At 46.4% G+C, this 230,686-nt stretch carries 199 protein-coding genes and 14 tRNA genes (1 of these 213 cut by a window edge); 128 read left to right on the forward strand and 85 right to left on the reverse strand.

Annotated elements, in window-relative coordinates:
* The 5 genes from ACP7FG_RS06280 to ACP7FG_RS06300 all read left to right on the forward strand — a co-directional run bounded on the left by ACP7FG_RS06280 (position 1) and on the right by ACP7FG_RS06300 (position 7,341).
* A tRNA-Lys gene (locus ACP7FG_RS06280) sits at positions 1–76 on the forward strand.
* Positions 77–107: 31 nt separating this feature from the next.
* Positions 108–183 (forward strand) — tRNA-Lys (locus ACP7FG_RS06285).
* A gap of 89 nt (positions 184–272) precedes the next feature.
* Complete coding sequence (nadA, locus tag ACP7FG_RS06290; protein WP_439225876.1) at positions 273–1,313, forward strand: quinolinate synthase NadA; 1,041 nt, start codon at positions 273–275, stop codon at positions 1,311–1,313.
* A gap of 140 nt (positions 1,314–1,453) precedes the next feature.
* Positions 1,454–5,920, forward strand: a complete 4,467-nt coding sequence (gltB, locus tag ACP7FG_RS06295; protein ID WP_439225877.1) for a glutamate synthase large subunit — start codon at positions 1,454–1,456, stop codon at positions 5,918–5,920.
* Positions 5,920–7,341 (forward strand): FAD-dependent oxidoreductase, encoded by a 1,422-nt coding sequence (locus ACP7FG_RS06300; RefSeq protein ID WP_439225878.1) that lies wholly within the window; start codon positions 5,920–5,922, stop codon positions 7,339–7,341. Before gltB ends, ACP7FG_RS06300 begins: the two co-directional genes overlap by 1 nt.
* Before the next feature lie 6 nt (positions 7,342–7,347).
* Here ACP7FG_RS06300 and ACP7FG_RS06305 read toward each other — a convergent pair whose 3' ends face one another.
* Complete coding sequence (locus tag ACP7FG_RS06305) at positions 7,348–8,193, reverse strand: SDR family oxidoreductase (protein ID WP_278354907.1); 846 nt, start codon at positions 8,191–8,193, stop codon at positions 7,348–7,350.
* A 70-nt stretch (positions 8,194–8,263) separates the two neighbouring features.
* Here ACP7FG_RS06305 and ACP7FG_RS06310 point away from each other — a divergent pair, with 70 nt between their 5' ends.
* From ACP7FG_RS06310 to ACP7FG_RS06335, 6 genes are all read left to right on the forward strand, one after another.
* Entirely contained in the window at positions 8,264–10,177 is a 1,914-nt protein-coding gene (locus tag ACP7FG_RS06310) for a PilZ domain-containing protein (protein ID WP_439225879.1), read from the forward strand.
* A 95-nt stretch (positions 10,178–10,272) separates the two neighbouring features.
* Entirely contained in the window at positions 10,273–11,658 is a 1,386-nt protein-coding gene (locus ACP7FG_RS06315) for a M28 family metallopeptidase (RefSeq protein WP_224797965.1), read from the forward strand.
* Entirely contained in the window at positions 11,651–12,628 is a 978-nt protein-coding gene (locus ACP7FG_RS06320; protein ID WP_224797966.1) for an amidoligase family protein, read from the forward strand. The genes ACP7FG_RS06315 and ACP7FG_RS06320 overlap by 8 nt, the downstream gene beginning before the upstream one ends.
* Positions 12,601–13,260, forward strand: coding sequence for a gamma-glutamyl-gamma-aminobutyrate hydrolase family protein (locus tag ACP7FG_RS06325; RefSeq protein ID WP_224797967.1), 660 nt, complete (start codon positions 12,601–12,603; stop codon positions 13,258–13,260). The genes ACP7FG_RS06320 and ACP7FG_RS06325 overlap by 28 nt, the downstream gene beginning before the upstream one ends.
* A gap of 120 nt (positions 13,261–13,380) precedes the next feature.
* A complete protein-coding gene (locus ACP7FG_RS06330) occupies positions 13,381–15,012 on the forward strand; it encodes a methyl-accepting chemotaxis protein (RefSeq protein WP_439225880.1) in 1,632 nt (543 codons plus the stop codon).
* A 46-nt stretch (positions 15,013–15,058) separates the two neighbouring features.
* Positions 15,059–15,146: transfer RNA gene (locus tag ACP7FG_RS06335), tRNA-Ser, on the forward strand.
* Between the two features lie 61 nt (positions 15,147–15,207).
* Here the strand turns inward: ACP7FG_RS06335 and bfr (ACP7FG_RS06340) are convergent.
* The 9 genes from bfr (ACP7FG_RS06340) to ACP7FG_RS06380 form a co-directional block, all read right to left on the reverse strand.
* Positions 15,208–15,675 (reverse strand): bacterioferritin, encoded by a 468-nt coding sequence (bfr, locus tag ACP7FG_RS06340; RefSeq protein WP_054486877.1) that lies wholly within the window; start codon positions 15,673–15,675, stop codon positions 15,208–15,210.
* The gene (bfr, locus tag ACP7FG_RS06345; protein WP_224797970.1) at positions 15,675–16,151 is read right to left on the reverse strand and encodes a bacterioferritin; all 477 of its coding nucleotides are present in this window, start codon (positions 16,149–16,151) and stop codon (positions 15,675–15,677) included. Before bfr (ACP7FG_RS06345) ends, bfr (ACP7FG_RS06340) begins: the two co-directional genes overlap by 1 nt.
* Positions 16,152–16,184: 33 nt before the next feature.
* On the reverse strand, positions 16,185–16,409 hold the full coding sequence (locus ACP7FG_RS06350; RefSeq protein ID WP_224797971.1) for a (2Fe-2S)-binding protein: 225 nt from the start codon (positions 16,407–16,409) through the stop codon (positions 16,185–16,187).
* Between the two features lie 62 nt (positions 16,410–16,471).
* Entirely contained in the window at positions 16,472–17,449 is a 978-nt protein-coding gene (locus ACP7FG_RS06355; protein WP_439225882.1) for a calcium/sodium antiporter, read from the reverse strand.
* Positions 17,450–17,485: 36 nt separating this feature from the next.
* Positions 17,486–19,357: an acetate--CoA ligase gene (locus ACP7FG_RS06360; protein ID WP_224797973.1), complete on the reverse strand. Its 1,872-nt coding sequence runs from the start codon at positions 19,355–19,357 to the stop codon at positions 17,486–17,488.
* A 101-nt stretch (positions 19,358–19,458) separates the two neighbouring features.
* Positions 19,459–20,400 (reverse strand): CorA family divalent cation transporter, encoded by a 942-nt coding sequence (locus tag ACP7FG_RS06365; RefSeq protein ID WP_224797974.1) that lies wholly within the window; start codon positions 20,398–20,400, stop codon positions 19,459–19,461.
* 73 nt (positions 20,401–20,473) lie between these two features.
* Positions 20,474–21,532, reverse strand: coding sequence for an ABC transporter ATP-binding protein (locus ACP7FG_RS06370; RefSeq protein ID WP_224797975.1), 1,059 nt, complete (start codon positions 21,530–21,532; stop codon positions 20,474–20,476).
* Positions 21,533–23,161 (reverse strand): ABC transporter permease, encoded by a 1,629-nt coding sequence (locus ACP7FG_RS06375; protein WP_224797976.1) that lies wholly within the window; start codon positions 23,159–23,161, stop codon positions 21,533–21,535.
* A 21-nt stretch (positions 23,162–23,182) separates the two neighbouring features.
* Positions 23,183–24,208: a Fe(3+) ABC transporter substrate-binding protein gene (locus ACP7FG_RS06380; RefSeq protein WP_224797977.1), complete on the reverse strand. Its 1,026-nt coding sequence runs from the start codon at positions 24,206–24,208 to the stop codon at positions 23,183–23,185.
* 175 nt (positions 24,209–24,383) lie between these two features.
* Between ACP7FG_RS06380 and ACP7FG_RS06385 the strand changes: the two genes are divergently transcribed.
* From ACP7FG_RS06385 to ACP7FG_RS06400, 4 genes are read left to right on the forward strand one after another with little or no spacing between them, the layout of a single operon-like run.
* Positions 24,384–26,213 carry a cation:proton antiporter gene (locus ACP7FG_RS06385; protein WP_054486894.1) on the forward strand — a complete coding sequence of 610 codons (1,830 nt, stop codon included), beginning with the start codon at positions 24,384–24,386 and terminating at the stop codon, positions 26,211–26,213.
* Positions 26,176–27,426, forward strand: a complete 1,251-nt coding sequence (locus ACP7FG_RS06390) for a PqiA/YebS family transporter subunit (RefSeq protein ID WP_278358332.1) — start codon at positions 26,176–26,178, stop codon at positions 27,424–27,426. Before ACP7FG_RS06385 ends, ACP7FG_RS06390 begins: the two co-directional genes overlap by 38 nt.
* Positions 27,423–29,063, forward strand: coding sequence for an intermembrane transport protein PqiB (pqiB, locus tag ACP7FG_RS06395; RefSeq protein ID WP_439225884.1), 1,641 nt, complete (start codon positions 27,423–27,425; stop codon positions 29,061–29,063). The genes ACP7FG_RS06390 and pqiB overlap by 4 nt, the downstream gene beginning before the upstream one ends.
* On the forward strand, positions 29,056–29,607 hold the full coding sequence (locus ACP7FG_RS06400) for a PqiC family protein (protein ID WP_224797981.1): 552 nt from the start codon (positions 29,056–29,058) through the stop codon (positions 29,605–29,607). The genes pqiB and ACP7FG_RS06400 overlap by 8 nt, the downstream gene beginning before the upstream one ends.
* On the opposite strand, the gene ACP7FG_RS06405 is transcribed toward ACP7FG_RS06400, so the two are convergent.
* Complete coding sequence (locus ACP7FG_RS06405) at positions 29,604–30,914, reverse strand: capsule assembly Wzi family protein (protein WP_439225886.1); 1,311 nt, start codon at positions 30,912–30,914, stop codon at positions 29,604–29,606. The genes ACP7FG_RS06400 and ACP7FG_RS06405 overlap by 4 nt on opposite strands.
* A 116-nt stretch (positions 30,915–31,030) precedes the next feature.
* On the opposite strand from ACP7FG_RS06405, the gene ACP7FG_RS06410 reads away from it, so the two are divergent.
* The 12 genes from ACP7FG_RS06410 to ACP7FG_RS06465 all read left to right on the forward strand — a co-directional run bounded on the left by ACP7FG_RS06410 (position 31,031) and on the right by ACP7FG_RS06465 (position 42,631).
* Positions 31,031–31,507 (forward strand): hypothetical protein, encoded by a 477-nt coding sequence (locus ACP7FG_RS06410; RefSeq protein ID WP_439225887.1) that lies wholly within the window; start codon positions 31,031–31,033, stop codon positions 31,505–31,507.
* 116 nt (positions 31,508–31,623) lie between these two features.
* Positions 31,624–31,944 (forward strand): BolA family protein, encoded by a 321-nt coding sequence (locus ACP7FG_RS06415; protein ID WP_054486905.1) that lies wholly within the window; start codon positions 31,624–31,626, stop codon positions 31,942–31,944.
* 84 nt (positions 31,945–32,028) lie between these two features.
* Entirely contained in the window at positions 32,029–33,207 is a 1,179-nt protein-coding gene (gene fabV, locus ACP7FG_RS06420; RefSeq protein WP_439225888.1) for an enoyl-ACP reductase FabV, read from the forward strand.
* Between the two features lie 175 nt (positions 33,208–33,382).
* Positions 33,383–34,723 (forward strand): Na(+)-translocating NADH-quinone reductase subunit A, encoded by a 1,341-nt coding sequence (locus tag ACP7FG_RS06425; protein WP_199494592.1) that lies wholly within the window; start codon positions 33,383–33,385, stop codon positions 34,721–34,723.
* A gap of 3 nt (positions 34,724–34,726) precedes the next feature.
* The gene (locus tag ACP7FG_RS06430) at positions 34,727–35,929 is read left to right on the forward strand and encodes an NADH:ubiquinone reductase (Na(+)-transporting) subunit B (protein ID WP_199494593.1); all 1,203 of its coding nucleotides are present in this window, start codon (positions 34,727–34,729) and stop codon (positions 35,927–35,929) included.
* On the forward strand, positions 35,922–36,698 hold the full coding sequence (locus ACP7FG_RS06435; RefSeq protein WP_439225890.1) for a Na(+)-translocating NADH-quinone reductase subunit C: 777 nt from the start codon (positions 35,922–35,924) through the stop codon (positions 36,696–36,698). Before ACP7FG_RS06430 ends, ACP7FG_RS06435 begins: the two co-directional genes overlap by 8 nt.
* Positions 36,691–37,323: an NADH:ubiquinone reductase (Na(+)-transporting) subunit D gene (locus ACP7FG_RS06440; RefSeq protein WP_224797983.1), complete on the forward strand. Its 633-nt coding sequence runs from the start codon at positions 36,691–36,693 to the stop codon at positions 37,321–37,323. Before ACP7FG_RS06435 ends, ACP7FG_RS06440 begins: the two co-directional genes overlap by 8 nt.
* A gap of 5 nt (positions 37,324–37,328) precedes the next feature.
* A complete protein-coding gene (nqrE, locus tag ACP7FG_RS06445; RefSeq protein WP_224797984.1) occupies positions 37,329–37,937 on the forward strand; it encodes an NADH:ubiquinone reductase (Na(+)-transporting) subunit E in 609 nt (202 codons plus the stop codon).
* A 37-nt stretch (positions 37,938–37,974) separates the two neighbouring features.
* Positions 37,975–39,201, forward strand: coding sequence for an NADH:ubiquinone reductase (Na(+)-transporting) subunit F (nqrF, locus tag ACP7FG_RS06450; RefSeq protein WP_054486917.1), 1,227 nt, complete (start codon positions 37,975–37,977; stop codon positions 39,199–39,201).
* 3 nt (positions 39,202–39,204) lie between these two features.
* Entirely contained in the window at positions 39,205–40,236 is a 1,032-nt protein-coding gene (locus ACP7FG_RS06455; protein ID WP_224797985.1) for an FAD:protein FMN transferase, read from the forward strand.
* A gap of 8 nt (positions 40,237–40,244) precedes the next feature.
* Positions 40,245–40,457 (forward strand): (Na+)-NQR maturation NqrM, encoded by a 213-nt coding sequence (gene nqrM / locus ACP7FG_RS06460; RefSeq protein ID WP_199494595.1) that lies wholly within the window; start codon positions 40,245–40,247, stop codon positions 40,455–40,457.
* Between the two features lie 56 nt (positions 40,458–40,513).
* A complete protein-coding gene (locus ACP7FG_RS06465; protein ID WP_224797986.1) occupies positions 40,514–42,631 on the forward strand; it encodes an aminotransferase class V-fold PLP-dependent enzyme in 2,118 nt (705 codons plus the stop codon).
* Between the two features lie 7 nt (positions 42,632–42,638).
* On the opposite strand, the gene ACP7FG_RS06470 is transcribed toward ACP7FG_RS06465, so the two are convergent.
* Both ACP7FG_RS06470 and ACP7FG_RS06475 read right to left on the reverse strand, forming a co-directional pair.
* Positions 42,639–43,709, reverse strand: coding sequence for a WD40/YVTN/BNR-like repeat-containing protein (locus ACP7FG_RS06470; RefSeq protein ID WP_224797987.1), 1,071 nt, complete (start codon positions 43,707–43,709; stop codon positions 42,639–42,641).
* An 81-nt stretch (positions 43,710–43,790) separates the two neighbouring features.
* Entirely contained in the window at positions 43,791–44,543 is a 753-nt protein-coding gene (locus ACP7FG_RS06475) for a YciK family oxidoreductase (RefSeq protein ID WP_439225891.1), read from the reverse strand.
* A gap of 186 nt (positions 44,544–44,729) precedes the next feature.
* Between ACP7FG_RS06475 and ACP7FG_RS06480 the strand changes: the two genes are divergently transcribed.
* The 3 genes from ACP7FG_RS06480 (at position 44,730) to ACP7FG_RS06490 (ending at position 49,556) form a co-directional block, all read left to right on the forward strand.
* The gene (locus tag ACP7FG_RS06480; protein WP_439225892.1) at positions 44,730–47,102 is read left to right on the forward strand and encodes a VolA/Pla-1 family phospholipase; all 2,373 of its coding nucleotides are present in this window, start codon (positions 44,730–44,732) and stop codon (positions 47,100–47,102) included.
* 73 nt (positions 47,103–47,175) lie between these two features.
* Positions 47,176–48,174, forward strand: coding sequence for a protease SohB (gene sohB / locus ACP7FG_RS06485; RefSeq protein ID WP_439225893.1), 999 nt, complete (start codon positions 47,176–47,178; stop codon positions 48,172–48,174).
* A 98-nt stretch (positions 48,175–48,272) separates the two neighbouring features.
* A complete protein-coding gene (locus ACP7FG_RS06490; RefSeq protein ID WP_439225894.1) occupies positions 48,273–49,556 on the forward strand; it encodes a dicarboxylate/amino acid:cation symporter in 1,284 nt (427 codons plus the stop codon).
* Between the two features lie 27 nt (positions 49,557–49,583).
* Here the strand turns inward: ACP7FG_RS06490 and miaE are convergent, their stop codons facing one another.
* Positions 49,584–50,366, reverse strand: coding sequence for a tRNA isopentenyl-2-thiomethyl-A-37 hydroxylase MiaE (miaE, locus tag ACP7FG_RS06495; protein ID WP_224797992.1), 783 nt, complete (start codon positions 50,364–50,366; stop codon positions 49,584–49,586).
* A 195-nt stretch (positions 50,367–50,561) separates the two neighbouring features.
* Here miaE and ACP7FG_RS06500 point away from each other — a divergent pair, with 195 nt between their 5' ends.
* Positions 50,562–51,161 carry a Yip1 family protein gene (locus tag ACP7FG_RS06500; RefSeq protein ID WP_054486935.1) on the forward strand — a complete coding sequence of 200 codons (600 nt, stop codon included), beginning with the start codon at positions 50,562–50,564 and terminating at the stop codon, positions 51,159–51,161.
* Between the two features lie 72 nt (positions 51,162–51,233).
* Here ACP7FG_RS06500 and ACP7FG_RS06505 read toward each other — a convergent pair whose 3' ends face one another.
* Both ACP7FG_RS06505 and cysS read right to left on the reverse strand, forming a co-directional pair.
* Positions 51,234–52,778: a M17 family metallopeptidase gene (locus ACP7FG_RS06505; protein WP_224797993.1), complete on the reverse strand. Its 1,545-nt coding sequence runs from the start codon at positions 52,776–52,778 to the stop codon at positions 51,234–51,236.
* 28 nt (positions 52,779–52,806) lie between these two features.
* Entirely contained in the window at positions 52,807–54,186 is a 1,380-nt protein-coding gene (cysS, locus tag ACP7FG_RS06510) for a cysteine--tRNA ligase (protein ID WP_439225895.1), read from the reverse strand.
* A gap of 117 nt (positions 54,187–54,303) precedes the next feature.
* Between cysS and ACP7FG_RS06515 the strand changes: the two genes are divergently transcribed.
* Positions 54,304–54,801 (forward strand): peptidylprolyl isomerase, encoded by a 498-nt coding sequence (locus ACP7FG_RS06515; protein ID WP_054486941.1) that lies wholly within the window; start codon positions 54,304–54,306, stop codon positions 54,799–54,801.
* Positions 54,802–54,806: 5 nt separating this feature from the next.
* Positions 54,807–55,508, forward strand: a complete 702-nt coding sequence (locus tag ACP7FG_RS06520; RefSeq protein WP_224797995.1) for a UDP-2,3-diacylglucosamine diphosphatase — start codon at positions 54,807–54,809, stop codon at positions 55,506–55,508.
* Here the strand turns inward: ACP7FG_RS06520 and ACP7FG_RS06525 are convergent.
* Both ACP7FG_RS06525 and ACP7FG_RS06530 read right to left on the reverse strand, forming a co-directional pair.
* Complete coding sequence (locus ACP7FG_RS06525) at positions 55,490–57,193, reverse strand: GNAT family N-acyltransferase (RefSeq protein WP_224797996.1); 1,704 nt, start codon at positions 57,191–57,193, stop codon at positions 55,490–55,492. The genes ACP7FG_RS06520 and ACP7FG_RS06525 overlap by 19 nt on opposite strands.
* Positions 57,194–57,320: 127 nt before the next feature.
* Positions 57,321–58,967 (reverse strand): M28 family metallopeptidase, encoded by a 1,647-nt coding sequence (locus ACP7FG_RS06530; protein ID WP_224797997.1) that lies wholly within the window; start codon positions 58,965–58,967, stop codon positions 57,321–57,323.
* A 161-nt stretch (positions 58,968–59,128) separates the two neighbouring features.
* Between ACP7FG_RS06530 and ACP7FG_RS06535 the strand changes: the two genes are divergently transcribed.
* The 3 genes from ACP7FG_RS06535 to ACP7FG_RS06545 all read left to right on the forward strand — a co-directional run bounded on the left by ACP7FG_RS06535 (position 59,129) and on the right by ACP7FG_RS06545 (position 64,034).
* A complete protein-coding gene (locus ACP7FG_RS06535) occupies positions 59,129–61,240 on the forward strand; it encodes a TonB-dependent receptor domain-containing protein (RefSeq protein ID WP_439225896.1) in 2,112 nt (703 codons plus the stop codon).
* Positions 61,241–61,369: 129 nt separating this feature from the next.
* Complete coding sequence (locus ACP7FG_RS06540) at positions 61,370–63,601, forward strand: S9 family peptidase (protein ID WP_224797999.1); 2,232 nt, start codon at positions 61,370–61,372, stop codon at positions 63,599–63,601.
* Between the two features lie 40 nt (positions 63,602–63,641).
* Complete coding sequence (locus ACP7FG_RS06545) at positions 63,642–64,034, forward strand: acyl-CoA thioesterase (RefSeq protein ID WP_054486953.1); 393 nt, start codon at positions 63,642–63,644, stop codon at positions 64,032–64,034.
* Between the two features lie 18 nt (positions 64,035–64,052).
* Here ACP7FG_RS06545 and ACP7FG_RS06550 read toward each other — a convergent pair whose 3' ends face one another.
* Positions 64,053–66,455, reverse strand: a complete 2,403-nt coding sequence (locus tag ACP7FG_RS06550; RefSeq protein ID WP_439225897.1) for a zinc-dependent metalloprotease — start codon at positions 66,453–66,455, stop codon at positions 64,053–64,055.
* Positions 66,456–66,460: 5 nt separating this feature from the next.
* The gene (gene fldB / locus ACP7FG_RS06555; protein ID WP_054488477.1) at positions 66,461–66,982 is read right to left on the reverse strand and encodes a flavodoxin FldB; all 522 of its coding nucleotides are present in this window, start codon (positions 66,980–66,982) and stop codon (positions 66,461–66,463) included.
* A gap of 115 nt (positions 66,983–67,097) precedes the next feature.
* Between fldB and ACP7FG_RS06560 the strand changes: the two genes are divergently transcribed.
* On the forward strand, positions 67,098–67,382 hold the full coding sequence (locus ACP7FG_RS06560) for a YfcL family protein (protein WP_224798001.1): 285 nt from the start codon (positions 67,098–67,100) through the stop codon (positions 67,380–67,382).
* Here the strand turns inward: ACP7FG_RS06560 and mnmC are convergent.
* Complete coding sequence (gene mnmC, locus ACP7FG_RS06565) at positions 67,347–69,164, reverse strand: bifunctional tRNA (5-methylaminomethyl-2-thiouridine)(34)-methyltransferase MnmD/FAD-dependent 5-carboxymethylaminomethyl-2-thiouridine(34) oxidoreductase MnmC (protein WP_439225898.1); 1,818 nt, start codon at positions 69,162–69,164, stop codon at positions 67,347–67,349. The genes ACP7FG_RS06560 and mnmC overlap by 36 nt on opposite strands.
* Before the next feature lie 134 nt (positions 69,165–69,298).
* Between mnmC and fabB the strand changes: the two genes are divergently transcribed.
* From fabB to purF, 10 genes are all read left to right on the forward strand, one after another.
* Positions 69,299–70,513, forward strand: a complete 1,215-nt coding sequence (fabB, locus tag ACP7FG_RS06570) for a beta-ketoacyl-ACP synthase I (protein ID WP_054486960.1) — start codon at positions 69,299–69,301, stop codon at positions 70,511–70,513.
* 21 nt (positions 70,514–70,534) lie between these two features.
* Positions 70,535–71,680 (forward strand): 4-phosphoerythronate dehydrogenase, encoded by a 1,146-nt coding sequence (locus tag ACP7FG_RS06575; RefSeq protein ID WP_439225899.1) that lies wholly within the window; start codon positions 70,535–70,537, stop codon positions 71,678–71,680.
* A 9-nt stretch (positions 71,681–71,689) separates the two neighbouring features.
* The gene (locus ACP7FG_RS06580) at positions 71,690–72,706 is read left to right on the forward strand and encodes an aspartate-semialdehyde dehydrogenase (RefSeq protein WP_054486965.1); all 1,017 of its coding nucleotides are present in this window, start codon (positions 71,690–71,692) and stop codon (positions 72,704–72,706) included.
* Between the two features lie 79 nt (positions 72,707–72,785).
* Positions 72,786–75,017, forward strand: a complete 2,232-nt coding sequence (locus ACP7FG_RS06585; protein WP_439225900.1) for a FimV/HubP family polar landmark protein — start codon at positions 72,786–72,788, stop codon at positions 75,015–75,017.
* A gap of 11 nt (positions 75,018–75,028) precedes the next feature.
* Positions 75,029–75,814: a tRNA pseudouridine(38-40) synthase TruA gene (gene truA / locus ACP7FG_RS06590; protein ID WP_439225901.1), complete on the forward strand. Its 786-nt coding sequence runs from the start codon at positions 75,029–75,031 to the stop codon at positions 75,812–75,814.
* Positions 75,815–75,904: 90 nt separating this feature from the next.
* Positions 75,905–76,783, forward strand: coding sequence for an acetyl-CoA carboxylase, carboxyltransferase subunit beta (gene accD / locus ACP7FG_RS06595; protein WP_222236751.1), 879 nt, complete (start codon positions 75,905–75,907; stop codon positions 76,781–76,783).
* Positions 76,783–78,075, forward strand: a complete 1,293-nt coding sequence (gene folC, locus ACP7FG_RS06600) for a bifunctional tetrahydrofolate synthase/dihydrofolate synthase (RefSeq protein WP_439225902.1) — start codon at positions 76,783–76,785, stop codon at positions 78,073–78,075. The genes accD and folC overlap by 1 nt, the downstream gene beginning before the upstream one ends.
* Before the next feature lie 3 nt (positions 78,076–78,078).
* Positions 78,079–78,624 (forward strand): SPOR domain-containing protein, encoded by a 546-nt coding sequence (locus ACP7FG_RS06605; RefSeq protein WP_439225903.1) that lies wholly within the window; start codon positions 78,079–78,081, stop codon positions 78,622–78,624.
* 90 nt (positions 78,625–78,714) lie between these two features.
* Positions 78,715–79,209 carry a CvpA family protein gene (locus ACP7FG_RS06610; RefSeq protein ID WP_054486977.1) on the forward strand — a complete coding sequence of 165 codons (495 nt, stop codon included), beginning with the start codon at positions 78,715–78,717 and terminating at the stop codon, positions 79,207–79,209.
* Between the two features lie 14 nt (positions 79,210–79,223).
* Positions 79,224–80,741: an amidophosphoribosyltransferase gene (purF, locus tag ACP7FG_RS06615; protein WP_054486979.1), complete on the forward strand. Its 1,518-nt coding sequence runs from the start codon at positions 79,224–79,226 to the stop codon at positions 80,739–80,741.
* 34 nt (positions 80,742–80,775) lie between these two features.
* Here the strand turns inward: purF and astB are convergent, their stop codons facing one another.
* Positions 80,776–82,119, reverse strand: a complete 1,344-nt coding sequence (gene astB / locus ACP7FG_RS06620) for an N-succinylarginine dihydrolase (protein WP_054486981.1) — start codon at positions 82,117–82,119, stop codon at positions 80,776–80,778.
* Between the two features lie 297 nt (positions 82,120–82,416).
* On the opposite strand from astB, the gene topA reads away from it, so the two are divergent.
* Positions 82,417–85,035 carry a type I DNA topoisomerase gene (gene topA / locus ACP7FG_RS06625; protein WP_054486984.1) on the forward strand — a complete coding sequence of 873 codons (2,619 nt, stop codon included), beginning with the start codon at positions 82,417–82,419 and terminating at the stop codon, positions 85,033–85,035.
* 110 nt (positions 85,036–85,145) lie between these two features.
* A complete protein-coding gene (locus tag ACP7FG_RS06630; RefSeq protein ID WP_439225904.1) occupies positions 85,146–85,877 on the forward strand; it encodes a TadE/TadG family type IV pilus assembly protein in 732 nt (243 codons plus the stop codon).
* A gap of 1 nt (position 85,878) precedes the next feature.
* On the opposite strand, the gene folD is transcribed toward ACP7FG_RS06630, so the two are convergent.
* Positions 85,879–86,739 (reverse strand): bifunctional methylenetetrahydrofolate dehydrogenase/methenyltetrahydrofolate cyclohydrolase FolD, encoded by an 861-nt coding sequence (gene folD, locus ACP7FG_RS06635; protein WP_287816614.1) that lies wholly within the window; start codon positions 86,737–86,739, stop codon positions 85,879–85,881.
* 239 nt (positions 86,740–86,978) lie between these two features.
* On the opposite strand from folD, the gene ACP7FG_RS06640 reads away from it, so the two are divergent.
* The 11 genes from ACP7FG_RS06640 (at position 86,979) to ACP7FG_RS06690 (ending at position 96,250) form a co-directional block, all read left to right on the forward strand.
* Positions 86,979–87,055, forward strand: a tRNA-Pro gene (locus ACP7FG_RS06640).
* Positions 87,056–87,083: 28 nt separating this feature from the next.
* Positions 87,084–87,160 (forward strand) — tRNA-Arg (locus ACP7FG_RS06645).
* Positions 87,161–87,186: 26 nt separating this feature from the next.
* Positions 87,187–87,262: transfer RNA gene (locus tag ACP7FG_RS06650), tRNA-His, on the forward strand.
* A 28-nt stretch (positions 87,263–87,290) separates the two neighbouring features.
* Positions 87,291–87,367: transfer RNA gene (locus ACP7FG_RS06655), tRNA-Pro, on the forward strand.
* A 98-nt stretch (positions 87,368–87,465) separates the two neighbouring features.
* Positions 87,466–87,693, forward strand: coding sequence for a hypothetical protein (locus ACP7FG_RS06660; protein ID WP_199494405.1), 228 nt, complete (start codon positions 87,466–87,468; stop codon positions 87,691–87,693).
* Positions 87,694–87,875: 182 nt separating this feature from the next.
* Positions 87,876–89,177, forward strand: coding sequence for a trigger factor (tig, locus tag ACP7FG_RS06665; protein WP_054486992.1), 1,302 nt, complete (start codon positions 87,876–87,878; stop codon positions 89,175–89,177).
* A gap of 99 nt (positions 89,178–89,276) precedes the next feature.
* Positions 89,277–89,897 carry an ATP-dependent Clp endopeptidase proteolytic subunit ClpP gene (gene clpP, locus ACP7FG_RS06670; protein WP_011234256.1) on the forward strand — a complete coding sequence of 207 codons (621 nt, stop codon included), beginning with the start codon at positions 89,277–89,279 and terminating at the stop codon, positions 89,895–89,897.
* Positions 89,898–89,925: 28 nt separating this feature from the next.
* Positions 89,926–91,203, forward strand: a complete 1,278-nt coding sequence (gene clpX / locus ACP7FG_RS06675; RefSeq protein ID WP_054486994.1) for an ATP-dependent protease ATP-binding subunit ClpX — start codon at positions 89,926–89,928, stop codon at positions 91,201–91,203.
* A gap of 121 nt (positions 91,204–91,324) precedes the next feature.
* The gene (gene lon / locus ACP7FG_RS06680; protein ID WP_054486996.1) at positions 91,325–93,649 is read left to right on the forward strand and encodes an endopeptidase La; all 2,325 of its coding nucleotides are present in this window, start codon (positions 91,325–91,327) and stop codon (positions 93,647–93,649) included.
* A gap of 303 nt (positions 93,650–93,952) precedes the next feature.
* Complete coding sequence (hupB, locus tag ACP7FG_RS06685) at positions 93,953–94,225, forward strand: nucleoid-associated protein HU-beta (protein WP_011234253.1); 273 nt, start codon at positions 93,953–93,955, stop codon at positions 94,223–94,225.
* Between the two features lie 153 nt (positions 94,226–94,378).
* A complete protein-coding gene (locus ACP7FG_RS06690) occupies positions 94,379–96,250 on the forward strand; it encodes a SurA N-terminal domain-containing protein (RefSeq protein WP_439225906.1) in 1,872 nt (623 codons plus the stop codon).
* Positions 96,251–96,322: 72 nt separating this feature from the next.
* On the opposite strand, the gene ACP7FG_RS06695 is transcribed toward ACP7FG_RS06690, so the two are convergent.
* Genes ACP7FG_RS06695 through ACP7FG_RS06720 form a run of 6 tightly spaced genes read right to left on the reverse strand, consistent with a single transcriptional unit; the run spans position 96,323 to position 103,231 of the window.
* The gene (locus ACP7FG_RS06695) at positions 96,323–98,041 is read right to left on the reverse strand and encodes a BatD family protein (protein WP_439225907.1); all 1,719 of its coding nucleotides are present in this window, start codon (positions 98,039–98,041) and stop codon (positions 96,323–96,325) included.
* Entirely contained in the window at positions 98,035–99,867 is a 1,833-nt protein-coding gene (locus ACP7FG_RS06700) for a VWA domain-containing protein (RefSeq protein ID WP_439225908.1), read from the reverse strand. The genes ACP7FG_RS06695 and ACP7FG_RS06700 overlap by 7 nt, the downstream gene beginning before the upstream one ends.
* Positions 99,864–100,847 carry a vWA domain-containing protein gene (locus tag ACP7FG_RS06705; protein ID WP_439225909.1) on the reverse strand — a complete coding sequence of 328 codons (984 nt, stop codon included), beginning with the start codon at positions 100,845–100,847 and terminating at the stop codon, positions 99,864–99,866. Before ACP7FG_RS06705 ends, ACP7FG_RS06700 begins: the two co-directional genes overlap by 4 nt.
* Positions 100,840–101,316: a DUF4381 domain-containing protein gene (locus tag ACP7FG_RS06710; protein ID WP_439225910.1), complete on the reverse strand. Its 477-nt coding sequence runs from the start codon at positions 101,314–101,316 to the stop codon at positions 100,840–100,842. Before ACP7FG_RS06710 ends, ACP7FG_RS06705 begins: the two co-directional genes overlap by 8 nt.
* Positions 101,316–102,275, reverse strand: coding sequence for a DUF58 domain-containing protein (locus ACP7FG_RS06715; RefSeq protein WP_439225911.1), 960 nt, complete (start codon positions 102,273–102,275; stop codon positions 101,316–101,318). The genes ACP7FG_RS06710 and ACP7FG_RS06715 overlap by 1 nt, the downstream gene beginning before the upstream one ends.
* Complete coding sequence (locus ACP7FG_RS06720; RefSeq protein ID WP_224798013.1) at positions 102,275–103,231, reverse strand: AAA family ATPase; 957 nt, start codon at positions 103,229–103,231, stop codon at positions 102,275–102,277. Before ACP7FG_RS06720 ends, ACP7FG_RS06715 begins: the two co-directional genes overlap by 1 nt.
* Positions 103,232–103,442: 211 nt before the next feature.
* Between ACP7FG_RS06720 and fadI the strand changes: the two genes are divergently transcribed.
* Positions 103,443–104,753, forward strand: coding sequence for an acetyl-CoA C-acyltransferase FadI (gene fadI, locus ACP7FG_RS06725; protein ID WP_054487011.1), 1,311 nt, complete (start codon positions 103,443–103,445; stop codon positions 104,751–104,753).
* A complete protein-coding gene (gene fadJ / locus ACP7FG_RS06730; RefSeq protein ID WP_439225912.1) occupies positions 104,753–106,879 on the forward strand; it encodes a fatty acid oxidation complex subunit alpha FadJ in 2,127 nt (708 codons plus the stop codon). Before fadI ends, fadJ begins: the two co-directional genes overlap by 1 nt.
* A gap of 21 nt (positions 106,880–106,900) precedes the next feature.
* Here the strand turns inward: fadJ and ACP7FG_RS06735 are convergent, their stop codons facing one another.
* The 5 genes from ACP7FG_RS06735 to nadK all read right to left on the reverse strand — a co-directional run bounded on the left by ACP7FG_RS06735 (position 106,901) and on the right by nadK (position 116,678).
* Entirely contained in the window at positions 106,901–110,773 is a 3,873-nt protein-coding gene (locus ACP7FG_RS06735; RefSeq protein ID WP_439225913.1) for an EAL domain-containing protein, read from the reverse strand.
* A gap of 105 nt (positions 110,774–110,878) precedes the next feature.
* A complete protein-coding gene (locus ACP7FG_RS06740; RefSeq protein ID WP_439225914.1) occupies positions 110,879–113,587 on the reverse strand; it encodes an insulinase family protein in 2,709 nt (902 codons plus the stop codon).
* A 30-nt stretch (positions 113,588–113,617) separates the two neighbouring features.
* Positions 113,618–113,968: an outer membrane protein assembly factor BamE gene (locus ACP7FG_RS06745; protein WP_439225915.1), complete on the reverse strand. Its 351-nt coding sequence runs from the start codon at positions 113,966–113,968 to the stop codon at positions 113,618–113,620.
* Positions 113,969–114,054: 86 nt separating this feature from the next.
* A complete protein-coding gene (recN, locus tag ACP7FG_RS06750) occupies positions 114,055–115,719 on the reverse strand; it encodes a DNA repair protein RecN (RefSeq protein WP_224798018.1) in 1,665 nt (554 codons plus the stop codon).
* Between the two features lie 80 nt (positions 115,720–115,799).
* Complete coding sequence (gene nadK, locus ACP7FG_RS06755) at positions 115,800–116,678, reverse strand: NAD(+) kinase (protein ID WP_199494418.1); 879 nt, start codon at positions 116,676–116,678, stop codon at positions 115,800–115,802.
* A 142-nt stretch (positions 116,679–116,820) separates the two neighbouring features.
* Here nadK and grpE point away from each other — a divergent pair, with 142 nt between their 5' ends.
* The 10 genes from grpE to ACP7FG_RS06805 all read left to right on the forward strand — a co-directional run bounded on the left by grpE (position 116,821) and on the right by ACP7FG_RS06805 (position 129,563).
* Positions 116,821–117,486: a nucleotide exchange factor GrpE gene (gene grpE, locus ACP7FG_RS06760; protein WP_199494419.1), complete on the forward strand. Its 666-nt coding sequence runs from the start codon at positions 116,821–116,823 to the stop codon at positions 117,484–117,486.
* Positions 117,487–117,591: 105 nt separating this feature from the next.
* On the forward strand, positions 117,592–119,520 hold the full coding sequence (gene dnaK, locus ACP7FG_RS06765) for a molecular chaperone DnaK (RefSeq protein ID WP_199494420.1): 1,929 nt from the start codon (positions 117,592–117,594) through the stop codon (positions 119,518–119,520).
* Positions 119,521–119,622: 102 nt separating this feature from the next.
* The gene (gene dnaJ / locus ACP7FG_RS06770) at positions 119,623–120,774 is read left to right on the forward strand and encodes a molecular chaperone DnaJ (RefSeq protein WP_054487028.1); all 1,152 of its coding nucleotides are present in this window, start codon (positions 119,623–119,625) and stop codon (positions 120,772–120,774) included.
* A gap of 50 nt (positions 120,775–120,824) precedes the next feature.
* Positions 120,825–121,658 (forward strand): M48 family metallopeptidase, encoded by an 834-nt coding sequence (locus ACP7FG_RS06775; RefSeq protein ID WP_054487030.1) that lies wholly within the window; start codon positions 120,825–120,827, stop codon positions 121,656–121,658.
* A 129-nt stretch (positions 121,659–121,787) separates the two neighbouring features.
* Entirely contained in the window at positions 121,788–123,020 is a 1,233-nt protein-coding gene (locus ACP7FG_RS06780) for a dicarboxylate/amino acid:cation symporter (protein ID WP_439225916.1), read from the forward strand.
* Positions 123,020–123,826: a 4-hydroxy-tetrahydrodipicolinate reductase gene (dapB, locus tag ACP7FG_RS06785; protein ID WP_439225917.1), complete on the forward strand. Its 807-nt coding sequence runs from the start codon at positions 123,020–123,022 to the stop codon at positions 123,824–123,826. Before ACP7FG_RS06780 ends, dapB begins: the two co-directional genes overlap by 1 nt.
* Before the next feature lie 158 nt (positions 123,827–123,984).
* Positions 123,985–125,130 (forward strand): glutamine-hydrolyzing carbamoyl-phosphate synthase small subunit, encoded by a 1,146-nt coding sequence (carA, locus tag ACP7FG_RS06790; RefSeq protein WP_439225919.1) that lies wholly within the window; start codon positions 123,985–123,987, stop codon positions 125,128–125,130.
* Between the two features lie 58 nt (positions 125,131–125,188).
* Positions 125,189–128,413: a carbamoyl-phosphate synthase large subunit gene (gene carB, locus ACP7FG_RS06795; RefSeq protein ID WP_054487038.1), complete on the forward strand. Its 3,225-nt coding sequence runs from the start codon at positions 125,189–125,191 to the stop codon at positions 128,411–128,413.
* The gene (gene greA, locus ACP7FG_RS06800) at positions 128,410–128,886 is read left to right on the forward strand and encodes a transcription elongation factor GreA (RefSeq protein ID WP_054487040.1); all 477 of its coding nucleotides are present in this window, start codon (positions 128,410–128,412) and stop codon (positions 128,884–128,886) included. The genes carB and greA overlap by 4 nt, the downstream gene beginning before the upstream one ends.
* Positions 128,887–129,035: 149 nt before the next feature.
* Positions 129,036–129,563 (forward strand): hypothetical protein, encoded by a 528-nt coding sequence (locus ACP7FG_RS06805; protein WP_439225921.1) that lies wholly within the window; start codon positions 129,036–129,038, stop codon positions 129,561–129,563.
* Here the strand turns inward: ACP7FG_RS06805 and yhbY are convergent.
* A complete protein-coding gene (gene yhbY, locus ACP7FG_RS06810; protein WP_054487044.1) occupies positions 129,560–129,856 on the reverse strand; it encodes a ribosome assembly RNA-binding protein YhbY in 297 nt (98 codons plus the stop codon). The two genes, ACP7FG_RS06805 and yhbY, sit on opposite strands and share 4 nt — an antisense overlap.
* Positions 129,857–129,947: 91 nt before the next feature.
* Between yhbY and rlmE the strand changes: the two genes are divergently transcribed.
* The 17 genes from rlmE to ACP7FG_RS06895 all read left to right on the forward strand — a co-directional run bounded on the left by rlmE (position 129,948) and on the right by ACP7FG_RS06895 (position 147,275).
* Positions 129,948–130,574: a 23S rRNA (uridine(2552)-2'-O)-methyltransferase RlmE gene (gene rlmE / locus ACP7FG_RS06815; protein ID WP_054487046.1), complete on the forward strand. Its 627-nt coding sequence runs from the start codon at positions 129,948–129,950 to the stop codon at positions 130,572–130,574.
* 41 nt (positions 130,575–130,615) lie between these two features.
* Positions 130,616–132,562 carry an ATP-dependent zinc metalloprotease FtsH gene (ftsH, locus tag ACP7FG_RS06820; RefSeq protein WP_439225922.1) on the forward strand — a complete coding sequence of 649 codons (1,947 nt, stop codon included), beginning with the start codon at positions 130,616–130,618 and terminating at the stop codon, positions 132,560–132,562.
* Between the two features lie 76 nt (positions 132,563–132,638).
* Positions 132,639–133,454, forward strand: coding sequence for a dihydropteroate synthase (folP, locus tag ACP7FG_RS06825; RefSeq protein WP_439225923.1), 816 nt, complete (start codon positions 132,639–132,641; stop codon positions 133,452–133,454).
* The gene (gene glmM / locus ACP7FG_RS06830) at positions 133,451–134,791 is read left to right on the forward strand and encodes a phosphoglucosamine mutase (protein ID WP_054487051.1); all 1,341 of its coding nucleotides are present in this window, start codon (positions 133,451–133,453) and stop codon (positions 134,789–134,791) included. Before folP ends, glmM begins: the two co-directional genes overlap by 4 nt.
* Before the next feature lie 87 nt (positions 134,792–134,878).
* The gene (gene tpiA, locus ACP7FG_RS06835) at positions 134,879–135,637 is read left to right on the forward strand and encodes a triose-phosphate isomerase (protein WP_439225924.1); all 759 of its coding nucleotides are present in this window, start codon (positions 134,879–134,881) and stop codon (positions 135,635–135,637) included.
* Between the two features lie 4 nt (positions 135,638–135,641).
* Positions 135,642–135,983, forward strand: a complete 342-nt coding sequence (gene secG, locus ACP7FG_RS06840; RefSeq protein WP_054487056.1) for a preprotein translocase subunit SecG — start codon at positions 135,642–135,644, stop codon at positions 135,981–135,983.
* 7 nt (positions 135,984–135,990) lie between these two features.
* Positions 135,991–136,077: transfer RNA gene (locus tag ACP7FG_RS06845), tRNA-Leu, on the forward strand.
* 75 nt (positions 136,078–136,152) lie between these two features.
* Positions 136,153–136,229: transfer RNA gene (locus ACP7FG_RS06850), tRNA-Met, on the forward strand.
* Between the two features lie 175 nt (positions 136,230–136,404).
* On the forward strand, positions 136,405–136,863 hold the full coding sequence (rimP, locus tag ACP7FG_RS06855) for a ribosome maturation factor RimP (RefSeq protein WP_054487058.1): 459 nt from the start codon (positions 136,405–136,407) through the stop codon (positions 136,861–136,863).
* Between the two features lie 26 nt (positions 136,864–136,889).
* On the forward strand, positions 136,890–138,389 hold the full coding sequence (gene nusA, locus ACP7FG_RS06860; RefSeq protein ID WP_439225925.1) for a transcription termination factor NusA: 1,500 nt from the start codon (positions 136,890–136,892) through the stop codon (positions 138,387–138,389).
* 26 nt (positions 138,390–138,415) lie between these two features.
* Complete coding sequence (gene infB / locus ACP7FG_RS06865) at positions 138,416–141,106, forward strand: translation initiation factor IF-2 (RefSeq protein WP_054487063.1); 2,691 nt, start codon at positions 138,416–138,418, stop codon at positions 141,104–141,106.
* Between the two features lie 18 nt (positions 141,107–141,124).
* A complete protein-coding gene (rbfA, locus tag ACP7FG_RS06870) occupies positions 141,125–141,511 on the forward strand; it encodes a 30S ribosome-binding factor RbfA (RefSeq protein WP_054487065.1) in 387 nt (128 codons plus the stop codon).
* Positions 141,511–142,443 carry a tRNA pseudouridine(55) synthase TruB gene (truB, locus tag ACP7FG_RS06875; RefSeq protein ID WP_439225926.1) on the forward strand — a complete coding sequence of 311 codons (933 nt, stop codon included), beginning with the start codon at positions 141,511–141,513 and terminating at the stop codon, positions 142,441–142,443. Before rbfA ends, truB begins: the two co-directional genes overlap by 1 nt.
* Before the next feature lie 96 nt (positions 142,444–142,539).
* Positions 142,540–142,809, forward strand: coding sequence for a 30S ribosomal protein S15 (rpsO, locus tag ACP7FG_RS06880; protein ID WP_054487070.1), 270 nt, complete (start codon positions 142,540–142,542; stop codon positions 142,807–142,809).
* 179 nt (positions 142,810–142,988) lie between these two features.
* Complete coding sequence (gene pnp, locus ACP7FG_RS06885; protein ID WP_199494427.1) at positions 142,989–145,139, forward strand: polyribonucleotide nucleotidyltransferase; 2,151 nt, start codon at positions 142,989–142,991, stop codon at positions 145,137–145,139.
* Between the two features lie 124 nt (positions 145,140–145,263).
* Complete coding sequence (nlpI, locus tag ACP7FG_RS06890; RefSeq protein ID WP_271331546.1) at positions 145,264–146,148, forward strand: lipoprotein NlpI; 885 nt, start codon at positions 145,264–145,266, stop codon at positions 146,146–146,148.
* An 11-nt stretch (positions 146,149–146,159) separates the two neighbouring features.
* Positions 146,160–147,275, forward strand: a complete 1,116-nt coding sequence (locus ACP7FG_RS06895; RefSeq protein ID WP_439225928.1) for a peptidase — start codon at positions 146,160–146,162, stop codon at positions 147,273–147,275.
* Between the two features lie 16 nt (positions 147,276–147,291).
* On the opposite strand, the gene ACP7FG_RS06900 is transcribed toward ACP7FG_RS06895, so the two are convergent.
* The 22 genes from ACP7FG_RS06900 to ACP7FG_RS07005 all read right to left on the reverse strand — a co-directional run bounded on the left by ACP7FG_RS06900 (position 147,292) and on the right by ACP7FG_RS07005 (position 167,912).
* Positions 147,292–147,684, reverse strand: coding sequence for an MAPEG family protein (locus tag ACP7FG_RS06900; RefSeq protein WP_199494430.1), 393 nt, complete (start codon positions 147,682–147,684; stop codon positions 147,292–147,294).
* Between the two features lie 15 nt (positions 147,685–147,699).
* Positions 147,700–148,668 carry a lipoyl synthase gene (gene lipA, locus ACP7FG_RS06905; protein ID WP_054487081.1) on the reverse strand — a complete coding sequence of 323 codons (969 nt, stop codon included), beginning with the start codon at positions 148,666–148,668 and terminating at the stop codon, positions 147,700–147,702.
* Entirely contained in the window at positions 148,652–149,317 is a 666-nt protein-coding gene (lipB, locus tag ACP7FG_RS06910; RefSeq protein WP_054487083.1) for a lipoyl(octanoyl) transferase LipB, read from the reverse strand. The genes lipA and lipB overlap by 17 nt, the downstream gene beginning before the upstream one ends.
* Before the next feature lie 44 nt (positions 149,318–149,361).
* The gene (gene ybeD, locus ACP7FG_RS06915; protein ID WP_278354857.1) at positions 149,362–149,628 is read right to left on the reverse strand and encodes a DUF493 family protein YbeD; all 267 of its coding nucleotides are present in this window, start codon (positions 149,626–149,628) and stop codon (positions 149,362–149,364) included.
* 12 nt (positions 149,629–149,640) lie between these two features.
* Positions 149,641–150,798 carry a D-alanyl-D-alanine carboxypeptidase family protein gene (locus ACP7FG_RS06920; protein ID WP_199494431.1) on the reverse strand — a complete coding sequence of 386 codons (1,158 nt, stop codon included), beginning with the start codon at positions 150,796–150,798 and terminating at the stop codon, positions 149,641–149,643.
* Between the two features lie 62 nt (positions 150,799–150,860).
* A complete protein-coding gene (locus ACP7FG_RS06925; RefSeq protein ID WP_439225930.1) occupies positions 150,861–151,688 on the reverse strand; it encodes a septal ring lytic transglycosylase RlpA family protein in 828 nt (275 codons plus the stop codon).
* Positions 151,675–152,646 (reverse strand): lytic murein transglycosylase B, encoded by a 972-nt coding sequence (mltB, locus tag ACP7FG_RS06930; protein ID WP_439225931.1) that lies wholly within the window; start codon positions 152,644–152,646, stop codon positions 151,675–151,677. Before mltB ends, ACP7FG_RS06925 begins: the two co-directional genes overlap by 14 nt.
* 13 nt (positions 152,647–152,659) lie before the next feature.
* The gene (rodA, locus tag ACP7FG_RS06935; protein WP_439225932.1) at positions 152,660–153,778 is read right to left on the reverse strand and encodes a rod shape-determining protein RodA; all 1,119 of its coding nucleotides are present in this window, start codon (positions 153,776–153,778) and stop codon (positions 152,660–152,662) included.
* Complete coding sequence (mrdA, locus tag ACP7FG_RS06940; RefSeq protein WP_439225933.1) at positions 153,765–155,660, reverse strand: penicillin-binding protein 2; 1,896 nt, start codon at positions 155,658–155,660, stop codon at positions 153,765–153,767. Before mrdA ends, rodA begins: the two co-directional genes overlap by 14 nt.
* An 8-nt stretch (positions 155,661–155,668) precedes the next feature.
* The gene (gene rlmH / locus ACP7FG_RS06945) at positions 155,669–156,139 is read right to left on the reverse strand and encodes a 23S rRNA (pseudouridine(1915)-N(3))-methyltransferase RlmH (RefSeq protein ID WP_054487098.1); all 471 of its coding nucleotides are present in this window, start codon (positions 156,137–156,139) and stop codon (positions 155,669–155,671) included.
* Positions 156,140–156,460 (reverse strand): ribosome silencing factor, encoded by a 321-nt coding sequence (rsfS, locus tag ACP7FG_RS06950; protein WP_199494436.1) that lies wholly within the window; start codon positions 156,458–156,460, stop codon positions 156,140–156,142.
* 63 nt (positions 156,461–156,523) lie between these two features.
* On the reverse strand, positions 156,524–157,153 hold the full coding sequence (nadD, locus tag ACP7FG_RS06955) for a nicotinate-nucleotide adenylyltransferase (protein WP_439225934.1): 630 nt from the start codon (positions 157,151–157,153) through the stop codon (positions 156,524–156,526).
* Positions 157,150–158,232 (reverse strand): DNA polymerase III subunit delta, encoded by a 1,083-nt coding sequence (gene holA / locus ACP7FG_RS06960; RefSeq protein WP_439225935.1) that lies wholly within the window; start codon positions 158,230–158,232, stop codon positions 157,150–157,152. The genes nadD and holA overlap by 4 nt, the downstream gene beginning before the upstream one ends.
* 12 nt (positions 158,233–158,244) lie before the next feature.
* A complete protein-coding gene (locus tag ACP7FG_RS06965; RefSeq protein WP_439225936.1) occupies positions 158,245–158,730 on the reverse strand; it encodes an LPS-assembly lipoprotein LptE in 486 nt (161 codons plus the stop codon).
* 3 nt (positions 158,731–158,733) lie between these two features.
* Positions 158,734–161,310 (reverse strand): leucine--tRNA ligase, encoded by a 2,577-nt coding sequence (gene leuS, locus ACP7FG_RS06970; RefSeq protein ID WP_439225937.1) that lies wholly within the window; start codon positions 161,308–161,310, stop codon positions 158,734–158,736.
* Positions 161,311–161,346: 36 nt separating this feature from the next.
* The gene (locus ACP7FG_RS06975; protein ID WP_054487112.1) at positions 161,347–161,544 is read right to left on the reverse strand and encodes a hypothetical protein; all 198 of its coding nucleotides are present in this window, start codon (positions 161,542–161,544) and stop codon (positions 161,347–161,349) included.
* An 88-nt stretch (positions 161,545–161,632) separates the two neighbouring features.
* Positions 161,633–163,144: an apolipoprotein N-acyltransferase gene (lnt, locus tag ACP7FG_RS06980; RefSeq protein WP_439225938.1), complete on the reverse strand. Its 1,512-nt coding sequence runs from the start codon at positions 163,142–163,144 to the stop codon at positions 161,633–161,635.
* Entirely contained in the window at positions 163,144–164,031 is an 888-nt protein-coding gene (corC, locus tag ACP7FG_RS06985) for a CNNM family magnesium/cobalt transport protein CorC (protein WP_439225939.1), read from the reverse strand. Before corC ends, lnt begins: the two co-directional genes overlap by 1 nt.
* The gene (ybeY, locus tag ACP7FG_RS06990; RefSeq protein WP_439225940.1) at positions 164,028–164,519 is read right to left on the reverse strand and encodes an rRNA maturation RNase YbeY; all 492 of its coding nucleotides are present in this window, start codon (positions 164,517–164,519) and stop codon (positions 164,028–164,030) included. The genes corC and ybeY overlap by 4 nt, the downstream gene beginning before the upstream one ends.
* A complete protein-coding gene (locus ACP7FG_RS06995) occupies positions 164,519–165,508 on the reverse strand; it encodes a PhoH family protein (protein ID WP_054487120.1) in 990 nt (329 codons plus the stop codon). The genes ybeY and ACP7FG_RS06995 overlap by 1 nt, the downstream gene beginning before the upstream one ends.
* A gap of 15 nt (positions 165,509–165,523) precedes the next feature.
* Positions 165,524–166,963: a tRNA (N6-isopentenyl adenosine(37)-C2)-methylthiotransferase MiaB gene (miaB, locus tag ACP7FG_RS07000; protein ID WP_439225941.1), complete on the reverse strand. Its 1,440-nt coding sequence runs from the start codon at positions 166,961–166,963 to the stop codon at positions 165,524–165,526.
* Positions 166,964–167,042: 79 nt separating this feature from the next.
* Entirely contained in the window at positions 167,043–167,912 is an 870-nt protein-coding gene (locus ACP7FG_RS07005) for a DMT family transporter (protein WP_054487123.1), read from the reverse strand.
* A 106-nt stretch (positions 167,913–168,018) separates the two neighbouring features.
* Here ACP7FG_RS07005 and ACP7FG_RS07010 point away from each other — a divergent pair, with 106 nt between their 5' ends.
* Positions 168,019–169,161 (forward strand): FAD-dependent monooxygenase, encoded by a 1,143-nt coding sequence (locus ACP7FG_RS07010; protein WP_439225942.1) that lies wholly within the window; start codon positions 168,019–168,021, stop codon positions 169,159–169,161.
* 77 nt (positions 169,162–169,238) lie between these two features.
* Here the strand turns inward: ACP7FG_RS07010 and ACP7FG_RS07015 are convergent.
* From ACP7FG_RS07015 to ACP7FG_RS07045, 7 genes are all read right to left on the reverse strand, one after another.
* A tRNA-Leu gene (locus ACP7FG_RS07015) sits at positions 169,239–169,325 on the reverse strand.
* Positions 169,326–169,339: 14 nt separating this feature from the next.
* Positions 169,340–169,414 (reverse strand) — tRNA-Gln (locus ACP7FG_RS07020).
* 38 nt (positions 169,415–169,452) lie between these two features.
* Positions 169,453–169,527, reverse strand: a tRNA-Gln gene (locus ACP7FG_RS07025).
* Positions 169,528–169,547: 20 nt separating this feature from the next.
* Positions 169,548–169,632 (reverse strand) — tRNA-Leu (locus tag ACP7FG_RS07030).
* 19 nt (positions 169,633–169,651) lie between these two features.
* Positions 169,652–169,728: transfer RNA gene (locus ACP7FG_RS07035), tRNA-Met, on the reverse strand.
* A 144-nt stretch (positions 169,729–169,872) separates the two neighbouring features.
* On the reverse strand, positions 169,873–170,541 hold the full coding sequence (locus ACP7FG_RS07040) for an SDR family oxidoreductase (RefSeq protein ID WP_439225943.1): 669 nt from the start codon (positions 170,539–170,541) through the stop codon (positions 169,873–169,875).
* A gap of 24 nt (positions 170,542–170,565) precedes the next feature.
* Positions 170,566–171,948 (reverse strand): class II fumarate hydratase, encoded by a 1,383-nt coding sequence (locus tag ACP7FG_RS07045; RefSeq protein WP_439225944.1) that lies wholly within the window; start codon positions 171,946–171,948, stop codon positions 170,566–170,568.
* Positions 171,949–172,109: 161 nt separating this feature from the next.
* Here ACP7FG_RS07045 and ACP7FG_RS07050 point away from each other — a divergent pair, with 161 nt between their 5' ends.
* From ACP7FG_RS07050 to ACP7FG_RS07065, 4 genes are read left to right on the forward strand one after another with little or no spacing between them, the layout of a single operon-like run.
* The gene (locus ACP7FG_RS07050) at positions 172,110–172,766 is read left to right on the forward strand and encodes a methylamine utilization protein (RefSeq protein ID WP_439225945.1); all 657 of its coding nucleotides are present in this window, start codon (positions 172,110–172,112) and stop codon (positions 172,764–172,766) included.
* Positions 172,763–175,051 carry a putative bifunctional diguanylate cyclase/phosphodiesterase gene (locus ACP7FG_RS07055; protein WP_439225946.1) on the forward strand — a complete coding sequence of 763 codons (2,289 nt, stop codon included), beginning with the start codon at positions 172,763–172,765 and terminating at the stop codon, positions 175,049–175,051. The genes ACP7FG_RS07050 and ACP7FG_RS07055 overlap by 4 nt, the downstream gene beginning before the upstream one ends.
* A gap of 2 nt (positions 175,052–175,053) precedes the next feature.
* Complete coding sequence (locus tag ACP7FG_RS07060; RefSeq protein ID WP_439226034.1) at positions 175,054–175,914, forward strand: DUF3034 family protein; 861 nt, start codon at positions 175,054–175,056, stop codon at positions 175,912–175,914.
* Between the two features lie 9 nt (positions 175,915–175,923).
* Positions 175,924–176,331: a group I truncated hemoglobin gene (locus ACP7FG_RS07065; protein WP_199494752.1), complete on the forward strand. Its 408-nt coding sequence runs from the start codon at positions 175,924–175,926 to the stop codon at positions 176,329–176,331.
* A gap of 53 nt (positions 176,332–176,384) precedes the next feature.
* Here the strand turns inward: ACP7FG_RS07065 and ychF are convergent, their stop codons facing one another.
* The 6 genes from ychF to lolB form a co-directional block, all read right to left on the reverse strand.
* Entirely contained in the window at positions 176,385–177,476 is a 1,092-nt protein-coding gene (ychF, locus tag ACP7FG_RS07070) for a redox-regulated ATPase YchF (protein ID WP_054487137.1), read from the reverse strand.
* Positions 177,477–177,482: 6 nt separating this feature from the next.
* Positions 177,483–178,079, reverse strand: coding sequence for an aminoacyl-tRNA hydrolase (pth, locus tag ACP7FG_RS07075; RefSeq protein WP_199494751.1), 597 nt, complete (start codon positions 178,077–178,079; stop codon positions 177,483–177,485).
* A 14-nt stretch (positions 178,080–178,093) separates the two neighbouring features.
* A complete protein-coding gene (locus ACP7FG_RS07080) occupies positions 178,094–178,762 on the reverse strand; it encodes a 50S ribosomal protein L25/general stress protein Ctc (RefSeq protein ID WP_199494750.1) in 669 nt (222 codons plus the stop codon).
* A 139-nt stretch (positions 178,763–178,901) separates the two neighbouring features.
* Positions 178,902–179,849: a ribose-phosphate pyrophosphokinase gene (locus ACP7FG_RS07085; protein ID WP_199494749.1), complete on the reverse strand. Its 948-nt coding sequence runs from the start codon at positions 179,847–179,849 to the stop codon at positions 178,902–178,904.
* A 15-nt stretch (positions 179,850–179,864) separates the two neighbouring features.
* Positions 179,865–180,728 (reverse strand): 4-(cytidine 5'-diphospho)-2-C-methyl-D-erythritol kinase, encoded by an 864-nt coding sequence (gene ispE, locus ACP7FG_RS07090; RefSeq protein WP_439225947.1) that lies wholly within the window; start codon positions 180,726–180,728, stop codon positions 179,865–179,867.
* Complete coding sequence (lolB, locus tag ACP7FG_RS07095) at positions 180,719–181,345, reverse strand: lipoprotein insertase outer membrane protein LolB (RefSeq protein WP_439225948.1); 627 nt, start codon at positions 181,343–181,345, stop codon at positions 180,719–180,721. The genes ispE and lolB overlap by 10 nt, the downstream gene beginning before the upstream one ends.
* Positions 181,346–181,477: 132 nt before the next feature.
* On the opposite strand from lolB, the gene hemA reads away from it, so the two are divergent.
* The 10 genes from hemA (at position 181,478) to ACP7FG_RS07145 (ending at position 193,348) form a co-directional block, all read left to right on the forward strand.
* A complete protein-coding gene (gene hemA, locus ACP7FG_RS07100) occupies positions 181,478–182,749 on the forward strand; it encodes a glutamyl-tRNA reductase (RefSeq protein ID WP_054487150.1) in 1,272 nt (423 codons plus the stop codon).
* 4 nt (positions 182,750–182,753) lie between these two features.
* On the forward strand, positions 182,754–183,848 hold the full coding sequence (gene prfA / locus ACP7FG_RS07105) for a peptide chain release factor 1 (RefSeq protein ID WP_404813274.1): 1,095 nt from the start codon (positions 182,754–182,756) through the stop codon (positions 183,846–183,848).
* Positions 183,845–184,690 carry a peptide chain release factor N(5)-glutamine methyltransferase gene (gene prmC, locus ACP7FG_RS07110; protein WP_054487155.1) on the forward strand — a complete coding sequence of 282 codons (846 nt, stop codon included), beginning with the start codon at positions 183,845–183,847 and terminating at the stop codon, positions 184,688–184,690. Before prfA ends, prmC begins: the two co-directional genes overlap by 4 nt.
* Before the next feature lie 2 nt (positions 184,691–184,692).
* Positions 184,693–186,165, forward strand: coding sequence for a DUF3369 domain-containing protein (locus tag ACP7FG_RS07115; protein WP_054487157.1), 1,473 nt, complete (start codon positions 184,693–184,695; stop codon positions 186,163–186,165).
* Positions 186,166–186,186: 21 nt separating this feature from the next.
* Positions 186,187–186,561: a SirB2 family protein gene (locus ACP7FG_RS07120; RefSeq protein WP_054487160.1), complete on the forward strand. Its 375-nt coding sequence runs from the start codon at positions 186,187–186,189 to the stop codon at positions 186,559–186,561.
* 15 nt (positions 186,562–186,576) lie between these two features.
* Entirely contained in the window at positions 186,577–187,848 is a 1,272-nt protein-coding gene (locus tag ACP7FG_RS07125; protein WP_199494746.1) for a DUF819 family protein, read from the forward strand.
* Positions 187,849–187,863: 15 nt separating this feature from the next.
* Complete coding sequence (kdsA, locus tag ACP7FG_RS07130) at positions 187,864–188,706, forward strand: 3-deoxy-8-phosphooctulonate synthase (protein ID WP_054487165.1); 843 nt, start codon at positions 187,864–187,866, stop codon at positions 188,704–188,706.
* 10 nt (positions 188,707–188,716) lie between these two features.
* Positions 188,717–190,204: a TrkH family potassium uptake protein gene (locus tag ACP7FG_RS07135; protein WP_439226035.1), complete on the forward strand. Its 1,488-nt coding sequence runs from the start codon at positions 188,717–188,719 to the stop codon at positions 190,202–190,204.
* Positions 190,205–190,318: 114 nt separating this feature from the next.
* Positions 190,319–190,945, forward strand: a complete 627-nt coding sequence (locus tag ACP7FG_RS07140) for a TetR/AcrR family transcriptional regulator (RefSeq protein WP_054487168.1) — start codon at positions 190,319–190,321, stop codon at positions 190,943–190,945.
* A gap of 63 nt (positions 190,946–191,008) precedes the next feature.
* On the forward strand, positions 191,009–193,348 hold the full coding sequence (locus ACP7FG_RS07145) for an acyl-CoA dehydrogenase (RefSeq protein WP_439225949.1): 2,340 nt from the start codon (positions 191,009–191,011) through the stop codon (positions 193,346–193,348).
* A 19-nt stretch (positions 193,349–193,367) separates the two neighbouring features.
* Here ACP7FG_RS07145 and ACP7FG_RS07150 read toward each other — a convergent pair whose 3' ends face one another.
* The gene (locus ACP7FG_RS07150; protein WP_439225950.1) at positions 193,368–194,708 is read right to left on the reverse strand and encodes a S41 family peptidase; all 1,341 of its coding nucleotides are present in this window, start codon (positions 194,706–194,708) and stop codon (positions 193,368–193,370) included.
* 133 nt (positions 194,709–194,841) lie between these two features.
* Here ACP7FG_RS07150 and nagZ point away from each other — a divergent pair, with 133 nt between their 5' ends.
* Positions 194,842–195,834 carry a beta-N-acetylhexosaminidase gene (gene nagZ, locus ACP7FG_RS07155; RefSeq protein ID WP_199494743.1) on the forward strand — a complete coding sequence of 331 codons (993 nt, stop codon included), beginning with the start codon at positions 194,842–194,844 and terminating at the stop codon, positions 195,832–195,834.
* Positions 195,835–195,845: 11 nt separating this feature from the next.
* Here nagZ and queC read toward each other — a convergent pair whose 3' ends face one another.
* A complete protein-coding gene (gene queC / locus ACP7FG_RS07160; RefSeq protein WP_439225951.1) occupies positions 195,846–196,502 on the reverse strand; it encodes a 7-cyano-7-deazaguanine synthase QueC in 657 nt (218 codons plus the stop codon).
* Positions 196,503–196,564: 62 nt separating this feature from the next.
* Here queC and queE point away from each other — a divergent pair, with 62 nt between their 5' ends.
* The gene (gene queE, locus ACP7FG_RS07165) at positions 196,565–197,236 is read left to right on the forward strand and encodes a 7-carboxy-7-deazaguanine synthase QueE (RefSeq protein ID WP_439225952.1); all 672 of its coding nucleotides are present in this window, start codon (positions 196,565–196,567) and stop codon (positions 197,234–197,236) included.
* Positions 197,237–197,362: 126 nt separating this feature from the next.
* Here the strand turns inward: queE and ACP7FG_RS07170 are convergent, their stop codons facing one another.
* The 4 genes from ACP7FG_RS07170 to ACP7FG_RS07185 all read right to left on the reverse strand — a co-directional run bounded on the left by ACP7FG_RS07170 (position 197,363) and on the right by ACP7FG_RS07185 (position 202,740).
* Entirely contained in the window at positions 197,363–197,770 is a 408-nt protein-coding gene (locus tag ACP7FG_RS07170; protein ID WP_439225953.1) for a hypothetical protein, read from the reverse strand.
* Positions 197,771–197,850: 80 nt separating this feature from the next.
* Positions 197,851–201,123, reverse strand: coding sequence for a hypothetical protein (locus tag ACP7FG_RS07175; RefSeq protein ID WP_439225954.1), 3,273 nt, complete (start codon positions 201,121–201,123; stop codon positions 197,851–197,853).
* 171 nt (positions 201,124–201,294) lie between these two features.
* Positions 201,295–202,092, reverse strand: a complete 798-nt coding sequence (locus ACP7FG_RS07180) for a hypothetical protein (protein WP_439225955.1) — start codon at positions 202,090–202,092, stop codon at positions 201,295–201,297.
* A gap of 48 nt (positions 202,093–202,140) precedes the next feature.
* Positions 202,141–202,740, reverse strand: coding sequence for a hypothetical protein (locus ACP7FG_RS07185; RefSeq protein WP_439225956.1), 600 nt, complete (start codon positions 202,738–202,740; stop codon positions 202,141–202,143).
* A gap of 225 nt (positions 202,741–202,965) precedes the next feature.
* Here ACP7FG_RS07185 and ACP7FG_RS07190 point away from each other — a divergent pair, with 225 nt between their 5' ends.
* From ACP7FG_RS07190 to ACP7FG_RS07205, 4 genes are all read left to right on the forward strand, one after another.
* Positions 202,966–204,702 carry an LA2681 family HEPN domain-containing protein gene (locus tag ACP7FG_RS07190; protein WP_439225957.1) on the forward strand — a complete coding sequence of 579 codons (1,737 nt, stop codon included), beginning with the start codon at positions 202,966–202,968 and terminating at the stop codon, positions 204,700–204,702.
* Positions 204,703–204,978: 276 nt separating this feature from the next.
* A complete protein-coding gene (locus ACP7FG_RS07195) occupies positions 204,979–205,761 on the forward strand; it encodes a hypothetical protein (RefSeq protein ID WP_439225958.1) in 783 nt (260 codons plus the stop codon).
* A gap of 590 nt (positions 205,762–206,351) precedes the next feature.
* Complete coding sequence (locus ACP7FG_RS07200) at positions 206,352–206,930, forward strand: hypothetical protein (protein WP_439225959.1); 579 nt, start codon at positions 206,352–206,354, stop codon at positions 206,928–206,930.
* Between the two features lie 100 nt (positions 206,931–207,030).
* Positions 207,031–208,350 (forward strand): hypothetical protein, encoded by a 1,320-nt coding sequence (locus ACP7FG_RS07205; RefSeq protein ID WP_133566311.1) that lies wholly within the window; start codon positions 207,031–207,033, stop codon positions 208,348–208,350.
* A gap of 116 nt (positions 208,351–208,466) precedes the next feature.
* Here ACP7FG_RS07205 and csrA read toward each other — a convergent pair whose 3' ends face one another.
* The 4 genes from csrA to ACP7FG_RS07225 all read right to left on the reverse strand — a co-directional run bounded on the left by csrA (position 208,467) and on the right by ACP7FG_RS07225 (position 210,721).
* On the reverse strand, positions 208,467–208,673 hold the full coding sequence (gene csrA, locus ACP7FG_RS07210; RefSeq protein ID WP_439225960.1) for a carbon storage regulator CsrA: 207 nt from the start codon (positions 208,671–208,673) through the stop codon (positions 208,467–208,469).
* A 325-nt stretch (positions 208,674–208,998) separates the two neighbouring features.
* Positions 208,999–209,352, reverse strand: coding sequence for a DUF805 domain-containing protein (locus ACP7FG_RS07215; protein WP_439225962.1), 354 nt, complete (start codon positions 209,350–209,352; stop codon positions 208,999–209,001).
* 218 nt (positions 209,353–209,570) lie between these two features.
* Positions 209,571–209,789 carry a hypothetical protein gene (locus tag ACP7FG_RS07220; protein WP_278354837.1) on the reverse strand — a complete coding sequence of 73 codons (219 nt, stop codon included), beginning with the start codon at positions 209,787–209,789 and terminating at the stop codon, positions 209,571–209,573.
* Positions 209,790–209,809: 20 nt separating this feature from the next.
* Positions 209,810–210,721 carry an alpha/beta hydrolase family protein gene (locus tag ACP7FG_RS07225; protein WP_439225963.1) on the reverse strand — a complete coding sequence of 304 codons (912 nt, stop codon included), beginning with the start codon at positions 210,719–210,721 and terminating at the stop codon, positions 209,810–209,812.
* A gap of 248 nt (positions 210,722–210,969) precedes the next feature.
* Between ACP7FG_RS07225 and ACP7FG_RS07230 the strand changes: the two genes are divergently transcribed.
* The 5 genes from ACP7FG_RS07230 to ACP7FG_RS07250 all read left to right on the forward strand — a co-directional run bounded on the left by ACP7FG_RS07230 (position 210,970) and on the right by ACP7FG_RS07250 (position 212,985).
* Complete coding sequence (locus ACP7FG_RS07230) at positions 210,970–211,185, forward strand: DUF1653 domain-containing protein (protein ID WP_439225964.1); 216 nt, start codon at positions 210,970–210,972, stop codon at positions 211,183–211,185.
* A 9-nt stretch (positions 211,186–211,194) separates the two neighbouring features.
* Positions 211,195–211,728, forward strand: a complete 534-nt coding sequence (locus tag ACP7FG_RS07235) for a DUF1543 domain-containing protein (RefSeq protein ID WP_439225965.1) — start codon at positions 211,195–211,197, stop codon at positions 211,726–211,728.
* 78 nt (positions 211,729–211,806) lie between these two features.
* Positions 211,807–212,154: a DUF6249 domain-containing protein gene (locus tag ACP7FG_RS07240; protein ID WP_439225966.1), complete on the forward strand. Its 348-nt coding sequence runs from the start codon at positions 211,807–211,809 to the stop codon at positions 212,152–212,154.
* A complete protein-coding gene (locus ACP7FG_RS07245; protein ID WP_199494725.1) occupies positions 212,147–212,689 on the forward strand; it encodes an RNA polymerase sigma factor in 543 nt (180 codons plus the stop codon). The genes ACP7FG_RS07240 and ACP7FG_RS07245 overlap by 8 nt, the downstream gene beginning before the upstream one ends.
* Complete coding sequence (locus ACP7FG_RS07250) at positions 212,686–212,985, forward strand: hypothetical protein (RefSeq protein WP_439225967.1); 300 nt, start codon at positions 212,686–212,688, stop codon at positions 212,983–212,985. The genes ACP7FG_RS07245 and ACP7FG_RS07250 overlap by 4 nt, the downstream gene beginning before the upstream one ends.
* Positions 212,986–213,034: 49 nt before the next feature.
* Here ACP7FG_RS07250 and ACP7FG_RS07255 read toward each other — a convergent pair whose 3' ends face one another.
* Positions 213,035–213,523 carry a histidine phosphatase family protein gene (locus tag ACP7FG_RS07255; protein ID WP_439225968.1) on the reverse strand — a complete coding sequence of 163 codons (489 nt, stop codon included), beginning with the start codon at positions 213,521–213,523 and terminating at the stop codon, positions 213,035–213,037.
* Between the two features lie 115 nt (positions 213,524–213,638).
* Here ACP7FG_RS07255 and ACP7FG_RS07260 point away from each other — a divergent pair, with 115 nt between their 5' ends.
* A complete protein-coding gene (locus tag ACP7FG_RS07260) occupies positions 213,639–214,178 on the forward strand; it encodes a DUF924 family protein (RefSeq protein ID WP_439225969.1) in 540 nt (179 codons plus the stop codon).
* A 2-nt stretch (positions 214,179–214,180) separates the two neighbouring features.
* Here ACP7FG_RS07260 and ACP7FG_RS07265 read toward each other — a convergent pair whose 3' ends face one another.
* Positions 214,181–214,852, reverse strand: a complete 672-nt coding sequence (locus ACP7FG_RS07265) for a haloacid dehalogenase type II (protein WP_439226036.1) — start codon at positions 214,850–214,852, stop codon at positions 214,181–214,183.
* 167 nt (positions 214,853–215,019) lie between these two features.
* Here ACP7FG_RS07265 and ACP7FG_RS07270 point away from each other — a divergent pair, with 167 nt between their 5' ends.
* Together ACP7FG_RS07270 and ACP7FG_RS07275 are read left to right on the forward strand one after the other, a co-directional pair.
* Positions 215,020–217,395: a TonB-dependent receptor domain-containing protein gene (locus tag ACP7FG_RS07270; protein WP_439225970.1), complete on the forward strand. Its 2,376-nt coding sequence runs from the start codon at positions 215,020–215,022 to the stop codon at positions 217,393–217,395.
* Positions 217,396–217,597: 202 nt separating this feature from the next.
* Entirely contained in the window at positions 217,598–218,626 is a 1,029-nt protein-coding gene (locus tag ACP7FG_RS07275) for an alpha/beta hydrolase family protein (RefSeq protein WP_439225971.1), read from the forward strand.
* 118 nt (positions 218,627–218,744) lie between these two features.
* On the opposite strand, the gene ACP7FG_RS07280 is transcribed toward ACP7FG_RS07275, so the two are convergent.
* Positions 218,745–220,742 (reverse strand): LTA synthase family protein, encoded by a 1,998-nt coding sequence (locus tag ACP7FG_RS07280; protein WP_439225972.1) that lies wholly within the window; start codon positions 220,740–220,742, stop codon positions 218,745–218,747.
* Positions 220,743–220,868: 126 nt separating this feature from the next.
* Between ACP7FG_RS07280 and ACP7FG_RS07285 the strand changes: the two genes are divergently transcribed.
* The 9 genes from ACP7FG_RS07285 (at position 220,869) to ACP7FG_RS07325 (ending at position 228,060) form a co-directional block, all read left to right on the forward strand.
* Positions 220,869–221,228, forward strand: coding sequence for a diacylglycerol kinase (locus ACP7FG_RS07285; protein WP_222236798.1), 360 nt, complete (start codon positions 220,869–220,871; stop codon positions 221,226–221,228).
* A gap of 142 nt (positions 221,229–221,370) precedes the next feature.
* Positions 221,371–221,970: a thermostable hemolysin gene (locus ACP7FG_RS07290; protein ID WP_054487234.1), complete on the forward strand. Its 600-nt coding sequence runs from the start codon at positions 221,371–221,373 to the stop codon at positions 221,968–221,970.
* Positions 221,967–223,358, forward strand: a complete 1,392-nt coding sequence (locus ACP7FG_RS07295) for an AMP-binding protein (RefSeq protein ID WP_439225974.1) — start codon at positions 221,967–221,969, stop codon at positions 223,356–223,358. Before ACP7FG_RS07290 ends, ACP7FG_RS07295 begins: the two co-directional genes overlap by 4 nt.
* Positions 223,345–224,010, forward strand: a complete 666-nt coding sequence (locus ACP7FG_RS07300; RefSeq protein WP_439225975.1) for a TenA family transcriptional regulator — start codon at positions 223,345–223,347, stop codon at positions 224,008–224,010. Before ACP7FG_RS07295 ends, ACP7FG_RS07300 begins: the two co-directional genes overlap by 14 nt.
* The gene (locus ACP7FG_RS07305; protein WP_439225976.1) at positions 224,007–224,813 is read left to right on the forward strand and encodes an SDR family oxidoreductase; all 807 of its coding nucleotides are present in this window, start codon (positions 224,007–224,009) and stop codon (positions 224,811–224,813) included. The genes ACP7FG_RS07300 and ACP7FG_RS07305 overlap by 4 nt, the downstream gene beginning before the upstream one ends.
* Positions 224,800–225,459 (forward strand): tetratricopeptide repeat protein, encoded by a 660-nt coding sequence (locus ACP7FG_RS07310; RefSeq protein WP_416511155.1) that lies wholly within the window; start codon positions 224,800–224,802, stop codon positions 225,457–225,459. The genes ACP7FG_RS07305 and ACP7FG_RS07310 overlap by 14 nt, the downstream gene beginning before the upstream one ends.
* Before the next feature lie 20 nt (positions 225,460–225,479).
* Positions 225,480–226,142, forward strand: coding sequence for a response regulator (locus ACP7FG_RS07315; protein WP_054487244.1), 663 nt, complete (start codon positions 225,480–225,482; stop codon positions 226,140–226,142).
* Positions 226,133–227,509, forward strand: a complete 1,377-nt coding sequence (locus ACP7FG_RS07320) for a histidine kinase dimerization/phospho-acceptor domain-containing protein (RefSeq protein ID WP_439225977.1) — start codon at positions 226,133–226,135, stop codon at positions 227,507–227,509. The genes ACP7FG_RS07315 and ACP7FG_RS07320 overlap by 10 nt, the downstream gene beginning before the upstream one ends.
* 56 nt (positions 227,510–227,565) lie before the next feature.
* Positions 227,566–228,060 carry a cytochrome b/b6 domain-containing protein gene (locus ACP7FG_RS07325; protein ID WP_439225978.1) on the forward strand — a complete coding sequence of 165 codons (495 nt, stop codon included), beginning with the start codon at positions 227,566–227,568 and terminating at the stop codon, positions 228,058–228,060.
* A 49-nt stretch (positions 228,061–228,109) separates the two neighbouring features.
* Here the strand turns inward: ACP7FG_RS07325 and ACP7FG_RS07330 are convergent, their stop codons facing one another.
* Positions 228,110–229,036: a D-2-hydroxyacid dehydrogenase gene (locus ACP7FG_RS07330; protein ID WP_439225979.1), complete on the reverse strand. Its 927-nt coding sequence runs from the start codon at positions 229,034–229,036 to the stop codon at positions 228,110–228,112.
* Between the two features lie 190 nt (positions 229,037–229,226).
* On the opposite strand from ACP7FG_RS07330, the gene ACP7FG_RS07335 reads away from it, so the two are divergent.
* Entirely contained in the window at positions 229,227–229,847 is a 621-nt protein-coding gene (locus ACP7FG_RS07335) for a hypothetical protein (RefSeq protein WP_439225980.1), read from the forward strand.
* 85 nt (positions 229,848–229,932) lie between these two features.
* Here the strand turns inward: ACP7FG_RS07335 and ACP7FG_RS07340 are convergent, their stop codons facing one another.
* Positions 229,933–230,686 carry the 3' portion of an NAD-dependent protein deacetylase gene (locus ACP7FG_RS07340; protein ID WP_439225981.1) on the reverse strand. It continues 62 nt past the right edge of the window, so only the last 754 of its 816 coding nucleotides appear in the window; its start codon lies beyond the right edge, outside the window; it ends in the stop codon at positions 229,933–229,935.

Raw genomic sequence — 230,686 nt, forward strand, 5'->3', positions numbered from 1 at the left:
GGGTTGTTAGCTCAGTTGGTAGAGCAGTTGACTTTTAATCAATTGGTCGCAGGTTCGAATCCTGCACAACCCACCACGTCGCCAATTAATATTATCTATCAGAATATGGGTTGTTAGCTCAGTTGGTAGAGCAGTTGACTTTTAATCAATTGGTCGCAGGTTCGAATCCTGCACAACCCACCACTCCTAATTACTTTGCTACAAGCACATCTTGAATTCAGCTATAATAAGCCCCACTTATTAAGAACACTTGGAAAATAAGCCGTAGTATCATGACCGAGATTCAAACTCTGGATAGCCTTGATTATACTTTTCCACCTAAACCTAAGCCGTTAAGTGCGAAAGAAAAATCAGAGACAATTAATCGTATTAAGCAGCTTCTGATTGATGAGGATGCTGTGTTGGTGGCTCACTATTACACCGACCCTGACATTCAGGCTCTAGCTGAAGAAACGGGGGGGTGTGTGGCAGACTCTTTAGAAATGGCTCGGTTCGGTCGTGACCATCCGGCGAAAAAGTTGATTGTTGCCGGTGTTCGCTTTATGGGTGAAACGGCGAAAATTTTGACACCTGAAAAGCAAGTACTGATGCCAACATTAAAAGCGGAGTGTTCGCTGGACCTTGGCTGCCCTCCCGAGAAATTTGCTGAGTTTTGTGATCAGCACCCAGACAGAACCGTGGTTGTTTATGCGAATACTTCCGCGGCAGTTAAAGCTCGTGCAGACTGGGTAGTAACTTCCAGCATGGCGCTTGAGCTTGTCGACCACCTGGATGCTAAAGGCGAGAAAATACTTTGGGCTCCTGACCGTCACTTAGGTGGTTATATCGCACGTGAAACTGGTGCAGATATGCTGTTGTGGCAAGGCGCTTGTGTGGTGCATGATGAATTTAAGGCAAAGGCATTGGAGGACATGAAAAAGCTCCATCCGGAGGCTGCAGTTCTTGTTCATCCTGAGTCACCGGAAAATATTGTCGCTATGGCTGATGCAGTAGGCTCAACATCGCAGCTCATTAAGGCGAGTCAGAAATTACCTAACGAAACCTTTATTGTGGCGACAGACAAAGGCATTTTCTACAAAATGCAGCAGCTTCAGCCGAATAAAACCTTTATTGAAGCACCTACAGCCGGAAACGGTGCAACTTGCCGCAGCTGTGCCCATTGTCCATGGATGGCCATGAACGGGTTAAAAGCAATTGAAGAAGCACTTACCGAAGGTGGTGAGGCTCATGAAATACATGTTGACGAAACCTTAGGTAAAAAAGCTATGGTACCACTGGACCGAATGCTGGAATTTTCGGCAAGCTTAAAATAACTAAGACAGGCTCCTTCGGGAGCCTTTTTTATTCCCCGCTTATACAAGATATTTATAGTCGCCATAAATGCATCGCCTACCGAACTGCACAACTGCATGCTAATCTGAATTTATTGAATATTTATTCGGGTGGAATTTGCATGGGGTTTTATGATCCGACTGAAGTGCGTGATAACTGCGGTTTCGGCATTATTGCTAACGTTAATGGTGAGCCTCGGCAAGGGTTGATTTCTACAGCCGTTAAGGCTTTGGATCGTATGCAACATCGTGGCGGTATCGGCGCCGATGGCAAGACTGGTGACGGCTGTGGCTTGCTCCTGCAAATGCCAGAGCTATTCTTCCGTCAATTTGCCGAGAAGGAAGGCTGGCAGCTTAGCAAAAAGTTTGCTGTTGGCATGATTTTCTTTAGTCGTGATAACGATAAGCGCGAAACCGCACGCCAACTTATTGAACAAGAACTCCAGAGAGAGACCTTAGCCGTTACAGGTTGGCGTAAAGTGCCCGTAGATAACCAAGTGCTGGGGGAAGGTGCTAAGTCGTCTGAGCCTGTTATAGAGCAGGTTCTGGTGTCTGCTCCCCCGGGTTGGCGAAAGAAAGACTTAGAAAGACGCCTGTATATGGCGCGTCGGCGTATTGAGAAGCTCATTCCTAATCAGGAAGAACTTTATATTTCTTCGCTTTCTAGTCTGGTATTGGTTTATAAGGGCTTAATGATGGCGGCGGATTTGCCCGCCTATTATGCGGACTTAGCCGACTCCGATATGAAAACTTCCATCTGCGTATTTCACCAACGCTTCTCAACCAATACCGAACCGCGCTGGCCTTTAGCTCAACCATTTCGGTTTCTGGCTCATAACGGCGAAATTAATACCATAAGAGGTAACCGGCAATGGGCGCAGGCGCGGGCTTATAAGTTTCAGACCCCTTTGCTACCCGACTTACAGGATGCAAAACCGTTAGTCGGCTTGTCCGGCTCGGATTCTGCTTCGCTGGACAATATGCTGGAGCTGTTGTTAGCCGGCGGTATGGATCTATTCCGGGCTATGCGCTTGCTGATACCGCCCGCCTGGCAAGGCGACGCGACAATGTCTGATGAAATGCGTGCTTTTTATGAGTTTAACTCGCTGCACATGGAGCCCTGGGATGGGCCGGCAGGCGTGGTCATGAGTAACGGTCGACACGTCGCATGCAGTCTGGACCGCAATGGTTTACGCCCGGCCAGGTATGTATTAACGCGCTCTGGTGTTCTGACCATCGCTTCTGAAGTGGGTATCTGGGATTACGACGAACAGGAAGTCATAGAAAAAGGGCGCTTAGGGCCGGGTCAAATGATGGCGGTGGATACCTATACCGGTAAAATTTGGTACAACGACGAAATAGAAGATGAATTAAAACAGCGCCACCCTTATAAACAATGGCTGGAACAGCATCGTCGTCACTTAATTCCGTTTGAACGCAGTCACGCAGATAAACTGGGCCAGCGTCTTTATGACGATGAAACCATGCTGGTACTGCATAAAGCTTACCTGTACTCAGAAGAAGAGTTACAGCAAATTATCAGTGTATTAGCGAAAGATGGCCAGGAAGCTGTTGGTTCAATGGGCGACGACACACCGACTGCGGTTCTCTCCAAACAACCTCGCTTACTTTATGACTATTTTCGACAGCAGTTTGCACAGGTAACAAACCCTGCCATTGATCCCATTCGCGAACGGCACGTGATGTCACTTTCAACCATAATTGGACGCGAGCACAATGTGTTTAACGAAGCTTCTGGTGATGCTGACAGGGTGGTGTTCGAGTCACCCATTCTGATGTATACCGATTTAAAGCAGTTACGCGAACTGGATGAAAAGCACTATCGCGCAACAACACTGTCGCTGGCTTTCAAGCCGGAGGAAAACAACTTACGGCAGGCGATAGAAAGCCTTGTTGAAAATGCAAAAGACTCGGTTAAGAACAATCAAACCGTTATTCTGATACTGAGCGACAGAGGCTTGCAGCGCGGACAGTTGATGATACCCGCTGCGATCGCAGTTGGTGCGGTTCAGCAGGCTTTAGTGGCTAATGACTTACGTTGCGATTCGAACATTATTATTGAAACAGCGTCTGCGAGAGACCCTCATCACATGGCGGTGTTGTTGGGTTTGGGAGCCACTGCAGTTTACCCTTACCTGGCTTATGAAACGGTAGAACAATTGGTTGCTGGCGGCAAAGTAACTCTGGATATTAGAGAAGCCTTGCTGAACTACCGTAAAGGGTTGAATAAAGGACTCTTGAAAATACTGTCGAAGATGGGCATTGCAACAGTTGCCGGATACCGCAGTTCTTCTTTATTTGAAGCTGTTGGGCTTAACGAAGATGTACGCCACCTTTGTTTTGCAAACGTGCCGACGCGAATTGACGGTACCGGCTTTGATGATATTCAGCAGGATCTCCAGCAAAGTTTCCACAAAGCCTGGTTAAAGCGTAAGCCGCTGGCTCAGGGTGGTTTACTGAAATATGTACATGGTGGGGAATACCATGCGTATAACCCTGATGTGGTAACCTCATTACAACGCGCGGTTGCAACAGGTGAGCAGAGAGATTACGACGTTTACGCTAAATTTGTGAATCAAAGGCCGGTAACCCACCTGCGTGATCTGCTCCGTATAAAACTACCTGAAACAGCAAAGCTTGAAAAACACCAAGTTGAAGCGAAGGAAAGCCTTTACCAGCGTTTTGATACAGCGGCTATGTCCATAGGCGCTTTAAGCGCTGAGGCCCACGAAGCTCTGGCTATAGCAATGAATCAAATTGGAGGGCATTCAAACTCCGGTGAAGGAGGCGAGGATCCTAAACGCTTTAACAGCTTAAAAAATTCCCGAATTAAACAAGTGGCTTCAGGGCGCTTTGGAGTGACACCTCATTACCTGGTTAACGCCGATGTGATTCAGATAAAAGTTGCGCAGGGTGCAAAACCTGGAGAGGGCGGACAACTACCCGGCGAAAAAGTCACTGCGGAAATAGCGCAACTACGTTACGCGGTGGCTGGTACGACATTAATATCGCCACCGCCGCATCATGACATTTACTCCATTGAAGATTTAGCTCAGCTAATTTTTGATTTAAAGCAGGTAAACCCTAAAGCTTTAGTCTCTGTAAAACTGGTTTCAACGCCGGGTATTGGCACTATTGCGACCGGGGTGGCTAAGGCTTATGCAGACTTGATCACCGTATCAGGCTATGACGGTGGTACCGGAGCCAGCCCCATGACGTCGGTCAAGTACGCAGGTTCACCCTGGGAACTCGGGTTGGTTGAAGTGCACGAAGCTTTGGTAGCGAATAACCTGCGCCATAAAATTCGTCTGCAGGTTGATGGTGGTTTAAAAACCGGTATGGATATTGTGAAAGCGGCAATTTTAGGAGCAGAGAGCTTTGGGTTTGGTACTGCTCCGATGATAGCCCTGGGCTGTAAATACTTGCGCATTTGCCATCTGAATAACTGTGCAACGGGTGTGGCGACGCAAGATGAAACCTTACGTCGTGAGCACTTTTCCGGCTTGCCGGAGCGCGTTGTAAAACTGTTTGAGTTTATGGCTGAAGAGGTGCGGGACATTCTTGCTCATCTCGGTTTAGCTCAGTTAACCGATGCCATCGGACGGGTTGATTTACTGGAGCGCCTGCCGGGGGAAACCAAACGTCAGCAACAGTTACAGTTGACCTCTTTATTGGAGTCAGCCGGGGTTCGCTCTGAACATTCATTGTATTGCACGGACAAAAACCCGCCGTATGACCAGGGCAAGCTCAACCAACGTCTACTGGAACTGTGTAAAGAATCGATTGATGCACGCAATGGCGGGCGATGGTCGCTGACCATTCGCAACGATGATCGGTCGGTAGGCGCAAGCGTATCCGGTCATATTGCCAGCCAATATGGAAACCAGGGGATGGCGGTAGCGCCTGTCACCTTAGGTTTTATGGGGACCGCCGGCCAAAGTTTCGGGGCATGGAATGCAGGAGGCTTAAAACTTCACTTAACCGGTGACGCGAATGACTACGTGGGTAAGGGCATGGCCGGGGGAGAAATTACCATTAAACCACCTGCGGGCTGCCGCTATAACAGTCATGAAGCCGTCATTATGGGGAACACCTGCCTGTATGGTGCAACCGGAGGAAAACTCTATGCTGCGGGTTGTACCGGCGAACGTTTTGCGGTGCGTAACTCCGGCGCTACGGCTGTTGTTGAAGGTATTGGCGACCACGGTTGTGAATATATGACAGGCGGTATTGTGGTGGTTTTGGGTGAATGCGGCATCAACTTTGGTGCAGGAATGACCGGTGGTTTTGCTTATTTAAGAGACAGTGACGGCGATTTGCACCGAAGACTGAATCACGAACTGGTTGAAGCGGTGTCACTGAATACACCAATTATTCAGGAGCACTTACGGGGTTTAATTCATGAGCATCACGAAGCGACGGGCAGCCAGTATTCGCGTGAATTACTGCGCAACTTTGAGCAGGTAGTGGAGAGCTTTTATATTGTGAAACCAAAAACGGCTGACGTAAAGGAGCTGCTGGGGCATCGTGCTCGATCTACCGCCGAATTACGCGTGCAGGTGATGTAATGAACAAGAATATTTATCAATTTTTAGACGTACAACGCATTGACCCGCCCAAACGCTCGGTTGAAGAGCGCCGAATTGAATTTAAAGAAATTTATGACCCGATGCCCGGTGTGCAGCTAAAAGGTCAGGCTGACCGTTGCCTGGATTGCGGTAATCCTTATTGTGAATGGCAGTGTCCGGTTCACAACTATATTCCTCAGTGGCTGGAGCTGGCTAACGAAGGTCGGGTTATTGAAGCGGCGGAGCTCATGCATAAAACTAATAGCCTGCCGGAAGTCTGTGGCCGGGTATGTCCTCAGGATCGCCTGTGCGAGGGAGCATGCACGCTCAATGACGGTTTTGGCGCGGTAACGATTGGCAGTATTGAAAAACAAATGGTCGATGAGGCCTTTAAGCAAGGCTGGCGGCCGGATTTAAGCGGTGTTATTCAGCGCCGCGAGCGCGTTGCGGTTATTGGTGCCGGGCCCGCTGGTCTTGCTTGTGCAGATGTATTGGCACGTAATGGTGTCAAAGCCGTAGTTTACGACCGTTACCCGGAAATTGGCGGGTTGCTGACCTACGGCATTCCGCCATTTAAGCTGGATAAAGCGGTCATGACTTTGCGGCGTGAAATCTTTACCGACATGGGCATTGAATTTAAGTTGGGTGTTGAAGTTGGTAAGGACATCAGTTTTGCTGAGTTGGAAGCCAATTACGATGCGGTATTTCTTGCTTTAGGAACCTACAAGGCGTTGGATGGAAAATTAAAAGGCCTGGATGCAAAGGGCGTTTATCCGGCACTGCCTTTTCTAATTGGCAACACCCAACGACTTATGGCTCATGAGCCTATGCCTCAGTATCCGCTTATTGATGTTAAGGACGAAGCGGTGGTTGTACTTGGCGGTGGTGATACGGCCATGGACTGTGTCAGAACCTCGATTAGGCAGGGAGCCAAGTCGGTTGTTTGTGCGTATCGTAGGGACGAAGGCAACATGCCTGGCTCCCGCAAAGAAGTGCAGAACGCCCGGGAGGAAGGCGTATCGTTTGAGTTTAATCTCCAACCGCTGGAGGTAGTCACTTACGGTACAGGCAAAGTCAGCGGTGTGAAAATGGTGCGCACGGAGCTCGGTCCGGCTGATGAAGATGGTCGGCGCAGACCGCAACCGGTGCCTGAGTCAGAGTTTCTGATGCCCGCTACAGCGGTGATTATTGCTTTTGGTTATCAGCCCAACCCACCAGAATGGTTACAACAACACAAAGTGGAACTGAGCGACTGGGGTACAGTGCTTGCCACCGGCGATACCGAGTATGCTATGCAGACCAGTAATCCGAAGATCTTTGCCGGCGGTGATATGGTACGTGGCGCTGACTTAGTCGTGACCGCCATAGCTGAAGGGCGCAATGCAGCCGAGGGGATGCTGGACTACTTTGACAGCCAGTAAGCAGAGTTATTGACGCTGCCACTGTTTAATAACGGCTGCATAACCCTCGCGGAAGCTGGGGTATTGCAGTTGATAGCCACTGTCTTTAAGGCCTTTATTCAGGCAGCGTTTAGAGCCTCTTGGCCCAACCTCTGTATCGATATTTCCCGGCAGTTCCAGACCGAGCTGCTGAGCAAGCCATTGGTAAACTTCATATTGTTTCACGGGCTCATCGTCATTGACTAAATAAACAGGAAGAGGGCGGGAGACTTGTGTCAGCAGGTGGACGATAAAGCCCGCGACATCGTCCTGGTGTATGCGGTTGGTCCAGCTGTCGCGCAACTGGGCTTTTCCCTGACAGAGCTGGCGCAGTAAAAAGTCACGACCTTCGCCGTAAATGCCGCTGCAACGAAGAATTGAAGTTGGGCCCGGCAACGCATGAATAAGTGACTCCGCCTGCAATAATGCCTTACCGGAAGCTGATGTGGGTTCAGTTGGACTGTTCTCATCTATCCATTCGCCGTTGCGTTGCGCGTAAACACCTGTGCTGGAAACGTAAATAATATTCGGCTGATGGGTTTGCTGTGATAGTACTTGCTGCAAATGTCGGCAGGGGACGACATAACCCTGGTGATAGCTATCTTCTGCTCCTTTCGCCGGGGTCAGAGTAATCACGACGTTGTCCCATTTCTGCTTAAACAGCTGATAAAGCTCTTGTTCGTTGCCGAGATCAGCAGCTATTAAGTCGACACCCGGGCGCACGGGTTTATTGCCGGGTGTTCTGCAAACTCCGGTAACCTGGTTTTTAAATGCGCTAAGCCTTTGCGCGACGCGGTCTGCAATATCACCGTAACCAAGTAAAAGCGTTTGCATGAAGATCCTCTTAGCGTTAATGTAAATTAAATGTTGAACAAAATAATAACGATACTGACCAGCAGCCATTATGAGCAGTGACGCCCCAATAGAAACCTTAGTTGATGAGCTTAAAACAGATTACCATCGCTCTCAATTTGAGTCTCTGTTTAAACGCAAAACAGCGCACTTAAGCGGGCCAGAAAAGCTCAAGCTTCGCATGCAAATTACCGAACTGGCCAAACCGGCATTGGGCGTTGTTGATCTCCGTAAAAAAATTCCTGCGGAAGTTGAACCCTATACCTTTCAAGGCCGCACACATTATTTTGATTTAACCGCCAGAAAAATATTTGAAGAAGGCTTACGTGCTTATAAAGGGGTCTTTACCAATGACACCAAAGCAAAAATACTGGCGTTAAAAGCGCACCATCAGAAACTTGCTGAACATAAAGCTCAGGAGCAGGAAGAACAGGACAGTGCGCTAGACAACTTTGTGGCTGGCTATGAATATAAGCGTAGTGAAGAACGAGTGAACCTGGTTACCGCAGTGAAAATGGAACTTGCTGACGGGCAAAGGTTAAATGCCATGACGGTGGATGTTTCACATTCAGGGTTACAGCTCAAACTTCCTTTTGAACAGCAGCTGACTGGATTAAAGCATGCTCGTGTAACTCTCTATTTTTGTGGCTTTTCAGATGATTTTACTTTTGATTCTAATACTGGCTACGAATACCGGGTTGTCGGCGTAAAAAATAGAGATACCTGTTTATATCTGCGTTTAAAGCGCTTTGATGAGTCGTCGGACGATGACCTCAGCCAACTTCTGTCAGACATTGTGAGCAAGTCCAGAAGGCGTTACAAAATTAATGTTGAACATGTGGCACAACAAGTCATTGCGCGGGGGCATGAGAATTACTGGTTTAATGCGATTCAGGGTTTGCCTATTCTTCTTAGCAACAACTCCAGTACCTTTGCGGTAATAAGAACAGCAGCAAACCAGACACTACTGAATAGTTGGCAGCAGCATCAAGGGGACTTGCTTGCTGAGCTTCTTGAACAGACGTGGGTGCAAACCAGCGTTTCGGTGTTAAGAGACTCCCGAAAGGAAACCCGTCGGCAAGTGACATTTTTTCGTATTAGCTTGCCGGTGAATAAAGTCTGGCGCGAGTACTTACTTCCTCTACAGGCATTGCAAACAGATAAGTCTTTAATGGCCACCTTGAGTGCGCTACGGGCTGCTGGCTATGGTACGCGCTGTTACCAACTAACAATAACCCATAGTAACGAAAAGCAGCTTATTTACGCTGAGCTAAACCCAATAAGGACGCCGCTTTGGCAGAATAAAACGGATGAAAAACCGGATTTATCCAGGTTACAGGACTACCGCTCTAAAGGGGCGGAAAAATTAAATTTCAAGCGACTCAGTGATGAGTCTTCAGCAAAACATCAGATTTTTCCTCATGTATTGTCGAATGCACTCTTTCTTTATAAACGAGGCGTTGAGTGGAAACCTGAGCTTGCCGGGCTAATGTCGTTAACAGAAGGCTTGCCCACATTGTTTAATGAGACTGAATTTTGGTTAGCTAATGGCGACCGGATTCTTGGTGGGCGACGGCTCAGCTCCCATATAAGGCAGAAGCTTCGTCAGTTATCGGATGGGAATGAGTTTTCGTCGCGTATTCTGATTTTAAGAGTAAGCAGTGCGCTTCAAAAAGAAGCGGTTATGGGGCGAGATATTGGGGAATACGAGAGTTTTGAAGAGGCGGCGGAATATATACGCTTTCTAAACGACAACAGTAACTTTGTTGCGGTTATGGTCTCAGCCCAGCCCTGTGCTAACCGCTTCCCAGAGGAACTGAGTGAAAGTTTGTCCTATATTCACCGCTACTTACCGCATCGTGCAAAAGAACTGGAGCACAACTTTTCTCAGCTTCAGGCGGTTATGACGTTGACTGACGTGACCCAGACTCTCATTGACCTGTCTGAGTTGACTGTGCCGTCGTAAGTCAGCTATTTGCATGACTGATGGCCGTGGCTTTCCATCGTCGGGTATTTGCCCCATAATCAAATCATTGTTTATTTAATAACAGGTGTTCAATTATGTTGAAATCATGGGTAAATCCGCTTTTAGCAGCAAGCATAGGGTTGGCATTACCGCTAACGGCTATGGCGCAGGACGGTATCGATTATAAAGAGCAGGAGAAACTGCACGAAATAGCTGGTGCAATGCAGGCCGATCGTATTGAAAGTGACATTCAGACTCTGGTCGACTTTGGCACTCGTCATACCTTATCTGAAACCGAGTCGGATACGCGTGGTATTGGTGCCGCAAGACGCTGGATTTTTGCCGAATTTGAACGTATATCCGAAGCCTGTGGCGGCTGTCTTGAAGTCATGTATGTCAGCGATACAATTTCCGGTGAAACGCGCATACCTGACCCTGTGGAAGTGAAAAGTGTTATTGCCATTCAACGGGGCAAAACGGACCCTAACCGTTACGTGATGATGTCCGGAGACATTGACTCGCGCGTTAGCGATGTTATGGATTATACCTCAGACGCTCCCGGTGCAAACGACAACGCCTCTGGTGTGGCTGGCGCGTTAGAAGCGGCACGAGTGCTAACCCAATACGAATTCGACGGCTCTATTGTTTATGCGGCCCTGGCCGGTGAAGAGCAAGGTCTGTTTGGCGGGAAAATTCTGGCCGAAAAAGCCAAAGAAGAGGGCTGGCACCTTACCGCAGTGCTTAATAATGACATGATTGGTAACATTGAAGGCATTAACGGAGTCATTAATAACACCACAGCACGGATTTTTGCTGAGGGCACCCGTATGAATGAATCAGACCGCGAAGCGACCATGCGTCGTTTCTATGGTGGTGAAGTAGACTCTCCCTCACGCAACCTGGCACGCTATATTGATACAGTGGCGGATCGTTACATCAACAACTTAGACACGATGATTGTTTATCGCTTAGATCGCTTTGGTCGCGGCGGGCACCATAGACCCTTTAACGATTTAGGTTATGCGGGTATCCGTATTATGGAAACCAACGAAAACTATAATCGCCAGCATCAGGACCTTCGTGTTGAGAATGGTATTGAATATGGCGATACCATAGAGGGTGTCGATTTTGATTACGCGGCTAAACTAACTGCGTTGAACGCGGTTTCTATGGCAAGTATGTCGTGGGCACCAAGACCGCCTGCAGATGTCGAAATAGAAGGTGCAGTAAAACCGGATACAACTTTACGCTGGGCACCCCAGGAAGAAGATGAAGAGAATATTGCGGGTTATAAAGTTTACTGGCGTTTAACCAGTGCCCCGCAGTGGCAGTTCAGTCGCTACGTTGGTAATGTAAACAAGTACACACTGGAAAATGTGGTGATCGATAATTACATTTTTGGTGTAGCTAGTGTCAGTAACGATGGCTTCGAAAGCCCAGTTGTATTTCCGGGACCAGCGGGGACATTTTCTATTGAGTAATGAGTCGTTTAAAGCATTAACTGAGCCGCTAAATTATGAAGGCGAAGACCGAAAAGTCGGTTTTGAACTGGAGTTTAGCGGCTTAACTTTGGACCAGACTATTGATGTCATGCAGCGAGTACTGCCCGGTGAGTTAGTTTCTGTTTCCAAAGCGGAACAAGAAATTGAGGTGGACGGTCTTGGTTCGTTCAAAGTTGAGATTGACTGGGACTATTTAAAACGAAAAGCGAAAGCAGAGGGCGGAGACAAGTCCGCCTGGGTGCGAGAACTCGGCAGCCTTGCTGAAAACCTTGTGCCCATTGAAATTGTCTGTCCGCCGTTAACGCTGGAGCAATGTGAGCAGTTACTTACCTTGACGGAAGCGCTGAGAGAAGCCGGAGCAAAAGGTACAGATGAGTCCTGGATAGCGGCTTATGGTGTTCATATTAACCCCGAAGTACCATCATTAGATGCTAATGTCTTGTTGCGTTACCTGCAGGCATTCTCTTTGTTGCAGTGGTGGCTGGTTGAAGCGCATCGTGTTGATACAACGCGCAAACTCAGTCCTTACATCGATAAATACCCCGAGGCCTACATCCGACTGTTGGTTAACCAACATGAGGTGACTCAGGAACAGCTTATCGATGACTACCTTAAGCACAACGCCACCCGCAACCGTGCTTTGGATATGTTGCCTCTCTTTACTTTCTTAGATGAAGAAAAAGTGATGGGAGCAGTAGATGACAAAAAGATAAAGGCCCGTCCGACTTTTCATTATCGCTTACCGAACTGTCAGCTTGAACATCCGGATTGGCAGCTAACCGAGCCCTGGGAAGTTTGGTGGGTGGTCGACGCTCTGGCTAATGATCAGCAAGCGTTAGACTATTGGAAACAAGCGTTTATTGACGCCGAACGCCCTTTAATTGGTGTCTCAGAAAAAGACTGGAAAGAAAGGCTGGAGCAATGGCTGAAAGATCGCGAGTGGTTGTAACCGGAACCGCCAGACGTTGGTCTCCGTCCTGGTGGTGTACCTGGCTTATTCTCAAATGTCTTGGGGCTCGTCCTTTGCGTTCGAGTGTCAGGCACCGTTGTGAGCCGGACAATATCGATGCAGTGATTATTGGAGGAGGGGACGACATTAGCCCCTCACAATATAACCAGCCGCCTGAGCGTGATGGGGAGTATGACCCTGACCGTGATGAACTCGAAATTGCCTGGATACGCTGGGCTTTGGAGAATAAGAAACCATTGCTGGGCATCTGTCGCGGCTCACAGTTAATTAATGTAGTGCTTGGCGGCGAACTTGACCAGAATATCAAGGAATTGCGTCAGTTGACCTATAACCGCCCGGGACTTTTACCCACTAAGCAGGTATTTATTGAGCCTAAAAGTAAATTGGCGAAGATTTGTAGAAAGCGAAAACTGAGAGTTAATAGCCTGCATTCGCAAATCGTCAAAAAGACGGGTGTTGGTATGCTTGCTGTAGGCTGGGACTTGGATGGCTTTTTGCAGGCCTCCGAGGGGCAGAATGAGCAAACCATTATCGGTGTACAGTGGCACCCTGAATACTTATTTTATGTACCTAGCCAAGTTCGAATTTTTCGTTGGCTTATTAAACAATAATTGAACATATCGATTATACCCACCTCAATTTATCAATTTTTTTGATCCATTCTGCGTTTCAATCTGTATAACCGTTCAACAACTTAGAATCGACTTATTAAAAAGCCTTTGGAGCGCTAAATGACCATAGCAAATCGTTTGTATGCAGGGTTTGCCTTTATTCTGCTATTACTTGTTATAACCACCATCGTCGGTACATACCAGGTTGGTGAAATTGATAAAACCCTGGTAAGAGTTAACGAAGTGGGTAGTGAAAAACAACGGTTTGCTATTAACTTTCGAGGCAGTGTGCATGACCGCGCAATAGCCCTGCGTGATTTAGTTTTGGTTGAAAATGCCGATCAACGTCCACCGCTACGTAACCTAATTGCTGACCTTAAATCCGATTACAGCAAAGCTGATAACGGTATGACTGACATTTTTTCCAATAACGAGTTGGTAAACAGTGAGGAACGTGAGTTATTGAGTGAAATTGAAGACATTCAGGCTCAGGGTCTGGCGGCGGCTGATGAAACAGAGCGCCTGTTAAACTCGAACCAAAGGCAACGGGCTCAGGAATACGTTCTGAATGAAGTATCGCCAATTTATGCGGAGTGGTTAAACCGAATTAACGCTTTTATTGACTATCAGGAACAAAGTATTTCAGCCGGTACGGAAGAGGTAATGAGCCGTAGTGAGAACTTTGCCACCTTAATGTGGTGGGTTACTGCATTTGCCATTATCAGTGGCGGACTGGTGGCCTGGCAAATCGTAGTGAAGCTGACACACACCATTGGCGGTGAACCCGAGGAAGCGGCAGAAGTTCTGCAACGCATTGCCGATGGTGATTTAACCGTTTCTACCCATACACGCTATGAAGATAGCATGATGGCGGATGTTAACCGTATGGTGAATCAGTTACGGAGTATTCTGGGAGATGTTAATGAGTCAGCAAGTACCATTCTGAACTCCTCAAATGAGCTTGCTGAAACGGCGGGGAATAACCAGAAACTGGTGGTTCAGCAGCAAGAACAAACGACTCAGGGCGCAACGGCTATTCATCAAATGTCGCAAACGGTTCGTGAAGTTGCTCAGCATACTGAGCAGGCGGCGCAGTTGGCCGATGATACCGACAGAGAAACCGTTGCGGGCAGCCGTGAAGTAGAAGCGACGGTTCGCTCAATTGAAGAGTTAGCTAACCAGGTTGAAGGTGCTGCTAAAGTCATTGGTGAACTGTCTGACAACACGGCAGAAATTCACAAGGTGCTGGAAGTGATAGAGGGCATTGCCGACCAGACAAACCTACTAGCATTAAACGCAGCTATAGAAGCGGCACGAGCTGGCGAACATGGCCGGGGTTTCTCAGTGGTTGCCGATGAAGTAAGGGCGCTGGCGAACCGGACACAGGATTCAACCCGCAGTATTCAAAGCTTAATTGAAACCATGCGAGGCAGTGCGACTGACGCAGTTTCAGTGATGGACAAAGGCCGGGAGAAAGCGGCGGAAAGCGTGAAGCAAGCCCGTTCAGCTGGTGAGTCCTTACACGCGGTCAATAATTCTGTGGCAAAAATGAGTGATATGAATGCGCAAATTGCTACTGCAGCGGAAGAGCAAACAGCGGTTGCAGAGGAAATTAATCAAAACTTCTCCTCAATTACAGAGGCCGCGGAGCAAACGGCAGCAGGCTCAGAGCAAATTAGCGAAGCCAGCCGTGAACTGAATGAGTTAGCAAAACGCTTAAATAATGGCATGAAGCGCTTTAAAATTGCTTAAACCCCTTGATTAGAACGGCTAAAACCCCTACCATAGCGGCCGTTCTGGAGAGGTGTCCGAGTGGCTGAAGGAGCACGCCTGGAAAGTGTGTATACGGCAACGTATCGAGGGTTCGAATCCCTCTCTCTCCGCCAGATACAAAAGAAACCGCCCTTGAGGCGGTTTTTTTGTATCTGCAGAAAGTGAGGACTCTATTTACATCATACTTTGTAAGTAAAGTTGTTCACCCAGACGATCCATCAGGTTCAGTTGAATTTGTAACCAGTAAGCGTGGTCTTCTTCAGTATCTTTCAAAATGCCGACCAGCATCTCACGGGTGACATAATCATCAACTTCTTCACAGTACTCAATGACTTCGCGTAACGTTTTTGCGTTGTTGTACTCAAGCTGCAGATCGTTTTCCAGCATTTCGCGGACGTCCGAACCTATGGTATGAGGTTCACGCGCATCCATTTTGGGTTTACCTTCCAGAAATAGAATTCTGCGAATGAGCAAGTCCGCATGACCTCGTTCATCATCAATTTCATGGTTAATACGCTCATAAAGCTTCATTAAGCCCATGTCTTCGTATTGCCGTGAATGCGATGTGTACTGGTCAATTGAAGTGAGTTCAAAAGCCAGAAGACGATTGAGCTGCTCAACGACGTTATTATCTCTGTTCATTATTCAGCTCCCTGAATTTTGGTTTGCAGATAAACTTCATTGCCAAGGCGCGATATGAGATCAATTTGGGTTTCAAGCCAGTCGAGATGCTCTTCCTGAGAGTCCAAAATGTCACGCAGGGCATTGCGGCTGACGTAATCCTGATGTTGCTCACACTCTTTAATCGCTTCGCGTATGGCACTGACATCGTTAAACTGAACTTTGTGGTCCAGCTCCAGCATTTCTCTGGGATCTTCGCCAACGTATAATTTGCCAAGCTCCTGCAAATTAGGGATACCTTCTAAAAACAGAATGCGTTCGATGAGAACGTCCGCGTGTTTCATTTCATTGATAGAAGCTTTGTAGACAGGTTTGTTCAGGCTTTCAAAGCCCCAGTTGCGATACATGCGGGCATGAAGAAAGTACTGGTTTATGGCGGTAAGTTTTAGCGTCAGTATTTTATTCAGTTGCTGGATGACTTTAGCATCACCTTTCATAGCCGTATTACTCCTTAATTCATTAGGTATGAATTAAGTGTAGCATACGGAAACCGGAAGTTGGGTCTCTTTACCTGCTTGGTTGGCTCGTTGTTCGAGAGCTTCGTGAAGTACGTCTTTGGCGCAAGTTTTACAGCATCCACACTGAGAAGCCACACCATATTGTTGGCGCAGGTCTCGCATAGAATTCACTTCACCAGAAATAACCGCCTGATGAATGGCTTTATCATTAACGCCCTTACAAAGACAAACGTACATAGACTATCACCTCAGTTAGTAATGATAGTCTATGTTAAATGCGAACGATTTGCAATAGTGTTTTATTGCGGTGCGATGAAGCCAGTTTTCAATAAGTACAGGGTATAGAGCAGGTACAGGCAAATAAAGATAAGACCATGTACGCGATTAATTCGTCCCTGACGGGCTTTGCGAATACCGAAGACCATCAGTAACAGAGTTAGTATTGCCATTGCAACCCAGTCACGGCTTAATACAAGCGGCTCAAGTGACACCGGTTCAATAGAGCCGGCAATACCTACAACAGCCAGCGTATTAAACATATTTGAACCAATAACGTTACCCAATGCCAGGTCGTGTTCGTTCTTACGCGTGGCCGCAATTGCTGAAGCTAATTCCGGTAAAGAGGTGCCGATGGCGACTACGGTCAGGCCGATGACCAAGTCACTCACGCCAAGTGACACGGCGATGTTTACCGCGCCCCAGACTAAAGCGCGTGAACTGACAATAAGCAGCAACAGCCCGACAATAAGCCAGATAATAGCGGGCTTCATCGGCAAAGGGTGTGAGTCAATTTCTTGCGTGTATTCAGCGGCTAAACTGTCGTCACTGCTTTTAGAGCCTATCCATACAGACCAGCCCATATAGCCAAGGAAAACAACCAGTAAAAGTACAGCTTCAAGTCGTGTTATTTGGTAATCGAGAAGGAAAACTGCGCTTAACAGGGTAATGGCTATTAAAACTGGCATTTCTCGGCGAATAACGACCGACTTTACAGCGATAGGCGCAAGTAGGGCGGTTATACCCAGAACCAGAGCAATGTTGGTAATGTTTGAGCCGTAAGCATTACCCAAAGCTAAAGCTGGGTTACCTTGCATAGAGGCTAAGGCCGACACCACCATTTCAGGTGCTGACGTGCCAAAGCCAATAATGACCATACCGATAACCAGAGGCGCCATACCCAGATGTCGTGCTACGGCAGCCGCGCCTTCAACAAATCGGTCAGCACTCCAGACTAATACCGCTAACCCCAGAACAACCGCAACAATTGATAACGTCATAACACCCTGTTCCTGTTAAAAAGAAAGGGCGATAGTTTAACGCAGAGTTTCCTTAATAGCATCAATACTTGTTGGGTCGTCAATGGTCGATGGAACGGCAACATCATCCCCTTGCAAAACTTGCCGGATAAGACGCCTTAATATTTTCCCCGAGCGAGTCTTAGGTAATCTGGGAACAATGTGTAAGGTCTTCAGGCAGGCAATTGCGCCAATTTCGGAGCGAATAGACTGGATGAGCTCTTGCTGCAATTGCTCATGACCAATAGTGGATGAATTTTTAAGAATGACAAAGCCAACTGGCAACTCTCCCTTGAGTTCATCGGGCTGGGCAACCACGGCGCATTCTGCTACGTCTTTATGGTTGGCCAGAATTTCTTCCATTTCACCGGTAGACAAGCGGTGACCGGCAACGTTTATCACATCGTCCGTGCGGCCCATAATGAATACATAGCCGTCGTCATCTATGTAACCGCCATCGCCGCTGCAGTAGTAACCGGGGAATGCATTCAAATAACTGCCCTGTAGCCGTTCCTCGTCACCCCAAATGGTGGTTAAACAACCCGGAGGTAAAGGTAAGCGCACACAAATGGCACCTTCTTCTTTACTGCCTAGACTTTTACCCAAGGGATCCAGCACGCTGATCTCGTAACCCGGAACCGGGAAGGTTGAAGAGCCGGGTTTCACTTTAACTGCGCCAATCCCTACGGGGTTGGCGCTCATAGGCCAGCCACTTTCTGTCTGCCACCAGTGGTCATAAACCGGTAAGTCGGTGAGCTCTGTTGTCCACTCATAAGTTGCAGGGTCTAAGCGTTCGCCAGCCATGTAAATACGTTGCAGTGAGCTAATGTCGTAGCGGCCCAGATGCTCGCCTTCGGGGTCTTCTTTTTTTATCGCCCGGAACGCGGTGGGAGCGGAGAAAATAGCACTGACTTTATAGTCCTGGACAATGCGCCAGAAGGAACCTGCATCTGGTGTGTTAACAGGTTTACCTTCGTAAAGAATACTGCTGCAGCCGAAAATTAAAGGTCCATAAACGATGTAAGAGTGGCCAACTACCCAACCAACATCAGACGCCGTAAAGAAGACTTCTCCGGGGTTTAGCCCATAAACGTAATTCATTGAAAAGTTTAAGGCGACAGCGTACCCACCGTGATCACGTACCACCCCTTTTGGTTTGCCGGTGGTGCCGGAAGTATAAAGAATATAAAGCGGGTGGTTTGCCGGTAAGGGAACAGCTTCAGCGGGGCTGGCTTTTTCCATTGCTTTCGCCCAGTCGGTGTCCTGGCCGTCCTGCATTTCAGCCTCACACTGCTCGCGCTGATAAACAATGGTACGGGGGCTAAACTGCGCTTCTGCCAGTGCTTTATCAACAATAGGCTTGTAAGGTAAAACCTTGCTACCTTCAATACCACATGAGGCGGTAACGATGAGCTTGGGGGCGGCATCGTCAATGCGAACGGCAAGTTCGTGTGCTGCAAAACCACCAAAAACAACCGAGTGAATCGCCCCAATGCGCGCGCAAGCCAGCATGGCAATAGCTGCCTGAGGGATCATCGGAAGGTAGATAACGACCCGGTCACCTTTTTCAACGCCTCGCTGCTTCAGCACGTCGGCGAAGCACGCGACCTGATAGTGCAATTCGTTAAAGGTGTAGCTTGCTTTACTTTGGGTAACCGGAGAGTCGTAGTAAAGAGCGACTTGCTCTCCACGGCCCGCGTTAATCTGAGCATCGAGTGCTAAGTAACTGACATTAATTTCGCCGTCCGGGAACCAGTCTGCCATGCCATTTTTCCTGACATGCGCAGCAACTTTCGGTGGTTTGAACCAATCCAGACGACGCGCCTGGTCAAGCCAGAATCCTTCAGGATCTTGTTGAGCTTCTGAATAGACTTTCTTATAGGGTTGCATAGCACTACCTCAAATCCTTTTATGCAGAGCCTTTTAGCATATTCCGTTGGCTTAAATTTCCTATTCGACTTAGGTCTAAGCCGCTTTGTTATAAGTTAGGTTTACCAGAATCTCAGGCGTCGCATTAACAGGAATTCGACAATAGCGATAATCACTATCGCACCACAGAAAATCCAAAACGCGTCTTCACTTTCTACCCCTGGCATACCTCCAATGTTTATTCCAAAAACACCGGTTAAAAACGTAAGTGGCAAAAACACCCCGGCAATGACCGAGAGCCAATAGGTGTTGCGATTCATTTTTTCTGCTATGGCCTGCTGCAATTGCTCGCGCTGCATCCAAACTTGCTCCAGCATCAGATCAATTTGCTCGAACAAGCGCTGAGTGGTATCGCGCTCGTTGATAAGCCACTGCTGCAATTCCGGGCTCATAACCTTTTCTGTTTCGGTGCTGAGTTTTTCTAAAGCCGCTAGTTGTGGGCGGATAAAGCGGTTAAGCCGTAATAGGCGACGATGTAAAGCCGTGAGTTTTACCTGAACCGAAGCGGTATTGTCAAAACCTTTTCCTTCAATGGCTTCTAGTTGCTGTTCTGCTGAGGAAACCACATCTTCAATTCGTAAGTTCAGTTGCTCAATTAGGGCAACGATAAAGTCGTTTAACGACTCTGGTCCAATTTGTTGGCCAAGTTGCTCACGCAATTTTGCTATGGATAAAAAAGGACGTTTACGAAAACTGTACAACGCACCTTTATAATACAGCAAGCGCAGACTGAGCATGTCTTCGGGAGACTCACCAGTGTTTAAATTAACCCCCCGGAGTAACAGCATGAAGCCGTCGGATAAACGCTGAAAACGAGGGCGGGTGTCTTCTTCCAGTACCGCATCAATCAGAGGTTCTGGTATACCGGCTTGAGTTAACCATTCGCTCAACCCTTCGGCATCGCGCTGAAAATGAAACCAGGTGTTTTCTGCGGCACTCGATGGTGACTGAAGTTGTTTTGCGGGATGCTGATTGAAATCCCAGGCATCAATTAAAAAATCCATAGAACCCTCGCTTTAAGACTATTATTCAAAGTCTATATCGAGGCGCTTAACTTGTCATTGTTTTCAGCAAGCTTCAGTCCGGAAGTTCACAAAGTGATGAGTCGAATACGACTAAATGATCAAAGTCGATATCAAAACCAATTTGCTCGCCAGTTTGCAGTGGTTGGTGAGAAGGACCTACCGCGAGTACATGACTGGTGTCTGCAAGCTCCAGAGTATAGAGATAGTGAGAACCGCGGAATCCACAACCAACAACAATGGCTTTCATTTCACTCTTATTGTTGATCAATACATCGTCGGGGCGAACAAGAAAGTTCACGCTCATATCGGGTTTATTACTTAATTGAGAATGTTTAATGGTGCCAAATGCGCAATGCAGTTCCTGGTCCTTAATTTCACCATTAAGCAGCACACCACGGCCAATAAAGTCAGCGACCAGTTGATGAGTAGGCTGGTGGTATAGCGCATAAGGTGTTTCCCACTGGAGCAGTTGGCCGGAATACATGACACCAGCCTTATCAGCCATAGCAAAAGCCTCTTGCTGGTCATGAGTTACCAGCAAAGCCGTAATTCCTTCTTCTTTAAGTAAACGCCGGACGTCGTGAGCCAGTACTTCTCTTAATTCTGCATCGAGGCTTGAGAAAGGTTCATCCAGTAACATGAGTTTGGGCTTTGGTGCCAACGCCCTGGCAAGAGCAATACGTTGCTGTTGTCCTCCAGATAGCTCATGGGGGTAGCGGTTTTGGTAACCGTTAAGACCAATACGGATGAGTAACTCTTTAATGCGCTCATCCTGCTGGTTTTTCGACAACTGATTAATACCAAAGCGAATGTTATCGGCAACGGTTAAGTGCGGAAACAGTGAAAAGTCCTGAAACATCATGCCGACATGACGTTGCTCCGTTGGCCATTGTACTGTGTCGGACGATACCGTCTTGCCATGAAGTTCAATTTTTCCTCCTGAAACAGGAGTGAAACCGGCGATAGCACGCAACAGGGTAGTTTTACCGCAGCCACTGGGACCTAACAGGCAGCCAATGTCCCCGGGTTCTAAAGACAGGTTGAGCCTGTCGACAATAAGGTCACCGGAAAGTTGGATACTGACGGTATCGATATTCAGTAGTGTGCTCATTTACTCACCTGTTTTTATCGAATTACTGCGTAAAGCACGGGATAACATAATAACCGGAATAAGACCGACCGCGACAATCATTAAAGCCGGAGGGCCTGCATCGGCAAGCCTTTCGTCAGATGCCATTTCAAAAGCCCGCACAGCCAGCGTATTAAAATCAAAGGGTCTTAATACCAGGGTCGCCGGCAGCTCTTTCATAACATCCACCAGAACGAGGATAAGAGCGGCTAACAATGGGCTGCGCAGCAGTGGTAAATGAATTCGCCATAAAATACGCTTGCCGCTCGCACCTAAGGTGCGGGCACTGTCATCCATTTGTGGGGTAATTTGTTCAAGTCCTGAATTTACGGTTTGTAGTGACACAGAGAGAAAGCGGACACTATAGGCAAACAGCAGCGCTATGACGGTACCGGACAGTAATAACCCGGGGTTAAAGTTAAACAGCCATTTGCTGATAGTGATAATTTGATTATCGAGCCAGGCTAATGGAGACAGTAACCCTACCGCGATAACGATACCCGGAATGGCATAACCCATACCGGCCAGACTGATAGCCGCCCGCAGTGGTCGTGTAGGGTGGCGACGTCGGCCATAAGCAAGCCAAAGCGCCAAAGCAACCGTAATTAATGCTGCTAACAGCCCTAACCAAAGCGTATTAAAGGTTAAAACCCAAAACGCACTTTGTTGCCAAATTTCAGATTTTTGTATGGACCACCACAGAAGTTGCGATGCAGGTATGGCGAAACCAAGAATAACAGGAAGCCAGCAAACTGAAGACGCAACCGCAGCGCGCCAGCCACTTAAAGGGCGGCGCTGAGGTGCTCTGGTGCTTGAGCGCTGTTGATAGAAACGGGCGCGGCGACGAGAGTATCGCTCGACCATGATGAGTATAATGACGAAAACCAGCAAAAGCGCCGATAGTTGCAACGCGCCTTGTGCGTCACCAATGCCGTACCAGGTGCGAAAAATTCCCGTTGTAAAGACCGTTATGCCAAAGTACTCCATAGTACCGTAGTCAGCCAGAGTCTCCATTAATGCCAGAGTGACACCGGTTGCAATAGCAGGGCGCGCCAAAGGAAGTGCGACTTTCCAGAAACTTCTTAGCGAACTGGCCCCCAGGGTTTTTGCACTTTCAAACGCCGTGGTGGACTGCTGCATGAAGGCGGCGCGAGTAATAAGGTAGACGTAAGGGTAAAGTACGATACAAAGAACAAAAACCGCACCGCTGAGGCTGCGGATTTCGGGAAACCAATAGTCACCAATACTGACAGAAAATATATCCCGAACCAGCCCTTGTACCGGTCCTGCGTAGTCGAGTAAGCCGGTATAAGTATAGGCGGTAATATAGGCTGGCATGGCTAATGGCAGCAATAATGCCCAACTTGTCCAGCGCCAACCGGGAAAGTCATACTGACTGATGCACCAGGCTGTACTTACGCCTAATAAAGTGACACCAATACCAACGGCGAATAACAAGATCAGGGAGTGACCGATATACTCTGGTATAACGGTTTGCCATAAATGGTATAGGGTGTCCCATTGAGGGTTTAATAACGACAAAGCTACCACAATAAGTGGTAGCCCTATCAACACCGCGACGGCAAACAGCAATAGCGTGCCACGGTTCATTTGCGTATCTCCTGATACAAATTAACGCCAGCCAGCGCGGTTCATCAGACGAACGGCATCGCCGTTATTTTCACCGAGGATATCCATTTCGATATCGTCCTGTTTGAAATCGCCCCACTGTTGAAGTGTTTCGCTCCACTCAACACCTTCGCGAACCGGGTATTCATAGTTGGCCTGAGCGTACCATTTTTGTGATTCTTCAGAGACCAGGAATTCAATCAATTTTTGAGCCTGCTCAACATTTTTCGCATGTTTTGTCACGCCGATACCGGAAACGTTAACATGAGCACCTTGTTGATCCTGAGCTGGCCAGAATATTTTAACTTTTTTTGCGGCTTCACGTTCTTCCGCGTCATCTGAGTTCAGCATATGGCCAAAGTAGTAAGTATTAGCTACAGCGACATCGCAAACACCAAAGGCTACGCCTTTAATCTGGTCGCGGTCGCCACCTACGGGTTTACGCGCAAAGTTTGCGACAAAATTCTCTGCCCACTTTTCTGTTTTTTCGGCACCGTGGTGTTCAATCAGTGCTGCCACTAAGGACTGGTTATACAGGTTATTGGAAGAACGAATGCAAATGCGGTCGTTCCACTTGTCATCAGCCAGGCTTAAATAAGACTCTAATTCTTCTGGATTTACACGCTCTGGCGAATAAAAAATAGGACGGGCACGTAAACTGAGTCCGAACCAGAGGTTATCGGAAGAGCGGAAATGAGCAGGAACTGCAGAGTCAATTGTGTCGGAATTTACTGCCTGGAATGCGTCGGCTTCAACCGCACGGTGAAGGGCGCCGGCATCTACAGTTAGAAATAAGTCAGCCGGTGTATTTTCACCTTCTGAGTTAAGGCGGGCAAGCAATGCATCGGCTTTACCTGTTAACAAGTTAACTTCAATACCGGTTTCTTCGGTAAACTTTTCTAAAACGGGTTTGATCAGGGCTTCTTTTCGCGCTGAGTAGATATTAACTTCAGCGGCGGCGCTAGTGAAAGACACCAGTGTCGCAGAAGTCGCGGCAATCAAGGCTAATAATTTATTTAACTTACGCATTTGAAAGGACTCCTTTACGAACTCTATATGGTCGAAACGCGATGATTATATCAAACAAAACAAATAATGATAGCCATTCTCATTTAAAAAATAGTCATCTAAATTCGGTATTTGAGGGTAGTCAAGGTATTAGCTTCTGCTATTCTAAAAATGACTTACTTTCAGCGGAGAATTTATGTCTGACTTATCATTGCTTGCCCTGATTGGTGTGCTGTCCATTTGTTGTCAGTGGTTAGCGTGGCGCATTAAGCTGCCGGCAATACTGCCTTTGCTTATTTGTGGCTTATTGCTGGGGCCCACTCTGGGGTTATTGGAGCCGGATGCGCTATTTGAAGATTTGCTCTTTCCTTTTGTCTCTCTGGCGGTAGCCGTTATTTTGTTTGAAGGCAGTCTCACGCTGAAGTTTGAAGAAATTCGCGGGCATGGCCGAATGGTAACCAACCTGGTCAGTATTGGTATGTTGGTTACTTTCGTCGTCATTGCAGTTTTGACGCATTTCATTATGGGTTATGGCTGGGAAATTTCGGCGTTATTTGGTGCGTTAGTTGTGGTAACAGGCCCCACAGTTATTCAGCCAATGATACGCTCTATTCGGCCTATCAATAAGCTCGCTAATATTTTGCGCTGGGAAGGGATTATTATTGACCCGCTCGGTGCCTTGCTGGCGGTATTGGTGTATGAATTTATTATCGCCAGTCAGGACGTTGCTTTCCTACATGCGCTTCAGGCGTTCGCGACAACTGTTGCTCTTGGTTTTGCTTTAGGTTGGGGAGCTGCTCGCTTGTTAGGTCTTGCACTGGGCAGAGGTTGGTTCCCGCATTACTTACAGAATGTTGCAACGCTCACTATCGTATTGGGTGTTTTCGCTCTGTCGAATGCCATACAGCATGAATCCGGTCTATTAACCGTTACGGTTATGGGTATGGTTATGGCCAATACCCGTAATCTGAATATGGAAGAAATACTGGAGTTTAAAGAAACACTCAGTGTATTGCTGATTTCTGCTCTGTTCATTATTTTGGCTGCACGACTAGATTTCGCTGAATTTGATGCGCTGGGAATGCCCGCGGTTATTCTGCTGGCCATTATTTTGTTTGCAGTAAGACCTTTAGCCGTATGGCTTTCAGCTATAGGAACCGAGCTAAGGTTCAAAGATAAGGTTTTATTATCCTGGATTGCGCCCAGAGGTATTGTCGCGGCCGCTGTTTCGGCGTTATTCGCTTTAAAGATGGAAGAGTCCGGCTGGACTGAAGCCGCGGCGGTTGTTCCTTTAGTTTTCCTGGTAATAATGACAACGGTTGTCTTACAAAGCTTAACGGCGAAGCCATTAGCCCGAATGTTGGGCTTATTAGAGCCCTCAGCCAAAGGTTTTTTGATTTTTGGGGCCAACCAAATGGCGCGGGCAGTTGCCAAAAGTTTACAGGAGAGCGGTATTCCTGTGCGCCTGGCAGACACCAACTGGGAGAATATTAAGCTGGCCCGTATGGACAATTTACCGGTGTATTTTGGTAACCCTGCCTCGGAGCATGCTGCCAATAATATTGATTTGACCGGCCTTGGAAGGCTATTAGTCATGTCTCCCTATAAACAACTTAACCCGCTTGTATCAATGTACTACCAGGACTGGTTTGGCTCTAAGAAAGTGCATGGGCTGAATGGCGGTGAGCAGGATTATCGTGCCAGCCATCAGCTAACGGAAAGCTACCGAAAGACACTCAACTTATTTGGCGAAAGTGTTACCTATTCGAAACTTGCCAGCCTTAACTTTAAAGGGGCGAAAATTAAGTCTACGCCCATTACCGATAGCTTCAGTTTCGCTGATTATCAACAGAAATATGGGACAAGAGCGTTACCGATGTTTGCGCTGGATGACGCAGAAAAGGTTTATATTTTTACCACGGAGCGTGAGTTGATTCCTCAGCCAGGGTGGACTGTAATTGCCATGATTTCAGCGGAGCCTGAAGAAAATGATAGCGAAAAAGGCGGCGAAAAGGGAACAGACTGACGTTGTTGGCTGCCCTCAGTGTGACTGGGTAAGCCAACGAACCGAGCTTTCAAAACGTGAGCATGCTGAGTGCCCACGTTGTGGGTATTTCCTGGAAGGTGCGGCTACCAGGCATCACACCCTGGTGGCTATAGCGGCAGCAGCTTTAGTCTTACTGCTGGCGAGCTTACAGGTCAACTTTATCAGCTATTCGGTCACCGGCTCTGAGCAATCGATGACGTTGATGGATGCAGCCTGGCAGCTTTCCTTTTTTCACGAAAAAGTATTGGCCGTTTTAGTCCTTTTGACTGTTATTCTAATTCCCGTTTTGTACCTTGTTAGCCTTATATGGGTGTACAGCCAGATCCATAATTCGGGCAGTAACCGATTAAACCGATACTTCCTGCGTTTAATGGAGCATTTGAAACCCTGGCTAATGACTGATGTTTTTTTACTCGGGACTCTGGTGTCATTGGTGAAAATATCGGGTCTGGCAGAGGTTCGTTTACTTGAGGGGTTTTGGGGCTTCAGTGTTTTTGTCGTTCTACTATTGTATGTGTACGAGCGAGCTAAACGTACACCGATATGGGACTACTATATGGCGGCATCCCGACCCAATATACATGTGCAAGCTGGAATGACAGCAAATGAGCAGGATTTGCAGACCTGCCCACTTTGCCATGCCTTAAACGCTAAAGACGCCGATAAATGTTACCAATGCACCGAGCCGCAGAAAACAGCGTGGTGGCGGAAGCCGGGGACAACTTTGGCATTAATTTTTGCTGGCGCTATTATGCTAATTCCAGCGCACTGGCTGCCGGTAATGGAAACGGTACGGTTTGGCAACGAGCAGCCTGCAACCATTATTGGCGGGGTTACTGAATTATGGCAGGCCGGCGATAGGCCTGTAGCTGTAATTATTTTTGTCGCCAGCCTGGTTATTCCGGTCGCGAAAGTTTTAACACTGGCTGTGTTGTTGCTACTGGCTCAAAGGCAAACGCCGGCCATTGTCCAGAATCGCTTATTATTGTTTAAAGTAACCGACTGGATAGGACGTTGGTCAATGATTGATATTTTCGTTGTAGCAATACTGGTCGCCTTAGTTCGGGGTGGGACTGTTATGTCGGTATACCCTGGCAGTGCTGCAGTGTCCTTTGCAGCTGCTGTTGTTCTTACTATGCTTGCAGCTATGAGTTTTGATACGCGCTTATTCTGGCGAGAGGCACATAAATGACTGAAAATTCGACAACCCGGGTTCGTAAATCCGTAGGTATTTCTCCGGTCTGGATTGTGCCATTGCTGGCGCTTCTGGTCGCACTTTGGATGGTTTGGCAGGATACCCGTGGGGCAGGCCCTACCATTACTATTGAAGTTGCGGACGCTGAAGGTCTTGAAGCCGGAAAAACTCAGGTGCGGGTTCGTAATGTCGACGTTGGGCAGGTTACTGAGGTTCGGTTATCTGATGACTTCTCTTCGGCAGTGGCTGAAGTCGCTATGAATGAGGGAACCGAAAGAATGCTTAATGCCGATACGCGCATTTGGGTGGTTAAACCCAGAATTGGACGGCAGGGCGTCAGCGGTTTGGGAACCTTGCTTTCTGGTGCTTATATTCGATTGCAGCCAGGAGATTCAAAAGATCAACAATTTCACTTTAAAGCATTAGAGCAGCCCCCGGTAACGCCTCAGGAAACACCGGGACGCCGTTTAACCCTAACAAGCGAAGGGCAAACAAGCGTTACTGTAGGGGACTCAGTTCAGTACCAGGGGTTTACCGTTGGCCAAGTTGAACAAGCTGAGTTTTTAGTAGATGAGCGAGAAACACGTTACCAAATTTTTGTAAAAGCGCCGTACGACGAGTTAGTTACTCAAAATACACGGTTCTGGTTGCAGCGTGGGGTATCTATTCAATGGAACTCCCAGGGGCTGGACTTAGCACTTGGCTCGTTAGAGTCGCTGTTGGGTGCCAGCGTAACTTTTGGTGTGCCTGAGGGACAGCCCAGGGGGGATAAGCTGACAGGCGAGCAGAATTTTGAGTTGTTTGAAAGCCTTGAGGAAGCAAAGCAGCAAGGCTATATCCATGGTATTGACTACGTTGTACTGTTAAATGAGTCCGTTTCCGGACTGGATAAAGGTGCCCCGGTACAATTTAAAGGGGTACGTGTTGGAACGGTCAGAGAAGTCCCTTTGCGCTGGTTCCCGGACGAGAGTGAAGAAGCGCCTTTAAAGCGTATTCCGATACTGATTCGATTTGAGCCTGAGCGTTTAAGAGGCTTGGTCGCAAATACCGATATTGAAAATTGGAAAGATCGCTTACCGGACTTATTCGAACAAGGATTAAGAGCGAATATCAGGGCGTCAAACCTGCTAACAAATACGTTATTTGTTGATGTCAGGTTTTACCCGAATGCACAACAAGCTGATGTTGCGGAGACTTTTGCCGGGCATCCGGTCATGCCGGCTATGGCCAGTGACTTCACACGGTTAGAAGAAAAGCTGACGGAACTGATGGATAAGTTTAATGCACTTCCTCTTGAGCAAGGGTTGAGTGACTTTTCAGGAGCAATGCAGTCGGTTGATGAAACCGCACAGAAGCTGGAAAGCGTTTCTGATAGTCTGACTAGCATTGTCGAGCAGCCTCAGGTGCAACAGCTGCCAGAGTTATTGCAACAAAACTTGATTCAGTTGAAAGAGCTAACGGGCAGCGTTAGTGAAGGGTCTCCAACCCGGCAGCAACTCAACCAGACATTAAATGAAATTGAACAGCTTTCACGTGAGTTAAAGCCTGTTATTGAACTGTTGCAGGAACAACCGAATTCACTTATTTTCAGCCCATCTGTTGAGCCTGATCCGGAGCCAAAAGCCTATGAATAATGGATTTATTGTCAGAGTAATAAAATTGGTTGGTCTGACCGCTATAGGGGTCTTAATAACGGGGTGCTCTTCTAACTCATATGAAGTGACTCAATACCGGCTGCCTCATCTGAGCCAGTCAGCGGAGGCGCTTTGCCTGGCAAATAAACGTCCGGTTTTTGTAGGTGATTCTGCGTCAAAACCAGGTTTGCAGCTCCAGCAAGATGAAACTCGTTGGCATAGTGCTCGTCAGCATCGATGGAGTACGCCCTTAGCTCACCAGCTGCAACGCAGTGCTCAGAGATTATTGCTTACTGACGATTGCGCCGGGAAGTTAACCATTTGGGTTGACGATTTTTACGGAAGCAATGACTCAAGAGCTGTTGTCGCCGGGCATTGGCAATATCAAAGTGCTGATGCTCAAATTGTTCTTGAGGGAGCTTTTACCGAGAAAGTTCCGCTGAGAAACGATGGTTACCCGGCGTTGGTTAACGCACTCGATACGGCATGGCTGAATGTGATGGACACGATTAGCCTGGGTGTTGGCGATAAAGTGGCGCGTTAGAAGCGCCACTCACCACTTATTTGTATACCGACTTCGTTGTCGTAACTGCTGCTATCAATATATTGCAGCGAAAGTTTAATCAACCCTGAAAATGCCGGTTCTGTTCTTCTCAGCAGAGCTCTCGATAAGGTTTCATCGTTTTTCTTTTTACTGTGGCTCAGTAATGCCGTCCAGGCCGAGCCGTCAGCAGAAAACTGACGATAACTTGTCGATACGGTCTGACTTTGGCGTGGGAATGGAGATCCGGGATTACGTTGGTGATGTAAAAAGTACTGTTTTTGGTTTTCATCTAACGAGTAAAAGTCATGCTCTGTTCCGCCATCAAGTTGACTGTATTCAACAGTCACGCTGTGGCGACGCTCAGTTGAGCCGGTCATCCATTGCGCACCCAGGGTATATGCAGGTTTGTCATCGGCCTCCAGTTTACGGTCAATGCCAAGTTCAGCGTAAGCTGAAAACTGATGTGCTCCCCAGTCAAAACCCGTTCGGGCATCGGCTGTTAACATACGGTTATCCGGCCGGTTATCAGCACTTTGCTCAATAGCACTGATTCCAAACCACAAATGCTGAAATAACTGACTGGAAAAGCGGATACCGTTGACCTGATAGTAATCACTGTAACCATCATCCTGATAAGCACTAAACAAGCTAATTTTAAAAGGATTCATACCCGCAGGAGGGTAGTCCGGAGCATAGTCGATTCGAATTTTAGGCATAGGACGTGCGTTATTTGAAAAAAGCAGACTGCTATGTTCTGCCGGCCCCCAGCGCAAAGGTAGAGAATCCAGGCTGAAACTCCAGTCATTGAGGTTATAAGCCAGGTAACTGCCATCTAATGTTTTCTTATGGTCACCTTCGAAAGGGTCCTGCCGGTAGTTTACCTGAATTCTTGCTGCCCAGTTGGTACCGTGCATACTTCTGCTTAAACTGACTTTACCTTCTTCATAAATATCATCACCGTAGTCCTGAACGACTTGCTCACTGTCCGTTGCACCAATGTACCAACGTGTTTTAGGGCCTGTCTGAGCTTGCGAAAGTTGATGGCGTACATGCCTTAGAGCCAGTTGTTGTGTTGTGCTTAGCTCTTTTATTTCAAGCGCATCGAGCTCGGGTAAAAAGCTTTTCCAGGTAACCGGAAATTGTTGTATCGGGGTTTTAATCAGTCCAGACTCCGCCAAAACTGTCAGGCTATTTCGTAATTCGACATCATTAGCTTCAATCCAGACGGAACTGACAGCTACAGGAGTAAGAAGTAAGCTAAAACTACCGATTATGAGCGTATTGCGAATAAATGAGTTGGATGACATGAAACTGATTTGAATCCCTATGACAAATTGCATTCTATATTGCCAGAAATTTTAACACTAAGACAACGGTTTATCTGAGCTTTTCAGTTATAATTTGAAGCTCCGGAGGTTTGGTTATGACTTTTAAAAATATTTTGTTTTGCGTGCTGTTCTTGCCGCTGCTGATTGGTTGTAGCCAGGAACAGTCAACAGGTTTGCGCAGTGCGGAAGTAAAAGCACTGGATGAAAGTATGTTACCAGATGAGCACTGGCAACTGAGTAAGGCGACAATTGAGGTTAGTTTTTGTCGGGATCGTGTTAATGAATCGTTGTTGGGATCAAAGTCTGAATTAAGAGGCTGGCGCTTGTCAGGCGAAAGCACAGCCTTTCCTCCTTATAGGAAAGAGGGCTTAAAGGCATTGGCAAAACTGTTTGAGGAAGCGGATATATTGCTATGGCAGATAGAAGGAAATGTGAGCGCTCAGCGTTACCACATTGTAAAACCTTCCGGAGATTCCAGGGGGAGCGTTGCTGATGCCGTTTTCCCCGCGGTCGTAACCTTATCTTCCATTCCAGAGGTTTGTTATGTGGCTGTGGATGACTCTGAATATTAAGAAAACTTTATTTATTGAAAATTCGTAGAGTTAGGTTGTTATTCGTAAAAATTTTCTGCGGTTCGACAGAACTCAACTAAACTTGTTACTTAAGGCGAACGCAGAGGGGATCAGTTATGTCTATCGGGTTAATTATTGAGAATAAATTGAGAGAAGCGTTCACACCAGTTCATCTGGAAGTGGAAGATGAAAGCTATATGCATTCAACCGGTGCTAATGCTGAGTCTCACTTTAAAGTGACTCTGGTAACGCCAAAATTCAGCGGGGAAAGGTTAATTAACCGACACCGCGCGGTGAATAAAATTTTAGCAGACGAATTGATGAACCATATTCACGCTTTGGCTTTGCACACCTACACGCAAGGCGAATGGGAGCAGCTAGGTGAATCTAGGCGCTCACCAAATTGCCTCGGTGGGTCAAAAATAGCGACAAATTAAGAAAAAATACGCATGTCTGATGTGTTCCTGCGTTCGCATTGGTTACAATAGCCAAAATAATGCGAACAACAGGGATACATCATTATGATCATTAAGCCAAAAATTCGCGGTTTTATCTGTACTAATGCTCACCCGGTGGGTTGTGCTGAAAACGTTAAACGTCAAATCGAATTTGTCCGTAACCAACCTCCTATTTCCAATGGCCCTAAAAATGTTTTAGTCATAGGCTGTTCAACAGGTTACGGGCTTGCGTCAAGAATTACCGCTGCGTTCGGCAGTGACGCCCATACACTGGGTGTGTGTTTTGAGAAAGAACCCACTGAAAAGAGAACAGCAACAGCAGGCTGGTACAATACCGCGGCTTTTCATCAGCAAGCGGATAAAGCCGGCTTAGCTTTCCATTCTATTAATGGCGATGCTTTTTCTGACGAAATTAAGCAGGAAAGTCTCGATTACATTAAACAAAACATGGGTAAAATAGACCTCGTGGTTTATAGCTTGGCGTCACCTAAGCGTAAAGACCCCGAAAGCGGCGAAGTCTATAGCTCCGTATTAAAGCCAATTGGCAAACAGTACACCACCAAAACTTACAACACCGATAAAGATCAGGTGCATGATGTGACGCTTGATCCTGCGACAGATGACGATATCGCGAATACCGTTAAGGTAATGGGTGGTGAAGACTGGGAACGTTGGATTAAAGCCTTGCACGACGCCGATGTGTTAGCTAAAGACTGTCAAACAACGGCTTACACCTATATTGGTAAAAAGCTGACGCTTCCAATTTATGGTCATGCGACTATCGGCCGGGCTAAAGAAGATCTTGACCGTGCTGCTTCAGAGCTGGTTTCTGAACACGATGACCTAAACCTGAAAGCTTATGTCTCCTCATTGAAGGCACTTGTTACTCAGGCAAGTTCTGCTATTCCGGTAATGCCTCTTTATATCTCTTTAATTTATAAAGTAATGAAAGAAGAGGGCACGCACGAAGGCTGCATTGAACAAATTTATCGACTATTCACAGAAGGTCTTTATAACAGCAACCCAGAGTTAGATGATGCTGGCCGCCTGCATATGGATGGTTATGAAACCAACGATAAAACTCAGGCTAAGGTCGAGGCGCTTTGGGAACAGGTAACGCAGGACAATTTCCATCAACTTGCTGATTATGAAGGCTACCATCAGGACTTCTTACATTTATTCGGTTTTGGCTTCGATAATGTTGATTACGATGCTGATATTGATCCAAAAGTAAACTGGTAAGCGTTGTGGGAAAAATGCTAAAATCCCACCGATAAGTGTGGAAAATATTTCAGGTTGCCGATAACAAGCACCCCTGGAGGGGGCTGCTTGTGTCGGTAACTATTTGATTATTCAGGTTTCCAGTCTTAGTGACTGGTTGTGATGAATCTTCCCTTAACGAGTAGTGCAAACGCATATGATTACGATCAAGAAAGGGCTGGACATCCCTATCAAAGGGGCGCCCCAGCAAAAACTATCCGACGGTAAGGCTGTGACGACGGTCGCTACCCTAGGTGAAGAGTACGTGGGTATGCGCCCAACCATGCACGTGAAAGTCGGTGATCAAGTAAAAAAAGGTCAGTTGATTTTCGAGGATAAGAAAAACCCTGGTGTCAAATACACAGCCCCTGGCGCTGGTGTAGTTAAAGACATTCTGCGTGGTGAGCGTCGAGTACTGCAGGCCGTTGTTATCGAATTGGAAGGTGATGATAAAGTCACTTTTGATAAGTTTGATAGCGATAAACTTAACTCATTAGGTCGTGAAAAAGTTCAGGACATTTTGGTTGAGTCGGGTCAGTGGACTGCGCTTCGCACCCGTCCTTATAGTAAGACTCCGGCATTAGACGCAGAAGCAAGCGCTATCTTCGTTAATGCAATGGACACCAACCCACTAACGGGTGACCCGACTTTATTTATCAATGAAGAAAAACAGGCTTTTATTGATGGTTTGAACGTATTGTCAAACCTGACTGAAGGCAAGTTGTTCGTTTGTAAATCGGGTGATGCGGAAGTCGACACTGGCAACGCTGATGTCACTTTAGAGTCCTTTTCTGGTCCTCACCCTGCAGGTTTAGTTGGTACTCATATACATTTCTTGCAGCCTGCGAGCATTAAACGTCCTGTATGGCACATTGGTTATCAAGACGTCATTGCATACGGTAAATTATTTACCACAGGTGAAGTTTTTACTGACCGCGCAGTGGCAGTTGCTGGTGAAGGTGTTAAAGAACCTCGCTTGGTTCGTACCCGCTTAGGTGCAAACCTGCATGAGTTGACCGACGGTGAGCTTAATGGCGACAACTTGAGAATTATTTCAGGCTCAGTTTTGCATGGGCATACTGCAGATGATGATCATGCCTGGTTAGGTCGGTTCCATAATCAAGTCAGCGTAATTCCTGAAGGTAATTATAAAGAGTTCCTGGGCTGGATACGTCCTGGCTCCGATTTGCACTCGGTTACCCGCGCATACGCAGGACACTTCAATCCGAAAAAACTTTTCAGCATGACGACATCGCTGAATGGTTCTTCGCGTTCAATGGTACCTATTGGAAATTACGAACGAGTAATGCCACTAGATATTCTGCCAACATTGCTATTGCGTGATCTGCTATCAGGAGACACTGATGAAGGTCAGCAATTAGGTTGTCTGGAGTTGGACGAAGAAGATCTCGCATTGTGCACTTATGTTTGCCCTGGGAAATATGAATATGGCCCGGTGCTGCGTGACTGTCTCACTAAGATTGAGAAAGAAGGCTAACCCATGAGCTTGAAAGACACTCTCGAGCGTATTGAACCGCACTTCGAAGAAGGCGGTAAATACGAGAAGTGGTACGCGCTTTATGAAGCCGTAGCCACTGTTTTGTACACACCTGGTACCGTGACTAAGTCGGCTACGCACGTTCGTGACCGTATCGACCTTAAACGCATTATGATTTTGGTGTGGATGATGACCTTCCCGGCAATGTTCTGGGGTATGTATAACGTTGGTAACCAGGCTGCTATGGCCTTGGTTAATGGCTATGAACTCGCTGATATCTGGCAGGTTGGCTTGTTCCACCTGTTTGGTGGCGAGTTGGGGGCTGACTCCGGCTGGATAGCCAAAATGTGGTATGGCGCCTGTTTCTACCTGCCAATTTATGCGGTGACCTTTATTGTCGGTGGTTTCTGGGAAGTATTGTTTGCGTCAATTCGTAAGCACGAAGTTAACGAAGGTTTCTTTGTTACTTCGGTTTTATTCTCCCTGATTTTACCGGCAACAACGCCGCTATGGCAGGTTGCTCTGGGTATCACTTTTGGTGTCGTTATTGGTAAGGAAATTTTCGGTGGTACAGGCCGTAACTTCCTTAACCCGGCACTAACGGGTCGTGCATTTTTGTACTTTGCTTACCCTGCAAGCATGTCTGGTGACTCAATCTGGACCGCGGTTGATGGCTTCTCAGGTGCGACTAACCTGGGTAAAGCTGCTTTGGGTAATATGAATTATGGCGACACAGAGCTTTGGTGGGATGCGTTCTTAGGAAACATCCAGGGCTCAGTAGGTGAAGTTTCTACACTGCTAATTTTGATTGGCGGTTTAGCATTAATTTATTTCCGTATAGCCTCCTGGCGTATCGTGTTGGGTACTTTTGTCGGTATGGTTCTGTTCTCCGGATTATTGAACCTGATTGGCAGCGAAACTAACCCAATGTTCGCGATGCCTTGGTATTGGCACTTAGTATTGGGTGGTTTTGCCTTCGCGATGATGTTTATGGCAACGGACCCGGTTTCTGCGTCCTTTACTAATAAAGGGAAGTTCGCGTACGGCTTGTTGATTGGTTTTATGACGGTCATGATCCGTGTTATTAACCCGGCATTCCCGGAAGGCATCATGTTGGCCATTTTATTTGCTAACGTATTTGCACCGTTATTTGACCATTTTGTAGCACAGGCAAATATCAAACGGAGGTTAGCGCGTAATGGCTAAGAAAAATGAAAGTTTAGGCAAGACCGTTGGTGTCGTGCTAGCGCTTTGCCTGGTTTGTTCCATTGTTGTTTCTGGTGCTGCGATTGGTCTGAAGCCAATGCAGGAAAAGAACGCTGCTCTTGATATGCAGAAAAACGTTCTGGATGCTGCCGGTATTCTAAAAGCCGATACTGATATCGTTGAAACTTATAATCAGCGCATTGACACTATGGTTGTCAGCCTTGAAGATTTAAGTGTGAAAGATGATGTTGACCCCACATCGTTCAGTAATCGTAAAGCAGCTGGTGACCCTGAAACCAGCACTAAGCTTGAGAAAAAGAACGATCCTGCAGGCATCGGAACGCGTGAAAACTTAACACAAATATATTTTGTTAAGAGTGAATCTGGTGAAACAACAGGTCTGGTGCTGCATATACGTGGCCAAGGTTTGTGGGGAACCATGTACGGACTGCTGGCGTTAGAAGACGACTTTGACACCGTTAAAGGTGTTAATTTCTACGAGCACTCAGAAACGCCAGGATTAGGCGGCGAAATTACGAATCCTAACTGGGTTAAATCTTGGGAAGGTAAAGAAGTTTACGGTGAGGACGGTAACGTTCAGTTTGAAGTAGTAAAAGGTGGCGCTAGCGATGAGCACGAAGTTGATGCTTTATCTGGTGCAACTTTGACTAGTAATGGTGTGGAATACCTAATTCAATTCTGGATGGGCGAAAATGGTTACGGTCCATTACTCAAGAAACTTCGTGAGGGAGAGTTGAACAATGGCTAGTGTAAAAGAAATGAAGTCCGTTTTATTCGGACCGATATTTGCCAACAACCCCATCGCACTGCAGATTCTTGGTATCTGTTCTGCATTGGCTGTAACATCGAAAATGAGCAACACCCTGGTTATGTGTATTGCATTAACCGCGGTTGTCGCATGCTCAAACTTATTTATTTCGATTATCCGTAACCACATTCCGTCAAGCGTTCGTATCATTGTTCAAATGACGATTATTGCAAGTTTGGTAATTGTGGTAGACCAAGTACTCAAGGCATACGCTTACTCAATTTCTAAAGAGTTATCGGTGTTTGTTGGCTTGATCATTACTAACTGCATCGTTATGGGTCGCGCAGAAGCATACGCTATGAAGAGCACTCCGTTTATGTCGTTATTAGACGGTATTGGTAACGGTTTAGGTTACTCAGTGGTGCTGTTGGTTGTTGGCTTCATTCGTGAACTCTTTGGTTCAGGCAGCTTGTTTGATGTACAGATTTTACCTCTGGCATCACAAGGTGGTTGGTTCGAGCCGGTTGGCTTGTTACTGATGCCACCTAGTGCCTTCTTCATCATTGGCGGGTTTATTTGGGTACTGCGTACCTTCCGCACTGAACAAGTTGAACCTAAGGAGTAATGGTCATGGAAAACTATATCAACCTGTTCATCCGCGCGGTTTTCATTGAAAACCTGGCGTTGTCATTCTTCTTAGGTATGTGTACTTTTCTGGCAGTATCTAAGAAAGTTAAGACAGCATTCGGTCTGGGGGTTGCGGTTATTGTGGTCTTGGGTATTTCGGTACCGGTAAACAATATTATTTACCACAATATCTTAGCGCCCGGAGCCCTGGATTGGGCCGGTTTCCCTGATGCGGATCTAAGCTTTTTGAAGTTTTTGACCTTCATCGGTGTTATCGCGGCGTTGGTGCAAATTCTGGAAATGACGCTGGATAAATACGTGCCCGCACTTTACAACGCGCTGGGTATATTCCTGCCTTTGATAACCGTTAACTGCGCTATCTTCGGTGGCGTAGCCTTTATGGTCGAGCGTGACTATAACTTTGGTGAATCAGTCGTGTTCGGAATTGGCAGTGGTGTTGGCTGGGCTTTAGCAATTGTCGCTTTGGCTGCAGTACGCGAAAAACTGAAATATGCAGATGTACCTGATGGCTTACGTGGCTTAGGTATTACTTTTATTTCAGTGGGTCTGATTGGTTTGGGCTTTATGTCGTTCTCCGGCGTATCCTTATAACCAGTGTGTTGAATCGGTAAAAGAAAGGTACGAATCGATGCAAGAGATATATCTCGGTGTAGGGATGTTTACTGTCATCGTACTGGTTTTGGTTGCGATTATCATGTTCGCAAAATCAAAATTGGTACCTCAAGGTGATGTGGAAATCCTGATTAATGACGACGAAGACAAAAAGATCGTGACCCAACCTGGAACGAAACTTCTGGGTGCTTTGGCAAACGCAGGTATTTTCGTGTCATCTGCTTGTGGTGGTGGTGGTTCATGTGGCCAATGTCGCGTTACTGTTAAAGAGGGTGGCGGTGATATTCTGCCAACAGAGCTTGACCATATTACTAAGCGTGAGGCTCGCGAAGGCTGCCGTCTTTCATGTCAGGTTAACGTTAAACAGGACATGAAAATTGAATTACCAGAAGAAGTCTTCGGTATTCGTAAGTGGGACTGTACGGTTAAATCGAATGATAACGTAGCCACTTTCATTAAAGAATTCATTGTTCAGTTGCCGGAAGGCGAAGAAGTACCATTCCGTGCGGGCGGCTTTATTCAAATTGAAGCTCCGCCTCATCATGTGAAGTACAAAGACTTTGATATTTCTGAAGAATATCACGCTGACTGGGACCGTTTTGGTTTCTTTGATGTTGAGTCTAAAGTTGACGAAGAAGTTGTACGCGCTTACTCAATGGCGAACTATCCAGATGAGAAAGGCATTATTATGCTGAACGTTCGCATAGCAACGCCGCCGCCGAACGACTTAAGTCTGCCAGCGGGTAAAATGTCATCGTACATTTTTAGTCTGAAACCAGGCGATAAAGTCACTATTTCTGGTCCATTTGGCGAGTTCTTTGCTAAAGAGACAGAGGCAGAAATGGTCTTCGTTGGTGGTGGTGCTGGTATGGCGCCAATGCGCTCGCATCTTTTTGATCAACTGCGTCGCCTGAAAACTGATCGTAAGATTTCATTCTGGTACGGTGCACGTTCCAAGAAAGAAATGTTCTATGTTGAAGATTTCGATATGTTGGCTGAAGAGAACGACAACTTCGACTGGCATGTAGCCTTGTCTGACCCTCAGCCGGAAGATAACTGGGAAGGCGATACTGGCTTTATTCATAATGTTCTTTATGAGCGTTACCTTAAAGATCATGATGCGCCGGAAGACTGCGAGTTCTACATGTGTGGACCTCCGGTCATGAACGCTGCCGTTATCAATTTGTTGAAAGACTTAGGCGTCGAAGACGAGAACATTATGCTGGATGACTTTGGTGGTTAATCCATGATGTTCCTGAAAGTATCAAACGCTAAAATTTGGCTAGCCCTTATGGGGCTGGCCTTTTTAGTTTCTTGCTCAGATGCACCAGAAAAAATTGCATTTAGCGGCGAAACAATGGGAACAACTTACAGTGTTACGCTATACACTAAAGATCCCAGACACAATCAAGCAGAGATTAAGCGTAAAGTTGATATTGTGCTGGAACGTGTAAACGCCCAGATGTCGACTTACGACCCGAATTCTGAACTGTCTCAATTTAACCAATTTGAAAGTACTGAGCCGGTAGTTATTAGCCGTGAGCTTGAGCGAGTGGTGACTCGTGCTTTAGAAATAGCAGAGCAAACTGACGGTGCTCTCGATATAACGGTTGGGCCCTTAGTTAACCTTTGGGGGTTTGGTCCTCAGGCGAGGCCGGAAGAAGAGCTGTCTGAGGAAGAACTACAGACCGTTCGTGAAAAAACAGGTTACCAGAAGTTACGTGTTGAGAACCATCAACTGATCAAAGACAACCCCGAGATGTATGTCGATTTATCAACAATAGCAAAGGGCTATGGTGTTGACCGAGTTGGTCATTTACTCGATCAGCTACGGATAAAGCAGTATCTTGTGGAAATTGGAGGTGAAGTTCTTACCAAAGGCGGTAAGCCTGATGAAGCGTCCTGGCGGTTGGCTGTCGAAAAACCTGTTTCTACGGAACGAGCCGTGCAGCGTGTTGTCCAATTTAAAGACGGCGCGTTGGCAACATCCGGTGATTATCGAAACTACTTTGAAGAAAATGGGCGTCGCTATTCACATATTATTGATCCGGCGACAGGCTATCCAATAAAGCATAATTTAGTTTCGGTGTCAGTCTATGCGGACGATACGATGTCTGCTGATGCTTATGCGACTGCTTTATTGGTTATGGGAACCGATAAAGCAAAAGCATTTGCGCGGAAACAGAATTTAGCAGTCATGCTCATCTATAAAACGGAAGACGGTTTTAATGAGTATATCAGCGACGCATTCAAGCCGTTGTTGAGCGAGCAGGAGTAGGAGTTTTAATGCAAACCTTTATAATGGTATTCGCTTTGTTTGTAATCGTTGTACTGGCGATGGCCATTGGTTATATGGTGCAACGAAAAACAATTTCTGGTAGCTGTGGTGGTATCGGTGCATTAGGCATGGAAAAAGCCTGTGACTGTGACAACCCTTGCGAGAAACGCAAAGAGCGAATGAAGAAAGAAGAAGTCTGGAAGGAAAATCAGATTCATTGACCCTTTTAGTAAAAAAGGTTATAAACATATAACTTTTTGGTAAGTAGGAGGGTGGCATGAAACCAATCGATATTCAGACAAATGCAAATGAGCTTTATCTGGATTGTAACGCCACCACTCCCGTACTTCCTGAAATTATTGAAGCGGTATCCCATACCATGGAAACCGTTTTCGGTAACCCATCAAGTAGCCATATTACTGGCTTGAAAGCACGGTATATTCTGGATACTACCCGTCAGCTAGCGCGAAAGACTGTTGGTTTAACCTCCGGTCGGCTTATTTTTACCAGCGGAGCAACAGAAGGGATACAAACCGCGGTTGTTTCCTCAATATACGCCGCGATGCAAGCCGAGCCAGGCAATAGAAAAACGCTGTTACTCTACGGTGCTACTGAGCACAAAGCTGTGCCGCAGGCGCTGGAGCACTGGAATAAGCTTTTAGGGTTAAATGCGCAATTGGTTGCTATTCCTGTGAATAGACAGGGGGTGTTAGACACTCATTTTATTGCTCAGCACGTAAAAGATGCAGCAATGATATGTACCATGGCGGTAAATAATGAAACCGGAGTAGTGCAGGACCTTGAGCAACTAGAAAAGGTTATCCGTCAGCACAACCCGAATGTCCCCTGGATGGTCGACTGCGTTCAGGCATTAGGTAAGAAGGCGTTGAATTTGGATGATACCACTATTGATTATGCGCCTTTTAGTGGTCATAAATTGTATGGACCAAAAGGCATAGGATTTATGGCGGTCAGAGACGCAGCTCCTTATACACCGTTGATAATTGGTGGTGGGCAGGAGTCAGGGCAACGCTCAGGAACAGAGAATTTACCGGGAATTGCGGCGTTGAATGCGTTGTTTGAGTTAATGCAGGACGAGAGTAATAACCGTTTTCAGAGCGATGATACTCTGCAGAGTTACCGAAACCAGCTGGTTGATGCCCTAAGCACAGCTTTTCCTTCGATTGTATTTAATCATGATTTGGACATTTCAGTGCCGACCACACTGAACTTCTCGGTAGAAGGTGTCGCGTCTCGCGATATTATGGATGTTTTTGATGCCTGCCAGATAAGAGTGAGCTCGGGCTCGGCTTGTAGCTCAAAGGTGACAAAAAGCTTTGTGCTGGACGCTATGGGGCTAGAGGAATGGCGCAGTGGCTCTGCTATTCGGTTATCTTTTGGACCTGCCACTCAACAGGAAGAAATTAATGAAGCCTGTGTTCGAATCCAGCAGGCTGCGGATGCGTTAAGAAATTCCTGTCTGATTGTAGCGGATACAAACAACGATAATGACGCTCAACTCGATGGTGTTGTTCAACTCAAATACGATGATCACTGTTGTTATTTGATTATTGATCGCGAGGCGAGGGAAATTGCAGTCGTTGACCCACACCCAGCATTAGCTGGGCGAATTGAGAATATTGTCAGATGCCAGCATTACCGTGTGAAAGCTGTTGTCTGTTCAGCTGCAGATTCAGTAATGAGTCAGTCAATTGAGTTGCTGTTGCCAATACTTATACCGTCTCAGTCTATTGATGAATATGACGTATTCGGCTGGCCTAAAGCCGCTACCGGACTGTGTGACGTGGCTCCGGCTGAATGCGAAGACAGCGTTATAGGCTGTATTAGTATCGGTGAACGTAGGTTGTTCCGTGTCGGCACGCGTAATCCTGTTTATGTTCTGAGCGAATCGGCGACACTTAAAGCTTTGGTTCATTCTGACTTTTTATTTACTGGTGCGGAAGCGTCACCTCAAACTTACGAAAGTTTCATGAGTGAGAATACGCTTATTTGTCCCGGACGTGACCCTGAGCATCACCTTGTTTACACACCTTGTGAATTAAGTGGTGACTGTCGTGTTGACGATGGCGTTAATATTCCTATTGGGGATACCGACGAGTTTTGGCATCGAAAAGATCTTGTCATTGTTGATGTTCGGGAACGGCAAGAACACGTGTTAACGGACTTGCCCTGCTGTGCAGAGGTCATTAATGTCCCGCTTACCGAAGTTGCTCAGTTCATTCACAGCAACCCTCATTTGCGTGAGCGCGACATTATTTGTTTGTGTCGTTCAGGAAACAGAAGCCAGGTTGTGGCTAACGTATTGAAGCGACATGGTTTTAATAGCCGTCATTTATTAGGGGGCCTGGCTCTGCTTGGGGCCCCTGCCGCATAAGTGGCCTTTAGAGCTTTGTGCGTTCTTGCGGCGCCTGCCATTGCAAGCGACCAACATATCCGTCTTTACCTACCAGCCAGCAACTGATGTCGTCGTGGCACTGGATGTTCCAGATATTGGAATCAGACAGTTTAAACCACTCATTGTTGTCCAGGTTAAGGGCAGCAGCACCCTGGGGGTTAGAAGTGAGCAGCCAGGAACCGTTGTGATCAATCAGGCTTAAGCTGTAAAGTGCCCCGTTTATTGGTGGTTCCGACAGAGCAGTAAATTCTTCATTTTGATAATGCCACAAGCGAGCTTCGTTGCTGGAAGTATCGTCTAAGTCACCACCGGCAATGTAAAAAGTTTTCCCATTAACTGGCCACACGCTGGTGATACCGGCCATTGGGCCCGCCTGCATTGGTGTTTCTACTACTCGGAAGCGAATTCCGAAGGAACCTTTAATCAATACTCTGGCTTTATCGGCGTTACCGGTTGCTATCATCCAGTTGTCATTATTAAAACGTGCGCAACTGCCACTTGACGCGAAACCGCCTTCATTTGACTGAGGAGGCTCAGATACAGCGCTACGTACTTGCATCCAGTTACGGCCGTCGGCACTACGGACCATGCGCCACTCGTCACCAACACTGTCACCATGCACCCAGGCTTCACCACTGGGTGAAAGCGCCATACAATTAAAGAAGCTGTCTGATTCGCCGCGGTAACGTAAACGCCAGCTATTGCCACCATTTTCAGTGTAATAGATGCGGGATTGACCACCATTACCGACACTGAGCGCATAGGCACGGCGATCATCTATTGCTTCAATATCTCTGAAATCAAGATCTTCGGGGCCCGGCTGAAAATATTGCCAGCTTTTACCCGAGTCCGTGGTTCTGGCTACCGTTCCCTTTTCACCGGAAAGCCATATTGTATTACGGCTTACAGGGCTGACGCCCACCCAATGTTGTTGTCGAACATTATCAAATATCTCTATTTCCGGCGGTTGAGCCACCGCCGGAATACTTAATAATGCGCTGAAGGGCAAAGCAAGCTTGAGTACATTTATGGCTTGCTGCTGTAGCTTCGATGTCATAGACGTGACCTAATTAATTATGCATGTTATTGAGTGTAACACGTTTCTTTTTAACCGATACGTCAGTTCAAAGCCTTCAGTTCACTGAGCATCAAAACACAGTCCGTTATCGGAAATGCTGTCGTCACCCATTAAATATAAATAAGTTGGCATTAGGTCTGCTGGTGTCTTTAATGACTTAGGATCTTCCGCCGGGTAGGCTTTAGAACGCATCGAGGTGCGCGTGGCACCCGGGTTAATTACATTGGTCCGTAGTTTGGTACCTTCGTATTCGTCAGCAATAACTTGTGCCATACCCTCGGTTGCAAACTTACTGACTGAATAAGCGCCCCAGAAGGCCCGACCTTTTCTGCCGACACCCGAAGAGGTAAAGACTAACGATGCATTGGAGGACTTTTCCATTACCGGAATAAGTGCCTTTGTCATGGCAAATTGGCCGGTAACATTCACTTGCATGATGTCGTCCCAGCTGTCTTTTTCAATATGCGTAAAAGGTGACAAGATACCCAGCAGACTGGCATTATGAAGCACACCATCTAATTTACCGAACTGATCCGCTATAGTTGCTGCCATATCGCGATAGTGATTTTCCGTTGCGCCTTTTAAATCCAGAGGAATAATTGCCGGTTGCGGACTTTCCTGAGCAATAATTTCATCGTAAACCGCTTCTAATTTACTGACCGTGCGGCCAAGTAAAATAACCGAAGCGCCGTGTTTGGCAAAGCTTAGAGCCGCCTGACGGCCAATGCCGTCACCGGCACCAGTAACTAAAATCACTTTATTTTTCAAAAGCTCAGGACTTGCCTGATAATCATGTACGGTTTTAATTTCCATAACAGTTTCTTAATACCATTGGACTGTGGTCGGGTGAGTAGGCTATTGTAACGATAATCGAGTAACTTCTCAGCAAACGAACGAAAAATCGGTAAAAAGCCTTTCATCTTAATTCATACAGGTGTATAAAAATCGTTAAGAGAAGGCATAGAATAACAAAACATAAAAAAGGATTGGGGATACCTCATGAAGAAATTATTACTCCCACTTGCGATTGGTTCTGCTCTTAGCCTGGTAGGCTGTGGTAGCGGTGACGAAGCGCCTATTACGGAAAGTGAAGTTAATGTTGCAGCATCACGCGTGGTGTTTGATCCGTCAAACGGCGCATTATCTGCGCCAACGAACATACTGTTAAGTGGTTCAGTTGACGGCACATTGAACTTACCTGTTGCTGACGCAACAGACACGGCTAACCCTCAGGTTGCTATTAATGCACTTGATGGTTGGGGAACTCACTCGACATTAACCTTTGACTTCTCGTTGCCGGTTGACGAAAACGGTGAACAAGTCATCATTGAGTCGGCTAGCCTGGAAGCACAAGGCTCTATACGTGTCTTTGAAACCATTCAGGGCGGCAGCGACGTTTCGGCTGGCTGTGCGGCTGCTAACCCGGCTGCGGTATGTGCGGTAACCGGTGAGCTTCAGCATGGTACTGATTTTATTGTTAAAGCGACAGGCGAAGGCAGTGTTGCGGTTGTTCCTTTACGTCCATTTAAGCCAGCTACCGGCTATTTGGTTGTATTGACTAATAATATTCAGGACTCACTTGGACGTGATGTTAAACCGTCACAGACTTATACCTTGATGAAGCGTGATGCGGAAGAGAATCCAGTATCCGGTGATGCAAGCGCATTAGCTTTACAAGGCTTGGTCAATAGCTATGAAGGCGCTCTTGCGCAGTATGGCGTTGACCCTGAAGGTGTTATTTATAGCTCCAACTTTACCACACAGTCTGTGGGTGAAGTTCTGGGCGTAACGAAAAGTTTATTAGGGCAGCAGGTTGCTGCGTCTAACCCACCTGTCATGCAGGCTGCTCCTCAGGGTTATACGTTAGACGTTGTGTTATCCGGCGCAGGAATTGAAGATCCAAATGCGTTGGCTGCGGCAAGCGCGGCTAAAGTCTATGGTGGACAGGTTGATTTACCATACTACTCTCCGCTACCTAGCGCTGAGAATCCAACGGCCCCATTAACTGGTCGCTGGACTGCTATGTGTGACAGCCCCGCAGCTATCCTGAACGGGCTTCAGGCCGGTGAAATTGACCCGGCTGCGGAAGGTATTAGTGCAGAAATGATTGACGACCCTTCATTAATGCTGCCACCTAATGCGTGTTTTGATATTGAAGGTGTCGATGAAGAGCGTCATCTGACTAAGTACAATCCGGTACCAGAAAAGCAGGGTGACCAGACTGTTGAAGCCTTTGTTACGATTCCTGATTTAGCAACCGCTAATGGCGTTCGCGCTCAAATGGGACTGGAACCTCTAACTGCGCCTGAGAACGGCTGGCCTGTTGTGATTTTCCAGCACGGTATTACCGGTGAGAAAGAAAATGCTGCGGCAATTGCAGGCACTTTTGCAGTAGCCGGTTTTGCGACAGTAGCGATAGACCACCCGTTACACGGCGGACGCGCCTTCGATGTTGATGGCGATGGTACTGATGATATTGATGCATCCAGTGAAAGTGGTGTTACTGCTTATATGAATTTGAGCAGTTTGCTGACAACGCGTGATAATTTGCGTCAGTCAATTACAGACCTTATTGGGTTGCGTTTAAGCCTTAATTACTTCCAGGATATAAGCGGCACAGAAGAGTTGAACGGTCAGGATGTTCACTTTGTAGGACACTCTCTGGGCGCTATTGCTGGTACTGGTTTCACGGCGCTGGCAAATACCTCTTTTGGTGAGAATAACCCTTTAGCGGCACTCGACGGACAATTTGCTGTGCAAGCTTCGAGCTTAGGGATGCCGGGTGGTAGTCTGGCTAACTTCTTACTGGCGTCTGACAGCTTTGGACCGACGATTAAAGCGACTTTACTGTACTCTTCTAACGCAGAGTTCAAGGCTGCAGCTGATCAGGCTATTGCTGGTGGCGCTACATTAGAGCAGTTCTACGCAGGTTTCATGGAGCAAGCATCTGCCGAGCAGGTTGCGCAAATCAATGCAACCTTTGAGCAGTTCGCATTTGCAGCACAAACTGTTGTCGACTCGGGAGACCCGGTTAACTACGCAAGTGGTGTCGTTGCTTCTGAAACGCCTGTATTCATGATTGAAGCCATTGGTGACTCGGTTATTCCAAATGCTGTTGAGAACAAACCTTTGGCAGGAACAGAGCCTTTGGCTGCATTACTTGGCCTGGAGGGTATTTCAACCACGACCACATCTGAAGATGGTACGCCGGTATCGGGTATTGTTCGCTTCGGTGGTGATGCAGAGCACGGTTCGCTGGTTGACTCCTCAGCGTCAGGAGCGGTAACCGCTGAAATGCAGCAGCAAATTGCGTTCTGGTTTGCTGCGGACATGATGCAATTACCAGTAACTAACGAAGAAGTGGTAGAATAACTCTCAGGTTATTGAACGCTAAGTATTCAAAGGCCGGCAACTATGCTGGCCTTTTTCGTTTTAGGAGAGTGGTATGGACTTTGTTGCTGATATTGGAAGCTTTTTGCTAAAAGCAGCCATTATTGTGGTAGCGATTGGCTTTATTGTAGGGTTATTAGCTCAGGCGGCGCAGAAGCAAAAAAAGAGCAAAGGCGACTTACAAGTTACGCATTTATCCAAGGAGTTGAATGAACTCAGCGAACAGCTAAAAATTGAGCTGATGGATAAGAAAGCTCAGAAAAAAGCGCTGAAAGCGTTAAAGAAAAAGAAAGCGACAGAGAATAAAGAAAAGCGGCTTTTTGTTATAGACTTTAAAGGCAGTATGGACGCTAAAGAAGTTGATAGCTTACGCCATGAAGTCAACGCCATTCTGAACTTGGCCACTGAGAAAGATGAAGTACTGGTGAGACTAGAAAGCGGTGGTGGTGTCGTCAATGGTTATGGTCTGGCGGCGGCTCAGTTACAGCGGTTGAGAGAACAAAAGCTAACGGTCAATATTGCTATTGATAAGGTCGCGGCAAGTGGCGGTTATATGATGGCTTGCGTTGGTCATAATCTCATGGCTGCGCCTTTTGCCTTTATTGGATCAATTGGTGTGGTGGCACAGATACCTAATTTTCATCGGTTCCTGAAGAAGCATAATGTTGACTTTGAGCAGTTAACAGCAGGTGAATATAAACGCACTCTGACGCTATTTGGTGAAAACACCGATGAAGGACGTCGTAAGTTTAAGCAGGATTTAGAGGCCATTCATCGCCAATTTAAGGCTTTTGTACAGGAAAATCGTGCAGAACTCGATATTGATAAAGTTGCTACCGGGGAGGTATGGTCTGGCCAGGAAGCGAAAGAACTGGGCTTGATTGACGAGGTAACTACCAGCGACGCGTGGTTAATGAAGCAACATAAAGGTTTTGATGTACTTCAGTTACAGTATGTTATTCGTAAACCGCTGAGTGAGCGTTTTGCTAAAGGTATGTCTGTCATTATTCACACACTTAAGACTTCATTAACTCGGTCAGATGTCTCACAATAAAAGGTATTCAGCCCAGCTTTGCAGTTTTATAGCTGTTTATTTAAAGGCTTTCTGCTAGGCTGTTGCAGTTTTTTAAGAATGAATAATAAAGGACGCTTATGAGCGAAAAGAAAAAACTCAGCCTGACTAGCCGCATTGTCATTGGTATGGTCGCTGGGATCATTCTCGGTACTTTTATTCGTTACGTTGCCGGCGATAACGCCTGGGTTTCGTTGTATTTAACCAATGGCCTTTTTGACGTTGTTGGCCAAATATTCATTACCTCATTAAAAATGCTGGTTGTTCCGCTGGTGTTTGTATCACTGGTTGTAGGTACGTGCTCGTTAAGCGACCCCAGTAAACTGGGTCGTTTAGGTGGTAAAGCGGTTGGCATGTATATGATCACCACGGCAATCGCTATTACTTTTGCGATTAGTTCGGCTATTTTGGTGCAGCCAGGTTCCGGCATTGAGCGTGCTTCGGACGCTACCTTTGAGCCCAGCGAAGCGCCATCGGTTAGCGAGGTTATTGTTAACTTGTTCCCCGATAACCCCATCAATGCGATGGCTGAAGGCAATATGCTGCAAATTATTGTGTTTGCGTTGCTGTTCGGCATTTCCATGGCGCTAGTTGGCAAACCAGGTGAACGTTTGAAAGGCTTTTTCGATGATTTGAATTCGGTCATCATGAAGCTGGTTGTTATTTTAATGAACCTGGCGCCTTATGGTGTGTTTGCATTGATGGCCAAACTTTTCACGGAAATTGGCGTGGAAATGATTGGCAGCCTGGCGAAGTACTTCTTGCTGGTTCTGTTTGTTTTATTAGCTCACGGCTTGATTGTTTATCCGCTATTTATGCGCGTTCTGGCTCGGGTAAAACCCGGTATCTTCATGCGTAAACTGCGCGACGCCCAATTATTTGGCTTCAGTACGGCCAGTAGTAATGCCACCATGCCCATTACATTAGAAACAGTTACACGCCGCTTAGATGTCAGTAACAGCGTTGGTTCCTTTACTGTGCCTTTGGGCGCGACCATCAATATGGATGGTACGGCGATTATGCAGGGTGTGGCAACGGTCTTCATTGCTCAGGTGTATGGTCTGGACTTAGGTGTTGCTGAGTATCTGATGGTTATTATGACCGCTACATTAGCCTCAGTTGGTACGGCAGGGGTTCCAGGTGTGGGGCTTATTATGCTGGCTATGGTATTGCAGCAAGTTGGCTTACCGGTTGAAGGCATTGGCCTCATCATTGGTGTTGATCGCCTGCTGGATATGACCCGAACCGCAGTTAATGTCACTGGTGACGCTATGGTCAGCTGTGTTGTTGCGCGTTCAGAAAACGACTTCGATGAAGAAGTTTACTACGACAAAGAAGCTGGTAAAAAGTTAGAAGAGCTTTAACTTTACTGGTAAAGAACCGGTGCACGCTTAAGCGTGCGCCGGCACTCCGGAATGAAAACGCAGTTCTGTGTCTTCAGACGTAATTAACTCCGCTTCCCACTCTCTGAATTGATTCACTCTTTCCGTAATATCCGTATCACTGAGTTTTTGTGCCAGCTCCAGATAATCTTGATAATGTCGTGCTTCTGAACGTAGCAGCGACACATAGAAGCGGGTGATATCTTCATCCAAATAGGGAGCAAGCTCTGCAAAGCGTTCACATGAACGCGCCTCTATCAACGCACCAATAATAAGCTTGTCAATTAACGCTTGTGGTTCGTACGTGCGCACATGACGTATCAGGCTGGCCGCATAGCGAGAGGCGCTGAGCTTATACAGCGGAATATCACGCGCTTGCATTATCTCAAGAACTTGCTGAAAGTGATGCAACTCTTCCCGGATAAGGCGTGACATTTTATCGATAATTTCGTCGGCATAAGGCTGTGACTCTGCGGCTTTTAATGCTTGAGACAGCTGCTTACTTTGTTGTATTTGCTCAGTTCCGCCAATGCCCCGGTAGACTAAGTCTTCATAAGGTTGTAAAGCATCAAGCAGGGCTTGTGCATGGTCTTTATTAACCGCATAACGGCGCAGCAATAAAGCAGCACTTTGCGCAGCTTTAAGCTCACAATGTAAGTGATCAAGTAAAATGACTGGCAGGTTTTCTTCCCTGGCGGCCTGCTGAATCCACTTTTGTGGCGTAGGACAAAGTAAAAAACAACGAATAGGCTCTAACAGCTTTAAATAAGGTTCGACGAGGCTATGATTCACAGCGATCCTTCTTGACTTAAAAATACAAAATAAATTAACAAACTTGGCGTCGTTCTATAACAAAAGGCCTTGACAGAAAAGAGGTGGTGCTGAATATTAGACACATGGGGTGAATTTTTCAGCAGTACCCGCATCAAAATTATAACGTATTTAAGAATTCGGCGGTATGACCGCGTACTATGGGGAAGTGAAGTTATGATACTGAATCATATTTGGGGCCTATACGCTCATCCAGTACAAGAATGGAAGTCTATCGACAGTAAGCGGGAAAGCTTTTTTTACTCTTGTTCTCACGTTTTATTAGTTGCTATTTTACCTTGTCTGGCTGCTTATTATGCCTCGGCTCATCTGGGCTGGAGCATTGGCGCGCGGGACTCTATTTATTTAACGCAAAACAGCGCACTTATGATGGCTGTTGCTATGTACATTGGTATTCTGGGCGCAACGTTCGCGCTGGCCTACTTAATTTACTGGATGGCAAAAACCTTCGGTGCTGATCCGAGCTTTACTAAGTCGTTAGAACTGGCTGCCTACGCGGCTACGCCGGTTATTATGTCTGGTATTGCTTCTTTGTATCCGGAACTGTGGTTTGTGGCTGTCGTTTTCCTTGGCGGTGTGGCTTATTCCGTGTACCTGCTTTACTCAGGTCTTCCGGTTATTATGCACATTCCTGAGGAGCGAGGCTTTCTTTATGCCAGCTCGGTAGTAACAGCAGGCCTTATTGCTATGGTTGTACTTATGGCAACCACCGCTATTTTATGGACCAACGGTTTCGGACCTTCTTTCGTTTCATAAAACTGGCTTCATAAAAGAAAAATGCCCGGCTCTGCTTTACCAGAACCGGGCATTTTTGTGCATTATAAGGCTTTATTTCTTTAAGTAGTGTCCTGCCAGACAGGTAACCGGAGCCGCTGTCGGTTTACCGTGTTGCCAGTCACCGCCTTCAACACCACTGCCTGCGATATCAATATGAATGTAGCTAAGTGGTTTTTCGCTGTCGATACCATGGTTATCTAACCCGGAAACACCAACCAGGAACGCCATAGGGAACTGGTGCCCACGAGGTGTTGTAGCTGACGGGCCATTGTTCGAGGAGAGTAAGTCGTCACACAGAGTGCGGCCTTTCACGAAGTCAAAGTCTTCGCGACGTGACCAGGAAATTTCAGTTGGGTCTCCGTAAACTTCGCCGGCATCAAACAGCGCCTGAGAGAGCTTCTGACGACGTGCATGGCCATTAGGTACCAGTGCGCTATAAGGTCCTTTTGACAGAGCTGCGTGCCCCGTCAGGGTGGCTACGGTGTACAGTTCGTGCTCGCCGTCACTCTTCGCTGCTTCTTCACGCAAGTGAGATAGCAGGTCGGCCATAATCAGGCGGCCTTCAGCATCGGTATTACCAATACGCACACGTTTACCGCTGTGTCCGGTAATGATTTCATCAGCAACAAAGGCATCGGAACCAATGCTGTTACGCACAGCACCAATTTCCGCAATCACATTCAGGTGTTCAGGTTGCAGTTCAGCTACTGTTTTCACAAAGCCGGCAACGCCTGCCGCACCACCTTTGTCACGGCTCATACCAGCCATGTGACCGCCAACTTTAAGGTCAGCGCCACCGGTGTCGTAGACAATACCTTTTCCGGCAAACATAACGGTACGTTCTGGCTTACTGCCATGATATTCAAGGCGTATAACGCAAGGGCGGTGGCGCTCTACTGCCATAGATGAACGACCAACAGCTGCCAGCAGCGGGTACTCGTGTTGAAGCTGTTGTGAGTCGTCTATAACGGTGACTTTAACAGCGGTGTGGGCAAACGCCTGACGGCAGTATTCCGCAAACCGAGGCGGCGCCATGCGCTCAGGCTCAGTGCCTGCTAAATCACGAGCAACACGTTTACCAGCTTCGACTGCCATAGCCCAGTCTGCATCCAGTTCACCAACTAAAATGACGTTTTTGGTCGGTTCAATAGCTTCTTCGCCATGAGCTTCACGGGCTTCCAGTGGTTGATAAAGTGCCTGGCAAAAGCCAAGGTAAGCCGCTAAAAATGCCTGCTTATAACGCTCGTCGTTAATATTTACGTTGTTCAGAGCAATAACCGGGTGGCGAGCGCCGGCATCTTGCGCTACTTTTGCGGCGGCGTGTGCGGCATCAAATACCTGGCGAACATCGTCAAAGTCACGGTTCAGAGGTCCGGTGGGTGCTGCAACCAGACGTTGACCCGGCACTCCGTCAGCTTTTAACAGTAACGGCTGCTTGCCAACTCGCTGGTCGGTAATTTGTGCCTGCTGAATAACTTCAGCTAAAGCAGAGTCGTCAACAGAGTCAAAGTTTCCAATTAAGATAAGTGCATCCGCACCATCTTTTGAGTATGCGTCAGCTAGTGAGCTAACAATTTGCAACTGAGCAAATGCCATAGAGTAAACCTCTTAATCAGTTTGTCGGTTAAGCGCGACGCCAGCGGGTGCCTTCTGCACCGTCTTCCAGGACAATACCCATGTTGGTTAATTCGTCACGGGCTTCATCTGCTGCAGCCCAGTCTTTATCTGCACGGGCCTGATTTCGCTTAGCAATCAACGCTTCAATTTTGGCGACATCATCGTCATCGCCCTGTAAAAATTCTTCAGGAGACTGCTGTAGCAGCCCCATAACTTCTGCAAGCTCAATCAAAACATGCGCTAACTGAGCCGCTGTGTCCGGAGCGCTGTCACGGTTACGGTTAATCTCACGGGCAACTTCAAACAACACGCTCATGGCTTCCGGCGCGTTTAAGTCGTCGTCCATTGCCTGCTGAAAGCTCTGCCAGTATTGACTACGCAATGCTTCGTTAGCGGCTTGCGGTTTTATGTCACGTAATGCAGTGTATAAGCGCTCCAGAGCGGAATGCGCTTGATCCAGGTTTTCCTGAGTATAGTTCAACTGCGAGCGGTAATGGCTCGACAGCAGGAAATACCGCACCGTCTCCGCATCGTATTGTTCCAGTACGCTGCGAATGGTAAAAAAGTTGCCCAGTGATTTTGACATTTTTTCATTGTCGACTTGCACCATACCACTGTGCATCCAGTATTTTACGTACTCAGAGTGGTTAGCACAGCAACTTTGAGCTATTTCATTTTCATGATGAGGAAAAGACAAGTCAGAGCCGCCACCATGAATATCAAAGGTGGTGCCCAAGTGCTTTTTATTCATTGCTGAACATTCAATATGCCAGCCCGGGCGACCCTCGCCCCAGGGAGATGACCAACTCGGTTCACCTGGTTTTGCTGCTTTCCATAAAACAAAGTCGAGTGGGTCTTGCTTGGCAGCGTCAATATCGACCCGTGAACCCGCTTGTAACTGTTCTAAGTCCTGACGACTGAGTTTGCCATAGTCATTAAAAGTGGATACATCAAACAGAACGTCACCGTTGCCGGCCTCATAAGCGTTGCCGTTTTCGATGAGGCTTTCAATCATCTGGATAATTTCATCCATATGGCTGGTAACGCGTGGCTCAATATCTGGGCGAACTAAATTCAGTGCGTCAAAATCCTTGTGCATTTCACCAATGAAGCGCTCGGTGACCTGATGAAAGTCTTCGCCTTTTTCCGCTGCACGTTTAATGATTTTATCGTCGAGATCAGTAATGTTGCGTACGTACTTAACATCGTAACCAAGCTTACGCAGATACCGCACGACAATATCAAAAGCGACATAAGTTCTGGCATGGCCTATATGGCAGTAGTCGTAAGTGGTAACACCACACACATAAATACCCACGTGACCGGGTTTGATTGGCTCAAATGACTGCTTCTTGCGGGTCAGGGTATTAAAGACGGTTAATGCCATAATGTGATCTCTTACTTATCTATCGGTTAGCGATGAAAACAAGGGGCTTATGATACCACCGATGGCGAGGCTCTGGTACACTATCAGCTGGTTTAGTCAATGAAACAGGTACATTCAATGCAAGTCGTTTTACATACCAATCATGGTGATATCACTTTAGAAATGCACAACGAAACAGCGCCTAAGACTGTAGAAAACTTTTTACAGTATGCCCGCGACGGTTTTTATGACGGTACAATCTTTCACCGCATTATTAATAACTTCATGGTACAGGGCGGTGGTTTCGAACCTGGCATGAAGCAAAAAGAAACACGCGATAACATCGAAAACGAGGCTCCGACAGCAAAACCGAATGTGGTTGGTTCGGTGGCTATGGCGCGCACGCCTGATCCTCATTCAGCATCGTCTCAGTTTTTCATTAATGTGAACGACAATGCCTTTTTGAACTTTCAAAATGAAACACCTAATGGTTACGGCTATTGTGTATTTGCTGAAGTTGTTGATGGTATGGATGTAGTGAACGCCATAAAAGACGTGAAAACCGGTTCAGCAGGTTTTCATCAGGACGTACCGGTTGAAGACGTGGTTATCGAGAAAGTCTCAGTTAACGATTAACCGATATGACCACTGGCTTTATCGCAGATTTACATTTAAGCCCCGGGCGGCCAGATATTCTGGCTGCCTTTGGTGACTTTTGTCAGCAACACCAGCACCTCGATGCGCTCTATATTCTTGGTGACTTATTCGATGCCTGGCTGGGTGACGACGATACCAGTGAATTTGCAGCAAAAGTGAAAAAACAACTGAAACAAATGACGGACAAGGGTGTGCGGCTTTACTTTATGGCCGGAAACCGTGACTTCATGGTGGGTGAACTCCTTGCCGGTGAGGTTGGCTTAACCATTCTCCCCGATGAAACTGTTGTCGATTTGTACGGCGAACGAGTGTTGCTTATGCATGGCGATACACTTTGCACATTAGATACCGGCTACCTGCGTTATCGCTCAGTTATTCAGAACCCTTTGGTTAAGAGTGTTATGCGCAACTTACCTTTGTCATGGCGTATGCGTATTGCGAACCGGTTACGGAAAAAATCCAGCAGCCAAAAGCCCGAACTAACCCCCGCACAGCTTTATAAAATGGATGCTCAGCACCCGGAAGTACTTCGTGTGATGGAGAAACATAGTGTTAATCAGTTAATTCATGGGCACACCCACCGCCCTGCGGTTCATTGTTTTACGCTTAGTGATGGCACTTGGGCAAAACGTATTGTATTGGGAGACTGGTATCAGCAAGCCAGTGCTTACCTTGTTTCTAAGTAACGTATGCGCTTTTTTTCTTTTAACTGAGTAATATCAACCAGAACCAGTCCATCAATTGAATGGTTGAAATCCGGATCGACACCAAACTCCAGAAACTGAACCCCGCCTGGTTCGCACAGTTCCGAATATTGTTTATAGAGCGTTGGGATTGAACAACCCATATTGGCTAAGTAGCTTTTCAGCAGAACAAATTCGTTTGTGTAATTCGTACCAGTAAAGTCAGGAGCAGTGGAGTCAGTGTTTAAACGATAAGGAATGTTGGCTGTAGCCATGTCGGTTTGAGCCGGGAAGTAGGTGCTGTAAAACTTGACCAGAGCAGCCTGAGCTTCAGGAGGCAGCGCATTACTGATACTGACCGAACCAAACAGATAACGATACTTAGAGTGTTTACGTAACAATGCACCGATACCGACCCAAAGATAGTCCAGGCTGCGTTTACCCCAGTATTGCGGTTGTACAAATGAACGACCCAATTCAAGGCTTTGTGGCAGAAGTTCTTTCATTGTTGCCGTAAACTCGTAAAAACCCTGGCTGTAGAGCCCGGAATGTCCACGGGTTTCAATAATTTTTCTACTGTCACCTAAGCGGTATGAGCCGGCAATTTCAAGATCATCCGGGTCCCACAAAATTAAATGCATGTACCAGGTATCGTACTCATCAAGATCGCGCTTGCGCCAGGTGCCTTCACCAACTGTGCGAAAAGCAACTTCCCGCAGGCGCCCGATTTCTCGCAAAATAGGTGAACTGCCGGCAAACTCATACAAATAAATCTTTTTACCGCAAGGTGTCTGCCCCAATTGCTCACAGGCTTCTATTGCCGTTTTGAGAGGTTGACGGGGCTCCGGCCGGGCAATGGCTGTTTGAGTAGGAAATATTGCTTTTTTGGACGTTCCTAAACGGTATAGATGCTTTTTAAACAACTTGACCTGTTGGTTAATACTGAGCCCCTGTTGAATAAAGGCTTCAGCCGGTATTTTTTGGCCAATGTGACATTTCACTTGTTTTTGTTGTTGGCGGAACATTTCTTTAACCAACAGCATTGTCGCTAACGGCTTATAAACCATCGAAGCGGTATAGAACCATGCGGAGTTGTGAGCATCGAGCCTTATCGGCAATATATCGCTCTGAGTTGCTTTGGCTATTTTTAAAAAGCCGCTTTGCCAGTGTGTGTCGCGCACACCATTAGGACGTAGCCGCGAAACCTCGCCTGCGGGAAAAAGAATAACGCAACCTTCATTATGGAGGTGGCTGTGTATGCTCCTAATGTCTTTACGGTTAGGCTTTCCTGCAAAAACGTTAACCGGCAATAACAGCGAATTAAGAGGCTCGAGTGCAGAAAGCCATTCATTGGCGACTATTTTCACATCGCTACGTACTTCATTGACTAATTTCAGCAAGGCCAGTCCATCGAGAGAGCCGATGGGGTGGTTAGCAATAATGACTAAACGTCCATTAACAGGAATGTTGTCAATTGCCTGTGATGAATAAGCGTAAGTGAAATTAAAATAATCCAGAGCATGTTCAACAAAGTCGATGCCTTCCAGCGCAGGAGAACTTCTTCCAAACTCTTGAATATCCTCTTCATGTAACAGGTTTTTCAAAAACCAGGCAGTTGGCTTTTCCAGCCAGGGTTTACCTTTAATCTTGGGAAGCTTGTCGCTAACAACTTTATCAACAGATAACATAAGTGCTCCGGCTGTGCAGTTATCGATATCAAAAGTTTAAGCAGCATTAATGACAGTTTAATGACGTTAAGACACAAAAAAGGGGCCTTGCGGCCCCTGAGTCTTTAACTAAGGTTTCTCTATAAGCTTAGTCGTTAAATTGCTTACCGAAAAACGATTCTTCCAGCCACTGTGGACGTTGGTCAGCATTCGCAATCTCTTTACCAATAGCAAAGTTAATATTGGTAAAGCGCGCTCCTGCTTCGTAGTTGATATCCAGGTTTAATCCGTCGCTCGGCTTGTGATAATGCTCGGCGAAAAACTTACCCCAGACCTCACCACCGTCTTCACCTTCAGTACGAGAATTAAAGCCCGTCATCAGGAATACGGCCGGGATGCCTTTTTTAACCAGAGTGTAGTGATCTGAACGGGTAAAAATAGCCTGTTCCGGCATTGGATCCGGGCTTTGTTCAGTATCAAACTGCTTTGCAGCCTTGCTGACCGTTTCACCCAAAGTGGAATGTGAAGCGCCAAAAGCAATGATATCGGCAAAGTCATAAAGCAGTACCGGCATATCCAGGTTAACGTTAGCAACAATACTGTTTAAAGGAACAGTCGGGTTATTGGCGAAGTAATCGGCTCCCAATAATCCTTTTTCTTCTGCCGTAACAGATAAAAACATAATTGAGCGATCAAATTCCTGCCCCGACTCAACGAATAAACGAGCGGTTTCTAACATAACTGAAACGCCGCTTGCATTATCCATCGCACCATTGTTGATGTTGTCCTCGCGGCTCATATCTTTGATAACACCAATATGATCGGAGTGTGCCGTGTAGACAACGTATTCATCTTTTAAGGTATCGTGAGAGCCGGGTAATACGGCAGCAACGTTAGGGCTGGTAATTTCTTCGTGGCGAGATTCGCGTGCCAGAGTCACTGTACCTTCTAACTCAAACCCTTTTGGCGAGAAGTCAGGGTCCTCTTCGATTTGCTCGAATATTTTACTCAGTTCAGTTGGTGCATTAGCAAATAACTGCTCTGCAGGCTCATCGTCAAGATAGGCGGAGCCCATCAGTTGTTGCTCTTCACCTTTGGGGAGACCATTCGGACCAAGCCAGGTCATACGAGGTGTTTTGGTGTAATAAACACTGGTTTCATACTTGCGCGTTTTTTCTCTTACAGGTGTGTGCAAGGTAATGATACCAACCGCACCTTTTTCACGAGCAATATCGGTTTTAATGTTAGCTAAGTGAGCGCCTTCTTCGCTTGGCAGAAAGCCGGGACGACCAGTCAGCATAACCACAATTTTACCGTCAACGTTAAGGCCGTCGTAGTCGTTTAAACCAAATTCAGGCGCTTCCATACCATATCCAACGAAGACCAGAGGTGCTGAGATCTCATCTTTTTCGCTGTAATGACTGGGACCGGTAATAAACTGTTTAGGAAATTCAAATTCAACCACTTCACCATTGCTTTCAAAGCTCATGCTGGCGCTGTTTTCTTTTAGGGTACTTTTGCGAAACGGAATACGCTGGTAGAAGCTGCCATCATCTCCAGCAGGTTCCAGGCCGAGCTTTTTAAACTCAGAAACAATGTAGTTCGACGCAATTTCGTGCCCTTCGCTGCCAGTTTGACGGCCTTTTAAGTCATCATCGGCAAGAAATTCTAAGTGAGCACGTAGATTCGCTTCGTCGGCACTAACATCAATAGTTTGTGACTTTGTCTCCGGCGCACCGCACGCTGCAACAAGCAAGCTAAGCGCTGCGGGTAAGAGAATATGGGATGGCTTCATGTTGTATCCTTTGGTTTTATTTTTATCATAATAGCTAAGCTAGTGTACCGCAGCAGCTAAAAGACGACCAGAGTAGATAGTTGAAAGAGTGTTGCAAAACGTATCAAGGTTTTGTAATGTTATATTATTACATTAACGGCGCAGCTTTACTGGAGTAGTTTATGAAATTGAATGCGTTGACCTTGGTTCTGTTAGCAACCAGTACTGTTGCTCAAGCGCAGCAGGAAGAAGAACATGAGCATCTTAATGAACACGAGGTGATCGTTATTAATGCAAGTCCGCTGGATAAAACGGCGCTTGAATCAGCGCAGCCGGTTAACATTATTTCTGGTGACGCGCTGAAACAGATGCACGCGCACAGTCTGGGCGAAACACTGGCATTAGAGCCGGGCATTAATAACACGCACTTTGCCAATGTCGCAGGTAGCCCTATTATTCGTGGTTTGGGTGGACCACGGGTGAAAGTCACACAAAACGGACTGGATACCGGTGATGTATCGCGGGGAAGTCCTGACCATGCTGTCACAACAGAAACCAGTACGGCTAAACAAATTGAGGTGTTAAGAGGACCGGCGACACTGCTTTACGGTAGTGGCGCAATTGGTGGTGTTATTAATGTTGTCGATAACCGCATTCCTTCAGAACCTGTTTATGGTTTGCAGGGTAACGCTAATGCTTCATTGTCCAATAATAATGACAATAAAGAAGGTTCTTACGACTTACAAATAGGCAACGGGAAATGGGCACTTTATACCGATGCCTTTATTCGCCGTGCAGATGATTATGAAACACCTTCTTTTATGAATGATGAAGGTGAAGTCGTTGACCACGTTGAAAACACTTTTGTCGATGCCGAAGGCGGAACAGTTGGCGGCAGTTATCAATTTGATGACGGGTTCTTCGGCTTATCCTATCAGGGGCTCTATCAGGAATATGGCATTCCCGGCCACGCTCATGGTGAACAAGAACATGAGGATGAGCATGGCGAAGAAGAAAACCACGTTGAAGAGTCTGGCCCGTACGCTAATCTGGAACAAGAACGTATTCAGTTAGCGGGCCAATGGCGCAATCCATTCAGTGGTTTTAATCGATTAGATTTTCGTGGCGCTTTGACGGATTATCAACATCAGGAAATTGAGGGAAACTTTGTATCCACTCAATTTGAAAACAAGCAAAAAGAAATACGATTGATTGGTCAGCATAAAGAAATCGCTGGCTGGGAAGGTGCTGTAGGTTGGCAGTGGGACATAAGCGATAAAGCGGCTTTTGGCGAAGAAGCTTTCACACCTAACACCTCTCGTCGCACTCAGGGGGTGTTCTGGGTGGTAGAGCAGGAATTTGGGGCGCACCATGTTGACTTAGGTGTTCGCCACGAGCGCACCTCGCTTTCAAGCGATGAGCAGAAGCTTGATACTTTTGATGCGACCTCTGCTTCTGCCGGTTATCTGTATCACTTCAGCGACCACACATCGGTTTCATTTAATTTAAGCCATGCAGAAAGAGCTCCGGCCGCAAATGAAGTGTTTGCCAATGGTAATCACTTTGCAACTCGTACCTATGAGCTGGGACTTGCTTATGAGTTGCATGAGGAAGAGGGTGGTGAGTATCACATTGAAGCAAGTGATACAGCGGTTAGCACCGAGACATCAAATAATATCGATGTTGGTTTCCATTACGAAAATGAGAGCTTTCACGCCAACGCTAATGTGTTCTATAACCGTGTTGATGACTTTATTTATGATGATTTTACTGGCTTGAACAGTGAACAAATCCATGGTGACGAAGGCCATGATGAACATGAAGGCGAACATGAAGAAGCATTGCAAGTTGTTCAGTTCAGTCAGGTAGATGCAGAGCTTTATGGTTATGAGCTGGAGCTCGACTGGCAGTTGACCGATCAATGGTCTGTGCATGGGTTTAGTGATTATACCCGCGCAAAACAGCGTGACGGTGACAACTTGCCGAGGATCCCTGCACAGCGAGTCGGTACCGAGTTGCGTTACCAGGCTGTTAGCTGGGATGGTTCACTCGGTTACACTCGCTATTTAGAGCAGGACAAAACGGCACTGAATGAAACCACAACCGATGCCTATGGTTTACTGAACGCGAGCCTCAACTTGTACCCGGACTGGCTGGCAAATTACGGTGCGACCCTGTATTTAAAAGGGGAGAACTTAACCAACCAGTTAGGTTTTGTTCATAGCTCTTTCTTGAAAGACGATGCGCCGGTAACAGGCCGTCGTTTCCAGGCAGGCGTTTCTATTAGTTTTTAAGTGTTTTAGAAGACGCTGTCGCCTGAGTTCGGCGATAGCGTTTTCGCGTCAGTTCACCGCAGCTCCCCCATTTTTATTCCGAATTTTGTTAGTATGAATAACAGTAGACTAACAACCGGATTGATAACCATGCCTTTTATACTTAATCGCCGGGCTCAGGCGATTGCTGTTGTCGTTTTTAGTATTTTCAGCCTGTCAGTTTCAGCTAAAGACTTAACTATTGAACGTATTTTTAGTGGTTCGCCTTTAGCTGGCGAAACGCCCCGAGCACTTAAGTTTGCGCCGGGAGGAAAACACCTTTCTTACTTAAAAGGCAGTGAGGAGGACCCTCAGCGTTACGATCTCTGGTTGTACGACATTGAAGCTGAAAAACATGAGCTGCTAGTTTCAGCTGATCAGCTGGCAACAGATGAAGTTGAATTGTCTGATGAAGAAAAAGCAAGGCGCGAACGTCAGCGTGTTAGTGGCAGCGGCATCATTGAGTACAGTTGGTCAGCTGAAGGCGATGCCTTGCTGTTCCCTTATAACGGCGATGTCTTTTATCACCAGCCGGGTAAATCAGAAACCCGGCAAATGACAAAAACTGAGGCTTTTGAAACGGATGTAAAATTCTCTCCAGAGGGGAATTACATTTCTTATATTCGTGAACAGAACCTGTATTTTGTGGATATTGCCAGTGGTGAGGAGCAGGCTGTTACAACCGAAGGCGGCGGTACTATCAAGTTTGGTATGGCTGAGTTTGTTGCTCAGGAAGAAATGAAGAGAATGACAGGGTACTGGTGGTCGCCCGACGAGTCGGCTATTGCACTCACTAAAGTTGACGAAAGTCCGGTACCTTTGGCAACTCGAAGTGAGATTTACGCCGACAGAATTGAAACGATACAGCAACGTTACCCTTTTGCCGGAAGCGATAACGTCGATATTGATTTAGGTATTTATCGGATTAAAGACAGCAAAACCGATTGGTTAGAGTTGGATAGGCTGGGAGATGGCTATTTAGCCAGAGTGAAATGGGTTGGTGATAGCCAGCACTTAAGCTATCAGTGGCAAAGTCGTAATCAGCAAGAGCTGAATTTGCTCATTTATAATCGCCAGGAGAAAAGTGAGAGAGAACTTCTGACAGAAACGTCGGATAGTTGGGTGAATCTTCATAACGACTTACACTTCTTAGAAGACAATAAGCACTTTATTTGGGCTTCAGAGCGCAGCGGTCACAAGCACCTTTATCTCTATCGCCTGGATGGCTCGCTAATTCGTCAGTTAAGTTCCGGCGATTGGCAGGTTGACAAATTGGAAGCCGTTGATGAGAGTACAGGAGCACTTTATTATACTGCCCGCAAAGAATCTCCGCTTGAATCTCATTTGTACCGATCTCAGTTAAATTCGAGCTCAGCAGCAAATCCGACACGTATTACTGAGCGTGAAGGAATGCATGATATTGAATTTTCCTCAGACGCTCGCTCTTACCTGGATACGTATTCATCGCCTCAGCAGCCTAAGCAGGTAAGTTTACACGGTCCAACCGGGAATCATCTGGCATGGCTGTCCGAGAATAAGATTACAGAAGACCATCCGCTGTCTCCTTACTTGAGAAACTGGCGTTATCCTGAATTTGGTGAGCTGGAAGCCTCGGATGGACAAACGCTCTATTACAAAATGACGAAACCCAGCGACTTTGATGCAGAGAAAAAATATCCGGTGCTTGTGTACGTTTATGGAGGTCCGGGCGCACAGAGAGTAACTAAGAGCTGGGGCAGTGAGTTTGTCCAGTATATGGCCCAACAGGGGTTTATTGTATTCACTCTGGACAACCGGGGCTCAGCAAACCGTGGAAAAAGTTTTGAGGCGCCTATTTATAAAAACATGGGTGGTCCGGAGATTGAAGACCAGGTTACCGGAGTGGAGTATTTAACCAACTTACCTTTTGTGGATGCAGAGCGTATTGGTATTTACGGTCATAGTTACGGGGGTTATATGTCGTTGCTTGCTATGTTTAAAGCTCCTGAGCATTTCAAAGCCGGGGTTGCTGGCGCGCCAGTAACCGACTGGCGGTTGTATGACACGCATTACACCGAACGTTTTATGGGCATGCCGGATGAAGGTAACGCTTATGAGAACTCATCGGTTTTTCCTTACAGTAAGGACCTAAAAGGTGACTTGTTGATTTATCATGGCATGGCCGATGACAATGTTCTGTTTACTCACAGCACAAAATTGTATAAGCAGTTGCAGGACAACGCTCAGTCTTTTGACATGATGAACTACCCGGGTAAAAAGCACTCTATTAACGGGCGTAATACAAAAATCCATTTATATTCAATGATTGCCCAATTTTTTCAACAAACCATTGGCGAACAATAGGTTATAATATGTACATACCTTCCACTAACAAGGAGTGACTATGCGCTTTTTATCCCGCCGACTGGTTATGCCAAATGATTTGAACTTTGCCGGTTCGTTGTTTGGGGGCCGTATTTTAGAATGGATTGATGAGGAAGCTTATATTTTTGCCAGTTGCCAGTTAGAGGCGAAAAGCTTAGTAACGAAACATATTGGTGCTATTACTTTTGAGACTTCAGCGTTTCAGGGGGATGTTGTTGAGTTCGGTCTGCAGGTTAAATCGGTAGGGCGTACGTCTTTAGCTATTACCTGTCTGGTTCGAAATAAACACACGAAGCAAAACATTTGTACTGCTGACGATATTGTTTTCGTTCACATTGATCCGGAAACACGTCAACCAACGCCACACGGAAAAACCAAAGACCAGTTAGACGATATGCCAGAGCCGCTTTAAGCGGCCCTGGTATTTTCGTTAGATTGGCGAGCCCGGAGGTAGTGCTTCGGGTTCGTATTGTTCAGGCCATTCAGCGTCAGTTAAGAACTTCTCTAAATCACCTGCCAGCTGCCGCATTAACAACGAACTGGATTCAGCCAACTGCTTTTGTTGTTCAGCAAGTTGAACGCGCATCGCTAAACGAGTCTCTGCCGCTAAACCAGAGCTTTTTATCGCCCGCACCTCAGCATTTATTGCTGTCGTTAACAGACGTTGCTGTAGCGGCTGGTTTTGAGCATCTTTCCAGTCGTTGAAAACGGTATTAAAAACTTCTGACATAAGCTGAGCCGGTGACGGAACCCGATCGTTTTCTGCGTGCTGCTGAGTCAGCCGGTTCAGGCGTTGACTGTTAAGCATCAGCTGTAGGCTATGATCAGCGGCACTTGCAGCCATACTTACGGTATCTGGTATAAGTCCGGTTTTACCATCAAAGTACTCACGCGAAGAACTCTCGCCATAGGCTGCCGGAACCAGCCATTGCTTAACATGTGAGGGCACGCGCAGATTGTCTGCCTGAATCGTTCTTAGCAGTTGATTCAATGCACTTTGTTGTCTGGATGCACTAACCGGCTGGTAGTCATCTGCAGCCTCATCTGCCATGTAATAACGGTAGTTAACACCGCCCAGCCATTTCACCGCAGCCTCTACCTGATAACGGTGTAACAGGTAGATAGGCACAAAAATGGCTTGTAGCTGACTTAAAGGCTGGTTCGGACGCAACATATCCTTACTGAAGTTATCCAGCACTTGCGCGCGAACGGACAACAGACGCTCTAGCTCTGTTACCGGGTCGCTGCCGTTGTCCCATAAATGAGCGAGCGGATGTGCGCCTCCCGCCGGGCGCGCGTCTTGATCAGAAATGAAGCTAAGGTTAAGCGCTTTATTCTTTTCCAGAATACGTGTTAGCTGCTCCGTTGATGAAGGCATGCCGCCAAAGTCACTGTAACCGTAGGCCAGTACTTGTTTGTCCCAAATACCTAAACCCTCCGTATAAGCGTCATTCAAACTTAACGTACCATCGGTAGTTAGGTTAACTAATGGGTGCGGGTAGTCCATAACCGATGCTCTGTTTGATGTACTTGCAGCAAAGTTATGAGCGATTCCCAGAGTGTGACCAATTTCATGCGCACTTAGTTGACGAATACGCGCTAAAGCCATTTTTTGCACAGCTTCTTTTAATTCAACGGCGTCGTCAATAAAGGGGGTCAGTAAGCCTTCAGCAATTTTCATATCCTGACGAACACGCAGAGAACCTAAGGTGACATGACCTTTAATGATCTCGCCGGTGCGTGGGTCAATGACCGAGGAACCATAAGACCAGCCGCGGGTCGCTCTGTGAACCCACTGAATAACGTTATAGCGAATGTCCATTGGGTCGGCGTCGTCGGGCAATACTTTTACCTGAAAGGCGTTGTCATAACCGAGTTCCTCAAAGCCTTCAGCCCACCAGCGAGCACCTTCAAGTAAAGCTGTTTTTACTGGCTCAGGGGCTCCCGGATCCAAGTAATAAATAATTGGCTCGCGCGCCTGGCTTTGTGACGCAATTGGGTCTTCTTTATTGAGACGGTGACGAGGAATGTACTGCACGGTCATCGACTCACCAAGAGGCGCTGCATAATCTTTAAAACTGTGCGCCCAAAAACCACTGTTTGGGTGAAAGTTTCTGGGTTGATAAGCAGTATCGGGCAGTTTAATAAAGGAATGATGAAGGTGAAGTGAAATGGCGTCGGCGTTAGCTGCTACCTGATTGACCCATTGTCCTTTACCGTCGCCGACAAAAGTCACTTTGGCTTCGAGTTCGGTATTCTCTACAAAGGCTTTACTGCGTTCAGGGTAAACAACAGAGCGACTCGTATCGGCTTTAAATTGCCCTTGTTCTGTTTGCTGTAAGCGCTTACTAACACCATGCACATCAGTCAGCAAATAGGGCGTGTAATCAATTAAAACATTTTCGTTATTACTGGCGACAATATCGAAGCCATGAAGTACTGAACCGGCAAAAGCCTGCTGGACACTATTGCGTTCTGCCGGGTTACGAGTTTGCGCCCGGAACTGAGTATTGTGCTGAAGCAGTAAAGCAGTATTGCCCTCAATATGAAAAGACGCCAGTCGGGTTTCGCCGAGTTGACCTCTGTCTAAACCAACATCATTTGAACCCAGCCCCCAGGGAAGGCTGGTTTGAAGAATAAATTGTTTATCGCTTTTGGGGACTTCCAGATAAAACTTACCTTTGGCCTCATCGTGATAGAAAGTAAAAAATCCCTGTTGCTCGTCAAACGACGCCGTGAATTTTTCAATGGTTGTTTTCTCAGTGTCAGCCAGAACGCTGGCTGACACGAGCAGCGTTAGCAGTAACAAGGTTTTGGAAAGAAAGCTTTGCATTGTTATTATCCTAGTTGTTCAGCAATTTCTTCTAATATTTGTGTCGTCCATTGTTCGATACGATCATCTGATAGCTCATATTGTGAGTCTTCATCTAGTGATAAACCGACGAACTGGGTGTTATCTGCGGTTAATGCTTTGGAAGCAGCAAATTCGTAGCCCTGATTAGGCCAAAAACCAATTCGTTTACAGCCGTGATCAGCAATAGCATCGTGTAGCATGCCCAGAGCATCCTGAAACCAGTCGGTATAACCTTCCTGATCACCCATACCGTATAGCGCAACAACTTTGCCGCGCAGGTCAACATCGTTAATGTCGTCCCAGTGGCTTTCCCAGTCTTCCTGAAGCTCGCCGAAGTCCCAGGTGGAAATACCAAAAATCAGGATATCAAATTGTTCAGCTTCTTTTAGCGGTGTGTCTTTAATATCAAACAGCTGAACAATGTCTTCGCCTATGGCTTGTTGAATTTTTTCCGCGGCAATTTCGGTATAGCAGGTGGTAGAACCATAAAACAAGCCAATTTCCAGGGACATAATAAACACCTCTGTCATGCGTTGAGTCTTTGATGCGGATGCATTGTAACAAAAAGACCGTTAGAATGAGCGCCTTTGTTTCCGGGGAAAGCTTCAAATGAGGGGCAGTATGAACTTTGATCAATTAGTGGAGCGACTTGAATCGGTCTTTGATGAGGCGGTTGTTTCGGGTACTGATGATGAACTTTTCGCTTGCGGTTATTTACGTGGTCACTTTGATTTAGTGGTTGCCCAGTTAGAAATGTCCGGCGAGACAGAGCCGGATCAGGTCATGCCGGCATTGCGTGAAGCCGTTTACAAAACCCGCCATGAGTTATCCCCGGCGGATCAGGCTCATATCAACAGTGTACTGGATAAACTAGCTCTGAAAGCGACGAGCGGAGATGCGGCGTAAAGCACTTTTGGTAAGCGGCATTAGCTCTCCGGTCAATTGACAGGCAAGCATCTCGCCCAGCACCGGGGCAGAGGTAAATCCGCGAGAGCCAAGCCCCGTCAATACGTATAAGTTATCGCTGAGAGCCCCTGCAACAGGCTGATGATCGGGGCTTGTTGCTCTGACTGAGACTCTTGCCGTTTTAACGTCTAATGATTCCGCCCAAGGCTGCTGAGCATTCTCCGTCAATTGTCTTATATTCTCTTCGTTATCTTCGGCTTTGGTCGCCAGGCTGTCATTATTGCGGCTAAAGGTTGCGCCAACGCAGTGGTGCTCTTTATCAGCAGGCACTAAATAGCCCTTAAAGCATAAAACAGCCTTTAATGATGAAAGCTTGCTGGTGGTTTGAACCAGACTGACTTGTCCTCGGACAGGCTGAATAGGTAATGCCTCAATGCCTTCTGGCAGCAGCGAGTTAACGTGGTGCCCGGTGGCAATCACAACTCGCTCCGCTGACAGCGACTCTCCGTTATCGAGCAAAACGTTCCAGTCTTTATTATCTGTTTGTTTTAGTGATACGGCTTTCGCTTTAACAAACTCCACGGCTGCCGCTTTAAAAATGCTTTTAACCACGGCCTCAGGCCTTAACCAGCCAGCTTTAGGGTAAAGTAGGGCGGGTACGCCCAGAGGCACTCCGGCTTTTTCTTCTGCTTCGGCTGGCTGCAGGTAGTTTACTGACTCTTTCGCGTAGAGATTATCGGCTATACGCTGGTAACGCGTTTTCCTTTGCTCATTAAAAGCAGGCTGCATGACGCCAGTTGAAAACCAGTTTTCGTTACAAAAAGTCTGATAAAAACTTGTCGCTGTAGAAAAAGCCTGCCAGTAAAACCGGCTGAGCGGTGTGTGTTCAGCATGTAAAAGCGGATAAACAGCACCTTGAGGGTTTCCGGACGCGCCATCAGCTATGTCGGGACTAATCACTTTGACGTCAACTCTCCGACGAGTCAGAGCAAGAGCTGTGCAGGCAGCACTTATTCCGCCGCCGATAATAGTGACGTTACGCCTGTCGCTGCGTTTGAGTTTATTTGATTCGGAGTACTGACCACAAAGCATTTCTCTTTTACGGCCAAAGCCAGGAATTTTTGATACTAAAAAGCCAGCCTGCTGCAACGCTCGTCTGACACTGCCTGCGGCAGTAAAAGTAGCAAAGGTGGTTTTTCTGTAAGATGTCTGGCTCATGGCTTCGTAGAGGGCGTGTTGCCACATTTCCGGGTTTTTAGCTGGTGCAAATCCGTCCAGGAACCAAGCGTCAACTTTTTGTTGCGCCTGAGGGAGCCACTGGGGCAATAACTCATTAATATCACCAATCCATAGATCCAGAATTACCCGGCCTTGTGATAGGATAAGACGATGACAACCAGGATCGGGTGCCGGGTAGTGTTTGAGAAATTCACTACTCACATCTGCTACAGGCTTAAGTAACTGGTAAGCTTGATTAAGCTGGCTACGCGACAAAGGATACTTTTCAAAGCTGACAAAATGCAGGCGTGTGTCACTGGGAGCGTGCTCCAGAAAACGTTGCCACGTGAGCAAAAAATTAAGTCCGGTACCGAAGCCCGTTTCCGCAATGGTAAAGCAGCCATGGGCAGAGAGTGTCTGCCAACGGTCGGGTAATCCGTTTTGAGCAAGGAATACGTATTGACTCTCGTCAACGCCGTTATCGACAGAAAAGTAAATATCATCGAAAGTGGTGGAAACTGGTACACCTTGCTCGTTAAACTGGACCGATGAATTAGAATTCAAGTGGCTATCCCATGATTTATCAGTTAATGGTCGCTATAATAACAACTTTACGAACAACAGTGGACAAAGCAGACCACATTCATACACGACGTTGGTTAATATATCGACGTAGAAATGTCAGACAGGACTAAAGAATGAGAAGAGCTGTTATCACCGGACTTGGTATTGTATCAAGCATCGGTAACAATCAAGAAGAAGTGCTGGAATCATTGCGTATCGGGAAATCCGGTATTACGCGCTCAGAATCTTTTGCAGAAATGGGCTTGCGCTGTCAGGTATGGGGTGAGGTCAAGTTAGACCCTAAAGACCATATTGATCGCAAAGCGTTGCGTTTCATGGGAGATTCAGCTGCTTATGCCTACATTGCAATGGCTCAGGCCATCGAAGATGCAGGCCTGACAGAAGAGCAGGTATCGCATCCTCGTACCGGCTTGGTTGTCGGTTCTGGCGGCGCATCAGGTGAACATCAGGTAGCAGCGGCCGATCTTTTACGCGAACGCGGTGTGAAAAAAGTGGGGCCTTACATGGTTCCTCGTTGCATGGCGTCAACCACCTCTGCATGCCTGGCTACACCTTTTAAGATTAAAGGTGTTAACTATTCAATAAGTTCTGCTTGTGCAACCTCTGCTCATTGTATTGGTCATGCGTTGGAACTTATCCAGTTTGGTAAGCAAGATCGTGTTTTCGCCGGTGGCGGTGAAGAACTGCACTGGACGCTGGGAATGGAGTTTGATGCGATGGGCGCGTTGAGTACTAAGTACAACGACACGCCTGAAAAAGCCTCGCGCACATACGACCAGGGGCGCGACGGTTTTGTGCCTGCTGGCGGTGGCGGTATTCTGGTTATTGAAGAGCTGGAAGCGGCAAAAGCGCGCGGTGCAAAAATTTATGGCGAGATCGTTGGTTACGGAGCTACCTCAGACGGCTTCGACATGGTTGCTCCATCGGGCGAAGGCGCTGTTCGCTGCATGAAGATGGCAATGGAAACTGTGGATACTCCGGTTGATTATCTGAACACTCACGGTACCAGTACTCCGGTTGGTGACGTTAAAGAGCTGGAAGCCATTCGCGAAGTATTCCCGGAGAAAACGCCTATGATCAGCGCTACTAAAGCAATGACGGGCCATGCTCTTGGGGCTGCAGGTGTTCACGAAGCAATTTACTCATTGCTGATGATGAAACATGGCTTTGTCACGCCTTCCATCAACATTGAAGAGCTGGATGAGAAAGCCGATGGTATGAACATTATTCAGAAACCAACTGAAGCTCCATTGCGCACAGTCATGTCCAATAGCTTTGGTTTTGGTGGTACGAACGCATCGCTAGTGATGCGCCAATACTCTGAATAAGCGATTTAGCCGGTTATTGCGGTGAAAATCGTCGCTGACCAGAATATTCCCGCACTGTCTGACATATTGTCGGGTGCGGGAACACTTTCTTACTTCTCCGAAAGAAACCCTCCACAAGAGGTGCTCGCAGACGCAGATGCGCTATTAGTCCGTTCCGTCACAGCGGTTGATAAAGAGCTTCTGGAGCAGGCCCCTTACTTAAAGTTTGTTGCATCTGCCACTATCGGTACCGAGCACGTGAATCTTCCGCTGTTACAAGAGCGAGGGATTGCTTTTGCGCATGCTCCTGGCGCTAATGCACAGTCAGTTGGTGAATATGTTCTTTGTGTGGTTCTCGACTGGTTAAGTCATAAACCTGTGTATTCCGTCGATGAAATAGACGTTGCTATCGTCGGAGCCGGTCATACAGGAAGAGCTGCGGGGAAAAGACTTCAGGCTTTGGGCTTTAATGTTCACTATTATGATCCGCCGCTTTGTAAAAAGGGTGTTAAGTTTGTACATGACCACTGGCAGAGAGTGCTAACCGCAGATATTATCTCCTGTCATGTTCCTTTAACCGATGATGGCGACTTTCCCACACGGCATCTATTTGAGAGTACGGCACTGCAGTCGCTGCATTCAGAGCAGTTACTTGTGAATGCCAGTCGAGGTGCAGTAATAGACAATAAAGCCTTGTTGGATCGAGTTATTCAGGGTGAGCGTCCTTCAATTGCATTGGATGTTTGGGAAAATGAACCCGATATATTGCCGGATTTAGTCCCTTATACGGATATAGCGACTCCTCATATTGCCGGGCATAGCCTGGAAGGAAAAGTGGGAGGGGCGGTTATGATCGCAAACGCTCTGTTAGCGCATTTTGAAATGCCGGCTACTAAAGAATTAGCAGATGTGTTACCAAAGGTTGAATGGCCAGAGCTTGATGCCGCGATGTTAACGTCTCCGGAAAGCTTTAACTCTTGGGTAAAAGAGCATTTTAACATCCACGAAGATGATAAAAATTTCCGCCGTCATGGACTAACGCGAGATGGGTTTGACAGTTTGCGACGTAATTATCGCAAAGAAAGCCCCCGCAGAGAGTTCATTAATCAGGTGGTTACATGCCATAATAGCGAGCAATACATACAGTTTTTACAGTTGGGCTTTCGTGCCCGGCAATTGCTTAAGTAAGGAGTCAGCATGTCACATGGGTTTCGCGTTGCGGTATTAGGTGCAACAGGTTTAGTGGGCCAGCAAATGATAGAAATTCTGGCTGAACGAAAATTCCCGGTGGCAGAGCTTTTTCCTTTAGCTAGCGCTCGTTCGGCTGGCGCTACCGTTGACTTTAACGGTGAAGAAATCGAAGTATTAGACGCTACCGAGTTTGACTGGTCTAACGCCGATATCGCATTTTTCTCTGCGGGAGGCTCTATTTCCCGTGAGTTTGCACCGAAAGCCGCTGAGGCAGGTTGTGTTGTTATCGATAATACTTCCGAGTTTCGCTACGAACCAGATATTCCTTTAGTGGTACCGGAAGTTAACGCCTGGGCGTTAGCCGACTTCAGGAATCGTAATATTATTGCAAATCCGAACTGCTCGACCATTCAGATGATGGTCGCACTTAAACCGATTCACGACGCGGTGGGTATTGAACGTATTAACGTCAGCACCTATCAGTCAGTATCGGGTGCCGGCAAAGAGGCGATGGAAGAACTTGCAAAGCAAACAGCAGAGCTGTTAAACGGAAAGCAACCGACAGTTGCTAATTTCAGCCGTCAAATTGCTTTTAACTGCATTCCTCAAATTGATGTTTTTCAGGACAATGACTACACCAAAGAAGAAATGAAAATGGTGTGGGAAACGCAAAAGATTTTTAATGACCCCAGCATTAGAGTCAATCCAACGGCGGTCAGAGTTCCAGTATTTTTTGGGCATGCAGAAGCTATCCATATTGAGACACGCCAGCCAATTACTGCCGAACATGCAAAGCAGCTGTTAAGTGAAGCTCCGGGTGTAACTCTGATGGAGCAAAGAGAGGAGTTTCCGACACAGGTCGGTAATGCCGCTGGAAACGACGATGTGTTTGTAGGGCGGGTCAGAGAAGACATTAGCCATCCAAATGGTCTTAATTTGTGGGTTGTGTCTGATAACATCCGCAAGGGTGCAGCAACGAACAGCATACAAATTGCCGAAACTTTAATTCGTGATTACTGGTAATTTAACCGGCTGTATGTCATAAAGTTTTTTAAACTAACGCCGTTAAAGATAAGAGCAAAGCGCGGGCAGAGACGAAGGAATGAGAAAAACGATTAGAGTGCAGGTATTGAGATACTTTTCGCTGGCAGCCATTGCGTTGTCCGGCAGCATGACAGTCGCTGCAGCAGGTTGGCAGGACGGTGTTGTTATAAAAGGAGCCAAAGGGTCTGAAGCAACTGATGTTCGTTTAGGTCAGGAGCGCTATGGACCTATTACCAGATCTGATACCTTATGGGATATTGCCCGTCGCTATAAACCTCATTCCAGTGTCACACAATACCAAACGATGGTTGCTATTGTGCAGGCCAACGATGAGGCCTTTGTCAATGGCAATATGAACCGTATGCTTGACGGTTACTACCTGCGCATTCCTTCCTTGCAAGAAATTGAAATGGTTAACCCTGAAGCCGCACGTCGTCAGGTGGTGGTTGATGGTCAACTGCAAACTAAGTCTCAGGAACTTACTGAGGCAGAGCAAAGCACTCAGAGAACTCGCTCCGAACAACAGCAACTACTTGAAGAAGCTCGACAGAAAGCTGAACAGACGATTCAGGAAGTTGAACAACGTCAGGAGCAAAACTTTAAAGAGCTTCAGTCTGACATTCAGCAGTCTATGCAGGCTGTTGAACGCATGTATGGTGAAAACCAGTCGCTGCAGGAACGAATCGATGCGCTAGCGGAGCGCCTCGATGAACTGGCTGCCAGCGTAAGTAAAACTGATGAACTAGAAGCTCAGTTTCAACAAGTATTAGCTCAACAGAGACAAATGCTTGAGCAGCAGGCTCGGGAAGAAGCGGAACAAGAGTCTGGTTTTTCTGATTGGCTACAAAGCCCATTGAATATGTTGCTGGTGTCGGTGTTGCCCGCGTTGCTTATTATTGGGTTAATTGTATTTTTCTTCTTACGGCGATCGTCAAAATCTAAAGCGACGGAAGAAGAAGAGCAGAGTTCTAACAAGGAGTTGACCGAGGAAGAAGCTGCTGCCGAGCTGGATAAAGAATTATTGGGTGATGTGCCTAAAGACAGTACTGATGGTCTGTTCGATATCGACGGTGAAGACACCTCCGATGATGATGGTGACGATCTTAGTGCTTTAGAAGCAGAATTAACCGGACAGTCTTCGGATGCAGACGAAACCGACTTTAGTGTCCGTCTCGATGATGAAGACAGTGAACCGGAACAGAAAAAGCCTGAGCCGAAAGAAACCGTCGATGAAGATTTAGATGAAGATGACCAAGCGGTATTGCCTGACGACGATGATGATGCCGGAGAGCTCTCTCAGGATGAACTGGATCGTCTGTTTGGCGAGGCCGGTGATGATGACGAACAGGCAATAGATCTCTCTGTTAATGATGAGGAAGAAGAAAAACCGGAAGCGGCTGAGCAGCCAGAAGATGCACAAGCAGACTCAGCGGTCAGTGAAGATGAACCTGATGAGGAAAAGGCTGAGCAGGACGCTACCGATGATATTGACGATATTCTTGCTGATAATGCTCCGCAAGAGACCGATACAGATGATGAGTCGGTAACAGAGGAAGCGGCGGAGAAAAGCGACGCGGACGACGAAAGTGATGATTTATTGCCGGATGACTTTGATGATAGCGAAGTCGATGACGTTTTAGCCGATTTAGGCTTAGCTGAGAATGAGACAGAAAAAGGTGAAGAACCCACTCAGAATGAGACTGATGAATCTGAACTGGAAGCGGCAGAGCAGTCAGCAGAAGCGCTAGAGCCTGACGAGAGAACCGAAGAAGAACCGCAAGAGCAGGAAGAAGATGACCTGGAGCAATTGCTTCAGGAGTCGGATGAATTAACTCAGTCACTGGACGAGCTGGATGACTTAGAAGAGGAAGTTCCTGAGGACGATGCTGAGCTTGATGAAGCGGAAGATGAAGCCGATAAAGAGTTAGAGTCACTGTTCGGTTCGAGCGAAGAAAGTGATGAGAGTGAAGAGGTCGACTCGTTTAGTGCAAAAGACGACGAGGACTTTGTTGATATAGATTCTTTGATGGCCGAAGCTGACGAAGAGGAAGAAGATACCGATCGTTATCAGTCGTCGGCGGTTAAAGACGTATTACCCGATGATGAATCGGGTGATGCTGAGAATGCTCCTGAGGATAATGACCCCTCAGCTCAGCTGGATTTAGCCAGAGCCTATATCGAAATGGGTGAAGAAGATGAAGCTCGGGAGATTCTTCAGCAATTAGCAGAAGGTGACGATGAAGCGCTGGCGAAAGAGGCCGACGCGTTGAAACAAAAACTCGATTCGTAGGATTAAGCAGTATGCGAATGGCCTTATGCCTGGAATACGATGGCAGCCGCTATTATGGTTGGCAACGTCAACGTGAAGTTATTAGTGTCCAACAATGCGTAGAACACGCTGTCAGTAAAATAGCCGATGCCCCCATTGAAGTAACTTGCGCCGGAAGAACCGACGCGGGTGTTCATGCAACAGGGCAGGTTGTGCATTTTGATATTCCGGTCCCCCGGGCGGAGCCAGCCTGGACACTGGGCGTAAATAGTAATTTACCTGCAGGGATAGCAGTACGCTGGGCTCAAGAGGTCGATAGTGAGTTTAGCGCTCGTTTTAGTGCTACCTCGCGGCGGTATCGATACATTATTGCCAACACGCGTTTTCGTCCCGGAATCCATTCATTTGGCGTTAGTCATTATCACCAACCACTTGACGAAAAGGCTATGCAGGCCGCTGCACCAGCCATTATTGGTGAGCATGACTTTACCACATTTCGTGCCTCACATTGTCAGTCTCACACGCCCTTCCGAAAGGTGACGGACTTAACGGTAGAGCGCCGCGGCGACTATATAATTATTGATATAAGGGCTAACGCCTTTTTACACCATATGGTCCGAAATATTGTGGGCAGCCTAATTGTAGTTGGGCAGCACGAACAGCCACCGGAGTGGCTTGCAGAGTTACTACGACAAAAAGACAGGACCAAAGCGGCGGCAACGGCTAAGCCCGGAGGGCTATATTTGGTCGAAGTTACCTATCCTGAGAGCTATAATATACCTCAGGTTCTCCCGGGACCTTTATGGTTAGGCGACTAAGGCCACTGTTATGACCTCTTTGCTTGATCCATTTGTGGTACCATGTAAGCTACATTACATTGACTAATAATAGCCTTTGGGCGGAATAGTATGAGCTGGATAGAAAGAATTCTTGCGAAGCCAAAAATTAACAAACGTCGGGGTGTTCCAGAGGGCGTCTGGAGTAAGTGTACTGCCTGCGACAACATTATTTATAAGGCGGATTTAGAGCGTAGCCTTAATGTCTGCCCGAAATGTGATCACCATATGCGGGTTACTGGCCGCAGTCGGTTGGACATTTTTTTAGATAACGACAACCGCGAAGAAATTGGCACTGATTTAGAGCCGAAAGACGTTTTACGTTTTAAAGACTCTAAAAAATACAAAGACCGTATTTCTGCAGCACAAAAAAGCACGGGCGAAAATGACGCACTCATTGCGGAAAAAGGAACCGTAAAAGGTGTTCCTTTAGTTGCTGTCGCTTTTGACTTTAACTTTATGGGCGGTTCTATGGCATCAGTTGTTGGTGCTAAGTTTGTTCAGGCTGCGGAAGTTAGCCTTAAGCACCGCATCCCGTTAGTTTGTTTTTCTGCATCGGGCGGCGCTCGTATGCAGGAAGCTCTGATGTCATTAATGCAAATGGCGAAAACATCGGCAGCGCTGGCACGTATGAGTGAAGAGGGTATTCCCTTTATTTCTGTACTGACAGACCCGACGATGGGTGGAGTTTCTGCAAGCCTTGCTATGCTAGGCGATATTCACATTGCGGAACCTAAAGCACTTATTGGTTTTGCTGGTCCGAGAGTTATTGAGCAGACCGTACGCCAGACGTTACCTGAAGGGTTCCAGCGTGCTGAATTCCTATTAGAGCATGGAGCCATTGATATGATTGTCGATCGCCGTAACATGCGTGACACAGTCGCTCGATTGTTGGCGAAAATGCAGAATCTACCATCTACTGAAACGTCGGAAGTCAGTGTAAGCGAATAATGACTGCCGCACCGCTATCTGCCCCTGCAGCGTCAGCGTCGCTGCAGGAATGGCTGACTTATCTTGAAAGCATCCATCCCCAAAGCATCGACATGGGACTTGAGCGTGTGGCCAGGGTTGCAGCGAGTGCCGATGTACTTGAGCCTGCGCCTTTGGTTATTACGGTCAGTGGCACTAACGGAAAAGGCTCGACGGTTTGTTACCTCGAGACTATTTTACAGGCAGCTGGCTACACTACTGGCGTCTATACGTCGCCACATATCGTAGAGTATCGCGAACGGGTTCGTATTAATGGTCAGGAACTGACAAACTCAGCACATACCGAAGCTTTTGCGGTCATCGAAAAAGCGCGTAAGAACACCTCTTTAACCTATTTTGAGTTTGGTACGCTGGCTGCGTTATGGCTCATGAAAGCAAATAAACCCGATGTGGTTATTCTTGAAGTCGGCTTAGGCGGACGGCTTGATGCTGTGAATTGTGTCGATGCTGATGTTGCAGTAATTACCAGTATAGGTATCGATCACATTGCATTTCTTGGTAATAATCGAGAGCAAATAGGGCGTGAAAAAGCAGGCATAGCGAGAACGGATAAACCATTAATTTGTGGTGAAGCCAGCCCTACAGCAAGCATTGCTGAAACGGCAGATCGCGTTGGTGCTAAGTTGTGGCAGGTCGGCAGGGACTTTCATCGAAATGAAAAGGCGGATAGCTGGAGTTACCGTAGTCAGTACACCCAGTTAAACGATTTACCTTTGCCTAAGTTGCCTATTATCAATGCTTCAACTGCAATTGCCGCTATCGAGCAGTTACCCTTGCCGGTTACGTTATCGGCAATACGAGAAGGCATAGCTAAGGCCGCGCTTCCGGGAAGGATTCAAACAGACTTCCATAAAAACTGTGAGATATTATTGGATGTTGCACATAACCCTCAGGCTGCTGCTTATGTCTGCCAGTATCTCGACAAATTTTACCCGAAGCATAAAGTGTTTGCCGTTGTTGGGATGTTAAGTGATAAAGACCATAGTGGGGTCGTTAAAGCTTTGAGTTCCAGAGTTTGCGACTGGTATTTAGGGTGTCTGTCGGAACCTCGTGGCGAAACATCCGGGCAATTGGCGGTTAAAGCCAAACTACCTAATGAATCTTGCCACTTATTTGACTCAGTTGAGCATGCATTTTGCGAGGCTGTCCAGGCGGCGGAGCAATACCAGGCAAATAATGGTAAAGCTCTGGTTTTCGGCTTCGGCTCGTTTTACACTGTAGCGAGAATTACCGCGCATTTAAAAGGAGCTTGAGATTTGTCCAGTCCTCTGCAGAATCGTCTTGTTGGCACTCTGATATTGGTGGCGTTAGCTGTCATTATTATTCCCGATATATTGGATGGTGAGAAGGCAGACCCGATTGAGCCAATGGAAACCATTCCGCTAAAGCCCACCGTTGAGGAAGAACTTCAAAAACCGGAAACCTTGTCGGATAAAACCGTGTCAGAACCGGTAATCGTTAAAGAATCTCTTCCTGAAGCAGAAAAGACTGCGGATTCAGCTGAGCCCATTAACGAGAGCAGTGATGCCCAGGCTCTGCCACGAGAGCCGGCTGAGTATGCTGCTGACGGTGAAGCCTGGGTTATCCAGTTGGGCGCATTTAGTAACGAGGACAGTGTTAAACGTTTGATCTCTCAGTTACGGGAAAAAGGCTTTTCGGCGTACTCGCAAAAAGCATCTGATGGTTCAATTAGTCGTGTTTTAGTTGGTCCGGATACATCAAAGACTGAGCTGGAAAAGCAATTAGGTCCGCTGAAGGAACTCACCGGGCTGCAAGGTAAGGTAATTACTTATCGGCCATGATTTTTGCAATATATGTGAAAAGAAAATCACATTCTCAGGCACATTCTGTTAAAATCCACCGCGTCTTTTGCGCAGCAATTGTGAGTCATTATGCTCTGGATTGACTATGCCATTATAATTGTCATCGGCCTTTCAACGCTGATCAGTCTGGTAAGGGGCTTTGTTAAAGAAGCCGTGTCTCTGGCCATCTGGATTTCAGCCTTTTTTATCGCGAGTCAGTTTTATCTCGATCTGGCAGTATACTTTACCGAAATTGGCGATCCTCTGGTAAGAAATGCCGCTGCAATAGCTGCATTGTTTGTAGCGACTCTTATTCTGGGCGCAATTATTAACTACATTCTTTCTCAATTAGTTCATCACACGGGCCTATCCGGAACTGACCGGGTTCTCGGTCTGGTTTTTGGTGCGTTACGCGGTGTATTAATTGTCAGCGCTTTATTATTTTTTATTGATTCCTTTACCACATTATCTTCCAGTGAATGGTGGAAGGAGTCTCTATTAATTCCTCACTTCGGTGTATTTATTCAGTGGTTTTTCAGTTATCTGGAAAACAGCTCCAGTTTTTTAGTCCCTCAACCTGTATAAAAAGGTGAAAAGACATGTGTGGTATTGTTGGTATTGTTGGTAAGCAGGCTGTTAACCAAGCGCTTTATGACGGGTTAACTATGCTTCAACATCGTGGCCAGGACGCTGCTGGTATTATGACAGTTGATGAGCATTGCACTTTACGCTTAAGAAAGGCCAACGGCTTGGTACGCGATGTGTTCCATACACGCCACATGCACCGCTTGGCAGGTAATGTCGGTATTGGTCATGTACGCTATCCCACCGCCGGTAGCTCAAGCTCTGCCGAAGCGCAGCCATTCTATGTTAACTCGCCTTTCGGTATTGCTATGGCACACAATGGCAACCTGACCAACGCTAACGATGTTCAGGAACATTTGTTCCAAACAGCTCGTCGCCATATTAATACCACGTCTGACTCAGAGATTTTGCTTAACGTATTTGCCAACGAGTTAGATAAGAACGAAAGTTTAACACTGAACGAAGAAGACGTTTTCCGCACTATGACAGCGGTCCATCGTCAGGTTCGTGGAGCCTATGCCGTAGTCGCTATGATTCTCGGCCACGGTATGGTTGCGTTTCGCGACCCATGGGGAATTCGTCCTCTGGCACTGGGTAAACGCGACACGGAAGATGGCGAGGAATATATTGTCGCGTCTGAGAGTGTTGCAATTGACGGTACTGGTTTTAAGTATGTGCGTGATGTCGAGCCGGGCGAGGCTATTTATATTACGAATGACGGTAAACTATACTCGCGCCAGTGTGCCGACAAACCCATGCATTGCCCTTGTATTTTTGAGTACGTTTACTTTGCACGTCCCGATTCATTTATTGATGGGATTTCGGTGTATGCCTCTCGTGTCAATATGGGGCGTAAGCTGGGCGAAAAACTGAAACGGGACTACGCAGATTTAGACATTGATGTGGTTATCCCAATTCCTGAAACCAGCTGTGATATTGCACTGGAGATAGCCAATGTTATGGATTTACCGTACCGCCAGGGGTTTGTGAAAAACCGTTATATTGGTCGTACTTTTATCATGCCGGGGCAGACTCAGCGACGTAAGTCAGTACGCCGTAAATTGAACGCTATTAGCGCTGAATTCCGCGGTAAGAATGTTTTGCTGGTTGATGACTCTATTGTTCGCGGAACAACCTCTGAGCAGATTATCGAAATGGCTCGCGAGGCTGGTGCCAAAAAGGTTTATTTCGCATCAGCAGCTCCGGAAATTCGTTTCCCGAATGTTTATGGTATTGATATGCCAAGTGCCAATGAGCTTATTGGTCATGGACGTGAAGCAATAGAGATTCGCGACATGATCAAAGCAGATGGACTCATTTATCAAGATCTTGATGACCTGATAGATGCAGTTGGTGCAGAGAATCGCTCAATAAAGCGTTTTGAAACATCGGTGTTTAGCGGTGAGTATGTAACCGGAGATGTTAGCCAGGAATATCTAGATCGTCTTCATGCAGCTCGTAACGACGTTGCCAGATCTGAGCGTGACGGCTCAGAAGACGCTAACCTTGAGCTGCATAACGATAACGACTGACTCAGCCTAACAGCAAGGCTGAGTCAGTAATTGCTCAGTCTTGCTGGAAAGGGTAAACCGAGCCTAACTTAAGAATTTGAGTCAGTTCATCCAGAGCTGAACGCGATTCTTCTAATAATGCCGGATCGCGTAAATCATCAACAGCCAACTCATCGCGATAGTGCTTTTCTACCCACTGATTTAAACGACTGAATAATTTATCAGACATTAAACAATTCTGGTTAGCCCCGGCGAGTTCTTCATCGTTCAATGCAACTCGTAAGCGCAGGCAGGCGGGCCCGCCACCATTTCTCATGCTCTGCTTCACATCAAAGAATTCAACCCGCTTAATGGGGCTGTCACTGTTTTGAGTCAACTGTTCCAGATACGATCTGACACTGTCGTTCTCCTGACACTCCGTTGGTGCGATGATTGTCATTTGGCCATCGGGCGGTGTGATGAGCTGAGTATTGAATAAATACGTACTAACGGCGTCCTGAATACTTACCTGTTCAGTACCCACTTTAATGAAATGTAGTGGGTTATCACCGAACTTACGCTGAATTTCGGCCAATTTCGCTTCTGTATCGGCAAAAGCCTGCTCATGATAGAACAGTACGTTTTGGTTGCCGACGGCAATGACATCGTTATGGAAAACCCCTTGGTCAATTACGTCAGGGTTCTGCTGAATATAAACGGTATTATCTTCGCTCAGACCGTGCAAGCGAGCAATGGCTTGAGAGGCTTCTAAGGTCTGTCTTGCCGGAAAGCGTTTGGGCGCTGGTTTAGAACTGTCAAAGGCATAACGGCCATAGACAAAGAGTTCGACTCCGGCGTGACCATACTCGCGACACAAACGAGTGTGATTGGCCGCACCTTCATCGCCAAAGTGCTCGTTGTCGGGTAAATGTGTATGGTGCTCGAAGTAGCGGCTATTGTTGAACATAGCTTGCAGGATACGACCGCTGGTCTGTGGCTCTAATGAGCGGTGAAACTTATTGGTCAGGTTAGCCGGGGTAAAGTGTACTTTACCGTTAGCGGTGTCTGCACTTGGCGAAACGGTCGCAGCATTGGCGGTCCACATACTGGAAGCAGAGCAAACGGCCTGGAAAATAGCCGGAGCTTCGGTTGCTGCTTTATGTAACACTTCGGCATCAGTCCCGGTAAAGCCCAGGCGCCGCAAAGCAAAAATATCCGGGCGTTCCTGAGGAGCGAGTACTCCCTGCTTCATTCCCATATCGTGCAGTGCTTTCATTTTTTTCAGGCCTTGCAGGGCAGCACTTTTAGGACTGGATGAGGCTTTAGCGTTGGCCAAAGAGGCAACATTACCGAACGACAATCCAGCGTAATTATGAGTAGGTCCGACCAAACCGTCGTAGTTGACTTCGAAGTGTTGCATGCTCACTTTTCGATACTCCCTGCACGTATTGTGCACCTGATAATGTAAACTAAGGTGTCATTATACTGTTTTAAAACCGCCTTGAAAGCCTTTATTTTTCTGGCGTTTAAGCCCGTTCGCATAAATCTGACTGTTTATCTAACTTGTGCGAATTTTTATCAAATACTCGAGTTATGGTTGTTTCTGCTGACGATAACCGATATACCTAAAAAAGGCCGCTAATGAGCAATTGCACTTGTAATTGTTACTGTTAGCACGTATATACACGGTCATCTACAACAAGAGAACGATTATTCTATGGCAAAATCGCTCGTCATTGTCGAGTCTCCGGCAAAAGCCAAAACGATTAATAAATATTTAGGTAAGGACTTTGTCGTTAAGTCCAGTGTTGGTCATGTCCGTGATCTACCTACCCGAGCTACTGAGACAATCAAAAGCAAACCGGCAGCTGAAGTCCGGAAGATGTCCCCGGATGCAAAAGCTAAATATCAGAAAGAACGGGACTACAAGCGGTTAATTGCTCGTATGGGAGTTGACCCGGAAAATGATTGGGAAGCTCACTACGAAGTTCTGCAGGGTAAAGAAAAAGTCGTTAAAGAGTTAAAACAGTTAGCGAAAAAGTCTGAGGAAATTATCCTCGCAACGGATTTGGACCGCGAGGGAGAGGCAATTGCCTGGCACCTGCGGGAACTTATCGGTGGTGACGATTCCCGCTATAAACGCGTTGTGTTTAACGAAATTACCAAAAAAGCCATTCAGGAAGCTTTTGAGCACCCCGCAGAGTTGAATACGGACCGGGTCAATGCGCAGCAGACTCGCCGTTTTCTTGACCGTGTGGTCGGCTTTATGGTTTCTCCGTTATTGTGGAAAAAAATTGCCCGTGGGTTGTCGGCAGGCCGTGTGCAGTCAGTTGCTGTGCGTCTGGTGGTTGAACGCGAGCGCGAAATAAAAGCCTTTGTTCCGGAAGAGTATTGGGATGTTCATGCGGATTTAATGACGCCATCGGAAGACTCTCTGCGTATGCAGGTAATGAAGCAGGCGGGAAAAAACTTTCGCCCGGCTAATAAAGAAGAAACCGATGCTGCATTGGCGTTATTGAAGGGGTCAGGTTACGAAATTACCGGCCGTGAAGACAAGCCCACGTCGAGCAAACCCAGCGCACCGTTCATTACTTCAACACTTCAGCAGGCGGCCAGTACCAGGTTAGGCTTTGGTGTGAAGAAGACGATGATGATGGCTCAGCGTCTTTATGAAGCCGGTCACATTACTTATATGCGTACTGACTCAACCAATTTGAGTGCTGAAGCGGTTGATGCCTGCCGTGACTTAATAGCAAAAGACTTTGGTAAGAACTATTTGCCGGAAAGCCCGACTCGCTATGGTGCTAAAAGCAACGCACAAGAAGCCCACGAGGCTATTCGCCCGTCAGATGTGAAGGTGAAGTCAGAATCCTTATCTTCAGTTGAGCGTGATGCTCAACGTTTGTATGAGCTTATTTGGCGTCAATTCGTTGCTTGCCAGATGGTTCCGGCACGCTATGACAGTACGACCTTAACTGCCACTGCGGGTGATTTCGAATTAAAAGCGCGCGGACGGGTTATGCGCTTTGCCGGTTGGACTAAGGTGATGCCTCCGGCTAGCAGCAAGAAAGAGGGCGATGATAATCTGCCGGACGTAAAAAAAGGCGATGCATTGAAACTGGAACAACTGCTTCCAGAGCAACATTTTACCAAGCCACCGGCTCGCTATGGTGAGGCGTCTTTGGTTAAAGAGCTGGAAAAACGCGGTATTGGTCGCCCGTCGACTTACGCGTCGATTATTTCTACTATTCAGGACAGAGGCTATGTTCGGGTAGAGAGCCGTAGATTCTTTGCTGAGAAAATGGGTGAAATTGTCAATGACCGACTTGTTGAGAACTTCACCGAACTAATGAATTACAACTTTACGGCAGAAATGGAACAGGCATTGGATGATATTGCTGCCGGGAAGCGTGACTGGAAAGAAACCCTCGATAAGTTTTATGCGGACTTTAAAGAGCGGCTGGAAAAAGCTGAACTGGAACCTACTGAAGGTGGTATGCGTGAGAACAGTCTTGTTCTGACCGATATTGACTGTCCTGAATGTGGTCGGAAAATGGGGATAAGAACCGCTTCAACCGGAGTTTTTCTGGGCTGTTCAGGTTACAACCTACCGCCAAAGGAACGCTGTACTAAAACACTGAACCTGACGCCGGGTGAAGAAGCGGTTGAGGTAACTGACGAAGAAGAACGTGAAACCGAAGCGCTTAGAGCGAAAAAGCGCTGCCCTAAATGCGGGACAGCGATGGATAGCTATCTTATTGACGAAAAGCGCAGGCTGCATGTTTGCGGTAACAATCCAACTTGCGACGGCCAATTGGTTGAAGAGGGCACGTTCCGGATTAAAGGGTACGACGGTCCAACTATCGAGTGTGATAAATGCGGCTCGGAAATGCAGCTAAAAAATGGACGTTTTGGTAAGTACTTTGGTTGTACCAACAGTGACTGCAAAAATACCCGTAAGTTGTTGCGTAGCGGGGAACCTGCGCCACCTAAAGAAGATCCGGTCCCATTGCCGGAGTTACCCTGTGAAGAGTCCGATGCTTATTTTGTTTTACGGGACGGTGCGTCAGGTATTTTCTTGTCAGCTAATACTTTCCCTAAGTCACGGGAGACCCGTGCTGTTACCGTAAAAGAACTTGCTCAGTTTAAAGACCGGTTACCGGAAAAGTTCAAGTATCTGGCGGAGGCTCCGCAGGAAGACGAGGACGGTAATGATGCTATTGTTCGCTTTTCACGCAAAAACAAAGAACAATACGTGGTGACCGAAATCAAGAAGAAACAAACTGGCTGGAAAGCATTTTTCCGAGATGGGAAGTGGCAAGTACAGGACAAGTAGTTAATAACTTACGGGCAAAGGGTCACTTTGCCAATGGCGAATCAAAACCTGCTGGACTAACATAGCTGCGTGTCTAATGAAGGACACAGCACACTGGACATGGAGGTCCCATGTTATTGTCTCGCTTGGGCATAACATTTCCCGCTGCCTTTCCGGCAGCGGTTTTTTCTTTATTTAAGCCGGGCAAAACGCTGCGAAAACAATCCGGACAAGCCGGTATCGAGCTGTTAATTGTATGGCCGGTTATTGTGGCCGCTGTTTTTACTTTCGTTCAGGCACTGATTATCTGGTGGGGGCAGCAAACTCTAACGGTTGCTAATCAGTATGCTGTGCGCGCGGGTAGCATTAATAACGGCAGTCACAATGCCATGGTTAACACGTTAGTTGCGGGAATGGCGGGGCTTAAACCGCAACTCAGTACTGACAACAAAATGGTCGCTGTAACTGAAGCTTTGGTTGAGCAGCGACTTCATTACGCACAATTTGGTCAACTAAAAGTCTTGTCGCCTACGGTTGAGGATTTTCGCCAATTTGCCGATTGGCGCTGGGACGATGAGCTAAAGACTGAGGTATTAGAGATTTCAGTTGACCATTACCACGCCCGTGCCAGTAGCGACGGTAGCGAACAATGGCACCAGGCAAGGGTATTGGTTATTGAAACCTATTGGTGCCTGCCCCTTGATATTCCTATTGCCGGCGAGTTTTTATCTGCGACTCAAACCTTACTGTCCGACTCTAAAGCAGCACGTTACTGCGCAACGCGCAGCCGGGTGTTCAATAAACCTTTATGGGCGTTATCGAATACCGCTCAGCATTCAATGCTAAGCGGCTATCGAAAGTAAACTAGCGAATATCGTGGTAGTCAACGCAGGCTTGTAAGGTATTTTCAATGAGTGAAGCTACGGTCATTGGTCCCACGCCACCCGGAACAGGCGTTATCCAGCCGGCTTTCTCGGAGGCTGTCTGGAACTCAATATCACCGGTTAAACGACCATCAGGTAGTCGATTCATACCAACATCAATGACGATAGCTCCGGGTTTAACCCATTCCCCCGGAATGAATTCAGGCTTCCCTACTGCTACAACTAAAATATCTGCTCTTTTAACGTGTTCAGATAGATCGTTGGTGAAGCGATGACAAACCGTCGTTGTAGCACCTGCCAAAAGGAGTTCCAGGCTCATTGGCCGGCCAACAATGTTAGATGCACCAACGACAACCGCATTCAACCCATGCAGATCGACTTTTGTGTGCTCCAGTAAGGTCATAATGCCTTTGGGGGTGCAGGGGCGTAGAGCGGGAATGCGTTGCGATAAACGTCCGACATTAAAAGGGTGGAAGCCATCGACATCTTTATCAGGGCGAATTCGTTCTAATATCGGAGTAGCATCAAGGCCCGCCGGCAGAGGCAGCTGAACTAAGATGCCATCGACAGAAGTGTCGTTGTTTAACTTTTCAATCAGCTCTTCAAGTTCCTGCTGCGTTGTCGTTGCCGGTAAGTCATAGTCAAAGGAGCGAAACCCGACATCTTCACAAGCTCGCCGTTTATTTCCTACATAAACTTCGGAAGCCGCGTCGCTCCCAACTAAGACAACCGCCAGGCCTGGTGCTCGCAGCCCGGAGTTAACACGTTCTTTTACTTGCTGTTTGACGGCCTGACGTACAGTGGCTGCAATGGTTTTACCATCGATAATCTGAGCTGGCATAATGACGTTCCCAAAAGTGAGAGAATTCAAGGTGATATATGGGTTCCATTGTAACTTTTTTCTGCCCTGAATGTCACCGGTTGTTGGTTTAGTCGTCAGGTTGACGTAAAAGTAGCCATTCGGCACCGATAACAGAAAAAAAGTTTGACGGGTCAGTCTTCAACAGGTAATATTCGCCCCCGTTGTCAGCCAGCATTTGCTTTTTAAAAGCTGCGTCTGATACGGCTTTCGGAGAAATTCGGCGATTAGCGCAGTTTGGTAGCGCACTTGGTTTGGGTCCAAGGGGTCGCAGGTTCAAATCCTGCATCGCCGACCATTCTCTAGACGGTAAAATGGTTCGATATGCGCCCGTAGCTCAGCTGGATAGAGCAACGGCCTTCTAAGCCGTCGGTCGCAGGTTCGAATCCTGCCGGGTGCGCCAGAACGCGCCAAAGAAATCACTCAGTGGTGGGTGTAGCTCAGTTGGTAGAGCCCCGGATTGTGATTCCGGTTGTCGTGGGTTCAAGTCCCATCATCCACCCCATTTCTTTATAGTAAAACTTCCTGTTTGTCGGCGATTAGCGCAGTTTGGTAGCGCACTTGGTTTGGGTCCAAGGGGTCGCAGGTTCAAATCCTGCATCGCCGACCATTACACTCTTTGACCTTTTTCTTTTCAGCCAGTACTGCTACATTTAAGTCATATATAAATAAAACTTTCACTGTTAACCCGTGGCTGGAGTTATTGTTATGGACTTTAAGAAAAGTTTAAAGAATCCCGCTGAAGCGTTTGATTCCCCGCAAGCTGTGTTTGATCATCCTGACCTTTCAAACCAGCAAAAAATAGAGCTGTTGCAGCAATGGCGTTATGATGAGCTTGAAACGGAAGTTGCCGACCAAGAAAATATGGGGGGCGATAAGCCGGATAAACTGGGCGAAATCAATAATCTACTTCTTGAGCTGGAAGACAAATCTTAAGTATTTTTCTCACCGAATAAAGTGAAGTTTAAAAATTGCCGCTCGGGACTCGACTCCGGGCGGTCTCCTCGCTATAATGCTGCGTCATTTTTAAAGGTCAACGCCGTTGCCGTATCTCATTTTTTTATAATGATAAATTGATGCGAGTGACATTCATTGATTGAAACCGAGGTAATGAAGCAATGCAGGTTTCTGTAGAGACAACTCAAGGTTTAGAGCGTCGTGTGACTATTACAGTCCCGGCAGATGCAATTGATAGCGAAGTAACACGCTTATTAAAAGAAGAATATCGCCATCGTCGCGTGAATGGTTTCCGTAAAGGAAAAATTCCGCCAAATGTACTGCAAAAGCTGTTTGGTCGCGAAGCACGTTCACGTGCAGCTTCAAGTGTTATGCAAAGCAAATACTTTGAAGCGGTTATGCAGGAAAAGTTGAACCCTGCTGGTGCACCTGCAATTGAGCCTAAAGTCAATGAACCAGGTAAAGACCTTGAGTTCACTGCAACGTTCGAAGTGTATCCGGAAGTAGAAGTTCAAAATCTGGAAAAAGTGAAAGTTGAGAAGCCAGCTGTTGAAGTTACCGAAAAAGACGTAGACAACATGTTGGAAACGTTGCAAAAGCAGCACGCTGACTGGAAAGAAGTTAAGCGTAAGTCCAAAAAAGGTGACCGTGTCACTATGGATTTTGTTGGCTCTATCGACGGTGAAGAATTTGAAGGCGGTAAAGCCGACGATTTCGCTCTGGAATTAGGCGAAGGCCGCATGATTCCGGGCTTTGAAGATCAAATTAAAGGTATTAAAGCGGGTGAAGAAAAGACGATTGAAGTCACTTTCCCGGAAGACTACCACGCTGAAAACCTGAAAGGTAAAGAAGCGCAGTTCGTTGTAACAGCTAAAAAAGTTGAAGCACGTGACTTGCCTGAACTCAATGACGAGTTCGTTGCGCTATTTGGTGTAAAAGAAGGCGGCGTTGAAGCGTTGAAGGAAGAAGTTCGTAAGAATATGGAACGCGAACTGAAAAACGCAGTAAAAGCAAAAGTTAAAGAACAGGTGTTAAAAGGCATTGTTGAAAACAACGATGTTGAATTGCCTAAGTCAATGATCGACCAGGAAATTGATCAACTGCGTAAGCAAGCTGCTCAACGTTTTGGTGGTAACGCTGATCAAATGCCTGAATTGCCGGCTGAGTTGTTTGAAGAGCAGGCAAAAGAACGCGTTAAAGTTGGCTTGTTATTGGGCGAAGTTATTCGCAGCAATGAGCTTAAAGCTGACGACGAGAAAGTTGATGAGATCATTGCGACAGCTGCTTCTGCATATGAAGACCCGCAGGAAGTTGTCGAGTACTACAAGTCAAACAACGATATGATGCAGCAAGTTCGCAACTTAGCGTTGGAAGAGCAAGCTATCGAATTTGTGTTGGAAAAAGCTTCTGTGAAAGATAAGAAAGCAAGCTTTGACGACATTATGAATCCGAAGCAGCAGTAATCTCTTGTAACGGAGTCCTTGACGGGTCCCGCTACAGCTTGGTTTAATGGCTCGTATGATTTCATACGAGCCATTTTTATTTCAGGAGCTTTATAACACATGTCGAGCGATATTCAGGATCCAATGGCACAGCTAGTCCCTATGGTTGTCGAACAGACGTCAAAAGGGGAGCGCTCTTACGACATTTATTCACGCCTGTTAAAAGAGCGTGTGATTTTCTGCTGTGGTCAGGTTGAAGACCATATGGCCAACCTTATTGTGGCTCAGCTATTATTCTTAGAATCAGATAATCCTGATAAAGACATTTACTTGTATATTAACTCGCCAGGAGGTGTAGTTACGGCAGGTATGGCTATTTACGATACAATGCGCTTTATTAAGCCAGACGTTAGCACAGTTTGTATGGGACAAGCGGCCAGCATGGGGGCTTTCCTTTTAGCCGGTGGTGCTCAGGGTAAGCGGTATTGCTTGCCTAATTCCCGGGTTATGATTCACCAGCCACTTGGCGGTTTCCAGGGGCAGGCTTCAGATTTTGAAATTCATGCGAAGCAAATTTTGGATCTGAAAGAGCGCTTAAACCGTATGTTAGCTGAGAATACAGGTCAGGATTACGAGAAAGTGGCTAGAGACACCGATCGCGATCACTTCTTATCAGCAGAAGAGTCAATCGATTACGGTCTGGTTGACGGCATTTTACGCCAGCGTGGCGAAGAGTCCTGAGCGGGCGCTTAAGTAGTAGGAGAAAAGCATGACGGATCAGTCCAAAGGTGACGGCGATAAGCCGCTGTATTGCACTTTTTGTGGCAAAAGTCAGCACGAAGTTAAGAAGCTCATTGCCGGACCGTCTGTGTTCATTTGCGATGAATGCGTCGAGTTATGTAATGACATTCTAAAAGAAGAAATTCATCAACTGTCGCCGGTGCCGGACCAGGATGAATTACCTGTGCCAAAAGCTATCCGAAAACATCTGGACGACTACGTTATCGGCCAGGATCGCGCTAAAAAAGTTTTATCAGTTGCTGTCTATAACCACTACAAGCGGTTACGTGCATCAGGAAAAGGTAAAGAAGAAGTTGAGCTGGGCAAGAGTAATATCTTGCTGATAGGCCCTACAGGCTCAGGTAAGACTTTCCTTGCTGAGACTATGGCGCGTTATCTGGATGTTCCGTTTACTATGGCGGATGCGACTACCTTGACCGAAGCAGGTTACGTTGGTGAAGATGTCGAGAACATCATTCAGAAGCTTTTACAGAAGTGCGACTACGATGTGGAAAAAGCCCAACGCGGTATTGTCTATATTGATGAAATTGACAAAATTTCACGTAAGTCAGACAACCCATCTATTACTCGCGATGTTAGTGGCGAAGGCGTTCAGCAAGCTTTATTGAAGCTTATTGAAGGTACCGTTGCTTCTGTACCTCCTCAGGGCGGACGAAAGCATCCTCAGCAAGAGTTCTTGCAGGTTGATACGTCGAAGATTCTGTTTATCTGTGGTGGTGCATTTGCTGGCTTAAACAAAGTGATTGAGCAGCGTTTGTCTACCGGAACAGGAATTGGTTTCGGCGCCGAAGTAAAAAGTAAAACGCGAAGTGAAGAAGGCGAAATTATAGCGAAAGTAGAGCCGGAAGATTTGGTTCGCTACGGTTTGATTCCGGAGTTTATTGGACGGCTACCTGTTGTTGCCACACTAGACGAGCTGGATGAAGAAGCATTGGTTGAAATTTTGCGTGAACCGAAAAATGCTTTAACCAAGCAATACTCTGCTTTGTTTGAAATGGAAGATGTTGAACTGGAGTTTCGTGAAGACGCGTTACGGGCTATTGCTAAAAAAGCCATGGCGCGTAAAACAGGAGCTCGCGGTCTGCGTTCAATCGTCGAAGGTGTTTTGCTAGGCACTATGTACGAGTTACCTTCCATTGAGGGCGTGGTGAAAGTTGTGGTTGATGAATCGGTGATAGCCGGGGAATCAGACCCTATTTTAATTTACGCGAATCAACAGAAAAACAAGCAGGCTTCGGGTGAATAATACGAAACTGTATTAAAAGTGTTCGAAAAAGGGCCAATCTGGCCCTTTTTTTCTGTCAAGGATTGAACTTTCAGGTAAAGACCGCATATAACAAAGTAAACCTAGGTCGGGAGAGAATTTAATGAGCGAAGAACGCACCGAACAATTAACGATGCCTGTTCTGCCGTTGCGAGATGTAGTGGTTTACCCGCATATGGTGATTCCGCTATTTGTCGGTCGGGAAAAATCGATTCGATGCTTACAAGCGGCGATGGATGCGGATAAACAAGTCTTTTTAGCAGCACAGAAAGATGCGTCGGTGGATGAACCTACCAATGATGACATTTATCCGGTGGGTACTGTCGCTACGGTTTTACAGTTATTGAAGCTGCCTGATGGCACTGTGAAAGTGTTAGTTGAAGGTAAGCAGCGTGCGCAGCTTGATGAACTTCAGGATGATGAAGAGTACTTTAAGGCCAGTATCCATTATTTGGCGGCAGAAGAGTTACCGGAAAAAGAGGAAGAAGTACTTATTCGGTCGGCTCTGAACCAGTTTGAAGGCTATGTGAAGCTGAACAAAAAGATACCGCCAGAAGTACTTACTTCGTTGTCTGGTATTGAAGACGGTGACCGTCTGGCCGACACAATGGCGGCACACATGCCTTTAAAACTTGCAGAAAAGCAGGCCATTCTTGAAATTACCGATGTGCGTGAGCGCATAGAGCACCTGATGGCATTGATGGAAGGCGAAATTGATATCCTTCAGGTTGAGAAACGTATTCGCAGTCGCGTCAAAAAACAAATGGAAAAAAGCCAGCGTGAGTATTACTTGAATGAGCAAATGAAAGCCATTCAAAAAGAGCTGGGTGAAACCGAAGACGGCGTCGATGAGTTTGAGCAGTTGCAGAAAAAAATCGACGACGCCCGCATGCCCGCCGAGGCTAAGAAGAAAACAGAAGCTGAGCTTCAAAAGCTGAAAATGATGTCGCCCATGTCGGCGGAGGCTACTGTTGTTCGGGGTTATATCGACTGGATGGTGTCGGTTCCGTGGAAAAAGCGTTCGCGTATCAAGAAAGATTTAGCTCATGCTGAAAAAGTGCTAGATGCTGATCATTATGGGTTAGAGAAAGTCAAAGAACGCATTATTGAATACTTAGCGGTGCAACAACGAACCACAAAAGTGAAAGGTGCAATTCTTTGCCTGGTAGGCCCTCCTGGTGTGGGTAAAACATCGCTTGGCCAGTCCATAGCGAAAGCTACGGGAAGAGAGTACGTGCGCATGGCATTGGGTGGCGTTCGTGACGAAGCAGAGATACGCGGACACCGTCGAACCTATATTGGCTCTATGCCAGGCAAGCTGATTCAAAAAATGTCGAAAGTTGGTGTACGTAATCCACTGTTTCTTTTAGATGAAATTGACAAAATGTCGGCGGATATGCGTGGAGACCCGGCATCAGCGTTATTAGAGGTGTTAGATCCGGAACAGAACGTTAACTTTAACGATCATTATCTTGAAGTGGATTACGACCTGTCAGATGTCATGTTTGTTGCAACCTCTAACAGTATGAATATTCCGGCGCCTCTGCTTGATCGAATGGAAGTGATTCGTCTGTCCGGTTATACCGAAGATGAAAAGCTGAACATCGCTAAACGTCACTTATTGACTAAGCAGATTGGCCGTAACGGTTTAAAAGAAAAAGAAATTACGGTTCAGGACAGTGCCATTATCGGTATTATTCGTTATTACACCCGCGAAGCAGGTGTGCGTAACCTTGAACGTGAGTTGTCACGACTGTGTCGCAAAGCGGTGAAAGAAATTTTGCTGGACAGTTCAATTAAGCATGTTGAAATTACCGGCGATAATTTAAGTGACTACCTGGGCGTGCAGCGCTTTGATTATGGTAAAGCGGAAGAAGCCAACCAAGTCGGTCAGGTTACTGGCTTAGCATGGACTGAAGTGGGCGGTGACTTGCTAACTATTGAAGCCACGAATGTAGCCGGTAAAGGAAAGACAACCACGACTGGTTCGTTAGGCGATGTTATGCAGGAGTCTATTCAAACCGCACTGACAGTAGTTCGCAGTCGGGCTGATAAGCTGGGTATTGCGGATGACTTTCATGAGAAGCGCGATATTCACGTTCATGTTCCTGAAGGCGCCACGCCAAAAGATGGACCAAGTGCTGGTATCGCAATGGTTACGGCTATGGTTTCATCGTTAACCGGTAAACCGGTACGCTCTGATGTCGCAATGACCGGGGAAATTACGTTGCGGGGTGAAGTATTGGCTATCGGTGGCTTAAAAGAAAAGCTATTGGCAGCTCATCGCGGTGGAATTAAGCATGTATTAATTCCCAAAGAGAATGAACGCGATTTAAAAGAAATAGCCGATAACGTTAAAGAAGACCTGGTAATTCAACCGGTGAAATGGATTGATGAAGTATTAGATGTCGCTTTGGTTAAAGATTAATCAGTGACTTAATACTAAAGTCATATTCCAACGCTAGAATGCGGTCTGCGGATGAGAAATCATGCCTCAGACCGCATTTTTTCGTTAAAAAGTGAGTAAAAAGGGTTTTCAATCGAAACGACTGTGGTAGCCTAGAGTTTAAAGCTGATTCAAATGTATGACATAAGAACAGCTGGATAGGAAAGCCATTTGGACATAATGGTGCTTGAACAATTAAATCAAGCTTGATATAACCGTTTTGGCCCATTTAAATCCGAATGGAACCACGGAAACTTGATAATAACAATCTAAGGGGATGATACTGTGAACAAGTCTCAGCTTATTGACAAAATCGCGGCAGGTGCAGATATTTCTAAGGCTGCTGCTGGTCGTGCTCTGGACTCAATGATCGATGCAGTAACTGATGCTCTAAAAAAAGATGACCAAGTCGCATTAGTTGGCTTCGGTACGTTTAGCGTACGTGAGCGTTCTGCTCGTACTGGTCGTAACCCTCAAACGGGTGAGACTATCCAGATCGCTGCTGCTAAAGTACCTTCTTTTAAAGCAGGTAAAGCACTGAAAGACGCAGTAAATTAATTAAAGCGCATTAGCGCTTTTTTTAAAGAATAATAATAGTAGCCCGAGGTTTATAAAACCTCGGGTTATTTTTTTGTATGAATGGTGAGTTTTAAGACGAATCACCTTATAATGTGACGTCGTTTATTCAGGTTAAATAAGGAAAGCCTTATTATGTTAGAGCGGATTCGGGAAGGCTCGCAGAGTTTTACTGCTAAGGCCATTCTTGTGTTAATCATTCTAACTTTTGCATTGGCAGGTGTTGGCGGTTATATCACCGGCGACACAGAAGATGCTGTTGCAAAAGTTAATGGAGAAGAAATTCCTCGTAGTGACTACGATCGTGCTTATGAAAACGAACGTAGCCGCTTACAAGAGCAGTTCGGCGATATGTTTTCTGCCATTACTTCCGATCCGGAATACATGCGTAGTTTGCGTAGCAGAGTTCTGGAACAGCTTATAGAACAGGAATTACTCGTACAGTACGCAGAAGACAGCGGAATGCGTGTGGGATCAGAGCAGGTTAAAGCAGCAATTCGCGATATTCCTCAGTTTCGCACCGCCGGACAGTTTGATAACGACGTCTATTTAATGGCGTTACGAAATGCGGGCTATAGTCCGGAAGCCTTTGCTAAAGTTATGCAGCAGGACATGACCCGGAATCAACTTTTGCGGGGTTTGTCTCAGTCTGAATTCGTTTTGGAACCTGAGGCTTTAGCATTTTTGCGCTTACAGAACCAAACGCGTTCAGGTGGGTTTCTGGTAGCAAATAACGAGTCTTTTGAGGGCCAGGTGGAAGTTGCTGAGTCGGATATCGAGACCTTTTATCAGCAAAACCAGGACATGTTCCGTACGGAAGAGAAGTTGAGCGTTGCTTATGTTGAGCTTTCTTTAGCGGCTATTGAGTCTGATATTGAAATAGCCGATGAAGAAGTACGTGAGTATTACGAACAACGTCAGCAGCAATACGCAACCGAAGAAGAGCGTCGCGTGTCGCATATTCTTATTGAATTCGACACAGAGAACGCTAAAGAGAAAGCTGAAGAGGCGTTGGCCGAACTGGAGCAGGGCGCCGACTTCGCTGAGGTAGCGCAAACCTACTCTGATGATACTTTCTCTGCGGAACAGGGCGGTGACCTTGATTGGGTCGAAGCTGGCATGATGGACGAAGATTTTGATGCCGCTGTTTTTGCGCTGGAAAACATTGGTGATTTATCTGAGATTGTTGAAACCAGCTTCGGTTATCACATTATTAAGCTGACTGATTTACGTGAAGGTACGGTAACACCATTCAGTGAAGTCGAAGACGAAGTTCGCCAACAGCTGTTAGCAGAAAAAGCGGAAGACCGTTATTTTGAAAAGCAGCAGAAATTGGCTGAAATTAGCTTTGAACAGCCAGATACTCTGGAGCCTGCTGCTGACGAAATTGGTGCTACAGTTCGTCGTACTGACTTATTCACTCGTGAAAGAGCACCAACACCTTTGAGTGATGATGTCATTCTCAATAACCTGTTTTCAGAACAGTTAATTGAAGAGAAGTTAAACAGCGACGTAATTGAAACCTCTGATGATCGTTCTTTGGTTGTGCGAGTGACTGAACATCAACCGGTGCGTGTAAAAGATCTGGAAGAGGTCCGCGAGCAAATTGTTGCGGAACTTCGTGTAGAGAAAGCTCAGGAATTAGCATTGCAACAGGCGGAAGAGTGGATGCAGGCCTGGCAGTCGGGTGAAGAAACCAGTGGCGAGATTGTCTGGGTAGATAGTATTACCCGGAACAATAACGAGCATCCAAGAGCTATTGTGCAAGAGCTGTTCTCGATGTCTCCGTCTGCTACTGCCGATGAAAACACCTTTACCACGGTCGCGCTTCCTAATGGCGATGCTGCAGTGGTTGCATTGACAGAACTTAACCCGGGTAATGCAAACGAAGAGCAGCTTGATGAGCTGCAAAGTCAATTGCAGAACCGCCAGGCACAAGTGATGTTACAAGCTTTCATTAATAATTTGAAAAGTGATGCAGATATTCAGCGTTTATCGACTCGATAAAGTGTAACGCTCATCGAAAATAAAAAAGCTCAGACTTGAGAAAGTCTGAGCTTTTTTTGTTTTTCGTTAGTATTATTTGCGTCCGTAAAGCTCCGGTAAGACATTATCTTCTGTCGTATCAGATAACCTCTCTAAAGAGGACTTAACGTCTTTATACAGCTTCTTGCCTTCCCGCCAGCTGCGGCTTCCTGGCTGATACAAACTCTTTTGGAGAGCAGCACAGGAGCTTTGTATTGAAAGGTACTGAGATAATTCCGTTAAACTATTAAAGGTTCGGTTAAAATACCGGTTTGCCCATTCAAGCAATGCAATTTGGGCTGCATGGGCATCGTTTTTACTGCAGGCCTGTTGAAAATCTCTCCATAGCTTATCTTTGTTGAGCTGGTGGGCCGTTTTAGACGTCTCTTCTACCGCATCTTCTGATAATGATTGGCGACGCATCAGCAGGAAAAGATTGGTAGCTAACGATGCCAATATAATAAGTCCTAAAAGGGCAACGAACCAACTTTGCTGCCACCAAACCAGGGCGACTGAAGGCTTCGCAGGTTCAACCGGTTTTTCTTCCGCACTTTGCTTTTGCGGCGCTGCTGCGCCACTGGGTTGATTTCCCTCAGGGATTGCTTGCATACCTTCAGCCATAGCGACTGAAAACTTCAGGTCGTCAGTTTCAGCCGAGGCTGCTAGCCCCGTTTTGGTATTGAACCATGGAACTTCAAGCGCCGGGATGCTCAGCGGACCCGGTTGATTCGGTACAATTGCGAAGCTGACGGTCTTTTGTGAAATAACAACACCGTTGCGCGTAAACTGGTCGGTTTCGTCGCCATCAGGGTACACTCTTACCGTATCTGGAAACTCAGGTTTTATTTCCGGCAGTTGCTCTGGCTTTACGCCAATGGCGGTTAACATGTATGAAATAGTCAGAGGTTCACCAACGGTGTAGGTTTCCTGCTCTGGTGAAACCGACTGAGAGATACTGACTAATTCACTCGGTAACCAATGCCCCTGCCAGTTAGCCGGAACAGGTTTGACGTTAACATCTATTGTTTCTGCTATTGTGCTAACGGGCTGAGTGTTGGAAAACGAAGAGAATATTGAGCGTTGTCCCTGGGTAAAGACTTCTCCATCAAAGCGTGCCCCAGTGATACTTAAGGGACCTGATTTGCTGGGCGTTATTTGATAAACCCGCTGATAAACCTTGTAGCGGCGGCCATTAACCATCTGTGTACTTTCTTCATCTCTGCCTATTTGCTGCACATCTGCATTTTCAGCTTCCGGAGGCACTAAGTTACCTTTGTTTAAGTCCGCAGCTAGAAACAGTCGGGCGACATAGGTAATAGGTTGTTGCAGATAAACGTGCTCGCTATCCACCTGAGCTTCTAAAAAAGCCGTTTCTTGTTCTGTTTCCTGACTGCTTCCGGCTTCCAGTACCTCTATGGTTATCGGCTGAGACGATACACCGCCAATGGTAATTTCCGGAATTTTGTATTCGCCCGCAGCTTGCGGAATTAATACGGTAGTAAACCGTGTTTGCTTGCTGAGTCTGCCGTTTATCATTGATGTTTGACGGCTTACAGAGGTTCTTCCGACGACAAAGTCTTTTAGTAACTTAGATGGGGAGAAGCTGTCATTTCCAACGTCACCGTCGACGGTGACTGTCAGTACAAACGACTGGTTAGCGGTGACGGGATTCCGGTCGACCGTTGCAGTGACTTCGGAAACATCGGCGCGAGCAAGCTGACTCACAAGCAATAGACTGATCAAGAAAAAAGTGTGTAGCCATACTCTTACCATTTTTTATCTTCTCCCTGCGGTTCTGAAGCTCTACGCTGACGACGACGCTGACTTTCCAACAGCATTTTGTTACGCAATAGAATACTCGGGTCATCCGGAACTCGGTTCATCCATTGCTCCAGCTGCTGTGCCTTTTCAGGATCAATTTCACCTTCTCTCACCTTTTCCTGAAGTTGTTCTGTGGACTCTTCATCATTTTCTGCCCCCTCATTTTCAGAGCTATCCTGTTGTTCTTTTTCTTCGGTCGGTTCTTCTTTTTGGTCTTTTTTCTGTTCAGGTTGGCCATCTTCCTGACCATCTTTACCAGGATCTGGCGGACCATCGTTATTATTGGATTCGTTGTTTTGCTGGTCTTGCTCGTTACCATTTTGTTCCGAGTCATTTTTCGACTCGTCGTCTTGAGAGTCGGACTTTTCTGATGATTCTCCCGAACCATCAGATGAATCAGAGTCTTGTTCTTTTAGCTGCTCGACGAGCTGCTTGTTTTCCACTGCCTCTGACCAGTCAGGTCTTTTCTCCAGAGCCTTTTCGTATGCTGCGATGGCCGCATCATATTGCTGTTGCTGAGCTAAAGCATTACCCAAGTTGTACTGGGCTTCGGGAGAAGAATGTTGAGCAAACACATCAGCAGCGGCCTCATAGTCACCATTGCGGTATAAGGCTGACCCTTGCCGTAAAGGATCTTTGCTTAGGTTGGCGGCTTGTTCATATTGCTCTTGTTGATAAAACCTTTGAGCACGTTGTTCTTGATTAAGGAAGTACTTCTCAAGGGTTGGCTCCTGCGCTGCATGAAGCTCAGGGCTAAAACTCACTAGTGGTAAAAGCATAGTGAGCATAATGGGGCTGAACAGACCGCTACGACGCCAGTTTAATAACATAATAGGAAGAATAAAGAACGCGACATAAGGCCCCATATCTCGCCATGCATCGCCTTGTTGCTGATCGTCGCTGTCTTTTCCTTCACGTGTAAGCGGAGGCTGATTGATCAGTTTCTCAATATCACGATTGTCAGCGGTAACTGACGAGAATGCACCACCAGTAATCGAGGCTAAATCCTCCAGTCGTGATGGATAAGTCTTAGCTATGATAACTTGATTATTCTCTTTTAAGAGTCTTCCGGAGCTGTCTCGTATTGCAGCGCCTTCTTCTGTGCCAACGGCCAATACTGAAACGCGGTGCTCTATTGAACGTAGGTAACTGCTTAACGGATTGAGATCACGGCTGGTGATACCGTCTGTCAGCCAATAAATATCGCCTTGTGGGTAACCGGCGTTTCTTAATAGCTCATCAGCCAACTGCAGTGCAAGCAAAGGCTCACTGCCTGCTGCCGGCATGATTTCCGGCGACAACGACGGAATCAAATTCATTAAATTCCGATTGTCGGCCGTAAGAGGACTGATGATAAAAGCATCATCGGCGTAAGCAATAAGTCCGGTATCTCCGTCAAGACCTGCTCGTACTAAGTCAATGGCTTTATACTTCATTCGGGTCAGGCGGTCAGGGGATATGTCATCGGCAAGTAGTGAAGGAGACATATCCATAATAACGACCTGGCCTGACTCAAGCTGATAGACTGGCTGTGGTAGCCTTTCCCAGGTTGGGCCAGAGAGTGCGAGTGTGGCTAAAATACCAATAATCAGAAACCGGTGAACCGGCCATAGCGATGGCTTCGCTCCAGACTTTACCAATACCTTTGATAAATGTCCGGGTAACCATTGATGCCAGCCAGCTTGATGTACCTGACTATAAATAAAGCGCCAATATAATAGCCCTACAGGGATTAATGCCAGTAACCACCAGGGGCGTAATAAATGAAACTCGCTCATGAACTTTTCCCCCAGGGGCGGTAATGCATCAAAGCAATGAGCATAAATAAAAGAAAGCTTGCACCCAATGGCCAATAAAAAAGGCTGACTCTGGGTCTAAGTTGTTGTGGGTCGCCAGCAATAGGCTCCAGTTGGTCAAGTCGTTTATAGATATCCTCAAGCTCGTCAGTGCTGCGGGCCCGGAAGTATTTACCACCGGTTTGCTTAGCAATACTTTGCATCAGCGGAACGTCCAGATCTCGGCTGGGATTGACCCGTCGTTGTCCGAAAAAGCTGTCCACTACCACCTCTTCTGCTCCAACGGCAATTGGATAAATCGTAACATCGTAAGCTTGAGCAAGTTCAAGCGCCTGCTCCGGAGTCAGGTTACCTGCCGTATTCTGACCATCCGTTAGTAAAACTAATACTCTATTTGACTCGTCGTCGTCCCGAAAACGCTTAACAGACAGAGCAATAGCGTCACCGATTGCTGTGCGCTCTCCGACTAAACCCAGTACAGATTCATTCAACATTTGCTTTACGGTATTACGGTCGTAAGTCATTGGAGTCTGTAAATAGGCTGTATCGGCAAAAAGAATCAAGCCTAGTCGGTCGCCTTCACGACGCGCAATAAAGTCACTGAGTACGTGCTTAACCATGGTTAAGCGGTCGACGGAACGTCCGTCAAGCTGCATATCGGCAATTTCCATACTGCCGGATAAATCGACAGCCAGCATTATTTCGCGGCCTTCTGCACGAACCGCGAGCGGTTCGCCTAACCATTGTGGTTTAGCAACAGCTGCTATTAGCATCAGCCAACATAAACTCATAAGGGAAAGCCATAACCAGCGTCTTCCAGAACCCGGGCTGCTTTCTGCAAGACCATAAGTGCTGGGGAGTCTTATGGCTGAACGGTTCTTACGAACAGGCGGTAACCACTTCCAAACAATAAAAGGGAAAGGTAATAAAAGAAACATCCATGGCCAGTCAAATTCAAACATCACTGACTCCCGGTTGTTTGCTTAAGTCTTTACTCAGCCAAAGGCGAGCAAGCTGGTAGTAATTTCGATTGAAATCATTGTCTTCAGTACCGTAAAAGTTTTTATCGGCTTGTTGAAGCAAAGGTTCAAAAGATGCCCTTTCATTATTGGATAAGGGCGCCAGTAGAAAAACGAGCCAAGTGCGGCTGTGTTTCGTGGCGACAAGTTCGCGAGGATAATACGCCAGTGCCGCTCGTTTAAGCAGCACCGTTATTTGTTCGATATTTGCATCTTTTTGCTGTAATAACTGTTTCATTGCTGCTTTACGTACTTTGGACTTTTTCCAGCGGCGAAACAGAACGGTCGCTAGCACCAACACACCTGCCAGTAGGGTTGCTACTACAGCGATAGTTAGCCAGGAAGGGGGCCACCAGCCAGCCTGACCTGGTTCAATGATGTCATTAAGCTGCTCTAAAGACGGTTGCTGCATCAGGTCACCTCCGTCCATTGTTGCTCTAGTGGCAGGGCACTTGATATTGAGGTTAATGACAGTTTGCGCTTACGGAAGGCTTCCTGAATATTTTGCCAGCGCTTGAGTGCTGCCTGGTGATAAGTTGCTCTTTGCTGGGTGTTAGCCAGGTTCACATTAATTTGCTGCTGGCCATCTGTGATAGCCAATGGATGAGATGAATAACCTTCAGGTAACTCATGCTCCATGGGGTCATAAACTGAAAAACAGCGAACCGAATTGTGTTGAGAGAGAACGCGTAAGCCATCCAGAAAGTTTTCGCTGGCACCATAAAAGTCGCTAATGACATAAATGGTACTGCCGGGCTTAACTAACTGTCGTAAACGCTTTAAATTTTCTTCAAGCGCATTAGGTTTCTGTTTCTCTTTGTTTTTCCAACGTGTAAAGCTGTCGCCGTGAACTTCAAGCAGTGCATGACATAAGCGTAAAACGCCTTTTTGGCGGGCAACGGGCTTGAGCTCCTGATGCAACCAGCCATTACCCACTAAGCCGCCAATGCGGTCGCCTTTATGCTGGGCCTGCCAGGCAAGAGCGGCAGCCAGGTGACAAGCTTGCACTGATTTAAAAATAAACTGACTACCGAAAAATTGAGTCAAAGGTAGGTCGACCCAAATAAATACAGGGCGCTCTTTCTCTTCCCGGTAAAGCTTAGTGTGTGCTTTACCGGTTCGGGCGGTAACCCGCCAGTCAATAGAGCGGATGTCATCACCGGGCTGGTAATGCCGTACTTCATCAAACTCCATACCTCTGCCGCGACTTTTACTGAGCAGTGGCCCAGTCTGGCTTGAGCGCGGAAGGCTTTTATGATGACGGGCGAACGCATTTATTTTACTGCGATAATACAGCAGCTCATGAATGCCGGGGCTGATTCCGTCACAATGCAATTGTTTTAGCCATTGTTCTACTTCGGCTTTTAACATTATGGTGCCGGTACAAGTTTTAAAATCGTGTCCAGAACCTGATCGTGCGACACACCGTCCGCTTCAGCTTGATAGCTTAGAATGATTCGGTGGCGCAAGGCGTTATGAAAAACGCTAATAACATCGTCAGGCGTTACGAAGTCGCGACCATCGAGCCAGGCTTTGGCTCTGGCACAACGCTCAAGAGCAATGGTGGCACGAGGGCTGGCACCATAGCCTATCCATTGAGCCAGGTTTTGGTCGTATCGCTGCGGCTGTCGTGTTGCAATAATAAGCTGGACCAGATAGTTCTCGACGGCCTCATCTAAATACAGTTGCAAAACTTCCTGGCGTGCATTGAATAAGTCTTGTTGAGTTAAAGGCACTGGCTTGTCGACATCTCCGGATAACGCTTCCCCGCGAGTTAACCTCAGTATTTGTTGTTCTGTTTCAGCATCGGGATAGTCCAGTTTTAAATGCAGCAAAAATCTGTCCAGTTGTGCTTCTGGAAGAGGGTATGTGCCTTCTTGCTCCAACGGGTTTTGCGTGGCTAAAACCATGAAGAGGTCAGACAGTGGATAACTGCGCTGGCCGACAGTAATCTGCCGTTCAGCCATCGCCTCTAATAAAGCCGATTGAACTTTGGCGGGGGCGCGGTTAATTTCATCAGCCAGAATCAGGTTATGGAACAAAGGGCCTTGTTGGAACTCAAACTGCCCAGTTTCGGGACGAAAGATATCGGTGCCGGTTAAGTCAGCCGGTAATAGGTCAGGGGTGAACTGTACACGGTGAAAGTCGCCCTCTATGCCTTTTGCCAAAGCCTGAACCGCTCTTGTTTTGGCAAGGCCGGGTGGCCCTTCAACCAGTAAGTGGCCGTCGGCCAGAACGGCAATTAACAGATTTTGAGTAAAATCTGGCTGTCCAAGAACTTGTCGGTTGAGATAGTTTTGTAGCTGTTGAAACGCTGTCGCGGTCATGTTTACTCCAGGCTGTCGTTATCGGCGAAAACTGACTATGCTGTCAGTACCGCATAGCAATGACAGTAACAATGCTGCCTTTGTTCCGAATTTTCAATCTATACAGCATACTTTACCGAAAACGGTGGTTTTAATCTGCTCTATTACGGGCTAGAATTTGTAACATAATTTGTGGTCAGACCAGTATTGGTTTACGAAGTGAGGAATTATTATGACAGCAGCGCAACGCTTGCTAACCGTTAATGGTGAACGAATTGCCTTTGTAGCAGGCTTAAGAACGCCATTTGCTAAGCAGGCAACAGATTTTCATGGGGTTCCGGCCGTCGATCTTGGAAAGATGGTGGTTCAGGAACTTGTCAATAAAACCGGCATTGAAGCTGAATGGGTTGAGCAACTGGTATTTGGACAAGTGGTCCAGATGCCTGAAGCTCCTAACATTGCGCGTGAAATTGTGCTCGGTACAAGTTTACCGGTGAAGACAGACGCTTATAGTATCTCCCGAGCTTGCGCTACGAGTTTTCAATCTGCGGTAAATATTGCTGAAGCAATGGTCGTTGGACATATCCGTGGTGGTATAGCTGGTGGTGCGGACTCGTCGTCTGTATTACCTATTGGCGTGAGCAAACGTCTGGCCAGAGCTTTGGTTGATTTGAACAAAGCGAAAACTCTGGGGCAGCGGTTGTCTATCCTGAAGCGTCTGGGCTTTAAAGATTTGTTACCCGTACCACCTGCTATTGCTGAATACAGTACCGGCCTTAGTATGGGGGATACTGCGGAGCAAATGGCAAAAACGCATAATATTAGCCGCGCAGACCAAGATGAGCTAACGGTAAGGTCTCACCAAAAAGCTCATGCTGCCTGGGAGGCTGGCTGGTTAAGTGACGAAGTGATGACTGCTTACCCTGAGCCTTATAAAAAGCATTTAAGTCGCGATAATAATATTCGTGGCGAAAGTCAGGTCGATAAACTGGCTAAATTGAAACCGGTGTTTGATCGCAAGCATGGGTCAGTAACTGCCGCAAACAGCACACCTTTAACGGATGGTGCTTCAGCAGTCCTGATGATGACTGAAAGCCGGGCTAAAGAGCTTGGTTTACCAGTGTTGGGCTATTTACGCAGCTACGCTTTTGCCGCTTTGCAGGTTGAAGAAGATATGCTGATGGGACCGTCCTATTCAACACCGGTTGCGCTTGACCGTGCAGGCATGACGCTTAACGACTTGGATCTTATCGATATGCATGAAGCGTTCGCAGCGCAAACCTTGGCGAACATGAAAATGTTTGCGAGCGACAAGTTTGCGAAAGATAAGCTGGGTCGTGATAAAGCCATTGGTGAAATCGATATGGATAAATTTAACGTGCTGGGCGGCTCCATTGCTTATGGTCATCCATTTGCCGCCACCGGTACCAGAATGATCACGCAAACTTTGAATGAATTGCGCCGTCGCGGTGGAGGTGTTGGTTTAACGACAGCATGTGCCGCTGGTGGTTTAGGTGCAGCAATGATTGTGGAGACAGAATAATGAGTCAGGATAAAGCATTCACTATGGAAGTGAGGGACGACGGAGTTGCAGTAGTTACAATAGACGTCCCTGGTGAGTCAATGAATACCTTAAAAGACTCATTTGCAGAAGAAGTTGGTAGTTTGATGAATCGCTTAGAGAGCGATGATTCAGTGAAAGGCGTTGTGTTTATTAGTGGCAAGCCCGGCTCTTTTATTGCTGGCGCTGATATTAACATGATAGATGGCTGCGAAAATGCGGTAGATGCAGAGAGTCTGGCAAGAAAAGGGCAGGCTATGTTCGATCGTATTGAGCAGTTGAATGTACCTGTGGTTGCAGCAATCAACGGAGCTTGCTTAGGCGGCGGGCTCGAGTTAGCCATGGCATGTCATGTGCGAATTTGTACTGATAACAGCAAAACGGCGTTAGGTCTGCCTGAAGTCAAATTAGGCTTGCTGCCGGGCAGCGGTGGTACCCAGCGACTACCGGAATTGGTTGGTGTTCAGCAAGGACTGACCATGATACTGACTGGTAAGGAGCTGCGTGCTAAGCAGGCTAAAAAAGCTGGTCTGGTGGCGGAAGTTGTCCCACAAAGTATTCTTTTAGATGTGGCCGTAGAGCACGCGCTGAAGCGCAAGCCTAAGTCGACGAAGCCGCCGCTTAAAGGCATGAGTAAGGTATTAGAGGCCACTCGGTTTGGTCGTGACATTATCTTTAAAAAGGCTGGTGAGCAAGCTCAGAAGAAAGCTCACGGCAACTACCCGGCAATTGATAAGATCATTCAGACAGTTCGCGAAGGTGTTGAGCGCGGTCGTGAAGCCGGTTTAGACAAGGAAGCCCGTAGCTTTGGTGAGTTGGCAATGACACCGGAGTCTTATCAACTGCGTCAGATTTTCTTTGCTACAACAGAAATGAAGAAGGAAACCGGCGCAGACGGCGTTGAGCCTGATTCGGTAAAACGAGTTGGTGTCTTAGGCGGTGGTTTAATGGGTGGAGGTATTGCTTATGTCACCGCGGCTAAAGCGGGTATTCCGGCGCGCATAAAAGACATTAGCGAAGACGGAATTAGCAACGCTTTACACTACAGCTATGAGCGCCTGAATAAGAAGGTTAAGCGCCGTCATATGCGCCGTGCAGAGCTTGAAAAGACTATGTTGATGTTGAGTGGCTCAATAGACTATAGCGGGTTTGAGCGCACCGATGTGGTTATTGAAGCGGTTTTTGAAGATCTTAACCTGAAGCAAAAGATGGTTGCTGACGTGGAAGAGCACGCCGCTGAGTCGACTATTTTTGCAACCAATACCAGCTCGCTGCCTATTACCCAAATAGCCGCTACGGCGAAGCGCCCAGAGCAGGTAATTGGTCTTCACTATTTTTCTCCGGTGGATAAAATGCCATTGGCAGAAATCATTACGCACTCAGGTACATCGGATAAAACCATTGCCACCACAGTATCCTTGGCTAAAAAGCAGGGGAAAACACCTATTGTGGTAAAAGACGGTGCCGGGTTCTACGTTAACCGTATTCTGGCGCCATACATGAACGAAGCGGCGCGCCTGCTGTTAGCTGGCGAACCTATTGAGCACCTGGATAAAACCCTGGTGAAATTTGGTTTTCCGGTAGGCCCTATCACTTTACTTGATGAAGTGGGTATCGACGTTGCGGCAAAAGTGGCGCCAGTTTTGGTGAAAGAACTGGGCGATCGCTTTGAAGCCCCTGATGCTTTTGACAAGCTGATTGATGACGACCGTAAGGGCAAGAAGAATCAAAAAGGCTTTTATCAATACGGTAAGGGAGTGAAAGGCAAACCGGTGGATACGTCAGTTTATTCTTTGTTAGATATCGACCCTAAACAAAGTAAGTCAACTGATGAAATTATTGATATTTGCTTGCTACCGATGCTGAATGAGGCGGCTTACTGCCTGCAGGAAGAGATCATCCGCAGTCCGCGTGACGGTGACATTGGTGCAATTTTTGGCATCGGGTTCCCACCTTTCCTGGGCGGTCCTTTCCGTTATATGGACAGTCAGGGTCTTGAAACAATAGTGAACAAGCTGGAGAAGCTAGCCTCGGAAAGAGGTGAGCGATACACCCCGGCACCTTTACTTAAACAGATGGTAGAGAACGGCTGGAATTTTTATCAGTAACGGATAGAACCAAGCTGAGAATTATACCTGAGCAGCAATGTTGTTGTGCTGCTCAATAAATTCAATTAATGCGTCAGCCGGCATAGGCTTCGCATAATAAAAGCCTTGAATGTATTCGCATTTGAGGCTTTTTAATGTCTGCAACTGAGCTTTTGTTTCAACCCCTTCTGCAACCACTTTTAACCCCAGGTTATGTGCCATAGCGATGATAGAAGCAACCATATTACGGTCTTTGTCGTTAATAGTAATGTCATCGACAAAGGCCTTGTCCACCTTAAGGCTGTTCATTGGGAAACGCTTTAGGTAAGACAGCGACGAATAACCTGTTCCGAAGTCATCCAGTGCCAGTTTGACGCCCATATCGGATAAGTTCTCCATCATCGTAATTGCGCGTTCAGGGTCACTCATTACCATGCCTTCCGTGACTTCGAATTCAACATGACGAGGGTGTAAGTCTTCTTCTCGCAAAATTTGCTCAATTTGAAGCGCCAGACTGGACTGCATGAACTGACGAGCTGACAAATTGATTGCAATACTTTTTGGTGAGCCCGGGTAAGTCATGAACTTTTTCATATCACGGCAGGACTGACGTAAAACATCCTCGCCCAAAGGAATTATAAGCCCGGTTTCCTCAGCTAACGGAATAAACTCCGCTGGGTTAATCATAGAGCCGTCACTACTTTCAATGCGGGCCAGGGCCTCAAGGCCGGCAATGTGACCGGAACTGATTTCAATTTTAGGTTGGTAATACACTCGAATATTATTGGCTTTTAATGCCGCTCTCAGTTCGTTCTCCAGCTTAAGTCGTTTAACCGCATTTTCGTTCATTGACTGACTAAAGAACTGATAGCAGTTTCCGCCACGCTGCTTGGCGTGGTACATGGCCATATCGGCTTTCTGTAAAAGCTCCTGTGACGTCTGCCCGTCGTGGGGGTAAAGAACAATACCAATTGAACTGCCTATGACAATTTCCTGGCCCTGAATTAAATAGGGCTCTGCTACCTTAAGATTTATTTGATTACCCAAGTCGCCAATTAGATTAATATCGATACTGTCTTCAATGAGGAGACCAAATTCATCACCGCCTAAACGATAAAGCGTGTCCTGTCTGCGACCAATATCCATTAATCGTTCAGCAACCTGACATAAAAGCTCATCACCTATTTCATGGCCTAAAGAGTCGTTAATCTTTTTGAAATCATCCAGATCAAAGAGTAACAAGGTATGAGAGACTTTTTTCCGAACCAGGTTAGAGTGGCTGACCTGAAAATAGGAGCGGTTCGGTAAACCGGTCAAAGTGTCTGTATTAGAAAGACGACGCAGTTCATTTTCAGTATGTCGTCTTTCAGAAATATCAGAGAAACTGGCAACAATCAGAGATACTTCACCGTTATCATCGCGAACGGCGTCCAGAGTAAGCTCCATTAGGAACTCTCCACCATTCGCTTTCAAGTCGGTAATTTCACCACGCCAGGTTCCATCTTTTATTACGGCACGCTTTATTTGATTCACAAAACTTTCAGGGTAGCAGGGTAGAGTTAATACTTGCCCCAAGACTTGCTCACGCTGAAAGCCACTAATACGCTCGAACGCGTTATTGACCTCGCGCTTACGGAAGAAGCGGTCAAAAATACAAATGCCGTCAGAAATATTGGTAATTGATGAAGCCAGCATATTAATGCGCTCTTCGGAGCTAACCAGGTTGCTTATATCGCTTAAGGTGCCATACATAACTTTATTTTGACCGTCGCTCTGCAATTGTCCCCGGTCCATTACCCAAAGCCAGCTTCCCTGATTATCGAGTCGGTAGGTGCATTCGAATATCTCTGATTTTCCTTGTAGGTGATCATCAAGACTACTTTGTAAGCGTTGTATGTCTTCAGAGTGAATATTTGATTTACCGCCGGAAAAGCCAATTCGCTTGCCATCAATGGGGAATGCAGGGCAACTTTGCCAAATGTTCTGGCGAACGAGCTCACCAGAATTTAAATTCCACTCCCAGCATTGATAGTTGCTGGACTGTAGTCCCTGTGCTTGCCTTTTGTATTGAGTAAGCGTTTGTTCTAATACCAACTGGCGTTGGCGACGGACTAACCAATAAATGACTAAGCCCATCAGAATGGCCGTTATATAAGCTCCCCAGGCAATAGGACTCTGCCAAAGCGGAGTCATTACGTTGAGTTGTTTAAAAGCGGAAGGAGACCAGTTGCTTCCGTCATAAGACGTCTGCACTTCAAACCTATGGCTGCCCGAGGGAAGAGACGAAAGCTGTACAAAATCCTGACCTTGTTCGAGATACTGCCACGCAGTTTCGTCGCTGTTTAATTTGTACCGATAAGAAAGATACTCATTTGCTCTGGAAAATGGCAGGCTGAACTTATTTAAGTAGCTATTTTCATTTACTTTTTTGACATCAATATGTATCGGGTGTGGGAAAAGTGGACGACTTTCTAGAATAAGTTGTTTACCCGAAACCTGGCCAAATTCATTTATCTCTATTGCTTCTGTTTGCGTATGCAGCCACAGTGACTTGCCAAAATGAGTTAATCTGGCCGGTTGAGAAGACAGCTTAGCAACATTAAGTTGCCCCCAATTTTTCTCCAGGATGTCATATCGGTAAACCGCTTTAGTTTCAGTGGTCAGAACATACAAGTAGTTCGCAAAAAGCTCTATCTCTGCGACTTGAACGCTTGCGTTTGGGTAATGATGGAGTTCAGAAATTTCTTTCTCCCGTGTGTCATAAAACAATACACCTAAATTAGTCGCCAGCCACCAGTTACCATTCTTGTCTTCGGTTGACGCCGTAACCTGCTGCATCAGTTTAGGTGAACCAATGTTCTCAGTTGTCGCTGTATGTCGGGAGGTATGTGCTAACACAGAAGGAGCAAAGGGACTTTCTATTTGAAAAAGTCCTGAATGTCTGGATATAGAAAAAATGTCTCCCCGTGCAATTTGGGTGGTCTTTGTGGTGGGAATATCATGCAACTTAGTGAGCTTCTCATTAGACAGTTTGTAAAGACCCTGCTTTGAGCTGAACAATATCCCATCACTGGCTGATAAACGCATACTAATGATATCGCTTAACTCACTGAGATAATTTGGGATTGGCTCTAAACGAAAATCGTCATTCAATATGACCAGACCAACGTTGGTTACCAACCAGAGTTGCTGCTGATAGCGCAACGCAGAGTATAGCTCGTTTCCGGGAATTTGTTCCGTTATAGGATTTTGCTTATTGAGGGAAAAGACTTCTCTGGAGAAGCCATCCCAAACGAATACACCGTCTTCTTCAGTACTTAACCAATACCAATGCTTGCCGGAATAGATGTAGTTAACCTGCTCAATGGGCTCAGCGTTATAAGTTAAGTTGAGCTGTTCAAACTTATTAGCCTGCGCATTATAGCGGTAAATAAACCGTTCGGTTGCAACGAGTAAACGACCATTTTTATCTTCTGATATCGAACTGATATCTGACTGAGTCGCTGATTTATACCCGGGGAGTTTAAATACCTCTGGTGTAAAGGACTCTAATGACAGTCGAGCCAGTCCTTTCTCTGAGTTCAGCCAAAGAGACTCTGATTTATCAAAGAAAAGCTGTTTTATGCTAACCGATAGTACATTCGTTGTTGATTCATTGCTTGTTGAGTAATTATAAAATTGAGTGCCGTCAAAGCGGCTTAGACCTTCTTCAGTTGCAATCCATAAAAAACCATTGGGGCCTTCAGCACTATCATAGATATGATTATCAGGTAAGCCGTCTGAAAAAGACCATTGTTTAACGGTAAGATCGTCAGGGATTTCTTGTGCAGAAACATTAGGGCTATAGCTTTGTAATAACAAAAAGCATAGCAAAAACGCAGAGCGTAATGTTCTGATAGAAAAAGTAAAGATCACGAGAAACCTAATGAGTGGCTACTTAAGTAGCTCTTTATTGTTAATATATCGTTAAGATAACGAGAGAGCAACTTACTGTCAAAGGCTATTCTACTCGCTCTAAGCTTAGGTTTGAAGTCTCAGTAGTTGCGTTTTGTCACTTAGACGTTCTTTTATTCTCTCGAGCCACTCGACTAACTGACAGTGCTCCAAGGCTGATAATAACTCCTGTTGACGGTTAAACTCAGTATCTGCAAGTTGAATTGCCCCCCAGAGTCTTTGGCTGCGCACGCGTAAATTTCGATCGATAGTTCGTATTTGTTGTCTCAGTACTGATTTTGCGTGATGCCATTCTTTTAACGTTAAATTATGAAGGACTTCCAGCTGTTGAGCGATAACCTCTTGCATTGCCTGGTAAATTTCATCGGCACTGTATTCGTGTGACTGTAAGAAAAAGAGAATACCGGGCAACCGTTGTACCGGGAAATACTGACTGCCTGCAACATAACCAAGTTGACGCTCTGTTCTTAGTTCCTGGAATACAGGTTGGTGAATCAGTTGCTGTAAAAGCATGAAACTGATTTGTTCCATTGATGTGTCATCTCTCCCCTGGTAGTAAAGAAGCAGGGCAGTATCTGAGTGCTCAGAAGGGACTAAGAGTTGCTGCGAAACAAAGTCCCGTATTCGCTTTATGGGAGCCCGCTTAATCGAAGCACTTCTCGAACTAGGTAAATTAGACTTAATAAGCTGCCCAAGCTGTAAAGCGTTCTCTCTCTTCCAGTCGCCGTGTGCAAACGCGGTAACATGAACAGGGGAGAATAACTTAGCGATTTCTACCGTAAATTGACGAAAAGAGAGCGGCTCTAGCTCACAGGCTAAATCGCGCAGCCTGAACAAACCGAATTGCAGTTGCTGGTTGAGCTCAGCAAAGAGTTTATTCAAAGGTTGGTTCTGATGGGCGGAGTGCCAGTTACTTAAAAGGCTCTGCTTAAGATCGTGCCATCTGCGCCTTGCAAAACGCGTTTTTAAAGCGCGCTCAATAAGGTGCTGCATCAAAGGAATTTGCCCTGCCGACAAGCCCGTTGTATGAATGGTAATGCCGCTTTGGGTTGGGTATATATTAAAATGTAACCCGGCGACTTCTGCATCGTAAAGGTCATCATTTAAGGCGTCTATCATTAACTCGGACCATAAGCGGGCAATGGCAAAGTTAAAGGCCGAGTTGGTGACGGCCGGTAATTTTAATGAAAGATAAATATGCCCTTTAGGAACTCTGAAGTCACGATCCTGTAAGTGCCATAACTGGAGTTGAGGGCTATCTTCAATCAAGTTTGGCAGGGAACCACCGGCTTCCAGCTCTAATGGAGCAAATCGCGAGTTAAGGAAACGGTTAGGTTTGGGTAATCCGCAGCAAAAGTTTTCGGGCGTTGATGAAAACAGCTGGTGCTGAAGCTGACTAATTGCTTCTATGGCGTACTCTGTATTATAAATAGGTGCGACCCGATCAGTCTCAACATCAGGAGCAACTAAGGTAATACGGGCATTTTGTGCCGTCATTTCTTGCAATAACCGCTTTGCGTAGACGTGATTCAATCCGTCCATACGGTAATCACCGTAGAGCGCATCTTCCTGTTTATAATGAAAAGCGTTAACGGAGAGCTGATTAGCCAATTCGCCAACCGGAGTGGGCTCCTGATAAAGAAAGCTCATTTCCGTTGTTATACGGCGCTCTTCATAGCGCCAGTCAATAACACCTTCCGTTTCTATTTTTCGAATGTACGCAAAAATCCATTGCACTATATTACTGGCATTACGGCGGCCAGAGCTTGTCAGCTGTAAGTTAATATTAAAATCTTTAAAGTTGCTGCCGCTGATTCCGCCACCAGCAGACAGAGAGTTAACCCAGCCTTTTGAACGTAACGCATTAAACAGGCTTCCAGGACCTTCGTAACCCAATAAGTGAGCGATAAAACTGGTGGTCTTATGAGGGTAATCTTCGTCAATACTGGGTAAAGGCAAGGTCAGAATAAGCCGGTAGGCTACCTTGATAGGCTTTACTTTAATCCATACACCTTTCTGCTCATTAAGATAAAGAGGAGCTGTAATTAGCTCTTTGGGGCCGCTTTCCTGCTTAATATCAGAAAAGTATTGTTGCGCTAGCCGAGTTAGCTCATCAAGCGACTGCGGTCCGGCAATGACCAGACGCATTCTTTGAGCAACATAATGTTCGTTAAAAAAGGCTTTCAGTTTACTTTTTAAACTGCCGTGCTTGTCATTTTTGAGTGTATTCAGGTTACCTACGGAAAACTGGCTAAACGGATGTTCAGGGTTAGCCGTAACTTTATGAACCTGATAAAGACGACGGAGCTCATCATTTTGCTTTAAACGGAATTCAGACTCAATTGACTGAATTTCTTTATCTATCCAGTTATCGGACAGTAACGGCTCTTTCAACATTGAGGCAAAAAACTCTAACGAACGTGATAAGGCGTTAGCATTGCAATCAAAATGAAAGTTAGAAAACTCAGTACCTGTCCAGGCGTTGTGCTGCCCACCATGCAAGTTGAGAAAGTGGCCAAAAGCAGAGGGCTCAGGGAAGGCTCGGCTGCCTAAAAATAGCATGTGTTCCAGAAAGTGGGCTAACCCTTGAGTATGGTCTGGATCATCGAAGTGACCGGCGTTGACGGCGACAGAAGCCGCAGCTTTGGGGCTATCAGGACAATGAACCAACAACACCTTAAGTTGGTTGGACAGTGTCAGGTGTTGATAGTCTCGTTTGTCTCCAGAACTGCGGACAACACGGACGACCTCATCAGTGAGTGAAGAGTTCGCCATAATTCTCCCTGATATGAATTTTAAATCGAGTTATTGATCCAGTGGCTGCTCAAAGTTTTCTGGTTTATCAAAATCACCTTTAAAATCCTGCAGCTGCTTGTTGTTAAAGGTTAATACCAATTCTTTGCGGAAATCTTTGCCAGAATTTGGATCCATATTGTAGAGATATACCCAACGGTCAGAATCAAAACTGTTCTCAGCAACTGGGTTTCCTAATACGAAAATAACTTGTTCTTCGGTCATTCCTACGCGTAATTTATCGACATCTTCTTGCTCCAGATAATTTCCCTGGGGAATATCAATACGATATACCATTTTATCGAGCAACGAACAGCCACTTAAGCCAATAATGGCAACCAGCAAAACTACAAATCTTGACATGAAATACCTATTAAAATTAATCATAATTGATTGTATTGGCGTTGATGATAAACAATGACTTCATCGAACGCCAGCATAGAACGAATTTAACTGGCGAGTAACTCTTTAGCATTCGCTTTTGCCATGTCAGTCACTTTGTCGCCACCGAGTAGCCGTGCCAATTCAATAACTCGCTGCTCATTTGATAATGCTGTAACCGCCGTCTCTGTCTCCGCACCATCTGTTGTCTTACTCACCTGTAGCTGGTGGTGAGCTTTTGCAGCAACCTGAGGTAAATGAGTGACACAAATAACTTGTGACGTTTTCCCCAGCTTTTGAAGCATAGAGCCGACGATAGCTGCTGTAGGCCCACTGACACCAACATCAACTTCATCAAACATCATGGTGGGTACCGTTTTCTGAGTCGCCGTCATGACCTGTATGGCAAGGCTTATTCTTGAAAGTTCACCGCCAGAGGCGACTTTATTCAACGACTGTATTGGTTGCCCGGGGTTCGTTGTTACGAGAAAGTCGACCTGATCTGTACCTAAGCGAGTCGCCCGTGCGCTGGCATCATGCTCTACCTGAATGACGAAACGCCCGTGCGGCATATTAAGTTCATGCATAGACTGGCTGATTTTCTGGCTCAATTCTTTTGCCGCCTGTTCGCGACTATTGGACAGCTTCTGCGCGCTATCCCGATAGGTTTTACGGGCTTGCTGTCTTTCCTCATCAAGTTGCTCTGCGTGCTCGCCGGCTTGCTCCAGACTATTTAATTCAGAGATAAGCTTTTTGTGCTGCTGACTTAACTCTGCACCAGGTATTTGATGTTTTTTAGCAAGGTTAATAGCGGTACTTAAACGTTCTTCAACTATTTGGAGTTCGCCGGGGTCTAGCTCCAGGTCATCCTGATATTGCCTTAATTCCAGAGCCGCTTCTTCAATATGTACTTTGGCTTGTTGCAGTAACTGATTAATGGGGGTGAGTGCAGTGTCCATTTCTGCAGCTTCCTCAAGCCTTTGGCTTGCTGACTGAACCAAGCCGGCTGCATTATTATGTTCGCCTTCATAAAGTGCGTTTAAAGCAAATACGCCCGCCTCAAGCAAAACTTTACTGTTGCTCAAACGCTTGTGTTTTTGATCCAGTTCCTCAAACTCACCATCAGTCAGGGCAAACTCATTTAATTCATTGACTTGATACTCAAGAAGCTGACGCTGAGCCTCCAGTTCTTCTTTTTGTTGTTGATAATGTTGATACTGTTTTTCGACAGAAGCCCAATTTCGATAATCTTCCTGGACTTTATCCAGCAAATGCTGATGACGAGCATAACTGTCCAACAGACTTAACTGGTGATCTTCTTTTAGTAACAGCTGGTGTTCGTGCTGCCCGTGGATGTTAACCAACAAGGGAGCCAGAGATTTTTGCTGACTTAAAGGAACTGGGGTTCCGTTTATCCAGGCCTTAGAGCGGCCATCGCGCTGAATAACCCGGCGTAATACGCAGTCTTCATCGGTATCAAATTCGTTGCTTATTAACCATTGGTATGCGGGACTGTCGGCTGCAAGTGTAAAAACGGCAGAGATTTCCGCTTTCTCTTGCCCCGGGCGGACCCAGTTTGCATCGGCTCTACTGCCCAGACATAGGCTTAGCGCATCTAAAGCTATTGATTTACCGGCACCCGTTTCGCCGGTGATGGCAGTCATGCCGTTATGAAATTCAATGTCTAAAGACTTAACGACGGCAAAGTTGCGAACAGTTAATTGCGATAACATAGCCTTCGCTCCAATACTGTTGATATGTACAGGTTATACAGTATTTATACAGTAGTCTTTGTAAAATGCAAGTTTGCGAATTAAAAAAGCCGGCTACCCCAGCCCAGTTTGTTACGCAATACGTGGTAATAATTGTGGTCTATCGGATGAATCATTCTTAATGTTTTAGCGTATTTCTTAATAATGACATCATCACCGGGATGCACCGTCATTCGGGCGTGACCATCGCAACTGATCTGAAGTAAGTCGTTATCATAAGCGGCTTTAAGACGGACTTCACTGTTGCCGTCAACAACGATAGGGCGACTACTTAAGGTGTGCGGGAACATTGGTACCAGCGTCATGGCGTCAAGGCCGGGGTGTAAAATTGGGCCACCACCAGAGAGTGAATAAGCGGTGGAGCCTGTTGGTGTTGCGCAGATTAATCCATCTGAGCGTTGGCTGAAGACAAAGTGATCATCGACATAAAGTTCGAACTCAATCATATGAGCGACTTTGTCTGAGTGCAGGACTATTTCATTAATTGCACGGCCGGTGCCTGATGATTCTCCGTTACTAATGACTTCCGCTGAGAGCAGAAAGCGTTCTTCAACGTGGTAGTCCCCGTTTAAAACGGCAAGTAGGGGAGTCATAACTTCATCTGGATCCAGATCGGTTAGAAAACCTAAATTTCCCCGGTTAACACCGATGACACCAACGTTGTGTTCGCACAAGGCTCTGGCAGCCCCCAGCATATTGCCGTCACCGCCAACGACAATGGCAATTTCCGCCCATTCCCCTAAGTCCTGAAGACTGAGTGTTTCAACTTGCTCTGGTAAGGTCAGCTGCTCGGCTGTGCGGGTCTCCAGGCACAGACTGAATCCGCGATGGATCAAAGCGGTGGTAATTGTTTCTAAGGTTAACTGGGTACCACGATCATTGGCTTTTCCAAGCAGTCCAATTTTTTTAAAAGCACTCATTCATAGGATCCTTATGCGGTCGTGTGGTTACGCTACGATGAGCAAGAAAATTTATCAAGTGAGAGAAATCCCCTTGAAAGAAAAAAACTTGCCCCCATTAACTTGGCAACCTCAATTTAAAACTGGTTAAAGAGAGTCACTTATGACCGACAAAAACGATTCTAAACAAAAAGCTGAAGCGGCTAACGAACCGACAGTAGAGCAGCAGAAAGCTGAGCAGGAAGCCGCGCAAGCGGCGGAAGATGCGTTGCAGCAGGATGTAACTGCTGATGAGGCTGAAACAGCAGGTCAGTCGTCTGAGCAAACCGATCGCATTGCTGAGCTAGAGCTTGCGCTGAGTAAAGCTGAAGCAAAAGTGAATGATCAGCGTGACTCGGTGCTTCGCACACAGGCTGAAATGGAAAATGTTCGTCGCCGAGCTAGTCAGGATGTTGAAAAGGCACATAAGTTCGCGCTGGAAAAGTTCGCTAACGAGATACTGACTTCGGTAGATAACTTAGAGCGAGCTTTACAGCTGGCTGATAAAGAAGACGAAGCGAACAAAAATTTTGTGGAAGGTATAGAGCTGACCTACAAAAGCTTAACTTCAACGCTTGAAAAATTCGGCGTTAAAGCCATAGGCGAAGAAGGCGAAGCCTTTAATCCCGATCAGCATCAGGCTATGTCGATGCAGGAGTCGGACGACCACCCGAACAACACTATTATGGCAGTTATGCAAAAAGGCTACGAGCTGAATGGACGCTTGTTGCGCCCAGCGATGGTGATGGTTGCGCGTAACTCGAGCTCTGGTGTCGACACTAAAGCGTAACAAAATTGAAAATTATCCCCTTGTTGGGTATTGAAATTCAGACATGGGCACCCCAGATAAAGGGTATCGAAACAAATTACATGAATTAGAAGTTGGAGACGAATCATGGGTAAAACGATTGGTATTGATTTAGGTACAACAAACTCTTGTGTTGCTGTACTGGATGGTGGCAAAGCTCGCGTAATTGAAAACGGCGAAGGCGACCGTACAACCCCGTCAGTAGTTGCATTTACTGACGATGGCGAAATTTTGGTAGGTTCACCGGCGAAACGTCAGGCAGTAACCAACCCAAATAAAACCTTGTTTGCGATTAAGCGCTTAATAGGACGTCGCTTTCAAGACGAAGAAGTACAACGCGACATCGGTATCATGCCTTACAAAATTGTTAAGGCAGACAATGGCGATGCATGGGTAGAGATTGATGGTGATAAGAAAGCACCACCACAGATTTCTGCTGAAGTTTTGAAGAAAATGAAGAAAACCGCCGAAGAGTTTTTGGGTGAGTCGGTAACTGATGCTGTTATTACCGTACCGGCATACTTTAACGATGCTCAGCGCCAGGCAACCAAAGACGCGGGTAAAATTGCAGGTCTTAACGTCAAACGTATTATTAACGAGCCAACAGCTGCTGCATTGGCGTACGGTATGGACAAGAAGTCCGGCGACAATGTGATTGCTGTGTATGACTTAGGTGGTGGTACGTTCGATATCTCAATCATCGAAATTGATGAAGTTGAAGGCGAGCACACTTTTGAAGTACTGGCGACCAACGGTGATACGCACTTAGGTGGTGAGGACTTCGATAACCGTTTGATTAACTACTTAGTTGAGCAGTTCGAAAAAGACCAGGGCATTGACCTGCGTAAAGATCCGCTGGCTATGCAGCGCTTAAAAGAAGCGGCAGAGAAAGCGAAGATTGAACTGTCATCTGCGCAGCAGACTGAAGTTAACCTGCCTTACATTACGGCAGACAACACCGGTCCTAAGCACATGGCTATTAAAGTGACTCGTGCGAAACTGGAATCACTGGTTGAAGACTTAATTAAGAAGTCGCTTGAGCCACTGAAACAAGCATTAGCTGATGCTGACCTGTCTGTTAGCGATATCCAGGATATCATCATGGTCGGTGGTCAGACTCGTATGCCGAAAGTACAGGCTGCAGTAACGGACTTCTTTGGTAAAGAGCCACGCCGCGACGTGAACCCTGATGAAGCGGTTGCCGTTGGTGCTGCGGTTCAGGCGGGTGTTCTACAGGGCGACGTTAAAGACGTGCTGCTGTTAGACGTATGCCCTCTGTCGCTGGGTATTGAAACCATGGGCGGCGTAATGACGAAACTGATTGAGAAAAACACCACGATTCCAACCAAAGAATCGCAAACCTTCTCAACGGCTGAAGACAATCAATCTGCAGTAACCATCCATGTTATACAGGGTGAACGTAAACGCGCAGGGGATAACAAATCTCTGGGTCAGTTTAACCTGGAAGGCATTCGTGCAGCGGCTCGCGGTGTGCCACAAATTGAAGTCACTTTTGACATTGATGCGGACGGTATTCTGCACGTATCAGCCAAAGATAAAGACACAGGTAAAGAGCAGAAGATTACGATCAAAGCATCTTCTGGTCTGGATGAGTCTGAAGTCGATAAAATGGTTAAAGATGCCGAGGCTCACGCTGAGGAAGATAAGAAATTTGAAGAAATGGTTCAGGCACGTAACCAAGCCGATGGTTTGGTTCACGCAACCCGTAACCAGCTGAAAGAAGTTGGCGATGCCTTGTCTCAGGAAGACAAAGATGCGATTGAGAAAGCTTGTGAAGAACTTGAGCAAGCGTCTAAAGATGGTGATAAAGAAGCCATTGATGCAAAATCTCAAGCGCTGATGGAAGCGTCGCAGAAGCTGATGGAAGCGGCTCAACAGCAGCAAGCTCAGCAAGGAGCTGAAAGTGCGGCTGGCGGCGAACAGCAGTCGTCCAAAGCTGATGACGATGTCGTTGATGCTGAATTTGAAGAAGTTAAAGACGACGATAAGAAGTAAGCATTAAGGCAACTTCGCAAAAGCACACGGGTGTTGCCGCAAGGTAATACCCGTGTATTTGTATCAGGCTGACATACCAGCATAGATAGAAGACGAAGAATTATGGCGACGCAAGATTTTTATCAGGTTCTGGGCGTATCAAAAGACGCTAACGAACGTGACATTAAAAAAGCCTACAAACGTATGGCTATGAAGTATCACCCCGACAGAACTAAGGGTGATAAAGAGATGGAAATAAAGTTTAAGGAAATTAAACAGGCGTACGAAGTCCTTTCCGATCCTCAAAAACGTCAGATGTATGATCAATATGGGCACGAAGCCTTCGAACAAGCACGTCAGGGCGGCGGTGGCCATGGTGCAGGTGGATTCGGCGGTGGTGCTGATTTTGCTGATATCTTTGGCGATGTATTTGGTGATATTTTTGGTGGTGGCAGACGCCAGCAGGCACGCGCTCAGCGTGGAGCAGACTTACGTTACAACCTGGATATGTCGCTGGAAGAAGCGGTTCGGGGTAAGACTGTCGAGCTGGAGATTCCAACGCTGGTTGAATGTGGTGACTGTGGCGGCAGCGGCGCTAAAAAAGGCAGTAAACCGCAGACTTGTGGACATTGTCATGGTGCCGGTCAAATTCAAATGCGCCAAGGCTTTTTCGCAGTACAGCAAACCTGTCCGCAGTGTCGGGGTAAAGGCACGATTATCAGTGATCCTTGCCGTACTTGTCATGGTCAGGGCCGTAAGGAAGAAACCAAAACCTTATCGGTTAAGATCCCATCGGGTGTCGATACGGGTGACCGCATTCGTTTAGCCAATGAAGGTGAAGCGGGTGAACATGGAGCGCCTGCCGGTGATCTGTATGTTCAGGTTCATGTTCGTGAACATCCTATCTTCGCTCGTGATGGCAATAACTTATTCTGTGAGGTGCCGGTCAGTTTCACTAAAGCTGCTCTTGGCGGTGATATCGAAGTGCCGACGCTTGATGGCAAAGTGAAGCTTAAGGTTCCGAAAGAAACGCAGACAGGCAAGCATTTCAGATTGCGCGGTAAAGGCGTTAAGTCTGTGCGGACAGGTGCAGTAGGCGATTTAATCTGCAAAGTTGTGATTGAAACGCCTGTTAATTTGTCGTCCAAGCAGCGTGATATGCTTCAAGAGCTTGAAGATTCAATGGGAACGGGTGATGAAGCCGCAAAATTCCGACCCAAAGAAAAAGGCTTTTTTGACGGCGTAAAACAATTTTTTGATGACTTACGCAGTTAGATTGTCTATCACTATATAAGTGCATGACATAAAAAGACCGGAGGCAGTCAATGAATTGGAAAACCACAACGTTAAGTGCTTGTACGTTAGTCTTACTGGCGAGTTGTGCAGAATCTCCAACGGGACGTTCTCAGTTACAGCTTTATTCTAACAGTGAACTGAACAAAATGGGGGCTGCCTCTTATAAGGAAATGCGGGAAGAGGAAAAGATTAACGAGGATGCTGAGGTCAACGCTTATGTTCGTTGCATTAGTGATGCGTTAATTGAAAACTTGCCCGGTGATTACAGTCAAATGGATTGGCAGGTCACTGTGTTTGCGGAACCAACGGTGAATGCCTTTGCTCTGCCGGGTGGCTATATTGGTGTTTATGACGGTTTGATCGAAGTTGCCGAAAATCAGCATCAACTAGCCGCCGTTATTGGTCATGAAATTGGTCACGTTATTGCTGAACACAGTAATGAGCGGATTTCCAGCAACATGATGGTTGGGCTTGGGCTGCAACTGGGGGGCATACTTGCCAGTACGCAGCTTGATAGCAATGAAGCGGGTTTATTGATGGCTGCTTTAGGTGTTGGTGCTCAGGTCGGTATCCTGTTGCCTTATTCGCGTACTCATGAATCTGAGTCAGACGAATTAGGTATGGAATATATGGCAGACGCCGGTTTTAAACTGGATCAGGCTCCTGAGTTGTGGCGCAATATGCAAGCAGCGTCAGGTGGTGAGTCTCCCCCTGAGTTGTTATCGACGCACCCGAACCCGCAAACCCGAATTAAAGATCTGGAAGCTTTAATTCCTTCTTTACAGGAAAGGTATGAAGCGGCTCGTGCTGCAGGAAACAAACCCGCTTGTGTACGTCCGGCTTCTGTAGACAGCGAAGACTGAAGTAATTAAGGGGATTCGCAGGTTTCCCCTTAACCTCCCGAAAAGTTATAACCTAGTCCAATTTGTTCTTTTTGTTACTTCTATGAACGATTTACCCTAGCAGCCATTTTTTAAAGCTGCTGGGGTTTTATGTTTAAAGCTTGGTTTGCAATTCCATTTTGGCAACGCGTTTTAGGCGCTTTTGTCTTAGGCATGTTGATAGGCGGGTTGGCGCCTGAGGTTGGTGTAGCACTAAAACCACTTGGCGACCTGTTTATAAAAGCCATTAAAATGCTCGTTGCGCCACTTATTTTCTGTGCAATTGTTAGTGCAATAACTGATCTTAATGACGGCAAAAAGCTTGGACGACTGGGAGTCAAAACCGTTGGCTTGTTTATGGTTACCGCGGTTATAGCCAGCGCTATCGGTTTAACCCTGGCAAGTTTAATTGATATGAGCCCAGCAACGACGCTGACTGCCACTGAGCAGGCAGAAAAACAAATTCCGAGTGTTGCTCAGGTGTTCCTTAATTTTGTGCCCAGTAATCCTTTTGCCGCTCTGACTGAAGGCAACGTTCTGCAAATTGTGGTATTTGCGGCATTGGTCGGTATTGCTATTCAGCGTTTAAAAGAACGGGGCGAGCCTTTGCGCAAGACCATTAAGTCTGGCGCAGAGGTGATGTATGAAATTACTCGCATGGTCTTACAATTGACTCCAATAGGCGTATTTGGATTAATGTCCTGGGTTATCGGTGAGTATGGTTTTAGTACTTTACTGCCGTTGGCTAAGTTTGTCGGGGTTATTTATTTGGCCTGTCTTATTCATATTATTGTTGTTTATGGTGGTTTGATCCGAACCGCTGGGGGAATGAGCCCCTGGCAGTTCTTCAAAGCGATATTCGATGCACAGATTGTCGCCTTTACCACCTGCAGTTCGTTTGGTTCATTACCTGCTGCGCACCGGGCCGTTACCGAAAGGCTGGGTGTTTCTAAAGACTATGCCAGCTTTGTGTTACCACTGGGTGCAACGATTAATATGGATGGTTGCGGTGGTATTTATCCGGCCGTTGCGTCTATTTTTATTGCGCAGCTGTACGGAATACCATTAGAGTGGATGGACTATGGCTTGATCATGTTGACGGCAACTTTAGCGTCAGTAGGAACTGCGGGTGTACCAGGCACCGCTTTAGTGATGCTGACCGTAACGCTGAATGTTATTGGTTTACCTTTAGAAGGTATTGCTTTTATCGCAGCTATTGACCGAATAATCGATATGGCCAGAACACTGACGAATGTGACTGGCGATATGATGGTTTCCAGAGTTGTTGCACGCAGTGAAAACCTGTTGCAGGATCAGGCCCATTTAGCAACGGAGTCAAAATAATGATCAATGTGGGTGTGTTCGGAGCTTCCGGCAAAATGGGGAATGCTGTCATTCAGGCATTAACAACTGACAGTGATGCGAAATTAGCCGCTGCAATAGTCCGGAAAAACAGCTCAAGTTACGGGAAAAGTGCAACGGAAAATGAACCCGTTCACTTCACCAGTGCTGAGGAGCTGCAACCCGATCAAATCGACGTCCTGATTGATTTCTCACTACCTGAAGCATTGACTGAGAACCTGAAGCTCGCTGAGCAGTATCAACTGCCCATAGTCATTTGCACCACAGGTTTGAACGACGAACAGAAAGAGCGACTGGCTCAGGCCGCTGAAACGGTGCCTGTATTATATGCCAGTAATACCAGCATAGGCATAGCGTTACTTGAGCAACTGGTGGGGCTCAGCAGCGCCGCGTTACCCGATGCAGACATCGAAATTTTTGAAGCACACCATCGTCATAAAAAAGATGGCCCGTCGGGAACGGCGATTACTTTGGGACAAGCCGCAGCGAAAGGTCGGGAACAACGTTGGGAAGAAGTGAATGATGGTGTCCGGACTGATGGTGTGCGCAGTGAGAAAGGGATAGGCTTTTCAGTAATGCGGGCGGCGGATATTGTCGGTGAACATCAGGTGACTCTGGCTGTTGACGGCGAGCGCGTAGAAATTGGTCATCGAGTCAGTAACCGTAAGATTTTTGCTGAGGGCGCTATAAGGGCTGCTAAATGGCTTAAAGAGCAAGGCCCTGGGTTATTCAGTCTGCAAGACACACTTAACTTGCAGGATATCCTGCAACGCTTACTTAAGCGATAAATACTGCTGGACGATTTTCGTAAAATTTCGTAGAATAAGTGCAATTTGCCTGAATCAGTCCGAAGGCTGGCGTGATTTGGCAAAATGCGCGGTTCAGGACGCAAAACGGGGAAGTCAAATTATTGATTCACCCGTTTTTTTATGTACGGAGGTTGCCCTTGAGTATTCTAGCGAGTCAATCCGCTAAACGAGCGATTCTGGTGCTTGCTGATGGGACCGTGTTTCGCGGGACCGCTATTGGAGCCGAAGGCTCCGCAGTCGGCGAAGTGGTCTTTAACACGGCCATGACAGGCTACCAGGAAATTCTTACCGACCCATCTTATACCGAACAAATCGTTACTCTAACTTATCCCCATATTGGCAATACCGGCACCAACTCAGAAGACGAAGAGTCTGACAAGGTTTGGGCCAAAGGTCTTATCATCAGAGACTTGGCAATGAAAGCCAGTAACTTCCGTAGTGAGGAAACCTTGAGTGCCTATTTGCAACGTCATAATGTGGTAGGCATTGCGGACATTGATACGCGCCGTTTAACTCGCATATTGCGCGAGAAAGGTGCTCAAAATGGCTGCATCATGGTCGGTGAACTGGATGAAAACAAAGCGCAGGAATTAGCGCAGAAGTTTCCCGGATTAAAAGGCATGGACCTTGCCAAAGAAGTTTGCTGTGACAAAGCTTATGATTGGTCTGGTGGTAGCTGGCAATTGGGCGAAGGACACACTAAACCTGAGCAAAGTCAGTACCATGTGGTTGCATACGATTATGGGTGTAAGCACAACATTTTACGCTTGCTGGCAGACAGAAACTGTAAAATTACCGTTGTACCGGCACAGACCACGGCCGAAGAAGTGTTAAAGCTAAACCCGGACGGTATTTTCTTGTCGAACGGTCCTGGCGACCCGGAGCCTTGTGACTACGCTATTACAGCAATCAAGACCTTACTGGATAAGGACATTCCAATATTTGGTATTTGTCTTGGGCATCAATTGCTGGCCATCGCCAGTGGTGCGCGTTCAATGAAAATGAAGTTCGGCCACCATGGTGCGAACCATCCCGTACAAGACTTAAAAACGAAGCGGGTTATGATCACCAGTCAGAACCATGGCTTTGCGGTGGACGAAAAACAGTTACCAAACAACCTGGAAGTGACTCACGTATCGTTGTTTGACGGAACACTGCAGGGGATTCGTCGTAAAGATAAACCTGCGTTTAGTTTCCAGGGTCACCCGGAAGCAAGCCCTGGTCCACATGATGCCAGTGAACTGTTTGACCACTTTATTGAATTGATGCAGGCCAATGCCTGATTCGTCGAATGATATTCGATACCGTCATCCGTAGCGAAAGGACAGATAGAGCGACTTTATGCCAAAACGTACCGACATTAAAAGTATTCTGATTCTGGGCGCAGGCCCGATTGTTATTGGCCAGGCGTGTGAGTTTGATTACTCTGGAGCTCAAGCGTGTAAAGCGCTGCGCGAAGAAGGTTACCGGGTAATTCTGGTTAACTCTAACCCCGCTACCATTATGACCGATCCGGAAATGGCCGATGCCACTTATATTGAGCCAATTCACTGGGAAGTGGTCGAGAAGATTATAGAGCGCGAACGTCCTGATGCTGTTTTACCGACCATGGGTGGGCAAACGGCTTTGAATTGCGCTTTGGATCTTGACCGACACGGCGTACTTGAACGTTATAAAGTGGAAATGATTGGCGCCAATGCAGACGCTATTGATAAAGCCGAGAACCGTGACCGCTTTGACAAAGCGATGAAAGCAATTGGACTTGAGACACCTAACGCTGAAATGGCACACAGCTTAGATGAAGCCTTCGATGTACTTAGCCGATTGGGTTTCCCTTGTATTATTCGTCCGTCTTTCACTATGGGTGGCAGCGGCGGCGGTATCGCTTATAACCGCGAAGAATTTGAAGAAATATGTCGTCGTGGTCTGGACTTATCGCCAACTAATGAGTTGTTAATTGACGAATCGTTATTGGGCTGGAAAGAGTACGAAATGGAAGTTGTGCGCGACAAAAGCGACAACTGCATCATTGTTTGTACTATTGAAAACTTTGACCCTATGGGCATTCACACCGGTGACTCAATTACGGTTGCGCCTGCCCAGACGTTGACAGACAAAGAGTTCCAAATTATGCGTGACGCTGCCATGGCGGTATTGCGCGAAATTGGTGTGGAAACTGGTGGTTCAAACGTACAGTTCGGGGTTAACCCTGATACCGGGCGTATGGTTATCATCGAAATGAACCCCAGGGTATCGCGTTCTTCTGCACTGGCTTCAAAAGCCACAGGCTTCCCAATTGCTAAAGTTGCTGCCAAACTCGCCGTTGGTTACACCCTGGATGAGCTTGAAAATGAAATAACAGGCGGCAGAACGCCCGCTTCATTTGAGCCTGCACTTGACTACGTTGTGACAAAAATCCCACGTTTCAACTTTGAAAAATTTGCTAACTGTAATGACCGCCTGACCACGCAAATGAAGTCGGTTGGTGAAGTGATGGCTATTGGGCGTAACTTCCAGGAGTCAATGCAAAAGGCTCTAAGAGGTTTAGAACTTGGTGCTTCGGGTTTTGATCCCATTGTTGAGATTGATTCAAAAGACGCTCGTTCTAAAGTTATCCGTGAGCTTAAAGAGCCTGGCGCTGAAAGAATTTGGTATATCGCCGATGCATTCCGCTTGGGCATGACCGTTCGAGAAGTGTTTGAACTGACACGAATTGATGAGTGGTACCTGATTCAAATTGAAGAGCTGGTTAACCTTGAAAAAGAAGTTGATGAGCTTGGCTTGGCCGGACTGACTTCTGAGGTTATGACGGTATTGAAGCGGCGCGGTTTCGCCGATTCAAGAATTGCTGATGTTTTACACGTCAGCGAAGCAGAAGTCCGTAAAAAGCGTCACAAGTTTAAAATTCATCCCGTTTATAAACGAGTTGATACCTGTGCGGCGGAGTTTGCTTCGGGTACTGCTTATATGTACTCAAGTTACGATGAAGAGTGCGAATCGGCACCGTCGGATAAAGACAAGATAATGGTTATTGGCGGTGGGCCTAACCGCATAGGGCAGGGTATAGAGTTCGATTATTGCTGTGTGCATGCCTCACTGGCTTTACGCGAAGATGGTTATGAAACCATTATGGTGAACTGTAACCCAGAGACCGTTTCAACGGATTATGACACCTCTGATCGCCTTTACTTTGAGCCGATTACTCTTGAAGACGTACTGGAAATTGTACGCATTGAGAAGCCAAAAGGGGTTATCGTCCAGTACGGTGGCCAGACACCATTGAAGTTAGCTCGCGAACTTGAAGCAAACGGTGTTCCGATTATTGGTACATCACCCGATGCTATCGACCGAGCAGAAGATCGCTCAAGATTCCAGACCGCAGTGCGTCGCCTTGGCTTAAAACAACCGGAAAACTCAACGGTAACCGGTTTTAACGAGGCATTAACGGAAGCTAAGCGTATTGGTTATCCGTTGGTTGTGCGCCCATCCTACGTATTGGGTGGCCGGGCTATGGAAATTGTTTATGATGAAGCCGACTTGCAACGTTATTTGACCGATGCGGTCAAAGTATCTAACGATGCACCGGTACTGCTGGACCGTTTCCTTGATAATGCGGTTGAAGTGGATGTCGATGCTATTTGTGACGGTAAGGATGTGCTTATTGGCGGTATCATGCAGCATATTGAAGAGGCAGGGGTTCACTCAGGTGACTCAGCTTGCTCATTACCACCTTATTCTTTAAGCGATATCATTCAGGCACAACTGCGCGAACAAATGCGCAAGCTAGCTTTTGAGCTGAACGTAAATGGTTTGATGAATGCTCAGTTTGCTGTAAAAGACGAAGAAATTTACCTTATTGAAGTAAACCCAAGAGCGGCACGTACCGTACCTTTTGTTTCTAAGGCAACAGGCGTTCCATTAGCGAAAGTCGCTGCGCGGGTTATGGTGGGTCAGTCACTGCAGCAGCAGGGCTATGTGAAAGAAATTATTCCACCGTATTACTCGGTAAAAGAAGTGGTTATTCCTTTTGCTAAGTTCCAGGGTGTGGATCCAATCCGTGGCCCGGAGATGCGTTCAACCGGTGAGGTTATGGGTGTAGGTGAAAGCTTTGAAGAAGCTTATGCCAAAGCAAATCTTGGTGCGGGTGAAGCATTAGCGAAAAAAGGAAAGGCCCTGATTTCAGTAAAAGACAGTGACAAGCAACGTTTAATGGACCTGGCTCGTGGTTTATTAGCTTTAGGCTTTAGCCTGGAAGCGACACGAGGTACGGCGAAGATGCTTGGTGAAGAAGGTATAGACTGCAGTATCGTTAATAAACTGCAAGAAGGACGACCAAATATCGTTGATGCCATAAAAAATGGTGAATATAGTTATATTATCAATACGGTAGAAGGGCGTCGTGCGATAGAAGACTCTGTTTATATTCGTCGTGAAGCACTGTTGAATAAAGTGATTTATACTACAACGTTGAATGCTGCATTTGCGACAGTTAAAGCAAATACAGCGGATGATCGAGCTCGAGTCAGTTCGGTACAAGAATTACATAAAAGGGTGTCGTTAATATGAACCAGATTCCAATGACGGAACATGGCGCGCAATTGTTACGTGATGAGCTCAAGCGTTTAAAAACGGTAGAGCGCCCACGTATTGTTGAAGCTATAGCTGATGCACGCGAGCACGGAGATTTAAAAGAGAACGCTGAATATCACGCGGCGCGTGAGCAGCAAGGTTTTTGTGAAGGCCGTATTCAGGAAATTGAATCAAAACTTTCCAATGCACAAATTATTGATGTCACTAAAGTACCAAATAACGGAAAAGTTATTTTTGGTTCAACGGTCACCGTTTACAATACAAAAACGGATGAAGAAGTGACCTATAAGATCGTGGGTGACGATGAAGCTGATATTAAATCAAATTTAATTTCTGTGAACTCGCCAATAGCTCGCGCATTAATTGGTAAAGAAATTGACGAAATTGCAACAGTAACTACACCCAATGGTGAAGTTGAGTACGAAGTGGTTGCTGTAGAATATAAGTAATACTAAAACTCGTAATAAAAAGGCTGGAAACGAAAGTTTACCAGCCTTTTTGTTTTTATACGTCGAGTCGTTTGTTTTTTGTACTTGTTATTGTATAGTTCGCAGTTCAACTGGATTTTTAACATTAAATCAACAAAAGAAGAGCTGCAATGGACAAGGAAACGTCACCAACATCTCAAACACCTCAATACACACCACTTGATGAATTAACGGTTACGGAATGCTTTGAACGTTTAAAGCTGGTTTCGCAGAAAGGAACCTATAAAGACGTTTCTCTGTGGCTAGGAAAAAAGCCTAACGACTATGCCAATAGAAAGCGCAGCAACAAAATACCCTTTGCTGAGATTATTCGAAAGTTACTGCAGGAACGAATTTCTTTAAATTGGTTTTTCGCACCGGGCTATACTTTGCACGAACCAACCTATTCCTATACTCAGCCAGATTATGTGAAAAGCAGTGTTGCAGAAGAAGAGCGTAAACGTCGACTTGAATTTCTAAAAGCCCATCGAAAAATAGAGCCTTTCCTAAAAGCCTACAACCTGGAAAGCGACGAACAATGCCTGGAAGTGATGCTGGATGTCTACTTTTCGACTAAAGACAAGTGGATGGAAAAGTCGCAGGCGTTGGAGCTGGTCGCTAAAGCATTGTCGCTAACGCCTGCGAGCAAAAGAGACTAGCCGCGGGGAAGGCGAATTTTAGGCTCTTCGGCTGGTCGGTATATCACCTGCGTTTTACCGATAATTTGCACTTCAGAAGCACCGGTTTCGTGTACAATAGTGGCCATAATTTGTTTTCTGAGCTCACGGTCTTCTTCCGGAACTTTTACTTTAATCAGTTCGTGGTGATCAAGTGCCTGCTCAATTTCTGCAAGAACACCTTCAGTCAGGCCGTTAGCCCCAAGCAGTACGACTGGCTTTAACGGGTGTGCCAGACCTTTTAAATGTTGTTTTTGCTTATTACTTAATGACATTCGATAATATCCGTTTTAGAGCTTGATTTTTTAACATTGTAACGCCAGATCAGGTATTCAGGCCAGACAATTAAGGAAACTTCGTTAAATTATGGGAAAAAAACGCAGTGTGAGCAGTCAACGCTGGCTGAAAGAACATTTTGACGATCAGTTTGTCCAAAAAGCACAGAAGAAAGGACTCCGTTCTCGTGCTGTTTTTAAGTTAGAGGAAATGCAGCAAAAAGATAAGTTGATCAAAAAGGGTCAAACTGTCGTTGATTTAGGTGCTGCTCCCGGAGGATGGTCTGAGTACGTAGCTGACTACTTTAACGGAGATGGTCAGGTTATTGCCTGCGATATTTTGGCGATGGATCCAATCGTCGGAGTCGATTTCCTCCAGGGCGACTTTAGAGAAGAAGCGGTATTAAATGCATTGCTTGATCGTATTGGTGGTAAAAATGTTGATGTTGTGCTGTCGGATATGGCACCAAATATGAGTGGTAATGGTACGGTAGATCAGGCTCGCTCTATGTATTTAGTAGAGCTGGCGCTGGATATGTGTCACCAGGTTTTAAAGCCTGGCGGGAGTTTTGTCGTAAAGGTGTTTCAGGGACAGGGTTTTGAACCTTTCCTAAAAGACATGCGTGCGGCATTTAACAATGTGAAAACCAGAAAACCAGAGTCCTCCCGGGCACGTTCCAGAGAGGTCTACTTGGTAGCGACAGATTATAAACTGTAGTACCCTGTTGGGTAGTTGATTTTTAATAGAGGTAATAGGCTTTGAGCGATATGGCAAAGAATCTCATCTTGTGGCTTGTGATAGCCGTCGTACTGATGAGCGTTTTTCAGAGCTTCAGTCCGAGCGGAACGACATCGGCGACCATGACATACAATGAATTTGTGTCTCAGGTTAACAATGGCAATATCCGTCGTGCTGAATTTGGTGATGATGGACGCACTATTTCAGGTATGACTCGCAATGGTCAATCTTATAAAACAGTTGTGCCAACTCAGTATGACCCGAAAATTTTGGATGACTTGTTGGCAAACGATGTAGAAACTCAGGGTACCCCACCTGAAGAGCAGAGTATTCTTGCGTCAATCTTTATCTCGTGGTTCCCAATGCTGTTGCTTATTGGTGTATGGATATTCTTCATGCGTCAAATGCAAGGCGGCGGTGGTCGTGGCGCCATGTCGTTCGGTAAGAGTAAAGCGAAGCTCATGAACGAAGAGCAATCAAAAACAACATTTAAAGATGTTGCTGGTTGCGATGAAGCTAAAGAAGAAGTGTCAGAATTAGTTGATTACCTGAAAGACCCTTCTAAGTTCCAGCGTTTGGGCGGAAAAATTCCTAAAGGCGTGCTTATGGTTGGTCCTCCGGGAACGGGTAAGACTTTATTAGCTAAAGCCATTTCCGGTGAAGCAAAAGTGCCGTTCTTTAGTATCTCTGGTTCTGACTTCGTTGAGATGTTTGTTGGTGTTGGTGCTTCTCGTGTTCGTGATATGTTTGAACAAGCTAAAAAGTCGGCTCCTTGTATCATCTTTATTGATGAACTTGACGCCGTAGGTCGCCAACGTGGTGCCGGGCTTGGTGGTGGACACGATGAACGTGAACAAACACTGAACCAAATGCTGGTTGAAATGGATGGCTTTGAAGGCAACGAAGGCATTATTGTTATCGCTGCAACTAACCGTCCAGATGTATTAGACCCTGCACTGTTGCGTCCGGGACGTTTTGACCGTCAGGTTGTTGTTGGTTTGCCAGACGTGCGCGGTCGTGAACAAATTCTGAAAGTGCATATGCGCAAAGTACCTCTAGGCGACGATGTTAAGCCAGAGCTGATTGCTCGTGGTACGCCAGGATTTTCCGGAGCCGATTTAGCGAACTTAGTCAACGAAGCCGCATTGTTTGCCGCGCGTGGCGACAAGCGTGTTGTTTCAATGGAAGAGTTTGATAAAGCTAAAGACAAAATCATGATGGGTGCTGAGCGCCGCTCAATGGTTATGACGGACGATGAGAAAGCTATGACGGCTTATCATGAAGCTGGTCACGCTATTGTGGGTCGTCTGGTACCAGAGCATGACCCTGTCTATAAGGTATCGATTATTCCGCGCGGTCGTGCATTGGGTGTCACTATGTACTTACCAGAGCAGGATAGAGTGAGCCACAGTAAGCAACATCTTGAAAGCATGATTTCTAGCTTGTTTGGTGGTCGCCTGGCCGAAGCAATTATCTTTGGTGACGAGAAAGTCACTACCGGCGCGTCAAATGACATTGAGCGTGCAACAGAAATTGCTCGCAAAATGGTCACTCAGTGGGGCTTGTCTGAAAAGATGGGACCATTACTTTACGCTGAAGATGAAAATGAAGTCTTCCTTGGGCGTTCAGTAACTCAGCATAAGCATATGTCTGATGACACGGCACGAGCTATTGACGAAGAAGTGAAGTCGGTTATTGATCGTAACTATCAACGGGCGAAAAAACTGTTGGAAGAGAACGTCGATATCCTTCATTCAATGAAAGATGCGTTGGTTCGGTATGAAACTATCGATGCCGACCAAATTGATGACTTGATGAATCGCCGAGATGTTCGTCAGCCGAAAGATTGGGACGACAGAGACAGTGGTGGCAATGGTTCGGATGGCGGCGCTGCCAAGGCAGATGATAACGAAGAGCGGCCTGAACGACCCATCAATGTCGATAAGCCCGGAGATGCAACTTCTTAAAGTTGACTCTTTTTAAAAGCCACCGAGAGGTGGCTTTTTTGTAAGAATAAGAAACAGCAATTAGCGGAGCCGAGTTATGCCTAAAAACCCCAACCCTTTGCAAGTTATGGGTATTGTTAATGTTACGCCGGACTCATTTTCAGACGGAGGTGAATACAATCGCTTAAATGATGCGATTGATCACGTGGCGCAGCTGATAAGTGATGGTGCTGATATGATAGACATTGGTGGGGAGTCAACTCGGCCCGGCTCACTAGCTGTCCTGGAACAAGAAGAGCTCGATAGAGTCATTCCTTTAGTTGAGGCGGTACGGCAGCGTTTTGACGTATCAATTTCTGTCGATACCACTAAACCGGTTGTTATGACTGAGTCTATAAAGGTCGGCGCAAATATCATTAATGACGTAAATGCATTACGAGAAGAGGGCGCCCTGAAAGCTTTGGCATCAACCTCTGCAAAAGTTTGCTTAATGCATATGCAGGGAGAGCCTAGAAGCATGCAGCACAACCCAGACTACGACGATGTTGTCTGTGATGTTAAGGCTTTTTTGCAAGAGCGTATTATTGCCTGTGAGCAAGCAGGTATTGGCAGAGAGCGAATTTGGTTGGATCCTGGTTTTGGGTTCGGCAAGTCTCAACGACATAATTACCAGTTGCTACAAAGGCTACAGGCGTTTCACGAATTACAGTTACCCTTGTTAGTCGGAATGTCGCGAAAAAGCATGATTGGCCACGTTACGGGACGTGAAGTTAAAGACAGATTAGCCGGCAGTTTAGCAGCTGCAACCATTGCAGCTATGAAAGGAGCACGTATAATTCGCGTTCATGATGTTAAGGAGACAGTTGATGCAATGAAAGTGGTTGCAGCAACTTTAGAAGGAGAGCACCTTTGAGTGAGCGTAAATATTTTGGCACCGATGGCGTGCGCGGACGAGTCGGGCAGTTCCCGATAACCCCTGAGTTTGCCGTAAAGCTTGGCTGGGCTGCTGGCCGAGTGCTGGCCGCAAAAGGTACCAGCCGCGTATTGGTTGGTAAAGACACCCGGGTTTCCGGTTATATGCTGGAGTCAGCTTTGGAGGCCGGACTGGCTGCAGCCGGTGTCGGTGTGGATTTCTTAGGCCCTATGCCCACTCCCGGCATTGCGTATCTGACACGGACATTCAGAGCCGCGGCCGGTATTGTTATTAGCGCATCGCATAATCCGTATTACGATAACGGCATAAAGTTTTTTGCTGACAACGGACACAAACTTCCAGATGCCGTAGAGCTGGAAATTGAACGTCTGTTAGATGAGCCAATGGATTGTGTGATTTCAGAAGAGCTGGGTCGTGCTAAGCGAATAAATGATGCCGCTGGTCGCTATATCGAGTTCTGTAAAAGTGTTTTCCCTAACGAAATGACTCTGGAAGGGTTACACATTGTCGTCGATTGCGCGCATGGTGCGACCTATCACATAGCGCCTAATGTGCTTCGTGAACTTGGTGCTGAAGTGACTGAAATTGGTACTCAGCCTAACGGCCTTAACATCAATAAAGAATGCGGCGCAACTCACCTGGAGGCATTACAGAAAAAGGTACTGGAGACTAAAGCGGATTTAGGCATAGCTCTGGACGGTGATGGTGACAGGATCATGATGGTGACGGAAAATGGTCGCCCAATTGACGGTGATGAAATCCTTTATATGCTGGCTGTGACTGCACAGAATCAGGGGCAGTTACAAGGAGGTGTTGTCGGCACACTAATGACAAACTTTGCCCTGGAAAAAGAACTCGATAAAAGACGTATTCCCTTTGTCCGGGCAAAAGTCGGTGATCGCTATGTTATCGAAGAACTGGTTAAGCGAGACTGGTACCTTGGCGGTGAAAATTCGGGCCATGTGATTAACCGTCAGCACCACACTACCGGTGATGGTATTGTTGCCGGACTGCAGGTACTGGCAGCTATGTATCAGGAACAAAAGTCCCTGGAAAAATTAAGCTGCGATTTTCATAAGTTGCCACAAATTCTTATCAATGTCCGCTTTGACAGCGATAAGCAGCCTTTAGAATCGGCGAATGTTAAAAGTGCGGTACGAGAAGTTGAAAAAGCGCTGTCGGGCAGTGGTCGGGTACTTTTACGGAAGTCGGGCACTGAGCCTTTAATTCGGGTAATGGTTGAAGGCGAAAACGAAGCTAAGGTAAAAGCCTTTGCTCAACAAATAGCGAACGAAGTTGAAGCGGCTACAAATTAAACAGTTAGCGGGCAGCGATGAAAATCTCGCTTGTAAGTTGGCGAGTGTTTCGCTACTATTCCCGCGCTCTGAAGTAGAGGACAAACTATGCCTAATGCATCACTAGTGATTGCAAATTGGAAAATGAACGGAAATCGCGAGCTAACGAAAACGATGTCGGTGGCGTTGCGAGAGAAACTTAGCCAGCTTCAGAAGGTTAAGATAGTAGTCTGTCCTCCGTTTACCCTTATCAGTGAGTTGGCAAGTCAATGTTATTATGATGACATTGCCATTGGTGCACAGAATGTTTCTGAACATGCCAGTGGAGCCTATACAGGCGAAACCTCGACAACTCAACTGCAGGAGTTTGGCGTTAGCTACGTGCTAGTCGGGCATTCAGAACGTCGTCAATTGTTTGCAGAAACAGACGACAAGGTAAACGAGAAAGCACTGGCGACCGTCAATGCAGGTATGACAGCAGTAATTTGTGTTGGCGAAAATAAAGCTCAGCGCGATGAGGGGAATACCTGGAAGGTTGTAGCGGAACAAGCGAAAGCTGCGTTGGCAAACCTTCCTAAAGAAGAAGCCGGGAAAGTTGTTTTGGCCTACGAGCCAGTTTGGGCAATCGGTACCGGAGAAACAGCATCACCGGAACAAGCACAGGACGTTCATGCAAAACTAAGGACGTTACTGGTAGAGCAATTTGGCGCGATTGGTGAGAAAATACCGTTATTGTACGGTGGCTCAGTTAAAGCTGATAACGCTGCCGAATTATTTGCGCAAAAAGACATTGATGGTGGTTTGATAGGTGGGGCGAGTTTGAAAGAATCAGACTTTGTTGCTATCTGCCAGGCTGCTCAAGGGTAAAATTATGTACGAAATTTTAATGATTGCATTTCTCGTTGTTGCTTTAGTCTTAATTGGCTTCATTATGCTACAACAAGGCAAAGGCGCAGGTATGGGCGCATCTTTCGGTGCAGGCGCATCGAACACTGTTTTCGGCTCTTCAGGTTCAGGAAACTTTCTGACACGCGCTACGGCAGGGTTGGCGGTAGTCTTTTTTATTCTGAGTTTGGTGTTGGGTAACTTATCGACCTCTACGGACGAAAGCTCAACAGACTTCTCGGACTTGTCAGTACCTGAAGAAGAGCAACAGTTGCCTCCAGCGGAAGACGAATCAGATCCTGAATCTGACGTACCGCCAATCGACTAAAAATTTTGCAGAAGTGGTGGAATTGGTAGACACGCTACCTTGAGGGGGTAGTGCTCTTACGGGCGTGCGGGTTCAAGTCCCGCCTTCTGCACCAAAATTAGCACTCTGATTGTTGCGTCAGAGGTTGAAAATAAACGAAAAATACGTATAATGTGCAACAAGTTTCGGACGCGGGGTGGAGCAGTCTGGTAGCTCGTCGGGCTCATAACCCGAAGGTCGTAGGTTCAAATCCTGCCCCCGCAACCAATTTTAGTAGCAGCGTTTCGCATTAGTCGGCGCTTTTGCTAAAATAACTGACAAAGGGTCCAGTGTTCAGAAAGCCCCGCAGCAGCTCGGGGCTTTTTGCTATGCGGCCTTAGCTATCTTAGGATAGCCAGAACACTGGGCGCTTGCGCCCTTTTTTTGTTTCAGGAGGCAGTAATTGGCAAATTTGCAAGAACGGTTAACCGATATGATTCGGCCAGCAGTAGAAGCTCTGGATTTCGAATTATGGGGTGTGGAGTTTGTCCGCGCCGGTAAGTTTTCGACGTTACGAGTGTACATTGATCATCCGGAAGGAATTAGTGTGGATAACTGTGCGGATGTCAGTTATCAGGTCAGTTCCCTATTAGATGTAGAAGACCCGATTAACGTTGAATACAACCTGGAAGTGTCCTCTCCGGGAATGGAAAGACCGTTTTTTAATGCCGAACAAATGCAGCCTTACGTGAATGAAACCGTTGCTTTTGAGTTAGTAGCGGCACAGAAGAACAAAAGGAAGTTCAAAGCGAAATTGATAGCGGTTGAGGGGGAAGAACTGACCCTTTCCGTAGATAACGATACTCTTCAGGTGAATATGCGTGATGTGAAAAACGCTCACCTGGTTCCAACATTTGATTAAAAGATTGCGTTGGCGAGGCAGCACTCATGAGTAAAGAAATACTGTTAGTCGCAGAAGCGGTTTCAAACGAAAAAGCGGTACCACGCGAAAAAATATTTGAAGCTTTAGAGTCAGCATTGGCTCATGCGACCAAGAAAAAATACGACGGTGATATTGAGGTTCGTATCGATATCGATCGCAATACTGGCGAATTCGATACCTTTCGCCGTTGGTTAGTTGTTGAAGACACGGACACAGGGTTAGAACACCCTTACCGTGAAATTAGCTTGTCAGCAGCGCAATATGAAGACCCATCGGTTCAAGCCGGGGACTACGTAGAAGAGCAAATTGACTCAATTCAGTTTGACCGTATTACGACACAAACCGCTAAACAGGTTATTGTACAGAAAGTACGCGAGGCAGAGCGCGCACAAGTCGTGGATGAATATCGCGATCAGGTGGGCGAAATGGTTAGCGGTATCGTTAAGCGAGCAAACCGTGAGCACGTTATCCTCGACTTAGGTAGTAACGCTGAAGCTATTATTTACCGCGATGAAATGTTACCGCGTGAGTCGGTACGCCCCGGTGACCGAATTCGTGGCTTGCTTTATGACGTGCGTCCCGAGGCCCGTGGTGCACAGTTATTTGTTAGCAGAACCAACCCTAATTTCTTGTTGGAACTTTTCCGTATCGAAGTACCGGAAATTGGCGAAGAAATGATTGAGTTGCGTGGCGCTGCCCGCGATCCGGGTTCTCGTGCTAAAATTGCAGTGAAGAGCAATGATAAACGCATCGATCCGGTTGGCGCTTGTGTCGGTATGCGCGGTGCGCGTGTGCAGGCTGTTTCCGGCGAGCTGGGCGGTGAGCGTGTGGATATCGTGCTTTGGGACGATAACCCGGCACAGTTTGTAATTAACGCAATGGCTCCTGCAGAAGTTGCTTCTATTGTTGTTGACGAAGACGCACACACAATGGATATCGCCGTAGCGGCTGATAACCTGGCGCAGGCAATCGGTAAAGGTGGACAGAACGTTCGCCTGGCCAGTCAGTTAACTGGCTGGACATTGAATGTCATGACAGAAGACGAGTTCAATGAGAAAAACGAAGCAGAAGCTCAGCGTTTATTGAACTTGTTTGTTTCAACCTTAGATATTGACGAAGACTTTGCAACCGTGCTTGTTGACGAAGGCTTTTCTTCGTTAGAAGAGGTTGCTTATGTTCCGGTCGCGGAGTTCCTTGATATTGAAGGAATGGACGAAGATATCGTAGAAGAATTGCGTAGCAGAGCGCGTGCTTATTTAACGACGAAAGCTTTAGCTACAGAAGAATCTCTGGAATCGGCTGAACCAGATGAAACGCTGTTGAATCTTGAAGGAATGGATCGCCACCTGGCCTATGTGTTAGCCAGCAAGGGTGTGACCAGCCTGGAAGAGTTAGCGGAACAGGGCGTTGACGACTTAGCCGATATTGAAGAACTAAATGAACAGCAGGCTGGCGATTTAATTATGAAAGCCCGCAATATTTGCTGGTTCAATGAAGAACAGTAGAACGATCAGCGGAGGTACAACAGACTATGGAAGAAGTAACGCTCGATAAGCTGGCCAAAGATGTCGGTACAACAGTTGATCGTCTGGTTCAGCAGTTCGCTGAAGCGGGCATGACCAAGAAAGCGGGTGATTCTGTTAATGAAGATGAAAAACAGAAATTACTGGCTCACTTGAACCGTCAGCATGGCGGTGGCGGCAGCTCTGAACCCAGCAAAATGACTTTAAAGCGTAAAACGAAAAGTACGTTAAGTGTTGGCGGCGGAAGAGATTCTAAATCCGTTCAGGTAGAAGTGCGCAAAAAACGCACTTATGTCAAACGTTCGGCGAGTGAAGAGCAGGAACGTGAAGAGCAAGAACGCTTAGCCAAAGAAAAAGAAGCAGAAGAAGCAAAACTTCGCGAAGAAGAGCAAAAACGCGAAGAAGAGAAGCAGCGCAAAGAAGCTGAAGCGAAAGCTAAAGTAGAGCGCGAAAAAGCTGAGAAAGAAAAAGCTGAAAAAGAGAAACTGCGTAAAGAAAAAGAGAAGGCACGTCAAAAGGCGGAAGCTGAGAAACGTGCAGCGATGACACCTGAAGAACGTGAAGCGGCAGACAAAGCGAAAGCAGAAGCCGAAAAGCTGAAGCGTCAGCAGGAAGAAGAAGCCCGTAAAAAGGCCGAAAAAGAAGCGGAAGCGCAAGCGGAAGAAGCTCGTAAACTAGCTGAAGAAAATGCAAAACGCTGGGAAGAAGAAGAGCAGAAACGTAAGCAGCAAGAGCAGGAAGATGTGCACTTTACAACGTCTTCTACAGCTCAGGAAGCTGAAGACGCGCAGGACTTCGACGAAGAACGTAAAAGTCGCAAGCGCGGCAAAAAACGTCGTCGCAAAGATGAAGAAAGTGATGAAACACCGCGTCGCGAGAAGCGTCGTAAAGGTGCTCGTCGTGGCTCATCATTGCAACAGGGCTTTAATAAGCCAGCGCAGCCGGTCGAGCGTGATGTAAAAATTGGCGAAACCATTACTGTTGGCGAACTGGCCAATCGTATGGCAATTAAAGCCAGTGAGCTCATCAAGACCATGATGAAAATGGGCGAGATGGTCACGATTAACCAAATTCTTGACCAGGACACAGCTGCCTTAGTTGTTGAAGAGCTTGGACACAAGCCCGCGCTTGTCAAAGACAACGCGTTGGAAGAGGAAGTGCTTTCTGACCGCCATGAAGGTGGTGAAGAAGCACCTCGTGCTCCGGTTGTAACGGTTATGGGTCACGTTGACCACGGTAAAACGTCGTTACTGGATTACATTCGTAAAGCGAAAGTCGCATCCGGCGAAGCGGGTGGTATTACCCAGCATATTGGTGCATACCACGTAGAAACCGGTCACGGAATGGTAACCTTCCTTGATACTCCGGGACACGCTGCCTTTACCTCGATGCGTGCACGTGGTGCCGGCGCAACCGATGTTGTTATTTTGGTTGTTGCAGCGGACGACGGCGTTATGCCACAGACCAAAGAAGCGGTTCAGCACGCGAAAGCAGCTGGCGTACCTCTGGTGGTCGCTGTAAACAAAATGGATAAAGAAGGCGCAGATCCGGATCGTGTGAAAAACGAACTGTCTCAGCTGGAAGTCATTCCGGAAGACTGGGGTGGTGACGTGCAGTTTATTCCGCTGTCAGCTCACACCGGTGAAGGCATTGACGAGCTGCTAGAAGCAATTCTGTTGCAATCTGAAGTACTGGATTTACGCGCAGAAAAAACCGGCATGGCCTCAGGTATCGTGGTTGAATCACGTCTGGACCGTGGTCGTGGACCAGTAGCGACGGTTCTTGTTCAGCGCGGCTTGTTGAAGCAAGGTGACGTTGTTCTTTGTGGCCTTGAGTACGGACGTATTCGTGCCATGCGTGACGAAACCGGTAAAGAAATTAAAGAGGCCGGTCCTTCAATTCCTGTAGAAATACTTGGCTTGTCCGGTGTTCCTCAGGCAGGTGACGAAGCAACGGTTGTTAAGGACGAGCGTAAAGCACGTGAAGTAGCTAACTACCGTCAGGGTAAATACCGTGATGTGAAATTAGCGAAACAGCAAAAAGCGAAACTGGAAAACATGTTTGCGGACATGGCTGAAGGTGACGTTGCTGAACTGAACATTGTCCTCAAGTCAGACGTACAAGGCTCATTGGAAGCGATTTCTGATGCTCTGACTAAGCTGTCGACTGATGAAGTGAAAGTGAACATCATTGGTAGCGGTGTTGGTGGTATCACTGAAACAGATATTTCTCTTGCCAGTGCATCGAATGCGATTGTTGTTGGCTTTAACGTTCGTGCCGAAGCGGCCGCTAGAAAACTGGTTGAGCAAGAAAGTGTAGATTTGCGCTATTACAGCGTCATTTACGACTTGATTGACGAAGTTAAAGCAGCGATGAGCGGTATGCTGCAGCCTGAGTTCAAACAACAGATCATTGGTCTGGCAGAAGTTCGCGATGTCTTCAAATCACCTAAGATCGGTGCAATTGCCGGTTGTATGGTAACTGAAGGTATCGTCAAACGTTCAGCACCAATTCGCGTATTACGTGACAACGTTGTTATTTACGAAGGTGAGCTTGAATCACTGCGTCGCTTTAAAGATGACGTTCAGGAAGTTCGTAACGGCATGGAATGTGGTATCGGTGTTAAGAACTACAACGATGTCAAAGAAGGCGACCAAATTGAAGTCTTCGAAACAGTCCAGATAGAACGTACGCTTTAATCAAGGACACAGTAATTTATGGCACAAGAGTTTAGCCGTACCGAAAGGGTACGGCACCAGCTACAACGAGAAATCGCTATGATCCTGCAGCGCGAGATAAAAGATCCTCGCGTTAGCATGGTCACAGTATCCGATGTGGAAGTTTCTCGCGATTTAGCTTATGCCAAGGTGTTCGTTACCTTTTTTCAAGATGACCCTGAACAAGTTAAGCAGGCGTTAAAAGTGCTAAATGAAGCGTCAGGCTTTATTCGTTCTTTATTAGGTAAACGCATTAAGGCACGCATAGTTCCGCAACTTAAATTCCAGCACGATGCCTCGTTAAATGAAGGTATTCGAATGGGTAAGCTGGTTGCAGAAGCACGCGAGCGAGATAAAAAAAGCAGTGAAAACAGCGGAGACGATTAATGTCTAAAGCTCGTCTACGCAAAGGCCGTGCAGTCACGGGCGTAGTTTTATTGAATAAACCGCAGGGCATGAGTTCAAACCATGCCCTGCAGCATGTTAAGCGCCTGTATAATGCACAAAAAGCCGGTCATACCGGAGCCCTCGATCCTTTAGCCACTGGAATTCTGCCCATCTGCCTGGGAGAAGCGACAAAGTTCTCACAGTACTTACTTGATGCCGATAAAGCGTATCGGGTTGAAGCTTTGTTAGGCGTCCGAACGACTACGAGCGACGCCGAAGGCGAAGTTGTTGAAGAAAAACCGGTTTCGGTTGATGCTAAACATATTGCCGAGGTAATTCAGGACTTTATTGGTAAGCAAGCGCAATCACCCTCTATTTATTCAGCGTTAAAGCATGAAGGCCGACCTTTGTATTATTACGCTCGGCGCGGTATTGAGGTTCCCAAAAAGACACGCGAAATTACAATACACTCTATAGAGTTGTTGGCTGTCGAGGGAAATAAGGTCGTTCTTCAAGTCAGTTGCAGCAAAGGTACGTACATTCGGACGCTGGTGGATGATTTGGGTCAGGCTTTGGGGTGTGGCGCACACGTTTCCAGTTTGCATCGTAATGCGGTGGCCGATATTAACGAATCGACCATGGTGACGCCGGAGCAGTTGGAAAAAGCGGCAGAGCAGGGCGAGTCTACGCTGGATGATTTGTTGCAACCAGCTGATCTGCTGTTAGGCGAACTGCCAAAGATTACAGTAACTCAGGCACAGACCAGAGACTTTCTTCATGGGCAGCCTATTCCTTTACCAGTAAGTGATGCAAATGAAGCCGAAGAGTGGCGGGTCCTTAATGAGAAGTCTCAGTTTTTAGGCGTTGGCCGGGTGAAAAATATGGAATTATGGCCGCGTCGCGTTATTGCTCTTGAGTATGCTGATTTATAGTTGTTTTTGTGTTGTTAGGTGGGTATAATCGCCACCTTCATATCGACGCTGAATTAGTGATTGGCGTCGATCATTTTGACAAACTTAGGAGTTATCATGTCACTAACTGTTGAACAGAAAGCTGAGATTGTAAAAGAATTTGGTCAAGGCGAGAACGATACGGGTTCTCCTGAAGTGCAGGTTGCGCTTTTGACAAAAAACCTGGCTGAATTACAAGACCACTTTAAATCACATAAGAAAGATCACCATTCACGTCGTGGTCTGTTACGTATGGTTAGCCGTCGTCGTAAGCTTCTTGATTACCTGAAGCGTAAAGACGAAAAACGCTATGTAGCACTTGTTGAGCGTTTAGGTATCCGTCGCTAAGACACTCCAACGCATAAAGAATTTTTAAAAAGGGCCTTTTGGCCCTTTTTTTGTATTCTTTTTAGGCTTATGGGTCTTAATTTTGTCACAATTCCCTTATACTATGCGACGAGATAAATAAAGAGAGAAGACGAGTATCAATCCGGATACTCTATATTTTGAAGGTAAAGGAAAGAAACGTGAATCCAATAACTAAACAATTTCAGTACGGTCAGCATACAGTCACATTAGAAACTGGCGTAATAGCACGTCAGGCGACTGGTTCTGTACTTGCCAGCATCGATGATACAACAGTCTTAGTCACTGTTGTTGCCAAAAAAGAAGCACGTGAAGGGCAAAACTTTTTCCCGTTAACAGTCAATTACCAAGAAAAGACTTACGCAGCCGGTAAAATTCCTGGCGGTTTCTTTAAGCGTGAAGGGCGTCCTAGCGAAAACGAAACGTTAACCAGTCGCTTAATTGACCGACCAATTCGTCCATTATTTCCAGATGGCTTCATGAACGAAGTACAGGTTGTTGCTACTGTTGTTTCAGTAAACCCTCAGATTAACCCTGATATCGTCGCTTTAATTGGCGCGTCAGCAGCTTTATCCATTTCTGGTGCTCCTTTTGCAGGCCCAATTGGCGCAGCACGTGTTGGTGTGGTTAATGATGAATACGTACTAAACCCAACCGCCGACGAGTTAGAAAACTCCAAGCTGGATCTTGTGGTTGCGGGTACGGATAAAGCCGTATTAATGGTTGAATCAGAAGCTGAGTTGCTGTCTGAAGACCAAATGCTTGGTGCCGTTATGTACGGTCACGAAGCAATGCAGGACGTTATTAAAGCCATTACTGAATTTACTGCAGAAGCAGGCAAAGAGAAGTGGGACTGGCAGGCTCCTGCAAAAGATGAAAGCTTGCAGACCAAAGTTCGTGAATTGGCAGAGCAAGGTATTGGCGAAGCCTACCGCACTACCGACAAAGCAGAACGTAAAGGTAAGCTTGACCAAGTTAAAGAGCAGATGGTCGAGAAGCTAACTGCTGAAGATGAAAACGTCGATTTAGAAGAAGCCGGCAAAATCTTCCACGACCTGGAAAGTGACATTGTACGTAGCCGTATTATTGCTGGTGAAAAGCGTATCGATGGCCGCGACCCTGACATGGTTCGTGCTATTAGTGTCGCTACTGGTGTATTACCGCGTACTCACGGTTCATCATTGTTTACCCGTGGTGAGACTCAGGCGTTGGTAACTGCTACCTTAGGTACCGATCGTGATGCTCAGATGATTGACGAGCTGACTGGTATGAACACAAATCGCTTCATGCTGCATTATAACTTCCCTCCATACTGTGTTGGCGAAACGGGTATGGTTGGATCGCCAAAACGTCGTGAAATTGGTCATGGTCGTTTGGCGAAACGTGGTATTCAGGCAGTTATGCCTAGCCACGATGAATTCCCTTACACTATTCGTGTGGTTTCAGAAATTACCGAATCAAACGGTTCAAGTTCAATGGCCTCTGTTTGTGGTTCTTCATTGGCGTTAATGGACGCTGGTGTGCCAATTAAGTCTTCTGTAGCGGGTATCGCTATGGGCTTGGTTAAAGAAGGCGACAAGCACGTTGTTCTTTCCGATATCCTTGGTGATGAAGATCACTTAGGTGATATGGACTTTAAAGTAGCCGGTAACACCGATGGTATTACTGCGTTGCAAATGGACATTAAAATTGATGGTATCACTCGCGACATCATGGAAAGTGCATTAGCGCAGGCTAAATCAGCTCGCCTACACATTCTGAAAGTGATGGACGAAGCCATTGGCGGTCACCGTGAAGAGCTTTCTACTTATGCGCCTCGCTTTACCACTATCAAAATTGATCAGGACAAGATCAAAGACGTTATCGGTAAAGGTGGAGCGGTCATTCGTGAGCTGACCGAATCAACCAATACCAACATTGAGATTGGTGATGACGGTACCATTAAAGTTGCAGCAAGCGATCAGGCAGATGCCGACGCCGCTATTGAGAAAATCAAGCAGTTAACGGCTAATGTTGAAGTAGGTAAAATTTACCAGGGTAAAGTAGCGCGTATCGTAGACTTCGGTGCGTTTGTTACTGTGTTACCAGGGAAAGACGGCTTAGTTCATATTTCTCAAATTGCAGAAGAACGTGTTAATGACGTAAACGAATACCTGAAAGTTGGTGATGTCGTTCCGGTTAAAGTACTGGAAATTGATCGCCAGGGTCGTGTCCGTCTGAGCATGAAAGAAGCTGCTGAGAAAAAAGAGGAGCCAGCAACTGAAGCTCCTGCAGAACCAGCTGCTGAAGAAGAAAACAAAAGCGAAGAATAATCGTAAAGATTCTCTAAGCTTTGTTAAAAACCCCGTTTAAACGGGGTTTTTTTATGTCTGTCTTTTGCCTGTTTGGCTTCGAGTGTGCTGTAATAGAGCTATAGGTTTATTCAAAGGAAATATTATGCAGGTGCGAACAAGTAGTGCATTCATCGGAGCTCTTTTGTTGTTAGGAGCGTTGACCGGGTGTGCGTCGCAAAATTCAGTTAATCAATTGCCGGACAATGTTGTGCTTGCAGAGCCTGAGCGCGCAGAATTTCGTTATGAAATAGAGCTCGCGCGTATTGCTCAGATGTTGGGAGAGGATTTAACCCAGGAACAACGAGCAGAGCTATATTATCGCCGTGGCGCCCTATACGATGCTGTCGGACTAAGAACTCTGGCCAGAATGGATTTCACCCGTGCGTTGGAATATAACCCGAGACTAGCGGATGCCTATAATTTTTTAGGTATTCAATACACACAGTTAGAAGAATTCGATTACGCGTACGAAGCTTTTGACTCAGCAATTGAGTTGGATCCCGAGCATCGTTACGCTTATTTGAATCGAGGAATAGCTGAGTACTACGATGCAAGAACCGAGCTTTCTCAGGAAGACTTAGAGTATCATTTGGAGAAAGAACCGGAAGACCCTTACCGGGTTATTTGGCTATTTTTAGCGGAATATGAAAATGATCCGGAGCAGGCGCAGATTAGTCTGGAAGAAAATGCTGAAAAGCTTGATAAAAGCGAATGGGGTTATCAGATTACGCAACTGTATGCGGATAAGCTTTCTAAAGAGGCTTTTTTAGAACGTATGACCCGTAACTTGGGTGATTCTGAAAAACTGACAGAGCGTTTATGTGAAGCTTACTTTTATTTGGGAAAGTATATGCAGATAAAAGGTGATCAGCTGGAAGCTATGAATTATTTTAAACTGGCTTTAATGACGAATGTTTATGAGTTTGTTGAGCACCGTTATGCGTCGGTTGAGTTAACGCGTATTCGTCACGCGTTATTAAACCGGTAAAGAGCCATTTGATGAAAGGACGGCTGTTAGTACTTTCTGCTTTTTTGGTTATAAGTAGCTGGTCTCATCAGGTCTTTAATTCACAGCAAACATTGAACTGGTCAGCGCATAAAGGTAATGCGAAAGCGCAATATCAATTAGCTAACCGTTATTGGCAAGACAAAAATCGAACTGCCGCTCATTACTGGTGGCAGCGCTCTGCCAAACAAAAGTATTCTCCTGCCATCGAGAGCTTAATTCTTGCTTTTCCTAAAGCTAACGACGACTGGTTAAAATTGGCTGTCGCTGCTGGTGACCCCGCCGCTAAGCGGCAAGTTGCAATGACTGAACTGACAGACGATAACATTTCAATAGGACAGTGGCAGCACCGTTGGCAAAGTGCCGATGAACCCTGGTTAAAGCAAAAGTTTGCGTTACTTGAGCGTTACCAGAAAAATGATAACTGCGATATAAGTATTAAAGTGATAGCGGCTAATCAAAGCGCAAAAAAGCGCTACCTTGATTTTTTATCGGCCGTAAAAAACTCCCCTTTTACGACCAGTAACTGGTGCATCGGTTGGGCTCTGGACGAGGAATTATCATGCACTATTGGTGATGAGCGCGGTAGAGCAAGTTGTCGTTCAGATAAAGTAGCTGACAGAACAGTGATATTGGCGGATAAGGGGATTGCGAGTGCGGACAGTCGAACATTGACATTGACCCCCGATAGCTCAGAAAAAGTTATTCAACATGAGCTAGGGCATTGGCTGGGCTTTGCCGATGAGTATGCCATGTCGGAGTCTCTGGCTCGGAAATTTTGCAACGGCCATTATGAGCATGAAAGTTTAAATATTATTGTTTCTGGCCATGCTAAGTACTATTCCAGCGACCAAATACGGGACATCTATGACAACTTACCATGGAAAAGTGAAATACCTTCATGGAAAGAAATAGCCCAGCAAGAAGGGGAGAAGTGGCGCCTGGGCAGCTCGGAAAGTCGCGATATAGGACTTTTTAAAGCTGACACCTGCAATGCTATTAGTGATAAACAAGCTTGGCGTCCGGTAAATGTCAGAACGGCGATGGAGCAGCACAATACCGGACTATGGCCAGAGCTTTATTTGAAGTTATTACGGAAACATCAATAACTGCCGTGTAAGAAGACTATACAGAGAGTGCTACTTGAGCCAGGATAAGCACCGGACAAAGTGTTGCCAGAAACCAGATGAGCGAACGTAACTTGTCGTAGTTGCTTAAGTACGCAATGTGGTAAAGCACTCTTAACACAATGAATGAAACGCCCAGAAACTCAATTCTTTCGGTTACCTGAGAAGTGGCTATAGCAGCTAGAATTGCAGCGGCAAATAACGGGAAAGCTTCATAGGCATTGTAATGACCTGCAACAGCGCGGGCGCCTCGCCCAAGTAAGCGCTGTTGCTGAGCTCTGGGATGTTTATTGTCGTAACCGTTGTCGCGATTCTGAAAATAAACCACAGGAGCCTTGGCTAAAATAGGCAAGACTCCGGCAATGAGTAAACACCACAGTAAAAGGCTCATGGTCAAGCTTCCTAATTAACGTACAGTTTCACCCGCTGCCTGCAAGTCGGCATGATAAGAAGAACGTACTAGCGGACCGCTGGCAATATGGCTGAAGCCCATTTCAACACCTGCAACGCGCAGCTCTTCAAATTCATCCGGGTGAACATAGCGGGCAACCGGAATATGGTGGCGGCTAGGCTGTAAATACTGGCCGATAGTCAACATGTCGACATCATGCGCACGGAGGTCTTTCATAACCTCCAGTATTTCTTCTTTGGTTTCTCCAAGGCCAACCATCAGCCCTGATTTAGTGCGTATATCAGGGCGAGCCTCTTTGTATTTTTGCAGCAAATCTAAAGACCATTGATAGTTTGCGCCCGGACGAGCCGCTTTATAAAGGCGTGGCACAGTCTCAAGGTTGTGGTTGAACACATCAGGTGCTTCGTCTTTCAGAATATCAAGCGCGACTTGCATACGGCCACGAAAGTCCGGTACAAGTACTTCAACCTGAATGTTGTTTTCGCTGTGTTTACGTATTTCACGAATACAATCGGCAAAATGCTGTGCCCCGCCATCGCGTAAATCATCACGATCAACTGAGGTAATAACGACATACTTCACTTTCATGTCGCGAATCGTTTTCCCCAGCTTTTCAGCTTCTTCAGGGTCGGGCGGAAGAGGGCGACCATGAGCAACATCGCAGAATGGGCAACGACGTGTACAAATATCACCCAGAATCATAAAGCTGGCCGTACCGTGGTTAAAACATTCCGGTAAATTTGGACAGGAAGCTTCCTCACAAACAGAATGCAAGCCATGGCTGCGCATAGCCTGTTTAATTTCATCAATACGCTCAGTTGAAGAAGGGAGCTTCACCTTCAACCACGACGGCTTACGCAACATTTGGTCGCGTTCTGTGGGAATAATTTGTACTGGTATCAGTGCCATTTTATCGGCGTCACGCATTTTGACACCAGGTTCAACTCTAACTGGCTTTGACATAATCTTGAGCGAGTCCCGTTTGTTGAAGAATGTTGCTGTAGGAAACTGAACTAGTGAAGTGTTTTATCACTGCATTAGCGGCTTCACTAAAGCTTTCAGGACCATTGAGATCCTTGGTTTGAATCATTTTTATGCCCGACAGCCCACAAGGGTTGATCCGGGCAAAGGGTTCCATATCCATATTGACGTTTAACGCCAACCCATGGAATGAACAGCCTTTACGAATACGCAGCCCTAACGAGCAAATTTTATCATTACCAACGTAGACACCTGGAGCATCGCGTCGAGCTTGAGCATCAATACGGTAATCGGCAAGAGTCCCGATAACCGTGTTTTCAATTTGATTGACTAACTGGCGGACACCGTAATTTAGGCGACGAATATTCAGAAGAAAATAAATAACGACCTGACCCGGGCCGTGGTAGGTTACCTGCCCACCTCTGTCGACTTGAATAACGGGAATATCGCCAGGAGCCAGAATATGCTCGGCCTTTCCGGCCTGCCCTTGGGTAAACACAGGGTCATGTTCAACCACCCACAGCTCGTCTGCAGTGTGTTCGTCGCGCTGGTCGGTGAATTGTTGCATAGCATGCCATACGGGTTCGTATGGCTGCCTGCCTAATTCACGAATAATTAAGGTATCGTTCATGCCGTCATTATAACGTTTGTCTAGAACAACGGCTAGTCTTGCAACTACAGAACGTAGCGAACGTCGTCAATATCTGACAACGATCGATAAAGAATTTCAATATGCTCCTGACTTTCTACACGCACAGCGACAGAAACCGAATGATAATTGCCTTTACTGCTAGGTTTTACCGAAGGAGAATAATCACCGGGAGCATGCTCCTGTAAAACTTCGACAACTTGATCAGGAAGGCTGTCACTGGCAACCCCCATCACTTTAAAAGTAAAGTGACAAGGGAAGTCTACCAGTTCATCAAAGCGTGTCTTTTGCATCTATCTTAACCTTTATTCTTCACTAAACTGCTGTTTAATATAATCCATAATTTTCTTGAAGAAACCGCCTTCCTCAACTGCCTGCAGAGTCACTAACGGGAAAGATGCGACATCTTCATCGTTCAACTGAAGGTAGACTGTTCCAACATGCTGGCCTTTTGATAATGGTGCTTGCAACTGCTGATCAAGTTCAAAGTTAGCTTTCAGTTTGTCGCGCTGGCCTTTAGGTAAAGTAATGACCACATCTTCACTGATTCCAAGTTCAACTTCGTCAAGGTCTCCCCCCCAAATGCGATGAGAAATAAAGCTCTCACCAGCACTATAGGCTTTGACGGTTTCGTAGTAGCGGAAACCGTAGTTAAGCAGCTTTTTACTTTCTACTTTACGAGCTTGTTCGCTGTTAGTCCCCATTACCACAGCAATTAAACGTGTGCCGTCTTCAACTGCAGATGAGACAAGGCTATAACCTGCTTCGTTGGTATGTCCTGTTTTTATGCCGTCTACGTTTAAGCTGCGGTCCCAAAGTAATGAGTTGCGGTTGTACTGCTTAATGTTGTTGAAGGTGAACGACTTCTCCGCATAAAGTGCGTACTCTTCCGGCGTTTCTTCAATTAAAGCACTAGCTAAAGTCGCCATGTCACGAGCAGAAACGTACTGATCGGGATCTGGTAAACCGTGACTGTTTGAGAAGTGGCTGTCGTTCATGCCAATTTGTTCAGCGTAGTTATTCATTAAGTCGGCGAATGCGTCTTCGCTGCCGGCAATGTGCTCAGCCATAGCCACGCAGGCATCGTTACCTGACGAAATAATAATGCCGCGATTCAGGTCTTCTACGCTGATTTCTTTGCCAACCTCAATGAACATTTTTGATGACTCAGGGAAGTTTTTTGCCCAGGCATTTTCGCTAATGGTAACCATGTCGTTTGAGCTAATACGGCCGGCAAGTATTTCTTTACCAATGATATAACTTGTCATCATTTTGGTCAGGCTTGCAGGAGGAAGGCTCTCAGCAGAGTTACCTTCGGCCAGAACCTTACCCGTGGTGTGATCGATAAGTATGTAAGCTTTGGCGTTAATTGACGGCGCATTGGGAACCAATGACTGGGCCGCAAAACTTGCTGAGCTGAATAATAGGGTTACAACTGTAAAAAGGTGACAAATTTTTTTCATTGGAATTATCTTTATCTTATCGGTCAAAAGGTGAATCGAGTGCTTAATGGGGCCGGATTATATCAGTTCTGATGCTTAGCGTCAGGAGTATCGGACTGACTTTGCGCTGCCTTTACGCGAAAAGCTTCCGGGTATCCTGAAGACCGTATTTGCTCCAGCAAATCGTAGCTGTCATCTTCTGAAACCGGACCCAGCATTAATTTATGTAGACCATGACTTTGTTCAGTAGTTGCAATCTCCTGAAACTTCGGCGGTAAGTCGTGTTTTAATTGCGATAAACGGTCAGGGTTTGATGATGCCACTAATTGAATGAGGTAATCAGGTCGGTTTTCTGCGGCTGTTTTTTGTGCCGCAGGCATGGGAGTATTCAAGCTTATAGCCTCAATTTTGACCGGAGCTGTGCCACTGTCTAACATGTCCAGTTTATAGGCTGCAGCGAAGGATAAATCGATAATACGTTCCGGATGAAACGGACCTCGGTCATTCACTCTGACCACAACGCTACGTTCATTTTTCAGGTTAGTGACTTTAACGTAGGTTGGCAGAGGCAGGCGTGTATGTGCTGCGGACATGCTGTACATGTCATAATACTCGCCATTAGAAGTCAGGTGCCCGTGAAACTTATTGCCGTACCAGGAAGCGTAACCTTCCTCAACATAGCCTGCTGCACTTTCCATAACTTCATAGTCATTACCCAGCACCCGGTAGTCACGGTTGCCTTGAGGACTAATGGGTTCGTGAACAGGAACGGCATTACGCAGTTCCGACTCGTTAGGTAGCCGAGTGGGGGCGCTGTCTTTGTGTTGACTGTAGCGACCCGTTGGCGAATTTGAGCAACTGCTGAGCAGAAAGGTACTCAGCAGTAATATCAATAAGCTATTCCACTTCATTCTTCAGCTGCTCACTAAACTGATAGACGGCCATCGCATATAAAGGGCTATGGTTATATCGCGTAATAACATAGAAGTTATTGTACCCTAACCAGTATTCATGGGCTTGTTCGGTTTCAAACTCGAAAACCCGCACTTTAGTCTCGTCATTGACTGCACTGTGAGATGGAAGTTCATAGCCTTTACTTTCTATATCAGAGCGCTTTAGATTTGGCTTCATGCCGTCACTGACCAGGTCTTTCCAGTTTTGCGATTCATCAAGTGGCTGAGCAACAGGCTGCCCTTGTTGCCATTTATGCTTCGCAAAGTAATTGGCGACACTGCCTATGGCATCGACCGGATTGGTTAAAATGTCTCGCTGACCGTCGCCGTCAAAATCGACGGCATAGTGGCGGTAACTGGACGAAATAAACTGTCCGAACCCCATGGCACCTGCATATGAACCCTTGGCTTCACTGACGTTCCAGCCTTCTTCGGAGGCTAACTGGAAAAATTCACCAAGTTCAGAGCGAAAGAATTTTGAACGGGGAGGGTAGTGAAAACCTAAAGTGTAAAGTGAATCAAGGACAGAGTATTTGCCCATATAACTACCATAAAAGGTTTCAACGCCAATTATAGCAACGATGATTTGTGCCGGAACGCCATATTCTTGCTCAGCGCGCTCAAGCGTATCTTTATGTTCGCGCCAGAATTTAACGCCCGCCTCAAGACGCTTTTCCGTGAGGAAAATAGGGTAATATTGATACCAGGGTTTGGCTTCCCATGGGCGCTGGATTGCTTCAAGCACTTCTTCATTTTTGTTGGCTTTTGAAAGCCATTGACGAACTTTGTCTTCATCAAGCTGATGTTCTTGAACCTGCTCTTGAATAAAATCTTCAACTTCACTCGACTGCTGTTGAGCCGTTGCATAAAAACTGGTTGTCGCGGTAAGCAAAGCTAACCCAAATAAAGCGCGCATAGGAATCCCCTGTTTAGCCATTTTTCATTACCAGGCGATGGTGGGTCGCAATGGACATCAAAATGCCAAACCCGGCCATCAGCGTCACCATTGAGGTGCCCCCGTAACTGATTAAAGGTAATGGTACCCCAACCACAGGTAAGAGTCCTGAAACCATACCAATATTTACAAAAACATAAACGAAGAAAGTTAGTGTCAAAGAGCCCGCCAAGAGTTTGCTAAAAATATCCTGTGTTTGCAGAGCGATAATTAAGCCTCGCAAAATAACAAAGCCATAGAGGGCAAGCAGAAGGATAACGCCGGTAAGCCCAAACTCTTCGCTAAACACTGAGAAAATAAAGTCCGTATGGCGTTCAGGTAAAAACTCTAGCTGAGACTGCGTGCCTTGCAACCAGCCTTTGCCATCTATGCCACCAGAGCCGATGGCTATTTTTGACTGGATAATGTGGTAACCGGAACCCAGAGGATCCCGCTCAGGGTTCAAAAAAGTTAATACGCGTTGGCGCTGATAGTCGTGCATAAGGTAGAACCAGAGAACCGGCGTAAAAGCGGCAGCTGTAATCCCTGCAGTGGTGACAAGCTTCCAACTGAGTCCGGCGAGGAAAATGACGAAAATTCCTGCGCAGGCTACGAGTAGAGATGTCCCTAAATCTGGCTGTCGAGCAATGAGTAAAGTGGGAATAATAACCAGAGCTAAAGCCCCAAACAGCCGGTAAATTGAAGGCGGAATGGGACGCTGATTCATATACCAGGCCAACATTAGTGGCATAGCTAACTTCATAATCTCTGACGGTTGTATGGTTAACGGGCCAATATCCAACCAGCGTTGTGCGCCCTTTCCCATTTCGCCAAAAGCAAGTACTGCGATTAGTAACAGTACTCCAACAATAAAAACAGGCACTGCAAAACGTGACAGAGCGCGGGGAGGAATTTGCGCAACGATGAAAAGGACGACAAATGACAGACCAATGCGAACGGATTGTCTTTTTACAACATCAATGTCCTGACCTGCAGCGCTGTAGATAACAAAGAGGCTGACAATCGACAGGATGATCAAAGGGAGAAGAAGCGGTCCATCAATGTGGAGCTTCTTTAGTAACGGATTGCGTTGGCGCTCTTCAGTCGTCAGCATTAGTATTTTCCTGCTGTTTATTGCCGTTATTAAAGCGAGTATGCCAAAGATCAAGCATTTTTCTTGCGACCGGAGCTGCCACGCTTCCGCCGCCACCCAGAGAGTTTTCAATGGTTACCACAACAATAACTTTGGGGTCATCAGCTGGTGCATAACCGACATACATGGCGTTGTCCCGGTAGCGTTCTGCGATATCTTCGGCCTTGTATTCTTCTTCTTGTCCCAGGCTTCTTACCTGAGCAGTCCCTGTTTTTCCCGCGGATGAATAGGGGGCGTCTTTAAAGGCAGACTGCGCTGTTCCTTTTTGCTCCATGTTAACGTTACGCATTGCTTTAGTAATGATTTCCCAGTTATTACTGTCCTTTAACTTCAAAGGTTCGCGATGTGTAATTAACGCCTCTTCAAATTCGCCGTCCTCTATTTTGCCTTTTAGTAGACGAGGAACCAGGTGTTCGCCTTTATTTGCAACCATTGCTGTAGCTACCGCCAATTGCATTGGGGTTGCCGTCCAGTAGCTTTGACCTATACCGACCGATAGTGTTTCGCCTGCGTACCAGGGCTGGCCAAAGCGGGCTCGTTTCCAGCCGCGAGATGGCATCAGAGCGGATACTTCTTCATGAAGATCAATACCGGTTTTCTGACCAAACCCAAACTGTTCCATAAAGCTGGATATTTTATCGACCCCCAGTTTTAAAGCTAAGTCGTAGTAGAAGGTGTCGCAACTTTCAGTAATTGCTGTTTCTACATCAACCCAACCGTGCCCCCAGGCCAGCCAGTCCCGGTAACGCCTGTCGACACCTTTAATTTCAAACCAGCCGGGGTCCCAGATGCGGGTTTTTTCTGTAATGGTTCCGTCTTCTAATCCAAGCAAACCAATTTGAGGTTTGATGGTTGATGCCGGGGGATAAGCCCCCTGAGTGACCCGGTTTAGCAGAGGGCTCTGGGTTGAGTTTAATAAAGATTGATACTGCTTGACGGAAATACCGTTGACGAACCAGTTAGGATCATAACTCGGCGTACTGATCATGGAAAGAATTCCACCGGTTGTTGCATCCATTAGAATAATCGAGCCTCTTTGCTCGCCCAATAATTCTGCTGCTTTGCGTTGCAACTCAAGGTCCAGTTCTAAGACAATATCCTGACCGGGTGTTGGTGCTTCTATACTGAGTGTGCGCACGGCTCTGCCACGGTTATTAACTTCAACACTCTGGTAACCAACTTCACCATGTAATTCTTTTTCGTAATACTTCTCAATGCCGAGTTTACCAATGGTTCTGCTGGCTGCGTAATTGGGTAGTTCTCCGCTTTCACGGAGTTTCTTTACATCGTTACGATTAATTTTCGCAACGTAACCCACGGCGTGCGTTAACAGTTCCTTGTGAGGGTAGTTACGTATTAGCCGTGCTTCAATACTAACGCCCGGATATTTATGTTGCTGCGCTGCAAAGATAGCAAGCTGCTGCTCATTCAGGTCGTCCAGTAGGGGGACGTTGTTAAAGCGCCGCTGGTTTTTCAGGTTCCGATAAAAACGAGCAATAGTGGTATCCGGAAAGCTCAGCAATTTCTGAAGTTGACTCAGGGTGCTGTCCAAATCATCGATTTCTTCAGGAGTGACATCTAAACTATAAATAGGAGTGTTTTCAGCAAGCAAAACGCCGTTACGGTCATAGATTAAGCCCCTGTTAGGTGCCAGCGGCAGCAGCTTTATCCGGTTATCGTTGGAACGGGTCTGAAGTTCATTATGTTCACTAACCTGCAAGTGATACATGTTTGACGCTAACGCAACAAAAGCGGCGACGACAATCACCATCGCGACTAAAACGCGACGCCCAAAAACGGCTGCTTCGGTATCATGATCACGTATGTGGGTGCGCTGACGCATTGTTATTATTATTCTCTATGGTACGGATGATTGTTATTTAGGCTCCAGGCCCTATATAAACTCTCTGCGACAATTAACCTTACCACTGGATGGGGCAGAGTGAGTTTAGACAATGACCAGCGTTGTTCAGCTGCAGCCAGGCACTCATCAGAGAGGCCTTCGGGTCCGCCTATCAACAGAGTGACATCTCTGCCATCCATTTGCCACTTTTCTAACTGTTGAGCAAGTTTAGGTGTGTCCCAGGCCTGACCTGTGACCTCTAAAGTGACAATTCGGTTCCCTTTAGGTATTGCTTGCAGAAGTAATTTACCTTCTTGCTGCATAACGCGCTTTAAATCCGCTTTGCGGGTACGTTTTTGAGCAGCAATTTCATGTAAAACCAGTTTGCAATCTGCCGGGAACCGCTTTTTGTATTCGTTAAAGCCTTCAGTAACCCACGTGGGCATTTTGGTGCCAACGGCGAGTAATTGAATTTGCACTTACTGGCCCCAGAGTTTTTCTAATTGATAGAAATCGCGAATGCTATCCTGCATTACATGCACCACGACATCACCAAGGTCAACCAAAACCCACTCAGATTGTTCACCACCTTCAACGCCAATTGGAGGTGTACCAGCATGTTTCGCCTCTGTAGCGACATGTTCAGCAATACTTCGTACATGCGTTTTCGAGCTGCCAGAGCAGATGATCATGTAGTCAACAACGTCAGTTTTATCATGAACATCTAAAATTTGAACGTCACGACCTTTAAGATCATCGATTTTATCAATGACAAATTCACGCAATTCTTCTGCCTGCAAAAGATTTTCTCCGATTTGAGGATTAAAACCCGAAGTTTAACAGAAATTAAGAAAAGTGTTCAGTCACAAATACAGCTGATGTTGCCTTATGTAGTCATAAACACTGGAGGGTAGGGGGAGGTTAGGTTTGCGTTGTTGCAATTGTTCGCGTAGTTCAGTCGCTGAAACATCAACCATCGGGGTTTGTGCAATATAGACATAACCTGAAGATTGTTCGGTTAAATCTTTTTTGTGTTTCGTCAGATGCGTTGCAATAAAGGACTTTAGCTCGTCATCCTGAGGGCTGAAGTCTACGCCGGCTCGCGGCATAACAACCAGGTGTGCGTTATCGGTAAGCTGTGTCCAGTTATGCCATTTATGGAGACTCATTAAGGAATCCATACCCATAACAAAGAGCAGAATGTCATTGGGAAAGCGCTCTTTAAACTCGCTTAATGTATGAGCGGTGTAGGAAAGTCGGTCTTGTTTTAATTCCCAGTCTTCAGCCGTAAAAGCAGGGTGTTGCTGACAGGCAAGCTTCACCATTTCCAGTCTTTGCCGGGCACTGGCGCAGGGTTGAGACCGGTGCGGAGGCACGGCGCTTGGCATGAGCGACAAAGTAGCAATGTCCAGTTCATCGACCAGAGCTGAGGCTGTTTCTAAATGTCCGTTGTGAATGGGATCAAAAGTTCCGCCAAAGAATGCTCGTATCATAAATGAATAAACTGCTCATTAGGCTCAATGCCGTGACTAAATACAGAAAGAGTCTGATTAATGGCATCAGCGTTGTTGCAACACAGTAAACTGAGAAGGTGCGTCGTTAATATCAGAGGCGACTCGCCGCTGTCGAGCTTTAATGCAGCCTCGATTCTTTCAATAAGTCTTTGTGCGCCAAGCACCGTTTTTTGGCTCAGCTGAGAGGCTCGTTTATGATAGCCGGGTTGCTGATTCGGCCAAATCATAAACTGCCGGAACAGGGCGTTTGTATCAGCCTGTGTTTGTTGCGCCTTTTGCAGAGCCGATAACAGTTGCACCTCGCGTTGGAGGATCCAGATGAGCCGATGGAAATCGTTTTCTTCATCTAACAAGCGATTTAACCGATGCAAGGCGCCTTCGTAGTCCTGTTGCTGGATGCTCTCCTGAAGCGCAAATACACTGAAGCGGCTGACATCATCAATAGATGTTTGCAGAAATTCTTCGGTAATGATTCCGTCATTGCTCAGAAGTTGCCACTTACTGAGCTCCTGATCCAGAGCTAATAAGTTGCCTTCAAACCAGTCTGATAACTTTTCAGGAACGCCCGTAGCTAAGGTTAATTGATAACGTTGAGCTCGTTGATGAATAAATGCCGGTAGTTGGGATTTATCCGGGCTTTGTGTCCGGACTAAAGGGCCGCGTTCCGCCAGCGCTTTGAACCAGCGGCTGTTTTGAGTTTCTTTTTTAAGGCGATCACCAATAACAACGAATATGTCGTTTTCAGACTGATTTTGTGCATATTCTGTTAAAGCCGCAGAGCCGTCACGACCCGGCTTATTATCCGGAAGCTCAAGTTCCAGCAAACGTTTATTCCCGAACAGGCTCATTGACTGTTCACCGGAAGAAAGCTGTTGCCAGTCAAAGTCCTTACTTTGCAGCCAGTGTATGCGTTCGAGATCATCGGAGGATAAGTACTTGCGAATGCTACTTAGTGCGTCATTCCTGAGTAAAAGGTCATCACCAAATACCAACAAAACGGATGGAACGCCATTTTGCTGCAAGTAGTGTTCAAGCTTTTCAGGATAAATGGTTTGCATTGCTTTAAGATTTTACTCCGACATTTCGGAAATGATTTGCTGCAAAATAAGACGAGAAGCTTCCGCTCTCATTTCATCGACCAGCATTTCGCGTTCACGGGTTTTTGCCAGAGCAAAGTTTGGATCGTCCTGGTAATCCCGGGCGACTTCGATCGTGCGTTCAAGTAATAAACGCTGGTTTTGTATTAATTGATAGTTAACCTGGTACAGCAATTCATATTCGGCAACCTGGCCGCTTTCGAACAAAGACAATGTTCTTCGCTCTAATTTGTCGGAAGTTAAGTGAACCGTTATTGGTTGTGCTTCATCTGAAAGTGTAATGCCAGAATGCGCAAAGCGTTGTTGCATATGCTCATTGAGCTCTTTTGACACCTTACTTTTCAGAGAAACCGACTGCAGTGTTTCGGGCAATTGATAGTTCCCGCGCAGCTGAAAGCCACAACCGGTTAGGGTGGCTATCAGCACTAGGATGAGAACAAGGTTTAACGTTGCGCGCATAGCTTATCCAACAACAATATTGAGGATTTTCCCGGGAACATAGATCTTCTTACGAATCTCTTTTCCTTCGGTGTGCTTCTGTACAGAGTCTTCCTCAAACGCAATTTGCTCAACTTGCTCTGCTGAAGCATCGGCAGGTACTGTCAGTTTAGCGCGGACTTTGCCATTAATTTGCACGACAATCAGCTTTTCGTCTTCAACCAACGCACTTTCATCGACGCTTGGCCATTGAGCGAACGCCAGAGGTTCCTCATGGCCAAGTTCTTGCCACAATTGCTCGCAAATGTGCGGTGTAATAGGAGCAAGCATGCGCACCATGGCGTCTATCGATTCAGCCAGTATTTGTCTGTCGGCTTCGGTTTCCAGTGGCGCTTTCTGCAGGTGGTTTAACAGCTCCATAATTGCTGCTATCGCGGTGTTGAAGTGTTGGCGACGACCCATGTCGTCACTGACTTTAGCTATGGTCTTATGCAGTTCGCGACGCAGTTGCTTTTGATCTGAGTTTAAACTGTGGCCGTTGCATGCACCACCCGCATTAACTAAGTCGTAAGTCAGCTTCCATAATCGGCGCAAAAAGCGTTGCGCTCCTTCAACCCCCGAGTCTGACCATTCCAGGGTCATTTCAGGTGGCGCCGCAAACATCATAAATAAGCGGACGGTGTCGGCACCGTAGCGCTCAACCATGGTTTGCGGGTCGATACCGTTGTTCTTCGACTTTGACATTTTGCTCATGCCGCCTATAGCAACCGGCTGGCCGTCTTGCTTATGTTTAGCTCCGGCAATAGCGCCTTTGTCATCGCGTTCAATATCAACGTCAAGAGGGGATACCCACTGCTTGCCGCCTTTTTCGTCTTCGCGGTAATAGCTGTCGGCTAAAACCATGCCCTGACAGAGCAGGCGTTTGAATGGCTCGTCAGAGTCAACCAGCCCTGTGTCGCGCAACAGCTTATGGAAGAAGCGAGCGTACAATAAATGCAGAATTGCGTGTTCAATACCACCAATGTATTGATCAACCGGCAACCAGTAATTGGCTTTTTCTGGATCCAGCATGGCGTCATCGGTTTGTGCGCTACAGTAACGAGCGTAGTACCAGGATGACTCCATAAAAGTATCGAAGGTATCGGTTTCGTGCTCTGCCGGTTGACCGTTGTATTCCGTTTTGCGCCATTCTGGATCGGATTTAATTGGCGAGTTAACACCATCCATGACCACATCTTCCGGCAGTTTAACCGGAAGTTGGTCTTCCGGAACCGGCACGGATTCACCATTTTCCAGGTTCAACATAGGAATAGGAGTGCCCCAGTAACGCTGGCGTGATACACCCCAGTCGCGCAGGCGGTAATTGACTTTACGTTCGCCAATACCTTTTTCTTTTAATTTAGTGGCAATGGCGTCAAAGGCTTGTGCTGAACTCATGCCGTCGTAAGGCCCTGAGTTAATCACGGTGCCTTTTTCGGTAATAGCCGCTTTTTGAATATCACTATCGCCGCTAATAGGCTCAATAACCGGACGAATCTCCAGCTTGTATTTAGTTGCAAATTCCCAGTCACGCTGGTCGTGTGCCGGCACTGCCATAACGGCACCAGAGCCATAGTCCATTAAAACAAAGTTAGCGACCCAAATAGGGATCTCTTCACCTGTCATTGGGTGAGTAGCTTTAATGCCGGTATCCATGCCCAGCTTTTCCATTGTTGCAATGTCGGCTTCTGCGACTTTGCTGTTCTTACAATCTTCAATGAAGCTAGCCAGTTCAGGGTTATTTTTTGCGGCTTCAATAGCTAACGGATGTTGTGCGGCAACACCCATATAGGTAACACCGTATAAAGTGTCGGGACGCGTGGTATAAACGCGTAAACTTTCACCAGTGGCTGCAACTTTAAAGTCAATTTCGACACCTTCAGAGCGGCCAATCCAGTTACGTTGCATGGCCTTAACTTGCTCTGGCCAGCCATCCAGTTGCTCAAGGTCATTCAGCAACTCTTCAGCGTAATCGGTAATTTTAATAAACCACTGAGGAATTTCTTTTTGTTCTACTTTGGCACCTGAACGCCAGCCGCGCCCATCAATAACCTGTTCATTAGCCAGAACTGTTTGATCAACCGGATCCCAGTTGACGGTTGCGTTCTTTTTATAAACCAGACCTTTTTCATAGAGCTTAGTGAAGAACCATTGCTCCCAGCGGTAGTAATCAGGGGAACAAGTTGCAAGCTCACGCTTCCAGTCATAGCCAAAGCCAAGACTTTTAAGCTGTTCGCGCATATAGTCGATATTTTGGTAAGTCCATTTAGCCGGCGCCGTTTTATTTTGTATTGCGGCGTTTTCAGCAGGTAGTCCGAAGGCGTCCCAGCCCATGGGTTGCATGACATTTTTTCCGAGCATGCGCTGATGGCGACTAATAACATCACCTAAGGTGTAGTTACGAACGTGTCCCATGTGCAATTTACCACTGGGGTAGGGGAACATGGACAGGCAATAGAACTTATCCTTGCCCGGTTGTTCTTTCGCCGTAAATACGTCTTGCTCCTGCCAGCGTTTTTGCATGGCAGATTCGATTTTGCTCGGGTTGTATTGTTCTTGCATAATTCCTGCTGATTCCGGTTGAATTTAAGTGTCGGCTTAGCTAATTGCGTACCACATAAGAAGCATAATGATAATGCCGGCCAGACCAAAGAAACCGTTTTCAAAAACAGCGCGCTGTTTGACTTCGGCTGGCTCTGACTTATCAATGCCGAAAAGCATAAGCCAGGAGCTTAATCCAAGACCACCTGCAGCAATAAGCACAGCAAAAAGAATGGCATCAAAAATATTTTCCATAATGATATCCCTGTAGAAAAATGGAAAAGAACAGCAACAGAACCGTTCTGTTAAGCTTTTATAGTGTACTGATTTTCGTACCGGATGACTATGCTTGAGCGCGCTTCTTAGTGCGTTTTGTAGCGATTATCGGCAACAACCCAAGTAAGGCGAGAATTATCGCGCCCCAGTTGCCTATGGTGTTAAAGATAGTGGAGCCCTGAACACCATAAACATTGGTAGATAGCGTCGTTGCTTTAAACTGCGGTGCTAACGCAAGGTAGTTGCCGTGCTCGTCAACCGCGGCTGTAACTCCGTTGTTGGTCGCTCTTAGTAAAGGTTTCCCCAGCTCCATGGCGCGCATACGGGCTATTTGCATATGTTGCCAGGGGCCGTGAGAGTCACCAAACCAGGTGTCATTGCTAATAGTGACCAGATAATCTGTATCATCGTAGGTATTGCTTCGCACTTGTCCTGCAAAAGCAATTTCATAGCAAATAGCCATGGCAAGGTTGCTGCCGTTAGCCTCAAGGTTAGGTTGCTGGTATCCGCCACGACTGAACGACGACATAGGTAAATTGAATAGTGGGGCTAACGGACGCAGAAGGTTCTCAAAAGGAACGAATTCACCAATGGGCAGCAGTTGATGTTTCTGATAACGGTTGGTGTTGCCATAACTGTAGCTCTCATTGTCCAGAACAATAACGGAGTTGTAAAAATCGTCGTTGAGTCTGTCGTAATCAATAATACCGGTAACTAAGGCGGAGTCATTAATACTGGCAGATTGCTCAACAGTATTGAGGACATCACTTGCATAGGGTTCGAGGGCGGTAATCGCCGATTCCGGCCAAATAACCAAGTCGTGATTAAATTTAGGGCGGGTTAAATCCAGATAGCGTAAAATATTTGGCCATTGTTGTTCCGCCTGCCATTTTAATGATTGCTGAATATTACCCTGAACCAGTAATACTGACATGGATTCGGTTTTTCTCTCTGTCGGTTGTATTTTAGGAAATACTGCAGCGCAGGTGAGAAAAATGAGCGGTATTAACAGCGGCGCCGGTTTTTTGAACCGCAAAGCCATAACTATGCTGAGGGCTGTAAACCACAAGGCGACCGTAATACCCGTTTCACCAATAACCGGCGCCAATCCGCCAAATACGCCGTCAGTTTGACTATACCCCAGGCTTAGCCATGGGAAACCTGTAAATAGCCAGCCCCGTAGCAATTCCGCAATGAGCCAGAAAAACGGCAAACTGAAACGCCAGGCAAACTTACGGTGAGAGAGTTTTTGCCAACACCAAAATGCCAGTGCAGGGAATAGTGACAGGTAAGCAAACAGCAGAACTAATAACAGCAGCGTGAACGGTACCGGCACACCGCCATATTGATCGATGCTGACATATATCCAGCTTAGGCCAGCGGCAAACCAGCCCATTCCAAAGATAAAACCAGCTCTGAATGCCCGTTTAGGCGCTAAAGGCCAAATAACACCAACCACAATAGGCAAGACAATAAAAGGCAGCCAATGCCAGTGGAACGGTGAGTAAGCGAGCGTTAGAACTGCACCGCAAAGTAACAAGAGCACGGAGCGTGTGACGCCCCCCGAAAGCTTCATCATTACTGTTCGGACTCCGGTGAGCCATTGTCATCTGAGTTCAGACTAACTTGTAACTGCTGAATACGTCTTTTGTCGGCGTTTGTGACACGAAAGGTCATATTACCTAAAGTGACTTCTTCGCCTGCCTGAGGCAGGTGCCCGAAACCATGAGCAACAAGTCCGCCAACGGTGTCGTGCTCTTCATCGCTGAAGTTGGTATTAAAGTACTGATTAAAGTCCTCGATGGTTGTAAGGGCTTTAATGGAATAGCGGCTTTGGCTAAGACGACGGATATTGTTTTTGTCGTCATCACCCTGAGCGTCCGTTTCGTCTTCAATTTCTCCGACAATCTCTTCCAGAATATCTTCTATAGTGACCAAACCAGACACGCCACCGTATTCATCAACCACAATGGCCATATGATAACGGTTAGAGCGGAATTCTTTGAGGAGTACATCGACCCGTTTACTCTCAGGAACGATTACCGCAGGTCGCATCACTTTCTCAAGTGAAAACACCTCTTCTGTCATGTTAAAGCCGTAGCTCAGCAAATCTTTTGCTAACAGAATACCTTCAACGTGATCTTTGTTGTCTGTGACAACAGGGTAACGACTGTGTTGAGAATCGATAACGATGGGGAGGAATTCGTCCACGCCTTGATGAATGTCAATGGTGACCATTTGTGAGCGTGGAATCATGATGTCGCGTACTTTGAGTTCTGCAACGTCAAGCACACCTTCAATCATTTCTCTGGTATCGTTGTCTATCAGGTCGCGATCTTCAGCGTCCTGAATTAAATCGACGAGTTCTTCTCTGCTTTTCGGCTCACCAGCAAATACTTGCAGCAGTTTTGCTGCCCAGGATTTTCCCGACGAGCCGTTGGCTGAGTGGGGGTTGTCGTCGCTCATTGAGTGTTAAGCTCCATATTGTCTATCGGTTGATACGGGTCTGAGATGTTCAGACTCGCTAAAATGTTACGTTCAATTTGTTCCATTTCTTCTGCTTCGTTGTCGTCAATATGATCGTAACCTAATAAATGCAGAGTACCGTGTATGACCATATGCGTCCAGTGAGCAATCGCTGACTTTTGTTGCTCCTGCGCTTCTTTTTCTACAACGCTTTGGCAGATCACTAAATCACCTAAAAGTGTGACAGGTAATTCTACCGGGCTATTGAAAGGGAAGGATAAAACATTGGTTGCATAGTCTTTACCACGAAACTCATTATTCAGTTCCTGGGCTTCCCGTTCAGCGACAATGCGTATTGTTAGTTCAACCGCTTTGCTGTCTTGTTCGAGGTAATCCAATGTCGCTGAAACCCAGGTATACACGGCGTCTTCATCAGGAGCATCAGTAACGCCATCAGCGAGTTGGTAATCCAGTGTCAAATCAGCCATTAGTTTTTGTCAAAATCCTCGTAGGCTTGCACAATTCGTTGCACCACAGGATGTCGAACAACATCACCTGCCTGGAAGAAAGTAAAGCTAATGTCAGGGACTTTATTGAGAACTTCAATGGCGTGTCTCAAGCCTGAGCGTTGCCCACGGGGTAAATCAACCTGAGTAATGTCTCCGGTAATAACAGCTCGTGAATTAAAGCCGATACGAGTAAGAAACATCTTCATTTGTTCACAAGTCGTATTCTGGCTCTCATCTAGAATGATAAAAGCATCGTTAAGTGTACGCCCGCGCATATAAGCTAATGGCGCAACTTCAATAACGTTACGCTCAATCAATTTTTCAACTTTTTCAAAGCCGAGCATTTCAAACAAGGCGTCGTACAAAGGGCGTAAGTACGGATCCACTTTTTGGGCTAAGTCACCTGGTAAGAACCCCAGCTTTTCGCCTGCTTCAACCGCTGGGCGAGTCAGAAGGATACGGCGCACTTCCTGACGCTCCAAAGCATCCACTGCGCAAGCCACAGCCAGATAAGTTTTACCGGTACCGGCCGGACCAATACCAAAGTTAACGTCATGAGCTAAAATGGCACGAACGTAACCGGCCTGGTTATGGTTACGGGGCTTGATTAGACCCCGCTTTGTTTTAATGTGAGTCATTTTTTCTGCGGCAGGGTCACCTTGTTCATCGTTTTGCTCAAGCACTTTTGCTTGTTGAATAGCAAGGTGGACTTGCTCGGGCTCAATGCGACCTTCTTTTCCTTTTACGGTTGCGGTTTCAATGTACAAATCAAGCAGAAGCTTGTGCACAGCAGAAACGCTGGAGGCATTGCCGATTAATCGAAATTGATGGCCGCGATGCGTGATCTCGACACCCAGGCGGCGCTCAATGTGCTTCAGATTTTCATCTAAAGGGCCGCAGAGATCGGAAAGCCGACGTGAATCCGTCGGCTCTAGCTCAAAATCAAGTGTCTGTGTTTGTGGACTCAATCGTTTCCTCTTTACTCAACTGGCTTGTCGAGGCATTTGAACGACGCCGAGATCATCAGGCTCGCTCGACTTTCCTCGTTGTAAAATAGTTTCCGGCGCTGTATCAATACGCAGCCCCATATCCGCTTCTTCACGAATTAGCTCGCCCCGTAACGAATTAGGAAGCACTTCGGTGATGCGTACATCGACGAACTGTCCAATCATATGGGGTTGACCGACAAAGTTTACAACCCTGTTATTCTCGGTACGCCCGGTAAGTTCCATCGGGTTCTTTTTCGATGGGCCGGTCACCAGAATACGCTGCTCTGTTTCCAGCATACGACGTGCATGCGCCATAGATTGCTGATTCAGGCGTTGCTGTAACAACTGCAAGCGCTCTTTCTTGGTTTCTTCACTAATATCATCAGGTAAGTCAGCCGCTGGTGTTCCCGGGCGTGCACTGTAAATAAAGCTGAAGCTCATATCGAAGTCAATAGTCTGGATAAGATCCATCGTTGCTTCAAAGTCTGCGTTGCTTTCGCCCGGAAAACCAATAATAAAGTCCGATGACATAGCAATGTCTGGTCGCACTTTCTTTAAAGCACGAATTTTTGATTTGTATTCCAGTGCAGTGTGCCCACGCTTCATCATGGTTAAAATTCGGTCTGAACCACTTTGAACCGGTAAATGTAAATGACTGACCAGCTCAGGAATGGTTTTATAGGCTTCGATGATGTCATCGGTGAATTCGACCGGATGAGAGGTGGTGTAACGAATGCGATCAATACCATCGATTGCGGCAACGATATGCAGCAATTCAGCAAAGCGACAAACAGCACCGTCGTAGTGTTCTCCACGGTATGCATTAACGTTTTGGCCTAAGAGATTTACTTCGCGAACGCCTTGTTCAGCCAACTGAGCTATTTCATAAATAACGTCATCAACGGGGCGACTGACTTCTTCGCCACGCGTATAAGGTACGACACAGAAAGAACAGTATTTACTGCAACCTTCCATAATGGAAACAAAGGCACTGGCGCCATCGGCTTTGGGTTCAGCCAGCCGGTCAAACTTCTCAATTTCCGGAAAGGAGACATCGACCATGGGGGCGTGAGTTTCAGTGACCTGGTTTACCATTTCCGGTAAGCGGTGCAGAGTCTGAGGCCCGAAGATAATATCGACAAAAGGAGCGCGTGCGCGAATTTCATTGCCTTCCTGAGAAGCAACGCAGCCACCAACCCCGATCAATAAATTGGGGTTGTTCTTTTTCAGGTTTTTCCAACGCCCTAACTGATGAAACACCTTTTCCTGAGCCTTCTCGCGGATGGAACAGGTATTCAGCAGAATTAAATCTGCGTCTTCAGCTTCTTCGGCAACATCGTAGCCGTGGGTTGAGTGCAGCAATTCTGCCATTTTAGCAGAATCGTACTCGTTCATTTGGCAACCCCAGGTTTTGATATATAGCTTCTTACTCATGACCACTCGATGGTTGATTGATTTCGTTTAAGGCGCTTATTTTATCGCGTATTGGAGCAGATTGCCAAGTTTGAAATGATTAACTTTTGCGCCGCGTTCGAATAGCAAAATAGCCTGCAACAACAATGATTAACGCACCCCATAACATGTGCCAGGCAAGTTCTTCCCCGAACAGCCAGTAACCCAGCAATGCCGCAAATAGAACTGAGCTGTAGGTAAACACCCCAACTTTAGCCGGTGGAGCTATGGAAAAGGCTTTGGTCATTGCTAACTGGCCGTAAACTGCAAGCAGGCCCATAGCAATAACACCAACCCAGTGTTGTGTAGGTATAGGCTGCCATAGCCATAGTAAAGGAATGCCGGATGCGATTGTGGCCAGAGTAGAAAAATAGAACACGATTTTACTTGTCGATTCGGTGTCAGACATACGCCGAATGACAGTTTTGGTGAATGCAGCTAATGCGGCCGCCAAAAAGGCTAATCCAATAACCGGGGAGAGCTCGCTGTTCATGGGGTCAAGAAATATGAAAACACCAATGAAACCCAGTGCTATAGCCAGCCAGGTTTGTCGGGCTACATAGTCGCGTAGCCAGAGCCAGCCGATAACCGGAATTAAAAAGGGTGATAGCAACAGCACCAATGTGGCCTGCGCTAACGGGATAGTGGCAATGGCATAGAAGAACAAATACATTGCCGCTATGCCTGCGGCGCCACGAACAAGGTGCAGTCTTAAGCGCTGTGTTTTTAGGTTGCCGGCTCCCTTGCGCCATAGCCAGGGGAGCAGTACAAGAAAAGCGGTCAGGTTCCGAAAAAAGACCAGTTGCTCAAAAGGTTGGTCTTTACTGATGTATTTTACCAGGGCACTGACACCAGCGAAGCTGGCCTCAGCACTTAAAATAAGCAATGAGGCAATAATCACAGCTTTTTGTGTACTTTCCCTGGCCTGCATAAAAACTACTCTGAACATCGTCTAATTGGCTATGATAACGGAAATTAACCCTTAGATGTGTTATTTATAAGGGCTAGCGGCAAATACCCCAAGTGAGAGCATAGACATGGAACAGCTATCAGTATTAATTAACGGCGGCGGAATGGTCGGGGCGGCAGCAGCGTTAGCTTTTGCTCAGAAAGGCGCGCAAGTGACTTTGCTGGAGCCAAAGCCGCCAAGTGTTGAGGAAAATACTGATCCCGAATGGGACTTACGCATATCTTCGGTGAATAACAGTAATTGGCAGTGGTTGCTGGGGCTGGGCATTGGGGAAGATGTCCGGCATTCACGGGTGTTTGATTATGATCGCTTAACGGTCACATCGATAAGCGGAACGAGCTTATCTTTTCATGCTGACGAAGCCGGTCTTTCAAAATTGGGCGTCATGGTTGAAAACAACGCTTTGCAACAGGCGCTGTGGGCTCAACTACGGGCTTTGAAAAATGTGAGTTTGAGAACCGATGACAAACTTGAAGGGTTTGATACATTATCCCGCACGGCCTTTTTAAACAAAGGCGAACGTCTGAATTATGATTTACTGCTCGGCTGTGACGGCGCTCACTCTAAAGTAGCGCAAGCTGCAGGTATTGATTACAGAGGGTGGGATTATGATCAACGATGCTTACTGGCAAATGTTCGTGTTGAAAAGCCGATAGCGGCTGAAACCTGGGAAGTGTTTCGTTCTCAGGGGCCTTATGCATTGTTACCGCTGACAGAGAATCAGGCTTGCTTAATTGATTACAGTAAACGTGATGACATCACTGCGTTAGAAAAAGATAAGCGAGCACTTGAGTCTCACTTAAAACAGACGTTTGCGCCGCATATTGGTGACTTTAAATTATTAAAGAGTGCCAGCTTTGCTCTGCAGAGAAAGCATGCGTGTCATTATGTTAAAGACGGCTCTGTTGTTCTATTAGGTGATGCGGCTCACAGTATTCATCCAATGGCCGGGCAGGGGGTTAACCTGGGTTTTGCCGATGTCCGCTGTCTGATTGAAACCTTAGAGCAATACTCGCAAAGCACCGCACTCGTTGAATATGAGCGAACCCGTCGGCGTGAAAATGCAAAAATGATGCGAATGATGGATGCGATACAGTTTGGCTGGCGCGACAGTAACCCTATAATGCAGCTGGCAACGTCAGCATCATTGAAAGTAGCGGGTGTACCCTGGGTTAAGCGTTGGTTGTTGCAGCAGGCTGTCGGTAAGTAACAGACACAAAAAAACCACCTTAAGGTGGCCTTTCTGTTTTTCCACTCTTACTTGAGCAGAATAACACTCGAGTAATGTGGTGCGGAGGGGGGGACTTGAACCCCCACGTCCTTGCGGACACTAGCACCTGAAGCTAGCGCGTCTACCAATTCCGCCACCACCGCAACAGTAGTTAGTATGGCTGGGGCACCAGGGATCGAACCTGGGAATCGCGGGATCAAAACCCGCTGCCTTACCGCTTGGCTATGCCCCATCCTACTAGGACTGCAATCACTTTTTGGAAACAACTAATGGCTGGGGCACCAGGGATCGAACCTGGGAATCGCGGGATCAAAACCCGCTGCCTTACCGCTTGGCTATGCCCCAATCTTAGCTGCTCTGAGAGTTGGTGCGGACGGAGAGACTTGAACTCTCACGCCGTGAGGCACTGGAACCTAAATCCAGCGTGTCTACCAATTCCACCACGTCCGCATCATAATCAGTTAAAGGTTGGTGGCTACGGCGAGATTCGAACTTGCGACCCCAGCATTATGAGTGCTGTGCTCTAACCAGCTGAGCTACGTAGCCATACCTTTTTACTTACCGCTCTCTGTGAGTGCGGCGCGTATTATGCAAATCGCTCCGCAGCCCGTCAACCTATTTTTGATAAAAAACGAGATTAACGGGCGCGTTTGAGCAAAAAAACAGTGATTTGTTTAAAAAGGCATCAAATCACCAAGGAAGGCCTTCACCGTTGCTATGGAAAAACTGACCTGTGGTATCCAAACTTAGTTCATCAATACGTTGAATTAAGCGCTCTGCTGCGGTTTCAGCAGGAATATCGCCGGCATGATTCACCATATCGGTTTGTACGAAGCCTGGGTGCAGCAAAACAACAGAAATTCCTTCATCTTTTAGGTCAAGTGACAAAGATTTTCCCGCCGCATTCAATGCCGCTTTTGACATACGGTAACCATAGCGACTGCCGGAACCATTATCGGCAATAGATCCCATTCGGCTGGTAATCATTGCTACTTTGCTGCCTTCTTTTAAGTTGGGCAGCAAAGCTTCAGTGACACGCAGAGGAGCCAGAGCGTTCACCTCAAATTGGGCACGAATATTACCAGCGTCAAGTTCTCCTAGTACGTCTTTGTGCAGCAAGCCTGCGTTATTCACCAGTATATCGATCTTTTTATCGCCTAAAGTTTCAGAAAGGCGAAGAAGATCAGATGCTTTAGTCACATCTATGCCTTCAACAATATCGACATCCAGTTCCGTTAGTTGTTTTGAATTGTTACGACAAACCGCAGTAACTTTATAGCCCTTTTGGGCATATTGGCGTGCAAATTCGTAACCTATACCGCGGTTTGCTCCGGTAATCAGAACTTCTTTTTGACTCATTTTGTACTCCACATATTAACTGCGTTACTCGTTAACGCCGCCTTCGGTTAGTTTTTTAGGGTCCAGTAACTGTTCAAGTTTATCCCGACCTAAGTCTGTCATTTCGTCCGCAACGTCAATAATCGCGCGCCCATCTTTATAAGCCGTTTTGGCTATTTCAGCGGCTTTATTGTAGCCAATAACCGGGTTAAGAGCGGTAACCAGAATGGGGTTTTTAGACAGTGCCTGCTCGAGACGCTTTTCATTAACTTCAAAATCAGCAATGGCTTTACTGGCCAGGGCGTTGCAACTGTTGCTCAGTAAATCAATGGACTGGAGTAAATTGTAACCAATAACCGGCAGCATTACGTTTAACTGAAAGTTTCCCTGCTGGGCCGCTGTTGTCACTGTTGTGTGATTGCCATTAACCTGAGCTGCAACCATTGCCACTGCTTCGGGTATTACCGGGTTCACTTTACCCGGCATAATACTGCTTCCGGGCTGTAATGCGGTGAGCTGAATTTCGCCTAATCCGGCCAGTGGTCCGCTGTTCATCCAGCGCAAGTCGTTACTGATTTTAAGTAGCGTTGTCGCCAGTGTATTCAGTTGGGCCGAAAGCTGTAAATTGACTTCCTGCCCTGCGATACCGATAAAGGGGTTAGCCGAAGGCTTGAATTGACTGCCACTTACCTGGGTTAATGCGTCGGCAAATTCGGCGGCAAATTCTTTGGGCGCATTGATACCTGTACCTATGGCTGTTCCCCCCTGAGGAAGAATGCGACTACGCTGTAGTAATTGTGGAAGCTGCTCGGTTGTGACTTCCAGTTGACCCGCCCAGGCTTCTAATTCTTGTGCCATGGTCATAGGCATGGCATCCATCAAATGCGTTCTGCCTGTCTTTACAACATCCCGTAATTCAATGGCTTTGCTTCTGATGGTGTCAACTAACTGCTTTAATGCGGGCTCTAACTGTTTTTCGACCGCCAGCACACTAGCAATTTGAATGGCAGTAGGAATAACATCGTTACTCGACTGACTTTGATTGACGTGGTCGTTGGGGTGAATGTCCAGCCCTTGCTGCTTTGCTAAATTTGCAATGACTTCATTTACGTTCATGTTTGAGCTTGTGCCGGAGCCTGTTTGGAATACATCAACCGGAAAGTGTTCCAGATGTTTTCCATCAATGATTTCCTGAGCGGCTTTCTCAATAGCGTCGGCATGTTTTTGGTCTAACTGCCCGATTTTAGCGTTAGCCCTTGCCGCACTGGCTTTTACCATTGCTATGGCTTGTATAATCTTAGCCGGCAGAGTGAGCCCACTAATGGAAAAGTTATCAACTGCGCGCTGAGTTTGCGCGGCGTAAAGTGCATTTTGGGGGACTTTGATTTCGCCCATGCTGTCTTTCTCTGTGCGATAATCCTGGCTCATGAGTATCCCTCCTGTCATCGAGCTTAAGAGTAAAAGCGTCTATGCCTAACCTACCAAAAATGAACCATAGTGGATCATTAGTACGTACTCCAATCATAGCGCAGTTTGTTTTTTTCGGTTACGTTACAGTTGAACCTATTAAGTGATTGTCGGGGGTTGGTGTGAAGCATGTAATTGCTGCTTTTTTATTGACGGTTTTAAGTGTCCAGTATGTGTCTGCCGAGACTTTAAAAGTGAAATTGGTTGATGCAAAGGGTCAGCCGTTAGTTAATGCCGCGCTATTAATTGATAGCCAAAAAGATAAGTTTAATGAAAGTAATGAAGCGGTCGTTGATCAGGTGGATAAACAGTTTACTCCCACAGTCAGTGCTGTAAAAAGGGGCACTGATGTTATATTCCCTAACAGCGATAATATTCGACACCACGTGTATTCGTTTTCTGAAGCTAAGAATTTTGAGTTAAAACTGTATTCAGACAAAGAGCAGCCAAGCGTTAACTTTGATAAAGAAGGTATCGTGACTCTGGGTTGTAATATCCATGATCAGATGATTGCTTACGTTCTGGTAAGTAATGACTATGACGTCGTTGTGACCGATGAGCAAGGTCTGGCTGAGCTTAACCTCACCGAAGGGAAGACGCTGGAAGAGGTGAGGGTATGGCATTACTGGATGGGCGATGATTTATCTCAAGCTCAGAACATTGCATTAGCCGCTAATGGGGAGGAGCTCACCGGACAAGTTCGGGTATCCGCGCCTCAGCAGGAAGAAAAAGAACCTTCTCGTTTAGAACAGCGATTTAATCGTAAAGGGAACCAATGATCACACGGTTTAGAACTCGCTTAATTATTATTCTTGCCGGTTTGGTAGCCGGCGCTTTATTGGTCGCCTTAGCGGCGGTGTGGGTTGCAACGGAGAACCAGCTGGAACGCTCAATTGAACGAGAGCTGAGTGTCAGTGAAAAGGTATTCCGCGAACTGCTCGATAGCCGCAGCACCCAGCTACTTCAGGCGGCTGAAGTTCTTACCGATGACTTTGGATTTAAGCGGGCGGTATCCTCTAAAGACAGAGAGACCATTATTTCGGCGTTAGTGAACCACGGTGAACGGATAGAAGCCGAATTAATGGTACTGCAAACACCCGACGGGAAAGAAATTGCTTCATCACATGCCTTTGATGAGTTGCGTATTAACCCTCGTGCGGCCGGTTTAAATCGAGAGTTAGCGGTAGTGGAAGACGAGTTATTTCAGTTAGTTACTGTGCCGGTGAATGCGCCTAATTTAATTGCGTGGGCAACGCTTGGCTTTGAGGTTGATTCTGAATTGGCTGAGGAGTTAAAAAGTCTGGCTAATGCTGATATCAGTTTGTGGCTGGAGAGCTCTAACGATGTTCTCGCCTCAAGCCTATCGCAGCCGAAGGTTTCCTCTTTATCGGAGACCTTGACTCAAAGTAACGGAATTTTGGATGCCTGGTTACTAAACAATGATTTTGCCGGTAATGAAGTCATCCTTAATCTTGACTCGGGCGACGCTGTTCATGTTGTGCTGACGACATCTTTGAGCGCTGCAACCGAGGAGTTTACACGGCTGCGTTGGCAGATTGTTTTAATTGCCATTGCCGCTTTGGTTGTCGCTATGTTGTTAGCTGTCATTATTGCGCGCGGCGTGTCACGCCCATTGCAGCAGTTGTCAGGAGCCGCGAAGAAACTGCAGCAAGGCGACTACAGTGAAACGAATTTGTCATTAAATGATGATGAGTTCGGTAAGCTCGCTGACACTTTTGGTAGCATGCGAAAGGCTATTTCTGAGCGTGAACAGCGTATTTCTTATCAGGCATCTCATGATCACCTAACTAACTTACCTAACCGACGGTTTTTCCGAAAAGAGTTGGAGAAGCTGCTACATGCGAATAACAGTGGCTGTTTATTATTGTTAAATATTCGACAGTTCCGTGTTTTGAATGACAGTGTTGGTCAGGAAATTGGCGATGATATTTTGCGGCAATTGTCAGATCGTTTACGGCAGTGCTGCGCAAATTCAACCTTGTTAGCGAGAGTCGGTGGTGATGAGTTTGCTATTTTGTACTCTTTCGAACAATTAGCATTTGAATTAAACAGCAGCGTAAATCAATTAGAGGCGTTTCTTAAGTCGCCGTTTAAAGTAGGGGACAGTGACTATCGTCTGGCTTTTAATTTAGGTGTTGTTTGTTTTCCCGAACAAGGCGCAGAGGTTGATTTATTGATTCGACGCGCGCAGGTCAGTGTACAACAAGCGAAACTTCAGCAGAGCTTCTACGTAGAGTATCAGCAAGGGCTGGATGAACAGCACATGAGACGCCTGCAAATTATAGAGTCGTTAAAAGACGCCGTAAAAGATGAAGAGCTGCATCTGGTGTTACAGCCTAAGATTAACTGTCAGAGCGGCACCGTCGTGGGTGCTGAAGTACTTTTAAGATGGCAGAGTGAGAAGCTGGGCTTTGTTGGCCCTGATGAGTTTATTCCTTTGGCAGAGCAGTCGGGAGCTATTACCGATTTAACAGACTGGGTCTGCAGGCAGTCTGTGGAGCTGCTCCGTAACTGGGAACAGCAAGGAAAAACTCTCAAACTGAGTATTAATTTATCGACGGTTGACCTGTTAAGTGACGCCCTACCTCTATTGTTTGAGCAATTGATAAAAGGTTTCCCTCAGTTACCGCAGCGGCTGGTTCTGGAAGTGACGGAAAGTGCCGTTATGCAGGACCCTGAAAAAGCGATTGCCCGGCTGGAAACCCTCAAGCGCCTCGGCTTTTCTATTTCTATTGATGATTATGGCACCGGACATTCATCCCTGGCACAGTTACGTAGACTGCCTGTCGAAGAACTTAAAGTTGACAGGGCGTTTGTGCAGTATTTGAGTGAAGAGGCTATGGATGAATCCATTGTCCGTTCAACGATTCAGCTAGCCCATGAATTGGGTCTTCGAGTGGTTGCAGAAGGTGTTGAAGATGAAGCCAGTTGGAAGGTACTGCAATCGCTGCAGTGCGATGAATTGCAAGGCTACTATTTTAGCAAACCCTTAGCTATTTCAGATTTTAAGAATTACTTAACCGACCATGAGTTAAAAGAATGAAAATGAATATAAGAGACTCTTTAGTGTATGGAAGCCGCTTTATTTTGGCTGGTGTTTTGCTTTTTAGCTCTGCTACGTTCGCGGACCAGGGAACAAGACTATTAGCAACAGGGGGCGCCAGTACGTTAGAAGGAGCCGGGGGAGGCGGTATAGTCCCCTGGGCAACATTAAGCAGTTACGCAGGGAAAGGTCAATTTGGTGCTACGGTCAATTTAAGTGAAGTTGCTGTAGATGACTTTCGGTTAAGCGTACAGGGCGCCAGTGTCAGTTGGAATAACCGAATAGAATTGTCGTACGCGGAACAAACATTTGATCTGTCCACTATTGGTGGTGAGCTTAGTCAAAGTATTCTTGGTGCTAAAGTACGTTTGGCCGGCGACCTCATTTACGGCGATTCACCTCAAGTCAGTGTGGGCGCGCAGCACAAAAAGAACAATGACTATGCATTGCCTTCAGCCGTTGGTTCTCAGGATGACAGCAGTGTTGACTGGTATGTCAGTGCCGCAAAAGCCTGGTTGGATGGGCCTTTTCATCGTACCTGGGTCGCAAACTTAACCTTGCGTTCAAGCAAGGCGAATCAACTGGGTCTGTTGGGCTTTGGCGGAGACAAAGAAAACAGCAGGGACTGGCTGGCGGAAGCGTCGGTAGCGGCTTTTTTGAACCGTTATTGGGCTGTGGGTATTGAATACCGCCAGAAGCCCGATAATTTAAACTTCGCTGAAGAGCAGGACTGGAAAGATCTTTTTGTCGCTTACTTCCCAAATAAACATGTGTCCGTTGTTGGCGCTTACACTGACTTAGGTTCAATAGCGGGGCTCGATGATCAAACCGGCTGGTATTTGTCTGTTCAGGCAGCTTTTTAAGGAGAAATTATGAGAATAGGTGTGTTACTGGCGGTGTTATTATTTGCTCCGCTTTCAATTGCCCAGAACTTGTATCAGCAGCTGGGAGAGAAAGAGGGTATTGAAACCGTTGTCGAAGAAATGCTTTACAGAGTGGGTGGCGATGACCGTATAGCTCATCATTTTACTGATGTGGACATTATGCGGGTGCATAAACTGATTAGTGAACAAATATGTGACGTTAGTGGTGGTCCATGTGACTACAGCGGAGATGATATGAAAACTTCGCATCGCAACATGGGCGTTACTAACGCGGACTTCAATGCGCTGGTGGAGCACCTAATAGCGGCGATGGAAAAGCATGATATACCGGTTGCGGCTCAGAATCAGTTACTGGGTCTGCTGGCGCCAATGCATGGCGATATTGTAGAAAACTAAAGGTACAGGGAAAAGATTGTGGCCCGCTCTGTGCGAGCCACCAATTGCTCTTATTAAACGTTAAAGCGGAAGTGAATAACATCGCCGTCTTTAACGATGTACTCTTTTCCTTCTAAACGCCATTTACCAGCATCTTTTGCACCTTGCTCACCATTGTTGGCAATGTAGTCGTCATATCCAACGATTTCGGCACGAATAAAGCCTTTTTCAAAATCGGTGTGAATTCGCCCGGCTGCCTGAGGTGCTGTTGAGCCTACTTTCACTGTCCAGGCGCGAACTTCTTTTACGCCGGCAGTGAAGTATGTGTGCAGGTTTAATAGCTCGTAGCCACCACGAATAACGCGGTTCAAACCTGGCTCGTCCTGACCCAGTTCGCTCAAAAACTCTTCTTTGTCAGCTTCGTCCAGTTCGGCTATTTCTGATTCAATAGCAGCACACACGGGAACAACAACAGCGTTTTCGGTTGCCGCAATTTCACGTACTTTATCCAGGTGTGGGTTGTTTTCAAAACCGTCTTCGTTGACGTTGGCAATGTACATGGTTGGCTTTAAAGTCAGCAAGTTGTAAGAGCGAATGGTTGCACGCTCATCTTTGCTGAGCTCTACAGAGCGGGCCATTTTACCTTCATCAAGTGCCGGCTTGAGTTTCTCCAGTACCGCAATTTCTGCTTTGGCCTGTGCGTCACCACCTTTCGCTTTTTTACTCAGACGGTACAAAGACTTATCAACAGAGTCTAAGTCGGCGAGTGCCAATTCGGTGTTAATGGTGTCGATGTCATCAGCAGGATCAATTCCACCGCTGACATGCACAATATTGTCGTCTTCAAAGCAGCGCACGACATGACCAATAGCGTCGGTTTCGCGGATGTTTGCTAAAAACTGGTTACCTAAACCTTCACCTTTTGAAGCGCCTTTAACTAACCCGGCGATATCAACAAATTCCATGGTTGTTGGAATCACGCGCTCGGGATTGACGATAGCGGCTAATTTATCCAGGCGAGGATCAGGAACAGGAACGACACCCGTATTTGGTTCGATGGTACAGAATGGAAAGTTTGCAGCTTCAATGCCTGCTTTTGTCAGTGCGTTGAAAAGTGTGGATTTACCCACGTTTGGTAAACCAACGATACCACATCGAAATCCCATGAGAATTTAGCCTTTCTGTTCAGGGCGGTAGCTGTGCAGACGCTGCAGTGCAGGTCCCCAGCCGTCCACCATTAATGTGTCGATACTGCGGCTGGCTTCATCGATACAATCATCGATAAGCCGCTGTTCATTTGCTGAGGCTTTGCCTAAAACAAAACCCGTAACTTTCGTTTTATCGCCCGGGTGGCCAATACCAATGCGCAGTCGCATAAAGTCCTGGCTGCCCGTCTGGGCAATAATGTCTTTAATTCCGTTGTGCCCGCCGGCACCTCCACCTTTCTTAAACTTTGCAACGCCAGGGGGTAAGTCGAGCTCATCGTATGCCACTAGTATTTCGTTAGCCGGTATTTTATAAAAGTTAGCCAGCGCCGCCACAGAGAAACCGCTGCGGTTCATAAAATTTTGTGGTAGTACAATGCGAAGATCATGAGCGCCTTGCTGCCAGCGTCCAATCAGGGCTTTGCTTTTTGTATCAGGGGAAAGTGTAATTGCGTGGCGTCTGCAGAAGTCTTCGACTAACCAGAAACCAGCGTTGTGGCGAGTTCGTTCATACTCGGGGCCCGGATTACCCAGGCCCACAAGTAGTTTTACTTCAGTTCCCATAACAGGAGACTGACTTACTCTTCGTCAGCGTCGTCTTTGCTGTTTTCAGCAGGAACGTCGCCAGGTGCTACTGTATCTTCTTCGGTCTCTTCTTTCTCGACACGAGGAGCAGTAATAGATACAACCGCCTGGTCGTGATCATCACCTTTAGTCAGTTCAACTAACTCAACGCCTTTAGGCAGTTTTAAGTCAGTCAGGTGAATAGTGTCACCAACGCTGAGTTCAGCAATATCAACTTCCAGGTACTCTGGTAAGTCTTTAGGCAATACAGTGATTTCCACATCGTTGACGTGGTGAACAACAACACCGCCTTCTTCTTTAACACCCTTCGCAGTTGTCTCGTTTAAGAAATGCAGAGGTAAGTTAGTGTGAAGTTTGTGGCCTTTCTCAACGCGCTGGAAATCCAGGTGAGTCAATTTTGGCTTATACGGGTGACGCTGCATATCTTTAAGGATTGCCTGATGCTTCTTACCATCAAACTCCAGCGTCAAAATGTGCGAATAAAAGGCTTCGAAGTCAGCCATGTTATTCACTTTGTTGTGGTCCAGTTCTAGTGCTACTGGCTCACCTTTACCACCATATAAAATTGCTGGTACTTTGTCCGCGTGACGCAGGCGGCGGCTCGCACCTTTCCCCTTGTCCGTACGGACGGTAGCTTTGATGTTAAAATCTAATTCAGCCATGATGTGGCCTCTCAATGTTTAAAGTTTTTTATTTGTCAGCACTCGCGACCAAGAGCTGACCCAGAAACTTAGAAACCGACAACGTGGCCGGTTTCTAAGGGCGCGCAATACTAGCACTGAGCGGGATTAATTACAACAATCAGTACTCGAACATTGCGGAAATGGACTCTTCATTACTTACTCGGCGAAGTGCCTCTGATAACATACCAGACAACGTCAGTTGGCTGACTTTACCGGTTGCTTTCATAGCGTCGCTTAGCGGCACGCTGTCTGTCACAATCACTTCATCAATATCTGAGTCTTTGATGTTCTCTACGGCATTGCCTGAGAATACCGGGTGAGTTGCATAAGCGAACACACGTTTAGCGCCATGTGACTTCAATGCTTCTGCGGCTTTACACAAGGTTCCGCCGGTATCGATCATGTCATCAACAATGATGCAGTCACGGCCTTTAACGTCACCAATAATATGCATAACCTGCGATACGTTAGCAGAAGGGCGGCGCTTATCGATGATGGCTAAGTCAGTGTCATTCATAAGCTTGGCAAAAGCACGAGCACGGACGACGCCACCGATATCGGGAGAAACAACAACTGGGTTGTCAAAGTTTTGCTGACGCATGTGCTCTAATAACACCGGTGTTCCGAAAACGTTATCGACAGGCACATCGAAAAAGCCCTGAATTTGTTCAGCGTGTAAATCTACAGTCAACACGCGGTCAACACCAACGCTTGATAAGAAGTCTGCAACGACCTTTGCCGTAATTGGAACTCGAGCTGAACGGACCCGGCGATCCTGGCGAGCATAGCCAAAATAAGGCATAACGGCAGTGATACGGCCTGCTGATGCACGACGCAGTGCATCGACCATCACAATGAGTTCCATCAGGTTGTCATTGGTCGGAGCGCAAGTAGATTGAAGAATAAAGACGTCGGAACCGCGGACGTTTTCGTTAATAGCGACGCTAATTTCGCCGTCACTAAAGCGACCAACGGATGCTTCACCAAGTTTGATATAAAGGCGATCGGCGATTTTCTGGGCTAGCTCCGGAGTGGCGTTGCCGGCGAAAAGTTTCATGTCAGGCACAACATACCTCGACTTTTATTGGGTTAATGTCTGGATAAGTGGTGAACGGTTCTGGCCTTGAGCGATAAATGAGCGTAACCCTTTAGGGACATGCTGCTGCGCTTCCTTTGCGGCTTGCCTTGTTTCAAATGAAGAAAAAAGACATGCTCCACTGCCAGTGAGCCGAGTCGGAGCGTATTCTAGCAAGGCACGACGCAACATAGCAACTTCGGTGTGTAGATCGCAGACCACTGGCTCAAATACATTAGTGACGTTTTGAGCGTCCCAGTTTTGGGCACTAACAACCGCGCAGTCTCGTTTTAGCTGTGGGTGAGAAAACAGCTCAGCTGTGCTTATGGAAACTTCGGGTTTTACCACTAAATACCAAAGTTCCGGTGGTGATACGTCGGTAAAAATATCGCCGATACCTTCGGCAAAGCATGCCTGCCCATGAATGAATACGGGAACATCTGCACCGAGCTTTCCACCAATTTTCTGCAACTCAGAAGATGAAAAATGACTGCCCCATAGGCGGTTTAATCCAACTAAAGCAGTCGCAGCATTGGATGAACCTCCGCCCAGACCTGCACCTTGCGGCAGGTGTTTTATCAACTCAATAGTACAACCCGGTAGTTGCTCAATGCCTTTTTCTTTGTATGCCTGCTTGAGTGTTGCCCAAGCCTTCCAAACCAAGTTTTCCTGTTCCGGTATTTGACTACCTTCATCAATTAAACGGAACTGCCCGTCAGTTTTGTCCGGGTGAAACTTAAGGGTGTCGCCATAGTCCAGAAACTGAAATACGGTTTGCAGATTGTGATACCCGTCCGGACGACGACCTGTAATGTGCAAAAACAGATTCAATTTTGCCGGTGCAGGGAGTGTTAATGTCGTTACTGCCATTGATTCACTTGCACCTTGATTAAGAGGTTTGAACTTTCTAAGTGTATTTGTTCGGGCAGGGTGAGCGTTTGGCTCTTACTTTGGTCGTAAAACCAGTTTATCTGCCAGTCTTGCCCCTGGTTAAACACCCGGGACTGAGACAGAGTGCCGTCGTTATGATAGCGGACAGCTTTCAGTGCTACAGTTTTTTTACCTATAACCCAGTTATGCAGCTGCTCAAAAGGAACGCTTGCACCGAGTAATTGGTAAAGCAGAGCATCGGCCGAAGGCGCCCATCGTTCTTCGTTATCGGAATCGACTAACAGAGCGCCACTGTCATCAATGGTTAATTTCGCTAACTGGCCTTTTAACGGGTGGGAAAAGCGAATGATTTGCTGGTGTGGCAAATAAGCCCAGTTGATATAAAAACTGTCACGCTCTTCTTTCTTTTTCTGGATAATAGCCATGCGGCCACTTAACGACCATTGTTGCAGCTGCTCTAATTCTTGCTGGTGAACTTTAATAACTTGCTGGTTTACCTGAGTACTGCTGCTTTGTTCTGATGGTGTCGGTAGTGCACACCCGCTGAGCAAGGTAATGGCGACTAGATAAACCCAGAAAATTCGGCGTTGAATCATATTTCTCTATTGCTGCAATCGGAATGTCAGTAGTTGACCAGAAAGCGCTGTGACTTTCAATGACTAAGGCTTTCACGTACAATCGGACAACTTAGATTTTGGCCGCGTTGGGATAACGAGTTTCACAGTCAGATGACCATTTCAGCTCTTGGAATTAATCACAAAACAGCATCGGTAGATTTGCGTGAGCAAGTCGCGTTTAGTGCCGAACAGCTCGACACTGCGCTGCAGGCCGTGCGTAACCTTCAAGGCGTTGAAGAAGCGGTTATTGTCTCTACTTGTAATCGTACAGAGCTGTATTGTCGCGGTGAAGTGTCCGGTGACTTGTTATTGGGCTGGCTGACGGGTTTTCATAGCCTGTCTCCTGATGCTCTGGAAAATCACCACTATTTATTCCAGGGCGAACAAGCCATCACCCACCTTATGTCCGTTGCCAGCGGTTTAGACTCTCTGGTGCTTGGCGAACCGCAAATTCTGGGGCAGGTAAAGCAAGCGTATCAGGCCGCTAAACGACAAGCTTCAGTCGGCGGCATTCTCGAGCGTTTGTTCCAGCAAACTTTCCGGGTAGCAAAAACCGTAAGAAATGAAACCGCAGTTGGTCAGAATGCGGTTTCGGTAGCCTATGCTGCTGTTTCTATGGCACGCCATATTTTTGCCAATTTACAGAACTCAAAAGTCTTGCTTATTGGTGCCGGCGATACATCCGAGCTCGTTGCTCAGCATTTAAAGCAGCAAGGTGTCAGCGAAATTATTGTCGCTAACAGAACCTTACAGCGTGCACGTGAAATGGCTGAAAGAGTCGGGGCCACAGCACACAGTTTATCGGAGCTTTCTGAGTTACTACCACAGGCCGATATTGTTGTCAGTTCAACTGCCAGTACTCTGCCTATTGTGGGTAAGGGCAGTATTGAAAAAGCGCTGAAAAAACGCCGTCACAGGCCTATGTTATTGATAGATTTAGCGGTTCCCCGAGATATAGAAGAACAGGTTAACGAACTGGACGACGCCTACCTTTATACCGTGGATGACTTGCAAAGCATTATTAGCGAAAACATTCGTAACCGTGAACAGGCGGCGCGTGAGGCGCAAGTCATTATCCAGCAGCAGACTCAAGAGTTTAATGACTGGCTGAAATCTCTTAACAGTGTTGAGCTTGTGCGAGAGTACCGGACACATACGCGAACTCTGGCCGACGAACAGTTAAAAAAGGCGCTGGCTCAACTTGAGCAGGGTAAAGACCCGGCTGAAGTTCTGCAAAGGTTCAGTCACCGTCTGGTGCAGCAGTTAACGCACAAACCGACAAACTTATTAAAATCTGCCGGCGAAAATAACGATCAATACACGCTGGCCGTTTTGCAACAACTTTGGTCAGAGCCATCCTCTGACCCATCAGAAGGCAAATAAAAACATGTTGAATCCATCCATTGAACGCAAACTAGAAGGCTTAGTTGAGCGTTATCAGGAAGTGCAGGCTTTATTGGGTGAGCCCGATGTGATCAGCGATCAAAACCGTTTCCGTGCTTTATCTCGCGAATATTCTCAACTGGAAGAAGTGGTCGGGTGCTTTGAAGAGTATCGCCAGAACCAGGATGACCAAGCCGCAGCCAAAGATATGGCTGAGGATGATGACGCAGAGATGCGAGAAATGGCGGCAGAAGAGCTTAAGCAAGCCAAAGAAGCAGAAGAAGATCTGGAAAACCGCCTGCAGCTGTTGCTGTTGCCTAAAGACCCGAACGACGACCGTTCCTGCTATTTGGAGATTCGGGCCGGTGCCGGTGGTGATGAAGCTTCAATATTTGCTGGTGACTTATTCCGTATGTACAGCCGTTACGCAGAAAAAAATGGTTGGAAAGTGAATATTGTCAGTGCCAGTGATGGCGAGCACGGCGGTTATAAAGAAATTATTGCGCACATGAGCGGCGACGGTGTTTACGGTCGAATGAAATTTGAATCGGGCGGGCACCGCGTACAACGTGTTCCCGAAACAGAGTCGCAGGGTCGTATTCATACTTCAGCTTGTACCGTAGCGGTGTTGCCGGAAATTCCGGAAGCCGAAGCTGTTGAAATTAACCCGGCCGACTTACGTGTTGATACTTACCGCGCCTCAGGAGCGGGTGGTCAGCACGTTAACCGTACCGATTCAGCCATTCGCCTTACCCACTTACCGACAGGGGTGGTCGTTGAGTGTCAGGAAGAGCGTTCTCAACATAAAAACCGAGCGAAAGCCATGTCGGTTTTGCAGGCAAGAATACAGCGTCTGGAAGACGAAAAACGTCAGGCTGAAGAAGACAGCACGCGTCGTAACTTAGTGGGCAGTGGTGACCGTTCGGAGCGTATCCGTACATACAACTATCCGCAGAGCCGTGTTACAGACCACCGCATTAACCTTACCTTGTACCGATTAGATGAAGTGCTAACCGGCGATATCGACTTAATACTCGATGCAATCATTACTGAGCATCAAGCCGATCAACTGGCGGCGTTGTCTGAAGGACAGCAATGACACTACAGCAGGCGATAATCTGGGGCAGAGAGCAGTTAAGTCAAAGCGAAGACGCGGCTGCTGATGTATCTGCCTTACTTTGTTATGTGTTGAATAAAGAAAAAGCCTATCTTCTGACCTGGCCTGAAAAAGAACTTACGGCTGAGCAGCTTGAGCATTATCGGAGCGTTATTGCAGCTCGCCAGAAGGGGCGTCCGGTGGCTCATATAACCGGTCGCCGCGAGTTTTGGTCACTGATGCTTGAAGTTAACGACAGCACTTTGATCCCCCGGCCTGACACCGAAACCCTGGTTGAAGCCGCCCTTAGCCTGGAGCTTCCTGAAAACGCCCGTGTGCTCGACTTAGGCACAGGAACCGGAGCGGTGGCACTGGCGCTAAAGTCGGAACGACCCGGGTGGCAGGTTATGGCGTGTGACAGCAATGAAGCAGCCGTTGAACTGGCTAAGCGTAATAGTAAAAAATTAGGCTTAGATGTTGATATTTTGTACAGCGACTGGTTTCAATCTGTGCCAAAGTCGCTTAACTTTGACTTGGTGCTATCCAACCCACCTTATATTGATGCTGGCGATCCACATTTAGGCGCAGGGGATGTTAGATTTGAACCCCATACGGCATTAGTTGCAGAAAATAATGGTTTAGCCGATATTGAGACTATTATAAAACAGGCTAATGAACGTTTAGTTGAACAGGGCTGGTTACTACTTGAGCAAGGATGGCAACAGGCAGATAGTGTCGTTGAGCTGTTGTTGAAAAATGGTTATAAAATGATTAACCGTTGGCAGGATTATGCTAGGGTAGAACGAGTTACCGGTGGGAAGAAAGCCAGGGCGGAGAGAGAATAATAATGAGCAATCAGTTTATGTTTGCTGACGAAGCCAGCCAGCAAACCACAAAATTACCGACAGAATACTGGAAAATTCTGATTGTCGACGACGAACCAGAGGTGCACGCCGTAACCAAACTGGCCTTAAACGACTTTAATTTTTTAGGTCGGGGGTTAAAGTTTTACAGTGCTTTTTCTGGTGAAGAAGCGCGGCAATTAATCGATGAACACCCTGATGCGGCAATACTGTTACTGGACGTTGTTATGGAAACAGACGACGCCGGACTGCAGGTGGCGCGCTATATTCGCGAACAGGCAGACAACCACTTTACCCGCATTATTCTGCGAACCGGGCAGCCGGGCCAAGCGCCAGAGCGTACGGTTATCGTTAATTACGATATTAACGACTATAAGTCTAAGACAGAACTTACGGCGCAAAAACTCTTTACCGCAGTCATGTCATCGTTGCGTTCATACCGCGATATTATGTCGATTGACCAAAGCCGTCACGGGCTTGAAAAAATCATCTCAGCTTCTGCGAACCTTTACGCTTTACAGCCAATGAATAGCTTTGTTGATGGTTTAGTGCAACAACTCAGTTGGGTTATTGGCGGGGCAAAGCAGACGCTTTATGCAACGTCTAACGAAGACGGCTCCACCTATAAAGTTCTGGCCGCTCATGGTGAAGACTCGAAAGTTTGTGTCGGGCAAACGTTACGCTCTGTTATCCCGTCAAAAGCTTTGTCAGAACTTGAGCATGTTATTGCGAACCATGGTTCCTATTATGGCGACGACTTCGTGCTTTTATATTGCCGCAGTCACTGTCGTGCACATGGATCCGTTTTGTTTATCGGAGGCTTGTCTCGCCCTCTGACCGCAGACGATCATCACGTTCTTCAATTGTTTTCAGAGAACGTCCAACTGGCACAGGATAACGTCGTGTGCCTGGAAGACTCCGATAAATTCCTGGCGCGCTTAGCCGATCAGCTCATGCTTCACCATGCAAGCCAGTTTAATCGTGTTCTTGAGCAAGACAATGAAGTTCGTTTGACTTACGAAATAGCACAACGGGTTGTTGCAGATGACGCGGAAACGACCGCATTAGCCTGGTCATTGTTCGCACAAGCTCGGCCATTACTTGATTGCGCAACTGATGCCGCAGCTGCCGTAGAAACAACCTGTCAGCAGCGCGTTGCACGTTCACTGAGAGCATTAGCGCATGGTGAGCATGAAGCAACACAGAGTGCCCACAGAGCATTAATAGAAAGACTTGAGCGTTGGGACGGACTGGGTTTGCCGGAAGGTAAACAAGGTTCTGATATCGCAATAAGTACTCAAGTTTTGTTATTAACTGAGCAGCTCCTGGAATGGTGGGAGAGTGGCATCAGCGATGACGATATTACAGTACGGTTGAACGATGAAAAAGGTCGCTACTATTCACCCAAGTTTCTTGATGTAGTGATTAAAGCCCTGCCTGAACTTAGAAAAATTTAATTAAATAATAAGAGGTTACTTGTGTACACTGCTTTTAAACACTTACATGTATTGTTTGTGCTGATTTCGATCAGCCTTTTTTTATTCCGTTTCGTACTGCAATTAATTGACTCGCCATTAGTTAAAAAGAAGTGGTTAAAAATAGTCCCTCACGTTAACGACACCTTATTGCTGCTTAGCGCCGTTGGTATCATGGTGAGCTTAAGTATGTACCCAATTCAGGTTCCCTGGCTAACGGACAAAGTGATAGGTGTGATTGCTTACATTGGCTTTGGCGTATTAGCCATGAAAGGAAAGACAGCTGGCGCTCGCTGGCTTGGGTTTATTGGCGCCTGTGGCTGGATAGCATTTCTGCTGCACGTTGCAATGTCAAAACAAGCACTTATTGCCGGTTAATTTAAGGGAATATTTATGTTGGCGCCTGAATCAGTTGTTTCTCAAACTAATGCGTTAATTACCAACGACGGAGTTGTTGCCGGGTTATTATTTGCAATTCTCGGTTTCGTTTTTTATACCAACACCAGTGAACATCCTGCTTTCAAAAAGTTTTACCGTTTTGTTCCTGCGTTGTTGCTTTGTTATTTTCTGCCGTCTTTATTGAATACCTTTGGTATTGTTGACGGAAACCAGACAGCAGTAACCGATATTGCTATGGATTACCTGTTACCTGCCTGTATGGTTTTACTGACCTTAAGTCTGGATGTTAAAGCCGTTTTAGGTCTTGGTTCTAAGGCTCTTATTCTGTTTTTAACCGGTACCTTCGGTATTGTGATTGGTGGTCCAATTGCTTTGCTACTGGTTTCTACTCTGTTTCCGGAAATGATAGGCGGAGCAGGGCCTGATGCTGTCTGGCGCGGAATGACAACAATTGCCGGAAGCTGGATTGGCGGTGGTGCGAACCAGGCCGCAATGAAAGAAGTGTATGAAGTGGGTGGCGATATTTTTTCCGCCATGGTCACTGTTGATATTATTGTCGCCAACCTCTGGATGGCAGTATTGCTGTATATGGCTGCAAACTCTAAGAAAATAGACGCTCGTACGGGTGCAGATACATCGGCTATCGACAATATTCGCCACAGAGTTGAAAAGTATGAAGCGGAGCATGTCAGAAACCCCAGCCTACGCGACTTGATGCTCATTTTAGCTATTGGCTTTGGTGTTGCTGGCTTGGCGCATTTATTAGCTGACTGGATTGCACCGGCAATAGCGACGAATTACCCGGCATTGAGTAAATTTAGTTTAGACAGTTTATTCTTCTGGGTGATTGTGCTTGCAACTGCTGGCGGTATCGCGCTGTCCTTTACTCGGGCCCGGTCAATGGAAGCTGCCGGCGCTTCGAAAATTGGCTCGGTTTTCGTCTATGTTCTGGTTGCCAGTATTGGCCTGCATATGGATGTCACAAAAATTGTGGAAACCCCGAAGTACTTCTTAATTGGTGCTATCTGGATGATCATTCACGCCGGCTTGATGCTATTAGTGGCAAAACTGTTGCGTGCTCCCGTGTTTTATATGGCTGTTGGCAGTCAGGCGAACGTTGGTGGTGCGGCGTCAGCACCCGTTGTTGCCTCAGCTTTTCATCCTTCATTAGCGCCGGTTGGTGTATTATTAGCGGTAATGGGGTATGCACTCGGAACTTACATGGCGTACTTTGCAGGCCAGATCTTACGTGTTGTTGGTAGCTAATCGCAGGAGTTTAGGATGATCAAAGAATTGCAGCTGGGCGACATTCAAATTGCAAATGACAAGCCTTTTGTTTTATTTGGCGGAATGAATGTGCTGGAGTCCCGTGACTTAGCCCTGCGAATTGCTGAACACTATGTAGAAGTAACCAGCAAACTGGGTATCCCATACGTGTTTAAGGCGTCATTTGATAAAGCTAACCGGTCGTCCATTCATTCATTTCGCGGACCAGGCCTGGAAGAGGGCTTACGCATTTTTGAAGAGGTAAAACAGCAGTTTAACGTGCCTCTTATTACCGACGTCCACGAGCCCCATCAGGCGGCCCCGGTAGCGGAAGTGGTTGATGTATTACAGCTTCCTGCGTTTCTTGCGCGACAGACTGACCTGGTGGTTGCCATGGCGGAAACTGGCGCTATGGTTAACATTAAAAAGCCACAGTTTCTTGCGCCGCATGAAATGAAGCATATCATCAAAAAGTTTGCAGAAGCGGGCAACGAAAAAATCATGTTATGTGAGCGAGGCTCAAGCTTTGGTTACAACAACTTGGTTGTTGATATGCTTGGCATGGATGACATGAAGCCTATGGCTCCGGTTATCTTTGACGCTACTCATGCCTTGCAACGTCCGGGAGGACGAGCTGACTCAGCCGATGGTCGGCGGGCACAGGCTGCACAACTGGCTCGCTCTGGTATGTCATTGGGTATTGCCGGTTTGTTCATTGAAGCTCATCCTAACCCCGATGAAGCCAAGTGCGATGGACCCTGCGCGTTACCTTTACATGCGTTAGAGCCTTATTTGCAGCAAATGAAAGCCATTGACGACTTAGTGAAGTCATTTGCGCCTTTAGATACTTCTAACTGACATTATGTCATTGCAAAGCAATCAATCCTTACGGCAAACGCCGCTTGATAGTCGACAGGCCATTAAGCTACTGCTAAAAGCGGTGGGCGGATTGATTGCGCTGCTTTCTATTGCGCTGCTTGCCCCCTTTGTTATGGCGGTTGTCAGCGGCGAGAAAGAGCAGTGGACCTATTTAACGCTCTCTATTATTGGCTTGGTTGTTGGCTTGGTTTTATTTCTGCAACCAGCTGGTGACGCTAAGCTAAGAGCGCGACAAGTCTTCTTGCTGACCACGTTGTGTTGGGTGTCAGCCAGCTTATTCGCAACCTTGCCTTTTATTTTTGCGAAGCCTTATCTCGATTTCTCAAGCGCCTGGTTTGAAGCCATGTCGGCTATTACCACAACCGGTGCAACGGTTATTTCAGGGTTGGATGATCTACCCGCCAGTGTACTGTTGTGGCGCGCTATGCTGCAGTGGTTAGGTGGTATTGGAATCATCGTTATGGCGATGGCAATTTTACCCTTCCTGCAAGTTGGTGGTATGCGCCTTTTCCAGGCTGAATCATCCGATATGTCGGGTAAGTTTATGCCGCGCTCAAGCCATATGGTCATGGCAATAGGGCGAGTGTATCTCATATTAACGGCGGCTGTTATTGGTCTGTATTTAATTGGCGGAATGGGCAGTTTTGATGCTTTTGTCCACGGCATGACCACTATAGCTACAGCGGGTTTCTCAAACTATGATGCCTCTTTTGGGCACTTTTCTGATACCCCGTTCCTGGTTATAACGGGCACCATTTTTATGGTGGCAGGGGCACTTCCTTTTGTGCTTTATATACGGTTGCTGAAAAGAGACTTTGAACCGCTCTGGAAAGATACTCAGGTGCGTGCTTTTATAACTTTCCTGCTTATTGCTATTGCGCTGATTACTTTGGTGCAAATAGCCAAAGGCCGGGAGTTCGGCGATGCGTTAATGCACACAGCTTTTAACGTGGTGTCGGTGGTAACAACAACGGGGTACGCAACAGAAGACTACGGAAGCTGGGGAAGCTGGTCGTTAATGGTCTTCTTCTATTTGATGTTTATTGGTGGTTGTACCGGCTCAACTTCCGGTGGCATGAAAATTTTCCGTTTTCAGTTGTCACAACTTTTATTGAGAAAGCAGTTTAGCCAGTTAATTCATCCTAACCTGGTGAGTGTTCAAACTTATCAGGAGCGTCGGGTTAACGACTCGTTACTGGGCTCTATGGTCGCCTTCTGTTTTATGTACTTTCTTCTCATTGCCGTTATAGCACTTGGTTTGTCGCTATTTGACCTCGACTTTTTGACAGCAATATCTGGTGCAGCTACTGCGGTTGGTAACGTTGGGCCCGGTTTAGGTGAAATTATAGGCCCGGCAGGTAACTTCGCGAGCCTGGACGGCGGTGCTAAATTGTTGCTTATTTTCGCAATGTTAGCCGGCCGTCTTGAAATTATGACCGTACTTATTCTGTTCCACCGTCATTACTGGCGGCATTAAATCTTATGCAATTAAGTTTACGCGGCAGATCAAAATAAATTCAGCGAACACTTGCACGCTGAAACGACATGAATTAGATTAAACGCATGTTTAAATCATGCGTTTATTTATTTCATGGCAGCACGCATTTCGACTCAAAAGAAAATACTCAACGCCGCAGAAATGCTTTTTTCCAGAGATGGATTTGAGCAAACCTCTTTACGGCAAATCACGCAGGAGGCGGGGGTTAACCTTGCCTCTGTCAATTATCACTTTGGTTCAAAAAAAGCGCTTATTCAAGCGGTAATGGCACGCTATTTAGTTATTTTTATGCCCGTTTTGGAAGAGCAGCTGCAACAGGCTGAACAGCAAAGCGAGTTAAAAACAGAAGAACTGTTTAAGCGTTTCAAAATACCGCTGGCAAAGTTAACTGAGGTTAATAAACAAGGGCCGGATATCTTTTTAAGATTACTCGGCTTTGCTTATTCTGAAATTCAGGGGCATTTGCGCAAATATACTCAGCAAGAGTTTGGTGGTGTATTGCAGCATTTATTAGCTCTGTTAAAGCGCGCAAATCCACATTTAGATGAGCAACAAATGTTTTGGCGTCTACACTTTATATTAGGCGCCGCCGTTTTTGCTCAAGTATCGGGGCAGGCTTTAATTGAAATTGCTCAGTCGGAATTTAATGAAAAGGTTGAGGCGCAGGACGTCATTGATCAGCTCATACCTTTTGTTTCCGGCGGGCTTGAAGAAGCGTAAAGATACCGTTGTAAGTTCGAGATTTGACGACACTTTTATTGTGATGGTGCACTGGAGATAACCATGGAAATTTTTATTCTGTTAGTGGTTTTAGTGGTACTGGTGTTTGCAGTCGGAGATATCCGTCGCAGCCTGGTAACTAAACCGGTTTTTGCTATTTTTAAGCGCATTTTGCCGCCTATGTCGGATACCGAGCGCGAAGCTATGGAAGCGGGTGACGTTTGGTGGGACGGCGAGCTGTTCAGTGGCCGTCCGGACTGGCAGAAGCTGTTGGATGTGCCCGAGCCAAAACTGACCGCTGAAGAACAGGCGTTTGTCGATAACCAGCTGGCAAAACTGATGGATATGCTGGACGATTTTAAAATTGTGCAGCAGGACCGTGACTTACCCAAACAAGTTTGGGATTACCTGCGTAAAGAACGTTTCTTCGCCATGATTATTGGCAAAGACCACGGTGGTCTGGATTTTACTCCTGCGGCAAACTCTTACATTGTTTCGAAAATTGCCAGCCGCTCTATCAGTGCGGCGGTATCGGTCATGGTGCCTAACTCCTTAGGTCCGGGTGAGTTACTGACTCACTATGGTACAAAAGATCAAAAAGACTATTGGCTACCGCGCCTTGCGGACGGAACAGACATTCCTTGTTTTGCACTGACTGGACCTGAGGCTGGCTCCGACGCGGGTGCTATTCCAGATGAGGGCATCATTTGCAAAGGCGAGCATGAAGGCAAAGAAGTTGTCGGTATTCGTCTTAATTGGTCTAAGCGCTACATTACACTGGCTCCGTCAGCAACCGTCTTGGGTTTGGCTTTTAAACTCTATGACCCCGAAGCGCTTTTAGGCAGTAAAAAAGAAATTGGTATTACTTGTGCGTTAATTCCTACTTCGCATAAAGGCGTTGAAATTGGCGACCGCCATTTCCCGCTGAACCAGGCTTTCCTTAACGGTACAACCTTTGGTAAAGACGTTTTCATTCCGCTGGACTGGATTATTGGTGGTGCGGATTACGCTGGTAAAGGCTGGCGTATGTTGGTCGAATGTCTGTCGGCTGGCCGTGGTATTTCTTTACCGGCCTTGGCTACGGCGTCGGGCCACGTTACCCAGCGTATGACCGGTGCTTATGCTTACGTTCGTCAGCAGTTTGGTATGCCCATTGGTATGTTTGAAGGCGTTCAGTCATCAATGGGTAAAATTGGTGGTACCAACTACATTCTGGAATCAACACGCCGACTGACTATTTCTGCATTATGTCAGGGGCAGAGCCCGTCTGTTGTTACGGCCATGACCAAGTACCATATGACCGAAATGGGGCGTGAAGTACTTGAACACGCCATGGATATTCATGCCGGTAAAGGCATTCAGTTAGGTCCGCATAACTATTTGGGTCATGCGTACATGGCAACACCGGTATCCATTACCGTTGAAGGCGCGAATATTCTGACTCGTAATTTGATGATATTTGGTCAGGGGGCAACGCGTTGTCACCCTTACGTGTTAAAAGAAATGAAGGCTGCAGCTAACCCGAATGAAGACGAAGGTATGCGCGAGTTTGATAGCCTGTTACTGAAGCACATTGGTTTTGCTGCTAGCAACGTCTTTGGCAGCTTGTGGCTGGGTCTTACTGGTGCTCGTTTTGGTGAATCACCGGTTAGTGGTGAAACGGCGCACTATTACCGCAAGCTGGGCCGTATGAGCCGGGGTCTTGCACTGGCGTCGGACATTTCCATGCTTATGATGGGAGGCGACTTAAAGCGTAAAGAGATGATCTCAGCCCGTTTAGGCGATGTGTTAAGCCACTTGTATATGGCCTCGGCAGTACTTAAGCGCTTTGAAGATGAAGGTCGGCAGGTGGCTGACTTGCCTTACGTTCATTACGCGCTTAAGCACCATTTATTCAGCATTGCTGATGCCTTCTACGGCTTCTTTGACAATTTCCCGAACCGCTTTATGGCGTGGGTAATGCGTATACTGATTTTCCCTCTGGGAAATCACTTCAAAAAGCCATCAGATGAGATCTTACAGAATATCAGCACCAGCATGATGGAGCCGGGTGTTACCCGTGACCGTCACACCTTCTTGTGCTACTGGAAAGACAGCATCGGTGACGCTACCGGACACATGGAAAAAGCGTTCTTGTCTATGCTGGAAATGAAGCCGGTTTATAAAACACTGCGTAAGGCGCAAAAACGTGGTGAGTTATCGTCCAACCTTAATGGTCAGGAACTGGCCGATGCGGCACTGCAAAAAGGCTTAGTCGACAAAGAAACGGCTGATAAGTTGGCTGAAACCGAAGAACTGCGTTTAACCGCTATTGGTGTCGACAGCTTTGCGCCGGGTATTATTGAGAATAATCAGTTCTATACGGCGAAGGGTGACATAAGAAAAGCAGCGGTTAAAGACTAACCGCTGCTAATACGAGTTCTTACTGAATAGACTCGCGCTTATCTTTCATATTGTAGATAGGTGTTACAAAAGAGCGCTTCTGAGCGCTCTTTTTCGTTTCTGCGCTAGCTGAAGCGGCAGGGCAGCTGCCACTGCTGATGTAAGTATTTGCAGCCGCTGTGAGTGGATCCTCAGCGCTACCCCAGTCTCCAACAATTTCGTCCTCAACTGAACAGTTCGGAGCAATACCGTCGTAATATTTGCCTTCACCTTCTGAGTTTACGGTCTCGAAGTTAATCGCAAAGGTGACTTTATCGCACAGCTCTTCGGGCTGTTGGCCTACCGGTTTACCACAGGTGGGTTCACCAACAGTAACAACCTCAATGTGAGGACTCAGGGAGTTAATAATGATTTCTGAAGACGAACAACTGCTACCGGTAGTCAGTACAAATACACGGTCTAAATCTAACTGTTCAACGCCATCGACCAGGCTAAAGTCAATGCTCTGATTATTGCTGCTGTTTTGTTCGTTAAAACGGTATTCCAAAAAGGTTTCACCTTGCACATTTATGCCTGCCGCCTGAGTTGCGACCTGGTTAGCGTAGCGGATCAAACCACCACCGTTGTAGCGAACATCAATGACTAAATGGTTAATACCTTCAGCTGCAAACAAATCAAAGGCATTGTTTAAGTCGTCGCCAGTGCGGTTAATGAAAGAATCTAATGTAAAGTAGCCAACGGTTTCGCCGTCCAGTTGGTAAGTTTGAGCGCCCATAACGGTATTGGTTTCTACTTCAACTTTACTTAGCACTTCAGTTTGTTCTGTGCCGTCAGGCTTTTGCCAGGTAATTTCGCGGCTCAGGCCTTCTTCATTAGGGCCCAGCGCGTCATTAAATTCACCATTAGCAAGCAGTTCAGAAACCGCTACACCCTCAATAGCAATAAGTTCATCGGCGCGGTCAATGCCTGCGGCATCGGCAGGGGAGTCGTCATAGACAAAGCGAAACTTAACGCGGCTTTCACTAATTTGTTCCATAGAGAAGCCAAAGCCGAAGTAGGTAGCGCTGACAAACAGCTGATCGTACTCTTCTTCAGTTAATATGTAGCTGTAGCGGTCCTCCTGTACACGCAGTTCTTCAAGTACCGCATACACATCGTCAAAAGCTTCAGGATCTAAACTGTCCTGCAGTTGGTCAGCCCAAAAATAGTCGTCCTTCATGTATTCGAAAAAGCGCTGATTTTGGTCCTCGACCGAGCAAAAGGCGTAACCATCGTCGTTATTGGTTCCGCCAGAATTGTCCGTACCACCGCTATCTGAACCACCACAGGCAGAAAGGGCCAGAGTAATACCTATGCATAAAAGTGATTTGTCGAGTCTCATACTGCATCTCTTATTGTGTTGTAAAAATGTTAATTTAGCATAAGGAGCGAAAAGATAAACAGGGAACATGGCGTCTTTACTTAACTCATGGCAAACTGCTGACTATTGAAAACCAAACGAGAAAGCCGCTGTTATGGCACAAGTAATGATAGATATTGCGGGCACTGAGCTGACCGCCGAAGACAAAAAACTTCTTGCGGCACCCGCCGTTAACGGCCTTATTTTATTTACACGCAACTTTGCGTCCTTAGAGCAGTTACAGGCGCTGACACGCGAGGCACGAGCGGCCGCCGGCAAACCTTTGCTCATTGCGGTAGACCACGAAGGTGGACGGGTGCAGCGTTTTCGTCAAGGCTTTAGCGCTATTCCTGCTATGGGGTCGCTGCAACAAATAGAAAACGAAGACGAACGACAGCGCGCCGCCCGCGATTTAGGCTGGTTAATGGCCGCAGAGGTTCAGGCCGTAGGTATTGATATTAGCTTTGCACCAGTGCTGGACGTAGACGACTGCAGTGATGTTATTGGTGATCGCGCTTTTTCGGCTGTGCCATCTGAAATTTCTAAACTGGCGTCGTCTTTTATTGAAGGCATGCACGAAGCGGGCATGGCGTGTACCGGTAAACACTTCCCGGGGCATGGCTCCGTTCAGGCGGATTCCCACATTGCCATTCCCGAAGACGACCGTACCTTAGAGCAAATTAGGGCCCATGACTTAAAGCCGTTTTTGTCATTAAGCCAGAAACTGGACGGCATTATGCCGGCCCATGTTATTTACCCGCAAATTGACCCTCAGCCCGCCGGTTTTAGCGAGTTTTGGTTGCAACAAATACTGCGCAGCGAGCTGCAGTTTAATGGCACCATATTTAGTGACGATTTGTCTATGCAGGGCGCTACCGTTGCCGGTGACATGCAGCAACGCGCCGTAGCCGCTCTGAACGCCGGCTGCGACATGATACTGGTGTGTAACGACAGAGCAGGCGCAGTGCAAGTGCTGGACGCTAACTTACCCGCTACCGAGCCAGAAAGCGCACAACGTGTGAATAGAATGCTGATGTCATCGCCAGCGGTTTCGCTGGAAGAGTTAAAACGCACCGAGCGCTGGGAGCAAGCCCAACGCTGGTTGTAGGTTCGTTGCTTTTATTCATAAGGAATGGGGTCTTCCATGCCGTTGGCAGCGAAGGCCTCTAAGCGCTCCTGACAGGCACCGCATTTACCACAGGCTTTGTCGCGGCCGTTATAGCAAGTCCAGGTTTGGCTGTAATCCAGCCCCATTTTCAGGCCGTCGGCTAAAATTGCGTTTTTATCTACATCTAAGTAGGGGGCGTGAACGGCTACCGGGTCGTAGTTCGCCATTTTACTCACTACATCCATTTGGCGTACAAACTCCGGGCGGCAGTCGGGGTAAATAGCGTGGTCACCCGAGTGTGCACCATAGTAAACCGCCGAGGCGTTTTCAGACACGGCGTAACCAATGGCCAGTGACAGCAAAATCATGTTGCGGTTGGGTACTACGGTAGATTTCATTGACTCTTCTTCGTAGTGGCCTTCGGGAATGTCTATGTCGTCGGTAAGTGAACTGCCTGACAGCAGAGAGTTAATAGCGGTAATATCGACAACTTTATGAGATATTCCATGCTGTTTACAGACGTTAGCCGCCACTTCAAGCTCTTTTACATGGCGTTGCCCATAGTTAAACGACAGTGCCAGAACCTCGTTTCCCTCTTGCAGAGCTTTGTGCAAAACGGTAAACGAGTCCATCCCGCCTGAATAAATAACAACGACCTTTTGCGACATGCTGTAACTCCCCGTATAATCCGCATTCATACATTCTAGCCAAAGCCATTTTAACGGAAGCTATGCCTTACCGCATCAACGAAATTTTTGAAACCTTGCAAGGCGAGGGCACCTTTACCGGTGTGCCGTCCATTTTTCTGCGTTTGCAGGGTTGTCCCGTGGGCTGCCCCTGGTGCGATACCCAGCACACATGGGAGACCAACCCAAGTGACCAGATAAGCGTTGAGCGCCTAATGGCAAAAACCGAAGCCACCGCTGAATGGGCTGAAATGACCGCAGAAGACATTATCAGCCGCTTTGAACAAGAAGGTTACACCGCCAAACACGTAGTGATAACCGGCGGCGAACCCGCTATGTTTGACTTGCTGCCGCTTGGCAGCGCCTTAGAAACCAAAGGCTACCAGCTGCAAATAGAAACCAGCGGTACCTTTGAGCTAAAAGTAACAGACAGCACCTGGGTAACGGTGTCGCCCAAACTGGATATGCCCGGCGGCTACCTGGTACGCCCAGACTGCATGGCACGCGCTAACGAAGTAAAGCACCCCGTAGCCATGCAAAAGCACATAGACGCGTTAGATTCCCTTCTAAAACGCTGCCCGCCCAAAGCAGACGCCGTAATTTGCCTGCAACCCATAAGCCAACGGCCACGCGCGACAGAGCTTGCCATGAAAACCTGCATAGCGCGCAACTGGCGCCTTTCCGTGCAGATGCATAAATATCTCAATATTGAGTAAGACATTTGGTACTTTTTCTCTGATTTTTAAGTCCTGCTAGTTTACAGTGAATCGGGATGCATAAATTGTATCTTGAGAAAAGCTAGCACAGCATTTTAGATGTTCGGCTAGTGCCAGGAGCGCACTTTACTTAGCTTCCTTGACTAGTTGAATCACTGTGTCAATAACCTCTTTACTACCAGCAAAAACCAAAACAGTAATGATTGCAATTGGAGCAAAGGCAACAATGCGCCCCCACCGAGTTTTACGTGAACGAGTCCAAGAGTGATAAGGTTCTATACGTATTGAAATTAAAAGCATAAGAAAATATAAAGTAAGCAACCCAAGGGATATACCTTCAAATACTTTTAGTAGTGAGCTATCAGTTTTTTCGGCCAGGTATGAGATACCCCCAATAGCGAACATCCAGCCAACCCACTTAAACCAAGCAGTCGCTGCTTTTTCTGATACCTCTTGGAGTTCGTAAGACCACTCTAGCTCAGTCTTTTTCTTACTTAAGTCGATAACCCTATCTTTTCCCATTTTACCTGCCATATAGCCCCTAGAACCTTAAAGTACCGGCTTCATGTGTACCAGGAGAAACCTGAAAATTTAGTTTGCCACTACACTCATATCTAATCATTGTTCAATATTTCTGTTTTTATACAAGGTAAACCTTCAACTAGGGATACATTCATCCAGTAACATAGCGAGAGTACTCCAACATTTTCATTCTTATCGCTCGGTTCATATACCACTTTTACAAGCTGTCTCTCCAAAATCTTGCCAAACTCAATAGATTTGAATAAATCTTTAGTAGTTAGCAGGCTATAGTTAATATTCGAAAAGTGGATGCTGTATACAATTATATTGCCGACATGGCAAACATAGTTTCTCCCATAACCATCTATGAAAGATATATCAAATTTATCCGCCAAGTCTTGGTTATACCTTGCCTCATGAAGCAAGGAATTTAGTTCTGTGGCTCCTGAGAATAAGACAGGGTTATTAATATTCCTACCTAATTCTGATACATCAAGAATATTATTTTCTGCATCAGGATAGACTCTTGAGTCAGTAAATCTATACTGCAGTAGTCGCATTAGGATATTGGAGCCAACATTACTTCTTGTTGATTCTTGCAACCAATCTTCTTCATTTATAGCTCTATGTGTATCAATACCTTTGGCTATCTTTTCTTTTAAATAGTCTTGTATGTTTATCTTAAACAAGTTCTTCTCTTTCGGAATGCCGTCAAAACTAATGGATTTGAAGAGAGTAATAGGAAACTCCGGATTTAGACCTTCACCTCTAATAGCTATTGAACAAGTTAAGCCAAGGTTCGCCATTAGTTCGTCGTCAATTTTAGCTGCAGAAACTATTTCATCTTTCCGCTTATTAATTTGATCTATAACCTGTCTAATTGAAGTTTTAAAGTTATCCAAATTCTTTTTAAATTCATCTTTAGATATAAGAAATGGATCTTTAATCTCGTCAGACAGTCTTACCCAATCTTTTAAGTCATTAACAAGAGACTCTTGGTCTTGATGGCGAAAAGCATGAGAAAAAATAATCTCTAGCCACTTGCGTTCTAATTGCCATCGTTTATTGGAAAGTGACACTGCGATTTCTACATAAGCACTGCTCATACTTTGAGCGTCGTCGCGCCCCCATCCAGAATATATACGGCCTGAAACTCTCCGCTGCTCATTTACACGTCCGAATGAGTCTAAAACCTTTGAAATCCATGAGCCGTAGCTATCTGTACCATAGTTAGAGTAATCCCTATGCCTGATGTATGCCCCTAAAATATCGCTAGCTTTAGATACTAACTTAGTCCTCCTGCGAATTGCCCCAGTTGGATGAACTGAAGAACAGGATAGTAAAGCTCTAATATATTGTTTTATTTGCTCATTATCATTTAGAGCTGGCTTAAGTAAAATGTAGCAGGCTGTAATAACTCGAAGGTCAAAAGCCGCATTACTTACTGCAATGTTGAAAGCAGACTCAAGGCTAAATTCGTTACCATTCAAAATCGTTACCCAAACTTGATCGTCTGGGCTTTTTAACACCATGTCATGCGTAACCAGCTCAGAATGCCATCTATATTCTTCCAGTCCATGAACTCGCTCTCTAACCGAGAACTTCTCAAACCAATTATTTAACATATCTACACCCCAACCAGCGGCTTCGATATTGTTATACCTGAGTGCTGTTATAGCGGTATGGGCTGTTAATTCGAGGTGGGCGAGAAATAATGTTAGTAAATTAGGTAAATCGTTGTTCCGTTTATTTCTTGGCTCTATGTAATGCAGCCAGGATTCCCATGAGCCAACAAAATCAAACAGCACGTCTTCATATTTATTGACTAAACGCATATCTGATGACGAAGAGCTGTAAGACCGCCACTCCATTAATAATGACCAAGTAAAATAACTACCTTGAATTAGAGAAAAGCCCTCTCTCTTGACTAGCTTTTCTCTCCGCGAGAATATTCGTTTATGTAGGTAAATTACTTCATCAAAAAACTCAATGTTTTCAGGGATTAGCTCAACAGCAGCTTTCGAAATTTGATAATACTCAGTCAAAATTTCATCAAGGTAACTTCTACTAAAGAAACTAGCGGTTGGCAGCAGCAACCAATTATCTTCTTCTTTATTATCGTTTAGAAAGCTTAACGCAGAAGCTATCTCAACATGCCATTTTACGATATTTTCTAAAGCATATTTGAATTCACTAATATTCCTCTCTTGAATTGAGTCTTTGGCAGAACCAGTAAACCCTAGCATCATCGAAGTAAGGCTCTTGTCATAGCCCGCTTCAATTTTTTTCGTAGCAAAACTAGCTTTTATCAGTGTCTTTGATAACCATCCAACTTCAAAGCCAGCATACCTAACGACTACAAGACCCGTTTCACTTTCTTTAGTCCAAGTAGGTTGAATTACGATTTCAGGTTCAACATTAGACTCCTTATGTAGCCATCTAAAGCCTTTCTTCGAAACTAACCAACTTCCCCAACTCCTACTATTAAGCCAGTGAAGTACTTTAAGCTTACACAAGTAGTATCGGATAACGGTATTTATGATAGAAAAATAGACATTGGTAGTATGAATTTTATCTGCTGAAGGAATGATAATTTCTCGATACTTATCATCAGAAAACTTGTAGGTACTTACCTTTAGTATATTCTCATCAGGGTTAACCAAGACCTTGTTATGTAAGGAGTTTTGTAGTAACAGGTCTCTGATTCTCTGCCTAATATCAGTTTCACATAGCTCATGTATGGTGAATCGAACAATTAACCTGTCACGCTTGGCTTCGTCCAACATTAGGAATGTAGTCGCAAAGAACCAGCTCGTTAATAGAAGGTTAAACGCCAGCCATAGTGCTGTTGTTATGCAAATCGCTAGATATGTTGAATCATCCATACTTGCACTGAGAAAGTAGCCTGCAACGATAAAAATAGATAGAAATAATCCACTTAAACCTGCAAACATAAATCCAGAGCACATTTGATAAATAGGAAATAAGGTTTTCTTAGCTGACTTGTTCTGAAACAAAACACCAATTAAACCAATAACAAGGGGATACACAACGCCGACAATCGTCAACTGGGCCGCAAGAAAAGCGCCTTGCCAATTAATAAGTTTCTTCCAGTGAGGGAAATATTCAATTGCAAATGGAGCTAAATCGTCTCTCCAGGTTAATAAGTTTACGACTAGTAAAATTGCTAAAATAATGGTTAGAGAAATGTAGTAAGTGTGACGTTGAGACCAACGCAATATGTTGTGCTGTAAAAAACCCCACTTACTTGATAGAAACGCCTTATTTTGATAAAGCGTTTCAGCAATGTTTTTATCGACGTGGTACTGAAGTGAGTTAAGCAACTTCCCTATTTTCAAAAACACTCTACTTGCCTCGGCAGCTTAAACTATAGATACCGTATCATAATCGTAGATAATGAGGTTTTATAAATTAAAAATCTGGGGGGATAGTCCGCTCGTCGCTCTAAGCGGACTTTACGTTTGATTAGCAAAAGTGGCTTCGCTGTTTAACTAACCTTATCAACTCTGAGTAACTCAATCTTCAGCTCTTATATCCATTAATTGGGTTTTCAACTCATCGGTTTGATTTTTCCAAACGTCGATCGCCGCTGAACCAAAGTCAGACTGTGAGTTAAGGTCTTCAAGGCATGCCTCCAGCTGAGACAAGGCTTGATCTTGATAGCCATTATCAATTACATAAAGTTCGCTTAATGAGCGGATGTAATCCTGTACATCTAAAAGGCTTTCACTTGCGAAATCTTTATCAAGTTCATGTAACCGGTAAGTAACAACCGAGACAAAGTTATCGATAGCTAACTTGACTCGACGGATGGCATAAGCGGCAGCACCATTTTCGGGCGGGTTCTGCCTATTCCCAGCTCTTAGCTTCTGTTTAACCAAGTCTAATGAATTGAAGTAATAACGAATGTCACGTTCGCCGAAAGGCTCGCTTAATGCGGAATCTAGCCGTTCTTTAGCTCTCTCAACGGCCTCTTTACTCGCGCGTTGCCGCTCTCGACGAAGAAAATGGGAATATTCCTCGGCCTGTATCCGGTTGGAATACAGCAACGCCATAATAGTCAGCAGTGCTAGAAAAGGCCCTACTGTTCCTGCCATATATGTACCAAAGTCAGCAAAGTCGCCTGTGCTTCCCCAATTATTCCCATCCGCAAAGGAGTCTACATAAAAGACAATCGGAATGATTATAGCTAGTAGCGATAACCAAAGAATCTTGTTCATTGAGCTGTTAATTCTGTTTACGGACACATTTTTACGCGGTATTCCCATTACAAATCCTTTTTCAAATTGTAAGTTTAATGAAGCTAACTGCATGGGATTCAAATAGCAGCACTTAATGTACAAAGCTGTTGCAAAATTTGCTTAGTTACCAGAAATAGTTCTCTTAAGCTCTTCGCTCTCATCCTTTACCTCTACTCCGTAAGCTTTTAACAGTTCGGGAGTGACCCTAGTTTTAAACTCCATTTCCTCATCAGATAAAAATGAGTGATATTTAATGGATAACCGACAGAGCCTGAGTAAGTCCTTAACTACTGTCACCGTTTTCTCTCTTTGATTCTTATCCAAGTTACCTGTTCCAACGAACGCTAGTTCAATAATTACGAATGTGTCGTCCTTTGCGAGGGCGAAATCATCTTGGAAATGTCCTCCGTAAACGTTAAACCCTTCACCTAACCGCTCAAAAAGCTGATTGCGAAGGGTATCCATCAAGATAGGTTTCCGATCCCACTCGAGATTGAAGCTTTTAATTAGTGCAGGACCCAGGCCCTTATTGTGAATCCTGTAGCTGACGTTAAAGGGTTCCTCGTATGTTTGAAACATGCCTGTAATAAAAGGACGAACGCTTGCTAAATGATTTCTCTTATTCCAGATGTGCTGTCTCCATGCTACAACTCCTGAGACAGCGGCAGCAATAGCCGCCAAGCTCGTGACTACTAACATAAGGATCTGGTTCATAGCCATTAATAGAGTTCCCGTGCAATTTTTGGTGTGGAAAAAGCATAGCCGAACAGCGTTTGGCTTACGAGCTCTTAGAGCTTTTGTCACCTGCTTTCTTTATGACTTAGTTACATAATGTAAGTGTCGCCATGAACGAGCAGCGGACATAATTGAAGTTGATTATTTTGTATTCATGCTAAGGTTCTAAAGGCTGATTCTTACTGAAGCTAAAAAGGAGTGGTTTAGAGCATGGATAGGAAGAAAGAAATCTCGATTGAACTTCACAGTGAAAAATCTGCTTTGATGGATAAGTTGTGCGATCAAAACGATTTCGACGGCATCATCCAATTGTGTGAGGATATAGAAACATACACTCACGCTACGCCGCTAATACGACTACATTTGTTCTACAACATCGGTTCCGGGTATTCTCATGTTGCCGCTCGTCGAGATAATCAATTCGATAGCAGATCTTCTGGTCTGGCATTGCTTAATTTTAGAAAAGCGATGGCTGAAGTTAAGACTTTTGCGAGAGAGTGTTTCCGCAGCATCCCTCCGGACGAGGTGATGAGTGCCTTTTATGATCTTCGTAATCGCTTACTCACCAACATGGCAAATGAACTGGATTATCAGGGACGTTGTCTCGAAGCTTTATCGTATTACGCAGAACCGATTGAATCAGGCAATGTACATGCAGTGTTGAGTAAAGCTCGATGTCTTTATCGGTTTGCGCACGGCGTGTATGACGACGGACACGCTTATTATCTGCAAAGAGAATCATCAAACTGTTACAAGAATGCGTTATCCAGAATTGATGAATTCCCATTGGAGCAGCGACACAGCATTGAATCCAACCCATTTCACAATCACTTCCTCACCTGGTTTCAAGAGCAAGAACTGCAGTATGGTTCAGAATTTCCAGAGCTCGATACCTTAAGTGGAAGTCTACCCGATACGAAAAAGGAGAAGGATTACCTTATATGGTGTGCACAACACAGACTGTTTATTAATGAACTGAATGGGATCTCGACATCTGAAGCTGTGTATCATGATGTTTTGTCACTGCCTAATTTTACAGCACGAATTAATACATTACTAACTACATCCGAAGAGCTCAGCTTTCATGGTCATTTTGATGAGATGAAAACAGATTATTGCTACGCTCGTTACTTGGCCTTTATGGGGAGTTCGATTCCATTATTTGAAGAGCATTTTTTCAATTCAACGTTTGAACATGTTGACACCCTTGATTATGAGATAAACAATCTAAAGACCAACCACCTTAAGTCCTGCTTTCAGGTTAGCTATTCCATTTTTGATAAGATCTCATTTCTCCTCCACCGTTTTTTTGAGCTGGATACAGTTCAGAATGATCATCAGGTAGATTTCAAAAAGGTTTGGTTTAAGCCCCGTAGCCAGGAACTTAAGGATATATTCAAAAATAGCGACAATGATTACTTCAGGGCCCTGTACTTTATATCACGCGAAATCCGACAAGGGGGGCGCAACATCCCAGACGATAAGGACTTATCGTATTGGTTTGACCCAGACACACAACGATTATTTAAAATCAGAAATGCAATGGAACATCGAGCATTCAAGTTAGTTGATGCGGTACCCCATCGCAATAGCAAGGACGAATCATTAGAAATTGAAGAATGCAGGAGCAGGCTGTTAAAAGCTCAGCAGGATATCGAATCTATCTCTAACCAATTGTTGCAGGAACCAGGCAATAAAGATGAGCTCGAAAGCCAATTGGAAAAGCTTCGGCGGCAGGAAGCCAACTTGGTCAAAGACCTTGATGAAAAGGAACGTATGAGTTCATATTTTGTTATTGTTGGCGTTGAAGAGTTTGAGTCACTTACAATGAAACTACTCACTCTGGCAAAAGACGCATTGGTTTATTTGTCCCTGGCTATTCATTACGAGGAGTCTAATAAGACTCATGATGGACTTGTATTACCTTCATTTGTCCCCAAAAAATAGGGGAATTTAAACCTATTGCATTACCCGATAAAACTGAATGTACTCACGTTAATGGTTTAGGTAGAGGCTATTTAATTTGGTCAAGTAATAGCACCTGCTCTAATGTCCGCAATTGGCACTAACCTGACAGTCTGCTGCGAGCGAAAGCCGGACATTGGCGAGAAAGTTTGGTAGGTTAGGCAGAGATCAATATAAGGATAGGGCTTTAATTTGGATCTGCCCCTCTTTATTCCCTGCGGTATTATAAGCGTTCACGCTAGTATTGGAGAAAGTCAGGTGTTCGATCAAATGGACTTTACGTCTTTAAAGGAAATATTGAGTGCTGCTAAAGATTTACTGCTAATCGCTGTTGCAGTGGTAACGTCCATAATTTCCATAAAGAGTTATAAAAACGCCCGCCTAGCCCTAGCTCAGCCATTGAGAACAGAAGTCGTCAAACGACAAGTTGACTTACTTACAGAACTTCTCGATATAACTAGTTCCGATAAGCTAAAATTTATGACAATGCTCGACTTTAGCAACATATTTAACCTCAATATGAAAATATGTTTGGAGGAAGTCGGCTGCACTGTCAAAATGAGCAAGGACTCTGGTGATAAAAGCAGCTCAGCCATTAAAATTGTTGCGGAAGATGACGAACCTTTAGAACAGTATTATTTCGATAATCTGAAATCTGAGTCTCGAGCATCGTTTCAGGAAAGGAGGCGTGTTGCTGCGACCGAGGGGTCTTTTAAGGTTCAGCTTATCCACCTTACAGAACAACACGTAAGTCTGATAAGAAAATTAGACTCTATAAGTAACTCCCCCTACCTCCCCATTGAAATAAAGAGTGAATTAGACAAGTTATTAAAGACGATTAATTACAATTTAGAAAAACCTATGAAAGAAAAAATCGAGCAGTCACTCTGCCTCATGATGTCTGAGGGGTTCGATCAGAGTAGGTTTAGTTTTACCGACAAATACAATGAATTTAATCACGATGCAATTGACTTTTCTCTCCACTCAAATGAATTAATCAGGAAAGTGAGGGAAGTTCTTAAAGTGGATGAAAAATGGTAGGAGCTGGTAAGCCCCTAGTTTTATAGACATATCTAAGCTGCTGGTAATACTGCTTTTCGTACTACACTGGAGACAGGCCTCGATTTGTACCATGGTTTCGTCTTGGATTATACGAACAAAGGGTCGTAGTTGTTGAAGTGGTATGGGATTCGAAACAAATAGCCTATAGGCAGAATTCGCTCGATACACCATGACCGCCCCTGGCACTGAGCTGGACGTCAGCAGCGAGCGAAAAGCGGACCATCGGGCTTTTTGCCTAATTTAACGAGTAACTCGCCTCGCTGTTATTAATAAGTCTGGATGGCGCGAACCAGGCAAGGCACAATTACCTCAGCAATAGTGCGCGTTTTGTTATTGTATTGTGTATTTAAGTCTTTTACTGTCAATGACATAACGAAAAATTAGAGTTAGATAAGTTGCGCACGTTAGAATGCAGCTAAGCATGCTCAAATTACTTTACTAACTCAGACGATTTAAAAGGCAGCTATGGTCGCTTAATCAGCAACTTAAGAGCTCGCAACTATTCAATTGAAGAGAGTACAAAGTGCGCACGCACAATATGCAAATGTTAAGCATTTCAGGGGGAAATAGTGACAGTTGAGGCAATATTGCAGCCAGCGGTTGTCGCTGCCATCGTTTCCGCCATTGTTGGGCCGCTGATCTTCTTCCTTTTGAAGCGCTGGGATGACAAGAAACGAAGAAACTTCGAGATACGTTATGAAGAGTACAAGCACTACCTAAAGGCATTAGAGCAGATTGCCTCGTCTCGTCATGCTGATTTCGAGCGCTTTATGAGCGAAACTTATGCAAGCTGCATGAATGAAATTCTTACTACGGAGGGGCAGTCTTCTGATCCGTTGGTTCGCCTTAATCAGGAGGTGAACAATCTTACAGCAGATGTCCGGAAATCCTTCACTCAAGCAACACAAGAGCTTCACGGTCTGCGCTTGGTCTGTTCCGAGAAGCTTCTCCAAAAAGTTAACGAGTACGTAAATATACAGCGCGAGCTTATAGATTCATCGTGTTCCGTAATGGGAAACCTGGATCAAATGGACATCAATAATCCAAGCGCGAGCCTATCTGGCGAGATGAAGGAAAAAGGCGAAAGAACCCAAGTGCTGTTTGAGGAAATCGTGCAGCAAATGAGAAAGGAGCTTGGAGTCAAATGATGCTTAACAAGGCCAGGCACAGCGACGGCTTTTCCGTTACGGCTTCGCTTCCACTACAAAGCCGCGCGTGCTGGCGGCGTTATATCGCTTGGTGACTGCAGTGGCTAGGAACAATACAACTTTCATTGGTAGTGCCCCCACTTGGGCAAATGCATGTGTAGGCGAAAATGGTTTCCCTGGGTACTGGGATTACGCCAAAGGATTTTCCCAAGCAGCAACTATTCTGATTGACTTAGTTCTTAGTGAACGGGGGTTAGGGCACTCGGTTGACGAGATGGTTTATCCGGTTTGTTTCAATATGAGGCATTCACTAGAACTTCGCCTGAAAGGCACAATTTCAGAACTTATCCTTATCGAAAAAGCCAGATGTCGTAACCTCCAATTCGACTTGGCTGGTTCACACGATATAGGAAATATTTGGAGTTTCTTCGCTCAAAAGGCCCAAGCTGCCGACGATCGCTACGACCCAATAATCAAAAGGCTTGATACAAAGATCAAGGACTTCGCCGAAGTCGATGCCACCGGACAAACATTTCGGTACCCACTTGATAATGAGAGTCAAAAGCATCTCGTAGATGTCGCGGTCATCAACTTTGTAGTATTGAAGCGCAGTTTCGGGGAGCTAGAAGCAGCCTTGGATGACTTACATCGCTTAAATAAATACCTTTGCGATGAATATCAATGTGGGTCTTTTACAAAACGACTGTCGCGAAAGAATCTGTTCGAAATGGCATCCTTTCTTCCCCCTCGAACAACGTGGGCGGCAGATTCATTTAGTACAACTAAGGAATTTCTCAAGAAACACTTCAATATTGGTAGCAAAGAACTCTCTGAGAGCATTAAGCTCATCGAATCGCATTTTGAACTCGCGCCGGCAATTGGGATAACGATTCCTTTACTCGGGGTTGAAGAGTCCTATATTGAAGAATTTTTCAGCTATTGGTTTAAGCACCACGACCTTCCATCTGATAAAGTCCCAACCGAAGTTGAAGCTAGCGAGTGGGGTTCCGGCGAAATGTTTGAAGCTATTGTGAACGACACCAAGAGACGTGCGGAGGTTTGGGAGACCGTTAAGTCCAATCTCACGCCAGAAAAACTGGCAGGTTTGTCGGCTCTGTTTTATTTCGCGCGTGATCTAGACTTCTCGGAGAGCTACACTCGGGTTTATGAGCTTGATCTTGAGGAAGCCAAGGCTTCGTTCTTAAGTTCAGAAGACTCTGTAAGGTCACAGTACTTCCATATTTTCGACAAGACAAATGCGCTATACAACATCTTGCGTTCGCTCTATTTCTTGCAAAAAGTCGAACTCGCAGAACGACTTGTTGTTGCGCATGGACTGCATGAGAAATTTTCTTGGTTAGATGAAGCTAGGCAACGCACCCTATTTCGGAAGCCGGAGTACTGTGGATACGCGATATAGCAAGGCCGCCTCAAAGCCGGACGTTAACGTCCGCTCCTGGCACAATGCGGACGTTGACGATGACTCCAATAACTATAGGGTAGACCGAGTTTTAACTGAGACTTGGGCCTATTAAATTAACCACGACTCGCTATTACTCTTTTAACTTTTTCGTCTACGGACAACTCGTGTATGCGAAGATAGATCTCTTCACGATGTACGCCTATATCTTTAGGGGCTTCTATTCCAATACGTACCTGATTTCTGTCGGCTCTTAAAACAGTAATACTGATATTATCAGCAATTCTTAATACTTCACCAATACGTCGTGTTAGAACAAGCATAAATACTCCTTTTTGGTTTTATCTTAATGAGGGAAGGAAACAAATAAAACCAGCTAACTACTGATGTCACGGATGTCTTAAGTTATTTATGTACTTTTACTTACCAAAGTAAGTCGCTGTGTTGCGAACAGGTGAGTATTGAGAAGCTAACGCTTACAGCCGCACACTATAAACAGGAAAACCAGGAGCAACATACAATGATAGCTTTCCTGTCTCAGGTTTTATGGCTTAGTACCGGTAGTGGAAAAGCGGATTTTTGAGCGTGAATAACGGGTGTAAATAATTTTCGGTGTATACGTAAGCATATTTCCAAACAGAGCCTGGGTTAGACGGGCTCTGTTGTTTTTTTAAATTGATTGGTAGGCATCAAAGCTAAAACTGAAACTATCAGTTGTCCGAATGGAACAAACAATAAAAAGACCCACCAGCCGCTAATTCCTGTATCTTTTAATCGCTTCGCCGTGAATGGTATGTACGTGACAAGTAATATAAGGCTGCTTATTGCTCTGATTAACTCGACAGAATAAGGCACTTTCACCCAAAGGCCATCAGTAGCATAGAGAACTACGCAGGTAGTTATCAGTACTAAAAGTGTTGCCCAGTAGCGGCCTCGAGACACGGTGCCAAAAACATTAAAAAAGTACATGAATGCGTCTATGGGCAATCTTAATAACGACATTTCAGCTCCAAAAAATTAACTAGAATGGGTTTGGTACTACTTGCTCCACTCGGTATAGGCTACCTAATTGCAGTTAATTGTTGTAGAGCAACTTTTGTTATTGTTTGTGCAAGTGAATTTAGTCGAATATCTAGTGCATCCGGTACTTGGCGGCCTTATGTCATAGTCGAACTTTTCAGCCATTTTGAACAGTCTTATTTCGACCGTCGATAGAAAGCTCAAAGCTGCTCATTTTCTTGGCTTTTTTCTTTACGTGCTGCCCACCAGTGGTAAAGCGATGAAATAAGTAGTGCTATGAGAAAATCCTTGAACTCTGAGCTGTGCAGAGTAAATTCACCCGCTTGAAACGATTTAACGATAGTGCCACCCACGAGATAACCACCAATCAAAACAAGTGCCCAGTAAATGGTAGAACGTATTTTATTATCTGTTTTCATATGCGCAGCTCATGCCGTTTTCAGTGTTTCTGAAACCATTCTCGCATGGCAGTTAGTGCCGAGTCATTAATGTCATTGCTACTGTCGCTTCGTAGCCCATGGTCAAGTTGCTCAAAGAATTGGTAGTCAACATTCTCTGAACTATGCAGGCTCTTTACCATGGCATGGGTTTGCGCAGGGTCTACAGAGTTGTCTTGTCCAGACTGAATAATAAGCAGGGGTGTTTTCCCGCTCTCTATGACTTTAGCTTGCTCAAGTGTGAGCAGTTCTTTCCACCATTTGTAGCCATGTTGGCTTGAGTCAACAGCGAATGCTTTATCTGACTCTCTGATTTTATCTGCAAAGCCGCGAAACCCTTCAAGTACCGCACCTGTAACGTCAGGCGGAGTGGATGCCTTTATGTTGTGCTCAATGTCGTTTTGAAATGAATTTCCGCCACCGTTAAACGCTATAGTGGCGGTAATACCAGGCAGGACTTTGCGTAGCATAACGGCAATAACCGCTCCCTCGCTGCCACCAAGAACGTACACCGACTGGTAACGTTTCTTTTCCTTTAGGTGATTTAGTACTTGTTTGGCATCGCTCACGCGTTGCGATGGTGAGTCATTGTCGATATAGGCTTGCGGGCAGGCATTAATGTCCGGGCTGAGCCCCCATTTCTCAATAATTAGAACATCGGCGTCCTGTCGTACTTTGGGGAAAGCGCTTTTAATGGAATTGATGCTTAATGCGCTCCGACAGTCAGAGCCTTGCAATATGAGCAGTAGGTTATTCGTCGGCTTTTCTCTCGAACCGAGGTGATAGGTGATCTTAGATTCGGATGCTAACGAGCGCTTCAGTGTATGTGTCCCAAACGTCAATTCTGATGCAGCTATTGAGCAATAGCTGATAACCAAAAATATAACAGCAAGAAGCAGATTAAGTTTACGCATGAATCAAATACCGGTTAATTGCCTCGTTACCCACAGTAACGGTTGAACTGAGTTTACCGCCACACGATTCAATCATCCGGCATGACGCTACATTGTTCGTATGACAATATCAGGCAGATTATCGGTTAAATGAGTGAAGCACAAACTATTATATTTCGGTAGCTGAGAGCAAATGAATAAACCCTATACGCGACTTTTGGTAAGATGCCAAAGTCACGTAATAACCATGAATAACGGAACAGACCAACATGACCATAAAACCAGGCATTTACGAGCATTACAAAGGCGGACGTTACCGCGTTATTGATACCGCCCGCCACAGTGAAACTGAAGAGTGGGTGGTGCTTTATCAGCCCCTTTACGGTGAACAAAAGCTTTGGGTACGCCCCTTTGATGTGTTCGTGGAAACCGTAAACGTGAACGGTACCCAGGTACCGCGGTTTCAATTTGTTGGTAATGAGTAGGGTAGAACAATGAGCGAAACCGATAACAAACTGTTTTTAGTATATGTGGGTGGCACAGCCCCCGGTGCCAATATTGAGTTGCACGACGTTCGCTTTGTGGTGGGTATGCGCATGGAAGATACCTATCCTGCCATTCGAAAAGGGTGGTTTGGCACACAAAAAGGACTGCACCTGGACAGCTTTGTTCACTTGCACCACGTAGATGGCTACCGTATTCAGCTTACCCAGACAAAGCCGGCTAACTCTTCGGACAAAAAGCTGTATTTTGTGAACTTTGGCGGCTATTTCTCTAATAAACTTGCTGAGTATCACGACTTTACGATGGTGGTTGCTGACTCGCCTAATTCGGCAAAGCAACTGGCGCGTGCGCAAGTATCTAAAGCGGGCTTAGCCGGCGCAGAGCAAATTCATAAAGACGACTTATTGGCTGTGGATGACTGCCTGTGCGTAGACCTGGTGGATGAGCACTTCGTGACGCTTGAATACGATGGCGAGCAGCAGGAATTAGTACCTGACTGGAAAGGCTACCAGCCACTGCCCTAAATTTTTTGCATCCAAAGGTATGCGTTGTTGTGTCTAATACTGTGTAAGTCAAACAATTGAACAACAATAGGGGGCGTTATGTCCGATCTTTGGGTACCAATTACAGCTATGCTGAGTATTTCAATCGTTATTATTGTGGGTTTAGCGTTATCGGCGCACCATAAGAAACACTTGCAGTTAACTTTACAAAAACACATGGAAAACGGGGGCACACTAACTTCGGAGCTTTTAGGGCAGTTGGGCACTTCGCCCAGTAGTCGTCATGGCGACCGTCGTAAAGGCCTGGTTTTGGTGTCAGCAGGGCTGGCCTGTTTAGTGGCCGGGTGGTCAGTGGGTGACTTGGATGTCGGCGTTATGTTCGGGGTTTTCCCGGTATTTATTGGCGTCGCCTTCTTAATTTCGGCTTACTTAACTAACGATGAATGATAAAGCGCTGATTGCACGGGTTATTGCCCGTGGCGATCAGCACGCCTTCGCGACTCTGGTTCGCCAGCATCAAAATGGCGTCCGGCACTTTCTGCGTCGATTAACCGCGGGCGACCACGCACAAGCGGATGACTTGGCGCAGGAGGTGTTTTTGCGCGCCTACAAGAGCCTGAAAAGCTTCCGTGCCGAGGCAAGTTTCAGTAGTTGGCTGCACAGCATAGCGTACCGTAGCTTTTTGAATGAGCAGCGTAAGTCGCATCACCATAATGAGGTAGCTGGCGACGCCTTGCCTTTCATGCCGGGGCCATCCAGTACGGTTGATAGCGACATTATGGTTGAGCGGCTAATGCGGCATCTTTCGGTGCCGGAACGCACCTGTTTAACCTTGTCTTTAAGTGCCGGAATGAGCCATCAGGAAATTGTCGCTATTACTGACTTACCGCTTGGCACGGTTAAATCTCATATTGCCCGGGGAAAACAAAAGCTGATTGATATTGTCAGCGCCCCACAAAACAAGCAGGAGGTTGCCTCATGAGTGCACCCGAACATGAACCTTTGAATGATCTTCTCAGCTATAAAACTCGCTTAGTTGATGAAAGCTTTACTGAGCAAACGTTGAGCTCAATTCGAAAGTCTGAGAAGAAACGTCGCATTCTTGTTTTGCTGGCATTTATGAGTGCGCTGTTGGTAGCGGCTGCTTTATGGGTGGCGTCAGGCGATAGAATTTTTGCGCCGGTAAGGGACTTTATGGCTCAGTCACCGTATTTATTCACGTTGGCTATTATTGCTTTTTGCTCAATAACGTTCTGGTCAACTCAGCAGCGGAGCTAGTTGAGGTCATCAATTTTAACCGTAAACTGCGTTACCGATCGTGGGGACTTCACTGCACGACCGGCACATAGAGCCGGTTGGTGATAACGCTGTCGCCGCTTACCACCACCTGAAATAAGTCGCCGAAGTCTTCTTCTCCAAGTTTATCAGCGCTTCCACCAGCTGCTTTGACCAGTTCAGGCACGGTGTTGCTGTGGCCAATAATCAGTGCGTTCTTTTTGAGCTCCTTTAAGCTGGTTATTATTCCTTTAAAGTCTTTAGCTGGGTAGGTTTCTACTGATAGCCCCAGTTGTTTTGCCAGTGCTTCTGCGGTTTGCTGAGTGCGCTTATAGTCGGTAGAAAATATGGCTTCAATGTCGCTGTTTTTCAAAACCTGCGCGAGAACTTGCGCACGCTGTTTGCCAACCAAACTGAGGTCGGGGTCGGTCTTGTCGGTTGTTTTCTCCATATGACGGGAGAAGTAAAGAGTATAAGTGTCGGCTGATGCCTCGCCAGAGAAAAAGCTCATAACAATAAAAATAAAAAGTAAACGGCGCATAAGTTATTAAAGGTTGTCATATAAGGTTAGTTTATAGCAATAAAACATACCTTTCAGCAGGCCCATAAACAAGCGTTATCCCCTGGAAAAGGTGGAAAAGTAGTCAGGAGGGAAAATGAAAGCACATTCAATTTTGGACTTTTGGTTTAAAGAGTTAACACCAAAGCAGTGGTTTGCTAAAAGTGAGGAGCTGGACAATACCATAGCCAAACGCTTTTCCGATACGTTAAAGGCTGCAGCTAAAGGTGAGCTCTGGCATTGGCGCGAAGCGCCTCGTGGCCGTTTGGCGGAAGTGATTGTGTTAGACCAGTTTTCGCGAAACATATACCGTGGTAGTCCGAAGGCTTTTGGGCAGGACGTGATAGCGTTAGTGCTGGCGCAGGAAGCCGTAGAGAAGGGCGCAGACAAGTCGTTGGATGCTAATGAAAAGGCGTTTCTCTATATGCCTTATATGCACAGTGAATCGGCGTTAATTCATGAAGAGGCTATGCGGCTTTTCAGCCAACCCGGGCTTGAAAACAACTACAAATTTGAAGTAAGGCACAAAGAAATCATTGACCGGTTTGGGCGGTATCCGCATAGAAACCGGGTACTGGGGCGCGAGTCGACCCCGGAAGAAGAGGACTTTCTTAAACAGCCGGGGTCCAGTTTTTAATATTACTTTATGTTTTCAATCAGTTGCGAAAGCGAACTGACGGTAATAGTGGGATTAATGCCCCAGGGGTCAAACTGAGCTTCTCTGGAACGTTTAACCCAGGCGGTTTTCCAGCCTGCTGCGCTGGCGCCAATAATGTCGAAACTGTTGCTGGATATTAGCCAGGTATTTTGCTCCTTACTGCCGCTTTTATCGAGAAAATGCTGGTAAACCTGTGGGTTAGGTTTAAAGCTTTTAATGTCTTTGCAACTGACTATGTCTTTAAAGTAGCGGCTGAGCTCAGCACCCTCCAGCAGTTCAGTTACTGCATCGGCACTGCCGTTAGAAAAAGCAAAACACTCTATACCCGCCGAGTTTAACTTGCTCAGTGCGGCTTTCGTATCATCGAATGCCGGTAAGCTTCGGTATTTTTCCAGCAACCCTTCCTGTTGCGGTGCAGTTAACCCGGCTCCCAGTTCATTGTTGGTGAACAGAAGGGCGTCTTTGGTACAGACCGCAAAGTCTTCATACTGCTGCATAAGCCCACGGCGAAATGAATACTCTAATTGCTTATCACGCCAGCGGCTCGAAAACTCTTGAGCTTTGTCGTCGCCAAGGTATGAACTCAGCAGGGAGACTACGCCCTGAGTGTCAATAAGTGTGCCGTAAACGTCAAAAGCTAAGGTCGTCAAAATTACGCTCCAATTGCTTAATAAATTCTGTACATAGGTGTACGGCGTTATTCCGGATTTAGTTTGCTCTTAATTAAGTAATGCGAATTATTGTCATTTGTATTTACATTTAGAAAAAGCATCGGTAGCATACTGAGCCGCTTAGCCAACTTAATTAAGGACAATGAGAAATGGATAAATTCGTACCCAGCGCAATTGCTACCGTAATAGCTTCAACTCTGGCAGGTAACGCCCTTGCAAATGATTTCGAACTGCCCGACGGTATGGAGCGTATTGTTGTTACTGCTACTGGTTTTGAGCAAAAGCTGACGGAGGCGCCGGCAAGTATCTCAATTATTACCAATGAGGAAATACGGTCGCGCTCGTTTACGTCACTATTAGATGCTGTTAAATACCAGGAAGGCATTGATATAGGCACATCGCGGGATAAAACCGGGCAGGGCAGTATCAGCATGCGTGGGTTAACAGGTGACTACACCTTAATTCTGGTTGATGGCATACGTCAGAATAACCACGGTGATATTTACCCGAACAACTTTGGCGGCAACGCGTTTAACCACATTCCTCCGCTTGAGACAATTGACAGAATTGAGGTAATTCGCGGCCCGGCATCGACGTTATACGGAGCCGACGCACTTGGCGGTGTTATTAATGTTATTACCAAAAAGCACACTGACGACTGGTCTGGTGCTATCACCTTTGGTCGCAGTTTGCAGACAGACGATAACTTTGGTGACGACTTTACGACAGATTTCAGCGCAACGGGGCCTTTGATAAAAGATGTATTAAGCCTGGGAGTGCGCGCTAGTTTGTATGACCAGCAAGCATCGTCTCCTCAGTTTGAGCCAGCGGTTGACCCAAACGGTACCGTGCACATACGGGAATTAGGGTTTGGCAGCGGTGGTCGAACCGTTGACAACAAAGACGAACATTACGGTTTTTCAGTGTCCTATACTCCGGCAAAGGGACACAACGTTAAGTTTGATTACGACAACTCGCATCAGTCTTATGACAATACGCCGTCTTACGATGTAGAAACGGACACCATTACTTATCCGCTGGGTACCAAAGACAGCATTGAGTCTATTTGGCAGGCTCGTGGCGGACAAGTTAACCCCCGGGCTGGTTATGCGGCGGCTCAAAGCTTTGATCGCACCTGGTGGTCAATAGCGCACGATGCGGACTGGTCCTTTGGTTCAAGTATGGTGTCGTTGGCTTACGTGGATACACAAAACAACGGACGAACCTTACCCTTAAGTGTGGATGAGCGTTTGTTGCTGCAGCAAATGTACGATGGAACAGGAGACTACTCTGGTTTACCTGAAGACGAGCGGCGTTCTATTGCTGAAGAAACCTTCCTGCCAAGACCTGATCGCCCATTAGACAGCAGTCAATATACCCTGGATGCAAAGCTGGATATTCCTTTCTCAGGTTTTGCCGGACACCACAATTTGGTGATAGGTGGTCAACTTATTGATGGCGAGTTAAAAGACGGTGTTTTTGGTCTGGAAGAAGGTAATGCCGGTGCTGTTCAAGAGCAGAAAATGTATTCGCTGTTTGTTGAAGATAACTGGATGCCAATAGCGGACTTCACCCTGACTGGCGGCGTTCGCTACGACAAGCACGATGTTTTTGGCAGTCAGGTGTCGCCTCGTCTTTATGCGGTTTATAACTTAAGCCAGGCCTGGACGGTTAAAGGCGGTGTAAGTACGGGTTATAAAACACCGAAAACAACCGATTTATACGACGGTATTGTCGGCTTTGGTGGACAGGGAACCATGCCTTTTGCCGGTAACCCGGAGCTACAGCCTGAAATCAGTGTTAACTCTGAAATTGCGCTTTACTGGAACTCAGACAATGGCGATAACAACTTTAATATCACCTACTTTAATACGAGCTTCGAGGACAAAATTGCCCGCGGTGATACCGTTCAAAGTTGTGAGCAAACCGGCGGTGTGCGCCCATGCGTTAACTTAGGTGAATATGAACAACTGGGTTATGACACATGGAGTCAGAGTATTAATATCGACGAAGTCGATGTGCAGGGTGTCGAAGTTGCTGCTCGCTACGTTATGAGCGAGACGTGGTCAATACGTGGTAATTACACCTGGACTGACAGCGAACAAAAAAGCGGTAGCCAGGCAGGGTTGCCACTAACCAATACTGCAGAGCATATGGCCAATCTTTGGCTGAACTGGCAGGCGTCGGATGTTCTGACGGTTTACCTGCAAGGCGAGCTTCGTTCTGACCGTTATCGTGGCTATGACAGCAATATTGATAAACAACTTTATTTTGAAAACTACAGCCTGCTTAACTTAGGTGCGAATTATAAATTAACGGAATCGGTCGATTTAAACCTGCGTATTAACAATTTACTTGACCGTGACTTCACGACGTATTCAACAACCTATACCGATTTAAATGGTGACGGCGAGTTTGAATACGTAACAGGTCGTGGCGCGGTAAGCGAAGTTGTTTTCACCGACGATTACAATGTTAAAGATAAAACTCGTAACTTATGGATGGGAGTTACGGTAAGCTTCTGATCATATCGCTGATAAACTTCCTTCTCAAAGCTGCTGCTTACGCGCATTACTATGCGAAAAAGTAATGTACAAAGCGGCTTAGTGAAGGAAGTCTCCTGCTAAAAGGTTCATAGTAGCAGTCACTATAAGTTTCCCTGACTTGATGGTATAAATTTAAAACGAGTCGATACTCGTGTTAAATAAAAACAATAAGGGACTGACAATGAAGGATTATTTCAAGTTCATTTTAACAACGCTTTCTTTACTTCCAGCCTTACTTCTAAGTACTTATGCCTTTGCTGATTCAACATCGCTGAATGTTGAGCTTGCTGGTATGCAAAGTTGTTACGGAGAGAAATTTAAAACCTATGACAAGTGGATAGACACTGTCGCGTCGATGCAGAAAACGGAGCAAGCAGCTGAGAGGGTTCGTGAACGTTTTAAGTCTGCTTTTCCTAAAATCCAGTATGAGAGATACAAGGAACGTCTGGAGTGTAAGCAATATACGTACAAAGTTGATGGGGCTTATGTGAATGGCTTTTATGTTGCTCCAGCCGGCAAAGAGAATTTACCGGTTTTAATTAATAACCGGGGCGGTAATGCAAGTTACGGCTCATGGGTTTTTACCAATATATATAATCAGCTGTTTCCCTTAGCTGAGAAAACGCAGATGGCCATTTTTGCCACAAGCTACCGCGGGGGTCACCCAAAACTTCCGGGGAAAGATGAGTTTGGAGGTGCTGATGTAGCTGACGTTGTTGCTTTACCGCAGTTGTTTAAGCACTTTCCGGCGGTCGACGCTGAGCGAGTCGGTGTTTACGGTGCCAGCCGGGGAACAATGCAGTCTCTTAGAGCCGTACAGGAAGGCCTTAAGGCGGATGCATTAGTTTTGTATGCCGGTTCTTATGATTTTGAAGCAGAATTAGAATTTAGGCCGGAAATGGAGCGTGTCTATAAAGCCCGAATTCCGAATTATGAATCCAATAAAGCAGACGAGTTAGCTAAACGCTCGGCGATGGAATGGGTTGATGAACTGCCAAGAGATTTGCCCATACTGTTAATTCATGGCAAGGCGGATCGGAAAGTTTCTGTTGAATCGAGTATTTCATTTGCGAAGAAACTGAAAGAGCTTGGCTTTACATATAAGCTCTCGCTTTATGAAAAGCCTCACGGTCACGGTTACGGTATTAATATGGGTGCCATTTATTCTGAAACTAATGAGTGGTTCAAGCGCTATGTCAAAGGTGAGTAAATATAGGAAATGTTGATGATGAAGAATAAAGCCAGAGGCAGTAATGTTTCGATACGTAGGTCAACTGTACTAACCCAAAAAAGAATGGCGACACTGGATTTTGTGAAATTTTAGTTTTTCACTTCAACGAAGGAACATAATATGCGCGGTCCTGATAAAGTACCGATGGCAAGACGGCGTAAGAAATTACTTTGCGTAAGTGTTCATCACTTATAAGGTTTTTTAAGGGCGTAAGTGTGTTTTGTTCCGGCTCGTATTGAAACGACTGCACCTTATCAACTTGAAGTACTGTAAGCACTTGTCCGCTTTCATTATGTTCCAGCCAACCATAATTGTCACCAAATTGCATCATAGCTCGATTGGCCGGCTTCACATCGGGTTGACTGAGATCCTGCCCTACCGTCGGTAAGTAGGCCGATATACCGGCAAGAGATAATAGCGTTGGCGCTAAGTCGATTTGGCTGCTGATTGCAGAAATGGTTCTTGGCTTAATATCCGCACCCAGAATGAGTCCCGGAATATGAAATTTGCTGACGGGGACTAACTCCTCGCCATAAACTCGAGTATCGTGGTCAGCAACCACTAGAAATAATGTGTTTTGCCAGTAGTCACTCTTCTGTGCTTTTGCAAAGAACTCGCCTAACGCATGGTCTGCGTATTTAACGGCATTGTTGACCGTCTGCTTAGGTTGTTCTGCTAATGTAATCTCACCATCAGGGAACTCAAATGGCTCGTGGTTTGACGAGGTAAACGCAAGAGTAAACTGGGGGACTGAGTTATCGGCTTGTGACAAGCGTTGATGTAACTTATTCAGTAAGTCTTGGTCACTAACTCCCCAACTACCTACAAATTTGGGAAACTCATAGTCGTCCTGGTCGATGACAGACTGAAATCCATTACCAATAAAGAAACTCGCCATATTGTCGAAATGGGCTTGTCCTCCGTAGATAAACTCAGTGTTATAGCCTTCTCTGGAAAGCGCGTCTGCGAGCGTAAAAAACTGACGCTGTGACCCCGATAGCTTGACGGTTGATCGAGCCCGGGTTGGCAGAAAACCGGAAATTACGGCTTCGATACCTCTGACTGAGCGAGTACCGGTTGCGTAGAGGTTTTCAAACCACCATCCCTGTGTCTTTAAACGCTCAAGGTTCGGTGTTAACGGCTTACCACCCAGCGACTCAATAAAGGTCGCACCAAGGCTTTCCTCCAGAATGACCACAATATTCAAAGGTACTTTGCGCTTGGCTGAAGCTGATTGGTAATGCACGGTAGGATAATCGGCAAAAGGAAACTCTAAATTGGCTAAATAAGGAACTTTTCGTACTTCATTAATGATCTCCTCGTCAGTGAGTTTCCCGTAAACACGATTTGCCTGTGCTTCGTGCTTAAGGTTATACAGTGCGTACTCAAGGGTGTAAGTGGAGTTTAAAATTAATGAATTAACCATTGCATCGGAGGTGACCGCAAAAAATGCCGGATTGGCAGGCCGATGTGCCAGAGTCGATCGAATGCCGAACAATGTTGTAACGATTAATACAGGAATGACTGCTATTAGGTAACGCCGTTTTATGGCTCTTGGTTGGAAGTTATGTTCGGATTTCTTATACCAACGATATGAAAGGTAAACGAATACCAGTGTTGAGGCAATTCCGGTGAAAAGCCAACCAGCAAAGCCATGTATTAGGGTAGAGAAAACTTCTTTGGGGTACGCAAGGTACTCAAAGAACAATCGGTTTGGGCGCGTATCATACTGTGCTAAGAATGCGGGTGTTGAGATTTCCATAAACCACAACACTAATGCACAAATCAAAAACCAGGCTGTCCATAATCGTCGCCACCACCGCTGAGCTATCGATTTGTGTAAAACCACACTTAATGGTGACAATACTAACAATGGAATCAGTGTAAAGTATCCTACTTGAATTAAGTCTGCACGTACGCCAAGTACAATAAAGTCGAGCCAGTTAATAGCGCTGTCAACGCGCTCTGCATAGAGTCCAGCAAGTAATAAACGACAGCAGGTTAACAGCGCCAAAGTGGCTCCTGCGAAATAGGCTACTGGTTTAAACAGTGCCAGAGTTTGCCATAAGGTATTGTTAGACGTTGCTGCCCGCATAGATGTTAACTCTTCTTTTTTACTGACTACGTGAAGAAACTAACAGGCATTTCTTAAGTAAAGCTTAAGACTGCTTTAATAAACTGTGCCTAGTATTTTAAATCAGGGGCCAGGAGAGGATAAACAATGAAGCCAGCCTATACCGGTATGACTCGAATTTGGAAAGCGACGTTTAACTCACTACGAGGGATAAAAACTGCCTGGCGTTATGAAGCCGCGTTTCGACAGGAAGCTCTTATGTGTGCTGCTCTAATACCGGTTGCATTGCTCGTTGAAGCGTCGGTTACAGAACGCCTCCTACTCATTATGAGCTTATTTATTTTAGTCATTACCGAGCTACTTAATTCGTCTGTAGAAGCGGTTGTTGATCGTATTGGTGCTGAGTTTCACGAGTTGAGTGGTCGTGCAAAAGATATAGCGTCAGCTGCGGTATTCTTTGCGTTGCTGCTGTTAATAGTCACCTGGATCAGTATTTTGTTTTTCTGATTTTCTAAAAAAATTGGAACTTTTAATCAAACGCTTAAGCCATGATTTCTGACTGCAACTTAAGCTTTCCTTAAGTCTTTATTTATAAAGTGACAGCATCGAAGCTGTTTCAGCCGTAGGGGCTGACTTAAGGAGTAAACATATGCGTCACTGCTGGATATTACCGGATCATCCGTTACGTGAGCAGGTTGAATCATTTATTTGTGAACGTTACTGGCTTAACTTCAATGCCTGTCTACGCTCTTTGCCGCGTTTACTTATCGCTGTATTCGATGACGCTAAGCTGATTGCTGCCTGCGGAGTTCAGTTGGCTGACGAACAACCGCTATTTTCGCAAACGTATTTAACCAAACCTATTACTGGTTACCAGGTGAACTCCAGACCTCTGCCGCCCCCGGAACGCCTGGCCGAAGTTGGGTCAATGGCGGCATTAGATCCAAGTTACTTACCCTTATTATTTCGTGCGGTAGTTAGGCTTCTGAACTCGCATAACCGAACGGCTGTGATATTTACCGCCACTCGAGCGCTGCAAAAGTACTTTAGTCGTTTGGGTATTGCATTAACAGCATTAGAAACCGCGCAACAAAGCGCGTTACCTGAGTCAACACGTGACCTCTGGGGGAATTACTATCAGCATCAGCCGGTGGTGTTGGCCGGGTGGTTAGAGCAAGGCTGCGTTTTTGAGCAACTTATTACGACACAAGATTCAAATCATGTCTCTGTTCGCGAGGTTGCCTTATGAATGCGTTGTTCGAACGAATTCAGCATCACGCGTTAACTGCTCCTGATGCAATTGCACTGTCCTCTGAACAGCAAAAGCTGAGTTACCAAGCGCTTGTAGACGCGGTTTATAAACGAGTTGAGCAACTTAAGCAGCAACCTCAGAGAATCTTTCTTTTACAAAACCCAGACCCTGTTGCGTGGGTGATTGAAGACTTAGCGCTCATGCTGGCTAATAAGGTTTGCATACCGGTACCGCCATTTTTCAGTCAGCAACAGCAGTCCTACTTACAGAAAAAGGTAAGTGATAACAAACCGCTTCCGTCTGGAACATCAAAAGTTACTTTTACTTCAGGTAGTACCGGCGAACCCAAAGGTGTCTGCTTATCTGTCGAAAACCAACTCAACACGGTTGCTGCTTTGGCTGAGCGTGTTGTTGAGGTTAGTGTCTATCGCCACATGGTTATTATGCCGTTATCTATTCTTCTGGAGAATATTGCGGGTGTTTATCTGGCATTGTGGCTAGGAGCAGAAGTTTTGCTTTTTAAAGGCGAAACACTAGGGCTGAAAGGCTCGTCCTCAATACACGCTAATACGTTCTTTTCAGCATTATCTCACTATCAACCCGATAGCTTAATTCTTACGCCGGCGTTGCTTAATGCTCTTGTCGAAGGAACTAAACGCGGGGCTATTGATGCGAAACAGTTCAAGTTACTCGCCGTCGGTGGTGCTCGTCTGAGTTCAACATTGGAACGACAAGCACGGGCGTTGGGGCTGCCAGTTGTTCAGGGGTATGGGTTATCTGAATTCAGTTCGGTGGTTGCGCTGAATGCGCCCGCTGCGGTCGTGCCAGGAACTGTTGGACACCCGCTGAACCATGCCGTTGTCACAATACGCGATGGTGGTGTGGTTGTCAGAGGAAATACCATGCTGGGTTATTGGGACAGCCCTGACAGCTGGTTTCCCAGCGAGATTAACACGGGCGATTTAGGGCGGTTTGATGAAGACGGGCGATTAATTATTTTAGGGCGCCGCAAGCACATCATTGTGAATGCTTATGGCCGTAATATTGACCCTGAGTGGCTAGAGGCAGAACTATGCAGTCAGCAAACGATTCACCAAGCGGCAGTATTTGGCGATGAAGAAATACCGCTGACAGCGTTGGTGGTGCTAACGAGTCCTTCAACCGCTGAGCAGGTTAGCTCGGTTATTTATCAGGTCAACCAACAGCTCCCGGACTACGCGCGCATCCAACGTTATGTTGTTTTGAAAGAACCTTTCACCGTCAGCAACGGTTTGTTAACCGGCACAGGGCGCTTACGACGTCTCGCTATCAAAGACGCTTATCGGGTTGATATTGACCCTACAACTTATTCATCTGCTAACGAGGTATACGATGATGTTCTTTAATACTTTATGCGAACAAACTCAAAACGAACAACGCTATTTACTGAGCGCGCCTGCCATTCAACAAGCGTTGCAGGGTGAGATAACCATAGAAAGATATCGTGCTTTTTTAACTCAGGCTTACCACCATGTTAAGCACACCACGCCATTATTAATGCGCTGTGGCAGCAAACTGTCGTTTCGGGATGAGTGGCTGCGTAAAGCAGTCATCGAGTATATCAATGAAGAATACGGCCATGAACGCTGGATACTTAATGATATTAAGGCGGCTGGCGGTGACGTTGAAGTCGCGCAGTCGAGTGAACCACATACGTCAACCCAAGCGATGGTATCACTGGTTTATCAAGCTATCGACAATGATCACCCTGCGGCATTTTTCGGCATGGCGCATGTGCTGGAAGGCACTAGCGTTAAGCTGGCAACACAGGCTGCGGGAAAAATAAAAGACGCACTGCAACTGCCGGATTCTGCGTTCAGCTACTTACTGTCGCACGGTGACTTAGACCAGGAGCATGTGCAGTTTTTTGAACAGTTGATGAACCAAGTGACCGATGAAAAAGCTCAGCAAGTCATTGTGCGTACAGCGAAGCATGTTTATCGGCTTTACGGTGACATGTTTCGCGCTCTTCCTGAACTGGCAGGAGAGCCGCTATGAGTCAGTTTAACTGGCAACAGCAAACTATTGTACTAACCGGTGCGGCGGGTGGGCTTGGTCAATCCCTTGCCGAAGCACTGAGTCAACGAGGGGCCAGGCTTATTATGGTAGGGCGCACCAGTGGCACGCTTGACGCTCTGGCAAAGCGGCTTAATCAGACGCCATTTTTGGCTGATTTAACTCAACAGAGTGAACGTGCGCGGCTGCTTAAATTTATAACAGAGCAGGGCGCAGCGGTAACCGGATTAATTAACAATGCCGCAGTCACTCATGAAGGCCTGTTCGGTAATGCTACTGCCGATGATATTGAGCGTGTCATTACTACGAACTTAATAGTCCCCATTGCATTGACTCATGATTTTCTGCCGGTGTTAAGCGCGAATAAAGGTTGGGTTTTAAATGTCGGCTCGGTATTCGGTGCTATCGGTTTTCCGGGGCAAAGCCTTTATTGTGCCAGCAAATTCGGCTTGCGAGGCTTTAGCGAAGCGTTGAATAGGGAGTTGCTGAACAGCGATATTAATGTGATGTACGCAGCCCCTCGTGCCATTAAGACCTCACTGAATAATGGTTTGATTAGCCGGTTAAATACAACACTTAAAACCAAACAGGATGCTCCGCAGCGGGTTGCGCAGCAGCTTGCCACGCAAATAGAGAACCGTTCGTGGTTGCGAACACTCGGATGGCCGGAGCGGCTATTCGTTCGCCTAAACGGGCTGTGGCCTGAACAGGTAGGACGGAGTTTGAAAAAAGCACGAGATACTTTATATCAATTACTTGAGGAATACCGCGATGAAAAGCACTAAATTATACGCATTTGTTCTAATCGGTTTATTGGGGCTGCCAGCGTTATCGGCTGAATTTAATAGCAGCGATAACAGCCAGCAACGCTTGCATGACCTTCAACAGCGCTGGGCAACGGTGAACTACCAATTAGAAAGTGACAAACAAAAGCAAGAGTTTGAAGCGCTTGTCGCAGATGCTCAGCAGTGGGTTGAGCAAGAACCTGAGTCCGCCCCCGCACACATTTGGTTGGGTATTATTAAAAGCACTTACGCAGGTGCAAAAGGTGGGTTAGGAGCGCTGAGTCTGGCGAAAGAGTCGAAAAAGTCGCTGGAGAAAGCGCTTGAGTTAGATCCTAATGCGCTCGATGGTTCAGCTTATGCCTCTCTGGGTACCTTGTATTACAAAGTCCCGGGTTGGCCGTTCGGATTTGGTGACGATGATAAGGCACAGCAACTGCTTGAAAAAGCCTTAACAATTAACCCCGATGGCATTGACCCTAACTACTTTTACGCGGATTATTGGTTTGAGCAGGGCAATTACGCAAAAGCAGAGCATTACGCTCAAAAAGCATTAAAAGCGGCTCCCAGACCTGAACGACCATTAGCCGATGAAGCGCGTCGTGCAGAGGTGAATCAGTTGTTGGCTAAAATACAGCGCGAACAATAAATAGTAAGGATGTTGGCTACATGGATCTATTGTTGGTCGAAGATGATGCAATGCTCGGGCAAGCCGTTGAACTTGGTTTGTCCGAGCGGCAATTTAATGTGCAATGGGTTCGTACTGGTGCCGCAGCGATTAGTGAGAGTCAGCGAGTTAATTATGATGTCGTTGTCCTTGACCTGGGGCTGCCGGATTTAGATGGTAGTCGCGTATTGTCCTCCTTGCGTAAAAAAGGACAAGTGCTGCCGATATTAGTGCTGACAGCGAGAGACGACAGCTCAGAAACTGTGAAGCTGCTGGATCTTGGTGCTGATGATTACATGATAAAGCCTTTTGATATGAACGAGCTTGCAGCGAGACTGCGCGCTTTGGTGAGGCGTCAACGAGGGTATGCGACACCAGAGTTGAGTTGTGGGCCTATCAGCCTGGATGAGTTAAATTTTCAGGTACTTGTTAATCAACAGCCAGTGAACTTGTCGAAACGTGAGTTTGAGTTATTGCGTGCAATGATGGCTGCACCGGAGCGGGTTCATAGTCGAGATAAGTTAGAGCAAATCGTTTTTCGCAATGAGCAGCAGGTAGAGAGCAATGCGTTGGAAGTGCATGTCCACAACTTGCGCAAAAAGCTTGGCAATAAGGAGTGGATTCAGACCATTCGCGGCGTGGGGTATCGTTTAGCATGTGGCTAAATAGCAGAGTAAAAACGAAACTCAACTCGATACGTCGGCGAATCCTTGTCGCTGTCTCTGCGGTTTATTTGTTAAGCGCGACGGTATCTGCCATATGGATTTACGCAGAAATAAGTCACGAGGTTGATGAGCTATTTGATGCAGAGATGGTTCAGCAGGCAAAAACGCTATTGGCATTATTACCCCGCGATGGAGCTGTCGTATCGCGTGACATAACTATAAGTCGTATAAATGCGCATTCATACGAAGACAAACTCTCCTATCGTATTGAGACGAGTGACGGCAAGCGCATTATGCAAACGGAAGGATCTTTGGATCCCTCTGTTATCTCTTTTAAAGAAGGTTTCTCAGTTAAGACGGTAGATAATGAACTTTGGCATAGCTTCGGTTTGAATTCGCCGGCTAGAGATTATCGTATTCTTCTCTTGCAGCAAGATGAATTTCGTTCTGAAATACGCGGTGATCTGACGACCGACATGGTTGTGCCCATTTTAACCTTATTGCCATTAATGTTGTGGTTAGGTTGGTGGACCATAAACCAAAACTTTGCCAGCTTCAGAAGGCTGGCAGAAGCACTTAGGCGCAAGCGCTCAGACGATTATAGGCCGTTCATTGAGTCGAATGACACTGAGGAAGTGTCGTTGGTGAAAGGCGCGTTAAATCATTATCTGACGCGTATTGAGCAAACATTTTTGCGGGAAAAACAATTTTCTGCGGATGCCGCGCATGAGCTCAGAACGCCACTGGCCAGCCTGAAAGCGCAGTTGCAAAATCAGTGGCAAAAAGCTTCAACTCAGCAGCAAAAAGAAGAGCTGGAATCGCTGTTAGCCAGTACGGATAGATTAGTGAGTCTGGTCGAAAGTCTACTTTTACTCTCCAAGACGGAGTTACCGCCGCAGCATTGGAGACAAGTCAACGCTGCCGCTACTCTTCGACAGGTCATTTCGGATTATTACCAGTGGGCTGATTCGCGGCGGTTAGTGATGGATGTGAATCTTCCCGACACCGTCTTATGGCGCTCAGAAGAGCGTTATCTAACGATGTTATTCAGTAACCTTGTTGATAATGCGATTAAATATGCAGCACCTCAATCGTCGATTGACGTTCAATGTGATGGTTCTCTCTTTACAATACGCAATCGTATTGAAAAATCTCACCACGTTGACGCTAAACGGCTGACCGAGCGTTTTTATCGTGGTGGGCAGTTGAGAGAAGAAGGCGCTGGGTTAGGTCTGAGTATTGTCAGTAATTTAGCCAAACAGTTGGGGTTAAAGTTGACTCTTGCTCTTGAAGACGATTGGTTTGTTGCAAAAGTTGAGGTTGATCAAGCATTGGTTGAAAAGCCTGGAATCTCCAGACAGCCTTAATGTTGGCTTAATATTGTCCTGTTACTCTGACGTCAATGATTAGAAGGAGTAACATTATGGATAGGCATTATTCACCATTATCGCGCATATTGCACTGGCTAGGCGCCATGGCAGTTATTGTCATGCTGACACTCGGGTTTATGATGTTTTTTGCCGACTCCCGGGAGGTAAAACATTTTTCTGAAGCTGCCCACCTTGGTGTTGGCTTTTTTGCCTTCTTATTAATTGGCTGGCGCAGTGTATTACGACTGTATCAGGGATTCCCTGAGCCGGCTCACACTCTCACCGAAAAGATTGCCAGATACCTTCATTACGCTCTGCTATTAACAATGCTGGCTTTAATTGTAACGGGACCACTGTATTTATTTACTGAAAATGATCCACTGTCAGTTTTTGGTTGGTTTGCCGTATCATTTGACTTAAGAGTTCTTGAATGGATTCATGAGCCTGCAGAGGAAGTCCACAAGGTGTTGGGTACTTATATACTGCCGTTGCTATTGATATTACATATTGGTGGCGGGGTTCGCCACTTCTATAAACAACGTGCTTAACTCGCGTTACTTTTCACGAGTTAAGCCGTTATCAATAGTAAGAGGGTTATCACGTTAATGCTGAGATATTCTCAGCCGTTAACTCAATAATGCGTTGTCGTGCTTCTGGAGAGGTCCAGGCGTTATGCGGCGTTAAAATGAGGTTCAAGGGCTCATTTAACGCATCTAGCAACGGATGACCGTCTTTTGGCGGCTCTTGTGGAAGAACGTCCGTTGCATAGCCGCCAATTTGGCCTTTCCGTAATGCGTCCAGCACGTCGTGCTCGTTTGCGACACCACCCCGGGCATTATTAATGACTAAAGCATGAGGCTGGCAGTGCTTGATATTCTGGCGGTTAAGCAAGCCTTTTGTTTCGTCGGTTAGCGGGCAATGAAATGAAATAACGTCGGCTTCAGGCAAGAGTTCATCAAAACTTGGGCGCGAGTCGTTTGTTTTACCCGGTCGTGCGGTAAAGGTCACGCGCATACCCAATGCTTCAGCCTGTTTTTTTACCGCTTGTCCGAGTTCACCCGAGCCGACAATAACCAGACGCTTACGCTCAAGTTGAAACGTTGTCGGATCAAGCAGAGTAAATAAAGGGGACTTTTGCCAGTCGCCAGCGGCCATACGCTTTTGCATAACCGGCATCTTTGTTGCCAACGACAGCATCATCATTAATGTGTGCTGAACCACACTGGGTGTTCCGTAAGCCTCAACATTTTTAACTGGAATACCAAGCTTCTCGGCGGCCTTTAAGTCGACATTATTCATGCCTGTGGCAAGCACACAAACGAGCTTTAACTTCTCTGCCTTCTTTAAAGAAGCCTCGTTCAGCACAACTTTGTTGGTAATAACGACATCGGCATTTTGAATACGTTCATTGACTTGATTAGGCGAGGTGAGAGGGTAGCAAACGAGCTCGCCGACCTGATTTTTAATAGGGGATAAGTCAACGCCTTCACCCAAACTATCGCTATCTAAAATCACTGCTTTCATGACACCGCTCCGTTAAATCAAGCAAAGTTTTTAATGAACAACCCGTAGCTTATCACTAAAAACTAAAATATACAGTCGACACCATATTTATAACAATTAGTTATTAGTATACTATTGGCGCGGCTTTTTTGAGGGCTTCACGGATAACCTCGAAATACCGTTTTTAGTATTTAATAATTAAGGAAAATAAATGTTTAAAATTGGAAAGTTGATTGCGTTAGCCGTTGCGAGTTTCTATTTGTCGGGCTGTACCTCGATAATGACGGCTGAGCAAGCGGCTCCTGCCGTAAATACACCGAATGAACTTGAGTCGGTTTCAATAGCTGTGGTTGATAAGCGAGAATATGTTTTGAATAACGATAAAGCGCCAAGCTTTGAAGGGCTTTTGCGTTCAAGTTTTGGAATTCCTTACTCGCAGTACACCTACAACCGACAGCCCATGTCTGAATACTTAACAGATCGGTTAGTTGCAGGGTTTAAAAAGCAGGGTGTAAACGCCGAAGCTTATCTGACCTCTCATTCAATGAGCGTTGGCAGTATTAAAGAGGCACTGGCAAAGCAAGAGCAGCCATCAGTTATTATTGCTCTGAATGAGTGGAAATACGACTACCACGCCTTTTCCGATAGCTCCTGGTACGACGTGGACGTTATTGTTCTCGGAAAAGACGGCGAAGAGAAAACCAATCGAAGCTTTAAAGGCGAGAATGATGTAGGTAACGGGCTTATTTCAAATGAAATGCAGAGCATCTATAAGCATCGTTTTGAGTCAATTTTTTTAGACGACTCTATTCAGAAAGCCCTAATGCAATAAGTTTTTCTGGTACTAACGAGGAAGAAACATTAAGCTTTCTTCCTCAATTCAAATAAACTGATATTGTCTTTGGGAAGCTCGTAAGTCATAGCAATACGTCTTTGATTGAGCAGTTCAGTTTTATGTCAGCTATCTCGTCAGCTCGAGTCTTACCCAGCGTTAATAAGGCTATAGGCTGGTTATTTTGGTAGGCCTGTCGTGCAAAACGGTAACCTGAAAACACCATAAGTGAAGTTCCGATAGCGAGCAGGCCATTACTGTTCTTTAATACGTTTTGGGCTTCTTCGACGCGTGGTCGGGGAACGTTATCACCAAAGTAGACAACATCGGGTTTAAGAATTCCGCCACAGCTCATGCAATTGGCGACGTTGAACTGATCAAAGTCAGCTTCTAAGTCTGCATCTCCGTCCGGTGCGGCGGTCGCTTCAAGCGCAGCAAAATCTGGGTTCATTTTCAGGCTGCGTTCGTGCATTTCCAGTCTTGGAGTAACCTGCTGGCAGCTCATACAGACCATGTCGTTAGCGTACCCATGCAGGTTAATCACGTTTTTCGCGCCGGCTTTTTGGTGCAGACCATCAACATTTTGCGTAATAATATGGCTAATGAGCTTCTGCTGTTGCAACTGGGTAATAGCGTGGTGCGCGGAATTAGGTTGAGCGTGGTATAGAACTGGCCAGCCAAACAAACTGCGCGCCCAGTACCTTTTTCGAACAGCTTCGCTGCGCATGTAGTCCTGATGCTGAACCGGAGGTGTCCGTTTCCACTCGCCGTCACTATCTCTATAGTCAGGAATGCCAGAGTCGGTACTTATACCGGCACCTGTAATGATCGTGACCGGT

The sequence above is a fragment of the Idiomarina sp. ST10R2A5 genome, assembly GCF_051842325.1.
Taxonomy (GTDB): domain Bacteria; phylum Pseudomonadota; class Gammaproteobacteria; order Enterobacterales; family Alteromonadaceae; genus Idiomarina; species Idiomarina abyssalis.

Excerpts from the sequence above, each read along its gene's own strand:
- nadA (WP_439225876.1), top strand. The coding sequence starts at position 273 with ATGACCGAGATTCAAACTCTGGATAGCCTTGATTATACTTTTCCACCT.
- gltB (WP_439225877.1), top strand. The coding sequence starts at position 1,454 with ATGGGGTTTTATGATCCGACTGAAGTGCGTGATAACTGCGGTTTCGGC.
- ACP7FG_RS06300 (WP_439225878.1), top strand. The coding sequence starts at position 5,920 with ATGAACAAGAATATTTATCAATTTTTAGACGTACAACGCATTGACCCG.
- ACP7FG_RS06305 (WP_278354907.1), bottom strand. The coding sequence starts at position 8,193 with ATGCAAACGCTTTTACTTGGTTACGGTGATATTGCAGACCGCGTCGCG.
- ACP7FG_RS06310 (WP_439225879.1), top strand. The coding sequence starts at position 8,264 with ATGAGCAGTGACGCCCCAATAGAAACCTTAGTTGATGAGCTTAAAACA.
- ACP7FG_RS06315 (WP_224797965.1), top strand. The coding sequence starts at position 10,273 with ATGTTGAAATCATGGGTAAATCCGCTTTTAGCAGCAAGCATAGGGTTG.
- ACP7FG_RS06325 (WP_224797967.1), top strand. The coding sequence starts at position 12,601 with ATGGCTGAAAGATCGCGAGTGGTTGTAACCGGAACCGCCAGACGTTGG.
- ACP7FG_RS06330 (WP_439225880.1), top strand. The coding sequence starts at position 13,381 with ATGACCATAGCAAATCGTTTGTATGCAGGGTTTGCCTTTATTCTGCTA.
- bfr (WP_054486877.1), bottom strand. The coding sequence starts at position 15,675 with ATGAACAGAGATAATAACGTCGTTGAGCAGCTCAATCGTCTTCTGGCT.
- bfr (WP_224797970.1), bottom strand. The coding sequence starts at position 16,151 with ATGAAAGGTGATGCTAAAGTCATCCAGCAACTGAATAAAATACTGACG.
- ACP7FG_RS06350 (WP_224797971.1), bottom strand. The coding sequence starts at position 16,409 with ATGTACGTTTGTCTTTGTAAGGGCGTTAATGATAAAGCCATTCATCAG.
- ACP7FG_RS06355 (WP_439225882.1), bottom strand. The coding sequence starts at position 17,449 with ATGACGTTATCAATTGTTGCGGTTGTTCTGGGGTTAGCGGTATTAGTC.
- ACP7FG_RS06360 (WP_224797973.1), bottom strand. The coding sequence starts at position 19,357 with ATGCAACCCTATAAGAAAGTCTATTCAGAAGCTCAACAAGATCCTGAA.
- ACP7FG_RS06365 (WP_224797974.1), bottom strand. The coding sequence starts at position 20,400 with ATGGATTTTTTAATTGATGCCTGGGATTTCAATCAGCATCCCGCAAAA.
- ACP7FG_RS06370 (WP_224797975.1), bottom strand. The coding sequence starts at position 21,532 with ATGAGCACACTACTGAATATCGATACCGTCAGTATCCAACTTTCCGGT.
- ACP7FG_RS06375 (WP_224797976.1), bottom strand. The coding sequence starts at position 23,161 with ATGAACCGTGGCACGCTATTGCTGTTTGCCGTCGCGGTGTTGATAGGG.
- ACP7FG_RS06380 (WP_224797977.1), bottom strand. The coding sequence starts at position 24,208 with ATGCGTAAGTTAAATAAATTATTAGCCTTGATTGCCGCGACTTCTGCG.
- ACP7FG_RS06385 (WP_054486894.1), top strand. The coding sequence starts at position 24,384 with ATGTCTGACTTATCATTGCTTGCCCTGATTGGTGTGCTGTCCATTTGT.
- ACP7FG_RS06390 (WP_278358332.1), top strand. The coding sequence starts at position 26,176 with ATGATAGCGAAAAAGGCGGCGAAAAGGGAACAGACTGACGTTGTTGGC.
- pqiB (WP_439225884.1), top strand. The coding sequence starts at position 27,423 with ATGACTGAAAATTCGACAACCCGGGTTCGTAAATCCGTAGGTATTTCT.
- ACP7FG_RS06400 (WP_224797981.1), top strand. The coding sequence starts at position 29,056 with ATGAATAATGGATTTATTGTCAGAGTAATAAAATTGGTTGGTCTGACC.
- ACP7FG_RS06405 (WP_439225886.1), bottom strand. The coding sequence starts at position 30,914 with ATGTCATCCAACTCATTTATTCGCAATACGCTCATAATCGGTAGTTTT.
- ACP7FG_RS06410 (WP_439225887.1), top strand. The coding sequence starts at position 31,031 with ATGACTTTTAAAAATATTTTGTTTTGCGTGCTGTTCTTGCCGCTGCTG.
- ACP7FG_RS06415 (WP_054486905.1), top strand. The coding sequence starts at position 31,624 with ATGTCTATCGGGTTAATTATTGAGAATAAATTGAGAGAAGCGTTCACA.
- fabV (WP_439225888.1), top strand. The coding sequence starts at position 32,029 with ATGATCATTAAGCCAAAAATTCGCGGTTTTATCTGTACTAATGCTCAC.
- ACP7FG_RS06425 (WP_199494592.1), top strand. The coding sequence starts at position 33,383 with ATGATTACGATCAAGAAAGGGCTGGACATCCCTATCAAAGGGGCGCCC.
- ACP7FG_RS06430 (WP_199494593.1), top strand. The coding sequence starts at position 34,727 with ATGAGCTTGAAAGACACTCTCGAGCGTATTGAACCGCACTTCGAAGAA.
- ACP7FG_RS06435 (WP_439225890.1), top strand. The coding sequence starts at position 35,922 with ATGGCTAAGAAAAATGAAAGTTTAGGCAAGACCGTTGGTGTCGTGCTA.
- ACP7FG_RS06440 (WP_224797983.1), top strand. The coding sequence starts at position 36,691 with ATGGCTAGTGTAAAAGAAATGAAGTCCGTTTTATTCGGACCGATATTT.
- nqrE (WP_224797984.1), top strand. The coding sequence starts at position 37,329 with ATGGAAAACTATATCAACCTGTTCATCCGCGCGGTTTTCATTGAAAAC.
- nqrF (WP_054486917.1), top strand. The coding sequence starts at position 37,975 with ATGCAAGAGATATATCTCGGTGTAGGGATGTTTACTGTCATCGTACTG.
- ACP7FG_RS06455 (WP_224797985.1), top strand. The coding sequence starts at position 39,205 with ATGATGTTCCTGAAAGTATCAAACGCTAAAATTTGGCTAGCCCTTATG.
- nqrM (WP_199494595.1), top strand. The coding sequence starts at position 40,245 with ATGCAAACCTTTATAATGGTATTCGCTTTGTTTGTAATCGTTGTACTG.
- ACP7FG_RS06465 (WP_224797986.1), top strand. The coding sequence starts at position 40,514 with ATGAAACCAATCGATATTCAGACAAATGCAAATGAGCTTTATCTGGAT.
- ACP7FG_RS06470 (WP_224797987.1), bottom strand. The coding sequence starts at position 43,709 with ATGACATCGAAGCTACAGCAGCAAGCCATAAATGTACTCAAGCTTGCT.
- ACP7FG_RS06475 (WP_439225891.1), bottom strand. The coding sequence starts at position 44,543 with ATGGAAATTAAAACCGTACATGATTATCAGGCAAGTCCTGAGCTTTTG.
- ACP7FG_RS06480 (WP_439225892.1), top strand. The coding sequence starts at position 44,730 with ATGAAGAAATTATTACTCCCACTTGCGATTGGTTCTGCTCTTAGCCTG.
- sohB (WP_439225893.1), top strand. The coding sequence starts at position 47,176 with ATGGACTTTGTTGCTGATATTGGAAGCTTTTTGCTAAAAGCAGCCATT.
- ACP7FG_RS06490 (WP_439225894.1), top strand. The coding sequence starts at position 48,273 with ATGAGCGAAAAGAAAAAACTCAGCCTGACTAGCCGCATTGTCATTGGT.
- ACP7FG_RS06500 (WP_054486935.1), top strand. The coding sequence starts at position 50,562 with ATGATACTGAATCATATTTGGGGCCTATACGCTCATCCAGTACAAGAA.
- ACP7FG_RS06505 (WP_224797993.1), bottom strand. The coding sequence starts at position 52,778 with ATGGCATTTGCTCAGTTGCAAATTGTTAGCTCACTAGCTGACGCATAC.
- cysS (WP_439225895.1), bottom strand. The coding sequence starts at position 54,186 with ATGGCATTAACCGTCTTTAATACCCTGACCCGCAAGAAGCAGTCATTT.
- ACP7FG_RS06515 (WP_054486941.1), top strand. The coding sequence starts at position 54,304 with ATGCAAGTCGTTTTACATACCAATCATGGTGATATCACTTTAGAAATG.
- ACP7FG_RS06520 (WP_224797995.1), top strand. The coding sequence starts at position 54,807 with ATGACCACTGGCTTTATCGCAGATTTACATTTAAGCCCCGGGCGGCCA.
- ACP7FG_RS06525 (WP_224797996.1), bottom strand. The coding sequence starts at position 57,193 with ATGTTATCTGTTGATAAAGTTGTTAGCGACAAGCTTCCCAAGATTAAA.
- ACP7FG_RS06530 (WP_224797997.1), bottom strand. The coding sequence starts at position 58,967 with ATGAAGCCATCCCATATTCTCTTACCCGCAGCGCTTAGCTTGCTTGTT.
- ACP7FG_RS06535 (WP_439225896.1), top strand. The coding sequence starts at position 59,129 with ATGAAATTGAATGCGTTGACCTTGGTTCTGTTAGCAACCAGTACTGTT.
- ACP7FG_RS06540 (WP_224797999.1), top strand. The coding sequence starts at position 61,370 with ATGCCTTTTATACTTAATCGCCGGGCTCAGGCGATTGCTGTTGTCGTT.
- ACP7FG_RS06545 (WP_054486953.1), top strand. The coding sequence starts at position 63,642 with ATGCGCTTTTTATCCCGCCGACTGGTTATGCCAAATGATTTGAACTTT.
- ACP7FG_RS06550 (WP_439225897.1), bottom strand. The coding sequence starts at position 66,455 with ATGCAAAGCTTTCTTTCCAAAACCTTGTTACTGCTAACGCTGCTCGTG.
- ACP7FG_RS06560 (WP_224798001.1), top strand. The coding sequence starts at position 67,098 with ATGAACTTTGATCAATTAGTGGAGCGACTTGAATCGGTCTTTGATGAG.
- fabB (WP_054486960.1), top strand. The coding sequence starts at position 69,299 with ATGAGAAGAGCTGTTATCACCGGACTTGGTATTGTATCAAGCATCGGT.
- ACP7FG_RS06580 (WP_054486965.1), top strand. The coding sequence starts at position 71,690 with ATGTCACATGGGTTTCGCGTTGCGGTATTAGGTGCAACAGGTTTAGTG.
- ACP7FG_RS06585 (WP_439225900.1), top strand. The coding sequence starts at position 72,786 with ATGAGAAAAACGATTAGAGTGCAGGTATTGAGATACTTTTCGCTGGCA.
- truA (WP_439225901.1), top strand. The coding sequence starts at position 75,029 with ATGCGAATGGCCTTATGCCTGGAATACGATGGCAGCCGCTATTATGGT.
- accD (WP_222236751.1), top strand. The coding sequence starts at position 75,905 with ATGAGCTGGATAGAAAGAATTCTTGCGAAGCCAAAAATTAACAAACGT.
- folC (WP_439225902.1), top strand. The coding sequence starts at position 76,783 with ATGACTGCCGCACCGCTATCTGCCCCTGCAGCGTCAGCGTCGCTGCAG.
- ACP7FG_RS06610 (WP_054486977.1), top strand. The coding sequence starts at position 78,715 with ATGCTCTGGATTGACTATGCCATTATAATTGTCATCGGCCTTTCAACG.
- purF (WP_054486979.1), top strand. The coding sequence starts at position 79,224 with ATGTGTGGTATTGTTGGTATTGTTGGTAAGCAGGCTGTTAACCAAGCG.
- astB (WP_054486981.1), bottom strand. The coding sequence starts at position 82,119 with ATGCAACACTTCGAAGTCAACTACGACGGTTTGGTCGGACCTACTCAT.
- topA (WP_054486984.1), top strand. The coding sequence starts at position 82,417 with ATGGCAAAATCGCTCGTCATTGTCGAGTCTCCGGCAAAAGCCAAAACG.
- ACP7FG_RS06630 (WP_439225904.1), top strand. The coding sequence starts at position 85,146 with ATGTTATTGTCTCGCTTGGGCATAACATTTCCCGCTGCCTTTCCGGCA.
- folD (WP_287816614.1), bottom strand. The coding sequence starts at position 86,739 with ATGCCAGCTCAGATTATCGATGGTAAAACCATTGCAGCCACTGTACGT.
- ACP7FG_RS06660 (WP_199494405.1), top strand. The coding sequence starts at position 87,466 with ATGGACTTTAAGAAAAGTTTAAAGAATCCCGCTGAAGCGTTTGATTCC.
- tig (WP_054486992.1), top strand. The coding sequence starts at position 87,876 with ATGCAGGTTTCTGTAGAGACAACTCAAGGTTTAGAGCGTCGTGTGACT.
- clpP (WP_011234256.1), top strand. The coding sequence starts at position 89,277 with ATGTCGAGCGATATTCAGGATCCAATGGCACAGCTAGTCCCTATGGTT.
- clpX (WP_054486994.1), top strand. The coding sequence starts at position 89,926 with ATGACGGATCAGTCCAAAGGTGACGGCGATAAGCCGCTGTATTGCACT.
- lon (WP_054486996.1), top strand. The coding sequence starts at position 91,325 with ATGAGCGAAGAACGCACCGAACAATTAACGATGCCTGTTCTGCCGTTG.
- ACP7FG_RS06690 (WP_439225906.1), top strand. The coding sequence starts at position 94,379 with ATGTTAGAGCGGATTCGGGAAGGCTCGCAGAGTTTTACTGCTAAGGCC.
- ACP7FG_RS06695 (WP_439225907.1), bottom strand. The coding sequence starts at position 98,041 with ATGGTAAGAGTATGGCTACACACTTTTTTCTTGATCAGTCTATTGCTT.
- ACP7FG_RS06700 (WP_439225908.1), bottom strand. The coding sequence starts at position 99,867 with ATGAGCGAGTTTCATTTATTACGCCCCTGGTGGTTACTGGCATTAATC.
- ACP7FG_RS06705 (WP_439225909.1), bottom strand. The coding sequence starts at position 100,847 with ATGTTTGAATTTGACTGGCCATGGATGTTTCTTTTATTACCTTTCCCT.
- ACP7FG_RS06710 (WP_439225910.1), bottom strand. The coding sequence starts at position 101,316 with ATGCAGCAACCGTCTTTAGAGCAGCTTAATGACATCATTGAACCAGGT.
- ACP7FG_RS06715 (WP_439225911.1), bottom strand. The coding sequence starts at position 102,275 with ATGTTAAAAGCCGAAGTAGAACAATGGCTAAAACAATTGCATTGTGAC.
- ACP7FG_RS06720 (WP_224798013.1), bottom strand. The coding sequence starts at position 103,231 with ATGACCGCGACAGCGTTTCAACAGCTACAAAACTATCTCAACCGACAA.
- fadI (WP_054487011.1), top strand. The coding sequence starts at position 103,443 with ATGACAGCAGCGCAACGCTTGCTAACCGTTAATGGTGAACGAATTGCC.
- fadJ (WP_439225912.1), top strand. The coding sequence starts at position 104,753 with ATGAGTCAGGATAAAGCATTCACTATGGAAGTGAGGGACGACGGAGTT.
- ACP7FG_RS06740 (WP_439225914.1), bottom strand. The coding sequence starts at position 113,587 with ATGGCGAACTCTTCACTCACTGATGAGGTCGTCCGTGTTGTCCGCAGT.
- ACP7FG_RS06745 (WP_439225915.1), bottom strand. The coding sequence starts at position 113,968 with ATGTCAAGATTTGTAGTTTTGCTGGTTGCCATTATTGGCTTAAGTGGC.
- recN (WP_224798018.1), bottom strand. The coding sequence starts at position 115,719 with ATGTTATCGCAATTAACTGTTCGCAACTTTGCCGTCGTTAAGTCTTTA.
- nadK (WP_199494418.1), bottom strand. The coding sequence starts at position 116,678 with ATGAGTGCTTTTAAAAAAATTGGACTGCTTGGAAAAGCCAATGATCGT.
- grpE (WP_199494419.1), top strand. The coding sequence starts at position 116,821 with ATGACCGACAAAAACGATTCTAAACAAAAAGCTGAAGCGGCTAACGAA.
- dnaK (WP_199494420.1), top strand. The coding sequence starts at position 117,592 with ATGGGTAAAACGATTGGTATTGATTTAGGTACAACAAACTCTTGTGTT.
- dnaJ (WP_054487028.1), top strand. The coding sequence starts at position 119,623 with ATGGCGACGCAAGATTTTTATCAGGTTCTGGGCGTATCAAAAGACGCT.
- ACP7FG_RS06775 (WP_054487030.1), top strand. The coding sequence starts at position 120,825 with ATGAATTGGAAAACCACAACGTTAAGTGCTTGTACGTTAGTCTTACTG.
- ACP7FG_RS06780 (WP_439225916.1), top strand. The coding sequence starts at position 121,788 with ATGTTTAAAGCTTGGTTTGCAATTCCATTTTGGCAACGCGTTTTAGGC.
- dapB (WP_439225917.1), top strand. The coding sequence starts at position 123,020 with ATGATCAATGTGGGTGTGTTCGGAGCTTCCGGCAAAATGGGGAATGCT.
- carB (WP_054487038.1), top strand. The coding sequence starts at position 125,189 with ATGCCAAAACGTACCGACATTAAAAGTATTCTGATTCTGGGCGCAGGC.
- greA (WP_054487040.1), top strand. The coding sequence starts at position 128,410 with ATGAACCAGATTCCAATGACGGAACATGGCGCGCAATTGTTACGTGAT.
- ACP7FG_RS06805 (WP_439225921.1), top strand. The coding sequence starts at position 129,036 with ATGGACAAGGAAACGTCACCAACATCTCAAACACCTCAATACACACCA.
- yhbY (WP_054487044.1), bottom strand. The coding sequence starts at position 129,856 with ATGTCATTAAGTAATAAGCAAAAACAACATTTAAAAGGTCTGGCACAC.
- rlmE (WP_054487046.1), top strand. The coding sequence starts at position 129,948 with ATGGGAAAAAAACGCAGTGTGAGCAGTCAACGCTGGCTGAAAGAACAT.
- folP (WP_439225923.1), top strand. The coding sequence starts at position 132,639 with ATGCCTAAAAACCCCAACCCTTTGCAAGTTATGGGTATTGTTAATGTT.
- tpiA (WP_439225924.1), top strand. The coding sequence starts at position 134,879 with ATGCCTAATGCATCACTAGTGATTGCAAATTGGAAAATGAACGGAAAT.
- secG (WP_054487056.1), top strand. The coding sequence starts at position 135,642 with ATGTACGAAATTTTAATGATTGCATTTCTCGTTGTTGCTTTAGTCTTA.
- nusA (WP_439225925.1), top strand. The coding sequence starts at position 136,890 with ATGAGTAAAGAAATACTGTTAGTCGCAGAAGCGGTTTCAAACGAAAAA.
- infB (WP_054487063.1), top strand. The coding sequence starts at position 138,416 with ATGGAAGAAGTAACGCTCGATAAGCTGGCCAAAGATGTCGGTACAACA.
- rbfA (WP_054487065.1), top strand. The coding sequence starts at position 141,125 with ATGGCACAAGAGTTTAGCCGTACCGAAAGGGTACGGCACCAGCTACAA.
- truB (WP_439225926.1), top strand. The coding sequence starts at position 141,511 with ATGTCTAAAGCTCGTCTACGCAAAGGCCGTGCAGTCACGGGCGTAGTT.
- rpsO (WP_054487070.1), top strand. The coding sequence starts at position 142,540 with ATGTCACTAACTGTTGAACAGAAAGCTGAGATTGTAAAAGAATTTGGT.
- nlpI (WP_271331546.1), top strand. The coding sequence starts at position 145,264 with ATGCAGGTGCGAACAAGTAGTGCATTCATCGGAGCTCTTTTGTTGTTA.
- ACP7FG_RS06895 (WP_439225928.1), top strand. The coding sequence starts at position 146,160 with ATGAAAGGACGGCTGTTAGTACTTTCTGCTTTTTTGGTTATAAGTAGC.
- ACP7FG_RS06900 (WP_199494430.1), bottom strand. The coding sequence starts at position 147,684 with ATGAGCCTTTTACTGTGGTGTTTACTCATTGCCGGAGTCTTGCCTATT.
- lipA (WP_054487081.1), bottom strand. The coding sequence starts at position 148,668 with ATGTCAAAGCCAGTTAGAGTTGAACCTGGTGTCAAAATGCGTGACGCC.
- lipB (WP_054487083.1), bottom strand. The coding sequence starts at position 149,317 with ATGAACGATACCTTAATTATTCGTGAATTAGGCAGGCAGCCATACGAA.
- ybeD (WP_278354857.1), bottom strand. The coding sequence starts at position 149,628 with ATGCAAAAGACACGCTTTGATGAACTGGTAGACTTCCCTTGTCACTTT.
- ACP7FG_RS06920 (WP_199494431.1), bottom strand. The coding sequence starts at position 150,798 with ATGAAAAAAATTTGTCACCTTTTTACAGTTGTAACCCTATTATTCAGC.
- ACP7FG_RS06925 (WP_439225930.1), bottom strand. The coding sequence starts at position 151,688 with ATGAAGTGGAATAGCTTATTGATATTACTGCTGAGTACCTTTCTGCTC.
- mltB (WP_439225931.1), bottom strand. The coding sequence starts at position 152,646 with ATGCGCGCTTTATTTGGGTTAGCTTTGCTTACCGCGACAACCAGTTTT.
- rodA (WP_439225932.1), bottom strand. The coding sequence starts at position 153,778 with ATGCTGACGACTGAAGAGCGCCAACGCAATCCGTTACTAAAGAAGCTC.
- mrdA (WP_439225933.1), bottom strand. The coding sequence starts at position 155,660 with ATGCGTCAGCGCACCCACATACGTGATCATGATACCGAAGCAGCCGTT.
- nadD (WP_439225934.1), bottom strand. The coding sequence starts at position 157,153 with ATGATACGAGCATTCTTTGGCGGAACTTTTGATCCCATTCACAACGGA.
- holA (WP_439225935.1), bottom strand. The coding sequence starts at position 158,232 with ATGCAAACCATTTATCCTGAAAAGCTTGAACACTACTTGCAGCAAAAT.
- ACP7FG_RS06965 (WP_439225936.1), bottom strand. The coding sequence starts at position 158,730 with ATGCGCGCAACGTTAAACCTTGTTCTCATCCTAGTGCTGATAGCCACC.
- leuS (WP_439225937.1), bottom strand. The coding sequence starts at position 161,310 with ATGCAAGAACAATACAACCCGAGCAAAATCGAATCTGCCATGCAAAAA.
- ACP7FG_RS06975 (WP_054487112.1), bottom strand. The coding sequence starts at position 161,544 with ATGGAAAATATTTTTGATGCCATTCTTTTTGCTGTGCTTATTGCTGCA.
- lnt (WP_439225938.1), bottom strand. The coding sequence starts at position 163,144 with ATGATGAAGCTTTCGGGGGGCGTCACACGCTCCGTGCTCTTGTTACTT.
- corC (WP_439225939.1), bottom strand. The coding sequence starts at position 164,031 with ATGAGCGACGACAACCCCCACTCAGCCAACGGCTCGTCGGGAAAATCC.
- ybeY (WP_439225940.1), bottom strand. The coding sequence starts at position 164,519 with ATGGCTGATTTGACACTGGATTACCAACTCGCTGATGGCGTTACTGAT.
- miaB (WP_439225941.1), bottom strand. The coding sequence starts at position 166,963 with ATGAGTAAGAAGCTATATATCAAAACCTGGGGTTGCCAAATGAACGAG.
- ACP7FG_RS07005 (WP_054487123.1), bottom strand. The coding sequence starts at position 167,912 with ATGCAGGCCAGGGAAAGTACACAAAAAGCTGTGATTATTGCCTCATTG.
- ACP7FG_RS07010 (WP_439225942.1), top strand. The coding sequence starts at position 168,019 with ATGGAACAGCTATCAGTATTAATTAACGGCGGCGGAATGGTCGGGGCG.
- ACP7FG_RS07040 (WP_439225943.1), bottom strand. The coding sequence starts at position 170,541 with ATGAGTCAAAAAGAAGTTCTGATTACCGGAGCAAACCGCGGTATAGGT.
- ACP7FG_RS07045 (WP_439225944.1), bottom strand. The coding sequence starts at position 171,948 with ATGAGCCAGGATTATCGCACAGAGAAAGACAGCATGGGCGAAATCAAA.
- ACP7FG_RS07055 (WP_439225946.1), top strand. The coding sequence starts at position 172,763 with ATGATCACACGGTTTAGAACTCGCTTAATTATTATTCTTGCCGGTTTG.
- ACP7FG_RS07060 (WP_439226034.1), top strand. The coding sequence starts at position 175,054 with ATGAATATAAGAGACTCTTTAGTGTATGGAAGCCGCTTTATTTTGGCT.
- ACP7FG_RS07065 (WP_199494752.1), top strand. The coding sequence starts at position 175,924 with ATGAGAATAGGTGTGTTACTGGCGGTGTTATTATTTGCTCCGCTTTCA.
- ychF (WP_054487137.1), bottom strand. The coding sequence starts at position 177,476 with ATGGGATTTCGATGTGGTATCGTTGGTTTACCAAACGTGGGTAAATCC.
- pth (WP_199494751.1), bottom strand. The coding sequence starts at position 178,079 with ATGGGAACTGAAGTAAAACTACTTGTGGGCCTGGGTAATCCGGGCCCC.
- ACP7FG_RS07080 (WP_199494750.1), bottom strand. The coding sequence starts at position 178,762 with ATGGCTGAATTAGATTTTAACATCAAAGCTACCGTCCGTACGGACAAG.
- ispE (WP_439225947.1), bottom strand. The coding sequence starts at position 180,728 with ATGGCAGTAACGACATTAACACTCCCTGCACCGGCAAAATTGAATCTG.
- lolB (WP_439225948.1), bottom strand. The coding sequence starts at position 181,345 with ATGATTCAACGCCGAATTTTCTGGGTTTATCTAGTCGCCATTACCTTG.
- hemA (WP_054487150.1), top strand. The coding sequence starts at position 181,478 with ATGACCATTTCAGCTCTTGGAATTAATCACAAAACAGCATCGGTAGAT.
- prfA (WP_404813274.1), top strand. The coding sequence starts at position 182,754 with ATGTTGAATCCATCCATTGAACGCAAACTAGAAGGCTTAGTTGAGCGT.
- prmC (WP_054487155.1), top strand. The coding sequence starts at position 183,845 with ATGACACTACAGCAGGCGATAATCTGGGGCAGAGAGCAGTTAAGTCAA.
- ACP7FG_RS07115 (WP_054487157.1), top strand. The coding sequence starts at position 184,693 with ATGAGCAATCAGTTTATGTTTGCTGACGAAGCCAGCCAGCAAACCACA.
- ACP7FG_RS07125 (WP_199494746.1), top strand. The coding sequence starts at position 186,577 with ATGTTGGCGCCTGAATCAGTTGTTTCTCAAACTAATGCGTTAATTACC.
- kdsA (WP_054487165.1), top strand. The coding sequence starts at position 187,864 with ATGATCAAAGAATTGCAGCTGGGCGACATTCAAATTGCAAATGACAAG.
- ACP7FG_RS07140 (WP_054487168.1), top strand. The coding sequence starts at position 190,319 with ATGGCAGCACGCATTTCGACTCAAAAGAAAATACTCAACGCCGCAGAA.
- ACP7FG_RS07145 (WP_439225949.1), top strand. The coding sequence starts at position 191,009 with ATGGAAATTTTTATTCTGTTAGTGGTTTTAGTGGTACTGGTGTTTGCA.
- ACP7FG_RS07150 (WP_439225950.1), bottom strand. The coding sequence starts at position 194,708 with ATGAGACTCGACAAATCACTTTTATGCATAGGTATTACTCTGGCCCTT.
- nagZ (WP_199494743.1), top strand. The coding sequence starts at position 194,842 with ATGGCACAAGTAATGATAGATATTGCGGGCACTGAGCTGACCGCCGAA.
- queC (WP_439225951.1), bottom strand. The coding sequence starts at position 196,502 with ATGTCGCAAAAGGTCGTTGTTATTTATTCAGGCGGGATGGACTCGTTT.
- queE (WP_439225952.1), top strand. The coding sequence starts at position 196,565 with ATGCCTTACCGCATCAACGAAATTTTTGAAACCTTGCAAGGCGAGGGC.
- ACP7FG_RS07170 (WP_439225953.1), bottom strand. The coding sequence starts at position 197,770 with ATGGCAGGTAAAATGGGAAAAGATAGGGTTATCGACTTAAGTAAGAAA.
- ACP7FG_RS07180 (WP_439225955.1), bottom strand. The coding sequence starts at position 202,092 with ATGCAGTTAGCTTCATTAAACTTACAATTTGAAAAAGGATTTGTAATG.
- ACP7FG_RS07185 (WP_439225956.1), bottom strand. The coding sequence starts at position 202,740 with ATGGCTATGAACCAGATCCTTATGTTAGTAGTCACGAGCTTGGCGGCT.
- ACP7FG_RS07190 (WP_439225957.1), top strand. The coding sequence starts at position 202,966 with ATGGATAGGAAGAAAGAAATCTCGATTGAACTTCACAGTGAAAAATCT.
- csrA (WP_439225960.1), bottom strand. The coding sequence starts at position 208,673 with ATGCTTGTTCTAACACGACGTATTGGTGAAGTATTAAGAATTGCTGAT.
- ACP7FG_RS07215 (WP_439225962.1), bottom strand. The coding sequence starts at position 209,352 with ATGTCGTTATTAAGATTGCCCATAGACGCATTCATGTACTTTTTTAAT.
- ACP7FG_RS07220 (WP_278354837.1), bottom strand. The coding sequence starts at position 209,789 with ATGAAAACAGATAATAAAATACGTTCTACCATTTACTGGGCACTTGTT.
- ACP7FG_RS07225 (WP_439225963.1), bottom strand. The coding sequence starts at position 210,721 with ATGCGTAAACTTAATCTGCTTCTTGCTGTTATATTTTTGGTTATCAGC.
- ACP7FG_RS07230 (WP_439225964.1), top strand. The coding sequence starts at position 210,970 with ATGACCATAAAACCAGGCATTTACGAGCATTACAAAGGCGGACGTTAC.
- ACP7FG_RS07235 (WP_439225965.1), top strand. The coding sequence starts at position 211,195 with ATGAGCGAAACCGATAACAAACTGTTTTTAGTATATGTGGGTGGCACA.
- ACP7FG_RS07240 (WP_439225966.1), top strand. The coding sequence starts at position 211,807 with ATGTCCGATCTTTGGGTACCAATTACAGCTATGCTGAGTATTTCAATC.
- ACP7FG_RS07245 (WP_199494725.1), top strand. The coding sequence starts at position 212,147 with ATGAATGATAAAGCGCTGATTGCACGGGTTATTGCCCGTGGCGATCAG.
- ACP7FG_RS07250 (WP_439225967.1), top strand. The coding sequence starts at position 212,686 with ATGAGTGCACCCGAACATGAACCTTTGAATGATCTTCTCAGCTATAAA.
- ACP7FG_RS07255 (WP_439225968.1), bottom strand. The coding sequence starts at position 213,523 with ATGCGCCGTTTACTTTTTATTTTTATTGTTATGAGCTTTTTCTCTGGC.
- ACP7FG_RS07260 (WP_439225969.1), top strand. The coding sequence starts at position 213,639 with ATGAAAGCACATTCAATTTTGGACTTTTGGTTTAAAGAGTTAACACCA.
- ACP7FG_RS07270 (WP_439225970.1), top strand. The coding sequence starts at position 215,020 with ATGGATAAATTCGTACCCAGCGCAATTGCTACCGTAATAGCTTCAACT.
- ACP7FG_RS07275 (WP_439225971.1), top strand. The coding sequence starts at position 217,598 with ATGAAGGATTATTTCAAGTTCATTTTAACAACGCTTTCTTTACTTCCA.
- ACP7FG_RS07280 (WP_439225972.1), bottom strand. The coding sequence starts at position 220,742 with ATGCGGGCAGCAACGTCTAACAATACCTTATGGCAAACTCTGGCACTG.
- ACP7FG_RS07285 (WP_222236798.1), top strand. The coding sequence starts at position 220,869 with ATGAAGCCAGCCTATACCGGTATGACTCGAATTTGGAAAGCGACGTTT.
- ACP7FG_RS07290 (WP_054487234.1), top strand. The coding sequence starts at position 221,371 with ATGCGTCACTGCTGGATATTACCGGATCATCCGTTACGTGAGCAGGTT.
- ACP7FG_RS07295 (WP_439225974.1), top strand. The coding sequence starts at position 221,967 with ATGAATGCGTTGTTCGAACGAATTCAGCATCACGCGTTAACTGCTCCT.
- ACP7FG_RS07300 (WP_439225975.1), top strand. The coding sequence starts at position 223,345 with ATGATGTTCTTTAATACTTTATGCGAACAAACTCAAAACGAACAACGC.
- ACP7FG_RS07305 (WP_439225976.1), top strand. The coding sequence starts at position 224,007 with ATGAGTCAGTTTAACTGGCAACAGCAAACTATTGTACTAACCGGTGCG.
- ACP7FG_RS07310 (WP_416511155.1), top strand. The coding sequence starts at position 224,800 with ATGAAAAGCACTAAATTATACGCATTTGTTCTAATCGGTTTATTGGGG.
- ACP7FG_RS07315 (WP_054487244.1), top strand. The coding sequence starts at position 225,480 with ATGGATCTATTGTTGGTCGAAGATGATGCAATGCTCGGGCAAGCCGTT.
- ACP7FG_RS07320 (WP_439225977.1), top strand. The coding sequence starts at position 226,133 with ATGTGGCTAAATAGCAGAGTAAAAACGAAACTCAACTCGATACGTCGG.
- ACP7FG_RS07325 (WP_439225978.1), top strand. The coding sequence starts at position 227,566 with ATGGATAGGCATTATTCACCATTATCGCGCATATTGCACTGGCTAGGC.
- ACP7FG_RS07330 (WP_439225979.1), bottom strand. The coding sequence starts at position 229,036 with ATGAAAGCAGTGATTTTAGATAGCGATAGTTTGGGTGAAGGCGTTGAC.
- ACP7FG_RS07335 (WP_439225980.1), top strand. The coding sequence starts at position 229,227 with ATGTTTAAAATTGGAAAGTTGATTGCGTTAGCCGTTGCGAGTTTCTAT.